Origin of the sequence: Parahaliea mediterranea (assembly GCF_017255185.1) — a bacterium.
Taxonomy (GTDB): domain Bacteria; phylum Pseudomonadota; class Gammaproteobacteria; order Pseudomonadales; family Halieaceae; genus JAFKCZ01.
This window is the reverse complement of sequence record NZ_JAFKCZ010000005.1, coordinates 57,672-288,357: the sequence shown is the minus strand read 5'-3', so window position 1 is coordinate 288,357 and position 230,686 is coordinate 57,672. Positions and strand designations below refer to the sequence as shown.

Genomic DNA, 230,686 nt, shown 5'->3' with positions numbered 1-230,686 from the left:
GCACCCGGCACCAAAACCGACTACTCCACCTCAATCGTCACTTTGTGGATTTTACCGCCGAATTTTGTTTCCTCGGGCCCGTAGCCGATACCCAATGCCACCGGAGTCTGGTTATCGAGGCCGACGTCCGCCGTTTCGTCCGCCGAGAAGACGTTCGGCTGCGTGCGACCCACCCGGCCCTCGGCCACCTTGTCGCCATCGACATACAGCGTAGCCATCCCGCCTTTACCCATGCCGCCTCCGTCGTAATCGAAAACCAGTGTTACGGTTGCCTTGCCGGCTGGCAGCGCGGTGGGGCTCTCAACGACGAAACGCTCCAGGCCAAGGAAGTTGTATTCGTAGGCCGGCCTTCCTTCGCGCATGTGCAAAGACCACCCGCCATAGCGGCTCCCCTGGACGATGAGCGCGCCGGATGCCCCGCCCTCGGGAATCTCGATCTCGGCGGTAATCGACTTGGAGCGGTTTTTTACGTTGATAAAGGTGTTTTCCAACATGCCGTCCATGCCCTCGTAGAGCGTGAGCGACCTGCGATCGCCGATAAGATCCGGGCGCCCCGCAAGCGCCGGGTTGGTCCGCTCGATGAGACGGTCGTCAATGGGGAACACGTGGTACTTTGCGGCCTCGCTCACAAAGAACGCCTTCAAGTCCTCAAGTTTGTCGGGATACCGGGCGGCGAGATCATTTGCGAGACTGAAGTCTTCCTTGACGTGGTAGAGTTCCCAGACATCCGAGTCGAGCGGCTTCCGCTCACCGGTATCCCAGGGCGCGTAGTGAACCGTGCGGGCAAACCAGCCATCGCGATAGATCGCCCGGTTGCCGAAGATCTCGAAATACTGCGTGGTGTGGCGCTCGGCTGCACTGGCGTCGTCAAACGTATAGAGCAGGCTGGTGCCCTCGATCGGCGCCTGCGGCGTACCATTGACCACCGTCGGCTCCGGCAACGTCGCCGCTTCGAGTACGGTAGGCGCGACATCGATGACGTGGCCGAACTGCGTACGCAAGCCACCGCCCTGCTTAATGCCTCCGGGCCAGTGGACGACCATGCCGTTGCGTGTACCCCCAAAATCGGAGGCGACCTGCTTGGTCCATTTAAACGGCGAGTCGAAGGCCACCGCCCAGCCCGCGGACATGTGCGGAAAAGTCTCGGCGCTGCCCCATTTATCGATTAGCGGCAACAGATCCTCCACCGTCTCCTGAACCCCGTTGAAATAGGTCATCTCGTTGAACATGCCAACCATGCCGCCCTCGGCGCTGGTGCCGTTATCGCCGGCAATGTAGAAGATGAGTGTATTTTTTGTCTCGCCGATCTCCTCGACCGCACCGACGAGGCGGCCGATATGGTGGTCGGTGTGCGCCACGAATCCGGCAAACACCTCGGCCTGGCGGGCAAAAAGTTTCTTCTCGTCGCCAGACAAATCGTCCCATGCCTTGATATCAGCGGGACGCGGCGGGAGTTTCGTATTGGCGGGAATGAGACCCTGTTGCTTCTGCCGTTCATAGGTTGCCTCGCGAACCGCGTCCCATCCCTCGTCGAACTTGCCGTGGAACCTGGCGATCCATTCCCGCGGTACGTGGTGCGGGGCATGGACGGCGCCGGTCGCGAAGTACATAAAAAACGGCTTGTCCGGCGTGAGCGATTGCTGCGCCTTCATCCAGTTGATGGCCTGATCGGTCATGTCAGCCGTGAAGTGATAGTCCTCGCTGTGCGGCGGATTGATTCGCTTGACGCCATCAAAGATGAGCGGCGACCACTGATCCGTTTCGCCGCCGATGAAGCCGTAAAACTTGTCAAAGCCCTGGCGGATGGGCCAGCGGTCGAACGGGCCGGACACACTGGTTTCCCAGGCAGCGGTTTCATGCCACTTCCCGAACGCGCCAGTGCTGTAGCCGTTGAGACGCAACATCTCCGCCAGGGGCGCGACGCGGTTGGGAATGGCGCCGGTGTTGCCCGGGTAGGCCGTGGACGTCTCCATGATCGATCCGGCGTTGGCGGTGTGGTGGTTGCGCCCACTTTTGAGCGCCACGCGCGTGGGGGAACACAGCGCCGTGGTGTGGAAATTGTTGTAGCGCAGACCCGATTTGGCGAGGCCGTCCAATGTCGGCGTGGGGATCGGCCCGCCGAAGGCAGAGGTGGCACCGAAACCGAGATCGTCTATCAGGATGATGATTACGTTCGGCGCGCTCTCCGGCGCCTTGACCTCAAAACGGGGGGGAGGCTGCGTGTTGCGCACATCCAGCTCGGTATAGGTGGGCGGCTCCGGCTCCGCAATGGGAAGCACCGTTCGGTTGAGCGGCTCAACGGCCGACTGAGCGAACGCGGATGACGCAGCGAAAATAGCTGAAAGAACCGACGCAACAAAGGGCCGGGGGGCGGGAATGTTCATCGTTTATTCTCCATTACTCGGATTTCGCCAGTTAACATCCAGGTGGATGGAAACCAATCCATTGAGCAACCTGGATGGAATTTTTCTTGTGACTTCTCCGCTGGCTCGAAACTACAGTGAAAATTATTCTAGACCAAGAATTTGCAATTGAAAGCGGCCGCTTTCACCTAATCTGAAACATATGTGGCGGTCCAATAAAACCGGATACCAGCACGGCTGGTAAACTTGCCGCCAAAGAGGTGTTCAATGGCAAGATCGAGACAATCATTTCCTGCAGAATTCAAGCGTGAGGACGCTGGCATTACCTGGCGGTTGCGCTGGATCTCCACCGGCGTCGGATTATTGAATGGTCGATGTCGAGGAAGCCCCATGCTGGCAGCGGCCCTAGACACAGCTTAAGAGCAGCGAGGACCGCCGGAAGGTGTGCTGCTCCTTTCTGTCAAGGGCTTCCAGTACGTCAGCCGTATCTTCCGGCAGCGATTGTGGCGCTACCGAATGGCAGAGCATAAGCCGCCGGGGTAACTACTGGAGCAATGCACCGATGGGGCGCCTCATGCGGAGCCTGAAGTCAAAGTGGGTGCCGGCCTCAGGCTGCCCCGCCAGCCGAAACAATGTGCTCTCATCACCGCTCCCTTCGGCAAAATGCACGCCGACAGGCAAAGCTCATTCGGGGTAAAGAACAGCCCTCCCCACATCCTCCATGTTTAAATGGCGATCGTAGTGGCCCACGTCCTTGCACGCCCCATTTAAGCGAAGCAAGCGGATTACGCCGCGAGTGGGCTTTATTCCAAATACCCCGCAACAACGCGTGGGAGCGCGAGTGGAACCGCCGCCGTCGCTGGCCATTGCAATAGGAGTTGCGCCGGGCGCCATAGGGAGCGCAAGCACATCCACTGGAACCCCCGGTAATTCTTTGCGTGTTCCACTGGCTCAAGTTCGAGCAATATAACACCGACTCCGTCGTCGAGCTGATACCAAACTCAGCTGCGGCCGTATTTGCGCCAGGATCATCGGGCCGGCCCGGCGACAACGTCGCGTAAACTCCTCCTCGATAGGTGATGCCGTGTCTTCGGTAATCCGGCCGCCAAACCTCGGCGGCAGCTCCTTCACTGTCACGCCCGCCTTGATCAGGAAGGGCATACCATGGAGAACACCTCGCGCATTGCTCTACCAGGACATGGTCCACGCATCTTCATGCGTATTGCCGGCCATGAAATTGCACAGGGAATTCAGCTGATTGATCGCCTCGCCAGCCAGCGAGGATAGTTCATCCGAGCTGATTTCACCACGCCAAACTAGGCCTGCTAGCCTCAGATCATCGAACACTGCATGACCCGATAGCTTCTTCCACTTAATCTTCCGATGGACAATGCCGCAGACTACCTCGATGAGTAACAGCCTTACCCTACATACGGTCAATGCTCAAAATTTGCACCGGCGCTGATAGCACCTGTCCATCCAGGGCACCAATAGCCGGCATGCCTTGCCTCTCCAACCGCTGTATAGCCCGCAGTACATCCAACCCCCGAACTACACGCCCAAAAGTGGCATACCCATATCCATCACGACCGGAGCAGTCCGCACCTGTGTTCAACACTTTATTGTCGGCCATATTGATAAAGAACTCGCTACCAGCGGTACCGGGTTGAAGCCGGGCCAAGGCAACCACTCCGCACTCGTTATCCAGGCCTGTTTCAAAAGTAGTCTCATGCTCTACAGGCGACAAGGGAGGCGCTATATCCGCCCACTGCTCGACAGGAACGCCAGCCAGCAATCGTGGAAAAATCCCGCCCTGGACAATGGAGTAGACGTCTTCTCCTCCACCGGTCGAACGGTAAAAACTGGCGTTTTGATAGTACTTTCCATCTACGTGGGCGAGAAAGCACGAAACGCTTTTGGGCGCGCGCCAAGGATAGAGCATCACTTCGACGTTACCCAGGGTGGTTTTTATAATGACGGACACGTCCTCGCCTTCCTCCATGGCGATGGACCTCGAAAGCTGCCGTGAACTGCTAGTCATTAACCCGTAACACCCTGTCCAGAAAAGGGGAAAACGCCTGAAGACACTGCTCTGGATCAGCGGGCGCCATATGTCCCAAGCCAGTTTCAACCCAAGCAATATCCCAGCCCAGCTCCTTGAGGTCCGCGGCAGCGGACCGGGTTCGCATCGAAAGGTCGTGTTTCATGCCGCCACCTTCGAAGATATCCTCGACGTCATGGAATACTAAACAGGGACATTGAATTTTGCGCAGACACGCCGACTCATCTAGTCCCGCGACACTCTCATAGAATGCAACGCCCTGCTGCAACCACTCAGCACTGACACCCGGCAACGTATCGGCCACCGACTCGGGGTTGGCGGCTGCTTTCCTTGACACAGAAAGCATGTCCGATAGTGGCTGCCACAGCGGAGGGAAGCCGCCACAAACGAGCGCGGAAAGCCGAGAGCTGTGAGCCGCCAACTGGATACCGATTGCGGCGCCGAACGAATAGCCCCACCAGGCAAAGGTATCCGCGCCTGCGGCGTCGGCGATCGCGTGAATATCCTCCACTGCCTGCTGCCAGGCCATGCTCGAGCGCTTTGCCGGCGAAGACCCCCCAACCCCTCTAGGCCAATTGGCGAGAATTATCCGGTAACGGGCCGTCAGACTCTCCAGGTAGACCTGCTGTAACCGCGCCAGCTCCGGCGCCGGCGGAGTCATAAGAAAATATGGACCCATAAAGATATAGGGCCCACTGTCACCCAGAACTTCATATTCAATATGCCCCCCATCGGGCATGATGGCTTTACCCTGCATATCCTGCTCCACGTCAATGATTGCTCGAACGACCGCTCTGGCCACGACTATTCACACCGCGCCAAAAGCGTCGCGGGTCAAGTTGACAACACCATCCGCACTGACCGCGATATTGTCTTCTATGCGAATTCCGCCATAGGGTCGCAGCTGCTCCACAACATCCCAATCCACGATGCCTCGATTTCGACTCTCGGCTATCTGTTTTAGCAGGGTTTCGATAAAGTAGATTCCGGGCTCAACCGTCACCACATGCCCCGGCTCTACTTTGCGATGCAAGCGGTTGGCCGTCTGGATTCTCGAATCCGGGTTCGGCAGCTCGCCATCGAGGCCCGCCTGCTGCCCGCCAACGTCGTGCACCTGCAAGCCGAGAAAGTGGCTGATTCCGTGCGGCATGAACACCTGCACGACCCCGAGCTCCAGGGCAGTGTCTACACAACACTTTATGACGCCAAAATCCTTTAAGAGAGCGGCCACGCTCGTTAACGCATCAATATTCGCTTCCTGATACGTTTCCGCCGTATTGAGCCGGTCAACAAATCCCCGCTGCTCCCGATCCAGGGCAACAATCATGTCCTTGAACATACCCTCGGCAAACGCATAGGTTCTCGTGACATCCGATGCATAGCCGGCAAAAGATGCTCCGGCGTCTATCAACATGCTGTGCAGGTTTTCTTTCGGCGGCGACTTTCGGTCTCTTACAATATAATGAAGAATCGCTGCGTGTTCATTGATGCCAATAACCGACGGGTAGGCCAGCTCATCCTCTCCCTGGGAACAGGCCAGCTGGAAGGCCTCACTGACCTCGAACTCACTCCCCCCCTGGTAAAAAACCTCCCTGGCCGCACAGTGTCCCTTTGCGGAAATCCGATTTGCCTCCTCGATGCACGACACTTCATAGGGCGTTTTATAGCTGCGAAACCAAGCCAGAAAATGGATCATCGACTCAGGATTGCGCTCGCCCACATTCCAGCTGGCTATACCAGGATCAGGCTCGCCGAGAAAAGCGCAATTACCACCGGTAGTTACATAGGGCCGCGCCTCCTCTGGCGACCTGATCACGACAACATCGAACAGATCAAGCCAGCCATCTTCGGGCAGTGAAGGAGGCGCATACCAGAAGTTAAGCGACTGAAGGAAAACCAGTGTCGGTTTTTGCGAAGGCCTCCAGATCACCCAGCTGTACGGCGCATCGGCAAGCGGAATCAAGGCCTTGAACTGGGTGTTTACATGAAACGGATAAGGCAAGTCATCATTGTGCCGATACTTACGGGCGCCGCTGTAAACATTAAGCTGGTCGAAATTCGATCTTTCAAGTGCCTTATCATAGACAGCGGATATATGGCGAAAGTGACTGGCAAAGGAGGAGGGGTTGGCCATACGAAAAGTCCTCGCAAAACTCTATTAAATTAGCTGGGCTATGCGCCACTGAGCGCACAACAGCATTCGCTGGAGCGTCTAGATTTGAAAGTCAACAGACAAACCTATGGACAGCGGCCGTGCAATTCCGGCGGCTGTGAACAGCGGCATGGCCCGGACCGTATCGATCTCCCTCTGGTTGGATAGTTGCGCGGCATCATCCAACACATTCTTGGCAAACAGATTGAGCTTCCATCTATCGCCCGCTATTCCCGCATAAAGGTCCAGTAGCTCATAGGACTCAACTTCACTTTGACCGACTAGCACGTTGGGGTTGTATACCGGCTGGCTACCCAGATAACGCCACCCTCCGCCGAGGGTCCCCACATACTTGCCCCACAGTTTGTACTCATACGCGACCGTAACCGCCCCCTGCCACTTCGGCACCTCCGGCAGTGAGTCACCCTCAACGGCACCGAGAGCGGGACTGTTTGCGGAAAATTTTGCGTCGGTGTACGCGAAGTTGATATCGACCCGGAGCGCCGCTGATGCCAGGGCGGATAACGTAAACTCCAGACCATCGACCTCGGCACTGTCGCTGTTTATCACATAGCCGATACCATCCTGCCTGCGAACATTGGTTTGGATATCGGACCAATCACTGTGGAAGGCGGCCACTTCAACTGTCGCCCGCCGATTGAAGAAATTCGTCTTCACGCCCAGTTCGTAGCTGTCCAGGTTGTCTGCATCCGCCTGTGCGGGCACGCCAGGTAAAGCCGCATTGGGGCCGCCGGGGCGGTAGCCAGTCGCGTAACGCGCGTAGACCATCAAATCATCGTTGACATGGTATGGCGTTGACAGCATGTAAGTGGCGACGCTTTCGGATGACCTACCTACATTGTAAATTTCATTCGGGAGGGTAACTCCATCCGAAGTCTGCTCAAACACCTCTTCGTTGTCGGTCCACCGTATACCGGCGACGACATCCAACCGCTCATTGACATGGAGCGTACCAGTGCCGAACACCGCGAATTCTTCGTAATCTGACTCCAACGCCAGCAAATATACGGGTTTGATTCCGGGTATTTCCGCCCCGTCCAGAGTATGTAACTTCAGATCGGTATATTGCTCGGTGCGCTCGTCAACATAGTACGCCCCAACGATCCAATCGAAACGGCTTTCACCATAGCTGGCCAGGCGCAGTTCCTGCGTAAAACGTTCATTGGTATTGTCAAGATACAGGGGCGCCAGGCCTTCGGTCACGGCGCCGCCAGTAAACAACGGAATGAATGCGCCAGTACTGGGGGTGTAATCCCAAATGGACTCACTGTCGACGGATGAATAGGAGGTGACGGACGTCAGGTCACCCCAACCCAGGTCAACCTCCACAATGGCAGAAACGTAATCAAGGGTCCTGTCGCGCGTTTGCGGCAACGAAAACAAAGAATCCAACTCACCCACCACGGGCTTACTGGAATCATAGAACCCGTACCAGGCAACATTAAGGTCCTCTATCTCAACATCCTGCGTCAAAGCAGATAAATATACAGAGGAACGGTCATCCGGCTGCCACAACACCGCCAGCCTTCCACCCTGTTGGCTCGCCTTGTTCACATCGTCCTTGCCGGTATTGGCATTATCGATGTAGCCAGGTGATTTCTGATAGAACCCACTGGCTGTAACTCCAAGCTCACCGGGGATAGCGACCGCATTCACATGACCACGCACACCATAGCCAGGATCATCACCGTGGGCGACGAAGCGAGCATCGCCGCCGAAGTGCGCACTAAACGCGTCCAGGCTAGGACGACGGGTAACGTATTTCAGTAGTCCGCCCAGCGCATTGCCGCCGTAAAGCGTCCCTTGCGGACCACGCACCACCTCTATTCTTTCAATATCATAGGGAAAGAGATCTACCATCAGCGCGTTACCACCACCATACATGGAGCTTGGCGTAACGTTCATTTCATCAATGTAGGTAGCCACACTCGCTGAAACGCCCATCGCGGACAGCCCCCTTAAAGTAAGCCTGCCCTGGCCGGGCCCACCCAGACTGGTGAAATTCAAACCGGGAACATAGGCCGCGTAGTCCTCCACCGTGGTGGCAAAAAGCCTGTCGATGTCATCCGCACTCAAAGCGGTAACGGACACTGGGACGTCAAACAGGTTTTGCACCCGCTTTTGCGCGGTAACGACCACCTCCTCAAGAACTGGCCCCACCTCCACGCCCTTCACATCCGCGGCAACGGGAATCGAAGAAACCGAGAAACAGCAAAGTAGCGCCATGAGCTGGCGGGGTTGACGACAAGTCATTGTACTTCTCCAGATTTAGGTGGTTATTTTCAGGTGCGCGACAGGCAAGGGGCTCATCCCGACACGGAAAAAAGGCTACCACACAACTACACACAGTGTGTAGTTTATTTTTCACCGGAGAATATTGTTAGATATTTTTTATATTTAATGCCTAATAAACAACGCATTAAACTTTTTAAGAAACTTTATGTAGTGTATATTTTTAGTGCAAAGCGCTGGAATTGAAGCACATGGAAATTATTAGGTTTAGCGATTTGCTTGCCGCTCAGGCCAACGCATTGGGCGGCAAGCGCAATTCGCCGCACACCAAACTGCGAATACAAACAGAGACAGCGCGCCTTCTAGAAGCCTCCGGCTACGACAGCCTGAGCATGAGCGCTATCTGTGAACAAGTCGGCCTGACCCGTCGCGCGCTGTACCTGCACTACAAGAACAAGGAAGAAATTGTTCTCGACCTGTCGCGCGCCCTGTTCAAAGCGGAGGCTCAACTGGCGCCGTCACTGACGGATTGCAAAAACCTGGCCGAAGCAATTTATAAGGTCTGCCGGTGGTATGTGCACTTTCATCTGGGGTCGGGCGCTTTGTATACGACACTAATGGAGATTCGCCGCCCCTCGATGGAGGCTCGCGAGCTGTGGGCTGCGCGCACCGATAACCTGCTTGGTATTCTGATCTACCAGTACAAGCAGTTTAAAGAATTTCGCGAAGTGGACCCTGACTGGGCGGTGTTTTGCATTCTGTCTGTCGCTCGCGCGATCAATGCTACAGTAGACCGGATAGGGTTTTCTCCGGAACCTGAAAATGTCCGCCAGTACTGCGACAGAATCGACGAAGAGGTAGTGTCGTTTTCGAAGATGATGTACCAGACACTGGTCGCGAAGCCATGGCCGCTCGCCTCCGGGTGACTCCCCGCCATTCGGACAGCTGACAACCCGACCGGATCAACTGACCGTGGCACTGGACAGGTACAGCGAAAGATCTTCGAGGCTGGTGACGACCAGCCCCCAAGGACCAGTTGTTATTGCTCGTAGCTGGCTCCCGCGAGCACTACGCTAACCGGCCTTGTCCAGCAACTGGTTTCGATATCGTGAAGGGGATAGCCCGAACCACTGCTTGAACGCCCTTGCAAAATTGCTCTGGTCGGAGAATCCCAGCAAATACGCGATCTCCATGTAGCTGTTGTCGCTCTGGGCAACATAGAAACGAGCCAGTTTCATGCGGATTTCCCCGAGCAGTTCGCGAAAGCAGGTATTCTCCGCTTTCAGCCTTCTCTGCAGGTTGCGCGAACTGATGTGCAACGCCTTTGCAATTGCAGTCTGTGAAGGCTCTCCACCGGGCAACAAGCGCAGGATTTCGTCTTTGACCATCATGGACACACTGTCTTGCCCGAAGCGACGAATATAATCCTCTGAAAATGTGTCCTGGTATGCGGCCAGTTGAGGGCAGCCTCCAGGCAAGGCTTTGTCCGCATCCGCCATCGCAAATGCCATCGACTCGAAAGGCGCGCCAAACACAACGGGGCAACCAAAGAGCTGCTCGAAATCCGTTTCTACTGCAGGGTCAGGCCGCACCAAATGGACCTCGCGGGGCACCAGTTGTCCCGCGAACATGTCGCTAAAGAGCCGCAGCAGGGCAGCCAGGCCGAACTCCAGTGCCTCGTAGCCGAGCTCGCCTGGATGGGCCCGCATCCTGGCGACAATTACGACATTCCCGTCCCACTCTTCGACGCTGATCGATCCCGCGTCGCTGACAACTCTGAAATACTTGCCCACCCTCTCCAGCGCCTGTCGCAACGTACTGCTGCATAGAATGGCGAGACCAAGTGATTGCCAGTGCGCGGGTTTGAAATACTGCTGCGCGGCTCGAACACCGATCGCCGAATCGCCGGTCACCGCCGCTGCCAGGCGCCAGGCGGCACCGATATCTTCGATGGGGATGCGCTGTTGACTTTCGGAAAGCGCGTGGAGGTCGACGCCGGTATCGCGCTGTAAGTTGCCCAACTCATAGCCAGAGGCCTTGAGAACTTCAAGCGCTATCACAAGATAGGAAGATAGCGAGGTAAAACTTCCCGTGCCTGATACTGCTTTACCCGCGCCGCTCGGCCCGCCCAAGTGATACGCCATAGCACAAAGACTGAATAAACCCTGGAAGCCAATATTATCGAATTACGCTCTCAACGGCCCCTTACCAAACGGGAGCAAAGACCTGCTTGCGTCGCGCACGCAATGTTAAGCCAATGATAAGTTTCGGCCGCCACAGGCGCAAGATTATGCATCAAAATTGGCCCCGGCACATTGAAAATCACTCTTTGTGCTCTATCGCTTCCTGCAGCTAACCGCTAGTCAGTGCCGCAACGCGACTTACCGGGCCATACTGATTCCATTTTCTCCCGCAATCCGCCCTGTTGGCGCCACGTGTTTTTTTGCCGGAATTCGCGACATTGCCTGCTCGGTCATGGCACAGATCGTCAGGGAAGGATTGACCCCGGGGTTTGCGGGCACGACAGAACCGTCACAGATGATCAAGTTGCGATAGCCGAACACACGGTGGTCAGAATCCACGACCCCGTGTGACGCATCGCGTCCGATCGTCGCACCGCCGAGGATGTGGGCGGTAGTGGGTATGTTGGCGGCTGCCTCCATGAACATGCTCTGCGCCACGCCTCCGGTTTTTTCCGCGATCCACTCGGCGGCCTTGTTACCTGCTTCGATATACGTCGGGTTGGGTTTGTCACAGTCCTGCTCGGTGCGCAGGCTCACGCCGCGTCCGAACCGGCGTTTCTTCGCCCGGAAGGTGAGCGCATTATCGAGACTCTGCATTACCAGCAATACAACCGACTTTTTGGACCAGCCGAAAGGCCAGAGGATCCTGCAGAACTTGACCGGATGGCGGACAGCATTCCCGAGAAGGGAAAAAATACGGGTCCAGCGGGTACCGTCGCCGGTAAGCAGTGTGAACAACCGGCCCATAAAGTCGCCCTTCTCGCCAAAGGTACATACTTCGATGTGCGTATCCCGGTCTGTATGAATGCTGGAACTGATAGCCACGCTGCGCCAGGTTTGCAGCGTGTCATCGGGAAGGGTGACGGCAACCATCGACTCACTGTTGGTGCGCACCAGGTGCCCCAGGCGATCGCTTATCCGGCTCAATGACCCCCGGTGTTTGCAGTTCGCAAGCAGCTGATTGGTGCCCAGTGCGCCAGCGGCAACGATGACGCCACGCGCGGTGAACTTCCGCGGACGCCGCTTTCCAAGCCCCGGATTGCGTGTGTGGACCTCGTAGCCATTGCTGCCATCGCCATCGCCCAACGGGGCGATGTCGACCACCTTGCGGTTTGGCAGTATTGTCGCACCGCCTTTCTCCGCGAACCAGAGATAGTTTTTGGGAAGGGTGTTTTTCGCGCCGACCCGGCAGCCCACCATACAGGCGCCGCAGCGAGTACAGCCGGTGCGCTCCGGGCCCTCACCGCCGAAATACGGGTCGGGGACCGTTTTGCCGGGCTCCCCGAAATACGCGCCAACCGGCGTTCGCCGAAAGGTACCCTCGGTGCCGATGTGACGGGCGTAATCCTTCAGAATGAAGTCACCGGGACTGTCGAACGGGACGGTTTCGACCCCCAGCATCCGCTCGGCGGTGGCGTAGTGTGGCGCCAGTTCGGCTTGCCAGTCGCCCATGTCCGCCCACTGGGGGTTACGATAAAAATCCTCCTTGGCGCGGTACAGAGTGTTGGCGTACACGATACTGCCACCGCCGACGCCAGCACCGCTGCCGATGAATACGTCCTTGAAGGGTGTCAGGCGCATGATTCCGCGCAGGCCGAGCCAGGGCGCCCACAGGTAGCGGTTCAGTTGCCAGCTGGATTTGGCGAAGTCTTTGTCCTCGAAGCGCCGCCCGGCTTCGATGACAGCGACTTTGTAGCCCTTCTCCACAAGCCGCAGCGCGGATACGCTGCCGCCGAATCCAGAGCCGATAATCAGCCAGTCGAAATCGAAGCCTGTTGCAGATTTATTCTGTGGCATAGGTTCTACTGCGGGACGCACGATAATGCGTTATGAATGGTTTCAGAATGATGTCCTGCCCTGACTTGTTTACATTGGGAACACGGTTGGCGACTGAGCCTGCCTCCAAACACACTTTATCGGGATTGCAGGCCCGAAGGCCCTCTGGCTGGGTCACTGGACGATCGCCGGCCGCCCCGGGGCAAACGGCTCCTTCGCCGGCCGCGACCCATTGCACTTTGCTGTACTTCATAATCTCACTGCTGTGTTTGTTTCCATGGCAGACACCGCGACGGACACGCAAAAGCCCACGAACGCCAGCCTTTGCACCAACCCGCCTGTAGTTCCTATGTTTTGACGGTACATAGTTCTATGCCCGATGGGATAAAGCGCCCCGCAGACCGCCCTTATCGTACGGTCAGGTTAATGAGCCCGGGCGGGGCAAAATAGTCGAAAAACCTGCCGGCCGCCGCGGCGTCGCCAGAAAGCCTGATGTCACCGGTCTTTACGCCGTCACTTACGGTGACTTTCCCCGCCAGCAACCGCTGCAGAACCGCTTTTTCCAGCCGGACTTCAGCGTCCATATGAGCCAAGGGCGCGCTGTGAAACTGGGCGATGCCACGACGGATCTCCAGGCTGAATCGCTCACCCTCATCCACCACGTTGAAGGCCAGCGTCGAGTGCACATCGGCCGTAAGCTCCGCCCGCAGCCGGGTAGACATGCCTTCGACCAGTGAAGCAGCCGGCAGCGCCTTGAGCAGATCGGGCGAAGAGACACCGGCGGCCATGCGACGCTGAACCGCTGCAATGTCGAGGGTGCCGTCCAGTTCGCTCGCCGAGGTCAGGTACCAGTTGCGCCAGTTGGGATTGACGCTGGCATAACCGAGCTGGCGGAAGGCGGCTGCTTTTAACAGTCGCGCGTCCCGATCCTCATGGTCGACCCGAATCAACAACGTGGCCAACTCCGACGCCCACTGGTAATCCTCCCCGGAGTACGCGCGACCCGCCTCTTCCAGCACTACATCGCGGCCGCCCATCAGTGCAATGTATCGCTGTGCACTGGCGACCCGGGGCGTGGGGTCCAGGTCAACCGGGTCACCGCTGAACCAGCCGAGGTAGCCCTGGTAGATTTGCCTTACCGAGTGCTTTACGGTGCCGTAGTACTCGCCCAGCCAGGGCTTCTGGCTCGCCAGGTACGCCGGCAACTTCACTGACTGCGCGAGTTCGTCGGGCGTCAGGCCATTGTTCATGCCGCGAATCGTCTGGTCGTGAATGTACTGGATACCATCGCGGGTGACCCGCAGTACCCGCTCGACTTCCGCGACGCCGGAAACGGGCGGCCCGTGAGAGGGCACGAGGTGTTCGGCCTTATAGGTGCGCAGTACATCAATACTCTTGTACCACAGCACGGGGTCACGAAATTTCGTGCCACGCAGGGTGTGAATGTTGGGTAAGGTCGGCCCCTGGATAGCTTCTCCCGACAGCAGAATATTCTGCCCCGGCAGATACACGGCGGTCTCGTCCGGCGCCTCAGAGGGCACATGTCGTAACTCCAGCTCGACTCCGGCAATGTTCATGGTCCGGCGATCTTCGTAGGTGACCGTTGGAGCGATGAATGTCGCCGGTCCGACGTTAGGGTTGGGACCAATGCCCAGGTTGCCCCCCTCACGCTGCTCCGGTGGCAGCAGGGCGCCGGATGTGTAGCCCGTCCTCATGCCGAGGATTGGACCGATATTGCCGCCCTGGTTAATCACGTTCCCGAGCAGCGAACTGTGCGCAATGACGGCAATCTCGCCGGAATTCGCCTGTTCCTGCGAAACATAGGCTTTGACACCATTGATGTGATCCGGGTGAAAGTGGGTGTAGATCACCGCCCTGACGGGCTTGTCGGAGATATTCCGCAGCTCCTCGGCAATCGTGCGCGCGGAATTGATGTCTTCGCCGGTGTCCACGATGATCACGCCGTCATCGCCTTCGATCATGATGGTATTGGCAAGGCCCCAGCCCACAGCGGAATAGACATTGTCTCCTATGCGATAGATCTTCTTGTCGAACAGTGCACTATGGGCTTCAAGCTCCGCATTGATGAAGGGTGACACTTCCCGTTCCGAAATCGCCGCTTCGGCGGCAGCAACCGTGCACAGCACCGCCACGCCCACCAGCCAGGACTTTGCACACAGCCAGGTGCGCGAAAACATGGGTGCTCGTCGCGGACCGAGCGAAGTCATCGCGCCCCTCAATCGACCAGGAAATGCAGCGCAGTCTTTTACAAGCCCGGCCAATCGCAAAAGCCACGCACGCGGCAATGAGCCCCGCCGGCGCGCTTGAACAGACAGGTTAGGCCGGTTGGACCGGCTCGGCATACCCTGCGTATACATTCTATATCCTTTATGGGAGTTGTCGGCTTTTGCTCGCGACGCCCACGTTACGGCAGGAGATGAAGTATCTCTATGCAAAACGCGCCGGTTCATTATGCAAAACGCGACACTTACGCGGTTTGGCCCCATCCCGACCAGACTTTACGCATGACCCGCTACCTCGCAGGAATGAAAACCCTGAACTGTGCTGGAATGGTCCGCCCCCCACCCGAACGGGCTCAACATTCGATATATTTCCACACTCTTACCATCTCGCTCTCGCTCCCAATGCACTTGATGACGCTCAACAACACACTTGATGAGAATCAATGAATGGGAGAGCCGGGGTGCAGGCGGTATCTGGGCTGCAAGGCATAAGTAAGAACGGACGGACGCCATTGCCGGTCAATGCACTTGAGAACGTTCCTGCAAAATGCATTACACATGAGAACATTCCGTTGGTGCTTAGACAAACTCTAAAATTGGCACACAAAACCCGGCAGAAACAGCGCTCGGCGCCATTTCTGCTCGCGATTTGTCAAACTTTGATTATCATCTCACGGCAGGATCAGAAGATTAAACGACTTTAGTAAGGCGCAATGCTTTTCTCGTCACACCCTTAGTTCCAACGATAGTTGACGTCGAGACCGTAGGAGCGTGGATCACCGAATGTACCCACCCTAGGCGACCAATGAAAGTTTACGACGCCGTCGACTAGATATTCTTCGTCGGTGAGATTTCTGCCCCATAACGCGAACGCCATTTCCCCCGCTCCAACATCTATCTCATCGAGCGTGAGCCGCGCATTCCATAGTCCATAGCTGTCAATCTGATTGTAAGGTTCATTCAACGGTAATCCTGAGAGCGGCCCACCGAGATTGAAGATGACGCGTTGTTCATCTCTCCATGAATAGTTGACGTTTGCTCGTAACTCGCCAAATCCCAGGCCCTGGAATGTATAATCCAGGTCCATAGTAAGACTGTGGCGTGGCGCGGATGCCAGTTCGTACTCCGAACTGACATCAACACCAGTAGCTGGATCAATGACTTTTTTGACATCAGAATCGATGAATCCATAACCGAAATTGACGAGCAAACCCTCCGAAATAAGTGCGGTCAGATCAATTTCTGCGCCATTGATAACGGCTGCCCCGGCATTAAAGAACACCGGTGCGGCGGGGTTTTCGGGCAGATTGAAACCGAGCTGCATATCATCAAAATCACTGCTGTATAGCGCGGTATTCAGCCGTAAACGGCGATCCAACCATTTCGACTTAATGCCAACTTCAACCGTGCGCACAATTTCTTCATTGACCGGTTGCGTAGCAGCGGTCACCGAATCAGCCCTGGAATTGAAAGCACCTGCTCGATAGCCTTCCGCCCAGCGCAAGTAAATGTTCGATAGATCCGATAGGTCCCAGGCCATTGTCAGGGCAGGTGACACACGGTAGAACGTTTTGTCCGCGCGGGAGGTAAAAACGTTGCCATCAAGGGCTTGCATTCGATTGGCGGCTAAATAGCGCCGATCTTCCGTATAACGCAATCCACCTGTTATATGCAGACGTGTCTCCCACGAAGGCGTCCATGTAATCTGACCGAATACTGCTTGAGCTTTAGAAACCACATCACTAGAACGTACTTGCAGGGGGAGTTCGAGCAAAGAAAAATCTGGGCCTACAGGCAACGTAATGCGGTCATCTGAGTACTCTGACCCTTCTTCTTTAAAATAATATAACCCCGTTACATACGTGAGTTGCTCAGTGTTTCCGATTAGTTGCAGCTCGTGTGACCACTGCTCTTGATCAGTGTCAAAGGGCGTGTTGACGAATAGTCGCGGGGTTTGATCACTGGGGCTGTAATCTTGGTAGACTGATTCCTCTAGTTCCCGATACGCGCTTATCCACCTCAGGTCAGCACTTTCGTTGAGAGACCAATTCAGCGTGATACTCTGCCCAGACACCTGTAGCTCGCTTTCCTCGAAAGGATAGTTGATAGAGGTCGCGCGTGAACGCTCAGGGGACCAAGGAACGACTTCAAAACCAGGTGCACCGGGTGCAAGTGATTGATAGTACGGTGCCCCCGAGTCTATCTCGGTGCGATCGTATACATAGTCAGCCACAAACCGATCACCGGGCGTCCAGCGAACAGCAACTCGCTGAGCGGTACGGGTTTCGTCACCAAAATCAGGGCCTTGTCCCCGGTTAGTCACTGGTCCGTCAACTTCACCGGCATGATAATTGAGCTGTAATGCGAAGTCGCCAAGTTGAGGTAAGTCTACATCTGTGGCACTGCGCCACAAATTTCGATCACCCACGGTGAACTTTTGATTAAAGCTAAAATCACCTGAGGGTTTGCGCGTAATTACGTTGACTGCTCCTCCCGTCGTATTGCGACCATAGAGGCTACCTTGAGGACCACGTAGGACTTCGATACGTTCAAGTTCGGCGAGCTCCATTGCCAAGCCTGTCGAGCGAGCCATGTATACTCCGTCGACATAGACTCCGACACCAGGATCCTGACTCAGCTGGGAATCGTTATTGCCGACACCTCGAATAAAAACTCTTAACGTACTCTTTGAGCTTGGAAACTGCCGCATCGCCAAGCTGGGCACGCTGAATTGAATGTCACCGAGATCGGTTACGCCCATATTTGCGAGTTGGCCTGTGTTAAAAGCTGAAATAGAAATCGGCGTGTCCTGAAGGTTTTCTGTACGCTTTTGTGCAGTGACAACGATTTCTTCGATGGCTACAGCTCTTTGTGCTAAAACTTGAGGCGTCCATGCACCCATTACAAGTAATGGGGTTAGAATTCTAAGCGCGAGATTATTCACCTTGACCATTTTATTATCTCCGTATTGGGTCGCTTGTTATCAAAGTCTGCCGTCGGCGATTAAGTCCACTGGATCAAGCATGCTGAATACACCCAAGCACCCGCCCTCAGGCGCCGCATCATGAGCGGAATAGCCCAATAGCTTTTGAGCTTGCCTAGAATAAGTGCGCACTTCGTCAAGAGGTGCGGCCAAGTAGTTGTTCTCCTCGGTTCTCAACCAGCCGAGGCAGTAGCTAACATGCATTCCCCTGCGAAGCTCATCCGACGTGGTATTGCTTCCTGCAGCGTGGGCAGTGGCGCCTAGATATAGTAATGCCGAGCCGGCTGGCATTATTGCGGGGACGGCATCGGCATAATCCAATGGGCGTTCCGGTGACCAGCGGTGGCTGCCAGGAATAACCAACGTCGCACCGTTCGTTTCACTAAAGTCGCTGAGCGCCACAATAGACGCCACTTCCACTTCAAAATCGGAAGGCAGGTACGACCAACACGACCCATCTCGGTGTAGGGCTTGTGCGGTAGCTCCGGGAGCTATTTCAAAGATATGACCATAGTTGAGTTGATAGTCGGCGCAGTTCGGTCGGAGAATTTGCTCACAGAGCTCGAGATAAAGCGGGTGACTCATGATTTGCTCGCGAAATATTTCGGACCGTCCGCTTAAACCTGTCAGATGGCGCGTCTTCGTACCAAAAAACTGATCGTAAATTGGACTCAAGAATCTCCGCTCAGGGCTCTGTTGACCCAAAGGCCCATCCATTTCTCGGTTAAATGCCCCTAAGGTAGCGGAGTCAAGGAAACCTTCGACGATCACAGCGCCGTGAGTTAATAGCGTCTGAGTGAGTTGGGTTGGGTCACAATCAGCCCTAAGTCGCGGTATAGAATTAGTGGTCATAAAAATTCTCCTATATAAAAGCATGGCTATTACTGACTAAGTATTCAGTCAATATAGAACTGACTGATCGTTTAGTCAAGAGAGTGATATACTGCTCCAGCTTAGTCGGTGTTGATGTGGATTAGGGAACGGGGAACATGCAAGGAAAAAGCAGAGAGACGCGCAGCCAACAAGTGAGAAACGCTGCGCTAAATAGCGCCATTGAGGTCTTCGCTGAAAAAGGTTTTGAGGGTGCTACGCTGGGCGAAATAGCCAGCTTGGCGGGAATAAAACAGCCTCTACTTGTTTATCATTTCGGTAACAAAGAGGGCCTCTGGGAGATGGCGGCGACCCAATTGATGGAATGCTTCAATACGAGGCAACTTTCCCTCTATCAGGATGAGGTTCTGCTGGATGATCGACAGCGGCTAACAGGCTTGCTCAGATCCTTTATTCTCACCCTGCGCGAGCTTCCTGCTTACGGCAAATTTTTGTTAAAGGAAGGTTCTAGAATATCTCAACGTACACAGTGGTTAGATCACCACTTCGTTCCTTCAGTATACCGCGAAGCCACATTTGAAGACCCGCGTCTACAGAGAGTGTTTGGTACCGTTAACTTGCTTCGTTATGTAGTCGCCGGAGGTATCTTATATATCGTTGTGGCAGGGCCTCAGCTCGCCGTGAGTGCAGAGGAAGAGGGTGGCATTGGGGATCCACCAGACCAGTTACACCCACTCAGCGACGCCATGGTCGAGCAATTGGCACAATTATTGTGTTCAATGGTGCTCAGCCAAATCGGTGAATGACTTGTTCCAGATCGAGGAAGTCACCACCCGAGTTTACCGCCTACAAGGTTATGTCATTGCCTTGGGGCGTTAGTTTCCAGCGGGGCCCCCTGAAAAACGGCTTGCCAGTTCCTCCACCCCTTCGACTACCGTACACACGCAGACAATGTGCAGAGGCGAAAACATGGACGACATGCCCCACTCAATCGCGCATCGATCTACTCGATTTCTTCACCAAATACAGTAGGGCCTTCGTAACAAGCGGCACGCCTACCAGACAGGGAAAACATTTTCCCAGTTATGGACTAGGGTTATCCGCACCCAATCCGACTGCCCCCCCTGACCGTACCCCCCCCCGTTCGCGTTCTCAACTCTGTTGAGAACCAAACCCTCCGTTCTCTCATTCAATGATTCTCATCAACACTGGGTTGTTACATCAATGGCCCAACCGGACAGCTTGCAATTATTATAAGCATACTTATAATAAGCATCACCTAACATCAGGAAGCTTACATGTCCAAACGGGACCAGGCCGCGCAGATGAGCTTCGAGCTGCACAGCTCCGCCCGGCTGCTGCGGCGCAATTTCGACCGCCGCGCCAAGGCCCACGGGCTGACGCGTTCGCGCTGGCAGGTGCTGTGGCACCTGTCGCAGCAGGAGGGACTGAAACAGGCCGAGCTCGCCGAGCGCCTGGATGTGGCGCCGATCAGCCTCGCCCGGCAGATCGACAACCTGGAGCAGGAGGGCCTGGTGGAGCGCTGCCGCGACGACAGTGACCGTCGCTGCTTCCGCATCCACCTGACCGGAGCGGCGCAGCCGGCCCTGGAAACGCTGCAGCGGCTGGCGCTGGAAACCCGTCGCGAGGCACTCGCGGGGCTGTCGGAGGACGAGATTGGACAACTACAGCATTTACTGGGCCGGGTTCGGCAGAACCTGAGCCGCGAAGTCGAGGAAACAACGTGAGCAGATCCACCCGCATATTGCGCCGGCTCGGCCTGGGCGGCGGCGCGCTGGTCGCCGCCGGCGTGGCCGCCTGGCTGCTGCTCGGCGGCGCCGGCAGCGTGCACACCGAGAACGCCTACATCAAGGCCGACAAGATCGCCCTGGCCACCGATGTCGGCGGTATCGTCACCGACGTGACGGTGCGCGCCAACCAGCGGGTCGAGCGCGGCCAACTGCTGGTGCGCCTGGACGCCACCCCCTTTCGCCTGGCGGTGGCCGAGGCCGAGGCTCACCTGGGACAGGTGAAAAACCAGTTGCTGGCGCGGCGCGCGGACTACGCCGAGGTCGCGGCGGCACTGGAACAGGCACAGCGCGACGCCGACTTCTACCAGCGCCAGCTGCAGCGCAACGAGAAAATGGGGCCGGCGGCAGTCTCCGAGGCGCAGCTGGACGAAGCGCGCCAGGCCCTGGCCCGGGCCCACTCGCAGATCGCCATTAACCGGCAGAAGCTGTCGAGCCTGGCGGCCGAACTGGGCGGCGACAGCGGCACCCCGCTGGAGCAACAGGCCGACCTGCAGGTGGCGCAGGCACAACTGGACCGCGCGCGCTACCAGCTGTCGCGCACCGAGGTGTTCGCGCCGGCCGATGGCATCATCGCCAACGAGGTGCCCCAGGTGGGCGAAATGGTGCCCTCTGGCCTGACCCTGATCAGCATGCTCAGTACCGAGGACACCTGGGTCGAGGCCAACCTGAAGGAAACCCAGCTGGCGGGTGTGGAACCCGGGCAGCGGGCCACCGTGGTGATCGACGCCTACCCCGACACCCAGTGGCGGGCGGTGGTGGAAAGCCTGAGCCCGGCCAGCGGCTCCGAGTTCGCCCTGATCCCGGCGCAGAATGCCAGCGGCAACTGGGTCAAGGTGGTACAGCGCGTGCCGGTGCGCCTGCGGCTGACGGGCGCCGACGGCAAGCAACTGCCGCTGCGCGCTGGAATGAGCGCCGAGGTGCGCATCGATACCAGCCAACCCGGCGCTCCGCTGCCGGTGGCCGCCGCCGGCGATGAAAAACAGATCGTCCTGGGATCTGTGCACGCCAACTAAATGACCGAGCGCCGCGGCAATGTCCTGTTGGTGACCGGCAGCATCATGCTGGCCACCATCATCCAGGTGCTGGACACCACCATCGCCAACGTCGCCCTGCCCCACATGCAGGGCTCGCTGGGCGCCGGCGGCGACCAGATCACCTGGGTGCTGACCTCCTACATCGTCGCCACCGCGATCATGACCCTGCCGGTGGGCTACCTGGCGCAGCGCTTCGGCCGTCGCAATATCTTCCTGTGGTCGGTGACCGGCTTCACCATCACCTCCATGCTGTGCGGGCAGGCCGCCTCGCTGACGGAAATGGTGTTCTGGCGGACCCTGCAGGGGCTCTTCGGCGCCTCGCTGGTACCCCTGTCCCAGGCCACGCTGCTGGACACCTTCCCCCGCGAGAAACTGGCCTCGGCGATGAGCATCTGGGGCATGGGCGTGATGCTCGGCCCCATCCTGGGCCCCTCGCTGGGGGGCTGGCTGACCGACACCTACAGCTGGCGCTGGGTGTTCTACATCAACGTGCCGCTGGGCATCCTGTCGCTGGTGGGCATCTACCTCTTCCTGCCCGATACCGAGCGGCGCCAGCAGCGCTTCGACCGCTGGGGCTTTGCCTTTATCGCGCTGGCGGTGGCCACCCTGCAGCTGCTGCTCGACCGCGGCGAGCATGTCGACTGGTTCGAGTCCCTGGAGGTGCAGTTCTACGCCCTGCTGGCGGTGCTGGGGCTCTACCTGTTCGTGGTGCACAGCGCCACCACCGACAACAAATTCCTGTCACCGGCCCTGTTCCGCGACCGCAATTTCGTCTCCGGGGTGATCTTCATCTTTGTCGTCGGCATCGTACTGCTGGCGACCATGGCCCTGCTGCCGCCCTTCCTGCAGCAGTGGAAGGGCTACTCGGCGGTAACCACCGGGCTGGTGCTGATGCCCCGCGGCGTGGGCACCATGATCGCGATGCTGGCGGTGGGTCGCCTGCTGTGGCGCTTCGACGCCCGCTGGGTGATCCTGGTGGGCATGGCCCTGGTCACGCTGTCGCTGCACCACATGGCCGGCTTCACCATGGAAGTGGGCCAGCGCGAGCTGGTGTTGACCGGCATCGTGCAGGGCCTGGGACTGGGCCTGGTGTTCGTGCCGGTTTCCACCCTGGCCTACGCCACCCTGTCGCCCACCCTGCGCGACGAGGCGACAGCCCTGTTCAGCCTGTCGCGCAACCTCGGCAGCAGTATCGGGGTGTCGATCGTGATGGCGGTGCTGTCGCGCAGCCTGTGGATCAACCAGCAGGAACTGGGCGCCCGCTTACAGGGCGGCGCCGAAACCCTGGCGGGCCTGCCCGGCACCGGCGAGCTGCTGGCGCTGCCCGCCGGCGTGATGCAGGAGCTGAATCGGCAGGCGGCGGAAATCGCCTACGTCAACGACTTCCACCTGCTGATGCTGATCAATATCGCGGCGATGCCGCTGGTGCTGTTGCTGTCCAACCCCGACCACCGGGCGCGCCGCGAGGCGGGCCGGGCGGCCGCCGCCTGATCAGGCCCGGGTCTCGATCAGGCGCACCCAGTACTGCAGGATATCGAGCTGCTGCGCGGCCAGTTTCAGGCACACCAGCAACGGCACCGCCAGCAGCACGCCGGCGGCGCCCCACAGCCAGCCCCACACGATCAGCCACAGCACCAACACCAGCGGGTTGAGGCGCATGTTGCGTCCCAGCACCAGGGGCGTGACGAACTGGGCCTCGGCCATGTTGATCAGGAAGTAAACCAGCGCCGGCAGCAGTGCCGTCGCTTCGAGACCGTACTGCACCAGGCCGGCCAGGCCCAGGACGCAGAGCGCCACCAGCGGGCCGACATAGGGTGCAAAATTCAGCAGCCCGACCAGCGCGCCCCACAGCAGCGCGTCATCCACCCCCAGTAGCCACAACGCCGCCGCGGTGGTCACCCCCAGGGCGGTGTTGATCAGGCTGACGGTGAGAATGTAGCGCGACAGCTCCCGCTGCACCCGCGCGACCACCAGGCCGGCCTGCCGCTTGTCGCGCACCCGGGGGAAAATCTCGATCGCGCCCTGCCACAGGCGCTGGCCGAAAATCAGCTGGAACAGCACCAGGATCACGAAGGTCAGCAGCTGCACCAGCAGCAGTGGCGCGGCCCCGACCACGGAGATCACCAGTTCGAGGCTTCCCTGCAGCAACTTCTCGGTGACTGCGCCCTGGGCGGGTTCCGGGGGCGGCTCGGGGAGCGGCTGCGGCGCGGGCTCTTCGTCATCGCCGAACAGGCCGAAAAAAGTGAAGCCCCCCTCTTCCTTCGGGGGCGCGGGCTCCGGCACCGGCGCGGGCTCCTGCCGGGGCGCAAGAGACTCGGTGATCGAGTCCAGCTCCTCGCTCAGCTGCATGCCCAGTTCCGGCAACCGCTTGAGCCACTTCTGCGCCGGCTCCGCCAGCTCGACCCCCAACAGGGCCACGGGCCCGCCGATGCAGGCCAGCAGGACAAAGGCGGAAAGGCTGCGCGGCACATAGAAGCGCTTGAGGGCATTGACCAGCGGACTCAACAGCAGCGCGAACAGCAGTGCCACCACAATGGGAATCAGCAGGGTCCTGGCAAAGTACAGGGTGTAGAGTACCGCCAGCCCCAACAGCCAGTATTGGGCAGCGATGCCCGGCGCCCGCTTTTTCGCGGCCGATCCCGCCGCCGTCGCGGGCGGCGTCTCGGGACCGCTCAAAGCTCGCCCACTCCCATGCCCAGCCCCAGGGGCAGCAGCGACACCAGGCGCAGGCCGGTGCGGACCCGGCGCAGGCTGGCCGCGCCGCCGCGGCGGCCCATCAGGAAGCCCGCCGCCAGGCCGCCGCCAAGCCACCACAGTGGAGGCACGGCCCGCAGGCGGGTCACGGCGCCTGCTCGCAACTCGCCCAGGCGCCGTTGGCGGGCATCGAGACGCGCATCCAGTTCGCGGATTTCAAGGTTCAGCGACTTCAGGCTCACCGCCACCCTCCCCGGTACCCTCTCCAGTAAAAGCCCGCCACTGGCGCCGTGTGCGCGGCAGGCCCAAACCCTTGCGATAGCGCAGCCAGGCCATAGCAATGCCGCCCAGCGCCATCAGCTGGATGGCCAGGAACAGCAACACGCCCAGCGCGGGGGAGCCACTGTGCTGGTACAACAGCACCGCGGGCAGCAGGGTCAGGCCCAACCAGGCGAGCAGCAACAGCGGCAGGAAGGCCAGCGCCAGCAACAGCATGCGCCCGAGACTGGCCAGGGCCAGGCGCAGCTCCAATACCAACAGCTGGCCCAGGTCGCTGCCGGTATCCGCGGTCAGCTGTAACAACTGTAACCACTCGGCCTGCTCCCGCGCCCCGGCCGGGGCCGGGCTTTCCGGGGGCCCGGCGTCTCCGGCTCCGCTCATCGGCGGCCGAACACCTGGGCCAGGATATAGCCCGCCAGGAAGGCCAGCCCCAGGCTGGCCAGGGGCTTGTCCCGCACGTAGCGGGTGGCCTCGGCGCCGAGTTCCTCGGCCTTCTCGCGGCCGTGCTGGATCTGCTCCAGGGCCTCTTCCTTGAGGTCCATGCCGGCCGCTGCCGCCGCCTGGCGAAAATGCAGGCGGGCGTCCAGCAACTTCTCGTAGGCCTCCATCGCGGCCGCCTTGCTGGCGGCCAGCTCCGCTTCCCGATCCTTTGCTCCCGATTCACTTTGTGCAGGCATCGTCGGCACTCCACTTCACTCAACCACGGACACACCAGACTAGCGTATGGCCCGGAGCCGCGCCAAGGGAATGCGGGTCCCGCGAGGCGCTCGAGGGCCAAGATTATTCGTATTCAAAGCCTTTGTTCTGCGGCTTACGACAACAAAGCGTCGTATTTCGTCAAATAATAAGCTATCCACGCCGTATGATACGCGCCATTCCTTTTGAGTTCTTTCTATTTGCACCGCGACGGATACGGAGAGATGACACCATGAGCCAATTGCCGAACAGACAACCCCGATCACCGCGATTGCCCCTCGCGCGCCTGCTGACCGCCGGCCTGCTGGGCGGCGCCGCCCTGCCGGTCGCCGCCGCGCTGGAAGAGGTGATCGTCACCGCGCAGAAAAAATCCGAGAACCTGCAGCAGGTGGCGGTGGCCGTATCTGCCTTCGGCGAGGACACCATCCGCAACAGTGGTATCCTGGATATTGGCGACGTCACCGCCCACACCCCCAGCTTCTCCATCTCCAACTACAACCCGACCACCCCGGCCCCCTATATCCGCGGCGTGGGCACCAATTCCAGCAGCGTCGGCGACGACACCTCCATTGGCGTGTTCATCGACGAGGTCTACGCCGGTCGCGCCGGCGGCTACGGCGCCGACATGTTCGACGTGCAGCGCATCGAGGTGCTGCGCGGCCCCCAGGGCACCCTGTACGGGCGCAACGTGGCCGGCGGCGCCATGAACATCATCACCAACAAACCCGGCAATGAGCTGGAGGCGCGCGCGGAAGTGACCGCGGGCAATTACAATCTGCTGGCCATCAACGGCATGCTCAGCGGCCCGCTGGCCGCGGACGGCAGCGTGCGCGGCCGCATCGCGGTGTCCAGCCGCCAGCGCGACGGCCACGTGGACAACGTGGTCACCGGCCACGACCTGAAAAACGAGGACAACATCAGCGCCCGGGCCAAGCTGGCCTTCGATCTCGGCGCCAACGCCGACCTGCTGCTGTCGGCCGACTACGGCAGGGACGACGACCTCCGGGGTCCGGCGGCCCGCAGTACCATCAACGTGGCGCCGCCACTGCCCGGCGAGCCGGTGGACAGGGTGTCGCTGGACTTTGACGGCTTCACCGAGCGCGAGCTGTACGGCGCCTCCGCCACCCTGAACTGGGAAGTCGGTCCCGGCACCCTGACCTCGATCACCGCCTACCGCGCCAACGATTACAGCTTCCTCGACGACCTCAGCGGCACCTGGTCGGTGCTGTCGCTGACCAACGACGCCGAGGAGGAGTCCACCCAGTTCTCCCAGGAGTTGCGCTACGCCGCCGAGATGGAGGGCTTCGGCTACACGGTGGGCGCCTACTATTTCGACGAGTCAGTGGACCGCCTGGAGTCCTTCGACTCCTCCGGCACCATCGGCATCCCCGGCGCCTCCCGGCCCCTGTGGGATGCCGAGATGGACAGCACCAGCGCCTCGGTGTTCGGCGAGGCCACCTGGTACCTCAGCGAACGCCTGAGCCTGATCGCCGGCGGCCGTTACACCTGGGATGAAAAGCAGTTCACCAATGTCACCAGCAACCCCGACATCCTGGGCTACCTGCTGGAGGCCTACGCGGTGGACGAAGAGGAGACCTGGAGCAAGTTCACCCCCAAACTGGGCCTGGAATACAACCTCAGCGACGACATCATGCTCTACGCCACCTGGGCCGAGGGCTACAAGGCCGGCGGCTACAACGGCCTGGCGGCGACCCGCGTGGAAGCGGAGAAGCCCTTCGACCAGGAGGTGGTGTCAAGCTACGAGGTGGGCTTCAAGTCGGAGCTGCTGGAGAGCACCCTGCGCATCAACGCCAACCTGTTCTACAGCGACTACCAGGACCTGCAGAACTTTTTCGTCGACGTGGAGACCTCCGAGGTGATCACCGCCACCGCCGACGCCGAGATGCAAGGGCTCGAACTGGAAATCTGGTGGACCCCGCTGGAGCGCCTGGATATCTTCCTGGCCGGTAACGTGATGGACACCGAGTACACCGCGTTTCCCGCCAACCCCGCGGTGGAGGGCAATCAGCTGATGCGCGCGCCGGACACCAGCGGCTCGCTGGGCCTGCAGTACACCCAGCCCCTGGGCAACCTGGGCGAGTTGCTGCTGCGCACCGACGTGACCTACACCGACGAGATGTATTTCAGCACCGCCAACGTGATCGAGAGCGGCGCCGGTAGCTACAGCCTGGTCAACGCCCGCGCCGCCCTGCGCATGTATAACGGCTGGGAATTCGCCCTGTGGGGCAAGAACATCGCCGACGAGGAGTACGTGGTGCACAGTTTCACGGCCGGCCTCGGCGACGGCCACCCGGTGTACGGCGACCCCACCATGTGGGGCGTGACCGCCTCCTACGCATTTTGAAGCCGGTTGAGGTAGTGTAGCGGACACCATGCCGGAAACACTGAACACGCCCCACTCCAGCGACCTGCCCAGCGGTGCCCGCATCGACTGGGCGGTGTTCGCGCCCTCGCTGCTGCTGGTGCTGGCGGCGGGCATCTACCTGACCGGCTTCCCGGAGCAGGCCGAGGCCACCGCCCGCGCCGCGATGAACTTCGTCACCAGCCAGTTCGGCTGGCTGTTCGTACTCACCGGCGGCGGCGCCTTCGTGTTCGCCCTGTGGCTGGCCTTCGGCCGCTACGGCCAGGTGAAACTGGGCAAGGCCGGGGACGGCGTGGAGTTCGCGGAGATCCCCTGGGCGGCGATGATGTTCAGCGCCGGTATCGGCATCGGCCTGGTGAGTTGGGCTTTCGTCGAGCCCATCTACTACCTGTCGACGCCGCCACTGGGGGTTGAGGCCCACTCCAGCGCGGCGGTGGAATGGGCGCACATGTACGGGCAGTTCCACTGGGGCTTCATCCCCTGGGCCCTGTACGCCATCCCGGCGGTGCCGGTGGCCTACATGCTGTATGTAAAGGACCGCCACGCCCTGCGCATCTCCGAGGCCTGCGCGCCAGTACTGAACAGCCCCGCCCGGCGCCGCTGGAAACCGGTGATCGACACCCTGGTGATCATCGGCCTGATCGGCGGCGCCGGCACCTCCCTGGGCCTGGGGGTGCCCCTGGTGTCGGCCTTTGTCGGCGAGTTGCTGGGCATCCCCGACAACCTGCTGACCCGCTTCGGCGTGCTGGCCTTCTGGACGCTGCTGTTCGGCGCCAGCGTGTACCGCGGCCTGCACAAGGGCATCAGCGTGCTCAGCGACATCAACATCGGCCTGGCGATGGCGATCCTGCTGTTCATCCTGTTCGCCGGGCCCACGGTGTTCATCCTGTCGCTGAGCGCCAACAGCCTGGGCCTGATGCTGGACAACTTCACCCGCATGAGCTTCTGGCTGGACCCGGTGGAGCGCGGCGGCTTCCCCGAGGCCTGGACCCTGTTCTACTGGGCCTGGTGGGTGTCCTACGCGCCGATGATGGGGCTGTTCTTCGGCCGCATCTCCCGCGGCCGCACCATCCGCCACCTGGTGCTGGGAGTGATCGGCTGGGGCAGCCTCGGCTGCTGTTCCTTCCTCGCCATCTGCGGCGGCTACGCCCTGGACCTGGAACTGTCCGGCGCCCTGCCGGTGGTCGAGCGACTGGCCGGTCAGGGCATTTCAGCCACGGTGGTCGACATCGTGCGGCAGATGCCCCTGGGCGGGCTGATGATCGCGGTCTACACCTTCCTCAGCTTTATCTTCCTGGCCACCACCCTGGATTCCGCCGCCTACGTGCTGGCCAGCATCAGCACCCACGACCTGCGCGGCGACCAGGAACCGTCGCGGCGCAACCGCCTGACCTGGGCCTTTGCCCTGGCCTTTATCGCCGTGGGCCTGCTGGTCGTCGGCGGCCTGAAAACGGTGCAGTCGTTGACCATCATCACCGCGCTGCCGCTGATCCCGGTGTTGCTGCTGCTGGCCGTGGCCCTGCTGCGCTGGCTCAGGCAGGACTTCGGCGGGGCGGTGAAAAAACCGGTGCTGGTGCTGCCGGCCGACGCCCCCGCCAGGGACGACTGAGCCCGCGCCGGCCGCTCACGCGCACCCCAGCCACAGGGCGGTGAGCGCCGCCCGGCTGCGCACGCCGAGGCCGCGGTAAATATCGCGCACGTAGGTGTGCACGGTGGCGGGAGTCAATTCAAGTTTTTCGGCGATGGTCGCCTCGCTGTCACGGGTCAGCAGGCGGTGCAGAACCCGTCGATGGGCCGGCGACAGCGGCGTCTGGGCAATCAGCAGGCCGTGGCTGAGGAACAGCTGGCGATGGAACCAACGAATCGCGCGCAAAGCGGTGCCGACCAGTTGATAATCCTCCTGGCTGTAGGTCTCGCCGTTGGTGCGGTGAAATCCGTAGTAGGCCTCAGTGTCCTCGTTCAGGGGAAACACCGCAAACAGGGTGTCGTTGATATTCCGCACGCGGTACACCTGGTCGAAATGCTCCGAATCGAAAAAAGCGGGCGGCATGATGTCGCGCAGGGTGTGCACCCGGAAACGGCCCGCATAGCGAATCTGCACCGCGATGGGGTCAATGTTGTCGCCGCGCTGTACCGCCCGCGACAGGCGTCGGCTGATCCGCTCGCTGTTGGGCTCGCGGCTCAGGTAGCTGACCCGCAGGGGTCGCCACCCGAGGTAGGGGTCCTCCGCCTCCGGCTCGTCGACACGCACCGCGCCGACCCAGTAGCCGTCGTGGGCACCCACCAGCCCGCACAGCGTCTCGAGCAAGTGATCCAGCGCGGCATCCATCTCCCAGGCCGGATAGTCCGCCAGCGCATCCCACAACGCCAAAATATCTTCCCTGATCACCACGGTACAGCTTTATCCAGTTCGCTCAACAGGTGCCCGAGGCACCCTCCCCGGCCAGAGGTTACCTTTCCTCCAAACCAGACGCCAGCCCGCATTTCGTCCCGCCTTACCCCGTCTTCCCGTGACCCAAGCGCACCCGCCAGCCTCGCCGGGAGGACTCTCGCAACAAGCCCGTCGTCGGCAGGACCCTTGTTATTCGTGATAATCTACAGCCCGACACTCACCAGACCCGCCCCGATGGACGCCCCGCTTAGGGGAGAGACTCAGCATGCGCGTTACCCGCCACACCGACTACGCCCTGCGCGTACTTATCTATGTCGCTCTCAAGAATGGCGAGGCGGCGACCATTGGCGAGATAGCCGAACGCTACGCGATTTCACGCAACCACCTGACCAAAGTCGTCCACAGGCTGGCTCGCTGTGGATACCTGCTGACCACGCGGGGCAAGAGTGGCGGGCTGCGACTCACGCGCTCCCCCGAAATGATCAGCCTCGGGGCCGTGTTTCGCGACATGGAAAGCGAGCTGGGCGTTGTGGAGTGCATGGGAGGAGCGGGAAGCTGCATTCTGGATGGCGGTTGCGAACTCAAGAAGACCTTCGCCCGGGCCACGGCGGCATTCCTGGAGGTACTCGACCAGCAGAGCCTGGCCGACCTGCTGCCCGCCAGGGAGGCGCGACGGCTGCGCGAACTGCTGGCGATTGCCCCCTGAGCACAGGCGTGCCCGGGCTTTATTTACCCGGGTAATTGCGATACCGCGGAGCCAAGCCCCCCACCACCTTACCCGCGCGCTTTGACCTGCATCAATCACCACTAGATAACGGTTGACTGTTGGCGGAGACAGGTCTTATATAATGCATACGAAATACATGTTATAAAAGAGCTGCCCGCGGGCATCCTTTCTTTGGGGGGAGAGATGAACGAACTGCTTACGCGCAATGCCGCGAGGAATATCTTCTTCGGTGGCTCCACGTTTTTCTTCCTGATCTTTGCCGCCTTGACCGCCCACAGCCATTGGTACGTGGTGAATGTCTCCACCGACAGGGAGGGACTGACCGAGTCCGTGGCCCGGGGCAAACACGTCTGGGAAAAGCACAGCTGTATCAATTGCCACAGCATTCTTGGCGAGGGCGCGTACTTCGCACCGGAGCTCGGCAACGTCTGGACCCGCTACGGAGGGCGCGACAACCCGGAAGCCGCCCGGCAGGGCATCAAGGCCTGGATCAAGGCACAGCCATTGAACGCCCCCGGCAGGCGGCGGATGCCCGCCTTCGACCTCAGCGAAGAAGAACTCGACGCCCTGGTGGACTTCTTCCACTGGACCGACTCCATCGACACGCAGGACTGGCCGCCGCACCCGGTGGGCTAGGCGCACGCGAAAAAGGAGAAGCGCATGAAATACGAGAGCCAGCGAGTCGCACTGCCTTTCTTTGCCGTGGCCATGGCCCTGTTTGTTCTGCAGGTGGTCTTTGGCATTCTCGCCGCCACGGTTTACGTCCTGCCGGAATTTCTCGCCGAGGCCATGCCCTTCCATATCATGCGCATGAGCCACACCAACCTGTTGATTGTATGGTTGCTGATCGGCTTCATGGGCAGCACCTACTACCTGCTGCCGGAAGAGGCGGAACAGGATATTCACAGCCCGCTGCTGGCCTATCTGGGCCTGGCGATATTCGCCGTGGCGGGCGCCGGCGCCCTGCTCAGCTATCAGTTCGGCATCCACGAGGGGCGCGAATTTCTCGAACAGCCGCTGTGGTGCAAGGTACTGATCACGGTGTCCTTCCTGATGTTCCTGTACAACACCACGCGCACACTGCTGGCGGGCCGCAAAACCGCGATCAACCTGGTGCTCATGCTGGGGCTGTGGCTAGCCGCGGTGTTCTGGCTGTTCGCTTTCTACAACCCCAGCAACCTGTCCCTGGACAAGCTGTACTGGTGGTGGATCGTGCATGTCTGGGTGGAGGGCGTATGGGAGCTGATCATGGCCTCGCTGCTGGCCTATCTGCTGATCAAGATGACCGGCGTGGACCGCGAGGTGATTGAGAAATGGCTCTATGTGATCATCGGCCTGGCCCTGTTCTCGGGCCTGCTGGGCACGGGGCACCATTACTACTGGATTGGCACGCCGGGCTACTGGCAGCCCCTGGGCAGCATCTTTTCCACCCTGGAAGTCGCGCCTTTCTTCGCCATGGTGATGTTCGCCTTCTACATGTTCTGGAAGGGGCGCCGCAACCACCCGAACAAGAGCGCCATGCTGTGGACGCTCGGCAGCGCCACCGTGGCCTTTTTCGGCGCCGGTGTCTGGGGCTTCATGCACACCCTGTCCTTCGTCAACTACTACAGCCACGGCACCCAGGTGACCGCGGCCCACGGCCACCTGGCTTTTTACGGCGCCTACGTGATGATGGTACTCGCCATTATCACCTATGCCATGCCACAGCTGCGGCGCATGCAGCCCTACAACCAGATACTCAATATGTGGAGTTTCTGGATGATGACCTCCGCCATGTGCTTCATGACCTTTACCCTGACCTTCGCCGGCGTGGTGCAGACCCACATGCAACGGGTCATGGGCATCAACTACATGGAGGTCCAGGCCCAGCTCGGCCTGTTCTACGCCATGCGGCTCGGGGCGGGCGCGGTGGTGGCGGTGGCGGCGCTGCTCTACCTGTACGCGGTCTTCGGCCCGGCCCGGGAACAACTTCCGGCGACATCCCAGACCGCACTGGGCACAACCTGAGGCGACGGGCCCCGCAATGAATCATCTGGAAATGGCCGCCGGCCGGTCCGGCGGCGCAACGCAAATTCCCTACTACCAGAGCATTGGCGGCGAGTGCGCGCTGTTCCAGCACGCCTTCGAGCAGCGCCTGCCGCTGCTCCTCAAGGGCCCGACAGGTTGCGGCAAAACCCGCTTTGTCCAGCACATGGCCGCGCGTCTCGACAGGCCCCTGTACACGGTCGCCTGTCACGATGACCTGACCGCCGCCGACCTCACCGGCCGCTTCCTGCTGCGCGACGGAGAAACCCAGTGGGTCGACGGACCGCTCACCCGCGCCGTGCGCGAAGGCGGCATCTGCTATCTCGACGAGGTCGTGGAGGCGCGCAAGGATGTCACCGTGGTACTGCACCCGCTGACCGACGACCGCCGGCTGCTGCCGCTGGAACGGACTGGCGAGCAGCTGCAGGCGCCCGACGATTTCATGCTGGTGGTGTCCTACAACCCCGGTTACCAGCACATACTCAAAGCACTCAAACCCAGCACCCGGCAGCGTTTCGTGGCGCTGGCCTTCGATTTCCCGCCCCCGGAACAGGAACGCGACATCGTGGCCCGCGAGAGCGGCCTGGACACGCCCCGGGCCACGGCCCTGGTCAACCTCGCCGCCCGCCTGCGGGCCCTCAAGGGACAGGACCTGGAAGAAGGCGTTTCGACAAGGTTGTTGATCTACTGCGGCTCCCTGATTCAGGCCGGCGTGCCCGTGCTCGAAGCCGCTCGCGCCACGTTGGTGGAACCCCTCACCGACGACGCCGATGTGCAGGCCGGCCTGCTGGAAGCGCTGCGGGCCACCTTCGGCGAGGACTGAGTCGCGGTGGCGCTGTCACTGGAACTGGAGGAGTGGGTTGGGGCACGCTGGCACCACTGGGCCTCCCGGGCGCGGAGCTATCCGACATATCCCGACGCGGCGGTCACACTGGCGACAATAGCGCCGGCACTGTCAGTGTTTTTCCGCATTGCCGGCGGCGACCCCGGCCTGCCCATCCACGCTATTTCGTCACGGGAATCCCGCCACCGCCTGACATTGCGCCAGCGGCTGGGCTTCGACAGCGAAATGCTGGAGCGGCCGAGCCGGAGCCAGGAGGCCGTGCAGCTACCCGTACGCATCGATGTGTTTCCCCGGCGGCAACTCAATCGCGAACTTTATTACTGGCTGGCCGCTTTCCTTGCCAGCGCCAAAGCTCCCGCACGCGACACTGACGCCCTGCGTGCCGACATCCGGGCGCTGCGCCTGGCCAGGCAGGCCAGCTGTAATGTGCTAGGGGAATTTCCCGGCCTGTTCGCACTTCACCAGCGACTGAGTGCGGCGGCACTCAATGCGCGCCCGCCGCGCGGGCAACTGCCGCCCGCGGAAGCCGCCATTGAAGCGGCCGTGCGGGCGCTGCTCACGGGAACCACGCTCGCGTCCGACCCCGTACTTGAGGCCGTGTTCGATCGGTCACGCTCACTCGACGACATTCACGCCCCTCGCGGCTACAGGAGCTTCCTGCCGGTGCCTTTATGGGGAGTGGTGGAGCCGGGAGCCACATGCACGCGGGACGCGCCGGCGGGGGATGACGACCCCAGGATCGAGGGGGATGGCCAAAGCGTTGCGGGCGGCGCCCGCAAGGCCTCGCGCAAGCGCCAGGACCAGAGCGAACGGGACGATCCACTGGTATTCAATCGCTTTGAAAAAATGCTGTCGTTCGCGGAAATGGTCAACCTGAACCGCATGGTCGACGACGAGCCTGATGACAAGGCCGGCAGGACCGCGGAACAACTGGATCAACTGACACTCAGCCCGCACATCAAACGCGCCGCGTCGCGCTTGAACGTGGAACTGGAGCTGGCACCGGACACGGTGCTCGCGGGGCAACTGGAGGGCGAGTTTACCTATCCCGAGTGGGATTACCGCAAACAGCGCTACTTGCCGAAGCAGAGCCGCGTGCTTACCGGCCTTCACAGTGAGAGTAGCAAACCCTGGCACCCCGACGCCGCGACGCACCGCAGGGTCCTGCGCGTGCAACGGCAATTCGAGGCCCTGCGGCCACGGCGCGTGGTGCTGCGCGGACAGCGGGACGGGCCGGACCTCGATACCGATGCCGTGGTACGCGCGTATTGCGATCAGGTGGCGACCGGAGTGCCCGCGGAACACCTGTACCTGGCCGCGCGCCCCCAGGCCCGCGACCTGGCCGTCAATGTGCTGGTGGACAACTCCCTGTCCACCGAGGCCTGGCTGGAGGACCGCCGGATCATCGATGTCAGCCGCGAGGCCCTGTGGGTACTGGCGCACGGACTGGCGCGCTGCGGCGACGACTACGCCATCGCCACCTTTACCTCGCACCGGCGTCACCGGGTGCGGATCAATCACATCAAAACGTTCCAGGAGCAAACCGGCGCGCGGGTCGACCGGCGCATCGCCGCCCTGGAACCGGGCTCCTACACCCGCATGGGGCCCGCCATCCGCCACGCCACCTTTGAACTGGCCCAGCGCCCCAATCGCCATCGCCTGCTGCTGCTGATCAGCGACGGCAAACCCAACGATACCGATTACTACGAGGGGCGCTACGCCATCGAGGATACCCGCCGCGCGGTGCTGGATGCCCGGCAACAGCAGATTCGTGTATTCGCGATCACCATCGACCGCGAGGCCGGCCAGTACATACCGCGCCTGTTCGGGCGCGGCGCCTACGCCATGGTTCGCCGGCCGGAAAACCTGGTCGCGGCCCTACCGCGCCTCTACCGCCAGATTACCCACGGGGCGGTTTGAGGTCAGCCGGTGCAGCCCAAACGCGCAGCGGCCGACGAGCCAGGCCAGCTGTGCCGTGAACACGGCGTAGCCCAGTGTCCAGGCCCACTCGGCGGCCAGCCCCTGCCGTCCGAGCCACCACCAGAGTACACCCCCCAGCAACAAGCCAGCTACCGCCCAGCACACAGTCGCAATCTGGAAACGCAGGTGTGTTGCAACCCAGGCCGCGCTGCGACGACGCCAGAGACAAGCCAGCGCGGCTCCCAGTGGCGCGGTGACCAGGGTCAAAATACTGCCGAGCAACAAACCGTAGACAATCACCGCCACCCCGCGGCCACTGGCCGACTTGCCGGGGGAATGGTCGATTGCCACGGCGCTCATCGCGGCAGCGCAATCACGCGCCCGAGCTCGCCCTCCGCGGGCCGTCCCGGATAGCGGGACCGGAAGCGCGCGATACTGGCCCCGATCGCCGCGGGGAAGTCCGCCGAGTGGCCGCTCTCGGTGTCCACGTACATCAGCATCAGCTCGCTGGTCGCCAGGACCTCGCCGCTGTCCTCGCGTTGCATGCCATGGTGCACGTGCAGGCGCTTGTGATCGGAGTTCACCACGGTGCTGAACACCTGCAGGGGCGCCCCCTCGCCCACTTCCCGCAGGTAGCGCACGTGCGCCTCGAGGGTGTAGACCGAGCTGTGGTGACGGGCGCGATAGGTCTCGTCGACCCCGATGGCGTCGAGCAAGGCATCGGTGGCGAAACCGAACACCAGCACGTAGAAGGCTTCGCTCATATGGCCGTTGTAGTCGATCCAGTCGGCGGACACCGGGGTCCGGCAGGCGGGAAAGTAGTCGTTGAAATCCATGGCTAACTCCGTGTGCTTGGCTGTGCGGGCCACATACTAGGCGTGAAAGGTGTAAACTTGTGTAAATTTTCCGACTGAAACCTGCTCAAAACCGCCAAATGTTTGGAGACCCCTCGCCCACCGCGCCGCAGCGCATCGGCTTTCTGCTGCTGCCCGGCTTTTCCATGATCGGCCTGTCGGCCATGGTGGACCCCTTGCGCTGGGCCAACACGCTGGCGCGGGAGGCATTGTACCACTGGCAGATGTTGTCGCTGCGCGGCCGCCCGGTGCGCTCCAGCAACGACATCAGCCTGATGGCGGACCAGGCGGTGGAGCGGGTCGAGGGCATCGACACCCTCGTGGTCTGCGCCGGTTTCCACCCCCAGGAACAGCTCAGCGGCAAACTCACCGGCGCCCTGCGCCGCCTGGCCGCCCTCGGCGTCGACCTGGGCGGCCAGGATACCGGCAGCTACATCCTGGCGGCGGCGGGGCTGCTCGACGGCTACAGCGCCACCATCCACTGGGAGAACCACGACAGCTACCGGGAGGCCTTTCGCAACGTCAACGTGGTGCCGGAACTGTTCGAAATCGACCGCAACCGCTTTTCCTGTTCCGGCGGACTGTCGGGCCTGGACATGATGCTCTACCTGGTGCGGCAACAGCACGGCGCCGAGCTGGCGGCGGCGATTTCCGACCAGCTGATCTACCACACGATGCGCGAGGGCAGCGATCCGCAGCGCCTGTCGCTGCAATCCCGCTACGGCGTGGCCAATGCCAAGCTGCTGGAGACCATCGAGAACATGCAGCGGCACTTCGAACACCCCCTGCCGATTCCCGAACTGGCGCGCATGGTGCACATTTCCGAGCGCGAGCTGGAGCGCCTGTTCCGCGGCCACATGGACACCACACCGCTAGCCTTCTACCGCCGCCTGCGGCTGGAAAAAGCCCAGCTGCTCCTCCAGCAGACCAGCTTCAGCATCACCAATATCGCCCTGCGCTGCGGTTTTGGTTCCACTTCGCATTTTTCGCGCAGCTACCACCGGCATTTTGGCTATTCGCCGCGGGGGGAGCGGCGGCGGTAGGCGGGGGGTGTTGGGCCGGTATCGTCGTTTTGGTGGGTTTGGTCGAATGAATTCGACCCTACACGGACGTGTGGCGCCCCCCCTGTAGGGCGGAATTCATTCCGCCGCTTTTGGTCGAATGAATTCGACCCTACACGGACGGTGGCGCATCCCCCTGTAGGGCGGAATTCATTCCGCCGCTTTTGGTCGAATGAATTCGACCCTACACGGACGTGTGGCGCCCCCCTGTAGGGCGGAATTCATTCCGCCGCTTTTGGTCGAATGAATTCGACCCTACACGGACGTGTGGCGCATCCCCCTGTAGGGCGGAATTCATTCCGCCGCTTTTGGTCGAATGAATTCGACCCTACACGGACGTGTGGCGCGCCCCCTGTAGGGCCGAATTCATTCGGCCGACCCAGCGCGGCCCAACATACCCACCATGCGCACGCCGGCACGGCCGCCTTCTGTCGCATTCCGGCAAAGACTCTTCGTATTCCCGCAAAACCTTTTGGCGCGCTGCGCTAGGGTGTGCGGCAACATCCGAGGAGGCAGCATGAACCCCGACACCATCATCACCTGCGCCGTCACCGGCGCCGGCAACCCGGGCAAGCACCCCAACTTCCCCGTCACCCCCGCGCAGATCGCCGATGCCGCCATCGAGGCCGGGCGCGCCGGCGCCGCGGTGGCACACCTGCACGTGCGCGATCCCGACAGCGCCGCGCCCTCGCGCGACCTGGCGCTCTACCGCGAGGTGGTGGAGCGCATCCGCGACAGCGACTCCGACATCATCATCAACATCACCGCCGGCATGGGCGGCGACTTCGTGCCGGGGGACGACAATCCCGGCGTCGGCGGCGAAGGCACCGACATGATCGGCGCCGCCGAGCGCATCGCCCATATCGAGGCGCTGCGGCCGGAGATCTGCACCCTGGACTGCGGCAGCATCAACTTCGGCGACGACTACGTGTACATCTCCACCCCGCCGATCCTGCGGGAGATGGCCGCGCGGGTGAAAGCCATCGGCGTGAAGCCGGAACTGGAGGTCTTCGAGCTGGGCCACCTGGCCTTCGCCAACCAGATGCACGCCGACGGCCTGCTTGAGGCCCCCGCCCTGTACCAGCTGTGCCTGGGCATACCCTGGGGCGCGCCGGCCAATACCACCGCGATGAAAGCCATGGTCGACATGCTGCCGGCGGGTTGCAACTGGGCCGGCTTCGGCATCGGCCGCCTGCAGATGCCGATGGTGGCCCAGGCCGTCCTGCTCGGCGGCAACGTGCGGGTAGGCCTGGAGGACAACCTCTACCTGGAGCGCGGCGTATTCGCCAGCAACGGCGAGCTGGTGGACAGGGCCGCCGGCATCATCCGCGCCATGGGCGGCAGCACCGCCAGCCCCGCGCGAGCGCGGGAAATTCTCGGCCTGCGGGGCAGCCAGTAATGGTCATGGAGGACTCGGCAATGACGACACAACGACCCACCCCCGAAGACGTCACCACCGTCGGCATCCTCGGCACCGGCGTCATCGGCGGCGCCTGGGCCCTGCACTTTTTGCGCATGGGCAAGGACGTGCTGGTATGGGACAGCGCCCCCGGCGCCGAGCCGCGCCTGCGCGACAAGGTCGCGGACAAGTGGCCGGTGCTGGAACAACTGGGCCTGCGCGAGGGCGCGAGCCCCGAGCGCCTGCGCTTTGCCGATTCCCTCGAAGGTTTCTGCCAGAGCGTGGACATCATCCAGGAGAGCACCCCGGAAGACCTGGCGCAAAAGCAGGCGCTGTTCGCCGAGCTGGACGCGCTCACACCGGAGCACGTGGTGATCTCCTCCAGCACCTCAGGCCTGCTGATGACCGACATCCAGCGCGACTGTAAAAATCCCGGGCGTACCGTGGTCTGCCACCCCTTCAACCCGCCCTACATGATCCCCTTCTGCGAGGTGGTCGGCGGCGAGCGCTCCGACGACGCGGCGGTGGACTGGGCGGCGACCTTTTTCCAGCTCAACGGCAAGCAGGTGGCGCGCATGCAGCGCGAACTGCCGGGCTTTATCGGTAACCGCCTGCAGGATGCCATCTGGCGCGAGGCCTTGCACATGGTGGACAAGGGCGAGTGCAGCGTGGCCGACATCGACAAGGCCATCGCCTACGGCCCCGGCCTGCGCTGGGCCATCATGGGGCCCTGTGCGAACATGGCCCTGTGCGGCGGCGAGGGCGGCATGCGCCGCATGCTGGACCACTTCGGCCCCTCGCTGAAGGAACCCTGGACCCGCCTGGTGGCGCCGGAGCTGACCGATAAACTCTACAACGACATGGTCGAGGGCTTCGACGCGGCCACCGGCGGGCGCAGCATGGCGGAGCTCGCCCAAGAGCTGGACGACTGCCTGATCCGCATCCAGCGCGTGCTCGGCGAGTACCGCCGGGAACAGGGCATCGACCGCTAAAGCGCCAGCGACCAGCGACCAGCGACAACGACAGCAAACACAACGACAACCAAGACCAAGGAGACAGCCATGACCCACCGCTGCCTGCGCGCCCTCGGCGCCCTGCTCACCGCCGCCGCGCTCGGCGTACTGGCGGCCTGCGAAGGCGCCCCCCCGCAAACCGCTGGTGACAAGGCGACGCCGGGCGCGGCAACACCCGCGACGCGCGATTACGCGGTGGGTTCCAGCACCTTCTTCATCCACGACGAAAGCCGGCCCTTCGACGCGGTGGCCGGCGTGCACAGCGGTATTCGTACCCTGATCACCGAGATCTGGTACCCCGTGGACCCGGAGAGCCTCGACGCCGACAGCCGCCGCCCCACCTGGGGCGACTACGTGTTCGGCGACCGGGACGTCCACCGGCGGATGATGACCGCCACCACCTTCTTCCACCTGACCCCCGACAGCGTGCGCGAGGGGGTCGACCAGGCACAGATCGACGACGCCATCGAGGAGCTGTTCCAGCGCGAGCGCGACAGCTACCTCGATGCGCCGCTGGCGAGCGCCGGCGCCCCCTTCCCGGTGGTGGTGGTCTCCCACGGCGACGCCGGCAGCCGCTACAACATGGCCACCGCCAGCCAGTACCTGGCGCGCCACGGCTATGTGGTGATCGCCGCCGACCACACCGGCAACTCCCCCTACGCCATGATCGGCAGCGACCCGGCCCTCGACCCTGAGAGCGGCGACCCCGCCTTCCGCGCGGCGATGGCGGAGGTGCTGCCGCTGCTGGACAGTCACGGCGTCTACGGTAGCGAGGACACCTACGGCCAGAGCTATACACCGCTGGGCCAGGGCTTCTCGCCGGAGGGCTTTGGCCAGCTGGACCAGTCCCTGCTGCAGCGGGTGAACGATTTGCGGGCGGTACTCGACGAGCTGGAAACCATGAACCGCGAGGGCCGCTTCGCCGGTCGCCTGGACCTGTCGCGCATCGGCCTGATGGGGCGCTCCTTCGGCGGCGCCACCACCCTCGCGGGGTTGATGCTGGAGGAGCGTTTCACATCGGGCTTCGCCGTGGTGCCGCCGTCGATGCCGGACATCCGCCAAGGGTTGCCGCCGGAAATGCGGGTGGCGTCGCCCGGCGAGTCGGCCATCCTCGCGGCGGAGGGCCCCTTCGCCCTGGCCAGCCTGCACAAGCCCACCTTCATCCTCGCCGGCGGCGAGGACAGCCTGATCCTCGGCCTCGGCGCGCGGGTGGCGGCCTCCGCCGGCGCCGCGCCGCCGACCGCGGAGCACCCCTACCCCGTGCTGGAGCAGGCCGTGGCGGCCGCCGAGGTGCCCGCCGCACTGGCGGTGGTGAAGAACACCAACCACGGCAGCTTCGGCGTGTCCGGCCCCTACTGGTGGCCGCAACTGAAGCCGGATACCTTCGCGCGGTTTTTCCAGCCCGGGGAGAACTACACCCTGCTGGAGGCCGACACCGCCCACCGCATCCAGCGGGAGATGGCCCTGGCCTTCTTCGACTTCACCCTGGGCGGCGACGAGTCCGGCCTGCGCACGCTGCAAGGCAATCCCTGGGCGCGGCACCAGACCTCGCTGCAGTTGCGGGGTTTCGACGGGTAAGTCGGGCGGGGGCCAGGCGCGGCCCCCGGGTAACTGTCAGATGGGGTCGGGCACCGCGGATGCCGCCACCCGCCCCGGTCCGAGGGGCCGCAGGGCGGCGAGGGCGAAAATCACGGCGGTGGCCAATACTGACAGGTTGACCCACAGCGCCGCGCCGGACAGCGCCGCGGCGCCGAATTTGAGCGCGTGCCCCACCACCAGGGCCAGCATTACCGCGGCCCCCGCCCACAACAGGTGGCGACGCGCGCGGCGGTCCTCATCGAGCACGCGACTGAAGCCGCAGGCCGCCAGCAACACCCCCCAGAACACCGCGGTGGCGGGCACGTTCAGGATCACCTGCACAAAGGCGCTGGCCGCCAGCGCCAGCGGGCTGCCCCAGACAAAACCGGTCCACAGGCTGTTGAGGGCATCGCGGCCCTTGCGCCGCGCGAACCAGATATTGATGCCGGACACCGACACCACGGTCAGCGCCAGCCCCAGCACCACGTAGGCGATTTTCACCGGCAAACCGCCGAAGTGGCCGAAGTGCAGGCGGTAGACCGAGAAGATCGCCTGCTTGCCGGCCTCGCCATCGGCGAAACCCACCCGATCCAGGTAATGGCCGGCGCTGTCGAAGCGGAACTGGTCGGCGTAGATCAGCCGCCGCGGGTACTCGGCACCCACCAGCATGAACTGCTGTGGCGTATCCACCGCTTCCAGGGTGACGTAGAAGGGCGTGACCTGCGGCGCCATCGCGCGCACCTGGTTCACCGCGCTGCCCACCGCCGCCGGCCCTTGCAGCTGCTGTTCCAGCCGCGGCTCGCCGCCGAAGATCTCCGCCACCACCGCGTCGGTATCGCCGCCGTAGAAGCTCTTGGCGATCACCAGGGTGATCAGCGCCGCCAGGCCGAAATAGGCCCCGGTGACCGCGATCATCAAGTGAAAGGGGGTGCCCCAGACGCTGAGGCGGTTGTGGATGTCCACCTGCTCCATGCGCTTGGAGCCGCGCAGGCGCAGGCTGAAAGCGTCCTTGAACAGGCGCGGGTGGGCCAGCAGGCCGGACACGATCAAGCCGCACAGCAGCACCCCGAGCAGGCTGACCACGATCATGCCCCAGGCTTCCGGCAGGTGCAGGTAGAGGTGCAGGTGCAGCAGGATATGGGTCCAGTCGTGGGCCACCGGCTCGCCCAGGCTGCCGTCGCGGTTGACGAACCAGCCGACGTTATCGGTGGCCACGGTGGCCCGGGGCATGTCCGCCCGGGGCAGGCCGATGTAGACGTGCTCGGTGGGCTCGCCGTCCCGGGCCAGGGCCTCGGCGTAGGCGCCGTCGAAGACCGCCGGATCGTAGTCGAGGTATTCCTCCGCCGCAGGCTGCTCCCAGCGCTCGAACTCCAGGTAGAACACCGCCAGGGTGCCCGACAGGCACACCAGGTACATCAGCGCCCCGGCCAGCAGGCCGAGCCAGGAGTGGCTGGCGAGGGACTGCTTGACCAGCGCGGGGGACAGGGCGAGTTTCATGGGGTCCTCACAGCAAGAGCATCAGCGCCGGCAGCGTGGCGGCACACAGCAGCGCGGCGGCCGGCCGCGCCGGGCGCGTATCGGCACAGGCCCAGTAGGCCGCCAGGCCCCAGACCACCGGCACCAGTAACACCGCCAACACCATCTTGTCGGTGGGATGCCAGGGCAACAGGCCGCACAGCAGCACGGTGGAGAAAATGGACGCGGCGCCGGCCAGGGGCACCACAACGAAAAACAGGAACAGGTGGCGGCCCCAGGAGCGGGGGTCGACCGCGACCGCCTGGGTGGACGCGGGGCGGCTCTGTTTGCGCTCGCGCACCTCGAAATTGAACAGCACCAGCAAACCGCCCAGCAGACTCAGGGCAATCAGCGCGAAACTGATACCGAACTCAGCGCCCCAGGCCCGGCTCCAGGCCCACGGGGAGGCCGCGATCAGCAACCAGCTCAAGGCCACCACCCGGCCGCCGGACAGCGCCAGCCGCCGCCAGGAACTGTAAAGCCCGAGCACCCCGGAGGCCCCGAGAACGACACCCAACCACGCGTACACAGATTACCCCACTGCCTGAAATACCGGCCCCGACCACAAGATCGGGAACCGGACAAAGCAGTAATGATAATGAGTTTAATTCTCGCTTACAATCCGTGCGCTGTCAGGCATACCGCCCGGGAGGTCGCCCCGGGGCCGGGGCCCGAATGGCCTCAATACTCATAGATCAGGTCGATGCCGTAGGTGCGCGGCTCGCCGAACATCGCGGTGGGCACCCCGGCGTTGAAGTGGGCGATGTAATAGGTCTTGTCCTCCAGGTTCTTGCCCCACAGCGCCACGCGCAGGTCGCCGCTCGGCACCGGCAGCCGCGACAGGGTCAGGCGCGCGTTCAACAGGCCGTAGTCGCCGACGATGTACTCGCCGGACTCGGCGGTGCTGCTGGTGAACTTGTCGTCCTGCCAGCTGTAGTTGAGGTTGGCCCGCAGCTCGCCGAAGGGCAGCGGCGGCAGGGTGTAGTCGAGATCGGCGGTCACCGTGTTGCGCGGGCTCTGGGTAAAGCGGAACAGGTCGCTGAGGTCGGCGCCGGTGGCGTCGGTAATCTCGTCGTACTGTGCGTCCAGGTAGCCGTAGCGCAGGTTGGCGCTAAAGCCCTCGAACAACAGCGCGGTGGCGTCGAGCTCGAAGCCGGTGATGGTCGCCTCGCCGGCGTTGAGCACGTCGGTCAGGCTAATGTCCCCGGGGTCGGACTGGACGTTGATCTGGATGTCCTCGTAGTCCGCCTGGAATACCGCGGCGTTGACGCGCAGGCGGCGGTCCCACAACTCCATCTTGGCGCCGATTTCGTAGGAGGTCAGGGTCTCCTCGCCAAAGCCGCGCTCGAAGGCCTCGATGCTGCTGGCGCGGGTATTGAAGCCGCCGGTCTTGTAGCCCTCCACCAGCTTGGCGTAGAGGTTGATGTCGTCGCCGAGGTCGTAGGCCACCACCAGCGAGGGGCTGGTGTTGGTGAAGGTGTTGTCGCCCGCGCCGGCGCCGCGCGGGATCACGATGTCGGTGCCGACGGGCTGGATGGCCTCGGCCTTCGACGCCTCGCGCCGGTCCTCGGACCAGCGCAGGCCCAGGGTCAGGTGCAGGCGTTGCCGCAGGATGTCGGGGGTCCAGGTGGCCTGGCCGAAGGCGGCGATCGCCTCGTTGGCGATATCGCCCAGGTTGAGGCTGTGGATGCTGTTGGCCGGCACCAGGGTGTCGCTGAAATAGCTGCCGTCCTCGTCGAAATAGTACAGGCCGGCGATGTACTGCAGGCCGCCGTCCCGGGATTCACCCAGCAGCTGTAGCTCCTGGCTCCACTGCTCCTGCTCGATGTCCGAGCTGGTGCGGAAGATCGGGAAGGGGCCGTACACCCCGGTGTGGTAATCCATGTTCTGGTAGTTATCCAGGGAGCGGTAGGCGGTGATCGATTTCAGGGTCACCAGTGGCGAGACGTCCCAGGCGGCCACCAGGCTGTGGCCATCTGCGGTCACGTCGTTGGCCTCGACATTTTGCACCGCGGGGTCGCCGGCGTCGGGTATCGGCGCGGTCCGCGGGTACAGGGGGACCGCCGCGGCGTACACCGGGCTGTCGCCGATATCCGAGCGGTCGTAGGCGTAGCGCAGGCTGAAGGTGTCCGCCGGCCGCCACAGCACATCCGCCCGCCAGGCGTCCCGCTCGCGATCGCCGAAGCGCGACTCGCCGCCGCCGGCGTTGTCGATAAAGCCGTCCTGGCTCGCCGTCACGTAGCCGACGCGCGCCGCCAGGGTATCGCCCAGGGGCACGTTGACGGTGGTCTTGGAGCGGAACAAGTCGCGGCTGCCGGCGGTGAACTGCTGCTTGAAGCCCCACTCACCGATAGAGGGCTGCTCGGTGATGTAATTGATCGCGCCGCCGGTGGCGTTGCGCCCGTAGAGCGTGCCCTGGGGCCCGCGCAGCACCTCGATGCGGGCGATATCCGCCGCCTCCATGGCCAGACCCTGGGTGCGCGCCAGGTACACGCCGTCCATGTACACCGCCACGCTGGGGTCCTGGGTGATCTGGTCGTCGCTGTTGCCGATGCCGCGCACATAGATCCGCGCGGTGGCGGCGCTGTTGGGGTGCGGCGTGAGCTGCAGGTTGGGCACCACGCTGCGCAGGTCGGTCAAATCCTCGATGCCGCGGGTCTCCAGTTCGTCGCTGCCCAGGGCGGCGAGAGAAATCGGGGTGTCCTGCAGGGACTCCTCGCGCTTCTGGGCGGTGACCACCACCTCTTCGAGCATGGGCTGGGCGGTGGCCAGCAAAGGCGCGGCCAGCACAGACGCGGACAACATCGGGGCCCCGGCCAGACGGGCCAGGGGTCGCTTGCGGGGGGTATTCATGGCTGAAAACCTCATTGTTATAAACAGTTTTACCTACCTTCGTGCAGGTAGATTTTGCGAGACTACCTACACGCAGGTAGATTTTCAAGACGGGGGAACATACAGTTTCCGTTGTCGACGCGGCCGCCTATGATAGGCGGCGAGCCAGCAGGGTTAACGGGAGCACCATGGGAGCAGTACCAGTCAGCCGGGGCGAGCAGACCCGGGAGCGCATACTAGACGCCGCCGAAACCATCTTCGCCGAGCAGGACTATTCCGCCGCGCGACTGGAGGACGTGGCCCAGGCGGTGGGGATTCGCCGCGCCTCCATCGTGTATTACTTCTCGGGCAAGCAGGAGCTCTACGACGCCGTGGAACAGCGCGTGTTCGACGCCATGATGGCGCGCACCCGGCAGGCCCTGGACCCCGACGCGCCGGCCATCGATCGCGTGCTGTCGCTGATCGACAGCTGGCTGGATTTCATGGTGGAGCGCCCCACCGTGCCCCGGCTACTGCTGCGCGACAGCGCCAATACCTACCCCAACGCCTCGGCGCCGGTGCGTATCTCGGCCATCGCCCTGCAGGCCTGGGAGGAGGTGGTGCGCGCGGGCCAGGCCAGCGGCGAGCTGGCGCCGGCCAACCCCATGCACCTGCTCCACCTGCTCGGCGCCAGCCCCATCTACTACGCCGCCACCGGCCAGTTGCTGGGCGAGGAGCGCAGCTACGATCCGGCCGCGCCGGAACAGCTGGAAGCCTTTCGCGGCCTGCTGCACAAAAGCGCCCGCGCCCTGTTACTGCCCCATACGGACTGAGGGACGCCAGCGTGGACCTGCCGCTGGCCGCCCAGGCCGCGCTGTGGGGCGGCCTGTCCGGCCTGGCCCTGGTGCTGGGCGCGGCCATCGGCTACTTCGCGCGGCTGCCGCAGCACGCGGTCGCCAGTGTCATGGCCTTTGGCACCGGGGTGCTGATATCCGCCCTGACCCTGGAGTTGATGGAGAGCGCGGTGGCCGGTGGCGGCCTGCCCGCCGCGGCGGCGGGCTTTGCCTTCGGCGTCTGCATCTACTCCGGGGCCAACGCCGTGCTGGCGCTCTACGGCGCCCGCCACCGCAAGCACTCCCGGCGTCCGCCCGCCAGGGCGCGGCGCGAGGTCAGCGCGCCGGCGGCCAGCGCGGCCATCGCCCTCGGCGCCCTGCTCGACGGTGTCCCCGAATCCGCGGCCATCGGCGTCAGCCTGCTGGACGGCAAGGGCGTGGCGCTGGTGACCGTATTCGCGATTTTTATCTCCAACGTCCCCGAGGGGCTGTCCAGCGCCGCCGGCATGCGCCAGGCCGGCAAGTCCGCGGCGGCGGTGTTCAGCCTGTGGACCGCCATCGCCCTGGCCTCCGCCGGCGCGGCCTGGTTCGGCTACAGCGTGCTGGGCCAGCTGGGTCCCGCCTACATCGCCTTCGCCATGGCCACCGCGGCGGGGGCCATCCTGGTGATGATTATCCAGACCATGGTGCCGGAGGCTTTCGAGGAAATGCACGGCGTGACCGGCCCCATCGCCGCCTTCGGCTTCCTGCTGGCCTTTTGCGCCAGCGCGGCCTTTGGCTAGCACTGCTATTGCGAGCGCGCTACTCTATAAATATCATCCCCATCCCGCCGATAGCGGTTTCCAACCAGCAGTAACAATGAACGGGTAATACAGTGAAACTCTCTGCCTTTGGCCAGAAATTCGCCGGCCAGTCCGGCATCGTACAATTGATGGACGACCTCGGGGCCGCGCTCAGCGACAACCCGGACATGATCTTCATGGGCGGCGGCAATCCCGGGCGCCTGCCGGAAGTGGAAGCCGTGTTCCAGCAGCGGCTGGAGGCCATCATGGCCGACCCGCAACAGCGCCACAGCCTGTTCGGTATCTACCAGTCACCCCAGGGCGACCGCGAGTTCCGCGAGGAACTGGCCGCCTTCCTGCGCCGCCAGATGGGCTGGCAGGTCACGGCTGACAATATCGCGGTGAGCAACGGCAGCCAGTCGGCTTTCTTCGTGCTGTTCAACATGCTGGCCGGAGACATGGGCGACGGCAGCCATCGCCATATCCACCTGCCCCTGGCACCGGAGTACATTGGCTACGGCGATACCGGCCTGGGCCCCGATCTGTTCCGGGCCAGCCGACCGAGTATCGAACTGCTCGACGACCACCTGTTCAAATACCACGTGGACTTTTCACGCCTGGCGCTGTCGGAGGATGCCGCCGCACTGTGCGTGTCCCGTCCCACCAACCCCACTGGCAATGTGCTCACTGACGAGGAAATCGTCCACCTGGACGAGATCGCCCGCCAGCGCGACATACCGCTGATCGTGGACGGCGCCTACGGCCTGCCCTTCCCCAACATCCTGTTCGAATCCGCGCAGTGTCACTGGAACGACAACACCATCCTGGCCCTCAGCCTGTCCAAGCTGGGCCTGCCGGGCGCGCGCACCGGCATCGTCGTCGCCCGGGAGGATATTGTCCGCGCCTTCACCAACGCCAACACCATCGTCAGCCTGTCCAGCGGCACCCTGGGCCCCGCCCTCGCCCGGGCGCTGTTCGCCAGCGGCGAAATCCTCAGCCTGTCGCGCGACTACATCACGCCGTTCTACCGCGAGCGCTCGCAGCAAACACTGCAGTGGTTCCGCGAGGCACTCGGCGACCTGCCCTACCACATCCACAAGCCCGAGGGCGCCATTTTCCTGTGGCTGTGGTTCGAGGGCCTGCCGATCTCCAGCCAGGAACTGTACGAGCGCCTCAAGCAGCGCGGGGTGCTGGTGGTGCCCGGGCACAATTTCTTCGTCGGCCTGGAGGAGTCCTGGCCGCACAAGCACGAGTGCCTGCGGGTGTCCTACGCCCAGGACGCCGACACCGTGAAACGCGGCGTGGCCATCATCGCCGACGAAGTGGCGCGGGCCTACGGCGGCTGAGTGCGAACCAGGGCCGGTTCACACTCACTGCAACGCAGCGCGCATAATGTTGTCTGCTAATCTATAGCCCCAAATCACGACAAGGAGTCTCCATGCCGCGCGTCCTGCTGTACCTGATCGCCGTACCCGTCCTGCTGGTGGTCGCCGCGGCGCTGTTGATACCGTTGCTGGTCGACGAGGACAGGCTGATGGCGCTGGCCGCGGACACCCTTGAACAGCGGACCGGCGCCACGCTGACCGTCAACGGCGGGGCCAGCTTCAGCCTGCTGCCGCGCATTGCGCTGGAACTGGATGAAGTCGAACTCGCCCTCCCGGGAGAGGCCCAGCCCGACCTCAGCGCGCGCTCGCTGGATATCGGCGTGCAGCTCATGCCCCTGTTCTCCGGCAAAGTGGAAATCGAAGCGCTGTTACTGAAGGGGCTGCTGGTCAACGTGCCGCCGGCCCCCAAACAACCCGCCGTCGATACCAGCGAAATGAGCGACGCCGAACTGGACGCCTACTACACCGCCCGCCGCGAGGCGCTCACGCAGGCCGGACGGCGCGGCGGCGCGGGTGACGCCCTCGCGCTGCCGATGGCGCTGGAAGTGGGCCACCTCTCGCTGGCCAACTCGCGGGTGGTGCTGCTGGCCGAGGGCAACGGCGAGCACACGGTGATCGACATCGACCGGCTGGAGGCCAGCGACCTCAACCTGGAGGGCCGGCCGGTGCCGTTCAGGCTGGCGCTGATCCTGCCCCGTGGCGACGGTGTCGAGCCCGTGAAGGTGGCACTGGAAACCACCTTTACCCTGGATGCCCAGGCGCAGGCCCTGACCCTGCCGGCACTCAGCGCCACCGTATCCGGGGCCACCACGCAACCGCTTGAACTGAGCGCGACCGGCACCGCCGACCTGCAACGCCTGGCGGCGGACCTCGACCTGCAACTAACCATCGGCGCCGCCAGCGGCCAGGGCAAGGTGCGCTACGCCACCTTCGAGAGCCCCCAGATCGACGCCGACCTGCACTTCAACCAGCTGAGCCCGGCGCTGCTCGCGCTCGCCGGCCCGGACGCCGCCAGCGAGGAGGACGACGACGATGCACAGGCCTCCGGCGACGAACCACTGCCCCTGGATGCGCTGCGCGCCATCGACAGCCGTGTCGACCTGCGCGTCGACACCGCCACCGTCGACGCCCACGACATCCACGACCTGCAGCTGAAGTTGCGGGCCGTGGACGGGGTACTGCGCGTCAACCGCCTGAGCGGCCAGGTCCACGGCGGCGAGCTGTCAATGAGCGCCACCATCGACGGCAAGCACAACAGTGCCCGCCTGGACACCAAGGGCAGCGTCAGCGGCCTGGACATCCCGCAACTGCTTCGCGCCCTCGAGGCCGAGCCGACGGTCGGCGGCAAGGCCAACCTGAACTGGGAACTGGCCAGCAGTGGCGCCACCGCCAACGCCCTGCGGCGCGAGCTGCACGGCCCGATCGCCCTGCACACCAGTGAACTGGTACTGCACGGCATGGGCATCGAGCGCATGCTGTGCAAGACCGTGGCCCTGGTCAACCGGGAACAACTGTCCGCCGACCTGCCAGAGGACAGCGCCTTCGAGGCCCTAACCGTGGACATCCAGGTGGAACAGGGCGTGGCGCGACTGGCCCCGCTGCGGGCGGAGTTGCCACACGTGGCGCTGACCGGCACCGGCGATATTGACCTGGAGACGCAGGGCTTCGAGGCGGTGTTCAAGGCCCGCCTCGACCAGGGGCTGTCGGAAATGGACCCCGCCTGCCGCGTCAACGAACGCTTTACCGCCATCGACTGGCCGGTGAACTGCGCGGGCAGCCTGGGCGGCGACCCGGGGCAGTGGTGCAAGGTGGACAGCGGGGAGATCGTCGAGGAACTGACCAAAAACGAAGTTCAGCGCAAGGTGCAAAAAGAAGCCGGGCGCCTGTTCGACAAGCTACTGAACAAGGACAAAGGCAAGGAGTGACGGGGCAGCCCTCGCTGGGGCAGCCCTTGCTGGGGTGGCTCTTGCTGGGGTGGCTCTTGCTGGGGCGGCCCTTGCTGGGGTGGCCCTTGCTGGGGTGGCCCGCGCTGGGGTAGCCCGCGCTGGGGTGGCTCTTGCTGGGGTGGCTCTCGGTCGAATGAATTCGACCCTACATTGGTATCCGCTCCCCGGTCGGATGAATTCGACCCTGCATCAGCACCCCTGTAGGGCGGAATTCATTCCGCCTGCGCCCCGGGTCGAATGGGCACCCCTGTCGGGCGGAGAACCGGCCCCTCTTTTGGGGTTATTCATTCCGCCGGCGCTTGGTCGATAAAATTCGACCCTGGGGAATAACCCCCTGTAGGGTCGAATTCATTCGACCGGGAACGCGGACACTCAGCGCAAACCGAGCCCCACGATCTCCACCCGCGCGGCGGCGCCAAACAACAGCGAGGCGTTCGCTTCCAGGGTTTCCGGCGGCATCACCGAAGGCCAGGCGCCGGCATCGAACAGCTCCTGAATATACCCCTCGATGGTGTTCAGGCCGGCGGCCAGCTCGGCGTCCTCGCCGGGGTCGATGCCCTCGATCCGCGCCCGGGCGGTGCGGGTAAAGCCGTAGGCGTCCTGATACTCGTGGCCGTTGACGACCTTGCCGTCCACCACGCCAATGCCGTACTCCTCGGCCGCGGTACGCAACAGGTTGACCGCCACCTGGATCTGCAGCGCGGCACTGGCGCCGCCCACCGCCGCCTCGGCGGCACTGATTCCGGCCAGCACGTCAGTGTAAGCCGCCTCCACGGCTTCCGGCGTACTGTCGTCGCTCTCCACCGCCCGGGTCAGCGCGCCGAGCTGCCCGCCGAAACCGCTGGAGCCCCGGGCCTCGAAAGCCGGCACCAGGTCCGCGTACAGCTCGCTCCTGGGATGCTTCATGTGGGTGCGCGCGTGCTCGATGTGGCCGGCCCGGTACAGCTCCAGCCCCACCAGCAGGTGCCCGCGCATCAGGCCCAGCTGGGTCAGGTAGGCGACATCGTTGGTGGCCGGATTGACGTCGCGTGGCAGGCCTTCACCTTCACCCTCGCCGCCCTCGCCGCCGGCCGGCATCGCCGCCTGGGCCGGCGCCGCCGCGTCCGCCCCGTGCTGGGCGTGGGCCCCGATGGCGCCGGCACCCACCAGGGCCGCGAGGCTCAGGCTCGACCACAGTTTTGTCCGCTTGTGCATTTTGCTTCCTTCTCTGTCTCGATATGATGCCGGGCGAGCAACGGGCCGCCGGCGGAAATTGGATGGTTTATCCAGGCACAGGATATTTGAAAATGATTCTTATTAACAGCGCGAAAAACGGGGAGTCATTCCCGTGTTGACCTGCATCGACGGGGTGATCGACGCGCCCACCCTGGCGGCGGTGCGCGAGCAACTGGCGGACCCGGCACGCTTTCAATCCGGGGCGGCCACCGCCGCGGGCCGCGCGCGACAGGTCAAACACAACCTGCAGGGCGTGGATACCGACCCCCAGGTGCGTGGCGTCACCCGCCTGCTGGAGCGAACGCTGTGGGAACACCCCGTATTTCGCGCGGCGGCGCGGCCCCGCCAGCTGGCGCGCCTGCTGCTGAGCCGCTACGAGGCGGGCATGGCCTACGGCACCCATATCGACGCGCCGCAGATCGACGGCGTGCGCACCGACGTGTCCTTCACCCTGTTCCTGTCCGAGCCCGACAGCTACGAAGGCGGCGAGCTGGTCATCGAGTCCGGCGCCGGGGAGGACGCCATCAAACTGCCCGCGGGAGCCCTGGTGTGCTACCCCTCCAGCTTCCTTCATCGGGTGGCACCGGTGACCGCCGGCACCCGGCTGGTGGCGGTGGGCTGGGTGCGCAGCGAGGTGCGTTCCGCGGAGCAACGCGGCCTGCTGTTCGCCCTGGACAGCGCCCTGGCGCGCCTGGCGGAACAGCCCGGCGACCCGGCGGCCATCGCCGAGCTTTCCAATATCCGCGCCAATCTTGTGCGTATGTGGCTGGATGCCTAGCCATCCATCGAATTCCCTCGAGCGGGGAGTGGCGCAATGAATTGCGCCCTACAGGTGGCGCCGCATACCGCGCAGGGTCGAATGCATTCGACCATGGCGCAATGATTTGCGCCCGGCAGGTGGCACCGCATAGCGCGTAGGGTCGAATGCATTCGACCATGGCGCAGTAAATTGCGCCCGAGAGGTAGCACCGCATAGCGCGTAGGGTCGAATGCATTCGACCATGGCGCAGTAAATTGCGCCCGAGAGGCGGCACCGCATAGCGCGTAGGGTCGAATTCATTCGACCAACCCCAGCCCGGGGGCCCGGCCGCCAGCTAGATCGACCGACTGAGCTCCTTGATGGTCACATTGAGGATCTGGTCGTTCTCGGTGTAATCCACCGGGCAGTCGATGAGGTGCACCCCTGGTGTATCGAGGCACTCCCGCAACAGCGGCGCCAGTGCCGCGGTGCTCTGAACCCGGTGGCCGTGGGCACCGTAACTTTCGGCGTATTTCACGAAATCCGGGTTGCCGTACTGCAGCCCCCAGTCGGCGAAGCCCATGTTGGCCTGCTTCCAGCGAATCATGCCGTAGGAGTCGTCGTTGAGGATCAGGCAGGTGAGGTTCATGCCCAGGCGCACCGCGGTTTCCAGCTCCTGGCTGTTCATCATGAAACCGCCGTCGCCGCAGATCGCCATCACCTTGCGCCCGGGATTGACCAGGTGCGCCGCCATCGCCGAGGGCAGGCCGGCACCCATGGTGGCCAGGGCGTTGTCCAGCAGCACGGTGTTGGAGCCGTGGGCGGTGTAGTTGCGCGCGAACCAGATCTTGTAGATGCCGTTGTCCAGGCAGATGATGCCGTCGTCGGGCATGGCCGCGCGCACCTCCGCCACCAGGCGCTGGGGGTAGACCGGGAAGCGATCGTCGTCACGACCGTCGGCGATGTGGGCGTCGTGGTGGCGCTTGACCGCCATCATGCGGGCGAAGTCCCAGTCGAGGTCGTCGCGTTCCGCCAGGCCGTTCTTGATCTGCCAGATGGCGTTGGCGATATCCCCGACCACTTCCAGCTGCGGAAAGTACACCGGGTCCACCTCCGCCGAGCGGAAAGAGACGTGGATCACCTGGGTGCCCTCGGACACTTCCACCGGGTTGGTCTCGTGGTGGTCCGAGCCCTGGGCCATGCGCCCGTGCTGCATGAAGAACGGCGGTTTCTCGATCACATCGTGGCCGATGTTGACGATCAGGTCCGCCGCCTCGATGGCCCGGTGCACAAAGTCGCCGGCGGACAGCGCGGCGCAGCCCATGTACAGGGGGTGGCGCTCGTCGATCACCCCCTTGCCCAGCTGGGTGGTGACGAAGGGAATGCCGAACTGGTCCACCAGCTGGGTGAGCATCTTGCTGGTGAGCTTGCGATTGGCGCCGGCGCCGATCACCAGGATCGGCGAGCGCGCCGCGGCGATGCGCTCCACCGCGAAGCGGATGGCCTTCTCCTCCGCCACCGGGCGGCGCACGGTGGACGCGGGGATCGGGTATTGCTCGGTATCCTCGTCGGCGATGTCCTCGGGTAGCTCCAGATGCACCGCCCCGGGCTTCTCCTCCTCGGCCAGGCGAATGGCCTCGCGCACCCGGCTGGGAATGTTGTCCGCCGACACCAGCTGGTGGCTGTACTTGGTGATCGGGTCCATCATCTCCACCACGTCCAGGATCTGGAAGCGGCCCTGCTTGGACTTCTTCACCGGCTTCTGGCCGGTGATCATCAGCATGGGCATGCCGCCGAGCTGGGCGTAGGCCGCGGCGGTGGTGAGGTTGGTGGCGCCGGGGCCCAGGGTCGACAGGCACACGCCGGCCTTGCCGGTAAAGCGCCCGCAGGTGGCCGCCATGAAACCGGCCGCCTGCTCGTGGCGGGTGAGAATCAACTTGATCTGTTGCGAGCGGGACAGGGAGTCGAGGAAATCCAGGTTTTCCTCCCCCGGTATCCCGAACACGTACTCGATCCCCTCCTGCTCCAGTGCCCTGACCAGCAAATCCGAGGCCTTGGTCATGCCGCTCTCCCCTTTTCGCAAATGGCATCAGGGATGATAGCTGGAAAGACCCTAACTTACCGTTGTAGGGCCGAATTTATTCGGCCAAAAGAGGTGCTCGCAGCATCAATGGCCGAATAAATTCGACCCTACAGAGGGCAACATACCCTGTTTTTGACTTGTGTAAGTGCCATTCGTATCCGCCCCCCTTTTCCTTCAGGCCAGGGGGTAGTCGGTGAAGCCTTTCTCGCCGGGGGTATAGAGCGTCGATGTGTCCATTTCCGCCAGCGGCAGGCCCTGTTTCAGGCGTCCCACCAGGTCGGGGTTGGCGATAAAGTGCCGACCAAAGGACACCGCAGCGGCCTCCCCCGCCGCGATCACCGCGTCGGCTTCCTCGGCGCTGTAGCTGTCGTTGACGATCAGCGGGCCGCTGAAGTGCGCGCGCGCCAGGGCCAGGTTGTCCACCGGGCCGCGCGGCATGCGGATGACGTGCAGGTAGGCCAGGCCCATGCCGTCGATACGGTCGAGCAACGCGGCGAAGGTCTCCTCCGGATTGTCGTCGTGCAGGTCGTTGAAGGGGTTGCCGGGGCAGATGCGCAAGCCCACACGGTCGGCGCCGTCGACACTGCACATGGCCTCCAGGACTTCCACCACGAAGCGCAGGCGGTTGTCCAGGCTGCCGCCGTAGCGGTCCTCGCGCCGGTTGGTGCCGGTGGACAGGAACTGCGCCGGCAGGTAGCCGCTGGTGCAGTGCAGTTCCACGCCGTCGAAGCCCGCCGCGTAGGCGTTCTCCGTAGCCCGGCGGTACTCCTCGACCACCCCGGGAATCTCCTCGGTCGCCAGGGCCCGCGGCGTGACCATCGCTTTCATACCGCCCTCGGTGAACATTTCCGCCCCGGCGGCGATGGCCGAGGGCGCCACCGTCTCGGCGTCGGCGGCCTTGTTGTCGGGGTGGGCCACGCGGCCACAGTGCATCACCTGCAGCACCATGGCGCCGCCCGCGGCGTGCACGGCGTCGACCACCTGGCGCCAGGCGGCGACCTGGGCATCGTTGTAAATACCCGGCGTGCGACAGTAGCCCTTGCCGTCCCTGCTGGGGTGGGTGCCCTCGCTGATGACCAGCCCCGCGCCGGCGCGCTGGCGGTAGTACTCGACGTGCAGGCCGGTGACACAGTCGTCGTCCCCCGCCCGCGAGCGGGTCATCGGCGCCATCACCACCCGGTTGGCCAGTTGCAGGCGCCCCAGCGCGACCGGTTCGAACAGTTTCTTCATGATGTTTGCCACCTCAACTTCATCGTTATCAACGCACGCGGATGCGCGGGAAATCCGCGCCGCGGCGCATGGTGTTCAAAAACTCCCCCAGCGGCGCCGGCGCGGCGACCTGCGGCTCGTCACTGTCGGGGGGGTGCCGCCAGAACTCGCGCCAGCTGGGGAACAGCTCGTGCCAGGCGCCGTCGTAGCGCTCGCGGTCCGGCCAGCGCATTTTCTCCGCGCCCACCGGGGGCCGGTTGAGGTCGGTGGCGTACCAGTAGCAGGGCAGCCGGCGGCGGAAGTACCAGCGCCCGTCGATGCGCTCGTAGTTGTCCCAGTACATCATCTGCATGATGACCCACTCGTCCCCGCCCGGGGAGGGGGTCTCGTGCTCGTTCTTGGAGTACACCACGCCATGGGCGTGGTCGGCGTCGTCGAACTCGATGATGTGGTTGCCGGTGTGGTGGGAGGTGCCGGTGAACTGCAGTCGCAGGGTATCGTCGAGCCAGCGCTTGAGGTGGCCGCGGCCAACCTTCTCGCGACTGACACGGATATCCGCGGCGAACAGGTTGACGTGGGCATCGAGGTCGCGCATGTCCAGGGACAGCGCGTACTTGGCCACCAGCTGGCGAATCTCCTCGGTGGATTCGAGCCGGTCCAGCCGCGCTTCGATCGTGTCGCTCATATCTCGCGTCTCTACATTCTGGGTCGAAATTCAGGCGCTTACAGCAGGTGCATGCCGCCGTTGGCGCACAGGGTCTGGCCGGTGCAATAGGAGCCCTCACCACTGGCCAGGAACAGCACGGCATTGGCGATTTCCTCCGGCTCGGCCAGCCGCTCCAGCAACACGCCTCGGGCGATCTGGTCCTGCCACTCACGCGAGATGCCGGCCATGGCCGGAGTCCGCGTGGGGCCCGGCGCCACCGCGTTGACGCGGATGCCGCGAGCGCCCACCTCCTGGGCCAGCGACTTGGTCAGGCCGAGAATCGCCGCCTTGCTGGCGCAGTAGTGGGCGCCGCCCTCACCGCACAGGGCCGAGGTGCTGGAGATGTTGACGATGGCGCCGGCGATGTCCAGGCGGCTCATCAGTCGCAACGCCTCCCGGCAACAGTAGAAGGTGCCGTTAATATTGACGTTCATCACCGCCAGCCAGCCTTCGTCGCCCATGTCGATGGTGTGATCGGCGTAGACCGTGGGCGTCTCGCCGCGGGCCAGCTGGGCGCCGCGCTCGGCCATGCGCTGCTGGTAGAGGTCGGAGCCGTCTCCCGGGGCCTGGCCGATGCCGGCGTTGTTGACCAGGATGTCCAGGCGGCCGAAGCGCTCCTCGCAGCGGGCGAAGACCGCGGCCACCTCGGCACTGTCGGTCACGTTGCAGGTCAGCGCCAGGGCCTCGCCGGGGCAGGCGGCGGCGGTATCCTCCACCGCCTGCCGGTTCATATCGACCGCCACCACCGCGGCCCCCTCCCGGGACAGGGTCACGGCGATGGCGCGGCCGATGCCCTGGCCGGCACCGGTCACAATGGCGACTTTACCCGCCAGTCGTTGAGTCATGATCGGGCTCCCCGGTAGCGCAAAGGGGCCCCATACTAGCCCCGCCACCCGTGCAAATAAACGATTTACTTTGCACATATCGAGTGCAAATATGCAGCACATGTTGAATTGGAACGACTTGAAATACCTCCTCGCCACAGTCCAGGCCGGCAGTTACAACCGCGCCGCGGAGGAACTCGGGGTCAACCGCACCACCATTGCCCGGCGCATCGCCGCGCTTGAGCAGCAGCTGGACGCGCCGCTGCTGGAGAGCGGCAATGGCGGCTACCGGCTGACGGAGGAGGGCCGGCTCGCCCTCGACAGCGCCCGCCGCTTCGAGCAGGAAGCTCACCAGCTGGAGAGCCGGCTGACACGGGGCGGCGGGGAACTGCGCGGCTCCCTGCGGGTCGCCGCCCCCCTGGGGCTGGGGCCGGAATTCATGGCCGAGCTGGCGGCCTTCGGCAACGCCTACCCGGCGGTGCGCGTGGAACTGATCAACACCCAGGACCCGGTCAGCAGCCTCAACCAACGGCAGGCGGATGTCGGCATTGCCGTCACCCACGACCTGCCCGACTACCTCAGCGGCCGCCGGGTCGCGGTACTGCAGCGGGCGGTCTACGCCAGCGAGCGCTACCTCGCGGACCATCCCGCCACCCTCCCCCTGGGCGAGCACCGCTGGATCGGCTGGGGAAGGGAGATGGCCCACACCGAAGTGGCCCGCTGGATGCAGCACCACCTGCCGGCCCAAACCGCGGTCGGCCTGCGGGTCAACTCCTGGCACGCGCTGCGCGAGGCGGTTCGCCAGGGGCTCGGGGTCAGCCACCTGTGGTGTTTTCTCGCCGGGGACATCGGCGACCTGCGCGCCATCACCCCCGTCACCAGGGCGCTGGATATCGGCCTGTGGCTGTGCCACCACGGCGAGGTGCGGAACAACCGCCGGGTGAGCGCCTTTGTGGATACTCTGGCGCCGTTGCTGCAACGACGGGCCGGCGATAGCGACTGAGCCCGGCCAACACCGCAGGTCATCTATATGGAGGATGTGTGGCGCCGCGCTCGCGGTCAGAATCACTGACCCGGCGGGAGGTCCGTGCCGGGCCAGGGCCGGGCGGAAAAAGCACCGGCCGGTACTATCGCCAAACACAGGGAGCCCAGCCCATGGTCCATCATCTGCAGGCCCAAGCAGAGCCTATCACCGAGCACGAAGACGCGATTCGCGACAAACTGCGGGAGCTGAATGTCCCCGCCCTGCTGATGTCCATCGTGCACATGACCGGCGACACCGGCGTCCTGTCGCGGGTCCGCGCGCCGCGCATGATCAACGTGGTCGAGGCCAGCGCCGGGGGCGAGGAAGTGCTGGAGGGCGGCTACACCCGGGCCGAGGCGGAGCAGGTACACGAGGAGCTGTTGAAGGCCATCGCCGCCTACCGCGCCCGCGGTTGCACCCTGCCCGAGCTGGACGACTCGGTGAGCGCCCATCTCTACGAATACATGTGCGGCCACGAGCTCGACCAGCAGTACCTGGATTTCATCCGCGAGGAAATCGCCCTGGACGGCGTCGACCGCCGCGGCCTGCAACTGGAGACCGAGGCCCTGAAGGCCGCCGCCGCGGACTTCCCGGTGGTGATCATCGGCGCCGGCATGGGCGGCGTGCTGGCGGCCATCCGCCTCGACGAGGCGGGCGTTCCCTGCACCGTGATCGAGAAAAACCCCGGCATCGGTGGCACCTGGTTCGAAAACCACTACCCCGGTTGCCGGGTGGATGTGCCGGGCCACAGCTACAGCTATTCCTTCGAACCCAACCACGACTGGAGCTGCCACTACCCGCTGGCGGACGAGATTCGCGCCTACTTCGACCGCTGCGCGCAGGACTACGACGTCAAGCGCCGCATCCGCTTCAACACCGAGGTGGAGGCGGCGCGCTTCGACGATGCCAGCGGCACCTGGGAGGTGACCGTGGTGGACGGCGAGGGCAAGCGCGACACCCTTGTCGCCCGCGCGGTAATCAGCGCGGTGGGCCAGCTCAACCGGCCCAAGCTGCCGGAGATTCCCGGCAGGGACAGCTTCAAGGGCGACCTGTTCCACTCCGCCGCATGGCCCGAGGGCCTGGACCTGACGGGCAAGCGGGTGGCGGTGATCGGCTCCGGCGCCAGCGCCTTCCAGATCATTCCCGAGCTGGCCGGGTGCGCGGCGCACCTCACCGTATTCCAGCGCTCGCCGGCGTGGATGTTTCCCAACCCCGGCTACCATACCCCGGTGGGTGAGGGCCAAAAATGGGCCCTGCGCAAACTGCCCTACTACAGCAAGTGGTATCGCTTCTGGCTGTTCTACACCTCCACCGAGGGGGTCTACGAACAGACCCAGGCGGACCCCAACTGGAAAGAGTCGCGCTCGGTCAGCGCCGCCAACGACGTCATGCGCGAGCAGCTGACCGCCTGGATTGAATCCCAGGTGCGCGACCCGCAGCTGTTGGCCAAGGTGCTGCCCACCTACCCGCCCTTCGGCAAGCGCATCCTGCAGGACAACGGCAGCTACCTCGCCGCCCTGCAAAAACCCAACGTCGAGGTGGTCACCAGCGGTATCGAGGCGATCACCGAAACCGGCGTGCGCACCGCCGACGGCCGCCTGCACGCCGTCGACGCCATCGCCTGCGCCACCGGTTTCCACGCCGACCGCTTCCTGTTCCCGATGGCAGTCACCGGCCGCGATGGGATTTCGCTTAACGAGCAGTGGTCCGGGACCAACGGCCGCGCCTACCTGGGGATCACGGTGCCCAATTTCCCCAACCTGTTCTGCATCTACGGCCCCAACACCAACCTGGTGGTGGCCGGCAGCATCGCCCACAACGCCGAGTCCCAGGTCAACTACATACTGCGCTGCATCCGCCTGCTGCTGGAGCGCGGCAAGCAGACCCTGGAGTGCCGCCAGGCCGTGCACGACGCCTACAACGAACGGGTCGACGCGGTGAACGCCGCCACCGCCTGGGGCTGCCCCCAGGTCGACAACTGGTACAAGAACGACCAGGGCCGGGTGACCGCCAACCTGCCCTTCCGGGTGATCGAGTACTGGCAGATGACCAAGCAGCCGGACCCGGAGGACTACACCTTCCGCTAACAACCCGGCCGCTAACAACCCGGCCGCTAACAGCCCGGCCGCGAACAACCCGGCGGAGCCACGCGCGGCTAGCGAAGGGCAAAGTGCTGGCGCGGATTATACCGCCCGGCGCGGATGCGGCGGGCGGCGGGAGGGTACGGCCCGAAAAAGGCCGGCCTTGCCGCGCGGTGCGCGGTTGACTACTTGACCAGGGCGTTGGTGAAGGTGCAGGTCACGGTTTCGTCGTCGTCCAGTTCCACCATGGCCTGCCGGGCGTCGGTATCGGTGGTGCTGTCCTCGTCGTCACAGCTAATGCTCTCCAGTATGGAAGTACCATCAGGATCCTCCGATACGATGTAACTGCCGGCGGTCAGGCCTTCCAGACTGTGCTGCTCGCCGTCGCCCAACTGGAAGCTCTGGTCCATATAGGTAAAGCCCCACTGTGTATCCACCTGGCCTCCGGTGACTTCCTTGCGAATCACAATACTGCTTCTGGGGATAACGACAATTTCACCCACCTGTATCGGTTCGCACCTGCACTTCGACGGGGTGCCCGGTGCCACATCGTCGACACCGCCGCAAGCCCCCTTGGTGTTATTGTCCCAGCTCAGGCAGCTACCCACGTCGAGAAACCCGTTATCGTCGCTGTCAGTGCACGTGAGATTGACCGCGTCGAGCTGCTTCATTTCCGTGGTTCCCTGGGTAATGTCGCCACAGCTGTCACCATCCAGGTCATCGAAGGCACCATCGCCATCACCCAGTGGGGTCAGGAAATCGCGAATACAGCCATCGTTCTGGCCGCTCATGGACGCTTTTGCGTCGCCGCCATCGGTCGCAAAATAAATGCCGATGTCGTAGCGTTCCTTGGCGCCGCCCTCCAGTACGGCCACCATCGAGTTGATCGAGACGTCGGCGCCCTCGATACACTCGACCGGGCCATCGAGAACATCGATCCGGCTGATACGGACATCGTTGGCGGTACAGACTGCGTTATTGAATTGCGCCTCGTCGTTGAGACAGGCTTCCTGCGCACCGCCGGTTAGCGAATAGGGCGCCAGCGCCGACGCTGCCAGCAGGGCGAGCAGTTGTGGTTTCGGGTGTTGGATCGCGTTCAGTAGTGCGGTAGTAAACGGCTTATTCATGATGCATTCCCCTTGCCTCGGCGGGCTCAGCTTCCAGAGTGGCCACGGGGCGTCGAACAAGGAAACGCATTGCATTCGACCGCTTGGGCCAGCTCAGAACTTTGTGCATCAACCAGGCCATTTATCAAAAAACAGTTACCGTTCATCGGCTTATTAAACCGCCTATACCTCCCCCGACTAAAAAATGTAAAAAATCCTGACGCTGCAACAGGGGTTGGCGAATTGGTTTCAGCCCTTGCCCGCGCGGCGGATACCGAACGCTACGCCCTCCCGCCGGCCCACCACCGCCCCCTGTCTTCAAGCCGTGCCTTCGGCGACAATAGCCGCTCCCATAGCGGGCTGCCGGAGGAGCCCCCAAGTGCAACCACCCACCCTGGAACAGTTCAACGAGCTGCTGGTGGCCCTGTACCGCGGCCCCCGGGAAGACCCGCCCTGGGGCACGTTCCTGCAAGGGCTGCGCGAGCTGATGGATGCGCGCATCACCGTTCTCGCCCTGACCCGTCCGCGGCCCGGCGACCCGGGGGCCTGTTTTGTCAGCGGCATGGAGGTCAACGACACCAGCGAGTTGCAGTACGCCGACAACTACGCGGCCCTGGACCCCTTTCTCAACCTGCCCGACGGCAAGGCGGTCACGCTGGAAGAAATGATTCCGATGGAGGAGCTGCGGCAGACCCCGTTCTACCGCGAATGGCTGCTACCCTCCGGCAATGTCCAGATGCTGGGTCTCGACATCCTGCGCGACAACACCGCGGGCCTGCTGTTGCGCGCCTCCCGCGGCGAGCGGGATTCGCGCTTTGACGAACAGGACAGGACCCTGTTCAACCTGCTGGGTCCGCACCTGCGCGAGCTGCTGCACCTGCTGGACCAGAGCCGGGAACAATCCGTGGAGCGCGATCTCTACAACAGAATCGCCAGCCGGCTGGAAGTCGGGATGCTCATGCTCAATCACCAGGGCGCGGTGGTGCACTCGAACCCGGTGGCCAACCACCTGCTGGCGCGCGGCGACACCCTCCGCCTGCGCAACGGCAAGCTGGTCGCCCTACGGACGGGAGACAACCGTCGCCTGCGGGAGTTGATCGGCGGCGACAGCCAGGATGATCGCCCGGCGCTGGCCCAGGCCATGACACTGACGCCGGAACAGCCGGGGCCGGCCCTTCACCTGCTGGTTAAACCCCTGCCCAAGGTCCCGCCGGGAGACACATCCGATGCAAAACTGTTGGTTCAGGACCAGGAGCGCGCCCCCCGCACCGCCATCTATATCAGCACCCCCGGCCTGCTGACACCGGAGCAGCAGGGCATACTGCAGCAGCTGTTCGACTTCACCCCCAGCGAGGCCCGCCTCGCCATCGCCCTCGCCAACGGTTTGAGCCTGGACGATATCGCCGCGCAGTGGAACGTGACCCGCAACACCCTGCGCACCCATTTGCGGGGCGCCTTCCAGAAAGCCGGTGTCAACCAGCAGTCGGCCCTGGCCAGCCTGGTGCTGCGCTCGGTGGCGGGACTCGGTTGAATAGTCATACCACGCCGGGCGCCGGGACGATTTAATCCATTTGAGGGAAGCCGCGGCAAGCCGCCCTCCCTAGCCTCGTGAGCCCGACTATAACAAGGTCCATCGAGGTACCAAGTATGTTCCACCGCAATCCGCGCCACCCCTTCGTCCTGTCCACGCTTCCCCTGGCGCTCGCCGCCGCGATCGCGCCGGCAGCGGCCCAGGACCCGATTGACAGCCCTCGTCGCGCATCCGCCCTGGAGGAGGTGATCGTCACCGCGCAGAAGCGCGAGGAGTCCCTGCAGGACGCGCCCATCGCGATCTCCGCGTTTTCATCCGCGGACATCGAGAACATGGGTGTCGAACAGGTCACCGACGTCACCCATTTCACCCCGAACATGTCCCTGCACCGGCAGTCCGCCTCCAATGCCACGGTGAACTTCTCGATCCGCGGCATCACCGAGCCGGAGCCCTCGATGAGCGTCGACCCGGCCGTGGGCGTCTACATGGACGGCATCTATATGGCCCGCAACAACGGCCTGGCCTTCGACGTGGTCGACCTGGAGCGCATTGAAGTGCTGCGCGGTCCCCAGGGCACCCTGTACGGCCGCAACAGCACCGGCGGCGCGATCAACATCGTCACCGCCAAGCCCAGTGGCGAATTCGAGTTCCAGCAGTCGGTGAGCGTGGGTAACTACGACCGGCTCAAGGCCCACACCATCGTCGACCTGCCGACGGTTGCCGGCGTTTCCGCCAAGCTGTCCTACCTCTACAACACCCAGGGCGGCTGGGTGGACAATGAGACGACCAACTTCCAGCAGGGCAGGGCCGACGATTTCGGCGAACAGGATAACGACGCCTACCACATCGCCCTGAACTGGGCGGCCAGCGACACCTTTACGGTGGACTACAGCTTCGACAAGACCGATGGCACCGGCACCCCGGCGGCCTTCCAGCTGACCCGCGCCGAAGCAGTACCGGCCTCGGTGTTCGGCGCCAATTTCGACCCCAACCTGAGCTTCGGGCCGGGCGCCAATGACGGCGGTATCGCCGATTCCGTGCTGCTGGGCACCTACGCCGCCTTTGGCAATGCGCCGGTATCCAGCCAGTGTTCGACCGACCCGAGCTGCACCGCCTTCGCCAACACCGCGAACCCGGCCTTCGGCGGCGCCACCCCGGCCCAGGCCCAGCTGGGCACCTTCCTCGGGGTGTACGGCAACGCCGCCGCGGCGGCGGACGAGGACCGCAAAGACGCGCTGAACCTGCCCTATGCCGGCCGGGAGCAGATGGACATCGAGGGCCACAGCGTCACCGCCACCTGGGACATCACCGACACCCTGACCGTGAAGTCCCTCACCGGCTACCGCGAAATGGACCTCAACCACCGCACCGGCCTGTCCGGCGGCGGCTTCCTCGACCTGACCGCTGTCGGCGGCGGCGTGGTCACCTTGTTCGCGGCGGGCGCCCCCAACCGCAAATCCCACGAGCAGTTCTCCCAGGAATTCCAGTTCCTGGGCGATGTGGGCCAGTTCCAGTACCTGGCCGGCCTGTACTACTTCAACGAAGAAGCCGAGGAAGTCACCCGCGAGCAGACCGCGTTCCTGTTCGGCGACTTCGGCACCCAGCGCAGCTACCAGACTGACAACTCGGCCTGGGCGGCCTTCGGCCAGCTGACCTACACCCCCGCGGCGTTCGACGACAGGCTGGATATCACCCTGGGCCTGCGCTACACCGAGGACGAGCGCGAAATCACCATCGACGAGGTGGTCAACGGCCTGCCCGCTTCCGGCACCTTCGATACCACCTTCGACAACACCAGCGGCAGCCTGACCTTCGACTACGCCTTTGACATGGATGTCACCGGTTACTTCCGCGTGGCCACCGGCTACAAGGCCGGCGGCTTCCTGTCGCGGACCTCCATCGCCAACCAGCAGCCCTTTGACGCCGAGACCCTGACCTCCTACGAGATTGGCCTCAAGTCCCAGTGGCTGGAGAACCGCCTGCGCCTGAACGGTGCCATCTTCTACAGCGAATACGACGACAAGCAGGTAACCCAGTTCGTGCCCACCACCACCGGCGCGGAGAGCACGGTCCAAAACGCCGCGGCGGCGAGCTACCAGGGCCTGGAGCTGGAACTGATCGCCATCCCCTTGGAGGGCCTGACCCTGAACTTCAACTACGGCTACCTGGATCCGGAATACGACGAATACAGCTTCTTCGATCCCACCGGCCAGTTCTGCGGCGCCCCCGGCACCACCTGCGACGTGAGCGACCGCGGCGTGTTCGCCAACGCGCCGGAGAATACCGCCTCGGCGGGCATCCAGTACGACTTCCACGCCTTCAGCTTCGGCCAGTTGAGCGCACGGGTGGACGTGGCCTACAGCGACGGCTACACCTACGGCACCATCGAGAACCGCTTCGACGAATTCGTACGCAACGACGCCTTCACCCTGGTGAACGCGCGCATGATCCTGTCGGACATCGATTTGGGGGACGCCGGCAACCTGACCGCAACCCTGTGGGGCAAGAACCTGACCGACGAGTTCTACCGCCAAAGCGGCATCGGCGCCTTCGAGTCAGTGGGCTTCGCCGGCGTGGTGTACAACCCGCCGCGCATGTACGGCTTCGACCTCGACTACCGCTTCTAACAAAGCCAAAAGGAGCCAAAAGGGGTCGGATACCTATTCCTTGAAATAGGTATCCGACCCCTTTTTTTCGATCGCTTCTGACAAACGCAATGGGGGACGAATAATAGTTGTAGGGCCGAATTTATTCGGCCATTGATGCCTTGGGCACCGTTTTTGGTCGAATAAATTCGACCCTACAGAGGGCAACATACCCTGTTTTTGACTTAAGTAAGTACCATTCGTATCCGTCCCCTATTACTTACGGCTTTGTTTCCGCCGCTTTTTCCTTCGCCACCAGCTCGCGAACATCCGCGAGCAACTTGTCCTTGTCGAACACGATACCGTCGCGGACCACGTAGCGGATGCCTTCCGTGCGACCCAATTCACCAGTTTCCGGGTCCAGGCGCAGGTGGCCGGTGCCGTAGAGCACCTTGAAGTTGGCCACCGGGTTTTCACGCACAATCACCAGGTCGGCTTTCTTGCCGATTTCCACCGAGCCGATGTCCCCGTCCATGCCCAGCAGTTCCGCCCCGTTGAGCGTGGCGGAGGTGAGTACCTCCAGGGGATGGAATCCCGCCTCCTGCAGCAGCTCCAGTTCACGCACGTAGGCGAAGCCGTAGAGCTTGTAGATAAAGCCCGCGTCGGAGCCCACGGTGACCCGGCCGCCGGCGTTCTTGTAGTCGTTCACGAACTGCATCCAGAGGCGGTAGTTGCGCTTCCAGGCCACCTCGTCGGCGGTACTCCAGTCGAAAAAGAAGGAGCCGTGCACCTTGGGGTTGGGTTCGAAGGCGCGCATGATGTAGGGCATGCTGTAGTCGGCGTGCCACTCGGCGGTGCGGGCGCGCATCACATCCCGGCTGGCCTCGTAAATGGTGAAGGTGGGGTCGATGGTGAAGTCCAGCTCCACCAACTCCTCGATGGTCGCCCGCCAGCGCTCGGAACCGGGCGCGGCGGCCTGCCGCCACAAACGCCCGGCCTCGCCGAAACGATGCTGTTCGTTACTGTAGTTGTAGTCGAGGGGGTAATCCTGGATGCGCCGGTCGTCGAACATCGCCTCCGGCAACCCGTACCAGTGCTCCATGCTGTCCAGGCCCATGCGCGCGCTGTCGAGCACATTGATGCGGGTAACCGAGAGCTGGGCGTGGTGGTAGGCGGTTTTCATGCCCAAGTCCTGGGCCTCCACCATCGCCGCCTCGATCAGCTCGGGGGCGGCGCCGAGGAATTTAACCCCGTCGGCGCCGCGCTTGCGCACGCTTCGCACCCAGGCGCGGGCCTCCGCCGGTGAATCCATGGCCTCGGGGAACATCGAGTGCACCACCATGCGCGGCGCGGTGATCTCGCCCCTGGCGCTGCGCGCCTTGTGCTCCAGGGTCCAGCCCAGGCCCATCATCGCGCCGACATCGCGCACCGTGGTGATACCGTGGGCCAGCCACAGCTTAAACACATACTCGGGGTCGGTCAGCGAGCCCGCCGCGGCATGGGAGGGCGTGCCCAGGTGGGCGTGGGCATCGACGAAACCCGGTAGCACATAGTGTCCGCCGGCGTCGATCACCCGGGTGTCCCCGCCCCAGCCTTCTTCCCCGCCGTGAATGCCGGCGGTGCCGCCACCGCGAATATCCACGATGCGGTCGCCCTCGATCACGATGCTGACCGGCCCCCGCGGCGGCGCGCCGGTGCCGTCCACCAGGGTCGCGTTCTCGATCACCAGGCGCGCGAAGGGCCCCTCGCTTTCGTCGCCTCGCGGCGGCGCCATGCGCGGCGGCGCGATGCCGGCGGCCAGGGCCGGACTGACCCCCTCCTCACCGGGCTCCACCTCGGCGGCCACGGCGCCGGTTGCGGAACAGATGGCGGCCAGCGCCAGGGCGGATGCTATGGTTTTCACGGCGTGCTCCTTGTGTCGTTATCCGATCTAATATATCACCGTGGCCAGTCGCCGGCACAAGCGACGCCGGGAGCGCGGCGACAGACTTCGCCGGTCAGCGCTTGCGGTACTCCCGCGGCGTATAGCCCAACAGGCGTTTAAAGGTACGGCAGAAAAACGCCGCGTCTCCATAGCCGCACTCGGCGGCGATCCGGGACACAGGCAGCGCGGTGGAGCGCAACAGGCGGGCGGCGTGCATCATGCGCTGCTCGTCGCGCCAGGCCAGCACCGTGGCCCCGGTCTGCTGCTTGAACAGGTGCGCCAGGCTGGAACGGGACATGGCCGCGGCCGCGGCCACCTGCTCCACCGAAAACGGCCGGTTGAAGTTGGCCTCGATGAAACGCTGGGCTTTTTTCACCCTCTCGTCGGTTTGCGCCTGGCTGCCGGCGGGCATCAATAGCCGGCAGCGCAGAATGATCTGCTCCAGCAAATTGTGGTCAAGCTCGGTTTTCATCGCGCCGGCATGACTGTAGTTGTCGAGCAACAGGGCAAACGCCCGCTCGAGTTCCGCCTGCCGGCCACCCTCCGCGCGCAGGTAACCGACCAACGGACCCACCTTGGGCCAGTCCAGCCACTCCTGCCAATGCCGGGCCGCCTGGAAGGCAACCCAGTAGTGCCCCCAGACTTCATGCTCCGGTGCGCGCGCGAAGGACATCACCGCGCCGGGCTCGAACAGGGCGGCGTCGCCGGGCTTCATCCACACCCTGCGCAGGCCGGTGTCGATCACACCGCCACCTTCCACGCAATACAGCATCATCCAGCCAGTCGCCCCGGCACTGCGGCCCAGCTGCCGGTCGTAGGGGCTGCCGCTGACGCGCGGCGCGTAGCCCGCCACCACCGGTTGCGAAAACAGGGTTTCCACGCCCACGCCGTTGACGTATTGGTCGATAAAGCCGCGCGCCCAACTCTCGGAGCGGCGCCCTGGGCGTGCCAGGTACTGCCGGTTGGCTCGCGCCAACGCACGCAGGGCCGGGTTCCGCGGCAGCTGTTGCACCACGACCGCCGCCAGTTGCCGGAACGAGTCAGCCCCCCCGGGGCCGTGGCCGGCGTGAAAATGGTCCGACGCCAGGGCGTATTCGCGGTCGGAAACCGGCGCCCTGGCAATGATCTTCAACAGAATGCCGGCAACTCTTTTTAGATCGGGCGTTTTTGCAGAATCATTCAATTTGTTAACAGAATACTGCTATTTATCCTCATTAAGCGCGAGGATAATCCAATCCAGTCCACTGTCATAGAGCGAGATGGCTTATGCTGATCAAAGGCGGAACGGTTGTAGACGGCACCGGGGCGGCGGGTTTTGTCGCGGACGTGCGCATCGAGGGGGACCTGATTGCCGAGGTCGCGCCCGACCTGGCGGCTGGCGACGGCGAACAGGTGGTGGATGCCAGCGGCTGCATTGTCAGCCCCGGATTTATCGAATCCCACACCCATTTCGATGGCGCCATGTGGTGGGACCCCAATCTCGATCCGCTGCCCGGCTACGGCGTGACCACCTCGGTCATGGGCAACTGCGGGTTTTCCGTCGCCCCGGTCCACGACGACGAGGCCGTGCGCCGGGAAGTGGTCGGCATCTTTTCCTTTTTCGAGGACATCCCCCAGGCGCCGTTTTTCAGCGAGCTGCCCTGGGATTGGCGTTCCTGGCCCGAATACCGGGAATCGATGGAAAGGAACCTCAAGGCCACCACCAACTACACCGCCTTTGTCGGGCACATTGCCATTCGCCTGGCGGTCATGGGGATGGAGGCCTGGGAGCGCGCCGCCACCACGGAGGAAATCGAGAGGATGGCAGTGCTACTGGACGAGGCCCTGAAGGCCGGCGCCATCGGCATGTCCTCCAACCTGATGGACCACGATGGCGAGGACCGCGCGGTGCCCAGCCTCAAGGCCGACGACGCCGAGTGGAAAACCCTGATGGGCGTGCTGGCACGCCACCCGGGCAAGTCCCTGCAGGTGATTGTCGATACTTTCCGGGCGCTGCAGGCGCCGCAGCAGGTGGCCCACCTGGCGGAACTGGCGAAAGACCTGCCCCTGCGAATGCAGTGGGCGGGCCTGCCAACGCTACAATTCCAGAAGGATTTCGGCCTCACCGCGCCACTGGCCGAACTGCACGAGACCTTCAAGGCCGAGGGCAGGGACTACTGGACCGGCTACGCCCACGTGGCAATCACCTCCACCATGAGCCTGAACCGCTCGCTGATCTTCGCCCAGTCCAACGACTACGTCTGGCACGAAGTCGTGCTGAAAGAGAGCGAAGAGGAGAAGCTGGCGCTATTGAAGGACCCCGACTGGCGCGAGCGCGCCCGCGACTCCTGGGACAACAAGGTGCACGCCTTCTCGCCGATGCGCTCCAATCCCCGCGGGGCCACGCTGGACAACTCGGCCAACGGCGCCGGCCCGGTGCACATCTCCCTGGGCGACTACCAGGACCGGATTGGCGCGCCCCACCCCTCCGACGCCCTGGCGGAGTGGTTTATCGCCAACGGCCTGGAATCCACCGCGACCATCGCCCCCTTCGAACGCGACCAGGAGGTGTTGGTCAAGCTGATGAAAGACCCGATGACCGTCGGCAACATCTCCGACGCCGGCGCCCACGGCCAGATGATGTGCGGCGGCGGCGAGAACATCAAACTGTTCACCCAGTTCGTGAAGGAAAGCGGCGACCTCACGGTCGAGGAGGCGGTGCACATCCAGACCGGGCGCCTGGCCAAACACTTCGAACTGCTGGATCGCGGCGTGATCGCCGTTGGCAAGCGCGCGGATGTCGTGGTGTTCAACCTGGATGAAATCCAGCACCACCGCAAGGAGAAAGTCTACGACGTGCCCACCGGCGATGGCGCCTATATCTGGCGCTGGACCCGCCCCGCCGCGCCCGTACGCCTGACCCTGGTCAACGGCGAGCCGACCTTCGCCGCGGGCAAGGCGACGGGCGAATTGCCCGGCAAGTACATCAGCACCGTTTCCGCGACCTGATGCCATCCGCATCCGGCGCCGGGCCGCTACGGGCACCGTCGCCGGGGCGGCCGCTCTGCTTCAACGACCGCAAACCACCTCACACCGGCCTGGCGGGATGACGGCGACTTGGACGCCACGGGCAACAAGGCACTATGCTGTGCTGTATTGCAACGCGCCCCCAAGCCACCGTGGAGGAAAACCATGCGGGTTCTCAACGTACTGCTCACCGGTATCGCCCTCGCCCTGCCCGGCACCATCGCGGCACAAGTGCCCTCGGGCGCGCCCCTCGAGGTACAACGCATTATCAAGGATCGCGGACTGGACACGGCGCCAAGGCTCCTGCGCCAGTATCCACAATGGTCGCCAAGCAAGGTCGTGGTGGCCCTGCCGCGAGGTTTTGGGAGTGCACTGCCGGACTACGAAAAGCGCCTGCGGGAGGTCGCCGGCGATGTGGAACTGGTGTTCGACCGCGGCGGCGACTGGTATCCGGACCCGGCCCTGCTGGAAGGCGCCGACGGGCTGATCGGCTTCTGCGGCGAGGCGGTACTGAGCCAGGCAAAGGACCTGTTCTGGCTGCACAGCTACACCGTGGGTATCGACCGCTGCTCGAGCCTGGACGAGGCGCTGTGGCGGGAGCGGGTGTTCAGCAACAGCCAGCGCCTGTCGGGCCCGACCATCGCCGAACACAGCATCGCCATGCTGCTGTCGCTCGCGAGGGGACTGCCGGCCTACCACCGGGCGCAAATGGACGGGACCTGGAACCGCGATATCGCCGGCGATGAACACTTCGGCGAACTCGGCGGCAAAACCCTGCTGGTGGTCGGGCTCGGCGGCATTGGCACGGAGGTGGCGCGCCGCGCCCACGGCCTGGGCATGCGGGTGATCGCCACCCGCAACTCCTCCCGCGAGGGCCCCGACTTCGTGGACTACGTGGGCCTGGCGGATGAGCTGGGCAAACTGTCCGGGGAAGCCCATGTGATCGTCAACGCCCTGCCGCTTACCGACGCCACTCGCGGCCTGTTCGACGCGGACTTTTTCGCCGGCGCCCGTCCCGGACACATCTTCCTCAGTGTCGGTCGCGGCGGCAGCACGGTTACCGACGACCTGGTGGCCGCCCTGCGCTCGGGCCAGGTCTACGGCGCCGGCCTGGACGTCACCGACCCCGAGCCACTGCCCGCAGACCACCCCCTGTGGCGGATGAAGCGAGTACTCATTACCCCCCACGTCGCCGCCAGCGGCGGCGACGCCAGCCGGCGCGCGGCGCTGATCGCGGTGGAAAACCTGCGCCGCTATGTCGCCGGCGAAGCCCTGTTGAGCCCGGTGGACATGCAGAAGGGCTACTAAAGCCCAGCCCGGAACTCCCCCGCCCGGCGGCCGGAAAACGGCGGTCCAACTTGACATTTTATCGGAATCGGAATACATATACCGTTATAGAGTGCACCGACACAAGCCAATAACAATACCGGAGTCATTCATATGCGAACCGTATACCTTTTCCTCATCGCCACGCTGGGCTTGTCCATGGCAGTCCAGGCCGAGGCCAGCTCACGCTGCAGCGAGCGGCCGAAAACCTGGTTTAGCCCCGGAGAAATCAGCTGCTCGTACCGCAGCCTGACCCTGCCGTCGGGGCCCCTGACCAGCCGTGAAATCAAGTACGAGCTGCCCACCGGCACGCCACCCCCCGCGGGCTGGCCCGTAGTCCTGCTGTACCAGGGCTCGATTTTTCCGGTGGAATTCACCCGCGATACCAACGCCCCCTTCGGCGGTTACTACGAGGCCAAAACCATCAAGACCCTGCTCGACAACGGCTATGCGGTGCTGGCGCCACGCGCGCCGCTGGAGCTGGCCTGGCTAACCAATTCCGCCGGCCCCGCCACCGTCTACGAGCTCACCACTGACTACGAGTTCCTGGGAAACGTCATGGAACATATCGCCCTCGGTGGGTTCGGGCCGCTGGACGCATCGCGCAAATACGCGACCGGGATTTCGAGCGGCGGCTACAATACCAGCCGAATGGCGGTATCGTTCCCCGGTGAGTTCAAGGCGCTGGTGGTCCATTCGGGCAGCTATGCGACCTGCCTCGGCCCCGCTTGCGTGGTACCGCTGAGCCTGCCCGCCGACCACCCGCCCACCTTTTTCATTCACGGCTTTATCGACACCATCGTTCCCTGGTGGAGCATGGACAACTACTACGACAGGTTGCTGTGGCACGGCATCGAAACCGGTCGCCATACCGACCTCGGCGGCGGCCACGAATGGCTGCCACAGTCCGCCGGGCTGGTGCTGAACTGGTTCAACAGCCACCCCTGACACAGAACCTGCCTGTCGCGACTGGACGGCATTCCACTCCAGTCGCCGACCGACCGTGCTATGATCCGGGCTTCCACTGGCCAGGCCGATTCGTTCATGGAAGTCTTTAAACCACTGATTAGCGTGCCCATGCCCGCCCAGGCCCGCAGCCAGCAGGCGCTGGATCGCTTCCTCGCCGCGGGGGAGGCCCTGCTTGCGGCCAACCGCTTTGAAGAAGCGGGCGTCGCGGAAATCGCCCGCGAGGCGAATTCTTCCGTGGGTACTTTTTACAGGCTACTCGAGGACAAGGAGCGTTTACTGCTGCTGTTGTTGCAGCGCTTCCTGATGAACGTCGAGCAGATTGTGGACGAAGAATTCGACCCGGAGGCCTGGGCCGGAAAAAGCCTCGACGACGTGGCCCATGGGCTGGTGGGATTTCTGGTCCAACTCTACAAGGGGCGGCGGGGCGTGCTGCGCGCGCTGATTCTGCAGGCCTCCCGCGACACCAAGGTACGCGATCGCATCCACGTCACCAACGATTTTGTGTCGCGCAAGACCTCGGCGGTACTGCGCCTGCACCGCGAGGAAATCCGGCACGCCAAGCCAGACAAGGCCGCGCGCTTCATTTCCCATGTGATCCTGGGCGCCCTCAACCAGCACACCATTACCGGTGCCCTCGGCAATGTCAGCCAGCGGGAACTGTGCGATGAGCTCAGCCGTGTCTTCCTCTCCTACCTGGCAATGAAATAGTCATCCGCGAGCGCCGGCCCGCCATCGCCTGACCACCGCGGGACTATCACCCAACGCGCCGGCCCGGCCATACAATAAATAATTATTGTAATCGGAATTCGGATTCCATATTATCTGATTGAATTCAGCTATCGAATCGCGGTTCCCGTACATGCCATATTTCACCCACCGCCAAGTTGACTTGCACTACCAGGTGGACGGGGCGGGCGATACCGTCCTGCTCCTGCACGGCCTGGGCTCTCGCGGCTCGGACTGGGAGTTCCAGCTTCCCGCGCTCGGCGAACACTACCGGGTTGTTACGATCGATCTTCGGGGGCACGGCGACAGCGACCCCGGCGCGGAACGGCTCACCATCCCGGCCATGGCCGGGGACGTCGTGGCGCTGCTGGACCACCTGGGGCTCGCCAGCGCCCATGTGGTGGGATTTTCCCTCGGCGGCATGGTGGCCCAGCAACTGGCTCTCGATGCGCCCGGCCGCCTGCGCAGCCTGTGCCTGATCAATACCGGCCCGCATGCCCTTTCCGGACGACTGCAACGCTACGGCCAGCTGACGCTGCGCAAGTTCGTGATCCGCGCACTGGGCATGGAGCGCCTGGCGGCCTACCTGTCGCGGCGCCTGTTTCCGCTCCCTGAGCAGGCTCATTTGACGGCGCGCTTTCGCCGCCATATGGCCGCGATGCCGGCGCGCAACTACCTCAACTGCCTCGACGCGCTGCGCCGCTGGGATATCAGTTCCCGGCTGCGGGAGATTCACACCCCCTGCCTGATCATCGCATCGGACGAGGACTACACCCCGGTAGCAGCCAAACGCGCGGTCGCCGCGCAAATCCCCGGTGCGACACTGGCCATCGTGAAGGATTCGAGGCACGCGGCGCCGATGGACCAGCCCGCCGCAATCAATCAGCTGCTACTTGATTTTCTCAACCGCCGGGAGGCGGATACCGCCCACCGGCAAACCCCTGTACCCACAACAGAACCCACAATAACACCCCCAATGGGAGGAGAAGCCCATGCAACAACCCGCTAGTTCACTCGCTCTCGCCGCGCTTGCGCTCGCCGTGCCCGCCGCCGGCCAGGCCCAGTCCCCGGCCGGTACCGTGATGCTGGAAGAGGTGGTTGTCACCGCCCAGCGCCGCGACCAGTCTCTACAGGATGTCCCGCTCTCGGTGAGCGCCTTCAGCGCCGACCAGCTGCAGCAGGCGGGCACCACCACCATCGTCGACCTGCAGCAAGCCGCGCCCAACGTCACCCTGGCGCCCAGCCGGGGCACCAATTCGACACTCACCGCCTTCATCCGCGGCGTCGGCCAGCAGGACCCGCTGTGGGGCTTTGAACCCGGCGTGGGCCTCTACCTCGACGACGTGTACATTGCACGGCCCCAGGGCGCGGTACTGGATGTCTACGATGTCGAGCGGGTGGAGATCCTGCGCGGCCCCCAGGGCACGCTGTACGGCAAGAACACCATCGGTGGCGCGGTAAAATACGTGACGCGCCGCCTCGACGAGGCGACGGCGCTGGACGTGAGCGCCCGGGTCGGCTCCTACAACCAGCGCGACCTCACGGTCTCGGGCAGCACGGCGCTTGCCGACGGGCTGTATCTCGGCGGCGCGCTGGCATCGTTCAAACGCGACGGCTACGGCGAGCTGCTGAGCTTCGACGCGCCGAACTACGACAAGGAGATCCTCAGCGGACGCCTGAGCCTGGAGTGGCACGCCACCGATGCCCTGTACCTGCGCCTGCAGTACGATCGCAGCAACGACAAGTCCAATGCCAAGGGCGGCCATCGCCTGACCGTCGGCGCCATCGGCGGCGCGCCGGTACTGGACGATGTCTTCGATTCCCGGGCCGGGCTCGACCCCGACACCGAGGTCAACACCGAGGGCGCCGCGCTGACTGTGGAGTACAGCCCCGCGGACCGCTGGACGCTGAAGTCCATCACCGCCTATCGCGACGGCGACAGCGTCGGCCCCATCGACTTCGACAACCTGGAGGTGAACGATTTCGACGTGCCAGCCAGTGTCAGCGACCACCAGTTCAGCCAGGAAATACAGTGGCTCTACGACAGCGACAACTGGCACATGGTCTCCGGCCTGTACTATTTCAGTGGCAGCTCCGGCGGCCGCTTCGACGCCATTCTCGGCCAGACGGTACCCGGCGCCCTCATCGGCCTGCCGATCCCCTGGATTCCACTGATCCAGACCACCTACGGCGAGGCCGACACCGAAAGCTATTCCGCCTTCGTCGACGTGGACTACAGCTTCAATGAACAGTGGTCCCTCAATATCGGCGGACGCTATACCGAAGACACCAAGGATGCGACCGTGTTCTCCGAGCAATTCGGCAACCTCAGCGGCGACCCACAAGACCCCTTCCGCATCCCCGTCGCCGTACTGTCCGACTACAGCAACAGCAAAACCTTTTCCGAGTTCTCGCCGCGGATCACCGCGCGCTTCGCGCCGACCGAACAGCTCATGTTCTACGCCGGCTACAGCGAGGGCTTCAAGAGCGGCGGATTCGACATGCGCGGCAACCAGGCCGCCAACCCGCAAACCGTGGAGGGTTTCGACCCGGAAACCGTCGACAGCCTGGAGATCGGCGCCAAGGGCGAGTTCTTCGACCATCGCCTGCGCCTCAACCTGTCGGCATTCCATGCCAACTACAAGGATATGCAGGTGGTGACCGCGGTGGGCTTCGCCAGCAACGCGCTCGGCTTCCCGGTACCGGTGCAGAACGTGGAAAACGTCGGCGAGGCCACGCTGCAGGGCGCGGAACTCGAAGCCGAGGCCCAGCTGCCCATGAATCTACGGTTGGCGGCCAATATCGGCTATATCGATACCACCATCGATGAATGGCTGACCGCCGACCCCGCGAACCCCGGTGGGTTTATCGACGTCTCGTCGCAGCGCGACATACAGAACACCCCGCGCTGGACCGGCCAGGTCGCACTGGCCAGCGACATGGACCTCGGTTCCCGCGGCGCGCTGACCGGCAGTCTGTCGGTGGCCTATCGCTCGGCGGTGCAGATGTTCGAGACGCCCTCGGCGATCGACGAAGACAGCTACACCCTGTGGAACGCCAGCCTGCTGTGGTATTCCCCCGGCGACCACTGGACCGTCGGCCTGCACGGCAAGAACCTCGGCGACCGGGAGTACCGCGTGGCGGGCTACAACTTCCCCACCACCGGCGAGGGCGAGGTCATCGGCTACTACGGCGCGCCGCGGACGGTTTCGCTGCAGGTCGACTACCGTTTCTGACGCGTCGCTGCCGCGCGCTCAGAACACCCGGAAGCGCCGCTGCACGTGGCGCTGGCGCACCGCGATCGCCCGCCGCCGCGCTTCCGGCGTCACCCCCGGGGTATCCCCGGGGAAACAATCGCGAACCGCCTCGAAGGGCACTTTGCGCGCTTCTATCGTGGGCCACTGCGCCTGCGGCGGCAGCTCGCTATAGGCCCAGCGGTTGGAGAGGTAGCCCCGGGGCAGGCCGGTGGTATCGATCCAGTTGGGCACCCCCGGGTCGCGGTGGGCCACCACCCAGCGCTGCACGCCGTCGGCGCCCATGTGCATCTGGAAGCCGTTGAGGCTACTTTGGTGGTTGGCGTAATCCGGCGACTCCCCCCACAGGTTGCCCAGGTGCAGGCTGGTGTACACCGGCTTGCCGTGATAGCGGGCCTCGATGTAGAGGGCCTCGTCCCCGGCCAATTCGAAAATGCCCCCGGCGTAGATATTGGTGCTCATGCCGCCGCCGGTATCGCCGGAGGCCGCGTTGGGCCGGTTGTAGCCGTTGACCGGCATGAAGTAGCGGCCCTCCCCCTCGTGCGTACCGTTGCAGTTGAGGATGCGGTCGTAGAAGGCGAGCCAGAAATGCATCTGCCCGCGCACGATGCCCCCCAGGCGTCGCAGCCGCGCCGCGGTGTCCTCGCCACTCAGCGCCGGCGGCCGGCCGCCCTCGGTATCCAGGCAGGTGATGGCCAGGTGCAGCGGCTCCTCCCGCGCCCAGTCGTAGAACAGCTGCCGGCCGCTGATGTAGGTGGCGTAAAGCTCGCCTCCCTCCGGGTCCTTGCGCGACGGCGGTTTGCGGGTGCAGATGAAGTTGCCGGTATAGCCGGCGGGCCGCTCCGGCCCCAGGTGCAGCTCCAGCGTGCCGTCGTCATCCACCGCCAGCTGCGAGATATCGAGGGTGCCGAAGCCGGTGCGCGCGCCCGGCATCAGTTCGCGCAGATCGCCCGTGTCCCCGGCCATGGGGCCGCCGGTGACCTCGAAAATCAGGTACTGCGGCGCCAGCGGCCCGCTGGCCGCGCGGGGTTCGCCGCGCCAGTGGCGGCAGTCGGGCAGTTGCGCGGTGACACGGTAGTGCCTGCGCCCGTCGAGGGGAGCGTAGAAATAGATCGCATCGCTGTTGTCGATGGTGGACTTGTTGTACACCGACAGCGCATTGCGAAAGGCGGGGAACGCCGGATCCTCGTGGAAGGCCCGCTCCACCGCGTGGTGGATAAAACCGGACAGGTAGCGGTAGCCCTCCGCCAGGTTGCGGTCGCTGGGCGCTGGCGGAAAGTACTCGGGGCCATCGATGGCGTCCCGCGCGGCCTGTAAATCGGCAATCAGTTCATCCCAGGCGGCGCGCAGCTGCCGTTGGCCGCCGTCATCGTCGGTGCTCGTATTTACGTCCATGTCAGTCATTGTCGTCTCCGAGATCCGCGGGTAAAAAGGCATCGCCCAGTACGGTTCGACCGTCCAGGCTGTGTACCGGCCTCCCCAGGGCATGCAGCAGGCGCCGGCTGTAGGCGGTACGCCCCACATGCCGCTGGGAACACAGTACCAGCGCCGCCTCGGCCATCATCTCCACCGGCTCCGCCATGTCCGGGTGGCGGCGGGCGATATCGCGCACCTGCTCCGCACCGGGAGTCAGCACGATGCTTTCAGGCGCGAGGGTATTGACGCACACGCCCTCGGCGGCCACCTCGTGGGCCAGTCCCTCGCTGTAACGGTTCAGCGCCGCCTTGGTGGCGCCGTAGGCGGCAATCACATGGGCGGCCACGGGCGAATCCCGGTAGGGCACAACCGGCTGGTCGCAGGTGGAGGAGCTGATGTTCAGGATCCAGCCACGGCCCCGCTGGCGCATGCCGGGCAGCGCCTGCTGGGCCAGGTCGATGGGCGCGTTGAGATTGAGCTCGTACATCCAGCTGCGCTCGGCGGCGGTCACCGCGCTGGGCAGCGCCATCTTGGCCCCGGCGGCGTTGTTGACCAGGATATCCAGCGGCCCCAGGGCCTCCTCGGCCCGGGTTACCAGATCGGCGCGGGCCGCGGCGTCGCCCAGGTCACAGACCAGCGCCACGGCGGTGCCGCCCGCGGCGTCAATGGCCGCCACCGCGTCCTCCAGGGTGCCCGGCAGCTTGCCGTGCGCCCCCAGGCGCGAGGCGCAGAGCGCGACCCTGGCGCCCTCGGCGCTGAAACGCCGGGCGATGGCCAGGCCAATGCCCCGGCTGGCCCCGGTGATCAATGCGGTCTTGCCCTGCAATGCGCTCATGCGCTTTCCCCCGTCTTATTGTGTGCCGGCGCCGCCGACAGGCGCGGCCATTGATACTGCTCGAACAGGGTGTCCAGCTCCCGCTCGATGCGTTCCACCGATAACGCGTAGTCATCGATACTGTACTCGAAACGCGCCTGGTGGCCGCGTTCCCTCTCCTCCTGCGCCCGCAGCCAGCGGTCGAAACTCGCCGATACGGGCAGGCCCAGGGCCCGGTAGATCGCATGCACCGTCTCCCGCGGCCGGGCGGTCATGTCGCGGTAGTCGACAAAGAGCTGGGGCGTATCCGGGTGGCGGGCCAGGGCCGCGCGGGGATGCAGGAAGGACTCGAAGGCAATGTCGGTCATCACCCGCAGGGACGCGTCGTACTGCGCCGGCGTCCAGCCCTTGCCCTTCCAGGTGACCTCCAGCAACTTCAGCGTACTGGGAATGCACTGGTGGGGGTTGCGCACCATGACCACGAAGCGCGCGTCGGGAAAGGTTTCGATCAGCGCCTCCACCCAGCCGCACATCAGCGGGTTCTTGCTCAGGTGGATGCGGTCGCCGCCGTTCAACAACAGCTGGCGCTTCACGCACTCGCGGTAGTGGTGCAGCCAGCGGCGGCGCTTGCGCGCGGGCATGTGGTCGACGTGGAACTGGTCGACCTTGTGCATCAACGGCACGTCCAGGGCCCACTGCTGGGTGACGAAGGCGGCGCGCATCACGAACTGGTCCTCCTCCGCGTTCCACAGGCTCATGTCGTGGATATGGCGGTAGCGGCCGAAGGTGCGCTCGTCCCAGGCTTTGAGGCGGCGCAGGCAGGGTCCGCCAAGGCGCGCGTCCAGCCGGCCCAGCGCGCGGATGACCTTCTTCTGCAACAGCGAGGGGAAGAACAGCTCCCAGTACAGGAAGTAACTGAAGGTATCGCCGTCCGCCGCCAGCAGGCGATGGGCCAGGGTGGTGCCGCTGCGCGCGTGGCCGATGACGAATACCGGCTGTTCCACCCGCTGGCGCCACAGCCGCGGGAACAGCAGGTAGTCGAGCATGAAACAGAGACTGTGAAACAGTGTGGCCAGCGGCACGCCCACCAGCAGGCGCACTAACATGCGCGGCCGTCCCGGCCAGTCCTTCAGGGACCAGACGTGGCGCAACACGCGCCAGTAGTACTGCAGATCAAAGTACACCCGGGCTCTCCTCATCTCGCAACAACAATCAGCCTAGGTTCGCGCCCTGCCGCGCACAACTGGCATTACGCCGGCGAAAACTAAAATACAAGGTATTGATATAGCTAGAGTTTTCTTCGCTCCGGCTGGGCCGCGAGCGGCGCCCTTACATTTCTTCGCGACGAGCGCCGCCATCGATCCGCCGCCCCGCGCAAAAGTGTCCGATGTGTCCGGCCACTGTCCGCTTACCCGGGGAATTGTGTCCGCCGCGCCCGCGAAGCCGGCCGGCACCGCGGCCGGCCACCTCCGCGCCTCATCCTCGCGAGCACCCCAAGCGATTGTTTTTAAAGCATTAACTACATCAAGCTCCGGCATTCCCTGGGGGCCGGCACAGCTTGGCACGCGTCCTGCTATGGATAGACCGCCACAACAGCGCCCCGCAAACACCACCGCGGGGCCCGGACAAACAGCGTAGAGCGCACCATGATCAAAGACACCTCCGCCCAGGACAGGACACTGACCCCGCCGGGAATCCCCTGGCGCCGCCTACTGGGCATCGGCCTGGTCCTGCTGGCGGGGCTGGGCGCCACCGGCTCGGTGGTGGCGCGCTGGTTCAGTGACGAGATTGCCATCAACAGCGAGCGCCTGCGCATCGCCGAAGTCACCGTGGGCAACCTGGTGCGCGACGTCTCCGCCGCCGGCCGGGTGGTGGCCGGTGTCAGCCCCACCCTCTACGCCCCCAATGCCGGCACCGTCACCTTTCGCGTGCGACCCGGAGACCACGTGGCACAGGGCGCCCTGCTCGCCGAGATCGACAGCCCCCAACTCACCAGCCAGCTGGCCCAGGAGCGCGCCCGCCTGCAGCGCCTGGACATCGATGTGAAGCGCCAGGCCATCGAAGTGCGCATGAACGACCTGGCCGCGCGCAAGGACCTGCAACAGGCCGCGGTGGCCCTCGACGCGTCGCAGCGGGAGTTCGAGCGCAACCAGCTGGCCTGGGACCGGGGCGCGATCAGCCAGGTCGACCTGCGGCGCGCCGAGGACGAACGCGCCAGCGCCCGGATCGCCCACGACCACGCGGTGGAGGACATCAAACTGAACCGCGCGGCCTGGGACTTCGAGCAGAAGACGCGGGAGCTGGAACTGCAACAGCAGGCGCTGCTGGTGGAGGAGCTCGAGCGCCTGGTCGAGGGACTGTCGGTGCGCGCCCCCATCGCCGGCAGGGTGGGCAGCCTGCTGGTGGCGGACAAGACCTCGGTCGCCGACAACGCCGCCCTGCTGAGCGTGGTGGACCTCAGCCAGCTCGAGGTGGAGGCCCAGGTGCCGGAGATCTACGCCGACGCCCTCGGCCCCGGCCTGTCCGCCCGGGTGCGGGTTGGCAACAGCGAACACCCCGGCACCGTCACCAGTATCTCCCCGGAGATCGTGCAGGGCCAGGTGGCCGCCCGCATCCGCTTCGACGGCGAGCTGCCCGCGGGCCTGCGCCAGAACCAGCGCCTGCAGACCCGGCTGCTGCTGGAGGAGCACAGCGACACCCTGGTATTGACCCGGGGCCCCTTCCTGGAGGACGGCGGCGGCCGCGTCGCCTACGTGCTGCGCGACGGCTACGCCGAACGCCGCCCGATCGAGACCGGGTTGACCAGCGTCAGCGACATCGAGGTCCTGTCCGGGCTCGAACCCGGCGACCGGGTGGTGATTTCCAGCCTGGAACCCTTCCGCAATGCCGAGCGGGTGCGCCTGGAATGAGCGGCCGCTCCCCATCAACTCATCGTAACTACCCACACAAGGACGCTCCCATGCTGAGCATGCAGAACCTGAACAAGGTATACCGCACCCACCTGGTGGAAACCCACGCGCTGCGCGAGTTCAGCATCCACGTGGACGAAGGCGAATTCGTGGCGGTGACCGGGCCCTCCGGTTCCGGCAAAACCACCTTCATGAACATCGCCGGCCTGCTGGAGGAACACAGCGGCGGCCTCTACCAGCTCGACGGGGTGGAGGTCTCGGGCCTGTCGGACCGCCGCCGCTCGGCGATGCGCAACGAGAAGCTCGGCTTCATTTTCCAGGGTTTCAACCTGATCCCCGACCTGAACCTGTTCGACAACGTGGACGTACCCCTGCGCTACCGGGGCTTTGGCGGCGGCGAGCGCCGGCGGCGCATCGAGCGCGCGCTGGAGCAGGTGGGCCTGTCCTCCCGGGCCCGGCACTTCCCGGCGGAGCTGTCCGGCGGCCAACAACAGCGGGTGGCCATCGCCCGGGCCCTGGCCGGCGAGCCGCGCATCCTGCTGGCGGACGAGCCCACCGGCAACCTGGACAGCACCATGGCGCGGGCGGTGATGGAGATACTGGAGGGCATCAACGCCAGCGGTACCACCATCATCATGGTCACCCACGACCCGGAACTGGCGGCCCGCGCCAGCCGCAACGTGCACATTATCGACGGCCAGGTGACCGACCTGCGCGGCACCTTCGCCGGCAGCGACATCGGCATACCCGCCACCGCCTGAGGAGAGCGCGCGATGAACCGATACTACTTTTGGCTGGCGGCCAGGAGCCTGAAGGGAAGCCCCTGGCTGAGCGGCCTGATGGTGCTCGCCATCGCCCTGGGCATCGGCACCTTCATGACCTCCTATGCCATCTTCCACGCCATGTCCGGCAACCCGATCCCGCACAAGAGCCACCAGCTGTTCAACGTGCGGCTCGATAACTGGAGCCCGGAGGAAGCCTTCGCCGAACCGAACGAACCGCCCTCGCAGATGACCTACCGCGACGCGCGCTACCTGGCGGAGGCGGGCGCGGCGCGCCACCAGACCGCCATGTTCCGCGTGGGCATGGCGGTGCAGCCGCACAACCCCGACATCAAGCCGCTGCGCACCTTCGGGCGCATGACCTACAGCGACTTCTTCGCGATGTTCGAGCCGCCCTTTCTCCATGGCGGCCCCTGGACACGCCAGGATGACCGCGGCCGCGGCGCGGTCACCGTCATTTCACGCGACCTGAACGACCGGGTGTTCGGCGGCGACAACAGCGTGGGGCGCAAGCTGCGCCTGGACGGCGCGGACTACACCGTGGTGGGCGTACTGGACACCTTCGATCCCCTGCCCCGCTACTACGACGTGGTCAACAACGGCCCCTTTGCCGAGGGTGACGATTTCTACCTGCCCTTCACCCTCAACGACCGCCTGGAGCTGCGCCCCAACGGCAACAACAGTTGCTGGAGCGACCCCGCCGAGGACAGCTACCAGGGCTACCTGGACTCGGAGTGCGTATGGGTGGCGCTGTGGGTGCAGCTGGACTCGCCAGCGCAACGTCGCGACTACCAGGCCTTCATCGACAACTACGTGGGCGAGCAAAAGCGCCTGGGCCGCTTCCCGCGCCCGCTCAACAATCGCCTGGACGATGTGATGAGCTGGCTGCGGGTGCAGCGCGTGGTGGACGACGACACCCACATCCAGCTGGGCCTGTCCTTCGCCTTTCTGCTGGTCTGCCTGCTCAACACCGTGGGCCTGATGCTGGCGAAATTCCTGCGCCGGGCGGGGGAAGTCAGCGTGCGCCGCGCGCTGGGCGCCAGCCGCGGCCAGATATTCCGCCAGTACCTCACCGAATCCGCCCTGCTCGGCGCGGCCGGCGCCCTGCTGGGCCTGGGCCTGGCCTCGCTGGGACTGGCGGTCGCCCGCCGCCTGTCGCCGGACATGGATATGCTCACCCGGCTCGACCCGGGCCTGGCCCTGTTTGCCCTGGCGGTATCGGTGACCGCGGCCCTGCTCGCCGGGCTCTACCCCACCTGGCGGGCCTGCGCGATCGCCCCCGCCAGCCAATTGAAAACCCAGTAGGAGCCGAGCCATGGAAATTCGCCCGATTCTCGCCACGATTCTGCGCAACCCGGTCGGCCTGATCCTGATCGGCCTGCAGGTGGCCCTCACCCTGGCCATTGTGGTCAATGCGCTGTACATCATCACCACCCGCCTGGACAACATGCGCGCCAGCGCGGGCATCGACGAGGACAACCTGCTGACCATCAGCAGCACCGCCTTCTCAGGCGACGAGAGCGACACCCTGGCCAACACGCGGCAGGACCTGGACTACCTGCGCGGACTGCCCGGGGTGGTCGATGCCATGGCGGTGAATACCCTGCCAATGGCCCAGTCGGGCTGGTCCACCGAGATCGAGGCATCGGAGGACCCCGACAGCCACGCCGTGCCGACGGCCATTTACTTTGCCGACCACAGCCTGGTAAACAGCCTCGGTCTGGAGCTCATCGCGGGGCGCCCCTTCCGGGAGGCGGAAATCAAACCCTACACCATGGACCAGACCCTCAAACCCGACGTGTCGATTATCAGCGCCGCCCTGGCACTGGCCCTGTTTCCCGATATCGACAACCCGGCACAGGCCCTGGGACGCCACAGCTGGAACGGTGACGAGAACGACCGTTTCGCCACCGAGATCGTGGGCATCGTGGACGGCATCAAGGCGCCCTGGAAGGGCTTCTCCGTGGACATTTTCAATAACGTCGTGTTCGTACCCTTCATTCCCCTGTACGGCAAGACCGGCAGCTATGCCGTGCGCGCCGAGCCCGGCCAGCTCGACCGCCTGCTCGGCTCCCTGCAGCAGGAATTGACCGAGCTGAACCCCCAGCGGGTGGTGCGCGATCCGCGGACGTTTTCGGAGTTTCGCGAGCGCTTCTTCCGCGGCGACAAATCCATGGCCGTGATGCTCAGTGTGGTGGTGGGCCTATTGCTGCTGGTGAATGTACTGGGTATTGTCGGCCTGGTGAGTTTCTGGGTCACCCAGCGCACCAAACAAATCGGCACACGACGCGCCCTGGGCGCCACGCGAGGCAATATCCTGCAATACTTCCTGGTAGAAAATGCCCTGATCAGCAGCGCAGGCGTGTTGCTGGGCGCGGTACTGGCAATGGCGCTGAACAACTGGCTGGCCAGCGAGTTCCAGGTCCAGCGCCTGCCCTGGCACTACCTGGCTGGGGGCTCGCTGGCCCTGCTGCTGACCGGGCTGGCGGCGACCTGCGTACCCGCCCTGCGGGCGGCCGCCATCCCCCCCGCCATCGCCACCCGCAGCGTGTAGGTGCCCCATGACGAAAACCATTCTGGTGATCGATGACAACGCCGCGGTCTGCCAGGCCCTGGAGCTGCTGTTCGAGCTGGAGGGCTGGCGGGCCCTCAGCGCCCCCGCGCCGCAACGGGGTCTCGAGGTGATGGCGCGGGAAGCCATCGACCTGGTGGTCCAGGACATGAACTTCAGCGGCGACCAGACCTCCGGCGACGAGGGCGTAGCGCTGTTTACCGCCCTGCGCGCGCAGCATCCCGGCGTGCCGGTGATCCTGCTCACCGCCTGGACCCACCTGGAAACCGCGGTGGAGCTGGTGCGCGGTGGCGCCGCCGACTACCTGGGCAAGCCCTGGGACGACCGCAAGCTGGTGACCACCGTGCGCAACCTGCTGGAGCTGGGCGACGCCAGGAGCCAGCTGCGCTCGCTCAATGACAGGCAGGCCCAGGCCCGGGACAGCCTGGCGCGGGAGTTCAAGCTGGGGGACATCGTGTTCGCCGACAGCGCCACCGAGAACCTGATCCGGCTGGCCTGCCAGGTGGCGCGCTCCGACGTGCCGGTGCTGATCACCGGCCCCAACGGCGCCGGCAAGGAACGCGTGGCGCGGCTGGTGCACGATAATTCCCGGGTGGCCGGGGGGCCCTTCGTGTCGGTGAACTGCGGCGCCCTGCCCAGGGACCTGATCGAGGCGGAGCTGTTCGGCGCCGAGGCCGGCGCCTACACCGGCGCCAACCGGGCCCGGGTGGGCCGCTTCGAAGCCGCCGACGGCGGCACCCTGTTCCTCGACGAGATCGGCAACCTGTCCCTGGAGGGGCAGATGAAGCTGCTGCGGGTGCTGGAAACCGGGCAGTTCGAGCGCCTGGGTTCCAACCGCACCCGGCAGGTGACGGTGCGCATCGTGTCGGCCACCAACGCCGACCTGCCGGCGATGATAGCCGCCGGGGATTTCCGCGAGGACATCTACTACCGCCTCAACGTCATCGAGCTGGCGCTGCCGCCACTGGCCCGGCGGCCGGATGACATCCTGCCCCTGGCCAGCGCCTTCCTGGGGGACGACAAGCGTTTCAGCCCGGCGGCCGAAGCCGCCCTGTGCCGCCACGACTGGCCCGGCAATGTGCGCGAATTGCGCAATGCCGTCACCCGCGCCAAACTGCTGTGCCAGGGCGCGGTGGTCGATACCGCCGACCTCGGCCTGCCCGGCGCCGGCGACGACGCCAACCCCGCGCGGGGCATTCGGCGCCGCGAACCCTCGCGGGAGGACATCGAGGGCGCCCTGCAACGCGCCGATGGCGTGGTGGCGCGGGCGGCGCAGCAACTCGGCCTGTCGCGCCAGGCGCTGTACCGGCGCATGGAACGCCATGGCCTCCACTAGAGACCGCAAGCGGTGACGCGCGCCCTGCTGTGGCTGTGCCTGTTCGCCCTGGCGGTGGGCCTGCACGCCCTGCTCGGCTTGTGGTTGGCGGGGCCGACCCTGTGGCTGGCGACCCTCGGCGGCTTGCTGCCACTGGCCCTGCTGGCAAGGGCCCTGGAGAGCACACCCTATCGCCGCCAGCTGCGCGCCCTGTCGAGTATGATCGCCGGCTGGCGCGACAGCGATTTCGCCCTGTCCATCAGCGAGCCGAACTCCGCGGAACTGAAGAGCCTGACCGCCGAACTCAACGCCGTGGCCACCCTGCTGCGGCGCGAGCGCCACGGTCTGGTGCAGCGCGAACTGCTGTTGCAGACGGTGATCCAGTCCAGCCCCATGGCGGTGCTGCTGTGCGACCGCGGCGGCCATGTGGTGCTGGCCAACCTGAAGGCCCGCCAGTGGTTTGCCAAGCAGGGGCAACTGGAGGGCCTGACCCTGTCGCGGATCAGTGAGACCCTGCCGGACGAGCTGCGGCAGGCCCTGGACACGGACGGCGAAACCATCTGTTCCCTCGGCCAGGAGCCGGAGCTGGAAACCTACCACGTCTCCCGCACCCGCTTCGACCTGAACGCCCAGGCGCACTACCTGGTGCTGATGCGCCCCATGACCCGGGAACTGAACCGGCGCGAGGCGGCGGTATGGAAAAAGGTGATCCGCCTGATGAGCCACGAGATCAATAATTCGCTGGCACCGATCAGCTCCCTCGCCCACTCCGGGCGCACCCTGGCCCGCCAACACGGCGTACCCGCCCTCGACCGCGTGTTCGACACCATCGAAAGCCGCGCGCGCCACCTGAACGACTTCATCGGCGGCTACGCCCGTTTCGCCAAGCTGCCACCGCCGGTTCCACAAGCGGTGGCGGTGCGCGCCTTTCTCGACCCCCTGTGCGGGGCCCTGGACTGCGACTACCAGGTGCCAGAGCCCGACGCGATGGGCCACTTCGACCCGGCCCAGATCGAGCAGGTACTGATCAACCTGGTGAAGAACGCGCTCGAGGCGGGCTCGGAGCTGCGCGATATCGCGGTGCGCTGGGTGGCCGGGCCGGAGGAGGACCGCCTGCAGGTGTGCGATCGCGGCCAGGGCATGGCCGGGGATTCCATGGAGCGGGCCCTGCTGCCCTTCTACTCCACCAAGCGCAGCGGTTCCGGCCTGGGCCTGGCCCTGGCCCGGGAGATCATGGAGGCCCACAACGGCCGTATCGAACTGGCCGCCCGGGACGATGGCGGCACCGTGGTGTCGCTGTGCTTCCGCCGGGACGCCGCCCCGGCCGGGTAGCGCCTTCGCAATCACCTACCGCGGGCCGGCCACTGGCCACCGAAGGCGCGGATACCATGGGCAGTGGTTTTCCAGCGTCGATCGCGGCACACTGACGCCGCTGACCGAATTCGACCGCCACGGCCCACACGCCATGACCGACAAGCAACCGCCCCGCGCCCGCAAGCGCCCCCGCCAGAGCCGCTCGCAGATGACCATGCGCGCCATCCAGGAGGCCTGCCTGAAAATTCTCGCCAACGAAGGCGCCGACAAACTCACCACCCAGCGCATTGCCGATGTGGCCGGCGTGAACATCGCCTCCCTGTACCAGTACTTCCCCAACAAGGAGGCCATCCTCTCCGACGTGTACGAGGCCCGCGTGGCGGAACTGGCGCAGCAGGCCGCATGTCGCTTCCGCGATATCCAGACCCTCGCCGACCGCTCCGTGGCCGATACCCTCGCCGCCATCATCGACATGGAATGCGAGCAACTGCTGGCGCTGCAACAGCTCGACCCCGACTTCTTCCGCGAATACCAGCACAGCTTCGACATCCACCAGCGGGTGGACGAACTCACCCAGTCCCTCGACAACCCCTCCTGGGACGACTGGCTGGGGCAGTGGCTGGACGAGCAACACTGCGACGGCCACCCCCGCCTGCGCGGCCCGTTACTGCGCCAGACCCTCCAGGGCAACCTGCGCGGCGCGCTACTGGAGCAACCATCGCTGCTGGCGGATGCTGAATACCGGGGCGAACTGCTGGCCTTGCTGCTGCGCTATCTTGGGCACGACGGGCCCCGATTGGATTAAGCCTTTCGCCCGGAATTCGTTCGCATTGCGGTAGCCTGTCGACTGAAAGGGAGCACATTTGTGGAACTAACCAATATTCTCACCCTGCTCGGGGCCAACCCGGACGGCTCGTTCCTGGAGTTCGCCCCGTTCAACGGCGAGTCCTTCGGTGCCTGCAGTTTCACGGGGACTTCACCTGTGTGGGAAATGCATCCCGACACCGACGAATTCTTCTATGTCATCGAGGGCGAGGTCGAGATTACGCTGCTTGAACAAGGCGAATCCCGGCATTACATTGCGCCGGCGGGCTCGTCGTTCGTTGTACCCAAGGGCACATGGCACAAGCCGGGGGCTCCGGGCGGCGCGAAGTTCTTTTATTTCACCCCTGGTGAAACCCTGCACTCCGAAGACGAGGTTCCCGGCTGACGCCCGACGCTGTATTCGCCCATCTTCAGGCTGGCTCGGGGTCGCGGCAATGCAAACGCTCCAGGCGAAAAACCAGCACAGCCCTGTGGTTACCGCTGCCCAAGCCGGATGTACCGCGCTTGATTGACAATGCAACAGAGAGATACCTTACTGAATAGATAAGATATGCGTCGAAATACCGGGACTTGGGACCAGAACATGAAGAAACACATTGTATTGATCGCCTGCCTGATCGCACTGATGGCCATCGGGCTTCCCGCAGCCTGGATACTCGATACCGACATGCCCTTCTCGATCGTGGTCGCGGGGACAGGTATCATCGCCTTTTTTGGTCTTTACGATATCAGTTTACCGGAGTCTCCGACCGCACAGGACAAGGAAAGCTCACTGAGGTTTTCCATCGCCGGCTCCCTCGTCATTGAGTACATTGTACTGGTCGGCGTGGTCGCATTCTTCAGGGAAGGCCCAGATGACATGCCCATCATCACTCAAACCATGTTGTCCAATTTCACCTCGGTGGTTGGCGTGGTCATTGTGTTCTATTTCGGATCGTCGGCCTATTTGCAGTCGAGAAAGCAGGGAGACAGCCGCGCCGAAGACCAATAGTCATCTATTCATGAATTGAAAGAAATCTTTACACAGGAAATACAGCCAATTACCCGACGGGCGCTGGCGGCTTACGTCGCCCCCCGGACCGGGTCTTCCGGCACTAGGCGATTCACACAATGTACGACAAACTCATTCACCACCTGAAGTACTGGTCCGGTATTTTCCGCCAGGCGGCCGATTTCTGGCTGAAAAGCCACGCCTTCGCCAACGCCGGCTCACTGGCCTTTTTCACCCTGTTTTCGATTGCGCCGGTGATGATTGTCATCGTCAGTGTGATAGGCGTTTTCTACGGCCAGGAGGCGGCGGAAGGGCAACTGGTGCTGCAGCTCCAGGAGACCATCGGCCCGGAGGCGGCCGAGGCGGTGCAAACGGCCGTGGCGAGTTCCAGCCTGAAAGGCGGTGGCCTGATGGCGACGATTGGCGGGATTGCGGCGATGCTGATCGGCGCCACCACGGTCTTCGGGCAGATGCAACATTCGCTCAATGAAATCTGGGCGGTGGTACCCAAGCCCTCCCGCAACAGTCTTTTCCTGTTGCTGCGCAAACGCCTTACCTCGCTGACCATTGTGCTCGCCGTGGGCTTCGTCATGCTGGTATCGCTGTCGCTGAGTGTCGGCTTGCGCTTGCTGATACAGCATTTCCAGGGCTGGCTGCCCTGGTATGACGTCGCATTCAGCGCGCTGGACCTGCTGCTATCGCTGCTGGTCGTATCACTGCTGTTCGGCACGATTTTCAAAGTCTTGCCGGATGTGGAGCTGAGCTGGCGCGACGTGGCGCTGGGATCGATTCTAACCGCGGTCCTGTTTAGCATCGGGCGATCGCTGATTGCCCTGTACCTGTCATATACAGCAACCGCCTCCACCTATGGCGCGGCGGGCTCGCTGGTGCTGCTCCTGCTTTGGGTCAATTACTCGTCGCTCATCCTGCTCTACGGCGCCGCCTTTATTCGCGCCCACCTGCGCGCTCGCGGCCGTGTGATACAGCCCAAGAGCGTGGCGGTGAGAGTGCGCCAGGAAATCATCGAGGAACCCCCTACAGAGCGGCCCACAAACGAAGGCCATTAACCGCCGCGGCGTCATATCGCGCTCACGCTTCGCCTTCGGCGGCGCCCCCAACCGCCGCCAGCCCTTGCCGCACTACCAACCCCGTTTGGCCCGAGAGAAAACAGCGGGCAATCTCACAAATTTTGCGAGCTTTGATCCCGCGCCGCTCTAGAGCCGCGCCGATACGCCCCTCGCCGGCACCGCTTCACCCGCGGACAAACGGCCTGTAACAAAACTTTAGCGGCAGCTACATACGGCAGTCACTCCGTATTCACATTGCACCACCACAATGCCGTCCCGTCTGAGCAGCGGCTACCGGCGCCCTTAGGGGGGTAACGCCGGGGGAAGACAAGAGCGGCCACAAGGTCGCCAGCTCCCATTAGCCAAAGCATCTGCCAGTCCTGATGTATACAATCGAATGGAGAATCACCTTGACTACCTTGCACTTCAGTAAGGCAGGCCTGCCTTTACGCCAATATACTGACTTTCCGGGGAAGCGCCGAATTCTGGCACTGTGCGTGGCGGCAACGGCATCGCTACCGCAGGCCTACGCCCAAAACACCACCGGAACGCCGGTGGAACCAAGAATCTATGAAGAAGTCATTGTCGAAGGCAAGCGCATCGACAGCGACATCACCGAATTCGCCATTGACATGGTGAACTATGGCACCCAGGTGCAGCTGATCAGCGCCGAGGAGATTGCCACTGGCGGCTTCACCAACTTCGGCGAACTCGCGGCCGGCTTGATTCGGGGCGCCAACGTCGGCTACTCGCCCGATGAAGGCGAGTTCACCATCCGCCTTGACGGCGGCACCGATCGCGACACCCTGCTCCTGCTCAACGGCGTTCCCACCTTCGACCGCGGCACGCCGCTGGAAACCATTTGGGGCGCCACCTCGCTCGATCCGCGCATGATTGAATCGGTGGAAGTGTATCGCGGCGGCCAGAGCCTGTACTACGGCGGCAACGGCGGCGTGGGCGTGGTCAATGTATTCTACAAAAAACCGCATGCGGGCGAGCCGGTAAAAGGCGAGATAGGCGTCTACGGCGGCTCCTTCAAGACACGCGAAATCTACGGCAACGTTTCCATGCCCCTGTTCGGCACCGACAACCACGCGCTGATGGTTTTTGGTCGCTCCTACGAAACGGATTCCCATCGCATATTCGACCGCGAAGCGCACGTCGACAACGTACGGACACTGGGTGGCTACCGCGATTTCCCCTACCGCTACAACCTGATTGGCGCCAAGTACGTATGGAACATCAACGACGACTCTGAGTTCCGGGCCGGCTATCAGTTCGCCACCGTGGACTTCGACGACTCCTTCCCCAACTACACGGTCTACCAGCCAAACTACACTGAATTCCCCATCTTTGACGCCCAGTTCAAGACGCGATTCAACGAAACTACAAGCCTCGAGGCCGAGGCGTACTACATCGCGCCGAGCCTGAAGAATACGGAATTGGACGTCCGCACCTGTAATATCCCGCGGCTGGCGGATCTTCCCGATGACATCCAGGCCATTGCCGCGTCACAGGGCATCGACGGCTTCTCGACGGCGGCTGAATTCGAGCAGTTCGCCGACGGTATCGACGGCTTGGCCAGGGGCTGTGTAACCAACCCCTATGGCGATCGCCCCGGCGCCGCCATCAGCGGAAACGGCAGCTTCTACGCCGATGAAAACGGCGTCCCCTACGGCACGGTTGACAACCCGTTCCCGATTGGCAGCCCGATCGGCACCGTGATCCAAAGCAGCTCCAGCTTCAGCGGCGACACCACCAAGGGCTTTGGCAACGGCACCCAGTACAAGGCCGGATATGTCGACTACGGCCTGAACATGCGGGTGAAGAAGGACTGGAACGAGTACCTTACCAGCGTCGTCGGCGTACAGAACATCAGCTACCGCGACAACTCGGCTGACGAATACGGCATGAGCGACGATACCGTCCGCTCCACCGGTATCTACACGGACAACCGGGTCGAGTTCGACTTCCTGGCCGGCACCCACCTGTCCGTCGCCGGTCGCCAGGATTTCAACAACATGTTCGAGGACGAGTTCATCTGGAAGTACGGTTTCCGCCAGGACTTCCACAACGGCATGTACTTCCGCACCAACGGTGGCACCTCCTATAGCAACCCGACGCTGTCAGAAGTGGGCGCGCGAGCCAATGCGGTCAACAACCCCGATCTGACGACACAGTCCGTGGATACCTACAGCATTGGCGTCGGCATCAACGGCGACCTGATGGATGGCAGCTACAACATCGAACTGGGGTATTTCGATACCACCATCGAGGACCTGTTCGGCAGCTCCAGCGTCGAGCGAGTCTGTCCCGGAGTGGCCGCTGTTACCGGGGAAACCGAGAACCTGGACCCGAACATCCAGATTCCCAGTGATTTCTGTGATTTTGCGCTGCGCGAGCTGGAAGCCGGCCGCTATACCGGTGACGAAGTTGCCTACTTCAACCGCAAGCAGTCACAGGATATCGAGGGCTATACCCTGGATATCTCCATCGACTTCGAGAAATGGCAGCTTGACCTGACCTTTACCGACATGGAGTCACTCGAGTCCAACCCGATCTACGGCCTGAATGCACTGCAGGAAGGTACGGGCGAGGAACTGGATTTTGTCGTGCCCGGCGCCGCTGGTCACAGCGCCACACGCCAGTCTGCGGAACGTCCTGACTGGTCGGCATCGGCGCTGCTCACCTACACGCCCACCCCGCGTTGGGTGTTTGCCCTGAACCCGAAATGGCAGGGCGCGGAATGGGCCTACGGCAGCGGTACCAGCTCACGCCTGGTCGACGAGAACGGCCGCCGCACCAACCCCGACCTCAACTTCGGCGACTACTTCCTGCTGAATGGCTCGGTGCAGTACTTCATGGGTGACAGCATGCAGCACAGGTTCCTGCTGCGCATGGTGAACATCCTCGATGAAGACGCCTTCGAGCGCGCCAGCGCCGCGGCGAACCAGGCTTCTTCAGTAGCCGGGATTCGCGGCGAAATCGGCCGCTATGACTCCGAGTACTACTACCAGTACGGCTGGAACACCAAACCGCGTTCAGTCTGGCTGCAGTACGAGTACAAATTCTAACTTGGACCATTGACGGAACCCTGGCGGTAGCGCGACATCTCGCTACCGCCATTTTTATTTGGGGCATCCGTCAAAGTAATTAGGAACAAAGCTATGCTTTCGCGTCGACGTTTTTTGAAAACCACCAGCGCCCTGGCGCTACTCACCCCCGTTCTGGGCCACGGCGCGGGTCGTCACTACCCCTTTACACTCGGTGTCGCCTCCGGGGCCCCGGCCCCGGATGGGGCGGTACTGTGGACCCGTCTGGCTCCGGAGCCGCTGAACGGCGGCGGAATGCCAGCCGGGACCGTTGAAGTCCGCTATCGCGTATGCAGCGATGAAGCCATGCGCAACACCGTGATAGATGACGTGGTCTCGACCAGCGATGAAAAAGCCCACAGTGTTCACGTGAGTCTCAAGGGTTTGCGCCCGGGTCGCGACTACTGGTACCAGTTCTACCTCGGCGACGATGAAAGCCCGGTGGGCCGCACCCGCACCACGGATCCATCGGCACCCTCCGCGCGTTTTGCGCTGGCGTCATGCCAGGCCTGGGAGACAGGTTATTACCCGGCCTACGCCGACATGGCCGAGTGGGCCCCGGACTGCGTGTTCCATGTGGGCGACTACATCTATGAAGGCGGCGCGTCCGCCCCGGGTGTACGCACTTTCAGCAACGGCAGGGAGTACCAAGTGGTCCGCTCGCACAATAGCGCCGAGATCACCAGTTTGTGGGACTACCGCAACCGCTACGCCCTCTATCGCACCGACCCGCAGCTGCAGGCGGCCCACGCCGCGAGCCCCTGGCTGGTGTCGATGGACGATCACGAGGTCGACAATAACTGGGCCGGGCTTGTTCCCCAGGACCCGCACAAGCAGACGGAACTGGAGTTCCGCGTGCGGCGCATGGCGGCTTTCAAGGCCTGGTATGAACATATGCCGGTGGCCTATCCACCAACCCTGATCGGCCTGGACTCAAAGCTGCAGATGTACGGAAGCTGGCGCTTTGGCCCCGCCCAGGTATGCATGCTGGACACCCGGCAGTACCGCTCGGACCAGGTGTGCGGGGATGGATTCCCCGGCGAGCAAGCCTGTGGGCATCGCGACGACCCCACTCGCAGCATGACCGGCGAGGCACAGGAGCGCTGGCTGATGGAACAGCTGGCGCGCAGTGACGCGCCCTTCAATGTGCTGGCGCAACAGACATGGTTCGCGCCCTATCGCTACAACGATGGCCAGCTGTATAACATGGACCAGTGGGACGGCTACACGGCCCAGCGGCAGCGCTTGCTAGAGCGCTTTAAAACGCTCAGCAATCCAATCGTGCTTAGCGGAGACTGGCACTGCGCCCAGGCATCCAGCCTGCATCTCGAGCCGGAAAACCCGCGCTCGCAACGTGTAGGGCACGAGTTTGCCTCCACGTCCATATCTTCGCTGTGCTCCTGGGCGGACCGTGTACACGGCTCCAAGGAGAATAACCCTCACGTGAAATACGTGAACGGCCACCAGCGGGGCTATGCGCGCTTTACGGTTACCGAGAAAAACTGGAAAAGCGAGTTTCGGGTGGTGAACGACCCGCTGCGCCAGGACTCCACCTTGCGCACCGACTTCGAGTTCAACACCAGCGACAGCTAGGGCAGGTGGATGTCCGGCCCGCAGGTATCATCGGTATAGCGTGATACTTGCGGGTCGGCACCCGCTGGCTGATTCATTATACTTGTTGCACGCGCAAGCCGGCGCCCGATGTGGTATCGGGCGCCGGCTTGCAATGCATGCAAGTTGTTTAACCCTAGCCAGCGAAATCAGTATGAGCCAAATTGATTGGAATGATTTTCAAAAAGTCGAGCTGAGAATCGGCACCATTATCGACGTCCAGGATTTCCCCGAGGCCAGGCGGCCGGCCTACAAGCTGCAAGTGGACTTCGGGCCGGAAATCGGCATTAAAAAGTCCAGCGCGCAAATTACCGACCTGTACACGAAGGAGAATCTGCTCGGCAGGCAGGTCATGGCCGTGGTCAATTTCCCACCGAAGCAAATCGGACCCATCATGTCGGAATGCCTCGTCACCGGCTTTCATCGGGAAGACGGGGCTGTCGTGCTGGCCACCCCCGACATGGCATTGCCCAATGGCGCACGCCTGGCCTAGCCCACCACGAGCGGATAGCGGGAAAAAATCCCCGAGGCCTTGTCGAATGGCGGACACGCCCTTCGACCAGAACCCAAGGCCGCAGTCGCGGCCAGGTTTTCCCACTGATCACGAGCACGGGGTAGACATGAAAATTGCCATTGAAACGCAGGTCGTCGCACCGCTCAACACCGTCTGGGCGGCGTGGACCGCGCCCGCGGACATCACCGCCTGGAACTTCGCCACGGCGCAGTGGCGCTGCCCTCGGGCGGACATTGACCTCAGAACCGGCGGGCGCTTCAACTACCGCATGGAAGCCCGGGACGGTTCGATGGGCTTTGACTTCGAGGGTGAATTCACCGAGATTCAACCGCAAGCACTGATCCGCTTCAAGCTCGGTGACGACCGGGAGGTCAGTGTTGAATTCATCGACACCGCGGACGGAGTCAGGGTTATCGAAACCTTCGATGCCGAGGACGAGCACTCGGCCGAGCAGCAGCGGCAGGGCTGGCTCGCTATTTTGAACAACTTCAAACAGCACGTGGAGGCCCGGGGATGAGCGCGACAGATACAAAAGTCCAGGCGTTGATCGACAAAGCCCAGTGGCGAGAGGAACGCAAAAAGCTCCGCGCCCTGCTCCTGGACAGCCAACTCGAAGAGTCCGTCAAGTGGGGCAAGCTGTGCTACAGCCTCAATGGCGCCAATGTCGCAGTGATCTTCGGCATGAAGCACTACTGCGCTATTGGCTTCTTCAAGGGCAGCCTGATCGACGACGCGCAGGCCCTGCTCGTCAGCCCCGGGGAGAATTCCCAGGCCATGCGCCAGATTCGCTTTACCGCGCTGGCGGATATCGATGCGCAGGAAGGCGTGATCCGGGACTATATCCGGCGCGCCATTGACGTGGAGAAAGCCGGCCTGCAGGTGGACTTCAAGGCGAAGCGGGAACTGGTCGCCCCCGAGGAACTACAACGGAAGCTGGACGACGAACCCACCCTGAAGGCAGCCTTCGCGGCGCTGACACCCGGACGGCAGCGGGCTTACATCCTGCATTTTTCCGCCGCCAAGCAGGCCAGGACCCGCGCCTCGCGGGTCGAGAAATGCATCCCCCACATTCTTGCGGGCAAGGGCCTGAACGACCGCTAGCGCCCTCAGGCCGCACGCAACGCCCGCCCCAGGGTTCTATCACCCAGCGCCCCGGTGAAGGCGCCATCGCGCCATACCACCTCGCCGCGAATGAGCACACAGGGCACCACGCCCTCGGGGCGGTTGACCATTTGCGGGTGTTCAAACAGCTCGCGGTAGACCAGCTCGCGGGTGTCGTTGGTGTCCCAGCGCGCCAGTTGCTCCGGGTCGATGAGGGTGATATCGGCCTGCGCGCCGGGCTCAATGCGGCCCACGTCCAGGCCGAAAAAGGCCGCCGGCTCGCGGGTCAGGCGCCGGACCATGGCGGCAACGGTATCCGTCCCCTTTTGTTGGGCGAGTTTCAGCGACATCAGGTTGGAGTCGTAGAAGGCCATGTTGGTGATGTGGGCGCCGGAGTCGTTGAAACCGGGCATCGCCTGGGGGTGGAGCAGGAAGTCCAGGGTCGCCCGGTTGCCCTCGTTGCTGACATCGATCCAGTAGCGGAAGTTGCGGTCGTACTGGCGCAGCAGGCCCAGCATGAAGTCGGCGTCGTCGTCCACCGGTACCGGGAAACCCTCGAAGGCCTCGCGCTCGGCCTCGGAGCGGGCCTCGTCGCCGGCACCGCGCTGGAAGCGGAGCAGGCGCTCGAACACCGCCTGCAGAGTCTCGCCCTCCCACTCCGGCACCGGGGCGCCATCGAAGGTCATGCGCGCCAGGTCGCGCACCACCAGGTTGTCGGGCATGCCCAGCCTGGCCTTGAGGTGGGCCAGGTTGCGCCCGCGGCGGCCGTGGTGCCAGTCGCGGCGGAACTGCTCCACCCACAGCGGGTCATTCAGCAGGGCGCGGCGGCCCTCCTCGTCGTCGTATTCCCTGGCGATCAACTGGCTGGTGGAATCCAGCTCTTCATACAGTGGGCTGACGATGCCGTCGGACCACACCCGGAAATTGGTGCCCAGGGCCTGGAAGTGGATATTGCCCCGAAACAGTTTGCTGTTCATCAGCCTGGCGAAGCCCAGGAATGCGTTAGAGGCCTTCGGCGCCAGCACGAACTCCATCACCGACAGGGCGGAGGTTTTCAGCGGCTTGCCGAACAGGCGGCCGCTGGTGAGGGCGAAATAACCGAAGGCCTTAAGGCGGTTCTCGATAATTGGCGTGGTCTGCCACACCCGGTCGTACTTGCGCACCACCGCCAGCAGGCGCTTCATTTCGCCGAACGAGGCGAACTGGGTGGGGATGCGCTTGTCGGTGTTGGGCGCGTTGGCCAGGTAGTGAAAGGGCAGGCCGTCGGTGGACAACCCCAGGTAGCCCTGCTGCAGGGCCCGCTCCAGCAGCGTTTCCATTTCCCGCAGCTCCGCCTCGGTGGGCGCGCGACTGATGCTGGCCTCGAGTCCCATGACCTCCACCCGCAGCATCGAGTGGGGCACGAAGGTGGCCACGTTGGGCCCCAGCGGGACGCTGGCGAAATGATCCAGGTAGTCGCCGCTGTTGTCCCAGGTGACGGCGTCCACGCACTTGGCCAGCACCTTCTTGGGAATGTTCTCCACCCGGGTGAAACAGTCGACGATGGGGTTCTGCTCACCCTCGAGCTGCTTGCCGAAGCAATTGCCCAGGCTGCAGTTGCCGAACAGCACCGTGGTGGTGCCGTGGCGCACCACCTCCGGCAGGCCGGGCTCCAGGTCCACCTCCAGATCGAGGTGGGTGTGAATATCCAGCAGCCCCGGCATCAGCCACTGGCCCCCGGCGTCGATCACCTGGCGGGCCTGATCCCGGGGCAGGTCGATGCCGCGGGCGGCCACCTTGCCCTTCGCGATAGCCACGTCTTCCCGGCGCGGCGGCTCGCCGCTGCCGTCGAACACCGTGGCGCCGGTAATCAGCGTATCCCAGGCCGTGGTCATAGGCTCTCCTCGTCTCGGTATTGTTATTGCTGTGCACCGAGTGTACTGGAGGCCAGCGGCCCGCCGCCAGTGGCGCGGGCCGCTCCCCGGTTAGCCGGAGTGCTCCGGTTCAGTACTGGCGACCACTCCCCGCTCCAGCTCCCGGCCCCGCCACAGCAGGTAGATCACCGGCAGGATCAGCAGGGTCAACAGCACCGAGGTAAGCATGCCCCCCACCATCGGCGCCGCCAGCCGGCTCATCACCTCGGAACCGGTACCGCTGCCGAACAGGATCGGTAACAGGCCGACGATAGTGGCCGCCGCGGTCATCACCACCGGACGCACCCGGCGCACCGCGCCGGCCAGCACCGCCCGGCGCAGCGTATCGCGATCGACCTCGCCGCCGGCCCGGCGCAGCTCGCCCCAGGCCTGGTCCAGGTAGACCAGCATGATCACCCCGGTCTCCACGGCAATGCCCGCCAGCGCGATCACCCCCACGCCCACAGCGATGGAGAAGTTATAGCCCAGGACGTACATCAACCACAGGCTGCCCACCATCGCCAGGGGCAGGGTACCCATGAGGATGGCCACCTGGGCCAGGTTGCGGAAGTTCATGTACAGCAGCACCACGATGATGGCCAAGGTCAGCGGCACCACCCAGGCCATGCGGGCGCGGGCGCGCTCCATGTACTCGTACTGGCCGGCCCAGGACAGTGAGTAGCCCGGAGGCAGGTCCACTTCCCGCGACAGCACCTCGCGGGCCCGGTCCACATAGCTGCCGATATCCACGCCATCGATGTCGACGAAGGTCCAGCCGTTGAGCCGCGCGTTTTCGCTCTTGATCCCCGGCGGCCCGTCCTCCACCTTGATGCTGGCCACATCCGCCAGGGCGATGCGCTGGCCGGCGGGGGTGACGATGGGCAACAGCGCCAGCTGTTCCGGCGAGTCCCGCCAGGCCTGGGGGTAGCGCAGGTTGACCGGATAGCGCTCCAGGCCCTCCACCGTCTGGGTGACATTGGTGCCGCCGATCGCGGTGGCGATCACCTGCTGCACCTGGGCGATGCCCAGGCCGTAGCGCGCGGCCTGCTCGCGGTCGATGTCCACATTGATGTAGCGTCCGCCTTCCACCCGTTCGGAATATACCGAGGCGGTACCGGGCACATCCGCCAACACCTGCTCCAACCGCCGGCCGATGTCCTCGATGGTGGAAAGCTCCGGCCCCGCCACCTTGATGCCCACTGGCGTTTTGATGCCGGTAGCCAGCATGTCGATGCGCGTCTTGATCGGCATCACCCAAGCGTTGGTGACCCCGGGCAACTGCACCAGCGCGTCAAGCTCGCGCTTGAGGCTGTCGGTGGTCATGCCGTCGCGCCACTGGGACCTGGGCTTGAGCTGGATGAAGGTCTCGATCATGGTCAGCGGCGCCGGATCGGTGGCGGTCTCGGCGCGGCCGATCTTGCCGAACACGTTCTCCACCTCCGGCACCGTGCGAATGAGCTTGTCGGTATGCTGCAACAGGCGCCGGGCCTCGCCGATGGATATGCCCGGGTAGGTGGTGGGCATGTACATCAGGTCGCCTTCGTCCAGCGGCGGAATGAACTCGCTGCCGATACGCGCCATTGGCCACAGGCTGCTGAGCACCAACAGCAGGGCCAGGCCCAGGGCGACCCTGGGGCGCGCCAGCGCCGCTCCGAGCGCCGGCAGGTAGGCGCGCTCCAGGGCCCGGTTGACCGGATTGTCGGCCGCCGCGCGCACCTTGCCGCGGATGAAATAACCCATCAGTACCGGCACCAGGGTGATGGCCAGCGCCGCGGCGGCGCCCATGGCATAGGTCTTGGTGAAGGCCAGGGGCGAGAACATACGCCCCTCCTGGGCCTCCAGCGCGAACACCGGCAGGAAGCTCACGGTGATGATCAGCAGGCTGAAGAACAGCGCCGGCCCCACTTCCACCGCGGCCTCGGCCACCACCTGCCAGCGGTTGCGCGCGGTCAGCGCCTGGCGCTCCATGTGCCGGTGCAGGTTCTCGATCATCACGATTGCGCCGTCGATCATCGCGCCGATGGCGATGGCGATGCCGCCCAGGGACATGATATTGGCGTTCAGGCCCTGCAAGTACATCACCACGAAAGCCGCGAGAATGCCCACCGGCAGGCTGATCATCGCCACCAGGGAAGAGCGCAGGTGGAACAGGAACAGGGCGCAGACCAGGGCGACCATCAGCAGTTCCTCCCCCAGCTTCTGCCAGAGGTTGCGCACAGCGCGATCGATCAGGCCGGAACGATCGTAGACGGTAACCACCTCCACGCCCTCGGGCAGGCTATCGCGCAGGCTGTCGAGCTTGGCGCGCACGCCTTCGATGGTGGTGCGGGCGTTCTCACCGTAACGCATCACCACGATGCCGCCGGCCACCTCGCCCTCGCCGTTCAGCTCCGCCACGCCGCGGCGCATCTGCGGCCCCACCACCACCTCGGCCACGTCCTTGAGCAACAGGGGCGTGCCGTTGGCGTTGGTGCCCAGGGGCACGTTGCCGATGTCCTCGGCGCTCTGCAGATAGCCCGAGGCGCGCACCATGTACTCGGCCTCGGCCATTTCCACCACCGAGGCGCCCACCTCCTGGTTGGCCTCGCGGATGGCCGTCTGGATCAGCGACAGGGGAATGCCGAAGGCGCGCAGCTTGTCCGGATTCACCTGTACCTGGTACTGCCGGACCATGCCGCCCACCGAGGCGACCTCCGATACCCCGGGCACGGTCTGCAACTCGTAGCGCAGGAACCAGTCCTGCAGGCTGCGCAGTTCGCTGATGTCGTGCTGGCCGCTGCGATCCACCAGGGCATAGAGGTAGACCCAGCCCACCCCGGTGGCGTCCGGGCCCAACTGCGGCTGGGCGTTGTCGGGCAGCACCGGCGCCACCTGGCCGAGGTATTCCTGCACCCGGCTGCGGGCCCAGTAGAGGTCGGTGTCCTCGTCGAAGATCACGTACACGTAGGAATCGCCGAAGAACGAGTAACCGCGCACCGTAACCGCCCCCGGCACCGACAACATGGCGGTGGTCAGCGGGTAGGTCACCTGGTCCTGCACCACCTGGGGCGCCTGACCGGGATAGCTGGTCTTGACGATCACCTGCACGTCGGACAGATCGGGAATGGCGTCCACCGGGGTGTTGCGCAGGGCAAACAGGCCGGCGCCCACCAGGATCGCGGTGGCCAGCAGGACGAAAAAGCGGTTGCCGACCGACCAGCGGATAATGGCTTCAATCACGCGCGACCTCCCCGCCCTGGCTGCCGTGGCCCATGGCCGCGTGATCCGTGCTGCCCGGGGCCGGGTCCGGATGGTCCATGCCCGAATGGTTCATAGTGCCGTGGTCCATGTTGCCGTGGTCCATCGCGGAGTGATCCATGTCGCCGTGGTCCATGGTTGAGTGGTCCATAGCCGAGTGGTCCATGCCATCCGGGGCCTGCAGGCGCTTGAAATCGGAAGTTTTGCTGGATTCGGAGTCGATCAGGAACTGGGCGGAGGTCACCACCTCGTCACCCTCGGCCAGGCCCTCCAGGATTTCCACCGAGCTCTCGCCGACACGCCCCGGGCGCACCGCCACCGACTTGAAGCGCCCGTCGCCCTGGGCCAGCACCACGCGGTCCTGGCGGCCGGTGCGAATCAGGGCTTCCCGCGGCACCACCAACACCTCGCCGTCGGCTTCACCGTGAATACTCACCTGGGCGAACATGTTGGGCCGCAGCAGGCCGTCGGGGTTGGCGAAGCGCAGGCGGGCGCGCACGGTGCGCAGCTCCGGGTCCAGATTGGGATAGACGTAATCCACTTCACCCTGCCAGGTGCGCCCCGGCAAGTAGTCCAGGCGCATCGTCACCGGCAGGCCGGCGCGCAGCGCCGCCGCCTGGCGCTCGAAGACCTCCGCCTCCACCCAGACCTCGTCCAGCTGGCCGATGGACATCATCGTGGTTCCCGGCTCCACGTAGAAACCCTCGCGGATGGCGAGCTGGTCCACCACCCCACCCTGCACGGCATGGAAGGTGACGGTTTGCACCGCCCTGCCCCGGCGCAGCAGCGCCTCGATAAACTCCGCGCTCATCTGCAGCGCCCGCAGGCGCGCGGTGGCGGCGTCGATCAGGGTGCTGTTGTTGCGCTTGTGGGCGATCAGCAGCTCTTCCTGGGCGTTGACCAGCTCCGGCGAGTACAGCTCGTACAGGGGCTGGCCCTGGGCCACCGGATCGCCGGCGGCCTTCACGTACAGGCGCTCCACCCAGCCGGACACACGGGGGTGGATGTGTACCAGGCGGTCCTCGTCGTAGCGCACGTAACCGACGGTCTGGATCTCGCTGCGCCAGGTCCGCCGCTGCACGGCCGCGGTGCGCACGCCGAGGTTGTTGACCACTTCGGGGGCAATGGCCACCGTCCCCGCGCCGGCGTCCGAGGCATCGCCGGCGTAGACCGGGACCAGGTCCATGCCCATGGGCGACTTGCCCGGGCCGTCGCGGCGGTAGTTGGGGTCCATCGGCGCCACCCAGTACAGGGGCTTGCTTTCGCTGTCCGCGGCCGCGGTGGGCTGGCTTGGCCCCGACCGCAGCAGCAGACCGGTGGCGAGCGCCCCGACCAGGGCGCCCGCCAGGGCGATCATCAGTGTTTTCATGGTCGTGTTTCCGCTCATGGCTGTTCCTCCCCGGCGGGCGCGGTGTCCAGGCCGGCCAGGTAGTAGTTGAGCCGGGCGATCGTGCGCTGGCGCTCGACATGGATATCCAGGGCCTCGACCCGGGCGTTGAGTTCATCGATACGGGCCCGCACCACCTCGGCGAAATCCCCATCGTCGGCGGTGTAGGCAGCCAGGGCCGCCTCCGCCTGCTCGTGCATTTGCCTCAGCAGGCGCTCGCTGTACAGGTCCAGGCGGGATTCCAGCTGGAACAGCCTGGCGCGCTCGGTTTCGAAACCGCCGCGCAGGCCGCGCAGGGCCAGGGCCCGGTCGGTGCGGCTGGCCTCGGCCCTGGCGGTGGCGGACTGCAGCTCGCGGTCCTGGCGCCGACCGGTGAACAGGGGCAGGTCGAAGCTGACGCCCACGGAGAAGAAGTCCGCCCGCTCCATGCCCATCGGGTCGTCCTCGCGATAGCCGTAGCTGGCATTCAGGCCCCATTGGGGTTTGTACTTTTGCCGCGCCAGCTCCACGTCCACCTCACCGGCGGCGATGGTCTGCTCGATACCGGTGACGGCGGGGTGCTCGCCCAGGATTCGGCCCAGCCACTCGCTGTCGGTGCCCGCCCGCACCTGGTCGGCGCCGCGCAGGGGAATCGCCGGCGACGCATCGTCGATCACCGGGCTGGCGCCCAGCCACTCGCCGAGACGGGCCAGGGCGGTATCGCGCCCCTCGCGCAGGCGGGCGATGCGCTCGTCCAGCCGGGTCAGTTCCAGCTGCGCGCGGATGACGTCCTGCTGCCGCGCCGAGCCCGCCGCGCTGCTATAGGAACTGCGGGCCACGTCCACCAGGTATTCGAACAGTCCGCGGTCGGCCTGGATAAGCTGCACGCTGCGCTGTGCCCGATAGGCCTCAAGCCACAGTTCGGCCACCGTCAGCGCCACCTGCTCGCGGCGGTCGGCCCGCAGGTGTGCCTGCTGCTCGCCGAGCACCTCGTAGCGCCGCTGGTCCAGGGCCAGGGAGTCGCCCCGGGGCAGGGTCTGCATGAGCCCCACCTTGAGCTGGGTCATGGGTTCCTGGTTGAAATCGAAGGTATTGGTGGGCAGGTTGGCCGCCCCCAGGGAGATCACCGGGTCCGGCAGGCTGCCGGCGGCCACCCCGCTGGCGGCCAGCGCCTCCTGGCGCAACCGGCTGCCCTCTAGCCAGGGGTCCTGCTGACGCGCCAGGGCCACGGCCTCCCGCAAGTTGAGTCCCTCCGCCGCCAGGGACGCCGGGGCCCCCGCCAGCAGCAAAACGCCAGCCGCCAGGGTGGCGCGGACCATAGATACTGCGTACATGTTGTATTCCCAATTATCGCGAGCTGGCGCAGGCCAGCACTGACGCGGCGCGATCGCCGGGCACGGGTCAACGCCCGTGACGGGTTCGGCCGCCCTCGTTCAGGCAACAATCAGGCGAAAATGGGGGGGCGTTCGAGGCGCGAGCAGACGGGTTCGATGGCCCGCGCGGGGATCGGCGGCAGCTGTGCCGCGGTGGGCGGGAGTCGCAGGGAGGTCACCGCGCAGGGCAGCGCGGCCCCGGTGAAACAGGCCTGCATGGGACAGTGTTCGCTGTCATTGCAGCAGTCGCCATCCATCGGCATCGCCGCGGTCTTCTCCGCCGCCATTCCGGCGTGGGCGGCGTGATCCGCGTGGCCGCCGGCGGCATCCATAACCTCGGCCCCCGTACACGCCGCGGCCGCGCCCACCTGGGCGAGCAGGCTGAGGGCGAACAGGAGACCGGTGATCAAGGCGCGCAGGCGAATCGACATGAAACGCAGTATAGCCCCGCCCGGAGCAGGGATAAAGCGCCGGATGCCATCGCCGGGACAGGGGTGGTACAGTGGCCAGTCCACTCGCAACCCGCGCCGCCGCGCGCCAGTCCCCCATGAATACCGCCGCCTGGCCCTTCGACAACAGCTACGCCGCCCTGCCGGAACACTTCTATACCCGCCAGGCACCGACCCCGGTGGCGGCCCCCGGCCCGGTGCGGGTCAATCGCGCCCTGGCCACGACGCTGGGCCTGGACCCCGACTGGCTGGCCTCCCCGGCCGGCACCCGGGTGCTGGCCGGCAACGAAGTCCCCCCGGGCGCCGCCCCCCTGGCGGCGGTCTACGCCGGCCACCAGTTCGGCAGCTACAACCCCCAGCTGGGGGACGGCCGCGCCATCCTCCTCGGGGAGGTCATCGACCGCGCCGGCGAGCGCTTCGACATCCAGCTCAAGGGGGCCGGGCGCACCCCCTATTCCCGCGGCGGCGACGGCCGCGCGCCGCTGGGCCCGGTACTGCGGGAGTACGTGGTCAGCGAGGCCATGGCGACTCTCGGCGTGCCCACCAGCCGCGCCCTCGCGGCGGTCACCACCGGCGAGACCGTCTACCGCGACCGCCCCCTGCCCGGCGCCGTGCTGACCCGGGTGGCGCGCAGCCATATCCGCATCGGCACCTTCGAATTCTTCGCCGCGCGCCGCGACACCGACGCCCTGCGGGCGCTGGCGGACCATGTGATCGCGCGCCACTACCCGGCGCTGCGGGACGCGGCCAACCCGCCCCTGGCGCTGCTGCAGGGTGCTGTCGAGCGCCAGGCGGCGCTGGTCTCGCAATGGCAACTGCTGGGCTTCATCCACGGGGTGATGAACACCGACAACATGCTGCTGTCGGGGGAGACCATCGACTACGGCCCCTGCGCCTTCATGGACGCCTTTCACCCGGACACCGTGTTCAGCTCCATCGACCACGGCGGCCGCTACGCCTACCGCAACCAGCCCGCCATCGCCCACTGGAACCTGGCGGTGCTGGCCCAGAGCCTGCTGCCGCTGCTGCACGATGACCCCGAGGAAGCGGTGAAACTGGCCCAGGGGGCGGTGGACACCTTCCCCGATCACTTCCTCGCCGCCCACCAACGGGGACTGAACCGCAAACTGGGTTTGACCGAAGCCCGCGAGGGCGACCGCGAACTGGCCGAGGAACTGTTCGAGCTGATGGCCGGCGAGCGCGTGGACTTCACCCTGTTCTTCCGCCGCCTGGCGGACTTCGCCGCTCCGGACAGCGCCGCCGCCACCGTCGAGGACCTGTTCCCCATGCCCGCGCGCTTTTTGCCGTGGATGCAGCGCTGGCAGGCTCGCTGCGGGCAGGAAAGCACCGGGGCCGGCGAGCGGCAGGCGGCGATGTACCGGGCCAACCCCGCCTTTATCCCGCGCAACCACCTGGTGGAGGAGGCCATCGCCGCGGCGGTGGACAACGGCGATTTCACCCCCTTCCACGCCCTGGTGGAGCGCCTGGCCGCGCCCTTCGACTACGACCCGGCGGACCGCCGCCTGGCGCTGCCTCCCACGCCCGAACAGATGGTTCACCAGACGTTCTGCGGGACCTAGCGGAACCCGGCGTCCGCGGGCACACCCTGTCGCAACTGCGAGCTTGCGGGGGCCCGCGACCGCTCGTAATCTCGTGGCATACACCGCATTCAAACAACAAGGTGCGCGCCCGATGAAAGAATCCCATGCCCTCGGCCCCACGGATCCACCGCTTCGCGATATCACCCTGGGCGAGCTGCTGGCCGAGGCCGCCAGCCAGCGCCCCGACCGGCCGGCCCTGATCGCCGGCGCCCCCGACCCCGGCGGGCGCCGCCAGTGGACCTACGCCGAGCTGTACGCGGACGCGCTGGCCGTGGCCCGCGCGCTGGCGGAGGAATTCGAGCAGGGCGAGCGCGTCGCCGTGTGGGCCGGCAATGTCCCCGAGTGGGTGATACTCGAGTTTGCCGCGGCCCTGGCCGGGCTCGTGCTGGTCACCGTCAACCCCTCCTTCCAGGCCCGGGAGCTGAGGTATGTACTCACCCAGTCCCGCGCCAGCGGCCTGTTGGTACAGCGCGATTGCCGCGGCAATCCGCTGCTGGAACACGCAGGGCGGGTGCGCGGCGAGTGCCCTGAACTGCGCTCGGTGACCTGCCTAGACGACTGGGACGCGCTGCTCGCGCGCGGCCGCGCCAGCAGGGCGGCACTGCCCTCGGTGCGCCCCGGCGACCCGGTGATGATCCAGTACACCTCCGGCACCACCGGTTTTCCCAAAGGCGCCCTGCTGCACCACCGCGGCCTGATCAATGTCGCCCTGCACAGCGCCGACCGCCAGGGCCTCGGCGAAGGCGGCGCGCTGGTCAACCCCATGCCCCTGTTCCACACCAGCGGTTGCGGACTGCTGGTCCTGGGCGCGGTGGGCGCCCGGGCCACCCTCATCCTGCCTGAGCAGTTCGAGCCCGGGTTGATGCTGGAACTGATTGAGACCTACCGCGCCAAAAACCTGATGGGCGTCCCCACCATGTTGGTGGCCATGCTCGAGCACCCGGACTTCAAGCGCCGCGACCTGTCCTCCATCGCGGTGATCGGCTCCGGCGCCGCCACCGTGCCCACCGCCCTGGTACAGCGCCTGGAGCGTGAACTGGACGCGCCCTTTGTGATCGCCTTTGGCCAGACCGAGTGCTCACCCACCGCCACCAACACCCTGCCCGGGGACAGCATCGAGGACAAAGCCAACACCGTCGGCCCGCCCATGCCCCACACCGAGGCCAAGATCGTCGATCCGGAGACCGGCGCCACGGTGCCGGTGGGTACCCTGGGGGAGTTCTGCACCCGCGGCTACCACGTGATGCTGGAGTACTTCGACATGCCCGAGGCGACGGAGCAAACCATTGACGCCGATGGCTGGCTGCACACCGGCGACCTGTGCACCATGGACGAACGCGGCTACTGCAGCGTCGAGGGCCGGCTCAAGGACATGATCATTCGCGGCGGCGAGAACATCTACCCGCGGGAAATCGAGGAGGCCCTGTTCCGCCACCCCAGCGTGGGCGAGGTGGCCGTGGTGGGCCTGCCGGACGCGCGCTGGGGCGAGGAGATCGGCGCCTTTTTACGCCCGGCGCCCGGCGCCGAGCTGGACCGCGAGGCCCTGTTCGCCTACCTGCGCCGTGAGCTGTCGGCGCAGAAGACCCCGCGGCTGTGGTTCGCGGTGGAGGCCTTTCCGCTGACCGGCTCGGGCAAGATCCAGAAGTTCAGGTTGCGGGAGTTGTGGCAGGCGGGGCAGTACCCGCCCCTGGGCTGACAGGGGCCGGGCGACCCGCCTGGGGCGACCCGCTTAGACTCCCCGGCGGCGAGGCAGTATAATTGCGGGCGATTCGGCCCCCCGCCGGGCCGGCACCACCGCCACCCGAACGCAACCTGAGCCCGAGCAGCACTTTGACTATCGAATTCTTCGGCAAGACCCTGTCCGGACCCTTCACCGTGCCCTCGGGCATCGTGACCACCGCGGTCCCCATCATCCAGTATGTGTTCGACCACATGCCCGAAGTGGGCGTGGTCACCACCAAGAGCATCGGCCTGGAGCCCCGCCTGGGTTACCGCGAACCGGTGTTGAGCCAGTACGCCCCGGGCTGCTTCGTCAACGCCGTGGGCCTGACCAACCCCGGGGCGCACAAATCCGCCGAGCTGATGGCGCAGCTGCGGGTGCCAAAGGACCGCTTCCTGCTGACCTCCATCTTCGGCGGCAGCGTGGAGGAGTTCGTCGAAGTGGCCAAAATCCTCGCCCCGGTCTCGGACGGCCTGGAACTCAACCTGTCCTGCCCCCACGCCAAGGGCTACGGCATGGCCATGGGACAGGACCCGGAGATGGTGCGTGAAATCACCGCCGCGGTGAAGGCGGTGGTGGATATCCCGGTGATCCCCAAGCTGACTCCCAACGCCCCCAACATCGGCGAGATCGCCAGTGCGGCGGCCGCGGGCGGCGCCGACGGCTTCTGCGCCATCAACACCGTCGGCCCCGGCTACACCTCGGCCCACGGTCACCCGGTGCTCAGCAACGGCGCCGGCGGCATGTCGGGCAAGGGCGTGCTGCCCATCGCCCTGAAGTGCGTGCGCGAGGTGGCCGCGGCCACCGGGCTGCCGATCATCGGCTGCGGCGGCGCGAGCAGCGCCGACGATGTGCGCGCCTTCTTCGACGCCGGCGCGGCCGTGGTGGGTGTGGGTTCGGCGCTGATCGGCTTGACCACCGACGAGATCGCCGACTACTTCCGCACCCTCGCCGCCGACCTCGACAGCGGTCGCGACCGCGCCGAGGGCCTGGTCCAGTACGATGTCGACATGCGCTTCCGCCCGCTGACCCTGGTTGGCAACGAGCGCGTGTGCGAGGACATCTGCATCCTCACCTTCGACCGCAAGGTCAACGTACAGGCCGGCGAATTCATCTTCCTGTGGATTCCCGGCCTCGGCGAGAAGCCCTTCTCCGCCCTGACCGACGACCCCTTCTCCCTGGTGGTGATCGACGTGGGCCAGTTCACCCACGCGCTGATGGACCTGGCCCCGGGCACCGAGGCCTACGTGCGCGGCCCCCACGGCATTCCGGTGGCGCCGGCGGAGGACGCCACCATCATGGCCGTGGCCGGCGGCACCGGCCTGGCGGCGGTCTACCAGATCGCCCGGGATTTCGGCAACGCCCACGTGTTCGCCGGCGCCCGCAGCGCCGAGCGCCTGTACTTTGTGGACGAGTGCCGCCGGATCGCCGAGGTGCACGTGGCCACCGACGACGGCAGCGCCGGCTACCACGGCGTGGTCACCGAGCTGCTGCGCGAGCACCTGCAAGGCCTGTCCCGCGAGGAGCTGGACAAGCTGGTGTTCTACAACTGCGGCCCGGCGCCGATGGTGCGCGCGGCGGACGCGGTACAGCGGGAATTCTGCGGCGAGGAGCAGATCTTCAACTCCATCGACTACCTCACCAAGTGCGGCGTGGGCATCTGCGGCGCCTGCGCGGCCCCCGACGGGCGCCGCCTGTGCGTGGACGGCCCCTTCCTCGGCGCGGCCCTGTAGGATCGAGAGCCGGCCCCTCTTTTCGGGTCATTCATTCGACCACCGCACGGGCGGAATGAATTCCGCCCTACAGGGATACCCCTCCTGTAGGGTCGAATTCATTCGACCAGGGCGCAATACATTGCGCCCCACAGAATCCCCTCCCCCCCTGTAGGGTCGAATTCATTCGACCAGGGCGCAATACATTGCGCCCCACAGGGGTAGCGCTGTTATCCTAGGCGACCCTTCCGAAATAGATCTCCGACCATGGCCAACGGTATCCACCACGCCCCCTGGGAACGCGCTTTCGACCGGCTGCTGACGCCGCTGGAAGAGTTCATCCACCGCCAGACCACCAGCGGCATACTGCTGATGGCTTGCGCGGTGATCGCCCTGGTCATCGCCAACAGCCCGCTGCGCGAGAGCTACGAGCACTTCCTGCACACACCGGTCAGCCTCGGCTTTGGTGGCGGCGCCTTCTCGCTGTCCATCCATCACTGGATCAACGAGCTGCTGATGGCTTTTTTCTTCCTGGTGATGGGCCTGGAACTCAAGCGCGAGCTGCTGGTGGGCGAACTGTCATCGCCGCGCCAGGCGCTGCTGCCGATCGCCGCCGCGGTGGGCGGCATGGTGTTTCCCGCGCTGGGCTACTACGCTCTCAATCCCTCCGGGCCCGCGGCCGCCGGATGGGGCATCCCCATGGCCACGGACATCGCCTTCGCGGTCGGCGCCCTGAGCCTGCTCGGGGCGCGCGTACCCAAATCGCTGGTGACCTTCCTCATCGCCCTGGCCATTGTCGACGACCTGGGCGCGGTGGCGGTTATCGCCCTGTTTTATTCCAGCAATCTCGACCTGGTGACGCTGCTGTACGTGGCGATCTGCACCGCCGCCCTGGTGTGCCTGAACGCGGTGGGCGTGCGCCGCATGTTGCCCTACGCCGCGGTGGGCACGCTGCTGTGGACGGCGATGCTGGCCAGCGGCATTCACGCCACCATCGCCGGTGTGATCATCGCCTTCTGCGTGCCGATCCGTCCCAAATTCCACCCGGAGACCTTCATCGACCGGGTGGAAGACGCCTCGCGCAAAATGCGCAAGGCGGTGTGGGACAACCCGGATATCATCCACAACAACCGCTTTCGCGCCCTGGTGACCTCCCTGGAGGACGGCGTGCACCTGGTACAGGCTCCGGCCCAGCGGGCGGAGCACACCCTGCACCTGCCGGTGGCCTACCTGATCATCCCGGTCTTCGCCCTGGCCAATGCCGGCATTCCCATCGACTTCGCCGGTTTCGGCCGCTACCTGGACAACAGCATTACCCTCGGCGTGATCTGCGGGCTGCTGCTGGGCAAGCCCCTGGGGATCGCCGGCTTCACCTGGCTGGCGGTCAAGCTGGGCTGGGCGGAGCTACCCCGCGACCTGCGCATGGGACACATCATCGGCGTGGGCCTGCTGGCGGGCATCGGCTTTACCATGTCGATCTTTATCGCCGACCTGGGCTTCGCGGGCCGCCCCGAGGACTTGTTGATGGCCAAGACCGGCATCCTGCTGGCCTCGCTGCTGGCCGGACTCGGGGGCTACTTCCTGCTGCGGCACCTGGGGCGCTAGCGCGCCTAGGCCGCCGCCGCGCCGTCGGCGCCCAGGCGACCGCTGGCCTTGCGCGCCTCCACCAGGCACATCGGGTCTTCCCGCAGCCGGTCCCACAGGGCCAGGATAGTGCGGTACAACTGATCCGCGCGGCTGCCCGCGGGGATATTGCCGGCGTCGTCGCCATAGCGGCGGCGCAGATGGCGCAGCAGGTTGTAGCAGGTGGTCATCTGCCCGGCGCTGACCAGAACGTCCATCTCGCCGTGCCCGCGGTAGTTCACCGAGGGGTTTAGCCACAGGGCGGTGCGGGTGTTGCCCGCAAGATCGACGATCTGCCGCATCTCGTCGGTAGGCGCCGGAATGCCCGGGTCCAGCTTGTGGGTATCGAGCAGGGTGAAAATCTCGTTGGTCATGATGCGGCTGGGCAGGGAGTGCTCATCCAGGGTGGAGGAATACACCGTGCTATAACCGAGCTGGCGGATACGATTCATGAAAATCTTCGCGGTGAGCGCCATGGTCGAACCCACCCGCAAATTCACCATCCGCGCGGCCTCTCCCAGGCGAACTTTTTTCAGGTAGTGCCAGGGCCGGCGCTTGAAGGCCGGCATCACCGACGCCATTTCCCGGTTCAGGCGCACGATCTGCAAGCGCACCCAGATCATCAGCGAGGCCAGGCTCAGGCACACAAAGGCGGGCACCGCAAAGGACAGGGCGTCGTGGATGGTTCCCCAGCCGCCCCGCTCCCAGTTCTGCCACAGCTCCACCAGGTTATCGCCGGCGCTCAACACCATCAGTATCGTAAGCACCCAGGCAAAGGCGTCGTACCAGCCGAGGGTGCGGTTGGCGAAGAAACCCGGCTTGCTGTCCGGTGAGGGCAGTGGCTTCGACGGATAGAAAGTATCGCTGCGCACCGGCGTATCGGAAATGACGAACAGGCGCAGGTGGCTCAGGTCGACGCCGTTGTCCTCGTCCACCTCGGTGGATTGACTGCTGCTGGCGCGGGCAAAGCGGCGCAGCCAACCCTGCCATTCCTCCACGGTTGCCGGCTCCAGGTCCGCGCCCTCGTCGCGCTCCACGCAGGCCTGCGCGCGGTGGCGGGCCCGATCGCGGCGCAACATGGCCAACAGGATGCTGGTAACACCCTGGTTGTCGTAGACGCCGCCGTCCATCAGCGCGACACTGCGCTCGCCGGTCTGCTGCTCAATGTAATCCGCCACCTGGGTGCAAAAGGGCCGCCCGGGCTTGTCGTCGTCGGGCCAGTGAAAATCCTCCGGGAAGAAAAGCGGCTCCATACCCGCCGGAATACAGGCCGAAGCGGCCATGACATCCGCCATGCGCATCGCCCTCGCATGCTCCTCGGTCACGTGCACATGGCCGTTGCCGATCAGGCAGCGGAACTGGCTTTTCTGGAAACGAAAGGCAGTGCCGGTCTTGAACTCGGTGGCGTTGAACATGATCTCCGACAGGTGGGAGTCAACCTGGTCCCAAAACTGGCCGAAGCTATGGGAACTGTAAAAGCGGCTGAAATAGGCCTCGTGCAGGACGTTCGCCATGGCCGTAATCAGGTCGCGACGGCCCGAGGGAAACAGCGCGGCACCGGCATTCACCCGACTCAGGATTTCCTCCATGGTATTCAAGCCCGGCAGGAACTCGTAGAGGTTGTCAAAGCAGTCCTGGAAACCCTTGCCCTCCTGTTGGCACAGCGCGTAGCTGGTGCCTGTCAGGCTGCCGCCGGACACCGAGGAGAGGATGTGGACGTTTTGCAGCAACCCGGCGCGATCCAGCATATCCAGCACACCGAGGTGGAATCCCGTGGCGCGCAGGCCGCCACCCGATAGCGACAGGGCGATGTGCGACAGCAGGCTCTCGTCGTTGGGGTCTTCGCAACACGCGCCGCCAGAATCGGAGTGTGTGTGCTGATGGGTGTGCGCCGTCATGGTTGAGCTCCCTGTTGTGGTTTCCAGGCCGAACCGGCCGCCAGCAGGCGGCGGTCATCGATGCGCTGCACCTCCCATACCAATCCCAGCGCTTCGAACAGGCAAATGACCCAGTAGAACATGTCGATCTCCCACCAGCGCAGGCCAGCCCGCGCCGAGCGGGGAAAGCGATGGTGGTTGTTGTGCCAGCCCTCGCCATAGGTAAGCAGCGCCACCACCGCGTTATTGCGGGAATCATCCCGCGTGGCGAAGGCGCGACGGCCCCGGCAGTGGCAGAAATAATTGACCGCGGAGCTCTGGTGCAACAGCAACACGCCGGGCAGGCAACCGCCGATGACCATCATGCCAAAGCCGCCGATGGCGAAGAGTATCGCGCAGACCAGTAGCGCCGGCAGCGCGCCGTGGCGGTAGAGCCAGTCCAGCTCGGGGTAGGCCAGCCAGCGCCGCGCCTCGTGGCGAATGCGGGTGTCGCTGTAACCGCAGTCAATCAGGCTGCCGAACCAGCATTGCCACCAACCCTGGCGGGGCGCGTGCACGTCCCCCTCGCCATCCGAATGCCGATGGTGCAGCCGGTGCTTGCCGGCAAAATGCACCGCATTGCCAAAGGACAGGGCCGCCATCAACGCCAGCGCGAACTGGAACACGCGGCTGGTGCCAAACGCACGATGGGCAAAGTAGCGGTGCATGGCCACCCCCACGCCGATGGCGGCGAGGGGGTAAACCATCGCAAAGGCCCGCCAGTCCGCCGCCGTGGTGCCGCGCCACAGGGCAATGAACACCAGCAGATGCAACGCGGCGATGCCCCCGGCGCGATATGCCTTGCGGCCGCGGCTCACCGCAGCTGCACCACTTCCGCGGTCTGCTGTCGCCGCACCGGCGGCAGCACGTCGTCGGCCACCGCGGGATTCACTTCGCCGCCCCAGTCCACCAGGTTGGTGGGGTTGAAATAGTGGCGATAGCGCTCCGCCACCGGCAACCGCGGACTGTAAACGCCGTCCAGCACCTCGGTGCTGGAAACGTGGGTGCGCTTCACCTTCCGCCGCAACGCCGCCCCCGGCCCCAACACCGCGGTGGGCGCCATGATGGCCGCGGTGGCCAGGCTCGACAGCAGCATCTGGTCGCGGTTGAGGGAATGCCGGTAACGGCGCAGAAAGCGCGCCTGATGCCGCAGGAAGCGGCCGCGATAGCCCGCGAATCGCCTCCCTCCACGGATAAAGTCGACCACCGCGTCGCGCTCGTCCATCGGCGCCAGGCTCAGGGTGGAGCCCTCCATGTGCCGCATATGGGTATTGGGAAGCAACAGGCCCTGCTCCAGGCAGTCGCGGAAAAAGGGCGTGCCGGGGAAGGGGATCGCGGTGAATATGAAATTGGGGGGCGGTATTTCGGGATTGTCGCAGATGATTTCCAGTTCGCGATTCATCTGCGCCAGGCTGTGACGCGTGGGGTCGTAGACCAGGCCGTACTGAACCAGCACGCCGCCATCGCAGGCCCGGCGCAGCAGCTCTGTCTGGCTGTAGCGGCTGTTCTGCTTCTTGTTCTGCTCGCCCAGCCACTGGGAGTCGTCGAAGGACTCCACGCCGACAAACACCGAAATGCAGCCCGTTTCCCGGGCGAAATCGATATTCTCCTGATCCCAGAAGAAGGTGTCGGTGACGAAGCCGCTCCAGTACTTGAACTGGCCGGTCTCCCGGCGGGCCTGGAAGCGCATGATGCGCTCGCGGAAACTTTCCGGCCCCGAGCCCATGATCTGGTTGTCCTGGAAGAAGAAGATCGGGCGCTTGCCCATGTTCTCCATCTGCGCGTCGAGGTAGTCCATGGGCGGCACTTCGTAGCGCCGCCCCACCCCCGTCAGGCTGCAAAAACCGCACTGGAAGTTGCAGTTGCGTGACGACTCGGCGTAACCCAGGCGATTGATCCAGTAGGCCAGGTCATAGCGCGGGTTGAAGGCCTCCGCCACATAGGCGGGGCCCAGGGTTTCCCGCGCCACGTCGGCGATCTCATCGACGTCGCCCAGGCAGGTGTAATCGAAAAACTGCCGCGAATAGGTCGGCAGCGCGCGCACGCCGTGGCCACCGGCGGCCACCACCACCCGCGGGTTGCAACTGCGGGCGTAGGCGGTGAGATGGAGCAGGCGATCGAAGGCCGCGGTGAGGCCGGTCAGTACCAGCAGGTCCGGCCACTTGAGCAGTTCGGGAGCGAACACCTCGAGAAAGCCGCTGTTCACCTCGTTGTACAGGCGGATATCGCAGGTGTCGGCATTGAAGTAGCCCGCCAACAGGGCCGGCGCCACCGCGTTGGGCACCTGGTTGGAACGCTTGATGGCCATGCGTTCGTCGGGAAAGAAACAATTGACGATCAGTATTTTTTTTCGCTGCGGCATGTGCTGGTAATCCCTTACATTGCAGAGCGGGTAAACGACCCGCCATTGGGGGCCCCACCATTGGCGGCCCCGCCAAATATCAGCCACTGTCAGTGGTGCAGGTCGCCATCATCCATTACGACCGGCCTGAACCTCCACCAGAGCTTATCCCGAAACGCCCTCGGCGGACAGCCCCCCCTCTCCCATATGGACCACAATACCCTGGGCCCGGCGGTAGTCCCCGCAGTCATCGGCACTGGCATAGCTGGCCACCAACTCGGCAACCAGCGCCGCGGCGCGCGCCTCGCAGCCCGCCTGTTCGTGCAGGGTGAGCGCACAGCGCAAGGCAAAGGGCAGGTTGTTCACTTCACGCGCCTGGGCGATGGCCTCCTCGAGCAGGCGCGTACAGGCCTCCGCGTTATCGTCCAGTTCGCGACAGAGAAGGGCGAGCAGGCGCTGGTTCTCGCTGCTGTAAATCCACTCCTGCCGGGCGCGGATATAGGCCTCGTTTTCACTGGCGAGCTCCCTGGCGCGGCGCAGCTCTCCACAGGCGATCAACTCGCGGATGATGACCGCGCGAAGGTAGGCGCTGTGCGCACGGGCACCGGTCGCCATGGTCACTTCATGCGTGGCCAGCAGCGCCGCCAGGCGTTCGCCGTCATCCTCGATAGCGCTGGCCAGGAAGAACTTGCCCAGTGGAATAAAAAAGCCAAACCCCTTCGACCGGCAAATCTCCACCATCTCGCCGGCATGCCCGGCGGCGTCTTCCAGCCGGCCGCGCATATGCGCCAGCAATGTGGCGAAAAACAGCGACCAGGCGAGCCCATAGGGGTGGCCAAGGCGACGGGCCAGGTCGAGGGCCCCGGCCATGGCCGTGTCCGCGGCGACGGGATTGCCACTGTGCCACAAGGCGAGCGCATGCAGGCAGTTGAGATGAATACGACTGTCGTCGCGGCTCGGTGTCTGGCGCGTGAAGTCGCCATCCTCCGATTGATAGGACAGGGCGGTCTCGAAGTACCCCAGCGTAACCGGGATCTCGCCCTTGAAATAATGGGAGTAACCGGCGCAGTAGTTCGCTTGCAGCCGCTCCGGCGCCTCGTCGATCCGTTCGGCGAGTTGCAGCAGCTGGTCCGACAGCTCCATCGCCCGGTCGTATTCGCCGCGGATCAAGTAATACATCCACAAGCCCACTTCCATCCGATACAGCTCGGGGGTCTGCTCCACCTTGTCGCTGAGCTCAAGCGCCCGCTCAAAAGCCACCCGAACTTCCGTGTTGGTGTACCCCTGGCTGGAGAGCTGAATCATGCCCAGCAGGTTTTGCAGGGTAAGTTCAAACTGGTCGCGCCGCTCCTGGTCGGCGACGTCCTTGAGCGCGGCCAGACCGCGCTGCACCTGCGCCAGCGCCTCCTCGTTGGCGAACTTGGACTGCGACAATTGCGCCGCCTGTACCCAGTAGGATATCGCCTTGCCGGCATCCCCGGCGCGACTGAAATGGTGTGCCACCTGGTTGGGGCGGGTGCGGCACTTGTCCGGGAAGTCCGATTCCAGCTTCTCGGCGATCACCCGGTGCAATTGTTGCCGTGTTCGGCGCAACAGTGACTGGCTGGCGACCTCCATGATCAGGCGGTGCTTGAACTTGAAGGTCGCGTCCGGGTAAGCCCCTTTCTGGTAGATCAGGCCCGCGTTGACAATAGTGCCGAGCACCTTGCGCAGTAGTTTCTCGTCGCTGGCATCACACACGGCATGCAACAGCTCATAGGAAAACTCAAAGCCGATAACCGAGCACAACTGCAACAGCGGCTTGGAGGCGCCCAGGTGGTCTATGCGCGCCACCAGCGAGGCCTTGAGGCTGGGCGGTATTGCCAGTTCGTCCTCAGTGCCCTGCCCGGCCCGACGCTCCCGGCTCTCCAACAACGACCGCGTCAGCTGCTCTATATAGAGCGGAATACCCCCAGCGTTATCGACGATTTGCTGTACCAGCCGCGGGGACAGCTCGTCCTCGCCGGCCTGTCGACGAACCAGCTCCCCGGCAACCCGGTTGGACAGTTTGTTCAGGTTGATTTCGATGACGTCGGGCAGGTTGACCCATGCCGGTTCGTATTCCGGTCGGGCGGTAAAAAGGCCAAAAATTGGCGTGGAAGGGTCGGTGGCGAGCAGGCTTTCGATCAGGTCCCGTGTGGATGGATCCGCCCAGTGCAGGTCCTCCACCGCCAGCACCAGGGGCTTGCGCGCGGAAAAGCGCTCCATCAGCGACACCAGCAACGCCAGGGTTTTTTCCCGCACCTGCCTGCTGCTGGCCCCGGCCTGCGACTGCGTCAACTCGTCGGGATGACAAGACAACAACGCGGCAAGCAGCGGCACGGCTTCGCTGTCCCCCTCTCCCACGACAGGCCCGACAAAAGCCCGCAACTTTTCAAGCCGCTCGGCTGGCGTCAACCGCTTGCCCTCGAACACCGTGCGCTCGAAGAAGTGAATCAGCGGACGAAACGGCGTATCGCGGTGATAGGGCTCACAGGTCAGCAGGATCAACTGCGCACTGCCCTCGGTCACCAGCCTGGTCACGGTATCGTACAACAGGCTGGACTTGCCCATGCCCGGCTCGCCCTTGATCAGCACGTACTCGGACTCGCCTTCCAGCACTGTGTGCCACTGCTGCAGCAACAGCGACCGCTCGTGTTCGCGACCGATCACCTCCGACCGCTCCACCATCACGCTGGCCAACTCGCCCGACAGTTCACGCCCCAGCTGGTAGACGGGCACATCGCGGCCCAGTCGCGGATGCGTCTGGCGCCCGGCTTCCTCCAGTATGAAAGAGGAGCGCAGCAGGAAACGGCTGTCGGCGCTGAGGGCCACTCCACCGTCCGGCGCGAAGGCCTGTAGATAGGCGGCGACGCCGACGGTGTCGCCGAGCAGGTTGGTAACATCGTCGTCGGTGGCGCCCTCATCGATTATGATGGTGGCGGTATGCATGCCCACGCGGCTGGTAATTTGGGTGTCGGGTCCGTCCGCGACATCGTGGGCGCGAACCATCTCCAGGACTTCAACGGCGAGCTTGGCCGCCCGGCGGGCATCATCCTCGTGCGCCATGGGAAAGCCGAAGGCGACCACGATTTCACTGCGCCCGCTGGGCAGGCGGGTGCCCTCGTAGCGGGATACGGCCTGGGCCACGTCCGCCTCCATCCCCGCCAAAAAGCCCAGCAGAATTTCCGGGTCCTCCAGGCCATCGCGCATGCCCACCAGCGAGCAGACCAGGGTGGTCACCTGGCGCGACTCCGACAGGTCCATGGGCATTTCCAGGCTGGCCGACTTGAGCCGCAGGATATCGCCGGCCTCCTGTGCCGGGTCCGGGCTGCGACTGAAGGCGACAGGCGTGGGCACGGAGTCCGCCAGGCCGATTATCGCGGGCAGACGGGTGATGCGGGCGAGGATCACCACCACCGGCAATCCGGCCACCAGCACCGCGATCAGGGTCTGCATGATCCACGCCGGCGCCTCGAAACTGGGCAGGATGATCTCGCCGGCCTGCATCAGGATCCAGGCCACGACACAGTAGGCACCCGCCACCCGGATCACCGGGTGGTTACGCAACTCCTGCCGCCAGCGCGAGACGGCTGTGCTGCCCTTGTCCGGGTCTACCATTCGCTGCGCCCCCAACCCGCATACGCGTAGACTGTATTATGCGCGCCAATTGTAGCAGACAAACACGTTGGCGGCGCTGGGGACCGCTATCCCACGCCCACCCCGACAGTCCAGGGCGGAGACAGGGGGGTGAACTGGCGCCGCCCCCCGTGCTACCCTGGCCGCGACTTTGTCCGTGAAGCGGTGCCTTCAATACCTCGCCAGCCATGACCTGCAACCGTCCACATCATGTCCGCGCTGTGCTGCTCATGCTGGCCATTCTCCTGGCACAGAACCTGATGGGGGTTGTCGAGGCCGGCTTGCAGGGCTCCTCCCCGATCGACACCGCGGGTCACCATGCCGTTGGCGATGCCGACCTGTCCGACGCCAGCCTGGACGCGGGCACCGGTGAAAAGCAACCGGCAAGTGGCGAGACCGACGACGGCTGCGATCACTGCTGCCAGTGCCATGGGCACTGCAGCCACCTCATCGCCTCGGGGCGCCCCTTCGGTCCAGGCCTGGGTCCACTGGGCAGCTACCTGCCCTCCCCACGTCCGGACCACACCGGGATCTTCCCTCCGGCCCTCTACCGGCCGCCTATCGCCTGATCCTGTTCGCAAACCAGGTATTTCAGCCCCTCGCGGGTTAACCGGAACAGGATACAAACCATGTTATTTGTTACCAGCACACGCTGGCGCGCGCCTGTGCGCCTGCGCGCCATTCTACTGTGTGTCGCCGCGCTGCCCGGCCTGTCGTTGGCCGCGGACCGCCCGCTCACCCTGGCCGAGGCGGGCCAGCGAACCATTGACCAAAACCCCCGGCTCGCGGTCTTCAAGTGGCGCTTCGGCGAACTGCAGGCGCGGCGGGAAACCGCCGCGCTGCGCCCGCAAACCGCGCTGTCGCTCGAAGCCGAAAATGTCGCCGGCAGCGGCGCGCAAAGCGGCTTCGAGAGCGCCGAACTGACCCTCGCACTGTCCTCCGTCATCGAACTGGGCGGCAAGGCGACAGCCCGCGTGGCCGTCGCGGACGCGCGACTTGCGCTCGCCGAAGCCCGGCGCCAGGCGCAGGCCCTCGACCTCCTGGGGGAGGTGACGCGGCGCTTTATCACCACCCAGGCACTACAGGCCAAACTGGAGGTGGCCGCCGAGGCGCAAGCGCTGGCAGCGACCTCGCACGAACTCGTGCGCCTGCGGGTCGAGCGGGGCGGCGCACCGGAAGCCGAGGTCCTCCGGGCGCGTGCCGAACAGGCCCGGGCCGGACTCAGGCGGGACGCGATCGAGGCCGAACTGGCGTCGGAAAAGCTCGCCCTCGCGACCCTGTGGGGCGCGGATGCCGCCGACTTCGATCGCCTGCGGGGCAACCTGTTCGAATTTACGGACCCGGGGCCCTTCGAGCCCCTCTACGAGCGCGTCAGCCGCAGCCCGACAATCCGCGTCTTCGGCGAGCGGCGACGCCTGCGCCAGGCGGAGTTGGACCTGGCCCGCGCGCGCTCCCGACAGGATATCGGCTGGAGCGCCGGTGTGCGCCGTTTCGAGGACAGCGGCGATACCGCAATGACTTTCGGTATCAGCACGCCGCTGTTCTCACGGCGCCGCAGCGAGGGGGAAGTCCAGGCGGCCATGGCGGCGCGATCGATGGTGGACTACCGCGAGCAGGCGGACCTGCTCGAGTTGCGCGCCCGGCTCTACGATGCCTGGCAGGGCTATCGGCAGGGCAGCGCCGCGGCGGTGAAGCTGCGCGATGACGTGCTCCCGGCACTGGAACGCGCACTGGAGCAAACGCGGGAAGCCTATCAACGCGGCCGCTACAGCTACCGGGACTGGATCGACGCCCAACGCGACCTGCTGGATGCCCGTCTCACCACTATCGATGCCGCCAGCAACGCGCTGCTGAACCTGGCGCTCATGGAACAGCTCACCGGCACTGCCGTGGCAAACCCGCCCCCCTCCGCCGACGAATAGACCATGCAGGAAGACAGGACCATGACAACGAAATCATACAACCGCCCCTACACCGCCCTGTGGGTCACACTCGTGGCGGCCTTGCTTTGCACCCCGGCCCAGGCCGCCCGTGACAACGGCGGGCACACGCACCCTGGTTCGCTAGAAACCAATCGCGAGCACCGTGAACCGGACAAGCACAACGAAGCATACGCACGCAATAAGGAAAGCCACGGGGACGCACCCGCGGTGATTATCCTGGACACTGAACTCGCGCGGGAAACCGGCCTGGAAACCCGCATTGCGGGCCCCGGCAGCATCGAACGCCATATCAGTGTGTATGGACGCCTGGCGATCCCGCCGAACCAGATCGTACAAATTCGCGCCCGCTTCCCCGGCGTCATTCGCGACATCCGGGTCAATGTGGGCGACCCGGTCGCCAGGGACCAAGTCCTCGCGACCATCGAATCCAACGAGAGCCTGCGCAGCTACGAGCTTCGTTCACCGATCGCCGGCGTGGTACAGGACAGGATGGCGAATATCGGCGAGATCACCGGTGACATCCCACTGTTCACCCTGGTCAACAATGACACGCTGTGGGCCCAGTTGAAAATTTTCCCCAGTCTTCGCTTCGAAGTACAACCGGGCCAGAACGTACACATCAATCACAACGGCCATATTCACGACAGCCATATTGCGAGCGTGACCCCGGGCACGCAGGGGCAGCCCTATGTGCTGGCCAGGGTTGCGCTGCAAAACAGCCGCGGCGACATGGCGCCGGGAGACATGGTCAGCGCCCAGGTAGACGCCGAGAAAGTGAACGTGTCGCTGGTGGTTGAAAATCGCGCCCTGCAGACACTGGACGGGCAAATCGTGATCTTCGTCAAGGAGGGTGATCGCTACACCGCGCGCGCCGTAAAGCCGGGCCGCACCGACGGGCGCTTCACCGAAGTGCACGGCGGCCTGCGCGCGGGGGAGCGCTACGTGGCCGACAACAGCTACCTGTTGAAAGCAGAATTGCTCAAGTCCGGCGCATCCCACGACCACTAGGAGGCAAACATGATCAACACTATCCTGCGCGCCTCCATCGAGAGGCGCTACCTGGTCCTGTGCCTGATGCTCGCCGTGATCGGCGCCGGCATCTGGCACTATCAACGACTGCCCATCGACGCCGTGCCGGACATTACCAACGTCCAGGTACAGATCAACACCCAGGCGCCGGGCTACTCCCCGCTGGAGGCGGAGCAGCGCGTTACTTTCCCGGTGGAAACCGCCCTGTACGGCTTGCCGGGACTGGACCATACGCGATCGCTGTCCCGCTACGGCCTGTCGCAGGTGACCGTGGTATTCGAGGACGGCACCGACATCTACCACGCGAGAAACCTGCTGGACGAGCGCCTGGCCACCATCAAGGGCCGGTTGCCGGCCGGCCTGGAACCGGGAATGGGTCCCATCGCCACCGGGCTGGGCGAGATTTTTTCCTACACGGTATCCGCGGCGCCGGGCGCCACGCGCAGTGACGGAGAGCCCTACAACGCGATGGACCTGCGCGAGATACAGGACTGGATCATCAAGCCCCGGCTGGCCCAGGTACCTGGCGTGGTCGAGATCAACACCATAGGCGGCTTCGACAAGCAGTATCACGTGCGCCCCCTGCCCAAGCGGATGCTGGAGCTGGGCGTCGGTCTGCGGGAAGTGCTGGCGGCCCTGCGCGCCAACAACAACGACAAGGGCGCGGGCTACATCGAACGCAACGGCCAGCAACTGCTGGTGCGTTCCCCCGGCAAGCTGGGCTCGATAACCGACATCGAAAGTGTCGTCGTGGGCCGTTACGGTACCGTGCCGGTCACCGTGGCCGACGTGGCGGAGGTCGCCATTGGCAAGGAGCTGCGCACCGGCGCCGCCACCCGCAATGGCCAGGAGACCGTACTCGGCACGGCGATGATGCTGATGGGCGAGAACTCCCGCAGCGTGGCCCGCAACCTGGCGCATGAGTTGGAGGCGGTCAAGGCCTCACTGCCGACCGGCGTGCTGGTGGAAGCGGTTTACGATCGCACCACACTGGTCGACAAGACCATCGCCACCGTCCAGAAAAACCTGCTGGAAGGCGCCCTGCTCGTCGTCGTGGTGCTATTTCTGCTACTGGGCAATATCCGCGCCGCACTGATAACCGCCGCGGTCATTCCCCTGTCCATGCTGGCGACGATTACCGGCATGGTACGCACCGGGGTATCGGCGAACCTGATGAGCCTCGGCGCCCTCGACTTCGGCCTGATCGTCGACGGCGCGGTAATCATTGTGGAGAACTGCATCCGCCGCCTGGCGCTGGCGCAACCAGCGGATGGTAACCGCCTTCAGCTGCGCGAGCGACTTGAGGTCGTGTTCGCCGGCACCTCCGAGGTGATCCGCCCCAGTTTGTTTGGCGTGGCCATTATCACCGTGGTGTACATCCCGATATTCTCCCTGACCGGGGTCGAGGGCAGGATGTTCCACCCGATGGCCGCCACCGTGATCATGGCGCTGCTGGCCGCGATGCTGCTGTCGCTGACGCTGGTGCCCGCCGCGGTCGCGGTATTCATGGGCGGCCAGGTGAAAGCACGCGAGAGCGTCGCCGTCACGGCCGCGAAAACACTGTACGCCCCCCTGCTTCGCCTGGCGCTGCGTTTCCGCTGGCTGGTGCTGGGTAGCGCGTCGGCCCTGGTCCTGCTCTGTACCTGGCTACTCGGCACACTGGGGTCGGAATTCATTCCGCAATTGGATGAGGGCGATATCGCGCTGCACGCCCTGCGAATCCCCGGCACCGGCCTGGAACAGTCGGTGCGGATGCAACAGCTGGTCGAGCAGCGGTTGGCCGCCTTCCCGGAAGTCGAGCACGTGTTCGCCAAGATCGGCACTTCCGAGGTAGCGACGGACCCCATGCCGCCGAATGTGGCGGACAACTTTGTGATGCTGAAACCGCGGGCGCAGTGGCCCGATCCGGACCGCCCCAAATCCGACCTCATCGCGGCCATGGAAGCGCGCCTGCAAGCATTGCCCGGCAACAACTACGAGTTCACCCAACCGATCCAGATGCGTTTCAACGAACTCATCTCCGGCGTGCGCGCGGATCTCGGCATCAAGGTCTTCGGCGACGATCTCGACACCCTCACCCGCATCGCCGGGGACATCCTCGCAGTGGTCGCGGAGGTACCCGGCGCGGCCGACACCCGCGTCGAACAGGTCGCCGGGCTGCCCATGCTGTCGGTCATTCCCAAGCGCATGGCCCTGGCCCGCTACGGCCTGAGCCTCGACGACCTCCAGGACATGGTCGCGGCCGGCATCGGCGGCGAGGAAGCCGGGCTGATCTACGAGGGGGACCGCCGGTTCCGGCTGATGGTGCGCCTGCCGGAGGCGGTGCGGCGCGACATCGATAACCTGGCCTTCCTGCCCGTGCCGCTGGCCGGCGGCGAGTATGTGCCCCTGAGCGAGATCGCCGAGCTGAAACTCGAACCCGCTCCCGCACAGGTCAGCCGCGAAAACGGCAAGCGCCGGGTCGTGGTCACCGCCAATGTCCGCGAACGGGACCTGGGCAGTTTCGTGACCGAGGCGCAAGGCCGCATCGCCGACACTGTCACGCTTCCGCCCGGCTACTGGCTCGACTTTGGCGGTACCTTTGAACAGATGGCATCCGCGAGCCGGCGCCTGCTGATCGTGGTGCCCGTTACCCTGGCGATCATCATCGGCCTGCTGGTCATGGCGCTGGGTTCACTGCGCGATGCCTTGATCATCTTCACCGGCGTGCCCCTCGCCCTGACCGGCGGCGTACTGGCCTTATGGCTGCGCGACATGCCACTGTCCGTCACCGCCGGGGTCGGATTTATCGCGCTGTCCGGCGTCGCCGTACTGAATGGCCTGGTCATGGTCAGCTTCATCCGCGAACTCTGGCACGGCCACGGCGACCTGCGGCGAGCGGTGATCGAGGGCGCCCTTACCCGCTTGCGTCCGGTCATGATGACCGCCCTGGTCGCCAGCCTGGGTTTTGTCCCCATGGCGTTGAATACAGGCACCGGCGCTGAAGTCCAACGCCCGCTGGCAACAGTGGTTATCGGCGGCATCCTTTCATCGACACTGCTGACCCTGGTGGTGCTGCCGGTGCTTTACCTGTGGGTTCACGAAAGCGGGAGACAACGCAAAACGCAGTGAGAGCCCGATGCGGGCCCCACAATTTCTTGTATCGGGCGGCTCTACGGCTTGCATGGATTGAGCCCACGCCGCCGGCTCAAACCACGGACAAGGGATCTTCGTTTATCGGCGATAAACGGAGATCCCGTCATCAAGTACAATTTTCATGCCGCATCTTCACGGAATCACAACGGATTATTCCAGGGACTGGAAAGGAAGGCCTACATACTGGTTCGCTATAACTTTCCGGCCCTCCTCGGAATTCAGGTAGTAGTCGAGCTCCGAATTCATAAAGCGCTCGAAAGAACTGTCACCCATCCCGCTAATCTCGTAGCCATTGAAATCGTGCAGCATGTTCGACATCCACCAGGAAAAGCGTTCGCCATGCCAAACTCTGCGCAATGCAATTTCCGAGTACCTCGAAGTGCAGGTGGAGTCGTTCTCGCGATACACCCGGGTCAGTATCTGATACAGCACAGCCACATCGGAGGCCGCGAGATTCAAGCCCTTGGCTCCGGTGGGCGGTACGATATGAGCCGCGTCACCTACCAGGAACAAGCGGCCGTACTGCATCGGTTCGCAGACAAACGAACGCAAGGGCGCAATGCTTTTTTCCAGGCTCGCGCCGGTTACCAGCTTATCCGCCGCGGTAGCTGGCAGCCTGCGCTTGAGTTCTTGCCAGAACGCCTCGTCGCTCCAGTTCTCGACACGATCAGTCAGCGGTACCTGCAGGTAGTAGCGCGAGCGTGTGGCAGAACGCCTGCTAGCCAGTGCAAAGCCACGCTCACTCTTACAGTAGATCAACTCATCCGCAACTGGCGGCGTGTCGCTGAGCAAGCCCAGCCAGCCGAAGGGATATACCTTCTCGTACTCCGTTCTCTTGTCTTCCGGAATCGTCTTGCGCGACACACCGTGAAAGCCGTCACAGCCAGCGATGTAGTCACAATTAAGACGGTATCGCCTGTCGCCGCGCGCGAAGGTCACCCAGGGCCGCTCTGACTGGACATCATGCAACGCCACATCGGCAGCCTCGTAATAGGTAGATAGCCCGGCTTTACTGCGCGCCTGCATCAGATCCCTGGTAATCTCGGTCTGGCCGTAGCACAGCACGGTTTTGCCGCCGGTCAACGCCCTGAGATCAATGTGCGCGCACTGTCCGTCAATCGATATTTCGAAGCCCTCGTGTACCTCGCCTTCCCGGTCCATGCGCTCCGCCACGCCGGCTTCACGCACCAGATCGACGAGGCCCCGTTCGAGGATGCCCGCGCGAATACGCCCGAGGACATAGTCACCGCTCACACGCTCAAGGATCACCGAGTCTATGCCCTGTATCGCCAGCAACTGTCCCAACAGCAATCCGGATGGGCCCGCGCCGATGATCGCTACCTGCGTATTCAATGTTTCCACGATGACACCCTCTGCTTCGAATTATTCGTCGATTGTGGGCATCAAAACATCCGCGGACTATTCAACAATTCGCCAATCTATTGTACTTTTTGTGCATACTTGCCACGTCCGGCAATGAGGCCGGATGGCATGTGCAAAGGGGTGTTATGAATCAGAACAGCGCCATCGTGCCGTTCTACGGACTCTACGGCGATGCCTTCGTCGACAATGATCCTGGGTTCGTCCACATCGAGGATATCGCCACACGCAGTAGTGGCCTCGACTGGAAGATAAAACCCCACCGCCACGCGCGACTGTTCCAGGTACTGTGCATTTTCGACAGTGAGCTGGACATCGTATTGCAGGATTCAACTCACGCTTTGCGGGGCAGCTGGATCGTCACCCTGCCAATGGGCGCGATTCACGGCTTCAGCTTCCAGCCCGGTAGCAGAGGTTTCGTGTTGTCGATTATGGATACCGTGCTGTCCGATGAGCTGGGACAGGGCCCGGCCCGCTCCGGGCGGAACCTGTTCCGGTTTCCGCAATTAATCGAGTTCGACAGCGAAGCGCCCACCTCGCGCTCGTTCCTGAATTCTATCGAACGAATTCGCGCGGAGTTCAGGCATCAATACACCGAGCGCCACCTCGCCCTGGCGATGCTTTCGCGCCTGGCCCTGCTGGACCTGGACCGACAGTTGCAGCAGCACCATTTCGGCAGTATTTCGGGCCGTCATGACATGGAGGTCCTGGGCAGGTTTCGCGCGCTTCTGGAACAACACTACAGCGACCACTGGCCGGTGTCACAGTATGCGGAGCGATTGCATATGTCGACTTCGACGCTGGGACGCCTGTGCCGCCGGATACTCAATCGCTCGCCCAAACGCCTGATTGACGAACGCCTGGTCAACGAGGCGAGACGCAGGTTGATGTACACCCGCCAGCCCCTGGCGGAGATTTCCTACACCCTGGGCTTCAAGGACTACGCCTACTTCTCCCGGTTCTTCAAGCATCACGAGGGCATCACCGCCGGCATCTACCGCAAGCGCTCCGAGGCGACAACGCCACCGGACGGCTCGATCTAGGCGAACTCTTCCGTATCAATTTCCGCCTGTGTGGCGGCTGCGTAGCGCGGTCCCTGCACCGTTGCCTGATTGACCAATGTGGAGGCGGCTTCCAGCAGCGCGGGCTCCACTTGCAGGGTCGCGGCCGCCAGATTTTCCCGCAGATGCGCGATGGATCGCGTTCCCGGTATCGGGATGACATGTTCACCCCGCTGCAACAGCCAGTACAGCGCCAATTGCCCCGGGGTACAGCCCGCCTGCCCGGCGAGGGTGGAGAATTTCTGGTACAGGCGCATGTTGGCGGAGAAATTCGGTTCCTGGAAGCGCGGCATGTTGCGCCGGATGTCATTCTCCGCCAGCAGCGCGACATTGCCTACGGCTCCGCTCAGGAAACCCCGGGCCAGGGGACTGAAGGCCACAAAGGCGGCCCCCAGTTCCCGGCTAGCCTCAAGTACCGCGATCTCGGCATTACGCGTCCACAGGGAGTACTCGGTCTGTACAGCCGCTATCGGGTGTACGGCATGGGCCGTGCGCAGGGTCGCGGCCGAGACTTCGGACAGGCCGATGGCTCCGATTTTGCCCTGCTCCACCATTCGCGACAGCGCGCCTACACTGTCTTCGATCGGTACCGCCTTGTCCCAGCGATGCAGATAGTAGAGGTCGATATAATCGGTTTGCAGGTTGGCAAGAGACTGTTCCACGGTCCGCGCCAGCGTCGCCGGCCGGCCATCGATGACCCGTTTGCCGTCAACGCCAGCCATGCCGCACTTGCTGGCGAGGAAGATCTCCGGCCGCAGGTCACGGATCGCCTTGCCCACCAGTTTTTCGTTGGCCCCAAAGCCATACAGCGCCGCCGTGTCAAAGTGACGCACGCCCAGTTCAAAGGCTTTATTCAGCAGCGCGGTCCCCGTGGCCTCGTCGGCAGCCTCGCCATAGGCATGGCTCAGGTTCATGCAGCCAAGCCCGATGGCCGGAACGTTGGACTCGCCGATTTTTCGCTGTTGCATACAGAGCTTTCCTTCCTACCCGACCCTACTCCCGACCCGCAAGCTGCTGCTCGAGGTCATTCAGTACCTTGTAGCACGGCAATACGTTGGCCACGCTGGAGTTCGGTTCCCGTCCCTCTTTGATGGCGGCGAAGAATTCGCGGTCCTGCAGCTCGATACCGTTCATGGACACATCGACCCCGGACACATCGATCGGCTCCTCGCTGCCATCGACCAGATCATCATACCTCGCGATATAGGTTCCGTTGTCACAGATGTAACGGAAAAAGGTACCCAGGGGCCCCTCGTTGTTGAATGACAGCGACAGGGTGCAAATAGCGCCATTAGCGGCCTTCATCTGGATGGACATATCCATGGCAATGCCAAGTTCGGGATGAATCGGCCCCTGCAGGGCATTGGCCTCGACAATTGGCGAACCCGCCTGGTAGGCGAACAGGTCCACGGTATGGGCGGCGTGGTGCCAAAGCAGGTGGTCGGTCCAGCTTCTGGGCTCGCCCCTGGCATTGATGTTTTTGCGACGGAAAAAGTAGGTCTGCACGTCCATCTGCTGGACATTCAGCTCACCGGCGACAACGCGTTTGTGAAGCCACTGATGCGAGGGGTTGAAGCGCCGCGTGTGGCCCACCATGCAGACCAGCCCGGTTTCCCGTTGCGTCGCGAGCACGGCCTCGGCCTCCGCCCAACTGTCGGCCAGGGGAATTTCCACTTCCACGTGCTTGCCCGCTTGCAGGCACTGGATGGCTTCCGCGGCGTGCTGCTGGGTAGGGGTACACAGGATAACGGCTTCCGCCGCGGTCTGCTCCAGCGCCTGCCCCAGGTCGGTGGCGACGTGACCGATGCCGTACCGGTCAGCGACTTCACGCGTTTTTTCCAGCTCGCGCCCCACCAGCGAAACCACCTCCACCCCGTCAATATTGCCGATGCCATCGAGATGCTTGATGCCAAAGGCTCCGGGGCCAGACAGTAGTACTTTCATCTGATATTCCTCCTAGTGGTTTTCCAGGATCAGGTGCCCTACCGCGGTGTTCGAGGCGGGCACGTGGTAAAAACGGTGTTTCTGTTCAACCTGGTCATTCATGGCGCCGCGCGCGATCAGCCACATGACCAGTTCTATGCCCTCGGAACCGGCCAGGCGCACATAATCAATATGCGGTTTCTGCGACAAGGCCTCGGGATCGGTAACCAGCTGATCCAGGAAATCGTTATCGAACTCCGCATTGATCAGGCCGGCCCGGGGGCCCTGCAGCTGGTGGCTCATGCCCCCGGTTCCCCAAATCTGCACATTGAGGTCCTCGTCGAAGGACTCGACCGCACGGCGCAGGGCCTTGCCGAGCGCGTAGCAGCGCGAGCCCGAGGGTGGCGGGTAGAGCACGACGTTGACCGCAATGGGGATCACCGGGCAGGGCCAGGCCTCCGGCTGCCCGAACATCAGCGACAGGGGCACCGTAAGACCGTGGTCGACATCGAGGTTGTTGATCACGGTGAGATCGAAATCGTCCTGGATAACGGACTGGGCGATGTGCGAGGCCAATCGCGGGTGCCCCTTCACCGGAGGCACCGGGCGCGGCCCCCAGCCCTCGTCCGCTGGCTGGAATTCCTCCCCCGTGGCAATCGCGAAGGTCGGCACGAAATTGGCGTCAAAGGCCGAGGCATGGTCATTGTAGACCAGCAGGATGACATCGGGCTTCCGCGCGGCTATCCACTGCCTTGAATAATCGTAGCCGGCAAACAGCGGCTTCCAGTAGTCCTCACCGGTCCTGCCGTTGTCGATCGCCGCCCCGATCGCCGGCACATGGGAAGTGTAAACACTGGCATTGATTCTAGCCATTGCCGCTGTCCTCGCTGTACAGGTTTCCCCGGGGTGAGCGCCCGCCGGCAAGCATCATGTCGCGATAGGCCTCCTGGGTCATCCCGGTCATTGTCGCGGCCGCATGCTGGAAGCTGAGCCCGTCGGTGGAGAAAATTTTCGCCAGGAAGTACACGTTTCCGCCCAGTGCCATCATCCGGTTGTAATCCCGGTCCAGTACCGCCCGCTTCTGCTCTTCGCTCATTGGCCACTCGTCGAGGTAGGCGCGCTCATCGGCCTTGAAACGCTCGCGGTTGGCGGCCTTCATCAGCGACATGCTGAACTGGTTCAGGGCAAAACCCCGGCGCGCCATATCGGCGTCGAATATCGTGGTGCCGGGAATGTCCCGGTAGGGCTTGTCAAGCGACACGCCGTGCCTCCCCTTCCTCGGGCCAGTAGAGAGCCATCGGGTTCTCCACCAGCAGTTTGTATTGCAGCTCCGGTGTCGGCGCGATGCGCGGGATCATCTCGACCAGCGCGCCATCGTCGGGCATGTGGCTTTTCATGTTGGGGTGGGGCCAATCGGTGCCCCACAATACCCGCTCGGGAAAGTTCTCCACGACATGGCGGGCAAAGGGCACCACGTCGTCGTAGGTAGCCGGTCCGGTCAGCGACAGCCGCTCCGGGCAGCTCACCTTGGACCAGAAATTGCCGTGTTCGCGCAACAGGCGCACAAACAGCTGGAACTCCTCCCCCGCCACCGGTTTGCTCACATCCGGGCGGCCCATGTGGTCGACCACCACGGTGGTGGGCAGCGAGGTGAAGAAATCGTAAAGCTCCGGCAGTTCCCGGGCCTCGAAGTAAATCACAATATGCCAGCCCAGGGGCTTGATGCGCTCCGCCACGCTTTGCAGCGAATCGAAGGGCAGCGCATCCACCAGCCGCTTCACAAAGTTAAAGCGAACGCCGCGCACTCCGGCGTCATGCAACGCCCGCAGCTCCGCTTCAGACACATCCGGCTTCACCGTGGCGACCCCCCGCGCACGCCCGCCGGAATGCGCCAGCGCGTCGGTCAGGGCCCGGTTATCGGCGCCGTGGCAGGTCGCCTGCACAATCACATTGCGGGAGAAGCCGAGGTGATCCCGCAGGGCCCAAAGCTGCTCTTTGGACGCATCGCAGGGCGTATACTTGCGCTCCGGGGCAAAGGGAAAGCGATGCCCGGGCCCGAACACGTGGCAATGGGCGTCTACCGCTCCCGCGGGGGGAGTGAAGCCCGGTTTTGTCGGTGATTGGTGCCAGTGCAACCAGTCGGCATCGGCGCTAAAGTCACTCATAGCCCCCTGGCCTCCAGCACGGCGTTCAGGCGCGGGTACACGCGCCGCGCGTTGCCCTCATACACCTTGCGGCGGTCCTCAACGGACAGGTTGAGCGCGTCGATGTAGCGCTTGGTGTCGTCGAAGTAGTAACCGGTTTCGGGATCGATGCCCCGCACCGCGCCCACCATTTCCGAGCCGAACAGGATGTTATCGATGTCGATTACCCTGAACAGCAGGTCGATTCCCGGCTGATGGTAGACACAGGTATCGAAGTACACATTGTTCATCACGTGTTCCGCCAGGGGGGGCTGTTTCAGCATATCCGCCAGGCCGCGATAGCGCCCCCAGTGATACGGCACGGCGCCGCCGCCGTGGGGAATGATAAAACGCAGATCCGGGAAGTCGCGGAACAGGTCACCCTGGATGAACTGCATGAAGGCGGTGGTGTCGGCGTTGATGTAGTGGGCGCCGGTGGCGTGGAAATTGGGATTGCAGGAACCGGACACGTGGATCATCGCCGGCACGTCCAGCTCGACCATTTTCTCAAACAGGGGGTACCAGCTGCGATCGGTCAATGGTTTTGAGGTCCAGTGACCACCGGACGGGTCCGGGTTGAGGTTACAGCCCACGAAACCCAGCTCGGTCACGCAACGCTCCAGTTCGGCCACCGAGTTTTCAATCGGCACACCCGGTGACTGAGGCAGCTGGCAGACACCAATGAACTGCCGCGGGAAGAGGTCCACCACGCGCTTGATCAGGTCGTTGCAGGCCCGGGTCCATTGCTTCGATACCGCCTCGTCACCCACATGGTGCGCCATGGCCGAGGCCCGGGGTGAGAAGATCGTCATATCCGCGCCGCGCTCGCGCAGCAGCCGCAACTGGTTCTGTTCGATGCTTTCGCGAATCTGCTCGTCGCTGATCTGCGGCGCGCCGGGCAGTGCCCGGCCCTGTTCAAAGGCCTCAAGCTGCGCCTGCCGGAACAACTGGTGCGGCTCCGGCGCTGTGGTGTAATGGCCGTGGCAATCAATAATCATGTCTTCATCCGCCTGGTGCTAGTCCCCGCTTTGGCGCGCCATTTGTGCCAGCATCGCATCCAGCAGGTCGTCGAGGGAGGCTTCCCCCAGTGTATCGCTGAATTGGGGAGCCCAGTCCTGCCGCAGGGCGCAGGCCTCGCTCATCCATGGCTCGACGCCGGCCTCGCCCACGGTGCGCGCCACTTCCCGCATCTCGGCAGCCCGCCGCGCTCCATGCTGCAGGGTGCGCGACATGAGATAGCGCGCGTAGGCGGGCCAGTCGGGTCGCGGAAAGAGGTTGTTGAGCGAGCCCAGCACGGCATCGTCCACGCCGTAGTGCCGCGCGGCCAACAGCGACTCGCTCACCAGCGCCTCCATGCCCTTGATCATCACGCTGCGGCACATCTTGGTTGCCGCGGCCACGCCGGCCTCCGCGGAAACCGCCGACATATCACTAAAACCCAGGGCCTGCCCCAACGGCTGGAAAGCCGCGGCGCGGGGCCCCGCCAGTATAACGGGCGACGCCATCCGCAAGGGTAAAATGGGCGACATGACCGCGGCCTCCACGAACTGCCCGCCGGCGTGTTCGATTGCACTGGACAGTGCGACCTTGGTGCCCGGCGACACCGAGTTGAGATCGACAAACCAGCACCCCGCCGGCAGGCCCGGCGCCACTGAGTTGGCGGCCGCCAGCGCGCCGTCTGCCGTGACCGCCGACAGCACCACCTGGCAACCCGCGGCAAGTTCGGCCGCACTGCCTGCCCGGCTGACGCGGGCATTGGCCGCCAGCTCGCCCCAGTGGCGGGCAGCGGGCGATGCGCTGTCATCCAGCAGGCGGTCCCAGACCCGGATTTCCACAGACGTCGCCGCGAGCAGGTCATGGGCGAGTACCGCGCCGACCTCGCCGAGCCCCAGCAATGCCACTCTCTCAATGTTCACGGATTTTCCTCCCACACGTGGGCGGGCACCATCACCTCTCCGCGCATCAGCAGGCGCGCGGTGCGCAGCAGCGCGGCGCGTCTGATCTGCAGGGTGGCCACCGACGCGCTGCCTGCGACGTCCATCTCCACGGTGAAAAAGCCAGTCGGGTGCTCAATCTCGAAATGGTGCACGCCGTCAACGGCCTCGCCCGCGATCACTTTTCGCGCCACCGAGCCCGGCAGTACGCAAGCGGTGGCGACACTGACCGAGCCGAGCACGCCGATCGCCTCGTGCACACGGTGGGGTATGAAGGTACGGGTGTTGATGTCGCCTCCCGATACCGGCGCCGACACCAGGCTCATTTTCGGCACGGTTTTGGCACTCACGTCGCCCAGATTCATACTGCGGCCGGCCTGCAGGCGAATGGACTCGATGCGCGCCGCCAGCGTGCGGTCCGCTTCCAGTTCCGCGGGGCCCTCGCTGCCTGTGAGCCCGAAGTCGGCGGCATTCAGCACCACCACCGGCATGCCGTTGTCGATGCACGTGACCTCGAGCCCGTCGAAGGTGTCGATGACCCTCCCCGTCGGCAACAGCGCGCCGCAGCTGGACCCGGCGATATCCTTGAAATCAATCGGCACCGGGGCGGCGGTCCCCGGGACCCCGTCGATGCGGGCATCGCCATCGTAGTTGACCCGCCCGCCAGGGGTCTCGACCCGGGCCATCGCGGTCGCCCCGGTATTGGCCATGAAAATCGAGACATCGGTGTAGGCGTCTCCCGCCGTGACCAAACCGGCCTCGATGGCACAGGGGCCAACGCCGGCGAGGATATTGCCGCAGTTCTGCGCATCGCTGACAGCCGCCCTGTCGACCGCGACCTGCAGGAACAGGTATTCCACGTCGATACCCTCCCGGTCGGAGGGGCCGAGGACCGCGACCTTGCTGGTCAGCGGGTGGGCGCCGCCCAGGCCGTCGATCTGGCGGGCATCTGGAGAGCCCATGGCCGCCAGCAGCACGGCGTCGCGGGTCGCGGCATCCGCCGGCAAGTCACTGGCGAGGAAATACAAGCCCCTGGAAGTGCCGCCGCGAAAAACGCTGCAGGGAATGGCCCTTTGCACGATCCCGGCCAGCCCTTAAAGGTCTTTGCGCGAAACGTAGCGGAAGCCTTCCGCTTCCAGCCGTTCGCGCATATTGTAGATGTCCAGCCCCAGTTTGCCGTCTGCCAGCAACTGGCGCTTTTCCTCTTCCTTTGCGAGCCGCTGCATGCATTTATCGTGCACTGCCGCCGCCTCCTCGCGGGCGACTACCACCACGCCGTCGTCATCGGCCACTATCAAATCACCCGGATGGACCAGCGCTCCGGCGCATACCACGGGGACATTCACGTTACCGAGGGTATTCTTGACGGTTCCCTGGGCGAAGATGGCCTTCGACCAGACCGGAAAGCCCATCCCGGTCAGCGCAGCCACGTCACGCACACCCGCATCGATCACCAGGCCGATGACACCCCGGGCCTGCAGCGATGTCGCCAGCAGGTCGCCAAAATAGCCGTCCTCGCAGGAACTGGTCGGCGCAACGACCAGTACATCGCCGGGACGGCACTGCTCGACGGCGACGTGGAGCATCCAATTGTCGCCAGGGGCCACTTGGCATGTGACGGCTGGCCCCGCGATCCGCGCCGGCCGGTAGATCGGGCGCATGTACGATGCCAGCAGCCCCCTGCGACCCTGGGATTCGTGGACCGTCGCCACCTCGGCGCCCTGGTAGCGCGCCGAGACCTCCTCGGTGACGCGCTCGATGTCGGTGACACAAATCGACATAGCGGCACTCCTGTTACGATTCGATGGCGGGAGTATCGGCTTCCGTCCTTTGTTTGACCAACGCGAAAGCTGTTATAAGGTATTAAAAAAAGGTATAACGATGTCTTTCTCGTGGAGAGCCAATGGACCCCGCCCTGAATCTCAGACACCTGCACGCCGCCCTGGAAGTACAGTCTCGCGGCTCATTCAGCGGGGCGGCGCAACAGGTTCACCTGTCGCAATCGGCATTGACGCAGGCGATCGCGCGACTGGAGTCGCAGGTGGGCGCCGCACTGTTTTTCCGCCGCGCCAACGGTGTGCAGGCGACCGCGGCGGGAACGGTATTTCTGGCGCGCATAGCCAGGGCCCAGCGCTTTTTGAAAGCCATCGAAACCACCGCGCACGCTCGCGGCGCCCGACGCTCGCGCCCGATTGCCAGGGCGCTCACCCATAAACAGCTGCGCAGCCTGCTGGCGGTTATCGACACGGGGAGTTATACCCGGGCCGCAGCGCGGCTGTCGGTTTCCCAGCCGACCGTGCACCGCGCGGTACGGGAGATGGAAACACTGTGCCAGCTGAGCCTGTTCCGTCGCGCGCCTTCCGGCGTCGAGCCCACCTGGCAGGCGCGGCAGATTGCGCGTCATGCAAACCTGTTCTTCGCGGAAGTACGCCAAGGCCTGACCGAGGTCCAGGAACTGCAGGGACGAAGCACCGGCAGTATCAGCGTGGGGGCGCTGCCCTACTCCCGCTCGCGCCTGGTTCCCCAGGCGGTCAGCCAGCTGTTGTCGGAAATGCCGGAAACGTCGGTACGCATCATCGACGGTCCCTACGAGGAGCAGTTGCAGGGCCTGCTGCAGGGTCAAATCGATGTCATCGTGGGCGCCCTGCGCAACCCGCCGCCGAGCCCGGACATCGTCCAGGAATTACTGCTATCGGACCCCCTGAGCGTCGTGGTGAGAAAAGGCCATCGACTAATGACCCGGGAAGAGCTGTCCATCAACCAGTTGCAAAAACTCGACTGGATCGCTCCCCGAAAACAAACACCGGCTCGCGATCTGTTTATCGAGTTTTTTCGCCGTGAAGGCCTGACACCGCCGGAGCGTGTCATTGAGTGCAGCTCGCTGATCGCCACCCGGGGCCTGTTGCTGGAGAGCGACCGGGCCGCGCTGCTGCCCGCCAAACAGGTGGCGCTGGACGTCGAGGCCGGCATTCTCGCGGTCAGCCCGATACCGCTGAAAGAAACCTCCCGCGATATCGGCCTTACTTTACGCCGGGACTGGCATCCCACGAAAGCCCAGGCACGACTGCTTCAATTGCTCAAGCAGCTGTCGCGCTGATTCCTTATCGACCGGAAGTGCTGGGGATGTGGCCGGCGGCCAGCGAACGGGGGGGAGCCCGGAGGGGAGTTGGTAGGACCAGGCGGATTCGAACCGCCGACCTCTACCATGTCAAGGTAGCGCTCTAACCAACTGAGCTATGGTCCTGTTGAGGGGGCGCATTATAAGCGTGGTCCGGAAATTCCTCAACCGGGATTTTTGCCGGGGGCTCAACCCCGGTCCAGGCTGCTGGCGAGCCGCAGCTGCCAGCGGTTGCGCCAGTCGTGGCCCAGCAGCGGGCGCAGGGCCAGCATGCCAACACGGCCAATGCTGCGCTCGAGGTAGCGCAACTCCGCCAGGCGGCTGTCCAGGCCCTCGCCACCGCCCACCTCGAAACCGTGTTCACGCATCATCAGCACCCCCTTGGCGCGCATGGCCAGCTCGGTATAGAGGCGCAGGTAGCACAGCATGTCGGCGGTCACCGGCCCCTCAAAGCGCCGCTTCAGGTCGTCAAGGAATTCGCCGGTCCGCGAGCGGCCCACCTCCCCGCTCTGGATCAGGTGGAGCAGCGCCAGGTCGCTGTCCAGATCCTGCTGCAACCAGTGGTGCATGGCGCGGGCGCTGCGCAGGAACACCAGGGCCAGCAACGCCGGCAGGGTCGCCACCACCACCAGGGTATGCGCCAGGGGCGACAGGTAGAAGCGGTTGAACAGCCAGTGCAGGCACAAGGCCAGCAGCAGGCCCGGCAGGCAGTAGCGCAGCCCCCTGCGGTTGCGTTCGGTCAGCAACTGGGTCAATACCGCGAAGATGGCGGTGACCCCGCCGTGCATGATGGCGGTGCCGAAGCCGCGCACCACCCATACCGCCACCGGCATGGGCTCCAGCACCGCGGCGTAGTAGAGGTTTTCGACAATGGCGAAGCCCGCGCCCGCGGCGAAACCGAGGATGGCCGCATCCACCAGGAAACCGATGCGGTGACGCCAGAACAACAGCAGCACCACCAGGGCCTTGGCCACCTCTTCCAGCAGGGGCAGCAACCAGTAGACAGAGAGGCGGCTGTCCTTGGCCAACCACCACAGGCTGACGCTGGCCGACAGGCAGAACCAGGCCGCCAGGCCACCGCCGACGATCACCAGCGCCACCAGCCGCAGCGACACCAGGCGATAGCCGTCCATCAGCCGCAGGGCCGCGAGGAAGACCAGCACGGGCACGGCGCCCAGGATAAAGCTCAGTGTGGTGCTCGCCATGGGGGTTCCGGGTTATTCGCAGGCGCTTATTTTGCCAGATAATGCGGGGCCTTGAAGGTGAACAAACGTTCACCTGCCGGGGGCGGGGGGAGTTGTTACGGATACTGGGGGGCGCGGCCTCGAGTCGGGTGGGGGTTGGGGGCTTATTGGCTGTGGACCTTGTGGGGTGGTCGAATGAATTCGACCCTACAGGGAGGGGTGTCGGCGCGTGTTGCTTTATTATCGACCAAAAAAAGGGTGGCGCTTGGGCCACCCAGGTGGGGCATTGCGAGACGTACCGTCCTGGCTGCTCGCCAGACACTTCCCTATGTCAGCTTACTCATCGGTCACTATGACGCCCTGGTGGAGAAGTTGGCCGTGGCGCTGCATGGCGATGTCGATGCGTGGCGCCGGCAATGGACCCTGCGCTGGGCCACCGTCCCTGGTGTCCGGCTCGAGTACGAGCCGGTAGCGCTTTTCCCCATTGACCGGCAGCTGCAAACGCTCGCCCGCGAGGTCACGACCTTTTGAAAAAGGGGCGCTGGTAGCATCCTGCCGCCAGCGCCATTGATCACCGGAAACCAGCAGCACGAGATCCGCGGAGGGATCGGCGTCCAGCTCGAGTTCCAGCGTCAACCCGGAATCACTGCGCATCAGGGTGGCGCGGGCGTCCATGCCCTCCCATTGCCAGTGCCGCTGCGCTTCCAGCGCATCGGTGTCCAAAAGGGTGCCGGTCATCCGTGACCGCATCTGGCTATCCATGCCCAGCTCTGATACACCCAAAAACTGCACGCCCAGTCCCACCGCCAGCACCAGGCTGGCCACCAGGGCAAGTCCGCCGGCGAGGTTGACCGCGGGCCGCGGCCGGCGGTCGCGCCCGGACCCGCGACCACCGAAATCGACCTCGGTCACATTGCCGCTGGATCGCCCGGGAATCTGTTGCTTGATGGCCGCCGCCAGGCCGGGGGGCACCGGGATCTCCGGCGCGGCATCCAGGGCCTCGCGCACTGCCGCCAGCTCCGCCAGCCAGGCCGCGGCCTCGGGGGAGTCGCGAAACTCCTCGCGGATTCGCTGCCACTCGCCCGGTTCCAGCTCGCCGTCGAAGCCCGCCTGCAGGCGCTGCTTGTCGGCGTCGCTCAAGGTGTTCGGCTTGCTCGCCATCACCCGGCCTCGCCCTGCAGAGCGCCCTTGAGAGTCCTGCGCGCCTCGAACAGACGGGACTTCACGGTTTTCTCCGGTACACAGAGAATTTCACTGATCTCGCCGTAGGAGCACTCTGAATAATGTCGCAGCACAATCACTGCCCTCTGTTCGTCGTTCAACTGCATCAATGCAGCCTGGATCTGTTCCTGTAGCTGACCGTGCCGGGCAACCAGCTCCGGACCAGGGCCCTGATCTGGTAGCGACTCGTCCAGGCATTCACCGCCCTGTCGCCGCCGCCGGTAGTCGAGGGCCTCGTTGACCCCAATCCGGTAGAGCCAGCTGAAGAATTTGTGTTCCGGCCGGTAGGCGTGCAGGTTCTCGAACGCACTGAGAAATGTTGATTGGGTAACATCCGCCGCATCCTCGCTGCTTCCCAGCATCCGGAAAGCCATTCTGTAGACCGTGCCGTGGTAGATATCCACCAGCTCACCCAGCGCCGCCTGGTCACCTCGCTGGCCCTTCAAAACCAGTTGGCCGTCCCTGGCCCTTTCCAGCTCCTTATCCATAACTACTGCCGGACGGAGCAAAAGTTGGAAAAAAACTGAAAATAATTTTTGCGGGACGGCAAGGACGCATGGAATGGGCTCCGGGACTAGGCCCGACCATCGGCGGGAACTACCTCGAACAGCATGTCGAAGCCGGAGTAATGGAGGATTTCGGCAATGTGGGGATTGACCCGCACCAGGCGCAGCCCCCCGCCGCCGGCGACCAGGCGCTTGTGGGATTTGAGCAGCACGCCCAGGCCCGCACTGGAGATATATTCCAGGGCGGACATATCCACGTCGGCCAGACCACTGAGCCGCTCGAAATGTACCTCCGCCCCCGGCGCGGTGGCGGCGTCCATGCGGCCCGCAAGGCGGATACCCCGGTCCACCAGCTGCACGTCAAGCACGGGCACGCTCCCTGGCGAGAAAGCTGAGCTTGCTGCTGCGGTCGCGGTACTCGTAGTGCACCGCGCCCACCAGGCTGCGCACCAGGTGCAGGCCCAGGCCACCCGCTTCGCGCTGGGCCAGCGGGGCGCCGCTATCGACGGGCGCCACCAGACGCGGGTCGAAGGGTTCCACATCGTGGTCGGTCAGGCTGACAGCGACGCCGTCCTGGACTGCGTTCAGCTCCAGGGTGATCGGTTCGCGGGTGCCGGTATTGTGCCGGATCATGTTCACAAACAATTCTTCCGTTGCCAGGTCCACGGGGTAGGCGAGAGACGCGGGCAGTCCGCGCTCGGCAAAATAGGCCCGCCGCGCCTCGACAATGCGCTGGAGTTCACTCAGCTCTCTGCTTAGGGATAGCTTCATTCGCAGCAATTGTCCCGGGCCGCGCGCAACGCGCGGCGCCTCCGCCCCCTCGGTCAACCCCGAGTGTAGAACAGGCCCCGCCAAACCAAAAGACCGGCGCCACGGTTAACCGCCTACTCCCGCTTGGCGAGCACAATGGTCAAATCGTCGTTCTGGGAGTCCTGGCCGCCAAAGACGACCAGCTCCCGCAGCAGTTCCCGGGCCAGGGCCTCCATGGTTCCGCCGCTGTGCCTGGCCACCAGGGCAGCCACGCGTTCGCGGCCGAAAATGCCACTCTCGCCCTCGTATTCGTAGACGCCGTCGGAGAGCACGACCAGCACGTCGCCCCGCTCCAGCGGCAGGATGCGGGTGGGGCCGGCAGTGTCCACCGCCATGGTGCCGAGGGGAAAGGTGGTCGGCCCGTACCACTCGCAACGCCCCCCGGCGCCGTGGTAGTGCAGGATCGGCCCCTGGCCGGCGGAAAAATAGGTCACCTGGTGGCGCGACGCGTCGAGAAAACCGGCAAAAGCGGTAACGAAACGGTCGTCGGGCAGGTCCTCGTCCAGCTGGTTGTTGACGTGGATATAGGCGTCGTCCAGCTGCGCCCCCACCCGGAAGGCCACCCGGAACATGGCCTGCATCTGGGTGGCGCAGAGTGCCGGCCCGAAACCGTGGCCGGTGGCGTCGCCCAGCAGGATGAAGGTTCCCTGCGCCAGGTCCACGAGATCGAACATATCGCCCCCGGTATCCTCGGCGGGCCGCAGGCAGCCATAGAGATCGTAGCCCGGTACCGCCGGCATCTCCGGCGGCAGGATGCTCATCTGGATATCGCGGGCCGCGGCGATATCATCCGCTCTCAACATGCCGGCCTGGCGATTATGCGGTTTGGGCGACATCGACACGCAAACCCCGCTCACCGGCACCACCGCTAGGGACTGCGACTCCGCAACTGCAAGTCAGCGCGGGAACGGGCTGGTTTTTCATATATTCTTATCCTGTAGCTTGTCGCGCCGCCACGATGCCGTCGTCAACACCCTGGCGATGCCTTTCGTCAACACCCTGGCGACGCTCGCGACGACATCATATCGCCTGACTCGGTCATCGTAAAAGCAAAGCGACGCCGCGCCCGCACTTCACTGGCGGCGGCGCGCACACGCGCACCGGCCCGTAGCGTTTATCGCAGGTAGACCGAGGGAAACTGCCGGCGACAGGCCCGCATGGCCTCGCGGGCGGCCTGCTCCTCGCCCAGGCGCCGCAGCGCGGCGCCGCGGACATTGCAGGCATCGCGCTGGTAGGGCACGGTTTCAAGAATGGCGGCGGCCATCTCCGCCGCGGCCACCGCGTTGCCGGCGGCAAGGTCCAGCCCGGCACGGTCCACCCGCCGCCACACATTGTCCGGTCCCGGCGCGAGCGGCTTCGGCACCTCCTGCCGCAGGCGGGCAAGCAACACCGCGGTGGCTCCGCGATGGACGACCCGCCAGCGCCCGGTCGCCAGCATTGCGCGAATCCTGGCCGCGGTGTCGCCGCGATTGGCGGGCCACAGGAAGAAATCCGCGCCCGACCCTTCCACCCTGCCCAGCCAGCCCGGCGCGCCGCTCAGGATACGCACGTAGTTGAGGTAGGTGGCGTCGTCGTAAAGGGTGTTGGCGCGGCCGTCGATGTACACCGCCAGGTCGCCGTCGCTGCGCCAGTGCAGGTAGCCGCCCCAGTTGTAGTAGGCGAAGACCCTGCCCCGCAGGTCGTTGGCCAGCATCACGTCCACGGCGCGGTGGGGATAGGTGTATTCCGCGGTGAGGTAGTGATAGGCCGGCGCCGATGCCAGGGGGTAGGGCCACAGGCGCAGCAGGCCCGCCACCAGCACCGCCGCCGCCAGCCACAGGAAACGGCGCCCGCCCAGGCCGTGCAGCCCCACACCGAACACCGGCGCCGCGAACACCGCCAGGCCAATGCCGAACAAAGGGATAAAGCGGCGGCTGGTCAGCGCCATGGCCAGGGTGAGCAGGCACAGCAGCAGCGACCACCAGGGCAGCGACAGCTGGCGCCGCACCGGCGGCAGCCAGTAGGCGAGCAGCGCGGCGGGCAACAGCGGCAGCAGCCAGAAGAACAGGGGCGAGCGGATGCCCCCCGGCAGCCACGGCGGCAGCCACTCGGCGATTTGCCGAAATGGCGAGTCGGCCTGCAAGGCGTAGGTCAGCGGCATCAGCACCACCTTGACCCCGTCCGGATTGACCAGGCAGGCCGCCACGCAGCCCAGCCCGTAACACACCGTGCGGCGCAGGGCGGCCCAGCTCGGCCGGTCGAAGGGGAACAGCACCAGGGGCAGCACCAGCAGGCCGAAGATAAAGCCCCCGTGCAGATTGACCCACAGCAGGAACAGCAGCGCGAACTGCCACAACGGCGCGCGGTTCAGGCCCAGGTGCAGCAACACCACCGTACACAGCAGGCTGTAGAGGTGGGGCCGCATGTCGATGAAGGGCGCCGCCACCGCCAGCGCCAGCAGGGCCAGCAACAGGGCGGCGGGGTGGCTGCCGGACAGGCGGTACAACAGCGCCTGCAATCCGCCGTAGCAGGCCAACATCACCAGCCATTTCCAATACACCAGCGAGGCGGTGCCAAAGGCCTGTTGCCAACCGTAGAACAGCAGGTCCGACAGCCACTCGTGATTGCGCCAGCGCTCCCCCGCGGCGGTGTAGGACCAGGTGTCGCGCAGCCACAGGCTGCCCTGGTCGAGGATTTCCCGCCCCCCGGCCAGGTGCCACCACAGGTCCGAGCCCATCATTTCGGTGTAGCCGAAGGACAGGAACAGCACCGCGCCCGCCAGGGTCCAGCACAGCGCCTCCACCACATCCCCACGGCGGTGGGCGATGGCTACGCCGCTCACGCCCCGGGACCGCCGCGCCGCGGGTGCAAGCCGCGGAGAAAATACAACGGCCGCCGCTTGGTCTCGTCGTAGGTGCGCCCCAGGTACTCGCCGATGATGCCCAGGCAGATGAGCTGCACGCCCCCCAGGAACAGCATCACCACGATCAGGGAGGGGTAGCCGGGCACGGGGTTGCCGAACAGCAGCGTGCGCACCAGCATGAACAGGCCGTAGAGCAGGGCCGCCCCGGCGGTGAGCACACCGAGACCGGTGGCGAGCTTGAGGGGCACCGCGGAGAACGAGGTGATGCCCTCCAGCGCCAGCGTCCACAATCGCCAGTAGTTCCACTTGCTGCGCCCGGCCTGGCGCGGCTGGCGGGCGTAGGGCAGGGCCTTGCTGGGAAAACCCACCCAGGCGAACAGTCCGGTCATGTAGCGGTGGCTCTCCCGCAGTTCGGCCACCGCGTCCACCGCCCGGCGGCTCAACAGGCGGAAATCACCGGCGTCCCTGGGGATGGGCACGTCGCTCAGGCGGTTGATGACGCGGTAGAACAAACGCGCCGACTGCACCTTCAGCCAGCTCTCCCCGGCCCGGCTCAGGCGCTGGCCGTAGACGACATCGTAGCCCTCGCGCCAGGCCGCGATGAACTGCGGCAGCATCTCCGGCGGGTCCTGCAGGTCGGCGTCGACCAGCACCACCGCGTCGCCGGCGGCGTGGTCCAGGCCCGCGGACACCGCCACTTCCTTGCCGTAGTTGCGGCTCAGCTCCAGCACCGTGACCCGCGGATCCCGCTCGCGCAGCGCCAGCAGCCAGGCGCCGCCGCCGTCGCTGCTGCCGTCGTCCACGAACAGGATTTCCGCGCGCTCGGCAATCTCCGCCAGGGCGCTGTCGAGCCGCTGGTAAAAGGCCGGCAACACCGCCAGCTCGTTGTAGACCGGCACCACCACCGACACCAGGTCGCCCGCCGTGTCATGCATGGCGCCAGCGCCGCCCGCGGTGTATCGCCCCAATCGACTGCCGCTGTGTCAATCCCGCCCCCTATTCGCAGTTGTAGGCCGCGGGCCGATGGCCCGCGCGTGTGACTAGTTTCCGCAACTTGCGTGCACCGGATCAAGTGTCGTCGACAATCCGGTAGGCATGGATATCGCCCACAAACAGCTGAAAGGTTCCGTACCAGCGTTTGTGCCACACCAGCTCGGGCATGAAGTTGAAGACCCTGAACACGGCCGCGGGCTCAAGGTAGTCCAGCTCGCCCGCCAGCGCCAGGCGGTAAAAACGCGCCCGCGCCGGGGTGGTTTTTACCAGCTTGCCCAGGTCGCCCGCCAGCGGGCCGTTGAGCTCGTTGGCAAAGGCCGTGTCGTACCAGTTCTCGCTCAGCAGCAGGTAGTCGGCGCGTCGCAGGGGAGCCGACTGGCCGCCCGCCGCGTGTTCCGGGCGGAACAGCGCGTACCGGGCCCCCGGCGGAGGGTTGGTGTAATAGGTGGCGAATACCCCCCGGGGCTGGTGTTCGGCATACCAGGCCGCCAGGGCGATACGCGGGTCCCGGTGGTAGTCCGCCTCCAGGTCCAGGGCCAGCAGCGCCGGCCACAACAGAAACAGCGGCAGCCACAGCCGGCCCCGCCGCCCGAACAGCGACCAGTAGCCCAGCGCCGCGAGCAGCGCCGCCGCCGGCAGCAGCACCAGGTAGTGGCGGTAATAGGTCACCACCGCCGGCACCAGCATAAACAGGGCGAACACCCCGACCGGCAGCAGGCACAACCAGGCGCGCGGCGCGCCCGGATCGCGCAGCAGAGCGCGCGCGCCAAAGGGAATGCACAGCGCCGCCGGCAGTCCCAGGCCAACGACAAGCACCAGCGGCAGGTTGAGCAGGTTGCGCGGCCACTTGTGCCAGCCGATGGCGCCGTAGCCCGCGCCGAAACGGCCCTCCAGGCCACCGATGGCGTAACTCTCCACCAGCGGCAGCGCGCTGGCGGCCCAGGCCAGCCAGGGCAGCAACAGCCACAGCGCAACGGCGGGCCGGGGGATACGCCGCCACGGCACCAGCAGGTAGAACAGCCCCAACAGCGGGTAGGCGGCCACGGGGAAATCGGTATTGGTGAGGCAGCCAAACAGCACCACTGCCGCCAGCACCGCCGCCGCCAGGCGCCGCGCGCTCCAGCCGCGACCGAGCCAGCGCCAGCAGGCCGCCGGCAACACCGCGGCGTAGGCGAATATCGCGAACAGCCACGCCTTGGCCCACACCGCCATCAGTAACAGGGGCGGTGCGAGCCAGCGCCCCGCGCGCCAGCCGCGGGTGGCCGCCACCAGCACCGCCAGGAACAAGTAGATGAAAAACACCGAGGGCGCATCCACCGTGCCGCTGTGGGACTCGCCGATATGAAAGCCCGACAGGGCCAGCAGGGCCGCGGCGGTCGGCGCCACCGCCGGCCTCGCGGGCACCAACCGCAGCGCGATCAGCCCCACCAGGACGGGCGTGAGGGCGCCGGTGAGCGCCGCGTAGACCCGCGCCACGCGGATATGCCCCGGGCTGTGGCAATAGGCCTTGACCGCGCGGGCGTCGCCGCGGATGCCCGCTGGCGGCGGCCTGCCCAGGGCGCTGTTAAGGGCCACGGTCTGGCGGCCGACAAAGGTCGGGTAGTCGAACCCGTCCAGGGCCGCGCGGCAGGACCCGCCCTCGTCGAAATTGACCAGGGTGAAACTGCCGGGGTAGTACCAGTCCCACCCCAGGGTCAGGGCACTGTAGAGACGCGGCGCCAGGCCCAGCGCGAATATGGCGGCCAGCGCCAACGCGCACCAGACTGGCGTCCGCGCCGCGGAGTTCTCGGTGGGGTATCCGGGGGGCAAGACAACTCCGCGACGACGATACAGGGCCCCAGTATCCCGCGTAATCACGAGCGTGAAAACCCGCTTGGCATGTGGCATCGCTACGGCGATCGGCGGGGGTCTTTAGAATCTTTCCAGCGTTTCGATAAGAATTCTTGTGACGAAACGATATTAAAAACAAGGGCATCAAAGGGATACAAGGATTGCATCGGCAAAAACTGGTTGTTTTTTGCGCTATCTAAGAATGGTTTTTGCTAACAGCGCCTTGTTCTTATCTCGATAACTTTTAAAAACCGGCGCCGCCGCCACCAGACCCGCCCCCTCTCTGACTGCCGCAAACCCCGGTGCTATACTCGGGTCAAACGTCGTGACAGGATTCTGCCGGCGCTTTTCCTGACAGTTCCTGCCCGACGGTGGACATGCACACGGGCTGGGTTACTGTCGTCTCGATTCCCCGGCTCGCGTGCGACGGCAGGCCTGTTCGACTGGGGAGACCGCACATGAAACGCCACTATTACATCAGCAACGATCTCGACGACCTCGAACTCGTGGAACGGGATCTGGAACAGGCCGGCCTGCTCAAACCGCAGATACACGTGCTCAGCGAGGACGACGCTGGCGTCGAGCTGCACCACCTGCACGAGGTGGAGGCGGTGCTGAAAAAGGACGTGGTGCACAGCACCGAACTCGGCGCGGTGGTCGGCGTCATCGGCGCCGCGGCGGTACTGGTGCTGGCCTGGTTTTCCGGACTGACGGAAACCTACACCTGGGTGCCGGCGATCTTCCTGGCCGTGGTGGTGCTGGGCTTTTGCACCTGGGAGGGCGGCCTGATCGGTATCGGCGAGCCCCACGTGGATTTCAAGCGTTTCCAGGAAGAGCTGAAGAACGGCAAACACATCCTGTTCGTGGATGTCGACCGCAAGCAGGAGGACGTCCTGCGCGCGGTGGTCGACAAGCACCCCAAACTCAAGGCCGCGGGCGACGGCTCGTCCACGCCCCGGTGGGTGGTGATGCTGCAGCAGAAGTGGGCGAACTTCATGCGCCTGGCACCCTGATCGAGGGCTAGCGAGGCGCGGGAAAACAGCAATGCCCGACCTGCCCGGGCCGCGAGGCCCGGCACCGGGGCGGCGTGGTCCGGCGATGCCAGTGAGGTCGCCGGTGGATGGGTTGGCAACACCGAACAACCAACAACAATAACGGTCGGACGGAGCTGCTATGAAATTGGTTATCGCACTGATTGTGCTGGTACTGGGTTCGCTCCTGTTCCACGTCCTGAGCCCCTGGTGGTTTACGCCCCTGGCCTCCAACTGGGACACCGTCGACACCACCATCGATATTACCCTGTACATCACCGGCGTGGTGTTCGTCGCCGTCAACCTGTTCATGGCCTACGCGGTGTACCGCTACCGCCACAGGCCGGCGCAAAAAGCCCACTACGAACCCGAGAACAAGCGCCTGGAAACCTGGCTCACCGCGATCACCGCCGTGGGCGTGGCCGCGATGCTGGCGCCGGGCCTGGTGGTGTGGGCCGACTTTACCCAGGTGCCCGAGGGGGCCGACGAGATCGAAGTGCTCGGCGAGCAGTGGCAGTGGAGCTACCGTTTTCCCGGCGAGGACGGCAAGCTGGGCGAGGTGGCGACCCGCTACGTGGCCCCGGACAACCCCTTTGGCATGAGTCCCGGCGACCCCGCCGGCGCCGACGACATCCTGGTGCGCAGCAACGAATTGCACCTGCCGGTGGACCGGCCGGTAAAAATGTTACTGCGCTCCAAGGACGTGCTGCACGACTTCGCGGTGCCGCAGTTCCGGGTCAAGATGGATATGCTGCCCGGTTCGGTGACCTATGCCTGGTTCACCCCCACCCGCACCGGCAGCTTCGACGTACTGTGCATGGAACTGTGCGGCATCGCCCACTATGCCATGCGCGGTCGCGTCATCGTGGACACCGAAGAGGACTTCAAGGCCTGGCTCGGCGGCCAGACCACCTGGGCCGAGCAGCGCGCGCGGCCGGCGGCCGATCCGGCGGCGGGCGAGCGGCAGTACGCCACCTGCGTTGCCTGCCACGGCCCCGAGGGCAGGGGCAACCTGCAGATGAACGCCCCGGCGATCGCGGGCATGGAAGCGTGGTACCTGGAACGCCAGCTGCGCTACTACCGCCAGGGCGTGCGCGGAGCCCACGAGGGCGACACTTTCGGCGCGCAAATGGCGGCGATGGCCGGCACCATCGCCTCGGACAGCGCCCTGCGCAACCTCGCGGCCTATGTCGCCAGCCTGCCCGCGGCGGACAGCGAACCCACCCTCGACGGCGACCCGCGGCGGGGCGCCGGCCATTTCAACACCTGCGGCGCCTGTCACGGCGCCCGCGGGCAGGGCAACCACGCGCTACAGGCGCCGCGCCTGGCCGGGCAGCAGGACTGGTACCTGAAGCGGCAACTGAAATATTTCCGCGAGGGCATCCGCGGGGCGCACCAGGCGGACAACTACGGCCACCAGATGACGATGATGGCCAGGACCCTGCAGAACGAACAATCCATCGACGATCTGCTGTCCTATGTAAACACGCTGTAGACGAGGGCGCACGCTACCCCCGGCCGACGGGCCGGGGGTATTCACCGAGAGAGGTCAATTCCATGCAACACACAGCCTTGGCCGACCAGACCCTGGAGCTGCACGACCCCCGGAGCTTCGTCACCAAGTACATCTGGAGCCAGGACCACAAGGTCATCGCCATCCAGTACGGCCTCACCGCGGTGTTCGTGGGCCTGGTGGCCCTGGCGCTGTCCGCCCTGATGCGGCTACAGCTGGGCTTCCCCGACACCTTCGACTTCATCACTCCCGGCGCCTACCTGCAGTTCGTCACCATGCACGGCATGATCATGGTCATCTACCTGCTCACCGCCCTGCTGCTGGGGGGCTTCGGCAACTACCTGATCCCGCTGATGGTGGGTGCCCGGGACATGGTCTTCCCCTACATGAACATGCTCAGCTTCTGGGTGTACCTGCTATCGGTACTCATCCTGCTGGCCAGCTTCTTCGTCCCCGGCGGCCCCACCGGCGCGGGCTGGACCCTGTACCCGCCCCAGGCCATTCTCGAGGGCACTCCCGGGGTGGACTGGGGCATCGTGCTGATGCTGGTGTCGCTGGCGGTGTTCATCGTGGCCTTCACCATGGGCGGCCTGAACTACGTGACCACGGTGCTGCAGGCCCGCACCCGGGGCATGACGCTGATGCGCATGCCGCTGACCATCTGGGGCATTTTCACCGCCACCATCCTCGGCCTGCTGGCCTTCCCCGCGCTCCTGGTGAGCGCCATCATGATGCTGCTCGACAAGCTGGCGGGCACCAGCTTCTTCATGCCCGCGCTGGTGTCGCTGGGGGAGAGCCTGGAATACACCGGCGGCAGCCCGGTATTGTTCCAGCACCTGTTCTGGTTCTTCGGCCACCCCGAGGTGTACATCGTCGCCCTGCCCGCCTTCGGCATGGTCTCCGACGTGCTCGCCTGCCACGCGCGCAAGAACATTTTCGGCTACCGCATGATGGTGTGGGCGATCGTCTTTATCGGCGCCCTGAGTTTCGTGGTCTGGGCCCACCACATGTACGTCAGCGGCATGCACCCGGCCTTCGGCTTCTTCTTCGCCACCACCACCCTGATCATCGCCGTGCCCACGGCGATCAAGGTCTATAACTGGGTACTCACCCTGTGGCGCGGCAACATTCACCTGCGGGTGCCGATGCTGTTCGCCATCGGCTTTATCTTCACTTTCGTGCACGGCGGCCTCACCGGCCTGTTCCTGGGCAACGTCACCATCGACCTGCCGCTGTCGGACACCTATTTCGTGGTGGCCCACTTCCACATGGTGATGGGCGTGTCGCCGATCATGGTGCTGTTCGCCGCCATCTATCACTGGTACCCGCTGATGACCGGGCGCATGCTCAACGAGGGCCTGGGCAAGGCGCACTTCTGGCTGACCTTCCTCGGTACCTACGCCATCTACCTGCCCATGCACTACCTGGGCTTTCTCGGCGTGCCACGGCGCTACTTCGCCATCAGCGGCACCGAATTCATCCCCGAATCGGCCATGTCGCTCAACGCCTCGATCACCGTGTCGGCGCTGATCGTCGGCGCCAGCCAGTTACTGTTCCTGGTCAACGTGTTCTGGAGCCTGCGCCACGGCGAACGCGCGCCGCGCAATCCCTGGGGCGCCACCAGCCTCGAGTGGCAGACGCCCGACGTGCCGCCCCATCACGGCAACTGGGGCCCGCAACTGCCGGCGGTCTATCGCTGGGCCTACGACTACAGCGTGCCGGGAGCCGACCAGGACTTCATTCCCCAGAATCACCCCGTCTCCGACGATGAGCGCAGCAACGCGCCGGGAGGACCCGCATGAGCCTGTTTCGGACACTGCGCGAGAAGCCCTGGGAGCACGAACCGGCCCTGGCCGGTCACCCGGCCGCGGCGCCGGTAGACCCGCTGGGGCCGGCCCGCATCGCGGTGCGCTTCATCATGGCGATCGTCGGGGTGCTGTTCTTCCTGTTCATCATCACCTACCTGTCGCGCTCCCAGTATCCCGACTTCCAGTCCCTGGCGGGGCAGCCCTGGCAGCCCTTCAACGACACCGGCCGGCTGTGGTTCAACACCGGCCTGCTGGCACTGAGCAGCGTCGGCATGCAGGGCGGACTGTGGTCGGCCAGGCGCGAACGGCTCAACGGCGCCGTGCTCGGCATCAGCATCGCCGTGTTCTTCGCCATCGCCTTCCTGCTGGCGCAACTCGACCTGTGGCTGCGCCTTCAGGCCCTCGGTTTCTACCTGAGTAGCAACCCCGCCAACAGCTATTTCTACCTGCTCACCGCGGTGCACGGCCTGCACCTGCTGGGCGGACTGGTGGTGCTGTCCAACATCGTGTTCCGGGTGTGGTACGACGGCGCCGGGGCCTCGCTCGGCGGCCCGCTGGGTCTGTGCACCCAGTACTGGCATTTCCTTCTGGCGGTGTGGCTGGTGCTATTCGCGCTGCTCGCGAGCCCGCCGGAGACTCTCAACGCCCTGGCGGCCATGTGCGGATTCTGACTATGGACACACGCACCCGAGAAGACAGCTACACCGAACCCGGCGTCAGCGGCATGGTGGCCGACTGGGCCGCCGACAAGCAGGCCTTCGACATGCCCTGGGGCAAGTTGATGATGTGGATATTCCTGCTCTCGGATACCTTCATTTTCAGCATTTTCCTCACCAGCTACATGAACGTGAGGATGTCGGCCACCGCCGAGTGGCCCAACCCGAGCGAAGTGTTCGCGCTGGAGATCGCCGGCGTGCACCTGCCACTGATCCTGATCGCGATCATGACTTTCGTACTCATCACCAGCTCCGGCACCATGGCCATGGCGGTGAACTGCGCCTATCGCCGGGACCGCCGCAAAACGGTGTGGCTGATGACCGCCACCGCACTGTTGGGGGCCTCCTTCGTGGGCATGCAGGCCTTCGAGTGGACCAAGCTGATCGTCGAGGAGGGAGTGCGGCCCTGGGGCAACCCGATGGGCGCCGCCCAGTTCGGCTCCACTTTCTTCATGATCACCGGCTTCCACGGCATGCACGTCACCGCCGGGGTGATCTACCTCGCCATCGTGGCGCGGCGGGTAGCCAAGGGTCGCTACGAGCAAAAGGGCTACGCCATTGTCGAGATCGCCGGGCTCTACTGGCACTTCGTCGACCTGGTGTGGGTGTTTATCTTCGCGTTTTTCTACCTGTGGTGAGGGTTCGCTATGAGTGAGACCGCCGGCCAGCAACACCCCATTGGCATCTACCTCAAGATCTGGCTGCTGTTGTTCGTGCTCAGCACCTTTTCCTACCTGGTGGATTACTTTCACCTGGAGGGCTTTTTGCGCTGGTCGCTGATCCTGCTGTTCATGTTCCTCAAGGCCGGCTTCATCATCGCGATTTTCATGCACCTCACCTGGGAACGGCTGTCGCTGAAGTACGTGCTGTTCCTGCCCCTGCTCGCGATCGCGGTGTTGATCGCGCTGATGTCCATCGAGGGCGACCACACCCATCTCATGCGGCTGACGTTCTTTGACGAATGAGGTAAATCATGGCCCTGTCACCGCGCCGACGCATGCTGCTGGGCTTCGCGGCGGCCAACCTGACCATCGCCGCCGTCGCCATCGCCCTCCTGCTCCTGCGGCCGGCGCCGCCACCACACATTCAGGGCGTGCTACTGGAGCAGCCGCGGGCCCTGCCCGATTTCGAGCTGGTCGACCAGTGGGGCGAACGCTTTGACAACAGCGACCTGCGCGGGGAGTGGCACCTGCTCTCCTACGGTTTCACCACCTGCCCGGACATCTGCCCCACCACCCTGTCGCAGCTCACCAGCGTTGCCGAACGGCTGCCCGCCGATCAAAAGCGCGAGCTGCGCTTTGTGTTCTACAGCGTCGACCACCGCCGGGACACCCCCGCGCAGCTGGCAAGCTACCTGGCTTTCTTCGACCGCGAATTTATCGGCCTGACCCACCGCGAGGGCAACGACGATCGCCACCTGCCCTTTGAGCGGGGCCTGGGCATGACCTACACGTTGAGCCCGGACCCCGCCGCCAGCGACGGGCCGCCCTTCCCCGATTACCAGGTCGCCCACGGTGTCACGCTGTACCTGATCAACCCGGCCGGCGAACTGCAGGCCATCTTCAAACCGGACAATCCGTCCTCCACCCAGCCGGGCTTCGATCCCGACACCGTGCTGCGCGACTACCTGGCCATACGCAACCACCTGGGCTAGCGGGGGATGCGATAAGACGCCAGGCACAGCGCGGTGAACGGGCTTGCACACGGCGCCCGCCTGGGCCAATCTTGGCCTGGCCAAAACATCGCAAACCATCCAATAGAGGAAATGATCATGCGTGTATTGACAGCCCTGGCGGCAATCCTGGCCCTGTCCGCCATTTTACCGGGCCAGGCGGCACGGGCAGACGACGACAAGCTGGCTGCGATCCTCGCGGAGCGCAGCGCCGAGGATCGCGCCCGGGACGACTTCCGCCACCCCGCGGAAACCCTCGCGTTCTTTCGTGTCGAGCCGGGCATGGCCGTCGCCGAGGCACTGCCCGGAGGCGGCTGGTACACGCGCATCCTGTCGCCCTACCTGGCCCCGGGCGGCACACTGTACGGGGTGAGCTACGTCGATCGCATGTGGCCGATGTTCGGCTTCGGCGACGACTGGGTGAAGGAGCGCCTGGCGGCGACAAAGAACTTCGCCAAACAGGCCCGCGGCTACACCGGCGACGACCTGTCAACCGCCGGCTTTACCTTCGGCACCGTGCCGCCGCAAGCCCAGGGCAGCGTCGACCGCGTGCTGATGGTCCGCGCCCTGCACAATCTGGCCCGCTTCGAAGACGAGGCGGGCACGCTGTCGCAAGCGCTGTCGGCGGTGCGCGCGATGCTCAAACCCGACGGCCTGGTGGGTGTGGTGCAACACCGCGTGCCGGAAAGCGCCAGCGGCGCCGATGGCAGCCGGGGCTACCTCAAGCAGTCCGCGGTAATCGAACGCTTCGAGCAGGCCGGTTTCGAGTTGGTGGCCAGCAGCGAAATCAATGCCAACCCCGATGACCAACCGGGAGAAAAGGACATCGTATGGCGCCTGCCGCCCTCCTATGCCGGTAGCGGCGACGACCCGAACCAACGCGCCGCGATGGACGCGATCGGCGAGTCGGACCGCATGACCCTGTTGTTCCGCAGGGCCGCAAGCGACGGGGACTGGCAACCCGTGAAATAACCGCTGTCTATGGCAAGAAATAATAAAATATCATGAGGTGATTTCTTGTCGTTGCCCGGGCACCTCCTATACTGAAGCTGTAGCGGCGGATCGTACGGCATGCATGGGGTGACCCTCGATCGCAAATCGCCGCTACCCCATCGGGGGAGTGGTCCAGGGGTGTTTGTCAGAGGCACCCCACAGGCGAGGTCGGGGGACGTGATCCGGTAGCGGACCGGATACCCGGGGCCTGGAAATTCCAACAGGGCGCATTACCCCCTCTGCGCCGCGGCACCGGGACGTGCCGCGGCGTTTTTTTCCGCTTCCCGCTCCCCGCGACCAGCAGTCCGCGTGCCGACCACCACCCGACCTTGCACACGATTTGCGCGAACCGCCCGTTAATAGGTTATGCTTTCAGGGAAGGGCAGGGGAATGCCCGGTACAACATAACAGGCGGGCAGGAATACCATGGCAACACTCGCGCAATTGCTGCAGGACATCGAGTCCTCCCCGGACGGCCCCGGCGTCGCGGCTATCTTCGACTTCGACGGCACCGTCATCGCCGGCTACTCCGCCACCGTGTTTATCCGCGAACAGATACGCCGTGGCGATCTGTCTCCCCGCCAACTGGTGGAACTGTCCGCGGCAATGACCAGTTTCGGCCTGGGCAACCTGGGTTTCTCCGCCATGATGGCGGTCAACGCCCAGTTCATGCGCGGCATCGAGGAGGCGACCTACGAAGAGATCGGCGAGCGGCTGTACCAGAAACAGATCGCGCGCATGGTCTACCCCGAATCCCGCAAACTGATCGAGGCCCACCAGGCCAAGGGGCACACCGTCGCGGTTATCTCCTCGGCCACGCCCTACCAGGTGCGCGCCTCCGCCGCGGATCTCGGCATTGAGCATGTACTGTGCACCGAACTCGAGGTGGAGAACGGCCGCTTTACTGGCCACCTGGTCAGCCCCACCTGTTTCGGCCAGGGCAAGGTGGACGCCGCCGAGGCCCTCGCCGCCGAGACCGGGGCCGATCTCGACCAAAGTTTTTTCTACAGCGACAGCACCGACGACCAGCTACTGCTGGAGCGGGTGGGTCACCCGCGAGCCCTCAACCCCAGCGCGCGGCTGGCCGGGGTCGCCCGGGACCACCAGTGGCCGGTGGTACGCTTTGGCAGTCGCGGCAGGCCCAGCCTGTCGCAATGGGTGCGCTCGGTCGCCGCCACCGTCAGCCTGGTGCCGAGCTTCGCCGCCGGGCTGCCGATCTACGCCCTCACCGGCTCCCGGCGCGATTCCCTGAATTTCTCCTTTTCCCTGTTCGCCGACACCGCCAGCGCCCTCATCGGCCTGCACCTCAATGTGAAGGGCGAGGAAAACCTGTGGGCCCGGCGCCCCGCGGTGTTTATCTTCAACCACCAGAGCAAGGCCGACGTGGTGATCATGGCCAGCCTGCTGCGCCGCGATATCGCCGGCGTGGGCAAGAAGGAGATCAAGAAGCTCCCGGTCATCGGCAAGGTCCTGGAAATGGGGGGCGTGGTGATGATCGACCGCGCCAACGCCAAAAGCGCCATCGACGCCATGGCGCCCCTGGTGGAGGCGATGCGTACCGAGGGCAAATCGGTGGTGTTGGCGCCCGAGGGTACGCGCAGCGTGTCGCCCAAACTGCTGCCTTTCAAGAAGGGCGCCTTCCACCTGGCCATGCAGGCGGGCGTACCCATCGTGCCGGTGGTGATTCGCAACGCCGGGGATGTCGCGCCCAAGGGCGAATTCGTGTTCCGTCCCGCCACCGTGGAGGTGGAAGTCTTGCCGCCGGTGGATACCGACGACTGGCGCGTGGAGGATATCGACGAGCACGTGCGCGAGGTGCGCAACCGTTTCCTGGCCGCCCTGGGCCAACCACTGGAGGCCGCGCCGAAGGCCACGCCGAAAGCCTCACAGAAGGCCGCGCCAAAAGCGCCCGCCAAGGAGCCGCGGCGTAAAAAGGCGCCCGCCAAGGCGCGCAAAAGCCCCGGCAAAACCCCTGCCAAGGCCAAGCGCGGTCACGCCGCGGGCGCCAACGGCAAAACACCCCCCAGGCCGAGGGCGCGACCGAAATCGGCCGCCACGAGCGAGCCGCCACGGCGCGGCGCCGAATAAACATGGTCCTGGCTCGCGCGTTCCAGCAACACAGCGCCTGGCCGGAGTCCGGCGAGCAGGCGGTGGTATTCATTCTCGACGCCCGCAACCGGGTGGAACTGGACCTGCTGCGCCAGTGGATCAGCCAGCACGCCGGCGAAAACCCCCACGGCGTTCAGGTGGTACTGGCACTGCAGGACGACCGCAAGGGTATCGACACCGGGGACCTGGCGGACCACCTGGCGATGGATGACGCCACGGTGGTCGCGCCCCTGCGCGTGGCCTGGACCTTGAGCCGCGCCGAGATCGACGCCGGCCCGCGCATCCGCGACCTGATTCTCGGCGACCCCCGACACCCCAGCGCCCGCCGCGCGCGCAAGATGCTGGCGCGCGAACCCGAGCGGATGCACCTGGTCGCCGGCGCCCCCGACACCCTCGCCAACCTGCGCCAGCGTTACCAGCGCAAGTACCAGCGCGACGGCGCGGCCGACCGCGAGGCCTTCGCGGTATTCGTCGCCCGCCAGGCGGCCATCGTGCTCGAGATCGCCGAGCGGCACCTGCAGGGCAGCCGCTACAAGGTGCCGCGCTACGTGGCCGAGAGCCTGTGCGCCAACCGCGGCTACAACGAAGCAGTGGAGGCCATCGCCCGGGAGCAGGGCAAGAGCAAGCCGGAGCTGATGAAGGAAGCGGCCGGCTACATGAAGGAGATGATCTCCACCCCCAGCACCTTCTGGCTGGACGTCTACGCCCGCTTCAATAATTTCTGCCTGGGCCTGGGCTACGAGGACCGTATCGTCTACGACCAGGAGGCGGTGGAACAAATGCGCAACACTGTGCGCGACCACCCCTCGCTACTGTTGTGGACCCACAAGACCTACCTCGACGGCATGGTGGTGCCCAAGGTGTTGTACGACAACGACTTTCCCATGCCCCACATGTTCGGCGGCGCCAACATCAACTTCGCCGGCATCGGCTTCCTGGTACACCGCGCCGGCGGCATCTTCATCAAGCGCAGCTTCAAGGACAACGAGCTGTACAAGCTGACCCTGCGCCACTACATCGGCTACCTGATGGAAAAGCGCTTCCCGATGAACTGGTCCTTCGAGGGCACCCGCTCGCGCCTGGGCAAACTGATGCCGCCGCGCTACGGCCTGCTGAAGTACGTGCTCGAGGCCTGCCACGCCAGTGACGCGCGCGATATCCACATCATTCCGGTCACCATCAGCTACGACCTGATCCGCGACGTGGAGGAGTACGCCACCGAACAGACCGGGCGCGGCAAGGGGGCCGAGTCCCTGCGCTGGTTTATCGGCTACGTGCGCAGCCTGGCGCGCCCGATGGGCAAGGTGTACATGGACATCGGCAAGCCGGTGGTGCTGGAGCGCGCGCCGGAACCCGAGGACAGCCTGGCACTGTCAAAAATCGCCTTCGAGGTCGCGGTGGAAGCCAACCGGGTCACCCCGATCACCTTCCCCGCCCTGGTGGCCATGAGCCTGCTGGGGGCCGCGCCGCGGGCCCTGGCGGAGGGCGAGGTGGCCGAGGACCTGGACCGCCTGCTGCAGTGGGCCGAGGACCGCGGCCTGCGCATCTCCCCGGATTTCGACCGCACCTACGCCGAACAGATGGACGGCCTGCTGGGCATCATGATCGACGAGGGCATCGTCACCCGCTACGACGAGGGGCCGGAAACCGTGTACGGCGTGGCCCCCGAGCAGCAGCCGGTGGCCAGCTACTACCGCAATACCATCATCCATTTCTTCGTCAACAAGGCGATCATCGAACTGGCCCTGGTGAAAGCCAGCGAGGATGCGCTGAACGCGCCGCTGGAACGCTTCTGGGCCGAAGTGGACAACCTGCGCGACCTGTTCAAGTTCGAGTTCTTCTACTCCCCCACCGCCGAATTCCACAGCCAGATTCGCGAGGAACTCGAGCGCTACGCGCCGGACTGGGAACAGACCATCCAGAGCGGCCGCCAGGGCTTCACCGGACTGCTGACCCGGCTGCGGCCACTGGTGGCGCACATGTCCCTGCTCACCTACGCCGAGGCCTACTCGGTGGTGGCCGACCTGGCGGCGCGGCTCGACCCCTGGGAGTCGCTGGAGGAGTCCGACTGCGTCAGTCGCGCGTTGAAGCTGGGCCGGCAGGCCTGGATGCAGCGCCGCATCAGCAGCGAGGCCTCGATCGGCAAGCTGCTGTTCAAAAACGGCTTCCAGTTGCTGCAATCGCGCCGGCTCGCCGAGGGCGGCCGGGACGAACTGGCGGAGCAACGCCGGGCGCTGTCGCGGGAGCTGCGCGAAATCCTGCGACGCCTGGACGTGCTGCGCGCCATCGCCCTGGCCAACCGGGCCACCGTGGACTACGAGGCGGACGCGATGCCCGGCCTCCTGGAAACCACGGGGCCGCAGTTCACCACACAGGCCCGGGAAAGCGGAGGGTAACGCATGTTAAGTCTCAAGGTCGGTCTGCTGGGCGGCGGCTCCTGGGGGACCACCGTGGCCTCCCTGGTGGCCCGCAACGCCCCCATCACCCTGTGGGCGCGCAATCCCGACACCGTCGCGGACATCAACCAGCGCCACCGCAACAGCAAATACCTGGGCGACTGCGTGCTCCCGGACAAGTTGGTGGCCAGTAGCGATATCGAGGAAACCGTGGCGGACGCCGACGTGCTGGTGATGGCCATTCCCTCGCAAAACTTCCGCGCCGTGCTGCTGGAGGTAAAAAAGCACCTGCGCCCCTGGGTGCCGGTGCTCAGCCTCACCAAGGGCCTGGAGCTGGACACCCGCATGCGCATGACGCAGATCATCAACGAGATCCTGCCCGGCCACCCGGTGGGTGTGCTTACCGGCCCCAACCTGGCGCGGGAGATCATGGCCGGCCAGGCGGCGGCCAGCGTGATCGCCATGACCGACAAGGTGATCCTCTGCGAACTGCAAAAGCTGTTCAACAGCGGGCTGTTCCGGGTGTACACCAACGACGACGTGCTGGGCTGCGAGATCGGCGGCGTGCTCAAGAACATTATCGCCATCGCGGTGGGCATGGGCGATGGCCAGGGCGCCGGCGACAACACCCGCGCGGCGCTGATCACCCGCGGCCTGGCGGAGGTCACCCGCCTGGGGGTGGCCATGGGCGGGCGCCCCGAGACCTTTGCCGGCCTGGCCGGCATGGGCGACATGATCGCCACCTGCACCAGCCCCCAGAGCCGCAACCGCCACGTGGGCATGGAGCTGGGCAAGGGCCGCACCATGGAGGACATCAGCCGCGAGATGTTCATGGTGGCCGAGGGCGCCAAGAGCGCGCCGGCGGTGATGGCCCTGGCCGAACAATACGGCGTGGAAATGCCCATCGCCCAGGACGTGTACCGGGTAGTCACCGGCGAGTCCAACGCCCTGCGCGCCTTTCGCGGCCTGCTGCGCGTGGATGCCGGCGCGGAACACGAACCGGGGTAAGGCTGCGGGCGCCGGCTCAGCCCCCCCTGTAGGGTCGAATTCATTCGACCAAAAAGCGGCGGAATGAATTCCGCCCTACGCGCCCCACAGCCCCCCCGTAGGGTCGAATTCATTCGACCAAAAAGCGGCGGAATGAATTCCGCCCTACACACCCCACAGCCCCCCCGTAGGGTCGAATTCATTCGACCAAAAAGCGGCGGAATGAATTCCGCCCTACACACCCCACAGTCCCCCGTAGGGTCGAATTCATTCGACCAAAAAGCTGCGGAATGAATTCCGCCCCACGCGCCCCACAGCCCCCCGTAGAGTCGAATTCATTCGACCGGGGAAGGCCGCTGGCTTCGCGGACTGGCCTGAGGCAAAATAAAGGTCAAAGGGTGGTAGGGCACCCGGACACAACATCGACAACCACACAATAATGACGTCGCCAGACCTTAAGGGATTGAAACCATGCGAAGCTTCCGCGCACTCGCGCTGGCCCTGCTGTGTGCCACCACGGCCCAGGCCGGCGCCGACAGATTTATAGACCTCCAGGGCAACCCCGGGCTGCGCTCGGCCTCGGCCCTGATCCTCGACGCCGAGGGCAACGTCATCTACGGCAAGGACACCGACTCGGTGCGCCCCATTGCCTCCATCACCAAGCTAATGACCGCCATGGTGATCCTCGACGCCGGCCTCGACCTGGAGGAGCCGGTGACCATCACCAAGGAAGACCGCGACCTGGTCCGCCTGACCGGCTCGCGGCTCGATTACGGCGCCACCCTGAGCCGGCGCGAAATGATCCTCCTGGCGGTGGCCTCCTCGGAGAACCGCGCCGCCCACGCCCTGGGGCGCACCTATCCCGGTGGCTTGCCGGCCTTCGTGACGGCGATGAACCTGAAGGCCGAATCCCTGGGCATGCGCAACAGCCAGTTCGCCGACCCGGCCGGCCTGCACACCGACAATCTGTCCACCGCCAGCGACCTGGCGCTGATGGTGGCCGCGGCCAGCGACTACCCCCTGATCACCGAGGCCAGCACCACCCGCGAACTGGTGGTGCACCCCTATCACAAGCGCGGCCCGCTGACCTACCGCAATACCAACCGGCTGCTGAAGAACAAAAACTGGGATATCGACCTGTCCAAGACCGGCTACATCAACGAGGCCGGCCGCTGCCTGGTCATGAAAGCCAAGATCGAGGGCGAGGAGCTGTCCATCGTGCTGCTCAACTCCTTCGGCAAACTCACCCCCTTCGGCGACTCCAACCGCCTGCGCCGCTGGCTGCTCGCCGGCAGCTGAACCGTCCCCGCACGGCCCGCGCTTGACCGGGCCCTCGCGGCCTGAAACACTGTGCTGCCACTGCGGCAACCGAGGGTTCAGCACATGTTCAACCGGCGTCAGCTCCTGCAGTTCACCGCCGCGGCAATGGCGGCCCGTGCGCTCGGGCCCACCGCCGCCAGCGCGTCGCAAGCGACAACCATCACCCGCCCCATCCCCAGTTCCGGCGAACGGGTTCCCGTCATCGGCATGGGCACCTCCCGCACCTTCGATGTCGACGCCAGCGACGAGGCCATCGCGCCCCTGCGGGAAGTCCTCGAAGCCTTCTTCCAGGCCGGCGGCAGCGTGATCGATTCCTCGCCCATGTACGGCAAGGCCGAATCCCGGGTCGGGGATATCCTGCGCGCGCTGTCGCCACGTCCCCCGGTGTTCGCCGCCACCAAGGTGTGGACCCGCGGTCGCGACGAGGGCATCGCGCAGATGCAGCAGTCCGCGCAGCGCATGGCGGTGGACCGCTTCGACCTGATTGCGGTGCACAACCTGGTGGACTGGCGCACCCAGCTGGATACCCTCAAGCGCTGGAAGGAGGAGGGCAAGGTGCGTTACATCGGCGTCACCACCTCCCACGGCCGCGACCACGCCGACATCCTGCAGGTGATGCGCAGCGAGCCGCTGGATTTCGTGCAGTTCAGCTACAACATCGACGACCGCGCGGCGGAGCGCGAGCTGCTGCCCACCGCCGCCGAGCGGGGCATCGCCACCATGATCAACCGCCCCTACCAGCGCGGCTCACTGTTTGGCCTCACCCGGGACCAGGCCCTCCCCGAGGTGGCTGCGGACCTCGATTGCGCGAGCTGGGGGCAGTTTTTCCTCAAGTGGATCATGGGCCACCCCGCGGCGACCTGCGTCATCCCCGCCACGTCCAAGATGCGGCATATGCAGGACAATATGCAGGCGGGCTTCGGCAAACTGCCCGACGCGGCGCAACGCGAGGAGATGCTGCGGGTGTTCCAGTCCCTGCAGGCCAGCGCGTGAAGCCCACCGGGGCCACCCCCCTGCGGCGTCTGCTGGCCCTCGCCTGCGACATCCAGCCGCGTGAAGTCAGCGCCACCCTGACTTCGTTCCTGCTGGTGCTCATCCTCATGGGTGCCTACTACCTGCTGCGCCCGCTGCGCGACGCCATGGCCAGCAACTGGACCGACGCCGAGGTCAGCTGGCTGTGGACCTTCACCTTTGCCTTCAGCGTCATCGCGGTGTCCCTCTACGGCGCCGCGGTCACCCGGGTGCGCTTTCACTACCTGGTGCCCGGTGTCTACGGCTTCTTCGCCGCCACCTTCGTCCTGTTCTATCTCGGCGCTACTGCGCTGCCCGACGCGGATACCCTCGACAAGGCCTTTTACGTCTGGATCAGCGTGTTCAGCCTGTTCCATATCTCGGTGTTCTGGAGCTTTATGGCGGACACCTTCTCCAAATCACAGTCCAAGCGCCTGTTCGGCTTTATCGGCGCTGGGGCCAGCGTCGGCGCCATTGCCGGCCCGGCGGTGGTCACCTTCCTCGCCGGCAGCGCGGGCACCGAACCGCTGCTATTGGTGGCGGCGGTGATGCTGGTACTGACCCTGCCGGTGATCGGCTTGCTACAGCGCCTGAAGGCAACCGCGCTGCACAACGAGGAGACGCAGGCCGACGCGGGGGACATCGCTCGGATCGGCGGCAACCCGCTGGCGGGCTATGTGGTGTTTTTCCAGCGCAACAGCGGGTTCCTATGGGGCATCGGCCTGTTCATTTTCCTGTACACGGCGATCAGCTCCTTCGTCTACTTCGAGCTAAAGAACCTGCTGGCGCACTACGACGAGGCCCGCCGCGCGCAGATCTGGGCGGCGATGGACCTGGTGGTGAACACCTTGACCATAGTCATCGCGGCCTTCGCCACCGGTCGCATCGCCAAGCACCTGGGCCTGCCCTTTACACTGGCCATGGTGCCGGTGGCGATCTGCGCGGGCATGCTGCTACTGGCCGCCGCGCCGATGGTGTCTATCGTGGTGGCGGTCCAGGTGGCGCGCCGCGCCGGCAACTACGCGATTTCGCGACCGGCGCGGGAGATGCTGTTCACGGCGGTGGACAGGGAGACGCGCTTCAAGGCCAAGCCGGTGATCGACATCGTGATCTACCGCGGCGGGGATATGCTCAACGCCTGGGGCTTTACGGCCCTGACCCAGGGGCTGGGGCTGGGCATGGCGGCGGTCGCCGGCGTCGGCGCGGCCATCGCGGCGCTGTGGGCGGCGGTGGGGATTTACCTCGGGCGACGGTTCAATGCCATGCGACCGGATATCGAGGCAACATCCCAGCCGGAATCTGTTGCCGCCGATCCCGCTCCCTAGCCTGTTGCCCCCCTGTAGGGTCGAATTCATTCGACCTATTCACGGTGCAGGGTTGACGGAATGAATGACCCGAAAAGTGGGGCCCGCTGTCCGCCACAGTTCACCGAAGAAGCCCGGCAGAGATGCCGGGCTTCTTTCTATGGTGCCAGCACGCGGGCATCCGGCGGCGGAGCGCGCAACGAGCCAACGACCGAACCGGCGTTGAGGGAGTTTGGCGGAATAAATTCCGCCCTACAGAGGGGGAATCACCGCCCCCGTGTAGGGTCGAATTCGTTCGGCCTCCGCCGGCTCCCCAACCCGATTGATGGTCAGAGCTGGATATATCCGGCTACGGCGTATCAGCTTCGATAAACTGCACGTCAGCGCGAGCAGGAATCTCGCAGCATTTTTCACACTGGACATCAATCTCCAGGTTTTTTCCGCATGCTGTGTGGATGAGTTCCGTCGCCGAATGGGACGCATCAAGGTCGTCGATTACCCACTGGCGCATAGCCATAACAATCGGAAACAAGGACTTGCCCTTGGCACTCAAAAGATAGTCGCTGCGAGGAGGGTTCTCCTGGTAAGTTCGACGTTCGAAAACTTCAACATCAACGAGAAAATTCAGTCGGGCGGTTAAAATATTGGAAGCGATGCTCAGCTGCTTCAAGAATTGATCGTAGCGACGAAGGCCGAAAAACGCAGAGATCAATAACAATAGCGTCCAGCGATCACCGATTAAATCGCTGATGTTGGCCAGCATGAGATCCTCTGTACCGCTCTTGGTAGCAGAGCGTACGCGGCGCAAGCGATTAAGCGAACGAATCTCATCGAGCTGACTTTGAGGGCTGAGCGCCTGCTCTGGAAGTTCTACGTCATCGACTTGAACAGGCCTTCGACAGTGACGGCATACCGCTAGTGGATATAGCTCTTGACCACAGCGCCTGTGAAACAACTCGTAAGGTAGCCTGCTCTTGGCGCCATCACGCTCTGCCGCACACCAATCCAGCTCCCATTGCCAAGCCAGCAACGAAGAAGAAAATAATCCCGCCCCCTTCTCGGTCAGCCGGTATTCAAATCGCGTGGACGACGCCGAGCCAGGCTGCTTGTACAAGACCCCTTCATTTATTAGTGCGTCCAACCTTCTGGTTAGTGTCGCTTTGCTGATACCGATATGGCGTCGGAATTGCTCAAAGCGAGTACGCCCCAGAAAGGCGTCACGCAAGATGAGCAGACTCCATCGATCTCCGATGACATCGAGACCATCGGCAATGACGTTGTCAATGATAAGCTGGTTGATATTCTTGACTCCGATTCAGGTACAGCTCTACCCAATAATTCAGTGCAATCAGCTAGCCCCTCACATTGTATCAAATACTTTCCTTCATCTATGGTGGCTAAGCCTGTATCGCTTACAGGCTCGCTAACCAACCGGGGCTGATGCCACAGTATACCCGGCGATGGGGAACATTACTGCCGGTCTTTGCAAGGGCGCTCGGTGAATGCGGGCAATGCTTCAATATGCTCTTATAGAGCAAGTATCTTTCATCAAATTATTTTTGCCATATCTATCGAATATTTTCCTTTGGATTTCATTGTCTAGCCAACCTCGTAGTTGACAACATTATTTTTGGTCTCATAATGCAATTTAATATTTTCCGCGGTAATCACGCGCCAGCATTGAGCAGGAGCAAGCCATGCCCATTACCTATGAGAACGAGATCAAACACAGCCTCAAAAGTAGCCCGCACCCCTATTTGAGCGGCCCCTGGACTCCAAACTTCACCGAATACACCGCCAGCGACATGGAAGTGATCGGCGAGATCCCCAAAGACATCGATGGCGTCTATGTAAGAAACACCGAAAACCCCGTGCAGGAGCCTATTGGCCATTACCATCCTTTCGATGCCGACGGCATGATTCACACCATGTCGTTTAGAGACGGAAAGGCCCAGTACAACAACCGCTTTGTGCGCACTAAAGGTTTCGTGGCAGAGCAAATCGCTGGCGAAGCGCTATGGACAGGCTTTGTCAATGATTACAACATGTCCAAGCGGCCGGGCTGTGGCGCGCAGGGTAATTTGAAAGACGGGTCTTCCACAGACGTGGTCGTGCACGCGGGAAAAATCGTATCGACATTCTGGCAGTGTGGCGATGGCTACCAGCTGGACCCCTACACCCTTGAGCAGCATGGAGTGGTTGCCTGGGCGCCGATAGATGGCATCTCTGCCCATCCCAAAGTCGATGCAAGTACCGGAGAGATGCTTTTCTTTAACTATTCGAAGTACCCGCCATATCAACATTACGGCGTTGTTGATCGCCAGGGCAAGCTAGTGCATTACACGCCTGTTCCGCTGCCGGGTCCACGCATGCCTCACGATATGGCTTTTTCGAAAAACTACTCGATCTTCGCAGATCTTCCACTGTTCTGGGAACAAGAGTTGCTCAAGGACAATATCCACCTACCGCGTTATCACCCTGATTTGCCCACGCGTTTCTCGCTTATTCCGCGATATGGCACAGAAAAGGATATTCTTCAGTTCGATGCCAAAGCCACTTATGTGCTCCATTGGTTAAACGCTTACGAAGAGGGTAATGAAGTCATACTGGAGGGGTACTTCCAGGAAAATCCGGACCCAGCTCCCATTCCCGGCTTGCCCGAAGGCCCAGGAAAGCTGATGGCTCACCTGGCTTTGAATCATCTTCAGCCAAAGCTCTACCGATGGCGCTTCAATCTCAAAACCGGTGAAGTGAAAGAAGGCCGACTGGACGATCGCGACCTGGAATTTGGCACGTTTAACCAGCAGTATGCCGGCAAGAAATCTCGTTACGTGTACTCCGTATGGGGTGCGCCAAACATGTTTTTGTTCTCCGGTATCGTCAAGCACGATACCGAAACCGGCGCATCCTGGAGCCTGCCTTTTGGTGAACAACGATTCGGCAGTGAAGCACCATTTGCGCCTCGCGTAAACGCAAAAGACGAGGATGACGGCTATCTGGTGAGTTTCATTACCGACATGAAAGATGATCGATCAGAGTGTGTGCTGATCGACGCCAAGGATATCGAGGCCGGTCCGGTGTGCCGCATCATTCTCCCGCACAGGATCAGTAGCGGTACGCATGCCACCTGGGCAGACGGACCAACGGTTCGCGCCTATCAGGAATAAGGAGGATTGCGCTGGCCGCCAAGAAATTCAGGTCAGCGTAATCGGCACACTTTCATTTTTTATCACCATTGTTCATCTGATACGTGGAACGAGCCATGCCCGAAGCACTGATTGTCGATGCTGTGCGTATTCCCCGCGCAAAAGCGAATGCCGACACGGGGATATACGCAAAGTGCAAGCCCGTAGATCTACTCAAACCACTGTATAAAGCGCTTTGTGAGCGAAACCATCTTGACAGTAACAATGTGCAGGACGTGCTTCTGGGTTGCTCAACCCAAAGCGGAGAGCAAGGATCAAACCTGGCCAAAATCTCAACACTTCATGCTGGCTGGTCGGATCAGGTATCCGGAGCAACAATTAATCGATTCTGCTGCTCTGGACTTGATGCCGTCAACATTGTGGCCAGCAAAGTTATTGCGGGAATGGAATCCCTGGCGGTAGCGGGCGGCATTGAGCACTTGAGCCGAGTGCCAATGTTCTCCGATAAAGGCCCCTGGTTTAGCGACCCCGAAGTCATGAAGACCTCTCGCTTTATGCATATGGGCGTGTCGGCGGATTTAATCGCCGTACAACAGGGCTATAGCAAAGAACAACTCGATATCGTGGCATGTGAATCTCACAAGCGCGCGGCAAATGCAATCGACAAGGGTTATTTTGATCGATCACTTGTACCCGTCCGCGAAAGCAATGGTAGCCCCTTACTGCTTAATGATAACAATGTCCGCCGTGATTTTGCCCTAAAGACGCTGGCAAAGTTACCGCCCAGTTTCACCGATTTTGTCCCAATGGCACAAAAACTCATTGATAAATTCTATCCCGGGACGGCCCTTGAGGCAGTACATAGTGCGGGAAGCTCACCGGCTTTGGTCGATGGCGCCTCCCTGGTAATGATCGCCAACCAAAAAACCTGCGAGCGCCTGGGTTTACAACCTCGAGCAACGGTGCGGCATTTTGCCAATGCTAGCTGTGAGCCGGTAAAAATGCTCGACGGCCATATCAAAGCGACGGAGTCGGTGCTTAAAGCTACCGGTATTCGGACAAAAGATATCGATCTATGGGAAGTAAACGAATCCTTCGCCTCTACAGTGCTGCTGTACCAAAAACACTTCGGAATCGATGCTAAACGCCTTAATGTAAATGGCGGCGCCATAGCCCTCGGGCATCCGCTGGGAGCCACCGGAGGAATTCTGATAGGAACGCTACTCGACGAGCTAGAGCGACGGGATTTAAAGCGCGGTGTTGTCGCTATTTGTGGCGGCGCTGGGGTTGGCGTGGCAACACTGATTGAACGCACCTAAAAATCAACAATATACTGAAAATATCATGGAAAATGAGTTTTGGGATGGGTTGCGCGCCCCGGGGATACCCGACAGCATCGACACCAGTAGTTACAAGAACCTGCTGGAGATACTGACAAGCGCGTTCGATTGCCACGGCAAACGTCCTGCATTTACCGGCATGGGACATACGCTTACTTACTCAGAAATTGATGAGTTGAGCAGCGAATTCTGCCGCTACCTTCAATATCATACCGATTTGCAGGTTGGCGATCGTATAGCCATTCAGATGGCTAACCTGCTTCAGTATCCGGTGGTTTTGTATTGTGCCTTGAAGGCCGGGCTGATTATCGTTAATACCAATCCGCTCTACACAGCAAGGGAAATGCAACACCAATTTAACGACGCCGGCGTGAAGGCCTTAGTCTTCATGTCAACATTTGGAGATAAAGTGGCAGAGGTGCTACCGCACACTTCAATTGAAACCGTGATCGTTACAAATATCGGCGACCTGTTACCGTTTGTCAAACGCACCACATATAACTTCCTGGCTCATCATATTAAAAAAATGGTTCCCAGATTTTCGATTAGGGGAATCAAGTCTTTTCGTAATGCTTTGGCCATGGGCCGCCGCTCACCCCAGCAAAAACCTGTAGACACAAAACCCAACGATATAGCCGCCTTGCAATACACGGGTGGTACCACCGGCGTTGCCAAGGGAGCGATACTGACCCACGCAAATCTGGTCGCAAACATGCTACAGATCAATGCAGGCTTACAGCAAACCGACAGCTCGGGAGAACGAATCTTCAAACCCGGCGAAGAAGTTATCGTTGCGCCTCTACCGTTTTATCACATTTACGCATTTACGATGCACTTGATATCTGCCGCTCATAATGGCCAGCACAATATTCTGATTGCAAATCCACGCGACCCGGATCTATTTGTGCGCGCACTAAAACCCTGGAAAATCACGGTATTTGTCGGCCTGAATACCCTGTTTATTTCACTGTTGCGCCATGCGGGCTTTCGCAACCTGGATTTCGGCAGCCTGAAAGCAACCAATTCCGGCGGCGCCGCATTGGCAACGGATACTAACGAGCGCTGGGCCGAACTCACTGGCTGCCGTATAGCCGAGGGCTACGGATTGACCGAATGCTCTCCTGTTGTGTGCGCCAGCGGTGCAGGTGATCATGTCAATCCACAATCTGTCGGCCTACCACTTCCAAACACGGCCTTGAAACTGATTGACGCCCGGGGCGCGGAGATTGTCACACCTGGAAAAGCCGGGGAACTTTGTATAAAGGGGCCCCAGGTCATGAAGGGCTACTGGAATCAGCCCGAAGCAACAAAAGAAGTACTTGACGAAGAAGGCTGGTTCAAAAGTGGTGATATAGCGACTATCGATGAAGATGGCGTGGTGCGTATAGTGGACCGCGTCAAGGACCTTGTTATTGTTTCTGGCTTTAACGTGTATCCCAATGAAATCGAGTCAGTTGTAACTGCTCACCCCTCTGTGGAGCATGCGGCCGCTATCGGGGTGGAGGATGAGAAAACTGGAGAAGCTGTTAAGCTTTTTGTCGTAAGATCCGACCCTGAATTGACACAGAGTCAACTGCTTGCATATTGCAGAGAACAATTAACAGCTTATAAGGTTCCAAAAATAATTGAGTTTCGAACCGAGCTACCGATGACACCTGTAGGAAAGGTGCTGAGAAAGGAGTTGCGTGCAGAAGTTTCACATAACTCCACCGGACCGTGAATAGAGATATTTTTACACGTGATCAGACCGCTCTCGCGAGGAAACAGGCTCTACCCATGATCACATTGATTTTCTGGCGAAAACCCAGATTAAAGGTGCGTAATTTCAAGCATGGATTGAAGCACAATGGATACAGTTATCAAGAGTACTGAAAAGCAAATTTTGTAGATACCCCAACAATTTAGAATGCATGGCAACTCGCGAGTTGCCAATCGAACACCTCTTGGCAAATACCAGCACCGCATCCAGGAAAAATCAGCCCTACTGCGACGCCAGGGACGCTCCACAACGTAAATTTTCTTCCGTTAAATATTTTCTATTTTTAGATCTTTAATGCAAGTAAATATCTATACATTAAATGCAACAGTTTCAACCGTATCGATATCACCTAGAGTAGTCCTTGACCTATTCATCAAATCTACAATCATTAGATCTATTATTAAAGTCTTTCGCTTTTATTTATCAGATTTTTCAAATCGATATATCACTGTGTATTTGTTGCTATTTTTGACAAGTTATATTCTTGTTGACGAAAACTAAATTTACTTTATAGTCTCACAATGAAAGTTAATTGATTACGTACCTCCGCCTGTTCGCGCCATATGGCTATAGCCATTCACAATGCCCAATCGGAGTCTGAGATCAACGCCGCGTTCACATTAAAATAACGGTACCATCAAGGAATCAAGTCTATGAAACCAAGCAGCGTCCGCTCCTTAATTGCTATTACGATCGCGTTACTTGTGGCTGGATTACTGGCATGGGCCGGCAGTAGTCACGGAACTAAGGTCGGCGGTATCTCGGTCTTCGTTTTATGTGCAATGTTGGCCTTTGCAATTCAGTGGCTGGCGTTTATACCTGCCTATCTTTACCAAACTGAGCACTTCTATGATCTTGTCGGTACTATGACCTATTTGACATTGATGGGCTGCGCACTTTGGCTTGTCGACAATATCGGCATTCGCTCTATGTTGTTAGCCCTGCTGATTGGTATATGGGCAACTCGCCTTGGAAGTTTTCTGTTCATACGCGTTTCCAAAGATGGCTCAGATTGCCGCTTTGATCATATCAAACCATACTTCCTTCGTTTTTTAACGGCTTGGACTTTACAGGGTCTCTGGGTGTTTATTACCGCCTCGAGCGCATTGGCGGCAATTAGCTCTGATAACGATGTGCCACTGGGCGCGTGGGGTATCGCAGGCCTCTGTGTTTGGCTTTCTGGATTTGCCATTGAAGTCGTTTCCGATTTTCAGAAGAGACAGTTCCGCGCTGCGCTGAAAGGAGAGCGCGGTTTCATTCAGTCGGGCCTTTGGTCCTACTCCCGTCACCCAAACTATTTTGGCGAGATCGTCCTGTGGATCGGAATTAGTATGATTGCGCTTCCGGCTTTGTCGGGCTGGCAGTATGCCACGTTGATTTCTCCTGTTTTCGTCGCTCTGTTAATCATACGCATTAGCGGTATTAACCTCCTCGAAGCCAGCGCCGACAAACGCTGGGGTGGCGTACCCGAGTACGAAAACTATAAAGCCAGCACACCTGTTCTAGTTCCTCGCCTGCGCAAGCCTCGATAGGCGTCGGCCTCGGGGACACTTCGAAATCGCCTAACAAACATCTCTCATGGGAATTACGAAATGAAATATAAAAATCAAATAGTGCCTTCATCGATCACCTTGGCAAACGCTGTAGTAGTTGCGACCTCTTTGATGAATCCCTCTCAGGCATTAGCCGAAAACTATGCATTGGAAGAGGTTATTGTTTCTGCTCAGAGAAGATCGGAAAGCTTGCAGGAAGTACCAGTTTCGGTAACCGCTATCGGCGGAGAGAGTGTTGGGGAAAGCGGAATAGCCGGACTAAACGATATCAGCCGGCAGACTCCCGGCTTTACGATGACCCAATATAATATTGCGGAACCGCAGTTGTACATCAGGGGTATCGGGTCCACACAGGACTCCGCAGCTTCCGACTCACCAGTCGCCATGTTTGTGGACGACGTGTATATCGGCCGGTCTGGCGGTGCAAGCTTTGAGCTCTACGATATTGAGCGCATTGAAGTCTTGCGAGGCCCCCAGGGTACTTTGTTCGGTAAGAATGTGGTCGGAGGAGCGGTCAGTGTCGTTACCTCGAAGCCTTCGGAAGAGTTCAAAGCCAAGCTTGGCGTTACCGCGGGAAACCTCGGCTTGAAGAAATTTACCGGACTGATTAACGGGGCCATCACTGACAATGTGGCTGGTAAGTTTGCTTTCAGCAAGAAGGATACAGACGGCTATGCCGAGAATATTTCAACCGGGCAAGACACCCATGATGTAGACAACCTCAGCACGAGGGCCCAGCTTGCGGTATTCCCCAGCGACAATCTGGAAATTCTCCTTGGTGCCGACTACTCAACCGATGAAAACAACGGTAACTGTCGCTCTATCGGCGAACTTGATGAAGACACTCGTCCGCTGACGCCGATTTATAGACTCGCAGTAGCCGCTACGACTCAAGGTGATATCCGAAAATGCACTGGTGATGTCGAGACCTATCAGGAACGGGACCTCGGCGGTCTCCTGGCGAAAGTTACCTGGGATACACCACTGGCGACTTTTTCGTCCATCAGCGCATACCGCGAAAGTGATTACAAATGGCTCGACGATTTAAGTGGTCTTCCCGCGGCAACGCTGCCACTAATCGTGCATAACAACGCAGAGGAGCAGGCCGATCAGTTCTCACAGGAACTGCGCCTGACCTCAAATGGAGGCGCCCCCCTGCAATGGATCGCGGGGTATTACTACATGCGTGAAAATGTTGATCGCCGCGAGCGTTTCGATTCCCAGGTGGGCAACGATGATCCCACGAGTATTTTTGGGCCCAACGGACCTCTTGGTGCGGCAACGCTTCTGGGTGGCAATGTCGAATTTTTTCAGGACGCGAAAAGTGATTCGCACGCAGTATTTGCGCAAGCCAACTATCACTTCACCGATGATTTCTCCGCCAGCTTTGGTGGCCGCTGGAGCTACGACAAGAAAAAGATCAATCAGTCTGCACTCGATTACGAAGGACAGGGTCACACCGGCGTGCCATTGTCTGGAGCACCGCCCTATGCCAACGCCGAGGCGTCTGAGAGCTGGAGTGAATTCACCCCCTCACTCAGCTTGAACTACCAGATCAACGATAACGGCTTCGTTTATTTTACGGCTGCGAACGGTTACAAGAGTGGCGCTTTTATTGGCCAGGCAATGTCAGCTGAATCTGCAACGACGCCTCTTGAGCCGGAAACTGTAACAAACTATGAAATAGGCGCCAAAACCGAGTGGTTCGGCAATCGCTTGCGACTGAATGTCTCCGCCTTCAATATGGAATATTCCGACCTGCAGGTTTTCACCCTGAAGGGCTTTAGTCTGGTGAGCGACAATGCCGAGGCGACCAGCCAGGGGCTGGACGTCGAGTTTGTCGCCGCCGTTACGGATCGGCTACGGCTCTCGGGAAGCTGGTCTTATCTGGATGCGGAGTATGACACCTATATTAGTGGTGACGATGACTACAGCGGCAATGTCTTGCCGCGTGCGCCCAAGCATAGTCGAAACATCAAGGCCTCCTACTACCAGCCCCTGCCCCGGGGGAGTGAGCTGGAACTGTCGCTGAGCTATGACTACAAGTCCAGTTTCTTTTTTGACCCGGATAACAGCCCTCTGCGCGAGGAAGAGGCGGTCGAACTGATCAATGCCAATGCCTCCTGGTACAGTTCAGGTCAAGACTGGCGCGTCGTCGCCTGGGTGAAGAACCTTGCCGACGAAGAATATCGTTTGCACTCTGCGATCAGCGGCTTTGCAGGTACTGTCAATATCTATGCGCCACCGCGAAGCTACGGGCTAACTGTCGACTACACCTTCCGGTAGTGGACGACGCCACCGACCCGGTCACCGCCGTGATGCAGCCCATCGAACCCGTACCGCCGGTTTGGCTGCTGGCGGCCCTCGGGGACTGGCGGGCCTCTTGGGTCTCAGGCTGTAAGCGCGGTAAGCGGGAGGTTACAGGCATCGAAAAGCCCGGCAGTGATGCCGGGCTTTTTCCTGTAGTGCCAGCAAGCTGCACCCGCCGGTTGGTGAGCTCCACGGGCGAGCAAGCGGACCGGCGTTTAGGTGACCAGGCAGAATATATTGCGCCCTGCGGGAAGATAGAGGCCCGGTCTAGAAGCGGTAGTGAACACGGCCTACGATAGAACGCTCGTCACCCGGCCAGCAGTCACCGCGGTCCAGGCAACTAGCGAAGTACTCCCGGTCACCGGCATTGCGCACGTTCACGCTCAGGTCCCAGCGATCGAATTCGTAACCCACCATCAAATCCACCAGGGTGACCGAGGCGACTTCGATGATATCCGCCCCGCCATAGCGCTTGCCCAGATAGCGCAGGCCGGCGCCGGCCTTGAAGCCGGCCAGCTGGCCCCCGGGCCGGTAGCCCACCCAGGTGGAGGCCTGCTTTTCGGGCACGCTGTCCACATGGAAACCGTTGGCGGTTTCCGTATCGATTTGGCTGAGGTTCAGCTCCCAGGTGATAGCGCCAAAGTCGATCAGGCTTTCCAGTTCCCAGCCCTCGAAGCGGGCCACGCCACTCTGCTGCTGGATAACAGTCGGCTCGCCGGCCGGGTCGTTAAGGTTGGTCTGCTCGATATCGAAGTAGGCGAAGGTCACCATGCCGGGAAAATCGTCCGGCTGGTATTTAACACCGTACTCCCACTGTTCGCCCTCCTGGGGATCCAGCGGCCGGGGGTTATCCGGGTCGTTGTTGTTACCGATCACCGGCTCGAAGGACTGGGCCCAGCTCACATAGGGCGCGAAGCCGTTGTCGAACTGGTAGAGCACCCCGGCGGCACCACTCAGTGCGTCGTCCTGCTGGCTCTGGCCGGCGGTTTCGGTTTCCGTATCGTCGTAACGCAGACCCAGGGTGATGCGCCAGTTGTCCACGCTGATCTGGTCATTGATGTACACCCCATAGTCGATGCTCTCGGTGTCCGGGCGCACGGTATAGCGGCTGTTCAGGTAGTCCAGTGGCGCGCTGGCGCCGTACCGGGGATTGAATACGTTGATCCAGTAGGTGTCGCCAAGCACATCATCCGGCAGACCGGTGGCAAAATCGTATCCCGGCGCGAACTCGTAATAGCCCGCCGCGCCGGTGGTGACATCCTGGTACTGCACTCCCATCAACACTTCGTGACTCAGGCCGCCGGTGTCAAAGCTCGCGCGCAGGCGGGCATCGATGGCCGCTTGCTCCGAGGTCTGGTCGTTGCGGTAGAAGGTGCGCGGCACGGTGCCGTCCTTGTACAGGCTGCCATCGGGATTGTAGACATAGCGCCCCGGGGTGGGCAGGAAGGCGGTCCAGGCCTGCTGGTAGTCGGCGCTGGCATCGGTGTAGCGGGCGGTGATTTCCATGCCCCACACCTCGTTGAACTGGTGGTCCGCCAGCAGGGTCAGGGCGTGGGTTTCGGCGTCGTACTTGTTGAAGCCGGGCTCGCCGAAGTAGGCGCTGCTGTCAATGTGCTTGCCATTGGGGGCAGCCTGCAGGGTGCCCTGGACCGGCAGGTACTGGGCCGCGGTGTCGTTATCGTACCGGGTGTAGTTGTACAGCAGGGTAATGTTGCTGCTGTCGGTGGGGCGGAAGGTGATCGACGGCGCGAACACCACCGAGTCGTCGGTCACACGGTCCACCTGGGTATCCGCCTCGCGATAGACACCCACGACCCGGTACAACCACTTGCCGCCAGCGTCGATGGCGCCCATGGAATCAAGGGCCAGCTGGGCGCGGTCGAAACTGCCGTAGTCCAACACGATCTCGTGCGCCGCCTCTTCCCTGGGCCGCTTGCTGACCACATTCACCAACCCACCCGGGGAGCCCTTGCCATAGAGCACCGAGGCCGGTCCCTTGAGAATTTCCACCTGCTCCAGTGTGTACACGTCGGGGCGGGTGTTGTTGTAGTTGCCGAACAGGGACTGCAGGCTGTCCTGGTACTGGGGCACATCCAGGCCGCGCACCTTCAGCCAGTCGCCCCGGGTGGCGAAACCGTAGGTCTCGCCGGTGACGCCGGCGCTGTAGGTAAATGTGTCGTCCAGGGTCAGGGCCCCCTTGTCCTGGATGTCCCGCAGGCTTTCGATGGTCACCGAGCGCGCGGTCTCCATGATCGGGGTATCGGACTTGAGCGCGGAGTAGCGCGACAGGCTGCCGCTGACAATGACCTCCTCCATGCGCTCGTCTGTTGCCGGCGCGGCCTCGCGGGCCTGGGTGACGCCGGCGGCGAGGGCGATGGAGATCGCCGCGGCCAGGCGGCCGCGCGGATTGCGTGTAAACATGGATTCCCCCTGAATCTTCGAAGCCAAGTCTGCCGTCACGGTGTGGCGACGAACCAAAAGTTAATCTAACTGATAAACATTATCATTTACTTCAAACCGGGCTTCAAGCCAAATAGTTGTGCCGTTTGCCACTGAATAGCGGCTCGGCCCGCGACAGTGATTTTCTACGACCGGCTCTTGTCTATACTGGCGGCTCACCGCAATAGAGGGAGTTTCCAATGGCAACAGCAGCCGACTACGGACTGGGACCGAACACTTTCCCGCGGGGTTGGTTCATCGTGGCCGAGAGCAAGGAACTGGACCAGGGCCCCCTGGCCGTGCGCTTCTTCGGCCAGGACCTGGCCCTGTACCGGGGGGAAAGCGGACGGCCGGTTCTTCTCGATGCCTACTGCGCGCACATGGGCACGCACCTGACCGACAGCAACAGCGCGATGATCGTCAAGAACGGCGAGCAAATCGAGGGCGACTCCATCCGCTGTCCCTACCACGGCTGGCGCTACAACGCCGATGGCGACGTGGACGACATCCCCTATCACGACGGCCCCTGCCCCAAATCGGCCTCGATCCGCTCCTACCCGGTGGTGGACAACATGGGCTGCATCATGGCCTGGTACGACCCGGAGGGCCGCGCACCCGACTACGAGCCGCCCTTCCTGCCGGAGTGGGACGACCCGCAATGGGTGCGCTGGGAGCTGGACCACCTGGGGGAGCTGGAGATTCACCCCCAGGAAATCCTCGACAACATGGCCGACGTGCGCCACCTGGGCCCGACCCACGGCGCCCCGAGCGAGTACTTCGAGAACGAGTTCAAGGACCATGTGTACATCCAGCGCCAGGGCGGCCCGATGCAGTTGTACAACTGCTACCTGTATACCACCACCTGGTATACCGGCCCCGGCCTGCTGCTGTCCAAGCAGGTGTTCGGCGACACCGTCATCTACGAGTTGATCGCCAATACCCCGATCGAGGACGGCAAGGTGAAATGCTGGCACGCCTGCCTCTACCAGGGCAGCGAAAGCCCCGCCACCGGAGCCGACCGGGAGGCCGCGAAACACGCCCAGGCCGGTGCTCTGGAGGCTTTCAGCGCCGACTTCAACATCTGGCAAAACAAGCGTCCCGCGCTGAAAATCATGCAGCTCAAGACCGACGGCCCCTTCAAGGTGGGGCGACGCTGGTACAGCCAGTTCTTCCAGCAGCCCGAGGATGCAAAGGCCACGCAACGGGAGCTCAACGGCATCCTGCACACCCAGGGCATGGACAAGCCCGAGGACCGCGGCCACGACATCGACCAGGGGCTGCCGTTCTAGCGCCCTCTCCCGCGGGCCCCTCCGGGGGCCCGCCACCGCTTTTTGAACCACCGCCCCCCGTATTGATCCAAGCTTTTGCAGCATCCTGCTAGAATAGGGGACGGAGGTATCGCCATGAAAAAACTGTCACTGATTCTCGTCGCCTGCGGCCTGGTCACCGCGTGCGCCACCAGCCCCACCGGCCGCAGCCAGCTGATGCTGGTGTCCCCCCAGTCCGCCATCGTGGAATCGAAGAAAGCCTACCTGAGCACGATGTCGCAGCTCGACGAGCAGGACAAACTGATCGACGACCCGAAACTCGCCGACCGGGTGGCCACCATTACCGGGCGCCTGGTCACCGAGGCGGTGGCCCTGTATCCCCAGTCCAGGGACTGGGAGTGGAGCGTGGCCATCGTCGACGACCCGGAAACGGTCAACGCCTGGTGCATGGCCGGCGGTCGGATGGCGGTCTATACGGGCCTGATCGACAAACTCAAACTCACCGACGATGAGTTCGCCCAGATCATGGGCCACGAAATTTCCCACGCCCTGGCCAACCACACCGCCGAGCGCATGTCCCGCGCCATGGCCACCAACCTCGGCGTGGCCACGGTGGCGATACTGTCGGACCATCACGCCGCGGCCCTCGGCGGCGCCGCCCTGGCCGCCAAGGTGGCGCTGGAGCTGCCCAACAGCCGCACCGCCGAGGCGGAAGCCGACCAGATCGGGCTGGAACTGGCCACCCGCGCCGGCTACGACCCCGACGCCGCGGTCACCCTGTGGGAGAAGATGGCCCAGGTCGGCGGCGACCGGCCGCCGGAATTCCTCAGCACCCACCCCGCGCCGGAAAACCGGCAGGCGGCCCTGGCGGCGATGGGCGCCGAGGCGCGCAAACTCAACCCCAGCGGCCAGCTGGCGGCGGTGCACCCGGTAACTATTGTGCGCTAGCGCCGGCGACCCGCGGCGGACTCACCGCGTACTCCACTTCCGGCAATTCCGCGGCCATCTGCTCGCGCAGGTAGGCCCGGGCCGCCGCTCGCCGCTCGCCCGACAGGGCGAAGTGGTGATCGAAGAAACTGCCCACCACCACCCGGGTGATCATCTGCTGGCGCAGTACATTCATCGCCTCCGGCAGCGGGTCCACGCGGCACAACTCATTCTCGCCATCGGCAATCACGCCCTGCTCCGGCGAGCCGATCAGCTCGAACCAGGGCTCGTCCATGTCCTCGCCGATATTGCGGGTGACAATGTAGCAACCCAGGGCGTCGGGGTTGTCCATCCAGCGCATCCACGCCGCCGGGCCGGCGAAGCCGGTGTGCGAGGCCCCGCGCACGGTCACCAGCTCGGCGCCGGGCAGTTTCCCGGGAATCGGCGCGGCGTTGCTGTCCCAGGGCACCAGGGCATCGATATCACCCGCCAGCATCAGGAAGGGCAGCCCGGCGCGCTGCCGGAAAAACGCCGGGGCCAACATGGAGGTAGGACCGGCGATGGACAGCGCGGCGCCGACCCGGGGATCGCGCATCTCGGGGTGAAAAGCCACCAGTTCCGTGGTCAGCCCCCCCAGGGAGAGGCCGAAAACCCCGATGCGGCCCGGGTCCACCAGGCCCGCCAGTGGGTGATCCGGTGTGGCGGCATCCTGCAGTATCCGGTCGATAACAAAGCGCACGTCGGCGGGCTGGTTGACCACGTCCCTAACCCATGGCCCGCCCGGGGCGTACATATTGGTCAGCGGAAAATCGATGGCCGCCACCACATAGCCGAGGCTGGCCATGTACTCCGCCAGGTAGGCGCCACCGCGGCGGTTGGAGGAGTAGCCGTGGCTGTACACCAGCAGTGGGTGGGGGCCGGCATCGGTTACCGCCGGGTGCCACACCGTGGCCTCCAGCCGGCGGCTGTCGGCGCCGGGGTAGTCCTTGTTGGCGCTGGTGGCGCGGGATCGATCCTCGAACACCGTATCGTAATGCGCCACCGACAGGGGGCCCGGTTGCAGGCGGGCATTGCTGGCACTGTGCGGTGGAAAGGGCTCGGGCTGCCAGCCGAACACCAGCGCCCCGATTGCCGCGACCGACACCAGCAGCAGCACCAACAGCAGGTTCAGCAGTATTTTCATTATCTGACTCCTTGCGCGATGAGCCCCGCTGGCCTGCGCGGGGGACGGACCATTATTTCCGATTTGCGCGCCACTGTGCCAGCGGGCCCGCCAAACCGGGCTGGATTTTTCATCGGCTGGACTGTATAAAGCGGCCCACTTCCCCGGGCACGCGCCTTCGCCGCGCCCCCGCGCCACTTTTTGGCTCGGTTTCTGCTCCGGGTATCCGGTCGCTGGCAGCTTGTTTCCGCCACACTGCAAGACAATCGCTTCAGGAAATCCCTATGAACAACGCACGACTGCGCCGCGCGCTACTCGCGGCGGTCCTCGGCACGAGCTCCAGCGGCAGCCTGGCCGCGGGCTTCTACCTGCAGGAAACCAGCGCCAACGGCCTCGGCCGCGCCTTCGCCGCCGAAAACACCGTGGGCGACAACGCCGCCATCCTGGCCCGCAACCCGGCGGGTTCGGCACTGTTCGAGACCCGCGAGCTCACCCTCGGCGTGATCCACGTCAACCCGGAAATCGACGCCCGCGGCGACGTCACCCTGATGGTGCCGGGCGGGCCGTCCATCACCATGCCCGACCAGGCCACGGACTACGCCACCAGTGCCTGGATACCCAATGCCCATCTCGCGCTGCCGGTCAACGAGCGCTGGTCCGCGGGCCTGTCCATGTACACCAACTTTGGCCTGGAAACCGACTTCGACGACGACTTCCTGGTCAGCCACATCGCCAACAAGACCGAACTGTTGAGCGTCAACCTGGCGCCCTCGGTGGCCTTCAAGATCAACGACACCTTCAGCATTGGCGCCGCCCTGAAGGTCCTCTACGCCGAGGGCACCATCCTCAGCAGCATCCCCGAGGACCTGGCCCTGGCGCCATCGCTGTCGGGCCTGGGCGTGCTCGAGCTGGAGGGCGACGCCTGGGAGCTGGGCTGGAGCGTCGGCGCGCTGTGGCAGCCAAACGCGGCGACCCGGGTGGGCCTGTCCTACCACTCGGAACAGAGCCCGGAACTGGAGGGCGAGCTGAGCTCCGACCTGCTGCCGGACCTGGCGGGCGGCGGCACCCTGGACGGCGCCGATGGCGAGCTGAGCGTCGACCTGCCGGACACCCTGGAACTGGGAATCTACCACCGCATGAACGCCAACTGGGGACTGGTGCTGGGCGCCATGTGGGCCGACTGGGCGGACTTCGAGGCCCTGGAGGCCTATGTGCCCGGCCAGGCCAACGCCGCGGGCGGCGAACTGTACAACCCGCTGTTGATCAAGGAAGAGAATTTCGAAAGCGGCTGGCGCTACAGCCTGGGCGCCGAGTACTACCGGGACCAGCTTACCCTGCGCGCCGGCTACGCCTACGACGAGGGCGCGGCCCGGGACGGCCTGAACCGCCGCCACACCGAGGAAGCAGGCCTCGACGTCACCTGGCGCACCCTGTCGATCCCCGACACCGACCGCCAGTGGCTGACCTTCGGCGCCAGCTACCAGGCCAGCGAGACGCTCAGCGTGGACGCCAGCCTCGCCTACCTGTGGGGCGACGGCGAGACCATCCAGGAATACGCCAACGTGCCGGTGCCGACCTACTTCGACGGCAAAACCACCACCACCCGGGCCTGGCTGCTGGGCGTGTCGCTCAACTACCGGTTCTAGAGTCGCCCGCCTCCGCGGCGAGCTCCGCCAGTACCGCCGCCGTGTGCTCCCCCAGCCGCGGCGGCGCCCGGTCATAGGCCACCGGCGTGCGCGACAGGCGAATGGGATTGCCCACCAGCTCCAGCGCGGGGTTGTCGGGGTGCGGCACATTGACCCGCATGTCGCGGGCCAGTATCTGCGGTTCGGCGAACACCTCCGCCACCGTGTTGATCGGTCCCGCCGGAACCTTCGCCTCTTCCAGCAGGGCGAGCCACTCGTCCTTGTCCCGCTCCAGCAGCGCCGCCTGCAGCAGGGGAATCAACCGCTCCCGGTGTTGCACGCGGTCGCGGTTGCTGGCGAAACGCGGGTCGTCCGCCAGCTCCGGCCGGCCCAGTACCTGCACGAAGCGCCGGAACTGGGCGTCGTTGCCCACCGCCACCACCAGGTGGCCGTCGCGGGCGACAAAGCTCTGGTAGGGCACGATGTTGGGATGGGCGTTGCCCAGGCGGGAGGGGTTCACCCCGCCGACCAGATAGTTGGTGGCCTGGTTGGCGAGGGTGGCGGCGGTCACGTCGAGCAGCGCCAGGTCCACGCTCTGGCCCAGGCCGGAGCGCTGCCGCTCGGCGAGGGCGGCGAGGATGCCCACGGTGGCGTAGAGACCGGTCATGATATCGGTCAGCGCCACCCCCACTTTCTGCGGCCCGGCACCCGGCTCGCCGTCGGGCGCGCCGGTCACACTCATCAACCCGCCCATGGCCTGCACCAGAAAATCGTAGCCCGGCCGGTCCTTGAGGGGGCCGGTCTGGCCGAAACCGGTAATGGAGCAATAGATAAGGCCGGGGTTGTCCGCCGCCAGGCTGGCGTAATCGAGACCGTAACGGGCGGCGTCCCCGACCTTGAAGTTCTCGATCACCACGTCGCTTTCGGCGGCGAGCTGGCGCAGGGTGGCCTGCCCCTCGGGGCTTTTCATGTCGACGCAAACCGACTGCTTGCCGCGATTGGCGCAGAGGTAATAGGCCGACTCCGCGGTCTCCCTGCCCGCCGCGTCCCGCAGGTAGGGCGGGCCCCAGCCGCGGGTGTCGTCGCCGGCGCCGGGGCGCTCGATCTTGATCACCCGCGCGCCCAGGTCCGCCAGGAGCTGGCTGGCCCAGGGGCCGGCCAGAATCCGCGACAGGTCGAGGACGCGCAGGTCGGAAAGCGCTCCGCTCATCCGAAGGCCGGGATATCGGTCTGGCTGCGGCCGAGGATCAGCGCGTGCACGTCGTGGGTGCCCTCGTAGGTGTTGACCACCTCCAGGTTCACCATGTGGCGCATCACCGGGTACTCATCGGAGATCCCGTTGCCGCCCAGCATGTCGCGGGCCTTGCGCGCGATCTCCAGGGACTTGCCGCAGGAATTGCGCTTGATCAGGGAGATCAGTTCCGGCGCGATCTGGCCGGCGTCCATCAGCTGGCCCGCGCGCAGGCAGCCCTGCAGGGCGAGGCTGATGTCGGTCTGCATGTCCGCCAGCTTCAGCTGGATCAGCTGGTTGGCGGCCAGCGGCCGGTCGAACTGCTTGCGCTCCATGGTGTAGTCACGGGCGGCGTGCCAGCAGGCCTCCGCCGCGCCCAGGGCGCCCCAGGCGATGCCGTAGCGGGCGTTGTTGAGGCAGCCGAAGGGACCCTTCAGGCCCTCCACGTTGGGCAGCAGGTTTTCCGCCGGCACGAAGACCTCGTCCATCACGATCTCGCCGGTGATGGAGGCGCGCAGGGCCAGCTTGCCCTCGATCTTGGGGGCGCTGAGGCCGTCCATGCCCTTTTCCAGCACAAAACCGCGGATCTTGCCGTCGTCGGTCTTGGCCCAGACCACGAACACGTCGGCGATGGGGCTGTTGGTGATCCACATCTTGGCCCCGGAGAGTTTGTAGCCGCCGTCCACCGAGCGGGCGCGGGTGACCATGGAGCCGGGGTCGGAACCGTGGTCAGGCTCGGTGAGGCCGAAACAGCCGATCCACTCGCCGCTGGCGAGTTTCGGCAGGTACTTCTCGCGCTGCTCCTCGGTGCCGTAGGCGTAGATCGGGTACATGACCAGCGAGGACTGCACGCTCATCATCGAGCGGTAGCCGGAATCCACCCGCTCCACCTCGCGGGCGATCAGGCCGTAGGAAATGTAATCCACCCCGGGGCAGCCGTAGCCGTCGATGGTGGCGCCGAGCAGGCCGAGTTCGCCCATCTCGCGGAAAATCGCCGGGTCGGTGGACTCGGCTCGGTAGGCCTCGCGCACCCGCGGCGCCAGTTGCCCCTGGGCGTACTGGGCCGCGCTGTCGCGCACCATGCGCTGCTCGTCACTGAGTTGCAGCTCCAGCAGGAAGGGGTCCTGCCAGTTCAGTTTCTGCCACTTTTTTTGCTGTGCCATGGGTCGATCCATCCGTCGCTGAATAGTCCCTTCAAAGTAGCAGAGCCCACTACATTTATAAAATATATGTTATATATAGAATTCATATATAAAATATATTGAATATGGACCTGCGCAAACTCGACATCTTCGCCACCGTCGCCCGCCTGGGCAGCTTCAGCCAGGCGGCGCAGCAACTGCACATGGCGCAGCCGGCGGTGAGCATCGCGGTGCGCAAGCTGGAGGAGGAGCTGGGGCTGGCGCTGTTCGACCGCAGCGGTCGCCGGGTGCGGCTGACCGCCGAGGGCCGGGAGCTGTGCCAGCGGGCCGAGGCCATTCTCGGGCAGGTGGCGGAACTGGAGCGCCAGTTCGGCGAGCGCCGGGGGCTGATGCGCGGCGAGCTCACGGTCAGCTGCCCCTCTATGGTGGCCACCTATTACCTGCCGGAATTCCTCGGTGAATTCCTCGGCGAGCACCCGGGGCTCACCGCCAGCGTCAGCCAGCTGGGCACCACGCACGTGCGCCGGCAACTGCTCGAGGGCGAGCTCGAGCTGGGGGTCATCAGCGAGGACGGCGCCGCCGACGAACTGGCGCAGCTGGAGCGGGTTCCGCTGCTGGAACAGCCGATACTGCTGTGCATGGCCGAGCACCACCCCTGGGCCGGGCGGGCGCGGATCGATATCGAGGAACTGCACGGCTCGCCGATGGTGGTGTACGAAAGCGGCTACTTTATCCGCGACCAGCTGGATCGCCTGTGCCGGGCGCGCGACGTCAGCCCCGAGCTGCGCATGCAGAGCAATTTCCTGCCGCTGCTGGTGCGCATGGTGAAGCAGGGCCTGGGCACCACCATCGGCCTGGAAATCATGGCCGCCGGCGAGCCGGGGATCGTCGCGGTCCCCCTGGCCGGGGACGCCCGCCTCCGCATGTCGCTGGCCAAGCGCCGGGGACGCGCCATCTCCCGCGCCAACCAGGCCTTTTTGGATTGGGCGGCATTCAAGTTATGATGCCGGACTTTTAATAATACGCCGACAGCATGCGCGACCTGACCGAGTACAGCCAGCACCTCGCCCACCTGATCGCCGAGGTGCGCACGCCACAATTCCCCGCGCGACTGATCGCGACCCTGCGCGGCCTGGTGGCCATCGACGACGCCACCGTGGTGGTCTATCCCGAACGGGAGTACCCGGTGATCGACTACTTCGAGGTACCCAACGACGGCGGCAGCTCGACCCTGGACCGCTTCGTCAGCGGCGCCTTCGTGCTCGACCCCTACTATATCGCCGGCACCGAAAACCGCTTCGGCCTGTATCGCCTGCGCGATTTATCGCCGGCCGGCTTCCGCGACAGCGAGTACTACAAAAACTGGTACCGCAATTGCGGCTACAAGGATGAGTGCGGCTACATCGTGCGCCTGAGCGAGACCGGGTTCGCGAACATCGCCCTGGGCAAGACCCGGCCCCGCGGCAGCTTTAGCCGACAGGAAGTGGGCACCCTGCACAGCGTGTTGCCGGTGATCGAAACCCTCTGCCGGCAGCACTGGCAGCGCGATATCGAGGCCGCCCCCGGCAGCGTGGACCTGCGCAAGAAACTGCACGAGGCGCTGCGCGCCTTCGGCGAAAGCCTGCTCACCGAGCGCGAGACCCAGGTGATCCACCTGGTGCTGCACGGCCACAGCACCAAGACCGTGGCGGAAAAACTATCCATCTCCATCGAGACGGTCAAGCTGCACCGCAAGCACGCCTATGCCAAGCTCGAGGTCAGCTCCCAGGCCGAGCTGTTCTACCTCTTCCTCGATTCGCTGATGAGCGCGAAGGACTATCAGGGGGGCGACACCCTGGTGGCGTACCTGCAGCCACCGCAATAGCGGCGCACAATTCCGTCTGGCCTGAAAAACAGGTAAATGCTTTAGGCGGTTCAGTGCCAGCGAACCAGGGACCGCGCTTCACCCACACAACGGAGACGGGGGGCCTGTTCACACTCACAGGCGCGCGATGGGCTTGGTCAAACCAGCGCTCTCTGGTATCTTTCCGGCCGCTCGAAACCTGGATATATGGTATGTTCCTGTCCCGCGCATTTTTCTCCCTTAACCGGCCAGATCATTAAATCCGGATTCCACCATTTCGCGCTTAATTTAAACACGAAAAAGAGCCTTTCACATGAAGCAAGCCGTTCGTCCTTTGTTGGCGTTAGTCTCGGTATTTATCCATTCTCTCGCCCATGCGGCACCGGCACTGGAGGTCGATGGCATCCCGAGTTCGGGCTCTACCACCCCCTACGGTAACTGGGGTGTTACTTATACGGGCACTTTTCAGGGATATATCAGCCAGTCCTTCATCGCGAACACCTCGGTGATCAGTGGGGCTGCGATGTACCTCGGCGTGCGCGCGGGGGGCAACGCCACCAACGAAGCCATCCTGAGTATTAGGTCAGGGGGAGCAAACGGTGCGGTACTGGCACAGAAAAATTTTACCGTTATGGCGACTCATGGATGGCAAGGCGTAACCTTTGACGCACCCATCAATGTGACGAACGGAGGCGAGTACTATCTCCGGCTAGACGATGCCGACGGGCACACCGATCCCGGTGCCGGTGATTTCGTCGATGTGGCAGCGCACTTCGCTCAACCCGCGCCGACCATTTACTCTAGCGGAATGGCCTATGTCAACACCTCCGCGTACAGCAGTGGCGACCACAATTTTAGAATCTACGCCTCGGGCGGCCCGCCCACGCTCCCCGGCGCCCCCACCATCGGCACCGCCACGGCGGGCAATGCCCAGGCGACGGTGGCCTTCACGGCCCCCGCTAATGACGGCGGCGCGGCGATCACCGGCTACACCGCCACCAGCGCGCCGGGCGGCCTGACCGGCACCTGCTCCAGCTCGCCCTGTACCGTTGCGGGATTGACCAACGGCACGGCCTACACCTTCACGGTGGTGGCGACCAACAGCGCGGGTAACAGCCCGGCCTCCGCCGCAAGCAACGCGGTGACCCCAGCAGCGACCGTTCCCGGCGCCCCCACCATCGGCACCGCCACGGCGGGCAATGCCCAGGCGACGGTGGCCTTCACGGCCCCCGACAATGACGGCGGCGCGGCGATCACCGGCTACACCGCCACCAGCGCGCCGGGCGGCCTGACCGGCACCTGTTCCAGCTCGCCCTGTACCGTTGCGGGATTGACCAACGGCACGGCCTACACTTTCACGGTGGTGGCGACCAACAGCGCGGGTAACAGCCCGGCCTCCGCCGCGAGCAACGCAGTGACCCCAGCGACCGTTCCCGGCGCACCCAGCATCGGCACCGCCACGGCGGGCAATGCCCAGGCGACGGTGGCCTTCACGGCCCCCGCCAATGGCGGCGGCGCGGCGATCACCGGCTACACCGCCACCAGCGCGCCGGGCGGCCTGACCGGCACCTGCTCCAGTTCGCCCTGTACCGTTGCGGGATTGACCAACGGCACGGCCTACACCTTCACGGTGGTGGCGACCAACAGTGTCGGTGACAGCCCGGCTTCGGCATCGAGCAACGCGGTGACGCCCGAACAGGACTCCGATGGCGACGGCACGCTGGATACCAACGATGCCTTTCCCAGCGACCCGGTGGAGGATGTTGATACGGACGGTGACGGCATCGGCGACAACGGCGACGCCGGCGGTACGGGTATCGGTATCCGGGTGCTTGGCGCGCCCCTCGGCTGTACCTTCGGCGGGCCGGTGGAGAATAGCACCGCCCACCTCGATACCGCCCCGGGCGAAGCGCTGGACAAGCAGCTGCATTTCACGTTGAACGGCTGCGGCGCGTCGGTGACCATCGAGGCGCTCTTTGGCGAAGACCTTCCCCCCCGCAGTGTGGCCTACAAGGTCTCCGCCAGCGGCGAGTGGGTGGAAATACCCGGCGCAACCATCGCCGGCAACAAAATCACCTACACCGTGACCGACAATGGCCCCCTGGACGACGACGCCGTACTGGGCCAGATCACCGACCCGGTCACCGCCGTGGTGCCGCCCATCGAACCCGTCCCCGTGTTGCCGGTGTGGCTGCTGGCCGCACTGGGTAGCCTGATAGGCCTGGCGGGCCTCAGGCACTATTCGCGATAGCTCGCGCTGCACGATTCACCCCAAAGCCCGGCATTCCCTGCCGGGCTTTTTTTTGCGGCCCGCGACCCCCACGGACGCACCGGCGCCACCACCATCGGCGAACCTACCCCTTGGCCCACGCAAGCTCACAGGCTGGCGTCGTACTCCATCGGCGTCACCTGGCGATCGAACTCGTCGATTTCCTGTTGTTTGATCAGGGTGTATACGCGCTGGAACTCGGCGCCGAAATTGTCCTGGATAAAGGCCGAGTCGGCGAAACGCGCCAGGGCCTCGGGCCAGTAGCGGGGCAGGCTGGGGGGCAGCTGTTCGTAGGCATTGCCCTCCAGCGGAGCCGGCGCCTCCAGTTGCTGCTCGATGCCCTGCAGTATCCCGGCCAGGATCGCCGCCAACACCAGGTGGGGGTGGGCATCGGCACCCGCCACGCGGTGCTCGATGCGGGTCGCCGCCGGGGCGTCGGCGGGCACGCGGATCGACACCGTGCGGTTCTCGTAGCCCCAGCAGGGCGCCATCGGCGCGTGGGAGCCGCGCTGGAAGCGGCGGTAGGAATTGAGATTGGGCGCCAATAGCAACATGCTGTCGGCCATCCCCGCCATGCAGCCGGCGATGGCCTGGCGCAGCAGGGGCGTGCCCTGGCCGGTACCGTCGTCGAAGGCGTTGTGGCCCGCCTCGTCCAGCAGGCTGCAGTGCACGTGCATGCCGTTGCCCGCCAGGTCGCCGAAGGGCTTGGCCATGAAGGTGGCGCGCAGGCCGTGTTCCCGGGCCACTCCCTTGATCGCCCGCTGCAGCATTACCGCCTGGTCGGCGGCCCGGAGCACGTCGTCGCTGTGGTAGAGGTTGATCTCGTACTGGGACGGCGCGCTCTCCTTGATCAGGGTATCCACCGGCAAACCCTGGATATCGCAGGCATCGCGAATGGCGTGCATCAACTCTCCCATCTCCGCCATGGTGTCCAGGCTATAGGTTTGCCCGGCCCCCGTGGCGCCGCCCACCCGGTCGGTCTGGGTGTGCACCGGCCGCCCCAGTTCGTCCTGGCGGTCCTCGAGCAAGTAGAACTCCATCTCGGTGGCCATCACCGCGGTAAGGCCCCGGGCCCGCAGGCGCTCGTCCAGGGCGCGCAGCAGGTAGCGACTGTCCAGGGGACTGGGGCTGCCATCGGGTTCGCGCATGGACACCAGCACCTGGCCGGTGGGACGGCTCCCCCAGGGCACCCGCGCCAGGGTGTCGATGTCGGCCTCGCAGTAACCGTCACCGTCACCGGAGTCGAACACCCAGGCCTCCACGTCGCGGCCGAAGACATCGAAGGCCAGCGAGCTGGCGGGCAGCTTGAGCTCCCCGGCGAAGACCTTGTGGATCTTGTCGCGGGTCACCCACTTGCCGCGCATGCCGCCGGCGATGTCCGGGAGGATCACCTCGAACACTTCGATGTCGGGGTTGTCGTCGAGAAAGGCCTGGAGGCGCTGGGCGGTATCCGCCATGAGAGTATTCCGTGTTATGTGGCTGGCCGGGCGCCAAAACACCACCTTTGGGGTAATGGCGATCGCGGGTCGTTGTGACAAACTTGACCGGTAAATTAAACACTTTTCAGCGAACCGCGACTATAACACTTCCGGGTAGACCCCCGGCACAGCGGCGCACCGCCCACAAGGCACACGCACCGGAGAAACCACGCTATGGACATCAAGGCCGATACCGCCGCGCTGCGGCAGCTGGACCGCGCTCACCACCTGCACCCCTTCACCGACCTGCAGGACTATGCAGAGCACGGCGGGCGCATCGTGAACCGCGCGGAGCACATTTATATCCATGACACCGACGGCAACAAGATGCTCGACGGCATGTCCGGCCTGTGGTGCTGCAACCTCGGCTACAGCCAGCACAGCATCGCCGAGGCGGTCTACCGCCAACTGCGGGAGCTCCCCTACTACAACAACTTCTTCAAGTGCTCCAACCAGCCCGCGGTGGAACTGGCCAAGGCCCTGGCCGAGGTAACGCCCGCGCAGTTCAAGCACGTGTTCTTCACCAACTCCGGCTCCGAGGCCAACGACACCAATATCCGCCTGGTGCACCGCTACTTCGACCTGCTGGGCAAGCCGGAGAAGAAACTCTTTATCAGCCGTAAGAACGCCTACCACGGCTCAACCATCGCCGCTGGCTCCCTGGGCGGAATGGCGCCCATGCACAAGCAGGCCATCGGCCTGACCTACGTCCACCACATCAACCAGCCCCACTGGTTCGAGAACGGCGGCGACCTCGGCGAAGCCGAATACGGCCTGCAGGTGGCGCGGGAACTGGAGGCCAAGATCGAGGAGCTGGGCGAGGACAAGGTGGCGGCCTTCATCGCCGAGCCGGTGCAGGGCGCCGGCGGCGTGATCATCCCGCCGCAAACCTACTGGCCGGAAATCCAGCGCATCTGCGACGAGCGCGACATCCTGCTGATCGCCGACGAAGTGATCTGCGGCTTCGGCCGTACGGGCAAGTGGTTCGGCAGCGAGACCTACGGCATCAAACCGCAACTGATGACCTTCGCCAAGGCGATCACCAACGGCTACATGCCGCTGGGCGGGGTAATGGTGGGCGACCAGGTCGCCGACGTGCTGCTCTCCGGGGGCGGCGAGTTCACCCACGGCCTGACCTACTCGGGCCACCCGGCGGCCTGCGCCGCGGGCCTGGCGACCCTGGAGATCCTGCGCGGCAGCGACATTATCGAAACCGCCGCGGAGCAGATCGCGCCGCACTTCCAGCGCCGCCTGCGGGAATTCGAGGGCCACCCAATCGTGGGCCAGGTGCGCGGCCAGGGGATGTTCGCGGCGCTGGAACTGGTGGCAAACAAGGCTTCCCGCGAGCGCCTGGCGCCGGAAAGCCGCGGCGCGGTGTTCTGCCGCGACCGCGCCAACAGCAACGGCCTGATGGTGCGCCAGACCGGCGACGCGATGATCATGGCGCCGCCGCTGGTCTGCTCCACCGATGAAATCGATATCCTGATCGAGAAGCTGGGTATCGCGCTGGACGAAACGGCGAGCCACTTCGGCGTCAAATAGTCTTTCCCCTTGCCCGGCCCTGGCGCCGGGCTTTTTTGGATTCGCGGCGCGATGCCAGTGTGTTGTATGATCATCCAATTAACACCCAGCGACTTCTCAATGTGTGTCTTTCCATGCAAGGGGCTGCCTCCGCCGCATGGGCAATGACCCGGAAGCCACTGGCTTCCATGTCACCGCCATCGCAAGAGAACCTCCCTATGGCGACGCTACCCCGCGAGCAACACTCACCGGCAACCAGGACAGCGACCGACCGGAAACCGGAAGTCGGCAGGGCGGGAACGGCGCAATCACCTGGCCAGCAGTGCCTCGAAAGTCCCGCGCCGGGAGAAGAGCCCCTCGGGTTCAAGCGCCTGCTGGTGATTTTGATGTCGAGTCATATCGGCGTGCGCTCCCATGCCAGGCGGGAGGAGGACTTTCGGCGCGCGAACGGCCTCCACGTGGTTATCGCTGGCGGGGTGTACTTCGCGCTCGTCATCGCCGCGCTGGTACTCCTGGTCAATCTGATAGCCGGCTGACCGCCGCATGCCCCCGGAAACGGCTACACCCTCGCCCCGGGAGGCCTACGCGCTGGCCGCGCAGCAACCGGGCTTCGTCGACGACCCCGCACAGCGCAAGGCAATAGACGCGCTGGAGCACCGCTTTGCCGCTTTGCACTCCGGCGGGAGATTAACGCAACCCGGACTCTACCTGTGGGGGCCTGTCGGTCGGGGCAAAACCTGGCTGATGGACCTGTTCCATCGCTGCCTGCGCATCCGCTCACGGCGTCAGCACTTCCACCATTTCATGCGCTGGGTACACCGCCGGCTCTTTGCCTTGACAGGAGTCGCCGATCCCCTGAAGCACCTGGCCGGTGAGTTGGCCAGCGACATACAGGTGCTGTGCTTCGACGAGTTTTTTGTCAGTGATATTGGCGACGCCATGCTGCTCGGCCCCCTGTTCCAGGCCATGATCGACGCCGGCATCGTGATTGTCGCCACCTCCAATCAGGCCCCGGATCAACTCTACGCCGATGGTTTCAACCGCGAGCGCTTTGTGCCCGCCATCGCCGCCCTGCAGGATCACATGCAGGTCGTGGAACTGGACGGCGCCCTGGACCACCGCCAGCACCCGCGCGCCGGCGAGCAACGGTACTGGGTCGATAACCGGCGCGCCCTGGCGGAGGTCTTTTCCAGATTGCGCGGCCCGGCCCCTGCCTCCCACAAGCCTCGCGCCCTGAATGGCCGCTCTGTGGCGGTGGTGCAAAGCTGCGCAAGCGCAATCTGGTTGCGCTTTGCCGACATCTGCGAGCAGCCCTTCGGCGCGCAGGATTTTATGGCCCTGTGCGATCACTACCCGGCAATCCTGCTGGAAGGCGTTCCCGGTCTCAGCGGCCAATGCACGGCCCAAAGAATTGCACGTGGCACGGAGGACGCCGCGCACCAGGTCGCGGCGGGGGATCGTCAGCTACCGGCCCTGTCCGTCAAGGACGACAGCGTGCGGCGATTCATCGCGCTGGTGGATGAATGCTACGACCGGGGCGTACCGCTGTATGTCGAGGCCGCCGTGCCCTTGCTTGAGCTGTACACCGCCGGGCACTTGATCGCGCCGTTTCGGCGCACCCTCAGCCGGCTACAGGCCATGCAATACCGTCAGTTTTAGCGGGCTGTGCCCCGCTCACGGCCGCCGGGAACCGCGAAGGGATCAAGCCGCGCCGCCAAATGCGTGAAGCGCTGCCGCAGCGCTCTCTCCAGGCTATCGAGGCGACTGGAATCCGGCGCGACGGCATCGTATCGAGTGGCGGAGGCGAAAAGCACGGAGTTTTCACTGGAAGCTCCAACCAGGACCGTCGGAAAAACAGCACCCAGCGTCTGAAGGAATGCGCGCCGCTCTCCCTGCCGGCCGAGAAAATTGATCACCAGCCACCCATCCTCCCGCAGAACCCGGCGACACTGTTCCAGAAACGTCTGTTGCACCTGCCCCGGCGCCATCTGGCAGGCATCGTACATATCGGAGAAGATGATCTCGCTGCTATTGCTTTCGATAGCCGCGATTTCCTCAAAGGCATCGCCAAGCGTGAAACGGGTCCGCTGGTCGTCTGGCAACTGAAAATATTCCCTGGCGATATCGACAACCAATGGCCTCAGTTCAACAATATGAAAATGGCATTGGGGCTCCACGTGATGCAAGGTGCGCAACAGGCTCCCGCCGCCCAGCCCAAGCAAGGTGACGTGCACAGGCTCGACCAAGGCAGTAGCGAGCGCCATAAACTGGGTATATTGATGCACGAGCTGACAAGGACGGGAGCGCTGCATACAGCTTTGCTCGAACGAGGAATCAAAACTCAGTATCCGCTGGTTGCCGTCATCGACAACCAGAATATCCCCGTACTCGTCCCCGGCCGTATGAATGATCTTGCCGCCATAGTGAACTGGCGGGCAATGACGATTGGTAAACTGATGCAATGGTGTACTTGCTCCCGCAAGGTGATTTGTCGGAATCAGCGCCAGGCGGGACGGCCGCCAGCACGCTGCTCATACATAATTTACAGAAACACCGTAAATTCCTTCAGGCCGATCGTTCGGCCGAGTTCAACCAGGCTGTTCATGTCTTCCGTCGCGATGGGGGTATCCTCGTTGTCCGCCAGAATGAAAGACTTCTGCTCGGTATCGCGGAGCATGACAAACCACTGCTCCCGGTTCCCGGGACTGACCCTGACCTGGGCCGCTTCCCAGCGGCCCTGTTTTCCCAATTCAATGGCCTCATTCAATTTCATGTGGAGGTTCTCTGGCTAGTACATTATCGATGGCGAGCTCCAGGCTCGAGAAAGACATATCCAGGGGGGTTTTCCCGCTGCCGCGCGCCCTGGCGAGTGTTTTCATGGGCTGAAACTGCCAGGCGGCAAAAACGAGCTGCACCTGGTGTTTCTCGCAATGCGCCATCAGTTTTTCCATGGCCGCCAATCCGCCGGCATCCAGATACGAACTGTAGCGAACGTTGAGTATCATGCCATCGATGCCCTCGGCATGCTGGGCGAGCTCCGCAAAGATCCTGTCGGCGGCGGCAAAGAAAAGCGGGCCGCGCACCTTGAACACCTTCCAGTTCGCCGGCATTTTCCGCTGAACAAACTCCCGGCTATCGCTAATCTCCACGACACGGGTAAGCGCCGCGATCTCCCTCATGAACAACAGGGAAGCCAGCACTATTCCCACCGTAATCGCGATCACCATATCAAACAGAACCGTGAGCAAAAGACAGGACAACAGCACCAGCACATCGCCCTTCGGTGAGTGTTTGACCAGCCTGGCGGATTTGCGCGCTTCACTCATATTCCAGGCGACCACCATAAGCAGCGCCGCCATCGCCGGCATCGGCACCAGGGCCAAAACCCCGGCCAGCAACAACAATCCGAGCAACACCACCGCGGCGTGAATCACCGCTGCGATGGGTGAAACGGCACCCGCCTTGAAGTTGGTGGCCGAGCGTGCAATGGCGGCGGTTGCGGTGATGCCACCAAAGAAGGGGGTAAACACATTCGCCACGCCCTGGGCCAGCAATTCGCTGTTCGCGCTGTGGCGCTTGCCGGACATGCCATCCAGCACGACGGCGCACAGCAGCGACTCGATAGCCCCCAGCATCGCAATCGCGAACGCTGCCGGCAACAAATCGGCGACAAGGTCCAGGGACAGGCCCAGCGGCTCCCCGTCCGCCCCCGGGCGGTTCCAGGGCCACTCGAAGGCCGGCAGAAATGGGGGAATACCCGCCGCCTCGGTCCCGTCGGGCGTCAAATAGTGAAACCGTGAACCGATGGTATCCACGTCGACACCCATGTTTTGGCAGAGCACACCTAGCAAACACGCGAAAACCAGGGCCGGCAGGTGGGGCGGGACCGGGCTCCCGAGGCGCGGCCAGAGCAGCATCACGGCGAGCGTGAAGGCGGCAACTGAAACGCTCCCAATATCGAATCGCGGCAGATGGGCGGCAATCACCCGCGCCTTGCCGACAAAGCCTTCCGGCAGTGCCGGCAGATCCAGCCCCATGAAATCCGGGATCTGCAGCACCACGATCACAATCGCGATGCCGCCGGTAAAGCCCAGTGTCACCGACTCGGGAATGTACTCAATGAAACGCCCCAGGCGCGCAAAGGCCATGCCAATCAGTATGAACCCGGCCATGATCGAGGCGAGCAGCAGCCCGGCCAACCCGTATTTGCCGGCCAGTGGGTACAGAATAACGACAAACGCGGCTGTCGGCCCCGAAATGCTGAACCGACTACCACCGGCCAGTGCGACCAAACCGCCGGCGATAATCGAAGTGTACAAACCGTATTGGGGCGGCACGCCGCTGGCGATGGCCAGCGCCATTGCCAGCGGGATGGCAATGACGCCGACGGTGACGCCCGCGGCCAAATCCCTCATCAAATCGCCCCGGCCGTAGCCCTCGGCGATCGACTCCCGAAGCGCGTGCCCCAACCGCAGTGAAAACAGGTGCTGGCGATGTGGCATCGGCGGTCTCCTGGCGGGGGTGGGCCTAACCCGAGGGAATCCCGGGGCAGTGCAATAGCCATGACATTATAATGCTATTAACATATAATTATCCATAAATTGGCATTTACTTAGCATTGGTGCAAACCAAGGACAACCTGATGATTGAATCCCAGCTAGGAGAACAACTGTTAAGCTACGGCATAAGCGGCCCGACGGAGATTCTCTACAACCCCGACTACGACACCCTGTTTCGGGAAGAGACCCGTCCGGAATTGAGCGGCTACGAAGCGGGCCGTGTCACCAACAGCGGCGCCGTGGCCGTCGACACGGGCATTTTTACCGGCCGCTCACCCAAGGATAAGTATTTCGTCAAGGACGCGACGACCCGCGACACCCTGTGGTGGTCGGATCAGGGCGCCAACGACAACAAGGCCATCACCCCGCAAACCTGGCAGTCGCTGAAGGCCCTGGTGGGCAACCAGCTCAGTGGCAAACGCCTCTTCGTGAACGATCTTTTCTGCGGCGCCAACCCCGCCAGTCGCCTGCGCGTGCGCTTTGTCACCGAAGTCGCCTGGCAATCGCATTTCGTCACCAACATGTTCATTCGCCCCGACCGGGATGAACTGGAGAACTTCGAACCGGACTTCGTGGTGCTCAATGGCGCCAAAACCACCAACCCGGACTGGGAATCACAGGGCCTGAACTCCGAGAATTTCGTCGCCTTCAATATGACCGAGCGGATGCAGCTCATTGGCGGCACCTGGTACGGCGGCGAAATGAAAAAAGGCCTTTTCTCGGTGATGAACTACCTGCTGCCGCAGCGGGGCATCGCCTCAATGCACTGCTCGGCGAACGTGGGCCGCGATGGCGATACCGCGGTCTTTTTCGGCCTCTCCGGCACCGGAAAAACCACGCTCTCGACCGACCCGAATCGCGCCCTGATCGGGGACGACGAGCACGGCTGGGACGACAATGGCATCTTCAACTTCGAAGGCGGTTGCTATGCCAAAACGATCAACCTGAGCCGGGAGCAGGAACCCGAGATTTACGCCGCCATCAAACGCAATGCCCTGTTGGAAAATGTAACGGTAAACCCGCAAGGCGATGTGGATTTCGACGATGGATCGAAGACGGAAAACACGCGCGTGTCCTACCCGATCGATCATATCGACAACATCGTCAAACCGGTTTCCGTGGGCGGACACGCGACCAGAGTCATCTTTCTCACCGCCGACGCCTTCGGCGTGCTGCCGCCGGTTGCGCGCCTGACAAAAGCCCAAAGCGAATATTATTTTCTCTCGGGCTACACCTCCAAGCTGGCCGGAACGGAGCGCGGCATCACCGAACCGACACCGACCTTTTCCGCCTGTTTCGGCGCGGCGTTTTTAAGCTTGCATCCCACGCAATATGCCGCGGTCCTGAAACAGCGCATGGAGCGGGCCGGCGCCCGGGCCTACCTGGTCAACACCGGCTGGAACGGCAGCGGGAACCGGATATCGATCGGCGCGACGCGGCGTATTATCAACGCCATCCTCGACGGATCGATCGATGAGGCCGATACCATCGAGCTGCCGATATTCGGCCTGGACATCCCCACCTCGCTCGCCGGCGTAGACAGCACGCTGCTGGACCCCCGGTTGACCTATGCGGATGCGGGGGACTGGACACAAAAAGCCTCCTCGCTGGCCGACAAGTTCGTCGCCAATTTCGAACGCTTCACCGATACACCCGAGGGCGCGGCACTCACCAGCGCAGGCCCCGGGGCAATACCCCGGCAATAACCGGGCAACACACGGAGCCGCTGGGACCGGCGGCTCCGTTTCGGTACACTGGCATGCTAATCAAATTAACATAAGCACCCGACGCAGAAAGAGCAATGCAATGGAAAAACGTACCGCACGATTAACGGTTCTGGTAGACCCGCAAAAAAAAGCGACTTTCGAGAGGCTATGCGAACAGGAAGACGTGACTCCCTCCCAGAAAATTCGCCAGTTCATGCGCGATTACATTGAACAGGCCCTGGGGCCTGACTGGAAGGAGCAGGTGTTCAACGACGGCGAGGAACGCAAGTGACAGCCGCGCGGCCCGGGGCATCAATCGCCCACCACTCGCGACGGTAACTTCTCAAAACCAGCTCAACTATCTAGCCCCGACACCCGGAAATCAGGGTTACCCCGGCAGGGCCCTCTACGTACACTGGCCATCACCAGCATCAGGAGGGCCACACAATGAGCCAGCAGCGTCAGGTACTGAACAAAACCAACATGGGCATGACCGGCGGCCAGCCGCTGGAAGCCGGCGACGGCATCGAGGCATTGCGGCGCAGCGTGCAGCAGCTCATGGACATCGAGGCCATCAAACAGCTCAAGCACGCCTACTTCCGCTGCATCGACACCGCCAACCTCGACGAACTCACCACCCTGTTTCACGACGACGTACTCGTGCACTTCGTCGGCGGCACCTACGAGTGGAAAGTGGAAGGCAAACAGGCCTACGTCGACAACATCCGCGGCGCCTTCAACAGCCGCGCGGTGGGCCACCACAACGGCCATCATCCGGAAATCGAAATTATCAGCGACACCGAGGCACGGGGCATCTGGTACCTGGCCGACGACATGTGGATGCTCGACCACAAGGCCCACACCCGCGGCACCGCCCTCTACTGGGACCGCTACCAGAAAATCGACGGCAAGTGGCTGATCCGCGAAACGCGCTACGAGCGGCTGTACGAACTCAACCGCCTGCTGCCGGAGAGCCCCAAGTTCAGCTCGCACTATCTCGGCGCCCACGGCGCGCCCGCCGCAAGCCAGGGTTAGCTAGCCCGGCGCCCGGAGGCCCGGCGCCCGGAAGCCCGGCGCCCGGAAGCCCGGCGCCCGGAAGCCCGGCGCCCGGAAGCCCGGCGCCCGAAAACCCGCGCTCAGGCTGGGTCCTGGCGGCGCGGGTTGGGCAGCTCCGGGTCGACTTTGCGGCGCCAGCTCGACACGCCGTTGCGCAGCTCGCTGGCGCGGACGGTGACCGCCTCGTCCCACATCGCCTGGCTGCTGCTGTTGATGACATTGAAGCGCACTACCGGGTCCGCCTGGGTCATGTCGAAATCCACGATACCGGCGTTGTAGCCGCCGGTGTAGGGTTCGCGCAGGCGCACCTCCGGCACCTCGATGGGCTCGGGAATCGGCGTGTCCTGGGCCAGGCCGGAGCTGACGAACTCGAACAGGTCGTAGCCGCCCTGCTCCGACCGGGGAATACAGTTGGCCTCGGCGCGGTGCACGTCGCCGGACATCAGCAGGACACCTTCGATGCCCTCGTCGCGGATGAAATCGAACAGCTCGTCCCGCTCGTGGCGATAGCTGGTCCAGTTGTCCTCGCCGAAGGCGGCGGGATTGTGGGACCAGCCGCCGCCGATGATCAGCAGCTTGAACGCCGTGGCGCTGCGCTTGAGTTCGCCCTTGAGCCAGGCCTTCTGGCTTGCACCGAGCATGGTCTTGCCAGGGCCGTCGGGGGCGTCGTTGGGCGTGCGGTGATAGCGGTTGTCCAGGAAGAAGCAGTCCACGCCACCGTAGTGATAGCGGAAGTACACCCCCGGCGCGTCGGCCGTGCCGTAGGCGGGATTGGCCCAGTAGCGCTGGAACAGCCGCAGGCTGTCCTCGCGCATGGGACTTTCGCTGTCGTGGTTGTTGAGGCCGTAGTCGTGGTCGTCCCAGATCGCCAGCTGCGGCACCCGCGTGCCGAAGGCCTGGTATTCGGGCACGGCGCGCTGGATCTTGTACAGGTCCGACATGATCCCCGGTTCGACGGTATCGGCGTAGATATTGTCCCCCAGCCAGCAAAACAGGTCCGGCTGCCAGCGCTCCAGCGCGCGCCAGATGGGCTGGCGCGGGAACTCCTGCCAGCGGGCGCAGGAGCCGAAGCCGAGACGGAAGCGCGCGGGACCGGCGGGGGCGGTGCGGAAGCGGAAGGGCGGCCTGGTTTCCAGGTATTTGGCGGGCTCGCCGTCGACATAGGGGCGGTAGTAGTAGGTGGTATCCGGCGCCAGCTCCCGCAGCGCCACGCGCACGGTGAAATCGTCCTCGGGCACCGCCGGCACCGCATCACTGAAACGGGCGTCGGCGAGATCCTCCGAAGTACCGTAGCGCACAGTGACCGGGAAGCGCCCGCTTGCACGCATCCACAGCAGGACACTGTCTGGGCCGACGGCGCCGGGCATTGGCCCGTGCAACAGGCGGGGATAACCCTGCTCGCTGCGCGCCAGGGCTTCCCGCACCGCAACTGGCAGCAGTGGCAGGGATCCGCCGGCCAGGGCCAGGGATTGTAGGAATCTGCGGCGAAGCTGTTTCATGGTCACTCCTGTTCACTGAAATCGATGGTTACTGCCAGGCCGGGCGCCGCGTCGCCGAGGCTGACCCGGGCGCGATGCAGTCGCGCGATGGCGCGAACGATGGACAGGCCCAGGCCGGTGCCCTCGGTGTGCCGGCTGCGATCCAGGCGATAGAGGCGCTGGAACACGCGCTCGCACTCGGCCGACGGTATGCCCGGGCCGTTGTCCCGCACGGTCACCTTGCACCCGCCCTGGATCACCTCGATGCGCGCGCCTTGACCGGCGTACTTGATGGCGTTGTCCACCAGGTTATAGAGGGCCCGGAACAACAAGCTGGGATCGCCCCGGACCGGTCCGGGTTCACGGCACACCAGGTGCAATGTCTGGCCGTGCTCCTCCGCCACGGGGGCCAGCAGGGCGGTCACGTCACCGGCTATCGCTGCGAGGTCACAGGGCTCGCCCTCCAGGTGCAATGCGCCCTTTTCCAGCCGCGACAGTTCCAGCATGGCCTCAAAGGTCTCCAGTACCGTATCGAGATCGGCAAGGGTGTCGTCAAGCCAGGGCGCGGCGCCGGCTCCACTGCTCGCCTCCTCCAGACGCAGGCGAATACGCGACAGCGGCGTGCGCAGGTCGTGGGCAATGTTGTCGGTCACGCTGGCCACCGACTGCAGGAGCTCGTCGATTTCGTCGAGCATGCCGTTAACCTGGCGGGCGATGGCGTCGTACTCATCGCCCTGCGCCCGGGCGGGCAGGCGCGTGTTCAAGGCGCCACTCTGGATACGCGCCATGCCCTCGCCCAGCAGACGCACCCGTCGCACAATGCGGCGGTTGAACAACAAGCCCGCCACCACCGTCACCAGCAGCGCAATGGCCAGGGCGATGAGCGAAGCCAGCAGGAACTCGCGCCGGTATTGCTCCCGATCCCCCTCGATGCGCGCCACCATCAGCTTGCCATCGGGCAGCGGCAGGACCGTGCCCAGGGCAATACTGAGAGAGGGTTCGCCCTGCAGGTCGGCCACCCCCAGGGGAAAGCGGGCCGTCGCCGGGTAAGCCGGCAGATCCGGCGGCAGTCGGCTGAGATTGCCCACCACCTGGCCGCGCGTTTCCATGGCCAGCAGTGTATCCACGGCGTGCCGCGACCGGGACTTGATCAGCCGTCGCAGCGACTCACTGCCAGCGGCATCGCCCTGGGCCAACTGGCGAAAAGTGGCGGCGGCGGCGAGCACGCTCTGCTGTAGCTGCCGTTCCCGTTCCGACTGGGTAATCCAGTACACCGCCCACAATACGCCGGCGTTTACCAGCAGCACGATCAGGGTAAATACCAGGGTCAGACGCCAGGCCGAGGTCCGTGTGCCCACTACCTCACCACATAGCCCGCACCGCGCACGGTCTGGATCAGCGGCGTGCGACCGCCTTCCTCCAACTTGCGGCGCAACTTCGCCACGTGCACATCGATAACATTGGTTTTGGGGTCGAAGTGGTAGTCCCACACCGCCTCGAACAGTAAAGTGCGCGACACTACCTGGCCGCGGTGCTCCAGCAGGTGGCGCAATAGCTGAAACTCCTTGGGCTGCAGGCGTATCTCCACACCGCCGCGCGTGACCCGGCGCCCCACCAGGTCCATCACCAGGTCGTCGGCCGCCAGCTCCGTTACCCGCTGGCCGGTATTGCCGGAGCGCTGCAACAGATTGTCGATTCGCAATTGCAACTCGGCGAAGGAGAAGGGTTTGGCCAGGTAATCGTCGCCGCCGGCACGCAGACCCTTGATGCGCTCATCCACGTGCGACAGGGCGCTGAGTATAATCACCGGCGTGGTGTCACCGGCCGCGCGCAATGCCGACAGCACCGACAGGCCGTCGAGCTGGGGCAACATGCGATCCAGTACCACCAGGTCGTAGTGGGCGGTGGTTGCCTGGTGCAAGGCGTCGACACCGTTGTCCGCCTCGTCCAGCGCGTAGCCCTGCTCGCGCAGGCCCTTGGCGAGATAGTCCCGGGTGGTGGCGTCGTCCTCGACCAGCAGCAGCTTCATCAGCGCCCGCTACTGGTCAGCGAGGGAATCACCTGACCGCTGTCGATGTCGAGCAGCAAGTCCCGTTCACCCTCGGGGCCGATAAACTCCAGCTTGAAGTAGCGAACCCCGTGTTCCAGCTCGACCTCGGCCTCCTCCAGCAGCTCTCGTTCACCACTGGCCGCGGCTTCCAGTGCCCGGCGCAGGGAGTAGCCCGACTCGTCCAGGGCGCGCGCCGCCTTTACGTCGTCGTCCTTGCAGATCACCGAGCAGCTCACCGACTCCTGCTGCTGCGATACGCTGCCATCTGCGACCGCGATGCGCAGCTCGTGGCGGGTGTTGCCGTCGAGATCCATCAGCTTGAACTCGTGGAACAAAGCGCCGTCGTCCTCCTCCAGCTCGTATTCATAGGCCACCGCGTCCACGGTTTGCTCGGCGATGTCCAGGGCCTTGGCCATGGTGACGCCCGAACGGTCCATGGCGTAGAGCGCCAGCGCCGCCTCCTCGAGATCATCTCCGGATATCGCCGGCGCGATCACCAAAATACCGGCAAGCAGGCCGGCCGCGCTCAGTGTGTATTTCATCTGTCTGTCCTCCGGGTGGTTGATGCGGCAACACTAACCCGGGCGCCGTGAAGCCCGTATTGGGCACAGATTAACAATTGTTCATGTACAGCCTGTGAAACAACAACCTAGTTCACCGGCGACTCGTCCACAGCGCTGTGCGCGTGGACCACATTGCACAGCGCTGGATAGATGCCCTCCGCCGCCGCCAGTACCGGGCAGCCCCGCAACAGCACCTCTTCGCTCTCCAGCTCGGCATTGCTGCGCCCGCCCGCCTCGCGCACCAGCAGGGCAGCTCCCAGACAATCCCAGGCGTTCATGTGCGGTTCGTAGTAACCGACCAGACGGCCCGCGGCAACATAGGCCAGGCTGAGCGCGCCGCTGCCGCTACGGTGAAACATGCCATCGGCGCGCAACAGGCGGGTCATGGGCTCCAGGGTCGCCGCGGGCGGCACCCGGTTGGAATAGCCCAGGCCTACCAGCCCGTCGGCGAGTGAGCGCGCCGCGCTGGCGCGCACCGGGCGGGCGTTGAGCGTGCAACCCCCGCCGTGGCGAGCGGCGAACATTTCGTCCCGGTTCGGGTCATAGACGACGCCGATCAGGGTGCGCCCTCCCCGGACGTAGGCCAGTGCCACACACCAGGAGGTGATATTGCTGACAAAAGGCTGGGTGCCGTCGATGGGGTCTACCACCCACACACCCTGGCCCGGCTCGGCGGCAAAGGCCTCGCAACTCTCCTCTCCCAGGAACGCATCCCCGGGGAAGCGCCTGGCCAGTTCGTCACGCAACAGCTGCTCGGTGTTCAGATCCGCCTCGGTGGCCATGTCCTGGACACCCTTGCTATGGACCGTGAGGCTACCCAGGTCGGCAAAGCAGCCGGCGGCGAAACTGCCGCCGATGCGCGCGATTTCACAGGCCTGCGCCAGGCGCTCGTCAAGTTCCGCCGGTGTCACTACATGCCCTCCCTCTGTGTAAGCACATTGAACAGCGCCCGTTCGCAGCGCCGGTTGACCAGGAAGTGCTTGCTCACCGCGGGGGTGGTCATGGTGACCTCCACTTCCCGAAGCTCGTCCAGGTGCTGGAACAACGCCACGGTCAGGCCCGCGGGCGGGGCATCACCCGAACACTGCAGACGGTACTCCCCCAATAGCGCGTTCTCGTCCCGCGTCACTGACGCCGCTTGCGGCGCACATGTGGGCCCCGCATCCACTACATTGGCGGCGCTCGCCAGTACCTGGCCGGCGGGCATCCAGTCTAGTGCACCCCGGGGTATAGTGACGACGGCGTTGAGCACACCTACCTCATCCAGTTGCATATCCAGCACCGTCACTTCCGCCCGGTGCTGCCAGTGTTCGGCCCCGTGTCGCTCGCAGAACTCCATCGATCGCTCGCCACCACAGCCGGATGCCAGCAGCACCAGGCACAGCCATACCAGTCTAGTCTGTCGCACGCACCCTCCACAGGCTGGCCGCCAGCACCAGCGAGAACACCGACGCCCCGACCCAGAACAGGATGGGCACGCTGTAATCATAGAAGTACACCCGGGACTCCAGGTCGCCGTGGGGAAAGCGCAGCACCAACTCACTGTCGGAGATCAACTTGCCGCTGATGTAGTCCTGCAAGCCGGCCCCCAGGTAACTGAAAATGCCAATAAAACCCATGGCGGCGCCGGCGACGCGCTTGGGCGCGATATCGATCGCAAACAGGCCGCCGAGAGAGGCCAGTATACCGCTGAGACCGAAACCGTAGACCACCAGCGCGGCCGCGAGTACAACCGGCTCATTGGGGCCCCAGAAAATCACCACCAGGGGCAGCAACTCCATCAGCCCAAACAGCAGATTGGCGGGCGGGCGGCGGGCGTCGAACCACTTGTCGGAGACAAAACCGTAGGCCACGCAACCCAGAATGCCCGCCGCGGTATTGAGGAAAATGAACAGATTGGCGTCGAACAGGTCGAAGCCGCGAATCTCCTGCAGATAGACATTGCCCCAACTGTTGATGGCGTAGCGGGTGACGTACATGCTGGAGCTGGCCAGTGCCAGTATCCAGATGGAGGGCATCGCGAGAATGCGCAATTGCGTGCGCCACACGCTGTCGCCGTGGGCCGCCGCCTGCGCCAACGCGCCGTGATCGCCGCGCCAGTTGGCCACCGAAGGCAGGCCCTGCGCCTGCGGGCGATCGGGCAGGTAGCGCAGCACCAGCGCCGCTGCGAGCACGCAGATGACCGCCGGCACCCAAAACCCCCAGTGCCAGTCGAGGCCCAGGCCCTTGGGGGCCGCGGCGATCAGGAAAGCCACGCCGAGATAGGTCAGGCCTTCGCCAATGGAATGGGCGGTGCTCCAAATACCGTAGTAACGCCCGCGCTCGTGATTGCTGTACCAGTGGGCCAGCGACACCACACTGGACGGCGCGCCGAAACCCTGGAACCAGCCATTGAGCCCCCACAACAGCGCCGATACCCACAACAGGTCGGAAAAACCCATACCGAAGTTGGCCAGCGCCGACAGGAACAGGCCCGCCGCGAAGAAGCGTCCGACGTGGGCGTGGTCCGCCAGGAAGCCATTGGTGAATTTGCCCACGGCGTAACCGTACAACAGCGCCGAGCCGATGATGCCCAGTTGTTCGGGAGTAAAAATACCGGCGTCCATCAACGGCTTTTTCACCACGTTGAGCGCCAGGCGACAGACGTAACCCAGCCCGTAACACAGTGTGATCACCACAATCACATTGCGCCGGTGCAGGTGGAACTGCCGATCGACGTCCGCCGCGGTCGCCGTCACCGGGCGATCCCGCCCGGTCGTGAAGACCTTGAGCATGTTCATGCTATTGCTGAGACCCTGCGCCACTGTAACCTCATACTATATCGATAACAGAGGGGGCCCGTGAGCCCCGCAACGGATCTTCAGTAGATAAACTGCACACCCAGCACGGTGGTGGTGCCGTACTCGTCGTACTGCAGCAGGCGGCTGTCCTTGCCGGCGTAGTAATACTCCGGCTCGCCGTTGAGGTTGGACACCTCGGCGTACACCATCCAGCGCTCGCTCACAAAGTACTTCGCGGTGAGATCCCATTGCATGTGCGCATCGGTGGTCCGGTCCAGCCCTTCTTCCACCAGTTCGTCGATGTAACTGTCGCGGTACTTCATGGCCAGGCGCAGGTCAAAGCCGTATTTTTCGTAACCCAGGACGAAACCGGCGATGTTGTCGGACTGTTTCGGGAAACTGATTTCGCGGCCGTCCACTTCCGCGTCGCTGTCGACAAAGGTGTAGTTCAGGCTGACCAGGAAACCGTCAAACGGCGATGGCAGGAAACCGAAATGTTGCTGGTAATTGAGCTCGACACCCAGAACTTCCGCACCGTCGCCGTTTTCCGAGATAGTCGCCTCATCGAAGGTCTGCCCCGCGAATTCGAAGTCGTCGTAGGTTCGCAGGAAAATAAAATCGTCGATGTCCTTGTAGAACACACCGGCGGATAACAGGCTCAGCTCGGTCGGGTAGTATTCCAGGGATGCGTCGTAGTTCCAGGAATTGTAGGGTTCGAGGTCCGGGTTGCCGATTGATGCCTCGCCATCCTCCACACTGATGCGCGAGGCCACGGCTTCAAACAGCGGCCGCACGATAGAGCGGGAGAAAGCCGCCCGCGCCACCACCTGGTCGGTGACATCGTAGCGCAGGTTCAGGCTCGGCAGGACATCGGTGTAACTGCGGCTGGCCTCGATCGGGGTCACCGCCACGAAATCGTCCTCCAACACCTCGCCGTTGTATACATCGCCCTCCTCAAACAGTTCCACCGAATTGCCGTCGGAGCTGAAGTCGGTGTACTCCACGCGCAATCCGCCGGTTACGGTCCAGCCACCACTGTAGTATTTGAACATGCCGTAAGCCGCGTAGACATCCTCGTTGACCACCCAGTCGTTGGAGGTTGAGGCCAGCTCGGAATCGATAGTTTCCAGCTCCAGCCCCTCTCCCGAGGCCAGGATTGACCGCACGCCGGCGAGGCTGGGCATGGGGTCGATGCGGTTGTGGAAACCGTAGTTCGAAGCGACATCCGGGTCGTAGACATCGGCGACAGTGAACACCCCGTCGCCGCTGTAGATTTGCGCATCCTCGTTGTTTTCCTTCTCGCGCAGTCGCGCCTTGGCACCAAATTTCAGCTCCCAGACCTCGAACTGCCGGGTGGCGTCGAACTGGAAGGACCACTGGGTGTCTTCGGCCTTGCTCTGCTCGTGCTCGATTTCGTCGAGCTCGTAAGCCGCCGGATTCCGCAGAATATCGAAATAATCGGACTCTACCCGCGGCTCCTCGGCCGAAGCGCGGTTCAAGGTCAATACCGGCGACCCGTCCGGGATGCCGCCATCGCCACTTTCAAACTCCCCCACCCAGGCGGAGTTCACGATATCCGGGTCATCCTCCTCGGCGAAGGAGTAACCGACATTGGTCTTCAGAGCCCAGGCCTCCCACTGGCTCTCGCTGCCGAAAGACAGCGACAGGTTTTCCGCGGTTTGCACCCGGTCCTTGGTGCCCATCTCGATTTCGGCGAAACCAAAGTCGGTGGCGCGCGGCCCGATGGCGTCTTCGGAGATTGGCGTCAGGTCGCCATAGGCCTGGCCGAGACGGGCCTCGTCGTCCTCGAACTTGCTGTACAGGGAACGGAAAAACAGGGTCGTGAAGTCAGAGAAATCGTAGTCGAGATTGAGTACGGCGCCGGTCCGCTCGCGGTCGATTTCGTAATAACGCGGCTCAAAGGACTCGGGGAAGTCATTGCCATTGTCCGCGGTTTCCCAGTCGTCGGCCTCGTTGTTGTCGGTGGCCAGTTTGCGGTTCTGCCAGCTCAGCGCGGCGGCGACACCCAGGCGCCGGCCATTGCCCAGTTCGAAGATGTCGCTACCCGCCAGTGAGGCCTTGGGGCTCCAGTCCTCGCGGTACTCGTTGTAGCCGCCCTCCAGGCGCGCCTTGAGGTACATGTCCTTGCGGCTGAAGGCACTCAGGGTCTTGACGTTGACCGAGCCGCCAATGGAATCGCCATCCATGTCGGGTGTCAGGGATTTCTGTACCTCGAGACCGTCCAGCACGTCAGAGGGAATCACGTCGAGCTGCAGGGCACGGCGGTTTTCGGCGGCCGATGCCCGCACACCGTTGATCGAGGTGGAGTTGAGGTCCGGGTCCATACCGCGAATGACCACATAGCGACCCTCACCCTGGTCGTTTTCCACTGAAATACCCGACAGGCGGCGCAGCGATTCGGCCACGTTCTGATCGGGAAACTGTCCCATCGTGTCGGAGTCGAGCACCGATTTGATGTTGTCCGCCGCGCGCTGCTGGTTGATGGCACTGGCCATGGCCGCCGACTGCCCGGTCACCAGCACTTCCTCCAGGGCCATCTGGTCATCACTGCCCTCGCCCAGAACCACCGCCCCCAGCACCAGGCCATCGGGGCCCACGGTAATGGGAAGCGTGCGCGGCGGCGCGCCCACATAGTGCACCACCAGGGTATAGGAGCCCGGCGCCACCCCGACGATACGGAAGCGCCCGCGTGAATCGGTAGTGGTGGAGACGTCCAGTTCATTGATGCGCACAATCGCCCCCTCGAACACCGCGCTACCACTACTGTCGGTGACCTCTCCGGAAACGGTTTGCGCCAGCGCCGGGGCGACCGCGCCGGTACCGGCCAGCGCGGCGACGGCGGAAACCAGCGCCAGGCGCCTGAATCCCCGACCACGTCGCGTTGCGGATTTCAATGCATGAGCTTGCCGACAGTTGCGGTAGTTGTCTTCGTGGGTCACGACGGGACCTCCTGCTGATTTAGTTATTAATGAGAGGTGAGTCCGAACTGGAGCCTCGAGTATAGGCAGATTCAGACGCTACGTAAAATATTTATTCCATATTAGTTAATGTGGGCATAATAATTCCATTTTTTGCACGCAGCTCCCCCGCGCCGCGAGGGCCTGACAGACCCGCTGGCAATCTGGCGGGTGCCGCACCAGTGGGTGCCACACCAACGGGTGCCGCACCAACGGGTGCCGCACCAACGGGTGCCGCACCAACGGGTGCCGCACCAATCAAGCTACGCGGCGGGGAGATCCACCGTGCGTTGCTCCCGTAACGAAGTCGCCGCTGCCTCGGCAAGCGACTGCGCCAGCAGGCCGTCCCGGCCACTCACCAGGCGCGCCGGCAGGCCCTCGAGCGCATTAACGAACTCGCGCATTTCCTCGCGATAGGCCTGGGCGTAGCGTTCGAGAAAAAAGTCCATGGGCGGGTCGGCCAGCACACCACCGGCACCGAACAACTGCACGCTCGTCTCCTCGCGGTTTTCAGCCCGCAGCATGCCGGCGGCCCCGTGTACCTCCACCCGCTGGTCGTAACCGTACACCGCGCGCCGGCTGTTGCTGATCTGGCACAGCCGGCCGCTAGCGGTGCGCAGCGTAACCAGGGCCGTATCCACGTCCCCCAACGCGGCGATACCCTCATCCACCAGGCAGCTCGCCGTGGCGTGCACCTGCACCGGCGCCTCCCCAAGCAACCAGCAGGCCATATCGAAGTCGTGGATCATCATATCCATGAACAGGCCCCCGGAACGGCGCAGGTAGTCCAGCGGTGGCGGCGCGGGATCGCGGCTGGTAATACTGACGATTTCGACTTCACCGATCTCGCCGGCGCGCAGGCGCTGCTGCAGGCGCGCGAAACTGGGGTCGTAACGGCGATTGAAGCCCAGCGCCAGTGGCACGCCGCCGGCTTCCAGGTGCTCGATACAGGCCCGGGCGCGCGCCAGGTCCAGGTCCACCGGCTTTTCACAAAAAATCGCCTTACCGGCTTCGCCCGCGGCGGTCATCACCGGCACATGGGTGTCGGTGGAGCTGGCGACCACCACCGCATCCACGTCGTCGCGCCCCAGCGCCAGCGCCAGGTCGAGCGCCTCCACCCCGTAACGGCCGGCCAGATCACGCGCCGCGTCGGCATTGCTGTCCACCACGCAACAGAGGCGGACGCCCGCCAGCGACACGATATTGGCGGCGTGAATGGCACCGATGCGGCCGGCGCCGACCAGGCAAATTCCCCGACTCATGGCGTTTTCCCTCCCCGGCGCTCACGCGCCGCCAGCAGGGCCTCGAGATGCCCGTAGCCCAGGCGCGCATAGGTCAGCGGCTCAGCACGCGAGGGGTCCTGTTCCGCCTCCACCACCACCCAGCCATCGTAGCCCTCGGGCAAGGCCGCCAGCACGGCGGCGAAATCCACCGCGCCGTCGCCGGGCACGGTGAACACCCCCGCCAATACCGCGTCCAGGAAGCTCCAGTTGGCCGCGCGGGCGCGCACCAACACATCGGGCCTCACGTCCTTGCAGTGCAGGTGGCAAATACGTTGCGCGTGAGTGGCGGCCACGGCCACCGGGTCGCCACCCGCATAGCTGAGGTGCCCGGTGTCCAACAGCAGGCCCACCGTGGGCGGCGTGGCCGCCATCAGCGCATCGATGTCTTCCGGGCTCTCCACCACGGTGCCCATATGGTGGTGGTAGGCCAGCGCCATCCCCTGCTCCGCGAGGTAGTCGGCGAAGGCCGCCAGCCGCCCGGCGAAGTGACCAAAGGCCGAATCCGACAGCCGCGGGCGCCGCGACAGGGGCGTCGTCCGATCGCCGTGCACGGCGTCGCTCACCTCGGCGCAGACCATAACGGTGCAACCCATGTCCCGCAGCAGGGCGAGGTGGGGTTGAACCGCGGCAATTTCCTCCTCCACCGAACGCTCGCACAGGCGTGCGCTGTACCAGCCCGATACCAGGGCCAGGTCGTGCGCCGCCAGCAGGGGTCGCAGCTGCGAGGCCTCGCGGGGAAACTTGTGCCCCAGTTCAAAACCGGCGTAGCCGGCCTGGCGGCCCTCGCGCAGGCAGCGCTCCAGGGGAATGTCGGCACCCAGCGACGGCATGTCGTCGTTGCTCCAGGTCAGGGGATTGATACCGATGCGAACCACCGCCACTACCCTCCACGCCGCTGGTGCGTTTTGTTGTCGCGGTACCCGGCCCGCGCCTGCCGCACCGTATCGCTTTGCGACACCTCCGGCACCGCCACCTCCCACCAGGCGCCGCCCTCGGCGGTGGCGCGATCGGGGTCGGTGCGAATCACGACCACATAGCAGCCTTCGGCCCGCCGGGCACGCGCCAGCGCCGATTCGAGCGCGGCGATCCCCGTCACCTGCTCCGCCTGCGCGCCCAGCGCCCGCGCGTGGGCGGCAAAGTCGATGGCCGGAGGGGCGTCGCCGCCGTGGACGCTGTCGGCCAGCAGGTTATTGAAGGGGTCGCCGCCGCAGTTTTGCTGCAGACGGTTGATGCAAGCAAAACCGCGGTTGTCCAGCAGCACCACGACCATCTTGCGCCCCAGCATTACCGCGGTGGCGAGTTCCGAGTTCAGCATCAGGTAGCTGCCATCCCCCACCAGGACGTAGACTTCCCGCCCCGGCAGCGCCAGCGTAACACCCAGCCCGCCGGCAATTTCATAGCCCATGCAGCTATAACCGTACTCCACGTGGTAGCCGTTGGGCCGGCTACAGCGCCACAATTTGTGCAACTCACCGGGCAGCCCGCCGGCCGCGCACACCACCACGGCGTCCTCGGCCGCACCGCGGTTGACCGCGCCCAGCACCTGGGCGTCGGAGGGCAGCTGCGTATCGTCCGCCGCGGTAACCCTGTCCACCACCACCTGCCAGGCGCCCGCGGCGCGGGTCGCTCGCTCCACCCAGGCCGGCGCCACGCGCCAGTCGGGCAGGGCCTCGCCCAGGGCCCTCAGGGCCACCTGCGCATCCGCCACCAGGCTGCTGGCGCCATGCTTCGCGGCATCCACCGCCGCCACATTGATGCCCAACAGCTTGCACCGCGGGTTGCGGAACAAGGTCCGCGAAGCGGTGGTGAAATCCTGCAGACGCGTACCCAGGCAAATCACCAGATCCGCCTCGGCCGCCAGTTCGTTCGCGGCGCTGGACCCGGTGACACCCACCGACCCCATCAGCATCGGGTGATCCCAGGGCAGCGCGCCCTTGCCCGCCTGGGTTTCCGCCACCGGCAGGCCGGCTACCCGCGCCCACCCGTCCAGCAACGCGCAGGCCCCGGCGTAGTGAACGCCGCCGCCGGCGATCAACAGCGGCTTTTCCGCTTCCCGCAGCAACGCCACTGCTCGCGCCAGTTCCCCCTGGTCCGGGGCCGGGCGGCGCCACTGCAACAAACGGGGCTCGAAGAAATCCAGCGGGAATTCCCAGGCCTCGGTTTGCACGTCCTGCGGCATGGCCAGTGTCACCGGGCCACACTCCGCCGGGTCGGTAAGCACGGCCATCGCCCGCGGCAAACTGGACAGCAACTGCTGCGGACGCTGTATGCGGTCCCAATAGCGCGACACGCTGCGCAGAGTGTCGTTCACACTCGCCCCCGGGTCACCGGGGACTTCCAGCTGCTGCAGTACCGGGTCGGGGGCCCGGGACGCAAAGTTATCGCCGGGCAACAGCAACAGCGGCAGGCGATTGACATGGGCCAGGGCCGCCGCGGTGACCAGGTTGGTCGCGCCCGGCCCGATGGACGTGGTGCAGGCCATAACCCGGCGGCGGTTGCAGGCCTTGGCGTAGGCGATCGCGGCGTGTGCCATGCCCTGCTCGTTGTGCCCGCGCAGGGTGGGCAACTCGCTGCGCGCGGCGGACAGCGCCTCGCCCAGGCCAGCCACGTTACCGTGGCCGAAGATGGCCCACACGCCGGCCACCAGCGGCAGACGCTCGCCATCGACCTCGACCTGCTGTGCCACCAGGTAGCGCACCAGCGCCTGGCTGGCGGTGAGTGTTATCGTAGTCATGCCCGCACCTCGCGTGTGCACACACCCTCGGTGGCAATGCCGTGCAAGCCGCGCCACTGCACTACCATGGCGGTGAAGTTATCGGCTACCGCCTCGCGGAATGCGGTATCGCCCACTTCGCCCCGCAGCCACCGGCGGGCCGGTTCGACAAAAATGCTGCGACCAATGGCGAAACCCCTGCAATACTTGCGCCCCACGGCCCGGGCGAAGCCCTCCACCAGCTCTTCGGCCGGCCGGTTGAGGCCCAGCAATACCACACCATGGCACCAGGGGTCGAACTCATCGATCACCGCCTCGATCGCCGGCCAGGCCGCAACCGAGGGCGGCGGCAATTTCCACCAGTCCGGGAAGACTCCCATGTCGTAGCATTCGCGCATGGCCCGCGCGGTATCGGTGCCGCTGTCCTCGCGCCCATCGGGCAGAATCAGTTCCAGCAAGAGTTCATGCCCGCTCAGCCGGCAGGCCGCATACAGTTCCCGCAGCCGCAGGCCCTGCTCCGCTTTCAACGCCGCATCGTCGTCGGGGTGGTAGAACACCAGGCACTTGGCGATATGCTCCGTGGGCCAGCGCTGCAGCGTCGCCGATACATTACAGCCGTACTCGAAGGACAGGGGGCGGGACTGCGGCGACTCCAGGGGGCGCGCCATCCACAAACCCGTGCCGGTCAGCGACTCGAGGACCGACTCGCCAAAACGCTCGTCCACCAGCACACCCGCCGACGCCCCCAGCTGCTCGCGCTCCGCCACTGCCAATACCGCATCGGCGATCAGGCGTTTCAGCACCGGTATGCGCGCGATATCGGCCGAGCACGCCGCCGCCAGCTCCTCGAACTGGCTGCGGTGGTCAAAGGCCAGGGCACAGACCGTGCCCCGGGGACGACGCAAGGTTGCGCGGTGCAGCTGGTTGAGCCTCGCATCGAGGTCCGGCCGCGTCACGCTGTCAAAACGCGACAGGTAGTCGTCCAGCTCGGGCCGGGTGGGAATGGCCGGCGTACAGCCGTGCCGCGACACGACGATGGCGCCACAGGCATTGCCGTACAGGCAGCACTGCTCCAGGGGCTCGTCGCGCATCCAGCCGCGCATGAAACCACTGATAAAAGCATCGCCGGCGCCCAACACGTTGAGTACCTGCACCGCGATCGTCGGCCCGCGCGCGCCGTCTTCAAGTCGCCCGGGGATAGCCCCCTCGAAAACCGCGCTACCCAGCGCGCCGCGCTTGAGTACGAGGGTGGCCGCACTGCGCTCGCGCACGGCCCGCAATGCCGTCAGCGTATCCGTGCTGCCGCCGGCGATGTGAAACTCCTCCTCGGTGCCCACCACCAGGTCGAACAGCGGCAGTATCTCCTGCAGGTGGCGCGTCACCTCGTCGCTGGACACGAAGCGACTCTCCCCCTGCCCGTGTCCCGCCACACCCCAAAGCACCGGCCGGTAGTCGATATCGAGAACGGTACGGGTCCCGTTGCGCCGGGCATATTCGATCGCCCGCCGGCAGGCTTCCGCGGTCCCGGCCAGGGAAAAGTGCGTGCCAGTGATCGCCAGGGCACGCGCCGAGGCGATAAAGCCCTCGTCGAAGTCAGTGCCGTCGATCGCGGCATCGGCGCAGTTTTCCCGGTAGAAAATCAGCGGAAAGGTATCGCGGTCCTTGATGCCCAAGAGCACCAGGCCGGTCAGGCGCTCCGGGTCGGTATGCACATGACTGGTGTCCACGCCGTTGCGGGCCAGTTCCTCGCGCACAAACCGCCCCATGTGCTCGTCACCCACCCGGGTCAGCATCGCCACGCTCAAGCCCTGGCGCGCCATGCCGGCCGCCATGTTGGCCGAGGAACCGCCCAGGTATTTGGCCATGCTGCGCGTGTCCTCCAGCCGGGCGCCGTACTGCTGGCCGTACAGGTCCACGCCGGCGCGTCCCATGCAGATGACATCGAAGCGTCTGTTTGCCATGTCTGTCCCCATCGTCTTATTGCTCCGGCTCCTGTGCCTTGCCTTGCTCCACTTCCAGCCCCCGGGGCACCACTTCCCAACCACCCTGCCGCCAGGACCGCTCCATCGCGGCCAAGACCTCGTCGATGGCCGCCGCGGCGGCAAAATCGGGCCACGCCGGCACGCCCCCCGCAATGGCTTCGACCAGGTCTCGCACCTCGATGACCTTCAGGTCATTGAAGCCCAGGCCGTGGCCCGGCGCGGGGCAAAACGCCGCGTAGTCAGGCTGGTCGGGGCCCAGCAGAACGCGCTGAAATCCCTCGCCACCCCCGCCGCCCCGGGGCCTGCGGTAGAGCCACAGTTCGTTCTGCCGCTCCTGGTCGAAATACAGTGACCCCTCGCTGCCGGACAACTCGATGGTCAGCCCGTTCTTGCGCCCCCAGGCGATCCGGCTGCACTCGATGGTGCCAATGGCCCCACTGCTGAAGCGCACCAGGGCATGGGCCTGATCCTCGTTCTCCACCGCCTGTGCGCTGCCATCGGCGCCGGGCCGCTGTGCGATCACGGTCTGCATGTCGGCGCAGACCTCGGCAATGCCCCCCGCCAGGCGCTGGGTCAGGGAGAGCACATGGCACAGATCCCCAAGGGCACCCAGGCCGGCGGTGGCGCGCCGGGTGCGCCAGCCTCCGGAGCGGGCGGGGTCGGCCAGGTAATCCTCCACATGGGTGGCGCGAACGTGGTGTATTGCGCCGAGTTCGCCCCGGGCGATCAACTCCGCCGCCATGCCGATGACGGGGTTTCTCACGTAGTTGAACCCCACCAGGGTCACACGGCCCTTGCTCCGGGCCAACCGCGCCAGCTCGCGGGATTCCCCCACGTCCAGTGCCAGGGGCTTTTCGCAGAACACATGCTTGCCCGCGAGCAATGCTGCCCGGGCGATGGGGTAGTGCAGGTCGTTGGGCGCACACACACTGACGATATCGATGGCCGGATCGGCGACCAGTTCGCGCCAGTCTCCGGTGCTGCGGCTGAAGCCCAGGCGGCGTGCCCCGGCCTGCGCGCTGGCGGCACTATGATCGGCCAGCAAATCGCAGCGCACGGCGGCGGACAGCGGGAACACCACCGGCGCCGTGTGCAAAGCCATCGCGTGGGCCTTGCCCATGAAACCACTACCCACCATTCCAAGTTTCAGCGAAGCCATTGTCTTATTCCAACTATTCCAGCTTCCCAATCCGGGCCCGCGCACTGACGGGTTCGAGTTATACCACGCCGGGCGCGCCGTAAAAATTATTTTCTATAAATAGAATAGGATGGTATATTTATTCCATATCAGAACGGGCAATGCAAGCGTTTATTCTATTTTTAATTTTTTTATTCCAAAATGACGAAACCTGAGCGACCTTGCCAGCCATACTGGAAACCCGAGCATGAACAACACAGCCCCAAAGGACTACGAATCCCTGCGCGCCGCCATGTCCGAGCGCTACGACACGCTCAGCAAGCGACTGCGACAGATCGCCAAGTTTGCCTGGGACAATCCGACCATCATGGCCATGGAGACCACCTCGGTCATAGCCGAGCGCGCAGGCGTCCAACCTTCGGCGCTGATTCGCTTCGCCAAGGCTTTCGGCTATTCGGGGTTTAGCGAAATGCAGCGCCCTTTCCAGGCTCACGTGGCTTCGCGCTCCGCCAGCTACAAGGAGCGCTTTCGCGAGGTCGCCGATACGGACGGCGCCCCTGACAGCCCCATGGGCCTACTACGGGAATTCAGCGAAGCCAACCAGCAGGCTCTACAACACCTGCTGGAAGAAACCGAGAGCACCGAACTGGACCGCGCCGTATCGCTGCTGCGGGATGCCGAGTTCGCCTATATCATGGGCCAGCGCAGATCCTTCCCCGTAGCGAGCTACATTTACTACAACCTGAATCACCTGGAGTGTCGTGCGCAATTGCTGACGGGCATGGGCGGTATGTTGATGGAACACGCCAACAGCATGGGCCCCCGGGATGTCCTGATCGCCATCAGCTTCAGCCCCTACTCGGATGACACCGCCAGGGTTGTCGCCGCGGCGCGCAAGAAGAAGGTACCGGTTGTCGTAATCACCGACAGCTCCCTAAACGCCATCGCACGCCAGGCAACCGTTTTTTTTGATGTCCACGACGCGGAAGTCTTCAGCTTCCGATCGTTGAGCGCCTCCATGTGCCTGGCCCAGGCACTTACCACCGCACTGGCCACCAGCCGCGGCGCGGGCAAAGGGCGTGGCGGGAAAACCGCACGCAGCAAATGAAAAAAAGTTCACCTGAACACAGCACGTCGTTTAACACCCGTTCGCTACAGTGGCGCACGCAAGTCCTCAACTACAAGGATTACATCATGCGTATAAAATACATCCTCGCCACTTCTTTGCTTTTGGCCGCGCCGCTCGCGTCGCGCGCCGAGCCGGTCAGCGTGCAGGCAGCCCTCGAAACCCGCGCCCACTTTGATGATCGCGCGGGCAATTTTACCGACGTCGACGACCCCGCTATCTGGCTGCACCCCAGCGACAGCGGCCGGAGCCTGGTGGCCACCGCCCTCAAGGAAGGCGGACTCGACCTCTATACGCTTGACGGCCAGCTGCTGCAGCACCTGCCGGCACAGCCGGCCCCGGCCTGCATGGATGGGCAGAACGACTGCGAGAACAACGCCCCGGGCCGGCTCAACAATGTCGAAGTGGTGTACGACTTCGATCTGGGTGGCAAGCCCACCGACCTCGTGGTGGCTTCCGATCGCGGCCTGGACACGCTGGCGGTGTTCGCGCTACAGGCCGCCGATGGACAATGGCTGCTACGGGACGTCACCGCGCCGGCCGTCCAGCCCATTTTCAGCCGCGACCAGGACGAGATCAACGAGGCCTACACCGCTTACGGCCTGGCCACCTACCGGCAGGGGGAAAGCACGCTGGCCCTGGTCAGCCGCAACAGCACCACGCGGGTGGCGGTACTGGAACTGGCGGATAACGGCGCCGGGCAAGTGACCTACGCAACTAGGGCGATGCTGGACTTTCCCCACGAATTCGACACCGGCGACGACGGCACCTGGACGCCCTGCACCGACGACGATCGCGATCGCCCGCAGTTCGAGGGCATGGTCGCCGACCCCGCCCACAATGCGCTCTATCTGGGACAGGAAAATGTCGGCATCTGGCGCATCGCACTCGACGCACCGGCGGACCGCTCGCGCTGGACACTGTTCGCCCGGGCCAAGGAGTTCGGCGTACCCTACCAACGGGAGTGGGACGCACAGGAGGAAGAGTACGCCTGCACGCTGCTCTGGAAACAGGACCCCGGCCTTGGCGACCCCCATCTCAGCGTGGATATCGAGGGCCTGACCATCTACGACGCCGGCGATGGGCGCGGCTACCTGTTGGTTTCGAGCCAGGGCGACAACACCGTGGCTGTCTACAGTCGCGAGCAGGGCAATGCCTACCTGGGATCATTCCGCGTGGACGACGGGCGGGTCGACGGGGTCAACGAGACCGACGGCATGATGGTCATTAACGCCGCACTCGGCGATCGCTTCCCTCAGGGCCTGCTGGTGATGCAGGACGGGCAGAATACCCCCCCTGTCTACGATGCCGATGGCCAGCCCCGGGAGGGCTCCAACTTCAAATTCGTGGACTGGCAGTCAATCGCCAGTCAACTGGAGTTGACCGTGGATACCACCAACCGCGCGCGCTAGCGCGCGCCCAGGAGGAAGACATGAGCACCCTGCTGTCACGACACCAGGCACCGGACGCCAAGGGCCGCACCCAACACATCAGCCCGCAACGCGCGGGCTGGGACTACGTCGGCTTCGACAGTTACGCCCTGCGACCCGGCCAGGCGTTGCAGGAAGACAGTGGCGATCGCGAGCTGTGCCTGGTGCTCGTCGGCGGCAGGGCCAGCGTCACCGCGGGCGAGTGGCAGTGGTCGGGGATTGGCGAACGTCGCGGCCCCTTCGATGGCACCGCACCCTACGCCGTGTACCTGCCCCCGCACACTGCCTATACGGTCACCGCGGAAAGCGAGTTGGAGCTGGCCGTGTGCTCGGCACCGGCCACTGGCCAGTACCCACCGCGACTGATACGACCCCAGGACTGCGATCGCCAGGCGCGGGGAAGCGGCAGCAACCGGCGCGAGGTCTGTAACATCCTGTTCGGCAACGCCGACGCTGAACACCTGTTGGTGGTGGAGGTCTTTACCCCCGGCGGCAACTGGTCCAGCTACCCCCCGCACAAACACGATACCGACGCCGCGCCGCGGGAAACCCACCTGGAAGAAACCTACTACCACCGCATTTCTCCACCCCAGGGCTTTGCCTTCCAGCGGGTATACACCGACGACCGCAGCCTCGACGAAACCATGAGCGTGGAAGATGGCGACGTGGTGATGGTGCCGCGGGGCTACCACCCGGTGGGCGCTCCCCACGGATACGACCTCTACTACCTGAACGTGATGGCCGGGCCGACCCGGCAGTGGATCTTCCGCAACGACCCCGCCCACGAGTGGATGCTTAACGCCGACAGCACCTGATCCGCCCTGCCCGGGCCCGCGTACTCTTTGCATGGTAAAACATGAACGGGCAAGTGGGGCGACAGCCGGCGTGGCCGCGGGCAACCTGGCGGAGCGCTGGTGGTTCAATGCGTTTTGGTTTCAGCTCACCTGGCTCTGCGCGGTGCTGGGGCGCGAGTCCCTGCTGCCGGTCACCGCGGGCCTGCTGGTACTGCACTTTGCACTAATAGCGCGGCCGGTGGATGAACTGCGCGCACTGCTACCCGTGGCGCTGGCGGGAATCGCGGTGGACAGCACTCTCAGCCTGACCGGTATTTTCCACTTCCCGGGCGCTCTGCCGATTCCGCTGTGGCTGTGCGCGCTGTGGCTGGCCTTCGCCACCACCCTCGGCCGCAGTCTCGACTTCATGCGTCGGCGCCTGTGGCTGGCCTGCGCCCTCGGCGCCCCCGCGTCCCTGAACTACATCGCCGGGGAGCGCCTGGGGGCCGTGGATTTCGGGCCCGGCGATGCCCTGACGATGGCGCTGCTGGTTCCCCTGTGGATGCTACTGCTACCAGCGCTGTGCGCCCTGCGCACTGTCATCGAGCGCGGTCGGCCGACGGAGGGCGCGACATGAAAAAGCTGTTGCTACTTTTACTGCTGGCGGCCGGTGTTGCCCGGGGCGCCACAAACGATAACCTCGCCCTGGTGGGCGAGGCGCAGCTGGATGTCTTTGTGTGGTCGGTCTATCGCTCGCGCCTGTTCGCGCCCGAGGGCGAATACGCGCCGCAAAGCCGGCCGCTTCGTCTGGAGATCACCTATCTGCACGATATTTCCGCCGAGCAGCTGGTGCGCCGCACGGAGAAAGAGTGGCGACACCTCGGCCTCAAGCACCCGCAACAGGACCACTGGCTCGAAAGCCTGCGGTCGCTGTGGCCCGACGTTTCCCAAGACGACACTCTGGTGCTGGAACTGAACAAGGGGGAACAAAGCCACTTCTACTTCAACGGGCATCCCATCGGGCGCATCGACCATCCGGACTTTGGCGCACAATTCCTGGCCATCTGGCTGTCGCCGCAAACCAGCCAGCCGGCGCTGCGACGGAAACTGCTGGGCGAGTAGGGGCCGGGGATAAACCACCAGACGCAGCGACGGAGCCGATCATAGGCTAAACATGCTGCTTGACGAAGTTGCGCAAACTCTGCGACCATTTACAGAACGATCATTCTGTAATAAAAGACTGGCATGCCGCGCCCCGTTCAATACAACCTCGAAAACGTCACGGCAAGCGCCACCCGGCTGTTCTGGCTGGAGGGTTATGGCGGCAGCAGTGTCGACAAGCTGCTCAGGGCCACCGGCCTGAACAAACACAGTTTGTATAAAGCCTTCAATGGCAAAGAGGGCCTGTTCATCCGCTGCCTCGAACACTACATCGACAACGAAGCCAGGCCCTATCGCGATGTACTTGCAAACAACCACGGCCTCGGGGCAATCAGAAGCTATTTCCAGCGGGTCACCCGGCGAACCCGGCACCATTCCAACATGGGCTGTCTCGTTGCCAATACGGCGGCGGAACTGGGCGATGGACACAGCCAGGTCAGCAAGCGCATAGATGCTTACTACCGCGACCTGGCCGGGCTGCTCAGTCGGGCTGTGGCACAGGGGCAGGATATCGGGGAGATTCGCAGCGATATCGACCCGCTCGACATCGCCAAATGCCTGGTCCATATGGTTCAGGGCATATCGATCAGCCATCGCTTCAGGTCCCCGGTGGCGGCGGATACCGAAAGCCTTTTGCAGCTCATTGCACAACCTCCCGGAAAAAACCAATAGCGGCGATATCTATGAACTGGATTAATGGCGGCATCGACCGCGACTCAACGCTGGCACCCCTGCCGGATGTCGCAAACAGGTTCCAGGCGCTATACGACAGTTTCTGGAACCAGGCCCATCTTGCTCCCTCGACCCTGGAGTTGTGTCGCTTGCGGTTGGCACAACTTCACCGCAGTGCCGCTGATTGGTCTCGCGTGGACTGCGAGATCGACGCGGAAAAACGCGAACACCTGGCCGACTGGTCAAGCCACGAGAGCTTTAGTGACGCCGAGCGCGCCTGCCTCGAATTCACCGAGATCTATGCCATGGACGTGCAAGCCATCAGCGACGAGCTCGCCGAGGCGGTAAAGGCCCACTACGGCGACGCGGGGCTGGTGACCCTGGTGGAAGCGCTCGGCATTTTCGACGGTATGACCCGGCTGAGCCTGCTCTGGCAGCTCGCGTCTGTCGAACATTGATCCTGAATACCGGCACTGGAGCATGACCATGACATCACAAGCCCGGGTCACCAATTCGCACGCACCCACTGGGAACATCATTCGCGATTCCGCACTCGGCCTGGTCCCGGAAACGCTCGGGAACTACATGGACCTGAATCGGCAACTTTGGGAAGGGGGTCCCCTGAGTCCGGCGGAAATCGAGATTGCGAGAATTCGCAATGCCCGCAAGGTGAATTGTGTGTTCTGCAAAAGTGTCAGGTACGACATCGCCCAGGAGGACGGCCTGAGCGAGGACCGCGTGCAGATGATCGACGACGATTATGAGCAATCAAACCTCACCGACCGGGAAAAGTTGATCCTCGCCTTCACCGATCAATACCTGAATGACCCGGCGGGCCTGGATAGCGCGCTCAAAGAGCGCCTGCGGCAGGTATTTACGCCACAAGAGCTGGTCCATTTATCGATGGTGGTGGCCTTTTTCAACGGCTTTTCGCGCTGCGCCGTTGCCATCGGCGGCATGCCGGACGAGCTGCCAGTGATGACAATATCGGTGCCGCAGTAGGATTATCCCGGCAGGGCCATTAATCGTCGGCCCGCAGGGACAGGAGGTACTCCGCCAACTTCTCCTGCGCCGCGTCGCCAAACAGGATTTCGCAGGCCTCGCGCAGGCCCGGCGCTTCGCGGATTTCCCCGTTGCGCACCACCAGCTCAATTTTGGAGCGGCGGCGCATGAAATCCTCCAGCCTGACGATCATTTCCCGCCGGGCGGCCAGTTCAATTTCGCAGCGCGTATATTCCGCGCGGCGGATGATCAATTTCGCGTTGTTGGTATCTTCCCGAATGCGCTCCAACAGGCCAAAGGCGGCCTCGCCATAGCGGCGCCAGAAGCGCTCCGACAGCGGTTCGGGGGAACTGGGATCGGTGAGGCTGTCGAGATTCATCAGCCGCGCCTGCAGCATGAATTCCTCCCTGAGCTCCCGCCCCGGCTCGCCGTACCAGCGCCCACGGCGTTGGGGTACGAGCACCCCGAGCCTGGCCACGTGGTCGGTTACCTCTTCACCCACGTTGAGGCAGTCGGTCAGCTTGCCGCCGAAAATGCTCAGGTGCCGGCGCGCCTCGTCCACTTCGATTTCGTGCTTGCGCGACAGCTGCACCCAGTCGGCGGTACCGCCCTCCCCGGCTACCGCCAGGGGGCGCACACCCACCCGCTCGGCGATGATGTCGTCCCGGGTGAGCGGGCGTTCCAGGTCGAGCAGGGCGTTGGCGTTGGCCAGCACGAAGTCGCGGTCCTCGTCGGTCACCGCCACCTGCGGGCTGTCCACCTGGGTGTCGGTGGTGCCGATACAGGTTTTCGGGCCCATCGGAATGAGAAAGAACAACCGGCCGTCGCTGGCGAAGAAGGTCAGCACGCGCCGGTTGTCGGTAATCTGGTCGACAATCAGGTGGATGCCCTTGGAGAACAGGTGCCGGTGGCGGGTGGCGATGCCCAACTGGCGATTGTAGTCATCGACGTAGGGGCCGCAGGCATTGACCAGCACTTTCGCGCGCACGGTGAAGCTATCCCCGCCGTCCAGGTCACGCACCCGGGCGTGCCACTGTCCGCCCTCGAAACTCGCGCCTTCCGAGGTCACGTAGTTCGCCGCGATGCAGCCGTAGTTCAGGCTCTTGCGGATGAAGTTGAAAACGAAGCGGGAGTCGTTGTCGTAGAGGTAGCAGTCCGAGTACTCCAGCCCGCCGGCGGCGTTGCTGGTGTTGATTTCCGGCTCCTGCTCCTCGATATAGCGCGCCGTCAGGTAGCGCGGCGCCCGGGTGACACAGCGCCCCATCAGCCAGTAGAGCACGCTGCCCAGGAACACAAAGAAGGACCAGAAGCGGAAGCCCCGCTGAATGGTGGTGAAAAAGCGGATTTCCTTCACCGTGGAGGGGTAGGCGCGCATCAGCTCGTTGCGCGATTTACACAGTTTGTTGACCAGCAGGTATTCGTGACTCTCGAGGTACTTGATGCCACCCCAGGCCAGGTTGGAGGAGTTCGAGCTGACGCCGCCGGCGAAGTCGCCACGATCAATCAGCGCCACCTTCACCCCGCGGCCGGCCAGCGCGGCGGCGGATACCGCGCCGTTGATACCCCCGCCCACGATCAGTACATCGAAGGCCTGCTCCCGGAGCTTGCCCAGGTTGGTGCTGCGAAGACTGCTGGTCACACTCATCCCCTGGCGGTAAAACCCTACTCTACAGTTTCCAGCGCCGGGCGCACAACGCGACGAATTGCCGGGCGCTGTCACTCAGCGTGCGGTCGGCGCGATGGTACAGGCCGACGTGCTTGTCGATGCGGCCGAAGGATACGTCGTCCATGATATGCAAGTCGCGGCAGCCGGGGTGCTCGCGCAGCAGGCGCCGGTCGAGGAAGCTCACCCCCATGCCCTCGGCCACCATGTGGATGCGCAGCGACAGGCCGGTCACCTCCCACACGGTACTGAAACGGTCGCGCAGGCGCTGGATGGAGGGCCGCATCTCCGGGTTGTCCAGGGCCGAGGAAATCAGCGGCGTGCGCTTGAGGGCGCTTTCGTCACCGGCCACCATGTGCTCGAAGGCCGGGTGCCGGGCGCTCACCACCAGGTGGCGGGTATCCTGGTACAGGGGCACCGTGGCAAAGGCCGACATGTGCTTCTGGAAGGGCCCCAGGCCCAGTTCCACATCGCCTCCCAACACCGCGTAAATGATGCTGCGGCTCGGCAATTCCTGAACACGCATCGTGACATGCGGGCTTTGCCGATAGTATGCGCTCACCAACTCCTGGCCATGAAAGTAATTCAGGGACGCACTCAGCGCCAGGCTGAGGGTCTCCCGCTTACCCTGCTTGAGCTGGGCGATCTCCTCCAGGGTCTGCTGCTCCCGCCCCAGCACGTCCACCGCGTGCTCGAACACCCGCCGGCCAGCGTCGGTGAGCGCCAGGGACTTGCCGCGCAGGATCAGCGGCGCCTCCAGCTTGGCCTCCAGCCCCGCCACCGCCTGGCTGACCGCGGACTGGCTCAGGTGCAGGGCCTCCGCCGCACGGCGGAAGCCGCCCTCCTCGACCACGGCGCGAAAGGCCCGCAGTTCGCTGTTCTCTAAACGCATATCAGTTTTACTTATATTGCAATAAGTGGAATTAACTCTACTGAATAAATGGCCGACCGTATACTTGCGCGCACATTGGGCCATACCGAGCCCAAACCGCAAGAGGAACGCGCCATGAACCAGCAGATGACAATGGAATCCTTTGACCTCGCGGGGGTCATCGTGGGCGAGACCGCCATCTCCGACGTCGACGGCGAAGCCGGCAGGCTCAGCTACCGGGGCGTGGACATCGTGGACCTGGTCGAACGCCCCTTCGCCGAGGTGGCCTGGCTGGTACTGTTCGGCGAGCGCCCCGACAGCGCGCAGCAACAACAACTGACCCGCTTTCTTTGCGCCCACGCCGAGCTGGACCAGCGCGAGCGCGCCCTGCTCGCGGAGCTGCCCTCCGGCCTGCACCCGATGCTGGTGCTGCAGGGCCTGGTACCGCTGATCGAGCTGCCGACCGAGCAGAGCCTCGGACTCGGGCTGGACGCCGAGCACGGCCTGGCGCTGGCCGGCAAGCTGTCCGGCCTGATCGCCGCCTATTACCGCCGGGAACAGGGCCTGGAGCCGGCCGCGAACACCTCGGACACGGATTTCCACTACAACTTTCTCAGCCTGTTCCACGGCGAGGCGCCCGACGCCGACGCCGTGCGCATGCTGGACGCCGCGCAGATCCTGCAGATGGAGCACAGCTTCAACGCCGGCACCTTCGCCGGCCGTGTCTGCGCCAGCACCCTGGCCCCAATCCAGTCATCCATCTCGGCCTCCATCGGCACCCTCTACGGGCGCCTGCACGGCGGCGCCGACCAGGCCGCGCTGGAAATGGCCCAGGCCATCGGCCACCCCGAGCAGGCCGCCGAGTACGTGCACCGCTGCCTGGCGGACAAGGTGAAAATCATGGGCATGGGGCACCGCGAGTACCGTACCGTCGACCCGCGGGCGAAGCTGCTCAAGCCCATGGCCATGCAGTTGTGCCGCGAGCCCCAAAGCCGGCAGCTTCTGGAAACCCTGGTGGCGGTGGAGGCGGCCTGCCAGGCGGAGTTCGCCGAGCGCGGCAAGGAAATCTGGGCCAATGTGGAGTTCTACAAGGGCGCGGTGTTCCACAGCCTGGGTATTCCCAGCCACTTCTTCACCGCCATGTTCGCCATGGCCCGGGTCTACGGCTACATCGCCCACTTCCTGGAGTTCAGCCGCGACAGCCGCCTGATCCGCCCGCGCGCGCGCTACAACCCCAACTTGGACTGACCGCCCCCCGGGGCCTGTTACCGGGCCCCGGTTTTCCCTCGCCGGCCTCAAGTGCTATAAACGGGGCACCTGTCGCCGGAGTCACGCCATGCCGACTGTCACGCCATTGCTCCTCGCGGTTCGCACGCTCACCTACGGCCTGTTGCTGTCGCTGCTGGCTGGCTGCGCCGGCGAGGCCAACGATCTGGCCCTGGGCACCCTGGAGCGCGACCGCATCATCCTGCGCGCCACCGCCAGCGAGATCATTGTCGACCAGCCCCGCCAAGAGGGCCGTCCGGTCAAGCGCGGCGACCTGCTGGTGCAGCTCGATGACCGCAACCAGCGGGCGGTGGTGGCAAGGGCCCAGGCCGAGGTGGCCCGGGCCGCGGCGCGCATGGAGGAACTGCGCAACGGCGCGCGCAAGGAAGATATCGCCGCCGCCAGTGCCCGCGCCTCCGGCGCGCAGGCCACCCTGGTGGAGGCCGAGGCCAACTACCAGCGGGCCAGGCGCCTGCTGGCGCAAAACCTGGCGGCCCAGGCCACGGTGGATACCGCCCTGGCCACCCGCGACGCCGCCGAGGCCTCCCTCGAGTCCGCGCGCGAGGAATTGCTGCGCCTGACCAACGGCACGCGGCCGGAACAACTGGAACAGGGCCGGGCCGAACTGGAAGCCACCCGGGCCCAGCTGGCCCTGGAGCAGCGCCACCTCGAGGAACTCAGCGTGACCGCCACCCGCGACGCCCTCCTCGACAGCCTGCCCTGGAACGTGGGCGAGCGCGTCCCCCAGGGCTCGACCCTCGCGATCATGCTCGCCGACAGCCGGCCCTTCGCCCGTGTCTACGTACCGGAAATCCATCGCGCCCACCTGCGCGTGGGCATGGAGGTACCGGTCCACGTGGACGGTATCGACGGGGCGCTCACCGGCCAGCTGCGCTGGGTCGCCACCGATCCCGCCTTTACACCCTACTACGCCCTCAACGCCTCCGACCGTTCGCGGCTGGTGTACATGGCCGAGTTCGACCTGCTCGACGGCGACGGGCTGCCCACCGGCGTGCCGGTGCAGGTCGATTTGGGCCATGACTGAGTACGCCATTCGCGCCAGGGGCATCAGCAAGCGCTTCGGCGACCTGACCGCCGTCGACCACCTCGACATGGAAGTCGAGAGCGGTCGCATCTTCGGCTTCCTCGGCCCCAACGGCTCCGGCAAGACCACCACCATCCGCATGCTCTGCGGGCTGCTGACCCCCAGTGACGGCGACGTGGAAGTCCTCGGCCTGAAGGTGCCCGAGCAAGCCGAGCAGCTGCGCCAGCGGATCGGCTACATGACGCAGAAATTTTCGCTCTACACCGACCTGTCCACCCGCGAAAACCTGCGCTTCATGGCCGATATCTACGGCCTGGATCGGCGCGACCGATGGCGGCGCATCGACGAAGTGCTGGCGCAGTTCACACTCACCGACCTGCGCGACCGCCGCCTGGACGCGATGAGCGGCGGCCAGCGCCAGCGGGTGGCCCTGGCGGCGGCCACCCTGCACCGCCCCACCCTGCTGTTTCTCGACGAACCCACCTCGGCGGTGGACCCGGAAAACCGCCGCGACTTCTGGGAAAAACTGTTCGACCTCAGCGAGGCCGGCACCACCATCCTGGTGTCCACCCACTACATGGACGAGGCCGAACGCTGTCACCGGCTGGCCATCCTCGAGCGCGGACAGGTGCGCCGCAACGACGCCCCCGACGCCCTGATGCAAGCGCTCGACGGGCGCGTCATCGAAGTCAACGGCCCCGGCCTGCGACAATTGCGCCAACACCTGATGGCACAGCCAGAGGTGGTATCCGCCGCGCAGCAGGGCAGCAGCCTGCGGGTACTGCTGGGCGAACCGGTCGCCGCGCCCCTCGACTACCTGCGCGGGCAACTCAACGACCCGGCGCAACAGCCGCGGGCGACGCGGCCCAACCTCGAGGACGTGTTCATGGCCGCCACCAGCGGGGAGCGGGCCGCGTGAGCGCGCTGACCCGGATCGCGGCGGTATCGCGCAAGGAGTTCCTGCAACTGTCCCGGGACCGCATGAGCTTCGGCATGATCATCATGATCCCGCTGGTGCAGTTGCTGTTGTTCGGCTACGCCATCAACAGCGTGGTGCGCCACGTACCCATCGCGGTGGTGGACTTGAGCGGCAGCGCCGCGGCGCGGGTGATCACCGAGCAGGTGCGGGTGACCCAGGTGGTGGACATCGTCTCCCGCTTCGATACGCCCCAGGAGGCCGAGGCCGCGGTGATCGCCGGCGAAGTGCGCGCGGCCCTGGTCTTCCCCCGCGACCTGGCGCGCCGCGTCGCCGCGGGCGACACCGTGGGCCAGTGGCTGGTGGACGCCTCGGACACCATGGTCAGCTCTGCCCTGCTGTCGCTGCGCACCATGCCCCTCAAGCTCGACGCCGCTGCCCCGGCGGCGGCCTATACCGCCAGTCCGCCCACCTTCGAGGTGAGCCTGTTTTTCAATCCCGAGCGCCGCTCGGCGGTGAACATCGTACCCGGCCTCACCGCCATCGTGCTCACCATGACCATGATCCTGTTCACCGCCCTGGCCCTGGTGCGCGAGCGGGAACTGGGCAACATGGAGTTGCTGATCACCACCCCCATCCATCCCATCGAGTTGATGGTGGCCAAGCTGGTGCCCTACATCCTGGTGGGACTGGTGCAGGTGGCGATCATCCTCGGCCTGGGCCGCGTGGTGTTCGACGTGCCCTTCCTGGGCGGACTGGGGACCCTGGCGCTGGCCACCCTGGTCTTTATCGCCGCCAGCCTGACCTTGGGCCTGCTGATCTCCACCATCGCCCGGACCCAGTTGCAGGCCATGCAGCTGACCATCTTTATTCTGCTGCCCTCCATCCTGCTCAGCGGCTTTATGTTTCCCTACGACGCCATGCCGGTGGCGGCCCAGTACATCGCCGAGGCCTTCCCCGCCACCCACTTCGTGCGCCTGGTGCGCGGCGTGGTGCTGCGCGGCGCGGAGACCGGGCAACTCGCCGGCGATATGCTGTGGCTCGGCGGCTTTACCCTGGTCATGCTGCTGGTCGCCACCGCGCGCTTCCACAAACGCCTGGACTGAGAGCGGGGAAAAACCCGGCTGGCAGGTATCCATTGTTGTACCTGCCGCACTACACTTCGAGGAACCAGCGGATATGCTGTGATCTTCCCATGCGCAACCCACAGGCCCACTACCATGCCCTATAACTTCGACCCCGAAATCGCCCCCCTGCTGGACTTCATGCCGCCGGTGGACATGGCCGACCCGGCCGCCGCCCGCGCCGCCTTCGCCGGCGCCACCCAGGCATTGATCGCCGACCTCGACACCAGTGGCGTGACCTTCGAGGACCGCGCGATTCCGGGCCTGGACGGAGCACCCGATGTCGCTGTACGCAGCTACCGGCCGGCGGCGGCCAGCGGCCCGGTGCCCGGGCTGGTCTACATCCACGGCGGCGGTTTCGCGCTGGGCAACCTGGACAGCGAGCACGGCATCTGCGTCAACCTGTGCCGGGCCCTGGGCATTGTGATTGTGTCGGTTGACTACCGCCTGAGTCCGGAGACGGCTTACCCCGGCCCCTTGAACGACTGCTACGCGGCCCTGGCCTGGACCGCGGCCAACGCCGGCGAGCTGGGCCTCGACCCCCAGCGCCTGGGCATTGGCGGCCAGAGCGCGGGCGGCTGCCTGGCCGCCGCCTGCGCCCTGCGCGCCCGGGATGAAAAGGGCCCGGCCCTGTGCTTCCAGCTCCTGGGCATCCCGGTGCTGGACGACCGCATGGACAGTCCCAGCATGCTGCGGTTCACCGACACGCCCTGCTGGGACCGAGGCAAGGCGGAACTGAGCTGGCGATACTACCTGGGCGAGGCCTACACGCCCGGCGCCGACAACGTTCCCGCCTACGCCGCCCCGGCGCGCGCCACCGACCTGGCGGGCCTGCCGCCGGCCTATATCTCCACCATGGAGTTCGACCCCCTGCGCGACGAGGGCCTGCTCTACGGCATGCGCCTGCTGCAGGCCGGGGTACAGGCGGAGATCCACAACTACCCCGGCACCTTCCACGGTTCCAGCGTGTTCGCCCAGACCCGGATTCACCAGCGGGAAATGGCCGACACCCTCGCGGTGCTACGCCGCGGCCTGGGACTGGACACCCCCGCCTGAACAACCCTGGGCCGGGCGCCTCACCGGGGCGCCCGGCGTGGGCAGGCCGAGCCGAGCCGGGCCGAGCCGAGCCGGGCCGGGCCGGGCCGGGCCGGGCCGGGCGACGGATAGTTCACTAATTCTGGCCTCTTTGTACCTGTTCCCCGCCCACCGCGGTTCCTAGAATGGCGCCAAGCCATCACTGTTACCTCAAGTCTCAAGGGGAACCACCATGAACGACAGCGCCCTGTACCACCCTCCCCTCATGCCCCACCTGCTGGTGGAGGGGCTCAACCGCTACAACGACGAGCCCTGCCTGTTCCTGGGCGACAAGGTGGCCAGCTACCGGGAGGTCCGCGAGCAAACCAGCCAGCTGGTACAGGCCCTGCAGTCCCGGGGCCTGCACCGGGGCAGCCGCGTGGCGGTGATCTCCGGCAACCGCCCGGAGGTACTGTCCAACATCGCCGCCATGCAGCTGGCCGGCTGCATCGGCACGCCCCTGCACCCTCTGGGCTCCCTGGACGATCACGCCTACGTGCTGGAGGCGGCGGAAGTCGACGCCCTGGTGTTCGACCCCAGCGCTTTCGAGGAGGTGGCGGCGGCGCTGCAAGCGCGGCTGCCACGGCTGCAGCTGCTGTCCTTCGGCCCCTCGACACAGGGCGAGGACTACCTGGCGCTGGCGGCCACCTTCACACCCCAGGCCCTGGTGGCGCCGGAGGTGGACCCGGAAGACACCGCCTCGGTCAACTTTACTGGCGGCACCACCGGCAGGCCCAAGGGTGTCATGAGCGCCTACCGCACCACCGCCTACATGACCCAGATCCAGATGGCGGAGTGGGAGTTCCCCGAAGAGCTGCGCATGCTGATCGCCACGCCGCTCTCCCATGCCGCGGCGGCCTTTTTCATCCCGGTACTGCAAAAGGGCGGCGCGTTCTATGTCATGCA

At 64.2% G+C, this 230,686-nt stretch carries 186 protein-coding genes, 1 tRNA gene and 1 pseudogene (1 of these 188 running past the window's edge); 103 read left to right on the top strand and 85 right to left on the bottom strand.

Annotated features, from left to right (window positions below; all coding sequences use genetic code 11):
* Nucleotides 1–20 precede the first annotated feature (20 nt).
* Nucleotides 21–2,384 (bottom strand): arylsulfatase, encoded by a 2,364-nt coding sequence (locus JYP50_RS08135; RefSeq protein WP_206559999.1) that lies wholly within the window; start codon nt 2,382–2,384, stop codon nt 21–23.
* A gap of 293 nt (nt 2,385–2,677) precedes the next feature.
* Between JYP50_RS08135 and JYP50_RS21785 the strand changes: the two are divergent.
* Nucleotides 2,678–2,976: pseudogene (locus tag JYP50_RS21785) on the top strand (DDE-type integrase/transposase/recombinase); the annotation flags it as partial.
* 71 nt (nt 2,977–3,047) lie between these two features.
* Here JYP50_RS21785 and JYP50_RS22130 read toward each other — a convergent pair.
* The gene (locus tag JYP50_RS22130; RefSeq protein WP_431311293.1) at nt 3,048–3,257 is read right to left on the bottom strand and encodes an amidase family protein; all 210 of its coding nucleotides are present in this window, start codon (nt 3,255–3,257) and stop codon (nt 3,048–3,050) included.
* Nucleotides 3,258–3,527: 270 nt separating this feature from the next.
* On the opposite strand from JYP50_RS22130, the gene JYP50_RS21980 reads away from it, so the two are divergent.
* Nucleotides 3,528–3,650, top strand: a complete 123-nt coding sequence (locus JYP50_RS21980; protein WP_277602441.1) for a hypothetical protein — start codon at nt 3,528–3,530, stop codon at nt 3,648–3,650.
* A gap of 139 nt (nt 3,651–3,789) precedes the next feature.
* Here the strand turns inward: JYP50_RS21980 and JYP50_RS08120 are convergent, their stop codons facing one another.
* From JYP50_RS08120 to JYP50_RS08105, 4 genes are all read right to left on the bottom strand, one after another.
* The gene (locus tag JYP50_RS08120) at nt 3,790–4,404 is read right to left on the bottom strand and encodes a peptidylprolyl isomerase (protein ID WP_206559996.1); all 615 of its coding nucleotides are present in this window, start codon (nt 4,402–4,404) and stop codon (nt 3,790–3,792) included.
* Nucleotides 4,397–5,182 carry an alpha/beta fold hydrolase gene (locus JYP50_RS08115; protein ID WP_206559995.1) on the bottom strand — a complete coding sequence of 262 codons (786 nt, stop codon included), beginning with the start codon at nt 5,180–5,182 and terminating at the stop codon, nt 4,397–4,399. The genes JYP50_RS08120 and JYP50_RS08115 overlap by 8 nt, the downstream gene beginning before the upstream one ends.
* Before the next feature lie 51 nt (nt 5,183–5,233).
* Entirely contained in the window at nt 5,234–6,559 is a 1,326-nt protein-coding gene (gene pepQ, locus JYP50_RS08110; protein WP_206559994.1) for a Xaa-Pro dipeptidase, read from the bottom strand.
* Nucleotides 6,560–6,637: 78 nt separating this feature from the next.
* The gene (locus tag JYP50_RS08105; protein ID WP_206559993.1) at nt 6,638–8,851 is read right to left on the bottom strand and encodes a TonB-dependent receptor; all 2,214 of its coding nucleotides are present in this window, start codon (nt 8,849–8,851) and stop codon (nt 6,638–6,640) included.
* Nucleotides 8,852–9,081: 230 nt separating this feature from the next.
* Between JYP50_RS08105 and JYP50_RS08100 the strand changes: the two genes are divergently transcribed.
* Nucleotides 9,082–9,756: a TetR/AcrR family transcriptional regulator gene (locus JYP50_RS08100; protein ID WP_206559992.1), complete on the top strand. Its 675-nt coding sequence runs from the start codon at nt 9,082–9,084 to the stop codon at nt 9,754–9,756.
* 147 nt (nt 9,757–9,903) lie between these two features.
* Here JYP50_RS08100 and JYP50_RS08095 read toward each other — a convergent pair whose 3' ends face one another.
* From JYP50_RS08095 to JYP50_RS08075, 5 genes are all read right to left on the bottom strand, one after another.
* Nucleotides 9,904–10,974, bottom strand: coding sequence for an AraC family transcriptional regulator (locus tag JYP50_RS08095; RefSeq protein WP_206559991.1), 1,071 nt, complete (start codon nt 10,972–10,974; stop codon nt 9,904–9,906).
* Between the two features lie 237 nt (nt 10,975–11,211).
* Nucleotides 11,212–12,870 carry a GMC oxidoreductase gene (locus JYP50_RS08090; protein ID WP_206559990.1) on the bottom strand — a complete coding sequence of 553 codons (1,659 nt, stop codon included), beginning with the start codon at nt 12,868–12,870 and terminating at the stop codon, nt 11,212–11,214.
* 386 nt (nt 12,871–13,256) lie between these two features.
* Entirely contained in the window at nt 13,257–15,047 is a 1,791-nt protein-coding gene (locus JYP50_RS08085; RefSeq protein WP_206559989.1) for an alkyl sulfatase dimerization domain-containing protein, read from the bottom strand.
* Between the two features lie 778 nt (nt 15,048–15,825).
* Nucleotides 15,826–18,045, bottom strand: a complete 2,220-nt coding sequence (locus tag JYP50_RS08080) for a TonB-dependent receptor (protein ID WP_206559988.1) — start codon at nt 18,043–18,045, stop codon at nt 15,826–15,828.
* A 30-nt stretch (nt 18,046–18,075) separates the two neighbouring features.
* Nucleotides 18,076–18,927 carry a phytanoyl-CoA dioxygenase family protein gene (locus JYP50_RS08075; protein WP_206559987.1) on the bottom strand — a complete coding sequence of 284 codons (852 nt, stop codon included), beginning with the start codon at nt 18,925–18,927 and terminating at the stop codon, nt 18,076–18,078.
* 137 nt (nt 18,928–19,064) lie between these two features.
* Here JYP50_RS08075 and JYP50_RS08070 point away from each other — a divergent pair, with 137 nt between their 5' ends.
* The 4 genes from JYP50_RS08070 to JYP50_RS08055 all read left to right on the top strand — a co-directional run bounded on the left by JYP50_RS08070 (nt 19,065) and on the right by JYP50_RS08055 (nt 23,242).
* On the top strand, nt 19,065–19,712 hold the full coding sequence (locus tag JYP50_RS08070; protein ID WP_206559986.1) for a TetR/AcrR family transcriptional regulator: 648 nt from the start codon (nt 19,065–19,067) through the stop codon (nt 19,710–19,712).
* A 492-nt stretch (nt 19,713–20,204) separates the two neighbouring features.
* Entirely contained in the window at nt 20,205–20,654 is a 450-nt protein-coding gene (locus tag JYP50_RS08065) for a MarR family winged helix-turn-helix transcriptional regulator (RefSeq protein WP_206559985.1), read from the top strand.
* Nucleotides 20,651–21,730 carry an efflux RND transporter periplasmic adaptor subunit gene (locus tag JYP50_RS08060; RefSeq protein WP_206559984.1) on the top strand — a complete coding sequence of 360 codons (1,080 nt, stop codon included), beginning with the start codon at nt 20,651–20,653 and terminating at the stop codon, nt 21,728–21,730. The genes JYP50_RS08065 and JYP50_RS08060 overlap by 4 nt, the downstream gene beginning before the upstream one ends.
* Nucleotides 21,731–23,242: a DHA2 family efflux MFS transporter permease subunit gene (locus JYP50_RS08055; protein ID WP_206559983.1), complete on the top strand. Its 1,512-nt coding sequence runs from the start codon at nt 21,731–21,733 to the stop codon at nt 23,240–23,242. It begins immediately after the preceding gene.
* Here JYP50_RS08055 and JYP50_RS08050 read toward each other — a convergent pair whose 3' ends face one another.
* The 4 genes from JYP50_RS08050 to JYP50_RS08035 are packed head-to-tail and all read right to left on the bottom strand — an operon-like array spanning nt 23,243 to nt 25,401.
* Nucleotides 23,243–24,427 carry an AI-2E family transporter gene (locus JYP50_RS08050; protein ID WP_241262945.1) on the bottom strand — a complete coding sequence of 395 codons (1,185 nt, stop codon included), beginning with the start codon at nt 24,425–24,427 and terminating at the stop codon, nt 23,243–23,245.
* On the bottom strand, nt 24,424–24,687 hold the full coding sequence (locus JYP50_RS08045) for a hypothetical protein (protein ID WP_206559982.1): 264 nt from the start codon (nt 24,685–24,687) through the stop codon (nt 24,424–24,426). The genes JYP50_RS08050 and JYP50_RS08045 overlap by 4 nt, the downstream gene beginning before the upstream one ends.
* Nucleotides 24,662–25,105, bottom strand: a complete 444-nt coding sequence (locus tag JYP50_RS08040; protein WP_206559981.1) for a hypothetical protein — start codon at nt 25,103–25,105, stop codon at nt 24,662–24,664. Before JYP50_RS08040 ends, JYP50_RS08045 begins: the two co-directional genes overlap by 26 nt.
* Entirely contained in the window at nt 25,102–25,401 is a 300-nt protein-coding gene (locus JYP50_RS08035; protein ID WP_206559980.1) for a hypothetical protein, read from the bottom strand. Before JYP50_RS08035 ends, JYP50_RS08040 begins: the two co-directional genes overlap by 4 nt.
* Before the next feature lie 251 nt (nt 25,402–25,652).
* Here JYP50_RS08035 and JYP50_RS08030 point away from each other — a divergent pair, with 251 nt between their 5' ends.
* Both JYP50_RS08030 and JYP50_RS08025 read left to right on the top strand, forming a co-directional pair.
* Nucleotides 25,653–27,785: a TonB-dependent receptor gene (locus JYP50_RS08030; RefSeq protein ID WP_206559979.1), complete on the top strand. Its 2,133-nt coding sequence runs from the start codon at nt 25,653–25,655 to the stop codon at nt 27,783–27,785.
* 28 nt (nt 27,786–27,813) lie between these two features.
* A complete protein-coding gene (locus tag JYP50_RS08025; RefSeq protein WP_206559978.1) occupies nt 27,814–29,412 on the top strand; it encodes a BCCT family transporter in 1,599 nt (532 codons plus the stop codon).
* 15 nt (nt 29,413–29,427) lie between these two features.
* Here the strand turns inward: JYP50_RS08025 and JYP50_RS08020 are convergent, their stop codons facing one another.
* Complete coding sequence (locus tag JYP50_RS08020) at nt 29,428–30,174, bottom strand: helix-turn-helix transcriptional regulator (RefSeq protein ID WP_206559977.1); 747 nt, start codon at nt 30,172–30,174, stop codon at nt 29,428–29,430.
* A gap of 286 nt (nt 30,175–30,460) precedes the next feature.
* On the opposite strand from JYP50_RS08020, the gene JYP50_RS08015 reads away from it, so the two are divergent.
* The 5 genes from JYP50_RS08015 to JYP50_RS07995 all read left to right on the top strand — a co-directional run bounded on the left by JYP50_RS08015 (nt 30,461) and on the right by JYP50_RS07995 (nt 35,711).
* Complete coding sequence (locus JYP50_RS08015; RefSeq protein ID WP_206559976.1) at nt 30,461–30,901, top strand: RrF2 family transcriptional regulator; 441 nt, start codon at nt 30,461–30,463, stop codon at nt 30,899–30,901.
* Nucleotides 30,902–31,105: 204 nt separating this feature from the next.
* Complete coding sequence (locus tag JYP50_RS08010; protein ID WP_206559975.1) at nt 31,106–31,558, top strand: c-type cytochrome; 453 nt, start codon at nt 31,106–31,108, stop codon at nt 31,556–31,558.
* 24 nt (nt 31,559–31,582) lie between these two features.
* Complete coding sequence (locus JYP50_RS08005) at nt 31,583–32,929, top strand: cbb3-type cytochrome c oxidase subunit I (protein ID WP_206559974.1); 1,347 nt, start codon at nt 31,583–31,585, stop codon at nt 32,927–32,929.
* 16 nt (nt 32,930–32,945) lie between these two features.
* Entirely contained in the window at nt 32,946–33,770 is an 825-nt protein-coding gene (locus tag JYP50_RS08000) for a CbbQ/NirQ/NorQ/GpvN family protein (protein ID WP_206559973.1), read from the top strand.
* Nucleotides 33,771–33,776: 6 nt separating this feature from the next.
* Entirely contained in the window at nt 33,777–35,711 is a 1,935-nt protein-coding gene (locus tag JYP50_RS07995) for a VWA domain-containing protein (RefSeq protein WP_206559972.1), read from the top strand.
* On the opposite strand, the gene JYP50_RS07990 is transcribed toward JYP50_RS07995, so the two are convergent.
* Nucleotides 35,670–36,071 (bottom strand): hypothetical protein, encoded by a 402-nt coding sequence (locus tag JYP50_RS07990; RefSeq protein ID WP_206559971.1) that lies wholly within the window; start codon nt 36,069–36,071, stop codon nt 35,670–35,672. The genes JYP50_RS07995 and JYP50_RS07990 overlap by 42 nt on opposite strands.
* The gene (locus JYP50_RS07985; protein ID WP_206559970.1) at nt 36,068–36,547 is read right to left on the bottom strand and encodes a thioesterase family protein; all 480 of its coding nucleotides are present in this window, start codon (nt 36,545–36,547) and stop codon (nt 36,068–36,070) included. Before JYP50_RS07985 ends, JYP50_RS07990 begins: the two co-directional genes overlap by 4 nt.
* 98 nt (nt 36,548–36,645) lie before the next feature.
* Between JYP50_RS07985 and JYP50_RS07980 the strand changes: the two genes are divergently transcribed.
* The 4 genes from JYP50_RS07980 to JYP50_RS07965 all read left to right on the top strand — a co-directional run bounded on the left by JYP50_RS07980 (nt 36,646) and on the right by JYP50_RS07965 (nt 41,616).
* Nucleotides 36,646–37,608, top strand: a complete 963-nt coding sequence (locus tag JYP50_RS07980; protein WP_206559969.1) for a GlxA family transcriptional regulator — start codon at nt 36,646–36,648, stop codon at nt 37,606–37,608.
* A 535-nt stretch (nt 37,609–38,143) separates the two neighbouring features.
* A complete protein-coding gene (locus JYP50_RS07975; protein ID WP_206559968.1) occupies nt 38,144–39,025 on the top strand; it encodes a 3-keto-5-aminohexanoate cleavage protein in 882 nt (293 codons plus the stop codon).
* Between the two features lie 20 nt (nt 39,026–39,045).
* Entirely contained in the window at nt 39,046–40,017 is a 972-nt protein-coding gene (locus tag JYP50_RS07970) for a 3-hydroxyacyl-CoA dehydrogenase NAD-binding domain-containing protein (protein WP_206559967.1), read from the top strand.
* 69 nt (nt 40,018–40,086) lie between these two features.
* On the top strand, nt 40,087–41,616 hold the full coding sequence (locus tag JYP50_RS07965) for an alpha/beta hydrolase family protein (RefSeq protein ID WP_206559966.1): 1,530 nt from the start codon (nt 40,087–40,089) through the stop codon (nt 41,614–41,616).
* A gap of 36 nt (nt 41,617–41,652) precedes the next feature.
* Here the strand turns inward: JYP50_RS07965 and JYP50_RS07960 are convergent, their stop codons facing one another.
* The 3 genes from JYP50_RS07960 to JYP50_RS07950 all read right to left on the bottom strand — a co-directional run bounded on the left by JYP50_RS07960 (nt 41,653) and on the right by JYP50_RS07950 (nt 45,984).
* A complete protein-coding gene (locus JYP50_RS07960) occupies nt 41,653–43,113 on the bottom strand; it encodes a PepSY-associated TM helix domain-containing protein (protein WP_206559965.1) in 1,461 nt (486 codons plus the stop codon).
* A gap of 7 nt (nt 43,114–43,120) precedes the next feature.
* Complete coding sequence (locus JYP50_RS07955; RefSeq protein ID WP_206559964.1) at nt 43,121–43,660, bottom strand: hypothetical protein; 540 nt, start codon at nt 43,658–43,660, stop codon at nt 43,121–43,123.
* Nucleotides 43,661–43,812: 152 nt separating this feature from the next.
* Entirely contained in the window at nt 43,813–45,984 is a 2,172-nt protein-coding gene (locus JYP50_RS07950) for a TonB-dependent receptor (protein WP_206559963.1), read from the bottom strand.
* A 167-nt stretch (nt 45,985–46,151) separates the two neighbouring features.
* On the opposite strand from JYP50_RS07950, the gene JYP50_RS07945 reads away from it, so the two are divergent.
* The 4 genes from JYP50_RS07945 to JYP50_RS07930 all read left to right on the top strand — a co-directional run bounded on the left by JYP50_RS07945 (nt 46,152) and on the right by JYP50_RS07930 (nt 50,867).
* Nucleotides 46,152–46,775 carry a TetR/AcrR family transcriptional regulator gene (locus JYP50_RS07945; RefSeq protein WP_206559962.1) on the top strand — a complete coding sequence of 208 codons (624 nt, stop codon included), beginning with the start codon at nt 46,152–46,154 and terminating at the stop codon, nt 46,773–46,775.
* A gap of 11 nt (nt 46,776–46,786) precedes the next feature.
* Nucleotides 46,787–47,557, top strand: coding sequence for a ZIP family metal transporter (locus tag JYP50_RS07940; protein ID WP_347136744.1), 771 nt, complete (start codon nt 46,787–46,789; stop codon nt 47,555–47,557).
* A gap of 92 nt (nt 47,558–47,649) precedes the next feature.
* Nucleotides 47,650–48,903, top strand: coding sequence for a valine--pyruvate transaminase (locus JYP50_RS07935; RefSeq protein ID WP_206559961.1), 1,254 nt, complete (start codon nt 47,650–47,652; stop codon nt 48,901–48,903).
* Between the two features lie 92 nt (nt 48,904–48,995).
* Nucleotides 48,996–50,867, top strand: a complete 1,872-nt coding sequence (locus JYP50_RS07930; protein ID WP_206559960.1) for an AsmA family protein — start codon at nt 48,996–48,998, stop codon at nt 50,865–50,867.
* Between the two features lie 393 nt (nt 50,868–51,260).
* On the opposite strand, the gene JYP50_RS07925 is transcribed toward JYP50_RS07930, so the two are convergent.
* The gene (locus JYP50_RS07925; RefSeq protein ID WP_206559959.1) at nt 51,261–52,082 is read right to left on the bottom strand and encodes a hypothetical protein; all 822 of its coding nucleotides are present in this window, start codon (nt 52,080–52,082) and stop codon (nt 51,261–51,263) included.
* Nucleotides 52,083–52,215: 133 nt separating this feature from the next.
* Here JYP50_RS07925 and JYP50_RS07920 point away from each other — a divergent pair, with 133 nt between their 5' ends.
* Nucleotides 52,216–52,881, top strand: coding sequence for a Fe2+-dependent dioxygenase (locus JYP50_RS07920; RefSeq protein ID WP_206559958.1), 666 nt, complete (start codon nt 52,216–52,218; stop codon nt 52,879–52,881).
* 316 nt (nt 52,882–53,197) lie between these two features.
* Here the strand turns inward: JYP50_RS07920 and JYP50_RS07915 are convergent, their stop codons facing one another.
* The 4 genes from JYP50_RS07915 to JYP50_RS07900 form a co-directional block, all read right to left on the bottom strand.
* Complete coding sequence (locus JYP50_RS07915) at nt 53,198–54,904, bottom strand: acetolactate synthase large subunit (RefSeq protein WP_206559957.1); 1,707 nt, start codon at nt 54,902–54,904, stop codon at nt 53,198–53,200.
* 195 nt (nt 54,905–55,099) lie between these two features.
* Nucleotides 55,100–56,155, bottom strand: a complete 1,056-nt coding sequence (locus JYP50_RS07910) for an alkene reductase (RefSeq protein WP_206559956.1) — start codon at nt 56,153–56,155, stop codon at nt 55,100–55,102.
* Nucleotides 56,156–56,183: 28 nt separating this feature from the next.
* Nucleotides 56,184–56,819 carry a nuclear transport factor 2 family protein gene (locus tag JYP50_RS07905; protein WP_206559955.1) on the bottom strand — a complete coding sequence of 212 codons (636 nt, stop codon included), beginning with the start codon at nt 56,817–56,819 and terminating at the stop codon, nt 56,184–56,186.
* 38 nt (nt 56,820–56,857) lie between these two features.
* A complete protein-coding gene (locus JYP50_RS07900; protein WP_206559954.1) occupies nt 56,858–57,685 on the bottom strand; it encodes an SDR family NAD(P)-dependent oxidoreductase in 828 nt (275 codons plus the stop codon).
* Nucleotides 57,686–57,776: 91 nt separating this feature from the next.
* Between JYP50_RS07900 and JYP50_RS07895 the strand changes: the two genes are divergently transcribed.
* The gene (locus tag JYP50_RS07895) at nt 57,777–58,667 is read left to right on the top strand and encodes a LysR family transcriptional regulator (protein WP_206559953.1); all 891 of its coding nucleotides are present in this window, start codon (nt 57,777–57,779) and stop codon (nt 58,665–58,667) included.
* Between the two features lie 152 nt (nt 58,668–58,819).
* A complete protein-coding gene (locus JYP50_RS07890) occupies nt 58,820–60,775 on the top strand; it encodes a flavin-containing monooxygenase (RefSeq protein WP_206559952.1) in 1,956 nt (651 codons plus the stop codon).
* A 179-nt stretch (nt 60,776–60,954) separates the two neighbouring features.
* Here the strand turns inward: JYP50_RS07890 and JYP50_RS07885 are convergent, their stop codons facing one another.
* Nucleotides 60,955–61,896, bottom strand: coding sequence for a hypothetical protein (locus tag JYP50_RS07885; RefSeq protein ID WP_206559951.1), 942 nt, complete (start codon nt 61,894–61,896; stop codon nt 60,955–60,957).
* A gap of 358 nt (nt 61,897–62,254) precedes the next feature.
* On the opposite strand from JYP50_RS07885, the gene JYP50_RS07880 reads away from it, so the two are divergent.
* Together JYP50_RS07880 and JYP50_RS07875 are read left to right on the top strand one after the other, a co-directional pair.
* Nucleotides 62,255–63,406 carry a helix-turn-helix transcriptional regulator gene (locus tag JYP50_RS07880; RefSeq protein WP_206559950.1) on the top strand — a complete coding sequence of 384 codons (1,152 nt, stop codon included), beginning with the start codon at nt 62,255–62,257 and terminating at the stop codon, nt 63,404–63,406.
* A 116-nt stretch (nt 63,407–63,522) separates the two neighbouring features.
* Nucleotides 63,523–66,033, top strand: a complete 2,511-nt coding sequence (locus tag JYP50_RS07875) for a TonB-dependent receptor (protein ID WP_206559949.1) — start codon at nt 63,523–63,525, stop codon at nt 66,031–66,033.
* A 238-nt stretch (nt 66,034–66,271) separates the two neighbouring features.
* Here the strand turns inward: JYP50_RS07875 and JYP50_RS07870 are convergent, their stop codons facing one another.
* Both JYP50_RS07870 and araC read right to left on the bottom strand, forming a co-directional pair.
* Nucleotides 66,272–67,894 (bottom strand): amidohydrolase family protein, encoded by a 1,623-nt coding sequence (locus JYP50_RS07870; protein WP_347136743.1) that lies wholly within the window; start codon nt 67,892–67,894, stop codon nt 66,272–66,274.
* Nucleotides 67,895–67,988: 94 nt separating this feature from the next.
* A complete protein-coding gene (araC, locus tag JYP50_RS07865; RefSeq protein WP_206559948.1) occupies nt 67,989–69,047 on the bottom strand; it encodes an arabinose operon transcriptional regulator AraC in 1,059 nt (352 codons plus the stop codon).
* 134 nt (nt 69,048–69,181) lie between these two features.
* On the opposite strand from araC, the gene JYP50_RS07860 reads away from it, so the two are divergent.
* The 6 genes from JYP50_RS07860 (at nt 69,182) to JYP50_RS07835 (ending at nt 77,178) form a co-directional block, all read left to right on the top strand.
* Nucleotides 69,182–70,903 carry an N-acyl-D-amino-acid deacylase family protein gene (locus JYP50_RS07860; protein WP_206559947.1) on the top strand — a complete coding sequence of 574 codons (1,722 nt, stop codon included), beginning with the start codon at nt 69,182–69,184 and terminating at the stop codon, nt 70,901–70,903.
* Between the two features lie 183 nt (nt 70,904–71,086).
* Entirely contained in the window at nt 71,087–72,229 is a 1,143-nt protein-coding gene (locus JYP50_RS07855; protein ID WP_206559946.1) for a D-2-hydroxyacid dehydrogenase, read from the top strand.
* A 132-nt stretch (nt 72,230–72,361) separates the two neighbouring features.
* On the top strand, nt 72,362–73,195 hold the full coding sequence (locus tag JYP50_RS07850) for an extracellular medium-chain-length polyhydroxyalkanoate depolymerase (protein ID WP_206559945.1): 834 nt from the start codon (nt 72,362–72,364) through the stop codon (nt 73,193–73,195).
* Nucleotides 73,196–73,291: 96 nt separating this feature from the next.
* Nucleotides 73,292–73,924 (top strand): TetR family transcriptional regulator, encoded by a 633-nt coding sequence (locus tag JYP50_RS07845; RefSeq protein ID WP_206559944.1) that lies wholly within the window; start codon nt 73,292–73,294, stop codon nt 73,922–73,924.
* 151 nt (nt 73,925–74,075) lie between these two features.
* On the top strand, nt 74,076–74,951 hold the full coding sequence (locus JYP50_RS07840; RefSeq protein WP_206559943.1) for an alpha/beta fold hydrolase: 876 nt from the start codon (nt 74,076–74,078) through the stop codon (nt 74,949–74,951).
* Complete coding sequence (locus JYP50_RS07835; RefSeq protein WP_206559942.1) at nt 74,935–77,178, top strand: TonB-dependent receptor; 2,244 nt, start codon at nt 74,935–74,937, stop codon at nt 77,176–77,178. Before JYP50_RS07840 ends, JYP50_RS07835 begins: the two co-directional genes overlap by 17 nt.
* An 18-nt stretch (nt 77,179–77,196) precedes the next feature.
* On the opposite strand, the gene JYP50_RS07830 is transcribed toward JYP50_RS07835, so the two are convergent.
* The 3 genes from JYP50_RS07830 to JYP50_RS07820 are packed head-to-tail and all read right to left on the bottom strand — an operon-like array spanning nt 77,197 to nt 80,610.
* On the bottom strand, nt 77,197–78,600 hold the full coding sequence (locus JYP50_RS07830) for a hypothetical protein (protein WP_206559941.1): 1,404 nt from the start codon (nt 78,598–78,600) through the stop codon (nt 77,197–77,199).
* Nucleotides 78,593–79,447 (bottom strand): SDR family NAD(P)-dependent oxidoreductase, encoded by an 855-nt coding sequence (locus JYP50_RS07825; RefSeq protein WP_206559940.1) that lies wholly within the window; start codon nt 79,445–79,447, stop codon nt 78,593–78,595. The genes JYP50_RS07830 and JYP50_RS07825 overlap by 8 nt, the downstream gene beginning before the upstream one ends.
* Nucleotides 79,444–80,610, bottom strand: coding sequence for a sulfotransferase (locus JYP50_RS07820; RefSeq protein WP_206559939.1), 1,167 nt, complete (start codon nt 80,608–80,610; stop codon nt 79,444–79,446). Before JYP50_RS07820 ends, JYP50_RS07825 begins: the two co-directional genes overlap by 4 nt.
* 462 nt (nt 80,611–81,072) lie before the next feature.
* On the opposite strand from JYP50_RS07820, the gene JYP50_RS07815 reads away from it, so the two are divergent.
* The 15 genes from JYP50_RS07815 (at nt 81,073) to JYP50_RS07745 (ending at nt 97,519) form a co-directional block, all read left to right on the top strand.
* The gene (locus JYP50_RS07815; RefSeq protein WP_206559938.1) at nt 81,073–82,335 is read left to right on the top strand and encodes an efflux RND transporter periplasmic adaptor subunit; all 1,263 of its coding nucleotides are present in this window, start codon (nt 81,073–81,075) and stop codon (nt 82,333–82,335) included.
* A 50-nt stretch (nt 82,336–82,385) separates the two neighbouring features.
* Nucleotides 82,386–83,096, top strand: a complete 711-nt coding sequence (locus JYP50_RS07810; protein WP_206559937.1) for an ABC transporter ATP-binding protein — start codon at nt 82,386–82,388, stop codon at nt 83,094–83,096.
* Nucleotides 83,097–83,108: 12 nt separating this feature from the next.
* Nucleotides 83,109–84,422: an ABC transporter permease gene (locus JYP50_RS07805; protein ID WP_206559936.1), complete on the top strand. Its 1,314-nt coding sequence runs from the start codon at nt 83,109–83,111 to the stop codon at nt 84,420–84,422.
* Between the two features lie 10 nt (nt 84,423–84,432).
* Nucleotides 84,433–85,671, top strand: a complete 1,239-nt coding sequence (locus JYP50_RS07800) for an FtsX-like permease family protein (protein ID WP_206559935.1) — start codon at nt 84,433–84,435, stop codon at nt 85,669–85,671.
* Nucleotides 85,672–85,678: 7 nt separating this feature from the next.
* Nucleotides 85,679–87,025 carry a sigma-54-dependent transcriptional regulator gene (locus tag JYP50_RS07795; protein ID WP_206559934.1) on the top strand — a complete coding sequence of 449 codons (1,347 nt, stop codon included), beginning with the start codon at nt 85,679–85,681 and terminating at the stop codon, nt 87,023–87,025.
* Nucleotides 87,026–87,037: 12 nt separating this feature from the next.
* Nucleotides 87,038–88,336, top strand: a complete 1,299-nt coding sequence (locus JYP50_RS22125; protein WP_206559933.1) for an ATP-binding protein — start codon at nt 87,038–87,040, stop codon at nt 88,334–88,336.
* A 133-nt stretch (nt 88,337–88,469) separates the two neighbouring features.
* Nucleotides 88,470–89,123, top strand: coding sequence for a TetR/AcrR family transcriptional regulator (locus tag JYP50_RS07785; protein WP_206559932.1), 654 nt, complete (start codon nt 88,470–88,472; stop codon nt 89,121–89,123).
* A gap of 60 nt (nt 89,124–89,183) precedes the next feature.
* Nucleotides 89,184–89,528 carry a cupin domain-containing protein gene (locus tag JYP50_RS21775; protein WP_206559931.1) on the top strand — a complete coding sequence of 115 codons (345 nt, stop codon included), beginning with the start codon at nt 89,184–89,186 and terminating at the stop codon, nt 89,526–89,528.
* Between the two features lie 198 nt (nt 89,529–89,726).
* Nucleotides 89,727–90,134 (top strand): hypothetical protein, encoded by a 408-nt coding sequence (locus JYP50_RS07775; RefSeq protein ID WP_206559930.1) that lies wholly within the window; start codon nt 89,727–89,729, stop codon nt 90,132–90,134.
* Between the two features lie 119 nt (nt 90,135–90,253).
* Complete coding sequence (locus tag JYP50_RS07770; RefSeq protein WP_206559929.1) at nt 90,254–91,201, top strand: YihY/virulence factor BrkB family protein; 948 nt, start codon at nt 90,254–90,256, stop codon at nt 91,199–91,201.
* Between the two features lie 497 nt (nt 91,202–91,698).
* Nucleotides 91,699–94,275, top strand: a complete 2,577-nt coding sequence (locus JYP50_RS07765; protein WP_206559928.1) for a TonB-dependent receptor plug domain-containing protein — start codon at nt 91,699–91,701, stop codon at nt 94,273–94,275.
* A gap of 93 nt (nt 94,276–94,368) precedes the next feature.
* Nucleotides 94,369–95,886 carry an alkaline phosphatase D family protein gene (locus JYP50_RS07760; RefSeq protein ID WP_206559927.1) on the top strand — a complete coding sequence of 506 codons (1,518 nt, stop codon included), beginning with the start codon at nt 94,369–94,371 and terminating at the stop codon, nt 95,884–95,886.
* 172 nt (nt 95,887–96,058) lie between these two features.
* A complete protein-coding gene (locus JYP50_RS07755; protein ID WP_206559926.1) occupies nt 96,059–96,397 on the top strand; it encodes a tRNA-binding protein in 339 nt (112 codons plus the stop codon).
* A 127-nt stretch (nt 96,398–96,524) separates the two neighbouring features.
* Nucleotides 96,525–96,935: an SRPBCC family protein gene (locus tag JYP50_RS07750; protein WP_206559925.1), complete on the top strand. Its 411-nt coding sequence runs from the start codon at nt 96,525–96,527 to the stop codon at nt 96,933–96,935.
* The gene (locus JYP50_RS07745) at nt 96,932–97,519 is read left to right on the top strand and encodes a YdeI/OmpD-associated family protein (RefSeq protein WP_206559924.1); all 588 of its coding nucleotides are present in this window, start codon (nt 96,932–96,934) and stop codon (nt 97,517–97,519) included. Before JYP50_RS07750 ends, JYP50_RS07745 begins: the two co-directional genes overlap by 4 nt.
* A gap of 5 nt (nt 97,520–97,524) precedes the next feature.
* Here the strand turns inward: JYP50_RS07745 and JYP50_RS07740 are convergent, their stop codons facing one another.
* The 5 genes from JYP50_RS07740 to JYP50_RS07720 form a co-directional block, all read right to left on the bottom strand.
* The gene (locus JYP50_RS07740; protein ID WP_206559923.1) at nt 97,525–99,393 is read right to left on the bottom strand and encodes an N-acyl-D-amino-acid deacylase family protein; all 1,869 of its coding nucleotides are present in this window, start codon (nt 99,391–99,393) and stop codon (nt 97,525–97,527) included.
* 90 nt (nt 99,394–99,483) lie between these two features.
* Nucleotides 99,484–102,630, bottom strand: a complete 3,147-nt coding sequence (locus JYP50_RS07735; protein ID WP_206559922.1) for a CusA/CzcA family heavy metal efflux RND transporter — start codon at nt 102,628–102,630, stop codon at nt 99,484–99,486.
* Nucleotides 102,623–104,035, bottom strand: coding sequence for an efflux RND transporter periplasmic adaptor subunit (locus JYP50_RS07730; RefSeq protein ID WP_206559921.1), 1,413 nt, complete (start codon nt 104,033–104,035; stop codon nt 102,623–102,625). The genes JYP50_RS07735 and JYP50_RS07730 overlap by 8 nt, the downstream gene beginning before the upstream one ends.
* Entirely contained in the window at nt 104,032–105,348 is a 1,317-nt protein-coding gene (locus JYP50_RS07725) for a TolC family protein (protein ID WP_241262944.1), read from the bottom strand. The genes JYP50_RS07730 and JYP50_RS07725 overlap by 4 nt, the downstream gene beginning before the upstream one ends.
* Nucleotides 105,349–105,458: 110 nt before the next feature.
* A complete protein-coding gene (locus tag JYP50_RS07720) occupies nt 105,459–105,902 on the bottom strand; it encodes a hypothetical protein (protein WP_206559920.1) in 444 nt (147 codons plus the stop codon).
* Here JYP50_RS07720 and JYP50_RS07715 point away from each other — a divergent pair.
* The 4 genes from JYP50_RS07715 (at nt 105,890) to nhaA (ending at nt 112,474) form a co-directional block, all read left to right on the top strand.
* A complete protein-coding gene (locus JYP50_RS07715) occupies nt 105,890–107,416 on the top strand; it encodes a protein adenylyltransferase SelO (protein ID WP_347136742.1) in 1,527 nt (508 codons plus the stop codon). The two genes, JYP50_RS07720 and JYP50_RS07715, sit on opposite strands and share 13 nt — an antisense overlap.
* Before the next feature lie 112 nt (nt 107,417–107,528).
* Nucleotides 107,529–109,133 (top strand): AMP-binding protein, encoded by a 1,605-nt coding sequence (locus JYP50_RS07710; RefSeq protein ID WP_206559919.1) that lies wholly within the window; start codon nt 107,529–107,531, stop codon nt 109,131–109,133.
* 134 nt (nt 109,134–109,267) lie between these two features.
* Nucleotides 109,268–110,890: a tRNA-dihydrouridine synthase gene (locus JYP50_RS07705; protein ID WP_206559918.1), complete on the top strand. Its 1,623-nt coding sequence runs from the start codon at nt 109,268–109,270 to the stop codon at nt 110,888–110,890.
* Between the two features lie 246 nt (nt 110,891–111,136).
* Nucleotides 111,137–112,474: a Na+/H+ antiporter NhaA gene (gene nhaA, locus JYP50_RS07700; protein ID WP_206559917.1), complete on the top strand. Its 1,338-nt coding sequence runs from the start codon at nt 111,137–111,139 to the stop codon at nt 112,472–112,474.
* A gap of 5 nt (nt 112,475–112,479) precedes the next feature.
* Here nhaA and JYP50_RS07695 read toward each other — a convergent pair whose 3' ends face one another.
* The 4 genes from JYP50_RS07695 to JYP50_RS07680 form a co-directional block, all read right to left on the bottom strand.
* Entirely contained in the window at nt 112,480–114,390 is a 1,911-nt protein-coding gene (locus JYP50_RS07695; protein WP_206559916.1) for a patatin-like phospholipase family protein, read from the bottom strand.
* Nucleotides 114,387–115,226: a fatty acid desaturase gene (locus JYP50_RS07690; RefSeq protein WP_206559915.1), complete on the bottom strand. Its 840-nt coding sequence runs from the start codon at nt 115,224–115,226 to the stop codon at nt 114,387–114,389. Before JYP50_RS07690 ends, JYP50_RS07695 begins: the two co-directional genes overlap by 4 nt.
* Nucleotides 115,223–116,770: a B12-binding domain-containing radical SAM protein gene (locus JYP50_RS07685; RefSeq protein WP_206559914.1), complete on the bottom strand. Its 1,548-nt coding sequence runs from the start codon at nt 116,768–116,770 to the stop codon at nt 115,223–115,225. The genes JYP50_RS07690 and JYP50_RS07685 overlap by 4 nt, the downstream gene beginning before the upstream one ends.
* A 144-nt stretch (nt 116,771–116,914) precedes the next feature.
* The gene (locus JYP50_RS07680) at nt 116,915–120,388 is read right to left on the bottom strand and encodes an AAA family ATPase (RefSeq protein ID WP_206559913.1); all 3,474 of its coding nucleotides are present in this window, start codon (nt 120,386–120,388) and stop codon (nt 116,915–116,917) included.
* 239 nt (nt 120,389–120,627) lie between these two features.
* Here JYP50_RS07680 and JYP50_RS07675 point away from each other — a divergent pair, with 239 nt between their 5' ends.
* From JYP50_RS07675 to JYP50_RS07660, 4 genes are read left to right on the top strand one after another with little or no spacing between them, the layout of a single operon-like run.
* Nucleotides 120,628–120,975, top strand: a complete 348-nt coding sequence (locus tag JYP50_RS07675) for a hypothetical protein (RefSeq protein ID WP_206559912.1) — start codon at nt 120,628–120,630, stop codon at nt 120,973–120,975.
* A 60-nt stretch (nt 120,976–121,035) separates the two neighbouring features.
* Nucleotides 121,036–122,328, top strand: coding sequence for a TolC family protein (locus JYP50_RS07670; protein WP_206559911.1), 1,293 nt, complete (start codon nt 121,036–121,038; stop codon nt 122,326–122,328).
* Nucleotides 122,329–122,349: 21 nt separating this feature from the next.
* Entirely contained in the window at nt 122,350–123,357 is a 1,008-nt protein-coding gene (locus JYP50_RS07665; protein WP_206559910.1) for an efflux RND transporter periplasmic adaptor subunit, read from the top strand.
* Between the two features lie 9 nt (nt 123,358–123,366).
* The gene (locus JYP50_RS07660) at nt 123,367–126,489 is read left to right on the top strand and encodes an efflux RND transporter permease subunit (protein WP_206559909.1); all 3,123 of its coding nucleotides are present in this window, start codon (nt 123,367–123,369) and stop codon (nt 126,487–126,489) included.
* Nucleotides 126,490–126,663: 174 nt separating this feature from the next.
* Here JYP50_RS07660 and pobA read toward each other — a convergent pair whose 3' ends face one another.
* Nucleotides 126,664–127,875, bottom strand: coding sequence for a 4-hydroxybenzoate 3-monooxygenase (gene pobA / locus JYP50_RS07655; protein WP_347136741.1), 1,212 nt, complete (start codon nt 127,873–127,875; stop codon nt 126,664–126,666).
* A 146-nt stretch (nt 127,876–128,021) separates the two neighbouring features.
* On the opposite strand from pobA, the gene JYP50_RS07650 reads away from it, so the two are divergent.
* Entirely contained in the window at nt 128,022–128,936 is a 915-nt protein-coding gene (locus JYP50_RS07650; protein ID WP_206559908.1) for a helix-turn-helix domain-containing protein, read from the top strand.
* Here the strand turns inward: JYP50_RS07650 and JYP50_RS07645 are convergent.
* The 9 genes from JYP50_RS07645 to JYP50_RS07605 are packed head-to-tail and all read right to left on the bottom strand — an operon-like array spanning nt 128,933 to nt 136,775.
* Nucleotides 128,933–129,922 carry an aldo/keto reductase gene (locus tag JYP50_RS07645; RefSeq protein ID WP_206559907.1) on the bottom strand — a complete coding sequence of 330 codons (990 nt, stop codon included), beginning with the start codon at nt 129,920–129,922 and terminating at the stop codon, nt 128,933–128,935. The genes JYP50_RS07650 and JYP50_RS07645 overlap by 4 nt on opposite strands.
* 25 nt (nt 129,923–129,947) lie before the next feature.
* Nucleotides 129,948–130,898 (bottom strand): Gfo/Idh/MocA family oxidoreductase, encoded by a 951-nt coding sequence (locus JYP50_RS07640; RefSeq protein ID WP_206559906.1) that lies wholly within the window; start codon nt 130,896–130,898, stop codon nt 129,948–129,950.
* A gap of 12 nt (nt 130,899–130,910) precedes the next feature.
* The gene (locus tag JYP50_RS07635) at nt 130,911–131,750 is read right to left on the bottom strand and encodes a class III extradiol dioxygenase subunit beta (protein WP_206559905.1); all 840 of its coding nucleotides are present in this window, start codon (nt 131,748–131,750) and stop codon (nt 130,911–130,913) included.
* Nucleotides 131,743–132,138: a protocatechuate 4,5-dioxygenase subunit alpha gene (gene ligA, locus JYP50_RS07630; RefSeq protein WP_206559904.1), complete on the bottom strand. Its 396-nt coding sequence runs from the start codon at nt 132,136–132,138 to the stop codon at nt 131,743–131,745. Before ligA ends, JYP50_RS07635 begins: the two co-directional genes overlap by 8 nt.
* On the bottom strand, nt 132,128–133,042 hold the full coding sequence (locus JYP50_RS07625; protein ID WP_206559903.1) for an amidohydrolase family protein: 915 nt from the start codon (nt 133,040–133,042) through the stop codon (nt 132,128–132,130). The genes ligA and JYP50_RS07625 overlap by 11 nt, the downstream gene beginning before the upstream one ends.
* A complete protein-coding gene (locus JYP50_RS07620) occupies nt 133,039–134,058 on the bottom strand; it encodes an amidohydrolase family protein (RefSeq protein ID WP_206559902.1) in 1,020 nt (339 codons plus the stop codon). Before JYP50_RS07620 ends, JYP50_RS07625 begins: the two co-directional genes overlap by 4 nt.
* 18 nt (nt 134,059–134,076) lie before the next feature.
* Nucleotides 134,077–134,976, bottom strand: coding sequence for an NAD(P)-dependent oxidoreductase (locus tag JYP50_RS07615; protein ID WP_347136740.1), 900 nt, complete (start codon nt 134,974–134,976; stop codon nt 134,077–134,079).
* Entirely contained in the window at nt 134,973–136,073 is a 1,101-nt protein-coding gene (locus JYP50_RS07610; RefSeq protein ID WP_206559900.1) for a 4-oxalomesaconate tautomerase, read from the bottom strand. The genes JYP50_RS07615 and JYP50_RS07610 overlap by 4 nt, the downstream gene beginning before the upstream one ends.
* A 15-nt stretch (nt 136,074–136,088) precedes the next feature.
* Nucleotides 136,089–136,775, bottom strand: coding sequence for a 4-carboxy-4-hydroxy-2-oxoadipate aldolase/oxaloacetate decarboxylase (locus JYP50_RS07605; protein WP_206559899.1), 687 nt, complete (start codon nt 136,773–136,775; stop codon nt 136,089–136,091).
* Nucleotides 136,776–136,897: 122 nt separating this feature from the next.
* On the opposite strand from JYP50_RS07605, the gene JYP50_RS07600 reads away from it, so the two are divergent.
* Complete coding sequence (locus JYP50_RS07600; RefSeq protein WP_206559898.1) at nt 136,898–138,091, top strand: LysR family transcriptional regulator; 1,194 nt, start codon at nt 136,898–136,900, stop codon at nt 138,089–138,091.
* A gap of 70 nt (nt 138,092–138,161) precedes the next feature.
* Here the strand turns inward: JYP50_RS07600 and JYP50_RS07595 are convergent.
* From JYP50_RS07595 to JYP50_RS07550, 10 genes are all read right to left on the bottom strand, one after another.
* A tRNA-Val gene (locus JYP50_RS07595) sits at nt 138,162–138,238 on the bottom strand.
* A 62-nt stretch (nt 138,239–138,300) separates the two neighbouring features.
* Nucleotides 138,301–139,317, bottom strand: coding sequence for a PrsW family glutamic-type intramembrane protease (locus JYP50_RS07590; RefSeq protein ID WP_206559897.1), 1,017 nt, complete (start codon nt 139,315–139,317; stop codon nt 138,301–138,303).
* A 315-nt stretch (nt 139,318–139,632) separates the two neighbouring features.
* Nucleotides 139,633–140,457, bottom strand: a complete 825-nt coding sequence (locus JYP50_RS07585; RefSeq protein ID WP_206559896.1) for a hypothetical protein — start codon at nt 140,455–140,457, stop codon at nt 139,633–139,635.
* Nucleotides 140,457–141,005: an RNA polymerase sigma factor gene (locus JYP50_RS07580; RefSeq protein ID WP_206559895.1), complete on the bottom strand. Its 549-nt coding sequence runs from the start codon at nt 141,003–141,005 to the stop codon at nt 140,457–140,459. Before JYP50_RS07580 ends, JYP50_RS07585 begins: the two co-directional genes overlap by 1 nt.
* A gap of 86 nt (nt 141,006–141,091) precedes the next feature.
* Nucleotides 141,092–141,391, bottom strand: coding sequence for an STAS domain-containing protein (locus JYP50_RS07575; protein ID WP_206559894.1), 300 nt, complete (start codon nt 141,389–141,391; stop codon nt 141,092–141,094).
* Complete coding sequence (locus tag JYP50_RS07570) at nt 141,384–141,794, bottom strand: ATP-binding protein (protein ID WP_206559893.1); 411 nt, start codon at nt 141,792–141,794, stop codon at nt 141,384–141,386. Before JYP50_RS07570 ends, JYP50_RS07575 begins: the two co-directional genes overlap by 8 nt.
* Nucleotides 141,795–141,907: 113 nt before the next feature.
* A complete protein-coding gene (locus JYP50_RS07565; protein WP_206559892.1) occupies nt 141,908–142,636 on the bottom strand; it encodes a PP2C family protein-serine/threonine phosphatase in 729 nt (242 codons plus the stop codon).
* A 311-nt stretch (nt 142,637–142,947) separates the two neighbouring features.
* Nucleotides 142,948–144,654, bottom strand: a complete 1,707-nt coding sequence (locus JYP50_RS07560; RefSeq protein WP_206559891.1) for a hypothetical protein — start codon at nt 144,652–144,654, stop codon at nt 142,948–142,950.
* Entirely contained in the window at nt 144,651–145,610 is a 960-nt protein-coding gene (locus tag JYP50_RS07555) for a glycosyltransferase family 2 protein (RefSeq protein ID WP_206559890.1), read from the bottom strand. The genes JYP50_RS07560 and JYP50_RS07555 overlap by 4 nt, the downstream gene beginning before the upstream one ends.
* A gap of 133 nt (nt 145,611–145,743) precedes the next feature.
* On the bottom strand, nt 145,744–147,477 hold the full coding sequence (locus JYP50_RS07550; protein WP_206559889.1) for a hypothetical protein: 1,734 nt from the start codon (nt 147,475–147,477) through the stop codon (nt 145,744–145,746).
* A gap of 479 nt (nt 147,478–147,956) precedes the next feature.
* On the opposite strand from JYP50_RS07550, the gene JYP50_RS07545 reads away from it, so the two are divergent.
* The 14 genes from JYP50_RS07545 to JYP50_RS07480 all read left to right on the top strand — a co-directional run bounded on the left by JYP50_RS07545 (nt 147,957) and on the right by JYP50_RS07480 (nt 164,379).
* On the top strand, nt 147,957–148,511 hold the full coding sequence (locus JYP50_RS07545; protein WP_206559888.1) for an NAD/FAD-utilizing enzyme: 555 nt from the start codon (nt 147,957–147,959) through the stop codon (nt 148,509–148,511).
* A 160-nt stretch (nt 148,512–148,671) separates the two neighbouring features.
* The gene (locus tag JYP50_RS07540) at nt 148,672–150,024 is read left to right on the top strand and encodes a c-type cytochrome (protein ID WP_206559887.1); all 1,353 of its coding nucleotides are present in this window, start codon (nt 148,672–148,674) and stop codon (nt 150,022–150,024) included.
* Nucleotides 150,025–150,086: 62 nt separating this feature from the next.
* On the top strand, nt 150,087–151,844 hold the full coding sequence (locus tag JYP50_RS07535) for a cytochrome c oxidase subunit I (RefSeq protein WP_206559886.1): 1,758 nt from the start codon (nt 150,087–150,089) through the stop codon (nt 151,842–151,844).
* Nucleotides 151,841–152,521 carry a cytochrome c oxidase subunit 3 gene (locus JYP50_RS07530; protein ID WP_206559885.1) on the top strand — a complete coding sequence of 227 codons (681 nt, stop codon included), beginning with the start codon at nt 151,841–151,843 and terminating at the stop codon, nt 152,519–152,521. The genes JYP50_RS07535 and JYP50_RS07530 overlap by 4 nt, the downstream gene beginning before the upstream one ends.
* A 2-nt stretch (nt 152,522–152,523) precedes the next feature.
* Nucleotides 152,524–153,204 (top strand): heme-copper oxidase subunit III family protein, encoded by a 681-nt coding sequence (locus JYP50_RS07525; protein ID WP_206559884.1) that lies wholly within the window; start codon nt 152,524–152,526, stop codon nt 153,202–153,204.
* Nucleotides 153,205–153,213: 9 nt separating this feature from the next.
* Nucleotides 153,214–153,531 carry a cytochrome C oxidase subunit IV family protein gene (locus JYP50_RS07520; protein WP_206559883.1) on the top strand — a complete coding sequence of 106 codons (318 nt, stop codon included), beginning with the start codon at nt 153,214–153,216 and terminating at the stop codon, nt 153,529–153,531.
* A gap of 8 nt (nt 153,532–153,539) precedes the next feature.
* On the top strand, nt 153,540–154,220 hold the full coding sequence (locus JYP50_RS07515; RefSeq protein WP_206559882.1) for an SCO family protein: 681 nt from the start codon (nt 153,540–153,542) through the stop codon (nt 154,218–154,220).
* Between the two features lie 117 nt (nt 154,221–154,337).
* A complete protein-coding gene (locus JYP50_RS07510; RefSeq protein ID WP_206559881.1) occupies nt 154,338–155,210 on the top strand; it encodes a class I SAM-dependent methyltransferase in 873 nt (290 codons plus the stop codon).
* A 447-nt stretch (nt 155,211–155,657) separates the two neighbouring features.
* On the top strand, nt 155,658–157,319 hold the full coding sequence (locus JYP50_RS07505; RefSeq protein WP_206559880.1) for an HAD-IB family hydrolase: 1,662 nt from the start codon (nt 155,658–155,660) through the stop codon (nt 157,317–157,319).
* Nucleotides 157,320–157,321: 2 nt separating this feature from the next.
* Nucleotides 157,322–159,736 carry a glycerol-3-phosphate 1-O-acyltransferase gene (locus JYP50_RS07500; RefSeq protein WP_206559879.1) on the top strand — a complete coding sequence of 805 codons (2,415 nt, stop codon included), beginning with the start codon at nt 157,322–157,324 and terminating at the stop codon, nt 159,734–159,736.
* A gap of 3 nt (nt 159,737–159,739) precedes the next feature.
* A complete protein-coding gene (locus tag JYP50_RS07495; protein WP_206559878.1) occupies nt 159,740–160,744 on the top strand; it encodes an NAD(P)H-dependent glycerol-3-phosphate dehydrogenase in 1,005 nt (334 codons plus the stop codon).
* 450 nt (nt 160,745–161,194) lie between these two features.
* On the top strand, nt 161,195–162,022 hold the full coding sequence (gene pbpG, locus JYP50_RS07490) for a D-alanyl-D-alanine endopeptidase (protein ID WP_206559877.1): 828 nt from the start codon (nt 161,195–161,197) through the stop codon (nt 162,020–162,022).
* An 84-nt stretch (nt 162,023–162,106) separates the two neighbouring features.
* The gene (locus JYP50_RS07485; RefSeq protein ID WP_206559876.1) at nt 162,107–163,036 is read left to right on the top strand and encodes an aldo/keto reductase; all 930 of its coding nucleotides are present in this window, start codon (nt 162,107–162,109) and stop codon (nt 163,034–163,036) included.
* Nucleotides 163,033–164,379 (top strand): NTP/NDP exchange transporter, encoded by a 1,347-nt coding sequence (locus JYP50_RS07480; RefSeq protein WP_347136739.1) that lies wholly within the window; start codon nt 163,033–163,035, stop codon nt 164,377–164,379. The genes JYP50_RS07485 and JYP50_RS07480 overlap by 4 nt, the downstream gene beginning before the upstream one ends.
* Before the next feature lie 328 nt (nt 164,380–164,707).
* On the opposite strand, the gene JYP50_RS22120 is transcribed toward JYP50_RS07480, so the two are convergent.
* Entirely contained in the window at nt 164,708–165,610 is a 903-nt protein-coding gene (locus JYP50_RS22120) for a winged helix-turn-helix transcriptional regulator (RefSeq protein ID WP_347136749.1), read from the bottom strand.
* Nucleotides 165,611–166,055: 445 nt separating this feature from the next.
* On the opposite strand from JYP50_RS22120, the gene JYP50_RS07470 reads away from it, so the two are divergent.
* The 5 genes from JYP50_RS07470 (at nt 166,056) to JYP50_RS07450 (ending at nt 174,442) form a co-directional block, all read left to right on the top strand.
* Nucleotides 166,056–167,525 (top strand): carotenoid oxygenase family protein, encoded by a 1,470-nt coding sequence (locus JYP50_RS07470; protein WP_206559874.1) that lies wholly within the window; start codon nt 166,056–166,058, stop codon nt 167,523–167,525.
* 95 nt (nt 167,526–167,620) lie between these two features.
* Nucleotides 167,621–168,823: an acetyl-CoA C-acyltransferase gene (locus JYP50_RS07465; protein ID WP_206559873.1), complete on the top strand. Its 1,203-nt coding sequence runs from the start codon at nt 167,621–167,623 to the stop codon at nt 168,821–168,823.
* On the top strand, nt 168,810–170,564 hold the full coding sequence (locus tag JYP50_RS07460) for an AMP-binding protein (protein WP_277602440.1): 1,755 nt from the start codon (nt 168,810–168,812) through the stop codon (nt 170,562–170,564). Before JYP50_RS07465 ends, JYP50_RS07460 begins: the two co-directional genes overlap by 14 nt.
* Before the next feature lie 692 nt (nt 170,565–171,256).
* The gene (locus tag JYP50_RS07455) at nt 171,257–172,135 is read left to right on the top strand and encodes a DUF1295 domain-containing protein (protein WP_206559872.1); all 879 of its coding nucleotides are present in this window, start codon (nt 171,257–171,259) and stop codon (nt 172,133–172,135) included.
* 60 nt (nt 172,136–172,195) lie between these two features.
* Nucleotides 172,196–174,442: a TonB-dependent receptor gene (locus tag JYP50_RS07450; RefSeq protein ID WP_206559871.1), complete on the top strand. Its 2,247-nt coding sequence runs from the start codon at nt 172,196–172,198 to the stop codon at nt 174,440–174,442.
* Nucleotides 174,443–174,733: 291 nt separating this feature from the next.
* On the opposite strand, the gene JYP50_RS07445 is transcribed toward JYP50_RS07450, so the two are convergent.
* Nucleotides 174,734–176,887, bottom strand: a complete 2,154-nt coding sequence (locus tag JYP50_RS07445) for a TonB-dependent siderophore receptor (RefSeq protein ID WP_206559870.1) — start codon at nt 176,885–176,887, stop codon at nt 174,734–174,736.
* Between the two features lie 218 nt (nt 176,888–177,105).
* On the opposite strand from JYP50_RS07445, the gene JYP50_RS07440 reads away from it, so the two are divergent.
* The gene (locus tag JYP50_RS07440) at nt 177,106–178,194 is read left to right on the top strand and encodes a Rieske 2Fe-2S domain-containing protein (RefSeq protein WP_206559869.1); all 1,089 of its coding nucleotides are present in this window, start codon (nt 177,106–177,108) and stop codon (nt 178,192–178,194) included.
* A 114-nt stretch (nt 178,195–178,308) separates the two neighbouring features.
* Nucleotides 178,309–179,121, top strand: coding sequence for a M48 family metallopeptidase (locus JYP50_RS07435; protein WP_206559868.1), 813 nt, complete (start codon nt 178,309–178,311; stop codon nt 179,119–179,121).
* On the opposite strand, the gene JYP50_RS07430 is transcribed toward JYP50_RS07435, so the two are convergent.
* Complete coding sequence (locus JYP50_RS07430) at nt 179,108–180,283, bottom strand: alpha/beta hydrolase family protein (protein WP_206559867.1); 1,176 nt, start codon at nt 180,281–180,283, stop codon at nt 179,108–179,110. The genes JYP50_RS07435 and JYP50_RS07430 overlap by 14 nt on opposite strands.
* A 263-nt stretch (nt 180,284–180,546) precedes the next feature.
* On the opposite strand from JYP50_RS07430, the gene JYP50_RS07425 reads away from it, so the two are divergent.
* Nucleotides 180,547–181,908, top strand: coding sequence for an OmpP1/FadL family transporter (locus tag JYP50_RS07425; protein WP_206559866.1), 1,362 nt, complete (start codon nt 180,547–180,549; stop codon nt 181,906–181,908).
* Here the strand turns inward: JYP50_RS07425 and JYP50_RS07420 are convergent.
* Both JYP50_RS07420 and JYP50_RS07415 read right to left on the bottom strand, forming a co-directional pair.
* Complete coding sequence (locus tag JYP50_RS07420; protein ID WP_206559865.1) at nt 181,892–183,097, bottom strand: CaiB/BaiF CoA transferase family protein; 1,206 nt, start codon at nt 183,095–183,097, stop codon at nt 181,892–181,894. The genes JYP50_RS07425 and JYP50_RS07420 overlap by 17 nt on opposite strands.
* Nucleotides 183,094–184,281 (bottom strand): acyl-CoA dehydrogenase, encoded by a 1,188-nt coding sequence (locus tag JYP50_RS07415; RefSeq protein WP_206559864.1) that lies wholly within the window; start codon nt 184,279–184,281, stop codon nt 183,094–183,096. The genes JYP50_RS07420 and JYP50_RS07415 overlap by 4 nt, the downstream gene beginning before the upstream one ends.
* Nucleotides 184,282–184,385: 104 nt before the next feature.
* On the opposite strand from JYP50_RS07415, the gene JYP50_RS07410 reads away from it, so the two are divergent.
* From JYP50_RS07410 to JYP50_RS07400, 3 genes are all read left to right on the top strand, one after another.
* Nucleotides 184,386–185,264: a LysR family transcriptional regulator gene (locus JYP50_RS07410; protein ID WP_206559863.1), complete on the top strand. Its 879-nt coding sequence runs from the start codon at nt 184,386–184,388 to the stop codon at nt 185,262–185,264.
* Between the two features lie 29 nt (nt 185,265–185,293).
* On the top strand, nt 185,294–186,124 hold the full coding sequence (locus tag JYP50_RS07405; RefSeq protein ID WP_206559862.1) for a response regulator transcription factor: 831 nt from the start codon (nt 185,294–185,296) through the stop codon (nt 186,122–186,124).
* A gap of 658 nt (nt 186,125–186,782) precedes the next feature.
* Nucleotides 186,783–188,354 (top strand): fibronectin type III domain-containing protein, encoded by a 1,572-nt coding sequence (locus tag JYP50_RS07400; protein WP_347136738.1) that lies wholly within the window; start codon nt 186,783–186,785, stop codon nt 188,352–188,354.
* A gap of 125 nt (nt 188,355–188,479) precedes the next feature.
* On the opposite strand, the gene JYP50_RS07395 is transcribed toward JYP50_RS07400, so the two are convergent.
* The gene (locus tag JYP50_RS07395) at nt 188,480–189,829 is read right to left on the bottom strand and encodes a glutamine synthetase family protein (RefSeq protein WP_206559860.1); all 1,350 of its coding nucleotides are present in this window, start codon (nt 189,827–189,829) and stop codon (nt 188,480–188,482) included.
* Between the two features lie 195 nt (nt 189,830–190,024).
* Here JYP50_RS07395 and JYP50_RS07390 point away from each other — a divergent pair, with 195 nt between their 5' ends.
* From JYP50_RS07390 to zapE, 3 genes are all read left to right on the top strand, one after another.
* Nucleotides 190,025–191,392, top strand: coding sequence for an aspartate aminotransferase family protein (locus tag JYP50_RS07390; RefSeq protein ID WP_206559859.1), 1,368 nt, complete (start codon nt 190,025–190,027; stop codon nt 191,390–191,392).
* A 365-nt stretch (nt 191,393–191,757) separates the two neighbouring features.
* Nucleotides 191,758–191,907, top strand: a complete 150-nt coding sequence (locus JYP50_RS07385; RefSeq protein ID WP_206559858.1) for a DUF2970 domain-containing protein — start codon at nt 191,758–191,760, stop codon at nt 191,905–191,907.
* Between the two features lie 7 nt (nt 191,908–191,914).
* A complete protein-coding gene (gene zapE / locus JYP50_RS07380; protein WP_206559857.1) occupies nt 191,915–193,030 on the top strand; it encodes a cell division protein ZapE in 1,116 nt (371 codons plus the stop codon).
* On the opposite strand, the gene JYP50_RS07375 is transcribed toward zapE, so the two are convergent.
* From JYP50_RS07375 to dauA, 3 genes are all read right to left on the bottom strand, one after another.
* Nucleotides 193,027–193,833 (bottom strand): spermidine synthase, encoded by an 807-nt coding sequence (locus JYP50_RS07375; RefSeq protein ID WP_206559856.1) that lies wholly within the window; start codon nt 193,831–193,833, stop codon nt 193,027–193,029. The genes zapE and JYP50_RS07375 overlap by 4 nt on opposite strands.
* An 80-nt stretch (nt 193,834–193,913) precedes the next feature.
* Nucleotides 193,914–194,144 (bottom strand): hypothetical protein, encoded by a 231-nt coding sequence (locus JYP50_RS07370; RefSeq protein WP_206559855.1) that lies wholly within the window; start codon nt 194,142–194,144, stop codon nt 193,914–193,916.
* A complete protein-coding gene (gene dauA / locus JYP50_RS07365; RefSeq protein ID WP_206559854.1) occupies nt 194,131–195,873 on the bottom strand; it encodes a C4-dicarboxylic acid transporter DauA in 1,743 nt (580 codons plus the stop codon). Before dauA ends, JYP50_RS07370 begins: the two co-directional genes overlap by 14 nt.
* A 140-nt stretch (nt 195,874–196,013) precedes the next feature.
* Between dauA and pckA the strand changes: the two genes are divergently transcribed.
* The 3 genes from pckA (at nt 196,014) to JYP50_RS07350 (ending at nt 198,671) form a co-directional block, all read left to right on the top strand.
* Nucleotides 196,014–197,636 carry a phosphoenolpyruvate carboxykinase (ATP) gene (gene pckA / locus JYP50_RS07360; RefSeq protein ID WP_206559853.1) on the top strand — a complete coding sequence of 541 codons (1,623 nt, stop codon included), beginning with the start codon at nt 196,014–196,016 and terminating at the stop codon, nt 197,634–197,636.
* 100 nt (nt 197,637–197,736) lie between these two features.
* Nucleotides 197,737–197,928 (top strand): CopG family transcriptional regulator, encoded by a 192-nt coding sequence (locus JYP50_RS07355; protein WP_206559852.1) that lies wholly within the window; start codon nt 197,737–197,739, stop codon nt 197,926–197,928.
* A gap of 155 nt (nt 197,929–198,083) precedes the next feature.
* Complete coding sequence (locus JYP50_RS07350) at nt 198,084–198,671, top strand: nuclear transport factor 2 family protein (RefSeq protein WP_206559851.1); 588 nt, start codon at nt 198,084–198,086, stop codon at nt 198,669–198,671.
* A 101-nt stretch (nt 198,672–198,772) separates the two neighbouring features.
* Here the strand turns inward: JYP50_RS07350 and JYP50_RS07345 are convergent, their stop codons facing one another.
* From JYP50_RS07345 to JYP50_RS07285, 13 genes are all read right to left on the bottom strand, one after another.
* The gene (locus JYP50_RS07345; protein ID WP_206559850.1) at nt 198,773–200,191 is read right to left on the bottom strand and encodes an alkaline phosphatase D family protein; all 1,419 of its coding nucleotides are present in this window, start codon (nt 200,189–200,191) and stop codon (nt 198,773–198,775) included.
* A gap of 2 nt (nt 200,192–200,193) precedes the next feature.
* Nucleotides 200,194–201,528 (bottom strand): ATP-binding protein, encoded by a 1,335-nt coding sequence (locus JYP50_RS21770; protein WP_206559849.1) that lies wholly within the window; start codon nt 201,526–201,528, stop codon nt 200,194–200,196.
* Nucleotides 201,528–202,199, bottom strand: coding sequence for a response regulator transcription factor (locus tag JYP50_RS07335; protein ID WP_206559848.1), 672 nt, complete (start codon nt 202,197–202,199; stop codon nt 201,528–201,530). Before JYP50_RS07335 ends, JYP50_RS21770 begins: the two co-directional genes overlap by 1 nt.
* On the bottom strand, nt 202,199–202,762 hold the full coding sequence (locus JYP50_RS07330) for a PepSY domain-containing protein (RefSeq protein ID WP_206559847.1): 564 nt from the start codon (nt 202,760–202,762) through the stop codon (nt 202,199–202,201). Before JYP50_RS07330 ends, JYP50_RS07335 begins: the two co-directional genes overlap by 1 nt.
* A 107-nt stretch (nt 202,763–202,869) precedes the next feature.
* A complete protein-coding gene (locus JYP50_RS07325; protein WP_206559846.1) occupies nt 202,870–203,694 on the bottom strand; it encodes an inositol monophosphatase family protein in 825 nt (274 codons plus the stop codon).
* Nucleotides 203,694–204,191: a hypothetical protein gene (locus JYP50_RS07320; RefSeq protein WP_206559845.1), complete on the bottom strand. Its 498-nt coding sequence runs from the start codon at nt 204,189–204,191 to the stop codon at nt 203,694–203,696. The genes JYP50_RS07325 and JYP50_RS07320 overlap by 1 nt, the downstream gene beginning before the upstream one ends.
* Nucleotides 204,178–205,563: an MFS transporter gene (locus JYP50_RS07315; protein WP_206559844.1), complete on the bottom strand. Its 1,386-nt coding sequence runs from the start codon at nt 205,561–205,563 to the stop codon at nt 204,178–204,180. Before JYP50_RS07315 ends, JYP50_RS07320 begins: the two co-directional genes overlap by 14 nt.
* 80 nt (nt 205,564–205,643) lie before the next feature.
* Complete coding sequence (locus JYP50_RS07310) at nt 205,644–208,523, bottom strand: TonB-dependent receptor (RefSeq protein WP_206559843.1); 2,880 nt, start codon at nt 208,521–208,523, stop codon at nt 205,644–205,646.
* Nucleotides 208,524–208,804: 281 nt separating this feature from the next.
* Nucleotides 208,805–209,803 carry an inositol 2-dehydrogenase gene (gene iolG / locus JYP50_RS07305; protein WP_206559842.1) on the bottom strand — a complete coding sequence of 333 codons (999 nt, stop codon included), beginning with the start codon at nt 209,801–209,803 and terminating at the stop codon, nt 208,805–208,807.
* Nucleotides 209,800–210,699, bottom strand: coding sequence for a myo-inosose-2 dehydratase (iolE, locus tag JYP50_RS07300; protein ID WP_206559841.1), 900 nt, complete (start codon nt 210,697–210,699; stop codon nt 209,800–209,802). The genes iolG and iolE overlap by 4 nt, the downstream gene beginning before the upstream one ends.
* A 5-nt stretch (nt 210,700–210,704) precedes the next feature.
* Nucleotides 210,705–212,558 (bottom strand): 3D-(3,5/4)-trihydroxycyclohexane-1,2-dione acylhydrolase (decyclizing), encoded by a 1,854-nt coding sequence (iolD, locus tag JYP50_RS07295; RefSeq protein ID WP_206559840.1) that lies wholly within the window; start codon nt 212,556–212,558, stop codon nt 210,705–210,707.
* Nucleotides 212,555–214,498, bottom strand: a complete 1,944-nt coding sequence (locus tag JYP50_RS07290; RefSeq protein ID WP_206559839.1) for a bifunctional 5-dehydro-2-deoxygluconokinase/5-dehydro-2-deoxyphosphogluconate aldolase — start codon at nt 214,496–214,498, stop codon at nt 212,555–212,557. The genes iolD and JYP50_RS07290 overlap by 4 nt, the downstream gene beginning before the upstream one ends.
* Before the next feature lie 16 nt (nt 214,499–214,514).
* Entirely contained in the window at nt 214,515–215,678 is a 1,164-nt protein-coding gene (locus tag JYP50_RS07285) for a Gfo/Idh/MocA family protein (RefSeq protein WP_206559838.1), read from the bottom strand.
* A gap of 226 nt (nt 215,679–215,904) precedes the next feature.
* Between JYP50_RS07285 and JYP50_RS07280 the strand changes: the two genes are divergently transcribed.
* From JYP50_RS07280 to JYP50_RS07245, 8 genes are all read left to right on the top strand, one after another.
* Nucleotides 215,905–216,765, top strand: a complete 861-nt coding sequence (locus tag JYP50_RS07280; RefSeq protein ID WP_206559837.1) for a MurR/RpiR family transcriptional regulator — start codon at nt 215,905–215,907, stop codon at nt 216,763–216,765.
* 86 nt (nt 216,766–216,851) lie between these two features.
* Nucleotides 216,852–218,195 (top strand): phytase, encoded by a 1,344-nt coding sequence (locus tag JYP50_RS07275; RefSeq protein ID WP_206559836.1) that lies wholly within the window; start codon nt 216,852–216,854, stop codon nt 218,193–218,195.
* Between the two features lie 20 nt (nt 218,196–218,215).
* Nucleotides 218,216–219,028, top strand: coding sequence for a 5-deoxy-glucuronate isomerase (gene iolB, locus JYP50_RS07270; protein WP_206559835.1), 813 nt, complete (start codon nt 218,216–218,218; stop codon nt 219,026–219,028).
* Between the two features lie 31 nt (nt 219,029–219,059).
* On the top strand, nt 219,060–219,623 hold the full coding sequence (locus JYP50_RS07265) for a DUF2878 domain-containing protein (protein ID WP_206559834.1): 564 nt from the start codon (nt 219,060–219,062) through the stop codon (nt 219,621–219,623).
* Nucleotides 219,620–220,108 (top strand): chalcone isomerase family protein, encoded by a 489-nt coding sequence (locus tag JYP50_RS07260; RefSeq protein ID WP_206559833.1) that lies wholly within the window; start codon nt 219,620–219,622, stop codon nt 220,106–220,108. Before JYP50_RS07265 ends, JYP50_RS07260 begins: the two co-directional genes overlap by 4 nt.
* A 123-nt stretch (nt 220,109–220,231) precedes the next feature.
* Nucleotides 220,232–220,819 carry a TetR/AcrR family transcriptional regulator gene (locus JYP50_RS07255; protein ID WP_206559832.1) on the top strand — a complete coding sequence of 196 codons (588 nt, stop codon included), beginning with the start codon at nt 220,232–220,234 and terminating at the stop codon, nt 220,817–220,819.
* A gap of 11 nt (nt 220,820–220,830) precedes the next feature.
* On the top strand, nt 220,831–221,277 hold the full coding sequence (locus JYP50_RS07250; protein WP_206559831.1) for a carboxymuconolactone decarboxylase family protein: 447 nt from the start codon (nt 220,831–220,833) through the stop codon (nt 221,275–221,277).
* Nucleotides 221,278–221,305: 28 nt separating this feature from the next.
* Nucleotides 221,306–221,821, top strand: coding sequence for a carboxymuconolactone decarboxylase family protein (locus JYP50_RS07245; protein WP_206559830.1), 516 nt, complete (start codon nt 221,306–221,308; stop codon nt 221,819–221,821).
* Nucleotides 221,822–221,840: 19 nt separating this feature from the next.
* Here the strand turns inward: JYP50_RS07245 and JYP50_RS07240 are convergent, their stop codons facing one another.
* A complete protein-coding gene (locus JYP50_RS07240; RefSeq protein WP_347136737.1) occupies nt 221,841–223,460 on the bottom strand; it encodes a glycerol-3-phosphate dehydrogenase/oxidase in 1,620 nt (539 codons plus the stop codon).
* Nucleotides 223,461–223,488: 28 nt separating this feature from the next.
* Nucleotides 223,489–224,376 carry a LysR family transcriptional regulator gene (locus tag JYP50_RS07235; protein WP_206559828.1) on the bottom strand — a complete coding sequence of 296 codons (888 nt, stop codon included), beginning with the start codon at nt 224,374–224,376 and terminating at the stop codon, nt 223,489–223,491.
* 114 nt (nt 224,377–224,490) lie between these two features.
* Between JYP50_RS07235 and JYP50_RS07230 the strand changes: the two genes are divergently transcribed.
* From JYP50_RS07230 to JYP50_RS07205, 6 genes are all read left to right on the top strand, one after another.
* Nucleotides 224,491–225,603 carry a citrate/2-methylcitrate synthase gene (locus JYP50_RS07230; protein WP_206559827.1) on the top strand — a complete coding sequence of 371 codons (1,113 nt, stop codon included), beginning with the start codon at nt 224,491–224,493 and terminating at the stop codon, nt 225,601–225,603.
* Between the two features lie 88 nt (nt 225,604–225,691).
* Nucleotides 225,692–226,666 (top strand): HlyD family secretion protein, encoded by a 975-nt coding sequence (locus JYP50_RS07225; RefSeq protein ID WP_206559826.1) that lies wholly within the window; start codon nt 225,692–225,694, stop codon nt 226,664–226,666.
* Entirely contained in the window at nt 226,659–227,585 is a 927-nt protein-coding gene (locus tag JYP50_RS07220; RefSeq protein WP_206559825.1) for an ABC transporter ATP-binding protein, read from the top strand. Before JYP50_RS07225 ends, JYP50_RS07220 begins: the two co-directional genes overlap by 8 nt.
* Nucleotides 227,582–228,688, top strand: coding sequence for an ABC transporter permease (locus JYP50_RS07215; protein ID WP_206559824.1), 1,107 nt, complete (start codon nt 227,582–227,584; stop codon nt 228,686–228,688). Before JYP50_RS07220 ends, JYP50_RS07215 begins: the two co-directional genes overlap by 4 nt.
* Nucleotides 228,689–228,802: 114 nt before the next feature.
* A complete protein-coding gene (locus tag JYP50_RS07210) occupies nt 228,803–229,762 on the top strand; it encodes an alpha/beta hydrolase (RefSeq protein WP_206559823.1) in 960 nt (319 codons plus the stop codon).
* Between the two features lie 211 nt (nt 229,763–229,973).
* Nucleotides 229,974–230,686: the 5' end (the start) of an AMP-binding protein gene (locus tag JYP50_RS07205; RefSeq protein ID WP_206559822.1), read on the top strand. The gene runs 865 nt beyond the window's last position; only the first 713 of its 1,578 coding nucleotides appear in the window; the start codon lies at nt 229,974–229,976; its stop codon lies beyond the right edge, outside the window.

Coding starts and splice junctions, on each gene's coding strand:
- JYP50_RS08135 (WP_206559999.1), bottom strand. CDS start 2,384: ATGAACATTCCCGCCCCCCGGCCCTTTGTTGCGTCGGTTCTTTCAGCT.
- JYP50_RS22130 (WP_431311293.1), bottom strand. CDS start 3,257: ATGGCGCCCGGCGCAACTCCTATTGCAATGGCCAGCGACGGCGGCGGT.
- JYP50_RS21980 (WP_277602441.1), top strand. CDS start 3,528: ATGGAGAACACCTCGCGCATTGCTCTACCAGGACATGGTCCACGCATC.
- JYP50_RS08120 (WP_206559996.1), bottom strand. CDS start 4,404: ATGACTAGCAGTTCACGGCAGCTTTCGAGGTCCATCGCCATGGAGGAA.
- JYP50_RS08115 (WP_206559995.1), bottom strand. CDS start 5,182: ATGCAGGGTAAAGCCATCATGCCCGATGGGGGGCATATTGAATATGAA.
- pepQ (WP_206559994.1), bottom strand. CDS start 6,559: ATGGCCAACCCCTCCTCCTTTGCCAGTCACTTTCGCCATATATCCGCT.
- JYP50_RS08105 (WP_206559993.1), bottom strand. CDS start 8,851: ATGACTTGTCGTCAACCCCGCCAGCTCATGGCGCTACTTTGCTGTTTC.
- JYP50_RS08100 (WP_206559992.1), top strand. CDS start 9,082: ATGGAAATTATTAGGTTTAGCGATTTGCTTGCCGCTCAGGCCAACGCA.
- JYP50_RS08095 (WP_206559991.1), bottom strand. CDS start 10,974: ATGGCGTATCACTTGGGCGGGCCGAGCGGCGCGGGTAAAGCAGTATCA.
- JYP50_RS08090 (WP_206559990.1), bottom strand. CDS start 12,870: ATGCCACAGAATAAATCTGCAACAGGCTTCGATTTCGACTGGCTGATT.
- JYP50_RS08085 (WP_206559989.1), bottom strand. CDS start 15,047: ATGTTTTCGCGCACCTGGCTGTGTGCAAAGTCCTGGCTGGTGGGCGTG.
- JYP50_RS08080 (WP_206559988.1), bottom strand. CDS start 18,045: ATGGTCAAGGTGAATAATCTCGCGCTTAGAATTCTAACCCCATTACTT.
- JYP50_RS08075 (WP_206559987.1), bottom strand. CDS start 18,927: ATGACCACTAATTCTATACCGCGACTTAGGGCTGATTGTGACCCAACC.
- JYP50_RS08070 (WP_206559986.1), top strand. CDS start 19,065: ATGCAAGGAAAAAGCAGAGAGACGCGCAGCCAACAAGTGAGAAACGCT.
- JYP50_RS08065 (WP_206559985.1), top strand. CDS start 20,205: ATGTCCAAACGGGACCAGGCCGCGCAGATGAGCTTCGAGCTGCACAGC.
- JYP50_RS08055 (WP_206559983.1), top strand. CDS start 21,731: ATGACCGAGCGCCGCGGCAATGTCCTGTTGGTGACCGGCAGCATCATG.
- JYP50_RS08040 (WP_206559981.1), bottom strand. CDS start 25,105: ATGAGCGGAGCCGGAGACGCCGGGCCCCCGGAAAGCCCGGCCCCGGCC.
- JYP50_RS08035 (WP_206559980.1), bottom strand. CDS start 25,401: ATGCCTGCACAAAGTGAATCGGGAGCAAAGGATCGGGAAGCGGAGCTG.
- JYP50_RS08030 (WP_206559979.1), top strand. CDS start 25,653: ATGAGCCAATTGCCGAACAGACAACCCCGATCACCGCGATTGCCCCTC.
- JYP50_RS08025 (WP_206559978.1), top strand. CDS start 27,814: ATGCCGGAAACACTGAACACGCCCCACTCCAGCGACCTGCCCAGCGGT.
- JYP50_RS08015 (WP_206559976.1), top strand. CDS start 30,461: ATGCGCGTTACCCGCCACACCGACTACGCCCTGCGCGTACTTATCTAT.
- JYP50_RS08010 (WP_206559975.1), top strand. CDS start 31,106: ATGAACGAACTGCTTACGCGCAATGCCGCGAGGAATATCTTCTTCGGT.
- JYP50_RS08005 (WP_206559974.1), top strand. CDS start 31,583: ATGAAATACGAGAGCCAGCGAGTCGCACTGCCTTTCTTTGCCGTGGCC.
- JYP50_RS08000 (WP_206559973.1), top strand. CDS start 32,946: ATGAATCATCTGGAAATGGCCGCCGGCCGGTCCGGCGGCGCAACGCAA.
- JYP50_RS07990 (WP_206559971.1), bottom strand. CDS start 36,071: ATGAGCGCCGTGGCAATCGACCATTCCCCCGGCAAGTCGGCCAGTGGC.
- JYP50_RS07985 (WP_206559970.1), bottom strand. CDS start 36,547: ATGGATTTCAACGACTACTTTCCCGCCTGCCGGACCCCGGTGTCCGCC.
- JYP50_RS07980 (WP_206559969.1), top strand. CDS start 36,646: ATGTTTGGAGACCCCTCGCCCACCGCGCCGCAGCGCATCGGCTTTCTG.
- JYP50_RS07975 (WP_206559968.1), top strand. CDS start 38,144: ATGAACCCCGACACCATCATCACCTGCGCCGTCACCGGCGCCGGCAAC.
- JYP50_RS07970 (WP_206559967.1), top strand. CDS start 39,046: ATGACGACACAACGACCCACCCCCGAAGACGTCACCACCGTCGGCATC.
- JYP50_RS07965 (WP_206559966.1), top strand. CDS start 40,087: ATGACCCACCGCTGCCTGCGCGCCCTCGGCGCCCTGCTCACCGCCGCC.
- JYP50_RS07960 (WP_206559965.1), bottom strand. CDS start 43,113: ATGAAACTCGCCCTGTCCCCCGCGCTGGTCAAGCAGTCCCTCGCCAGC.
- JYP50_RS07950 (WP_206559963.1), bottom strand. CDS start 45,984: ATGAATACCCCCCGCAAGCGACCCCTGGCCCGTCTGGCCGGGGCCCCG.
- JYP50_RS07945 (WP_206559962.1), top strand. CDS start 46,152: ATGGGAGCAGTACCAGTCAGCCGGGGCGAGCAGACCCGGGAGCGCATA.
- JYP50_RS07930 (WP_206559960.1), top strand. CDS start 48,996: ATGCCGCGCGTCCTGCTGTACCTGATCGCCGTACCCGTCCTGCTGGTG.
- JYP50_RS07925 (WP_206559959.1), bottom strand. CDS start 52,082: ATGCACAAGCGGACAAAACTGTGGTCGAGCCTGAGCCTCGCGGCCCTG.
- JYP50_RS07915 (WP_206559957.1), bottom strand. CDS start 54,904: ATGACCAAGGCCTCGGATTTGCTGGTCAGGGCACTGGAGCAGGAGGGG.
- JYP50_RS07910 (WP_206559956.1), bottom strand. CDS start 56,155: ATGAAGAAACTGTTCGAACCGGTCGCGCTGGGGCGCCTGCAACTGGCC.
- JYP50_RS07905 (WP_206559955.1), bottom strand. CDS start 56,819: ATGAGCGACACGATCGAAGCGCGGCTGGACCGGCTCGAATCCACCGAG.
- JYP50_RS07900 (WP_206559954.1), bottom strand. CDS start 57,685: ATGACTCAACGACTGGCGGGTAAAGTCGCCATTGTGACCGGTGCCGGC.
- JYP50_RS07895 (WP_206559953.1), top strand. CDS start 57,777: ATGCAGCACATGTTGAATTGGAACGACTTGAAATACCTCCTCGCCACA.
- JYP50_RS07890 (WP_206559952.1), top strand. CDS start 58,820: ATGGTCCATCATCTGCAGGCCCAAGCAGAGCCTATCACCGAGCACGAA.
- JYP50_RS07885 (WP_206559951.1), bottom strand. CDS start 61,896: ATGAATAAGCCGTTTACTACCGCACTACTGAACGCGATCCAACACCCG.
- JYP50_RS07875 (WP_206559949.1), top strand. CDS start 63,523: ATGTTCCACCGCAATCCGCGCCACCCCTTCGTCCTGTCCACGCTTCCC.
- JYP50_RS07860 (WP_206559947.1), top strand. CDS start 69,182: ATGCTGATCAAAGGCGGAACGGTTGTAGACGGCACCGGGGCGGCGGGT.
- JYP50_RS07855 (WP_206559946.1), top strand. CDS start 71,087: ATGCGGGTTCTCAACGTACTGCTCACCGGTATCGCCCTCGCCCTGCCC.
- JYP50_RS07850 (WP_206559945.1), top strand. CDS start 72,362: ATGCGAACCGTATACCTTTTCCTCATCGCCACGCTGGGCTTGTCCATG.
- JYP50_RS07845 (WP_206559944.1), top strand. CDS start 73,292: ATGGAAGTCTTTAAACCACTGATTAGCGTGCCCATGCCCGCCCAGGCC.
- JYP50_RS07840 (WP_206559943.1), top strand. CDS start 74,076: ATGCCATATTTCACCCACCGCCAAGTTGACTTGCACTACCAGGTGGAC.
- JYP50_RS07835 (WP_206559942.1), top strand. CDS start 74,935: ATGCAACAACCCGCTAGTTCACTCGCTCTCGCCGCGCTTGCGCTCGCC.
- JYP50_RS07830 (WP_206559941.1), bottom strand. CDS start 78,600: ATGACTGACATGGACGTAAATACGAGCACCGACGATGACGGCGGCCAA.
- JYP50_RS07825 (WP_206559940.1), bottom strand. CDS start 79,447: ATGAGCGCATTGCAGGGCAAGACCGCATTGATCACCGGGGCCAGCCGG.
- JYP50_RS07815 (WP_206559938.1), top strand. CDS start 81,073: ATGATCAAAGACACCTCCGCCCAGGACAGGACACTGACCCCGCCGGGA.
- JYP50_RS07810 (WP_206559937.1), top strand. CDS start 82,386: ATGCTGAGCATGCAGAACCTGAACAAGGTATACCGCACCCACCTGGTG.
- JYP50_RS07805 (WP_206559936.1), top strand. CDS start 83,109: ATGAACCGATACTACTTTTGGCTGGCGGCCAGGAGCCTGAAGGGAAGC.
- JYP50_RS07800 (WP_206559935.1), top strand. CDS start 84,433: ATGGAAATTCGCCCGATTCTCGCCACGATTCTGCGCAACCCGGTCGGC.
- JYP50_RS07795 (WP_206559934.1), top strand. CDS start 85,679: ATGACGAAAACCATTCTGGTGATCGATGACAACGCCGCGGTCTGCCAG.
- JYP50_RS07785 (WP_206559932.1), top strand. CDS start 88,470: ATGACCGACAAGCAACCGCCCCGCGCCCGCAAGCGCCCCCGCCAGAGC.
- JYP50_RS07775 (WP_206559930.1), top strand. CDS start 89,727: ATGAAGAAACACATTGTATTGATCGCCTGCCTGATCGCACTGATGGCC.
- JYP50_RS07770 (WP_206559929.1), top strand. CDS start 90,254: ATGTACGACAAACTCATTCACCACCTGAAGTACTGGTCCGGTATTTTC.
- JYP50_RS07760 (WP_206559927.1), top strand. CDS start 94,369: ATGCTTTCGCGTCGACGTTTTTTGAAAACCACCAGCGCCCTGGCGCTA.
- JYP50_RS07755 (WP_206559926.1), top strand. CDS start 96,059: ATGAGCCAAATTGATTGGAATGATTTTCAAAAAGTCGAGCTGAGAATC.
- JYP50_RS07750 (WP_206559925.1), top strand. CDS start 96,525: ATGAAAATTGCCATTGAAACGCAGGTCGTCGCACCGCTCAACACCGTC.
- JYP50_RS07745 (WP_206559924.1), top strand. CDS start 96,932: ATGAGCGCGACAGATACAAAAGTCCAGGCGTTGATCGACAAAGCCCAG.
- JYP50_RS07740 (WP_206559923.1), bottom strand. CDS start 99,393: ATGACCACGGCCTGGGATACGCTGATTACCGGCGCCACGGTGTTCGAC.
- JYP50_RS07730 (WP_206559921.1), bottom strand. CDS start 104,035: ATGAGCGGAAACACGACCATGAAAACACTGATGATCGCCCTGGCGGGC.
- JYP50_RS07725 (WP_241262944.1), bottom strand. CDS start 105,348: ATGTACGCAGTATCTATGGTCCGCGCCACCCTGGCGGCTGGCGTTTTG.
- JYP50_RS07710 (WP_206559919.1), top strand. CDS start 107,529: ATGAAAGAATCCCATGCCCTCGGCCCCACGGATCCACCGCTTCGCGAT.
- nhaA (WP_206559917.1), top strand. CDS start 111,137: ATGGCCAACGGTATCCACCACGCCCCCTGGGAACGCGCTTTCGACCGG.
- JYP50_RS07695 (WP_206559916.1), bottom strand. CDS start 114,390: ATGACGGCGCACACCCATCAGCACACACACTCCGATTCTGGCGGCGCG.
- JYP50_RS07685 (WP_206559914.1), bottom strand. CDS start 116,770: ATGCCGCAGCGAAAAAAAATACTGATCGTCAATTGTTTCTTTCCCGAC.
- JYP50_RS07680 (WP_206559913.1), bottom strand. CDS start 120,388: ATGGTAGACCCGGACAAGGGCAGCACAGCCGTCTCGCGCTGGCGGCAG.
- JYP50_RS07670 (WP_206559911.1), top strand. CDS start 121,036: ATGTTATTTGTTACCAGCACACGCTGGCGCGCGCCTGTGCGCCTGCGC.
- JYP50_RS07665 (WP_206559910.1), top strand. CDS start 122,350: ATGACAACGAAATCATACAACCGCCCCTACACCGCCCTGTGGGTCACA.
- JYP50_RS07660 (WP_206559909.1), top strand. CDS start 123,367: ATGATCAACACTATCCTGCGCGCCTCCATCGAGAGGCGCTACCTGGTC.
- JYP50_RS07650 (WP_206559908.1), top strand. CDS start 128,022: ATGAATCAGAACAGCGCCATCGTGCCGTTCTACGGACTCTACGGCGAT.
- JYP50_RS07645 (WP_206559907.1), bottom strand. CDS start 129,922: ATGCAACAGCGAAAAATCGGCGAGTCCAACGTTCCGGCCATCGGGCTT.
- JYP50_RS07640 (WP_206559906.1), bottom strand. CDS start 130,898: ATGAAAGTACTACTGTCTGGCCCCGGAGCCTTTGGCATCAAGCATCTC.
- JYP50_RS07635 (WP_206559905.1), bottom strand. CDS start 131,750: ATGGCTAGAATCAATGCCAGTGTTTACACTTCCCATGTGCCGGCGATC.
- JYP50_RS07625 (WP_206559903.1), bottom strand. CDS start 133,042: ATGAGTGACTTTAGCGCCGATGCCGACTGGTTGCACTGGCACCAATCA.
- JYP50_RS07620 (WP_206559902.1), bottom strand. CDS start 134,058: ATGATTATTGATTGCCACGGCCATTACACCACAGCGCCGGAGCCGCAC.
- JYP50_RS07605 (WP_206559899.1), bottom strand. CDS start 136,775: ATGTCGATTTGTGTCACCGACATCGAGCGCGTCACCGAGGAGGTCTCG.
- JYP50_RS07600 (WP_206559898.1), top strand. CDS start 136,898: ATGGACCCCGCCCTGAATCTCAGACACCTGCACGCCGCCCTGGAAGTA.
- JYP50_RS07590 (WP_206559897.1), bottom strand. CDS start 139,317: ATGGCGAGCACCACACTGAGCTTTATCCTGGGCGCCGTGCCCGTGCTG.
- JYP50_RS07585 (WP_206559896.1), bottom strand. CDS start 140,457: ATGGCGAGCAAGCCGAACACCTTGAGCGACGCCGACAAGCAGCGCCTG.
- JYP50_RS07580 (WP_206559895.1), bottom strand. CDS start 141,005: ATGGATAAGGAGCTGGAAAGGGCCAGGGACGGCCAACTGGTTTTGAAG.
- JYP50_RS07570 (WP_206559893.1), bottom strand. CDS start 141,794: ATGAAGCTATCCCTAAGCAGAGAGCTGAGTGAACTCCAGCGCATTGTC.
- JYP50_RS07565 (WP_206559892.1), bottom strand. CDS start 142,636: ATGTTGAGAGCGGATGATATCGCCGCGGCCCGCGATATCCAGATGAGC.
- JYP50_RS07555 (WP_206559890.1), bottom strand. CDS start 145,610: ATGCATGACACGGCGGGCGACCTGGTGTCGGTGGTGGTGCCGGTCTAC.
- JYP50_RS07545 (WP_206559888.1), top strand. CDS start 147,957: ATGAAACGCCACTATTACATCAGCAACGATCTCGACGACCTCGAACTC.
- JYP50_RS07540 (WP_206559887.1), top strand. CDS start 148,672: ATGAAATTGGTTATCGCACTGATTGTGCTGGTACTGGGTTCGCTCCTG.
- JYP50_RS07535 (WP_206559886.1), top strand. CDS start 150,087: ATGCAACACACAGCCTTGGCCGACCAGACCCTGGAGCTGCACGACCCC.
- JYP50_RS07530 (WP_206559885.1), top strand. CDS start 151,841: ATGAGCCTGTTTCGGACACTGCGCGAGAAGCCCTGGGAGCACGAACCG.
- JYP50_RS07525 (WP_206559884.1), top strand. CDS start 152,524: ATGGACACACGCACCCGAGAAGACAGCTACACCGAACCCGGCGTCAGC.
- JYP50_RS07520 (WP_206559883.1), top strand. CDS start 153,214: ATGAGTGAGACCGCCGGCCAGCAACACCCCATTGGCATCTACCTCAAG.
- JYP50_RS07515 (WP_206559882.1), top strand. CDS start 153,540: ATGGCCCTGTCACCGCGCCGACGCATGCTGCTGGGCTTCGCGGCGGCC.
- JYP50_RS07510 (WP_206559881.1), top strand. CDS start 154,338: ATGCGTGTATTGACAGCCCTGGCGGCAATCCTGGCCCTGTCCGCCATT.
- JYP50_RS07505 (WP_206559880.1), top strand. CDS start 155,658: ATGGCAACACTCGCGCAATTGCTGCAGGACATCGAGTCCTCCCCGGAC.
- JYP50_RS07500 (WP_206559879.1), top strand. CDS start 157,322: ATGGTCCTGGCTCGCGCGTTCCAGCAACACAGCGCCTGGCCGGAGTCC.
- JYP50_RS07495 (WP_206559878.1), top strand. CDS start 159,740: ATGTTAAGTCTCAAGGTCGGTCTGCTGGGCGGCGGCTCCTGGGGGACC.
- pbpG (WP_206559877.1), top strand. CDS start 161,195: ATGCGAAGCTTCCGCGCACTCGCGCTGGCCCTGCTGTGTGCCACCACG.
- JYP50_RS07485 (WP_206559876.1), top strand. CDS start 162,107: ATGTTCAACCGGCGTCAGCTCCTGCAGTTCACCGCCGCGGCAATGGCG.
- JYP50_RS07470 (WP_206559874.1), top strand. CDS start 166,056: ATGCCCATTACCTATGAGAACGAGATCAAACACAGCCTCAAAAGTAGC.
- JYP50_RS07465 (WP_206559873.1), top strand. CDS start 167,621: ATGCCCGAAGCACTGATTGTCGATGCTGTGCGTATTCCCCGCGCAAAA.
- JYP50_RS07455 (WP_206559872.1), top strand. CDS start 171,257: ATGAAACCAAGCAGCGTCCGCTCCTTAATTGCTATTACGATCGCGTTA.
- JYP50_RS07450 (WP_206559871.1), top strand. CDS start 172,196: ATGAAATATAAAAATCAAATAGTGCCTTCATCGATCACCTTGGCAAAC.
- JYP50_RS07445 (WP_206559870.1), bottom strand. CDS start 176,887: ATGTTTACACGCAATCCGCGCGGCCGCCTGGCCGCGGCGATCTCCATC.
- JYP50_RS07440 (WP_206559869.1), top strand. CDS start 177,106: ATGGCAACAGCAGCCGACTACGGACTGGGACCGAACACTTTCCCGCGG.
- JYP50_RS07435 (WP_206559868.1), top strand. CDS start 178,309: ATGAAAAAACTGTCACTGATTCTCGTCGCCTGCGGCCTGGTCACCGCG.
- JYP50_RS07430 (WP_206559867.1), bottom strand. CDS start 180,283: ATGAAAATACTGCTGAACCTGCTGTTGGTGCTGCTGCTGGTGTCGGTC.
- JYP50_RS07425 (WP_206559866.1), top strand. CDS start 180,547: ATGAACAACGCACGACTGCGCCGCGCGCTACTCGCGGCGGTCCTCGGC.
- JYP50_RS07420 (WP_206559865.1), bottom strand. CDS start 183,097: ATGAGCGGAGCGCTTTCCGACCTGCGCGTCCTCGACCTGTCGCGGATT.
- JYP50_RS07415 (WP_206559864.1), bottom strand. CDS start 184,281: ATGGCACAGCAAAAAAAGTGGCAGAAACTGAACTGGCAGGACCCCTTC.
- JYP50_RS07410 (WP_206559863.1), top strand. CDS start 184,386: ATGGACCTGCGCAAACTCGACATCTTCGCCACCGTCGCCCGCCTGGGC.
- JYP50_RS07405 (WP_206559862.1), top strand. CDS start 185,294: ATGCGCGACCTGACCGAGTACAGCCAGCACCTCGCCCACCTGATCGCC.
- JYP50_RS07395 (WP_206559860.1), bottom strand. CDS start 189,829: ATGGCGGATACCGCCCAGCGCCTCCAGGCCTTTCTCGACGACAACCCC.
- JYP50_RS07390 (WP_206559859.1), top strand. CDS start 190,025: ATGGACATCAAGGCCGATACCGCCGCGCTGCGGCAGCTGGACCGCGCT.
- JYP50_RS07385 (WP_206559858.1), top strand. CDS start 191,758: ATGTCGAGTCATATCGGCGTGCGCTCCCATGCCAGGCGGGAGGAGGAC.
- zapE (WP_206559857.1), top strand. CDS start 191,915: ATGCCCCCGGAAACGGCTACACCCTCGCCCCGGGAGGCCTACGCGCTG.
- JYP50_RS07370 (WP_206559855.1), bottom strand. CDS start 194,144: ATGAAATTGAATGAGGCCATTGAATTGGGAAAACAGGGCCGCTGGGAA.
- dauA (WP_206559854.1), bottom strand. CDS start 195,873: ATGCCACATCGCCAGCACCTGTTTTCACTGCGGTTGGGGCACGCGCTT.
- pckA (WP_206559853.1), top strand. CDS start 196,014: ATGATTGAATCCCAGCTAGGAGAACAACTGTTAAGCTACGGCATAAGC.
- JYP50_RS07355 (WP_206559852.1), top strand. CDS start 197,737: ATGGAAAAACGTACCGCACGATTAACGGTTCTGGTAGACCCGCAAAAA.
- JYP50_RS07350 (WP_206559851.1), top strand. CDS start 198,084: ATGAGCCAGCAGCGTCAGGTACTGAACAAAACCAACATGGGCATGACC.
- JYP50_RS07345 (WP_206559850.1), bottom strand. CDS start 200,191: ATGAAACAGCTTCGCCGCAGATTCCTACAATCCCTGGCCCTGGCCGGC.
- JYP50_RS07335 (WP_206559848.1), bottom strand. CDS start 202,199: ATGAAGCTGCTGCTGGTCGAGGACGACGCCACCACCCGGGACTATCTC.
- JYP50_RS07330 (WP_206559847.1), bottom strand. CDS start 202,762: ATGAAATACACACTGAGCGCGGCCGGCCTGCTTGCCGGTATTTTGGTG.
- JYP50_RS07315 (WP_206559844.1), bottom strand. CDS start 205,563: ATGAACATGCTCAAGGTCTTCACGACCGGGCGGGATCGCCCGGTGACG.
- iolG (WP_206559842.1), bottom strand. CDS start 209,803: ATGAGTCGGGGAATTTGCCTGGTCGGCGCCGGCCGCATCGGTGCCATT.
- iolD (WP_206559840.1), bottom strand. CDS start 212,558: ATGACTACGATAACACTCACCGCCAGCCAGGCGCTGGTGCGCTACCTG.
- JYP50_RS07290 (WP_206559839.1), bottom strand. CDS start 214,498: ATGGCAAACAGACGCTTCGATGTCATCTGCATGGGACGCGCCGGCGTG.
- JYP50_RS07285 (WP_206559838.1), bottom strand. CDS start 215,678: ATGGCTTCGCTGAAACTTGGAATGGTGGGTAGTGGTTTCATGGGCAAG.
- JYP50_RS07280 (WP_206559837.1), top strand. CDS start 215,905: ATGAACAACACAGCCCCAAAGGACTACGAATCCCTGCGCGCCGCCATG.
- JYP50_RS07275 (WP_206559836.1), top strand. CDS start 216,852: ATGCGTATAAAATACATCCTCGCCACTTCTTTGCTTTTGGCCGCGCCG.
- iolB (WP_206559835.1), top strand. CDS start 218,216: ATGAGCACCCTGCTGTCACGACACCAGGCACCGGACGCCAAGGGCCGC.
- JYP50_RS07265 (WP_206559834.1), top strand. CDS start 219,060: ATGGTAAAACATGAACGGGCAAGTGGGGCGACAGCCGGCGTGGCCGCG.
- JYP50_RS07260 (WP_206559833.1), top strand. CDS start 219,620: ATGAAAAAGCTGTTGCTACTTTTACTGCTGGCGGCCGGTGTTGCCCGG.
- JYP50_RS07255 (WP_206559832.1), top strand. CDS start 220,232: ATGCCGCGCCCCGTTCAATACAACCTCGAAAACGTCACGGCAAGCGCC.
- JYP50_RS07250 (WP_206559831.1), top strand. CDS start 220,831: ATGAACTGGATTAATGGCGGCATCGACCGCGACTCAACGCTGGCACCC.
- JYP50_RS07245 (WP_206559830.1), top strand. CDS start 221,306: ATGACATCACAAGCCCGGGTCACCAATTCGCACGCACCCACTGGGAAC.
- JYP50_RS07235 (WP_206559828.1), bottom strand. CDS start 224,376: ATGCGTTTAGAGAACAGCGAACTGCGGGCCTTTCGCGCCGTGGTCGAG.
- JYP50_RS07230 (WP_206559827.1), top strand. CDS start 224,491: ATGAACCAGCAGATGACAATGGAATCCTTTGACCTCGCGGGGGTCATC.
- JYP50_RS07225 (WP_206559826.1), top strand. CDS start 225,692: ATGCCGACTGTCACGCCATTGCTCCTCGCGGTTCGCACGCTCACCTAC.
- JYP50_RS07220 (WP_206559825.1), top strand. CDS start 226,659: ATGACTGAGTACGCCATTCGCGCCAGGGGCATCAGCAAGCGCTTCGGC.
- JYP50_RS07210 (WP_206559823.1), top strand. CDS start 228,803: ATGCCCTATAACTTCGACCCCGAAATCGCCCCCCTGCTGGACTTCATG.